Below are 229,395 nucleotides of genomic sequence, written 5' to 3' on the forward strand. Positions count from 1 at the left end.
GTCCCACATCAGCTGCTGCAGGGCCGCGCGGGAGAAGACGGGGACGCCCGCCGACGGACGCGTCGAAGGGGGTGCTCCGTCCGTCGGGGCGGGGCCCGGTGCCACGGCCGGAACGGACCCGGCCGGCCAGGGCGCGTCGAGCGCGGCCGCCGCTCGCGCTCCGAACACCACGCCCTCGAGCAGCGAGTTCGAGGCGAGTCGGTTCGCCCCGTGCACGCCGGTTCGAGCGACCTCGCCGACCGCGAGGAGCTGGGGGAGCGATGTGCGTCCGGCGAGGTCTGTGGCGACGCCTCCCATCAGGTAGTGCGCCGCCGGCGTCACCGGGATCGGCTCCGACGCCCAGTCGAATCCGCGCTCGCGGGTCACCCGGTCGATCGTCGGGAACCGGCGGGCCAGCGCCGGCGCTCCGAGCATCGTCGCATCCAGCCGCACGGGCGATCCCTGCGCGGCGGCCTGTCGTGCGATCGCCCGCGACACGACGTCACGGGGAGCGAGTTCGCCGTCGGGATGGCTGTCGAACACGAATCGTCGACCGTCGGCGTCGAGAAGCGTCGCCCCCTCGCCGCGCACGGCCTCCGAGACGAGGAACGGAGTGCCCGCATCGAGGAGGACCGTCGGATGGAACTGGACGAACTCCAGATCTCTCACGACCGCACCCGCGCGCAGTGCCGCAGCGATGCCGTCACCGGTCGTGCCGGCCGGATTCGTCGTGTGCGCATAGAGCTGACCGGCCCCTCCGGTGGCGAGGATGACGGCATCCGCGGTGAGATCCGTCGTGACGCCGCCGATCAGCACCCGGATGCCGTGGGCGACGCCGCCCTCGACGAGCAGATCGACGAGGAACGCGTACTCGATCACGGCCACCCGTGCCGCGCGGGTGGCGTGCACCAGCGCCCGGGTGATCGCCGCGCCGGTCGCGTCGCCGCCGGCGTGCACGATGCGCGCATGGCTGTGCGCGGCCTCGCGCCCGCGCAGGAGTGCGCCTGCGGCGGAGCGATCGAACGCGACACCGCGGGCGATCAGCTCGGTGATCCTGGCCGTCGCGTCGCGGACGAGCACGTCGACGGCCGCGGGGTCGGACAGCCCCGCTCCCGCCGTCATCGTGTCGGTCGCGTGCTCGGCGGCGGAGTCGCCGGCGCCGTAGCTCCCGGCGACGCCGCCCTGGGCGTATCCGGTGCAGCCGTCGCCCAGCGCGCCCTTCGTCACGACGGTGACCGTGTGGCCGGCCTCGTGCGCATGAAGGGCGGCGGTGAGCCCGGCGATGCCGGAGCCCGCGACGATCACCTCCATCAGGGGCCCGCGATCACGGGCGGCTTCGCCGCCAGCATCCGCTCGAGGGCGATCCGCGCGGGATCCGCCACATCCGCCGTCACCGTGATGCGGTTCGGGGTGCGTCCGGCGACGAGTTCCTCGAGCACCCACGCGAGATACCCCGGGTGGATGCGGTACATCGTCGAGCAGGGGCACACCACCGGATCGAGACAGAAGATCTCGTGCTGCGGGAACTGCGCGGCGAGGCGTCGGACCAGGTTGATCTCGGTGCCGATCGCGAAGGTCGTCGGCGTGGTCGCGGCGGCGATCGCGCGGCGGATGTAGTCGGTCGATCCCGCCTCGTCGGCGGCATCGACGACCTCCATCGGGCATTCGGGGTGCACGATCACCCGCACACCCGGGTGCTTCGCCCGCGCCTTCTCGATCTGCGCGACGGAGAAGCGACGGTGGACCGAGCAGAACCCGTGCCACAGGATGACGCGCGAGTCGAGCAGCTCCGTGGCGGAGGAGCCTCCGAGCGCCGCGCGCGGGTTCCACATCGGCATCCTGTCGAGAGGCACGCCCATCGCCTTCGCGGTGTTGCGGCCCAGATGCTGGTCGGGGAAGAACAGCACGCGCCGGCCCCGCTCGAAGGCCCATTCCAGCACGGTCTCGGCATTCGACGACGTGCACACGATGCCGCCGTGCCTGCCGACGAATCCCTTGATCGCGGCGGAGGAGTTCATGTAGGTCACGGGGATCACCGGGACCCGTCCGCTCTCGTCGACGGCGTCGAGATCGCCGAACACCTCGGACAGCTGCTCCCAGCAGTCCTCGACCTGGTCGATGTCGGCCATGTCGGCCATCGAGCAGCCGGCGGCGAGGTTGGGCAGGATCACGGCCTGGTCGGGGCCGGAGAGCAGATCGGCCGTCTCGGCCATGAAGTGCACTCCGCAGAAGACGATGGCCTCGGCATCCGTGCGCGCCTTCGCCGCGGTGGCGAGCTGGAAGGAGTCGCCCACGTAGTCGGCGTGACGCACCACCTCCTCCCGCTGGTAGAAGTGGCCGAGCACGACCACGCGGTCGCCCAGGGCCGCTTTGGCTGCGCGGATGCGGTGGTCGAGCTCGTCCTCGCCCGCCTCGCGGTACGAGGCGGGGAGCTCCCCCTGGCGTGGGGCGCCGGTGGGGATCACGTCGCCCATCGATGAGCCGGGACCGTACCCGGGCCGTGTGTCGAAGTCCCAGGGCCCGAGCGCGAGATCGGTCGCGCAGGTGGCATCCGTGGAGGCGCCGGACACGATCGACCGGATCGCGTGATCGACGGAGGCGTCGATCGCCGGCACGTCCGGCGTCGGAAGGAAGGTGATGCTCATCGGGTACTCGTCTCGTCGGGGCCGAGCGGGCCGTGGTCGGCCAGTTCGACGTCGGTGTTGTATCGGTACAGGCGGGCGGGGCGGTGGCTGCCGGTGCGGAACCGGTCGGTGGGCAGCAGGGTCCCCGAGCTCTCCACCTGGCGTCGGAAGTTCGCCGGGTCGAGCTGTCTGCCGAGGATCGCCTCGTAGGCCTCGCGGAGATCGGCCAGGGTGAACTCGGCGGGGAGGAAGCCGTGTGCGACGCGGCTGTAGCCGACCTTGTTGCGCAGGCGCCACAGGGCGTAGTCGATGATCGCGCGATGGTCGAACGCGAGCGGCGGGAGGTCGTCGAGATCGAACCAGCGCACGTTCTCGGGCGCGCGGCCGGATGCGCGGTGCGCGGCGCTCTGCGCATCGACGTCGTCCTGGCGCAGCAGCGCCCAGTAGACGATCGAGACGACGCGGGTGGGGGAGCGGTCGACGGCGCCGAACGCGTACAGCTGCTCGAGGTAGCTCGGCGTGAGGCCGGTGGTCTCGGCGAGGGTGCGGGCCGCGGCATCGACGGGGGATTCGACCGTGGTGAGCCAGCCGCCGGGCAATGCCCACTGTCCGGCGAACGGCTCGCGGGTGCGCAGCACCAGGGGGAGTGCGAGCCCGGCCGCCCCGTCGTCGGTGCGGCGCAGCGTGAGGATGACCGTCGACACGGCGACATCGATTCCCCTGGTTTGAGTCATAGTTACCTTAACCTCCGGATCGATCTTAGTGTCATCTGGACACTTAGTGCACCTGTGTGACGGACGCGGCGCCGAGGCCGAAACGTTATACGGCCGCCTCCCGAATGCTTGTCGCCCCGTGGGTAATTTGTTAGGTTACTGTCCTAACAAATCCCTTCCCGGGATCTGTCACGAGTCCCGGTTCCGGGGCGCGGCTCCATCCGGAGATCCCTCCTGCAGTGCAGCACCGAGAGGAAATACAGAATGATCCGTAACGGAAGGCGCAAGATCGCGCTCACCGCTGTGGCGGGGGCATCCGTCCTCGTCCTGGGTTTGACCGCCTGTGGCGCAGGCGGCAGCGAGGGGAGCGGAGGAGACGGAGACCGCGCCCTGCGTGTCTGGGCGGGAAGCCAGACGCCCATCACCGCGAACTACAACCCGTTCGCACCCACCGTGCTGCACGGCGCGCTCGGTCCGATCTACGAGCCGCTGTTCTTCTTCAACAAGACCGCGGACTCCGAGCCCGTCGGGCTGATCGGCGACGCCTACGAGTACAACGACGACGGCACGGCGATCACGATCACCATCAAGCCCGACCTGCTGTGGAGCGACGGCGAGCCTCTCACGGCGGCCGATGTCGCCTTCTCGTTCACCTACGAGGCGAACAACCCGGAGGGCAACGGCCTCGTCTCGGCGGAGGCCACCGACGACACCACCGTCGTGCTCACGTACACGAGCGCGCAGTACACGACCGAGTTCCAGCGCCTCGGGTCGACCTACATCCTCCCCGAGCACATCTGGGCCGACGTCACCGACTTCGCGAACTTCGCGAACGAAGAGCCGGTCGGCTCGGGGGCCTACGTCGTCGACAAGACCACGAGCGAGTCGTACACGCTCGTCGCCAACGAGAACTTCCGCGACGCCGACGAGCTCGGAGTGAAGAAGGTCCAGTACATCGCGGTCGACAACAACCAGACGGCGCAGGATCTCCTTGCCGCCGGCAAGCTCGACTGGACGGGCATGTTCATCCCGAACCCCGACGACGTGACCGCGAACGGGGCGATCGACTGGATCAACACCCCTCAGGACCCCACGGTCCTCTACACCTGCGCGAACGCCGAGCTCGGTTGCACCGGCCCGCAGACGGACGTCGCGGTGCGCCAGGCCCTCAACGTGGCGATCGACCGCGCCGCCATCAAGGACAAGGCCTTCGTCGGTCTGACCGGCGACATCTCGCCCACGTTCGCGCTGCTGCCGCGCGATGAGAAGTGGGTGGCCGATGCGGCCGACGAGGTCAGCCCCCAGGAGGCGGACGCCGCCGAGGCGGGCGACATCCTCGAGGCCGCGGGGTACACGAAGGACGGCGACTTCTACGCGAAGGACGGGAAGCCGCTCGAGCTGAGTCTCATCTCCGTCGACGGATGGACCGACTACAACGACGCGGCCAAGCTGATCGCCGAGCAGGCCGAGGCGGCCGGCATCAAGATCACCGCGTCGACCGTGCAGTGGCAGGAGTTCTCCGACGCCCGTCAGGGTGGGGACTTCCAGCTGATCGTCGGCGGTGTCATCGGCACCTCGGTGGCCGACCCGTTCCAGATCTACCGCGACTGGTTCGGTGGAACCGCGGTCGAGTCGACGGCTCCGGTCGGCAGCGAGGTCCCGGCAGGGCGCTGGAACTTCAGCCGGTACAGCAACCCGGTCGTCGACCAGGCGATCCAGTCCGCGATCAGCACCGACGACGAGGCCGAGAAGAAGGCGCTGTACGGCACGATCCAGACCGAGATCGTCCGTGACCTGCCCTACATCCCGCTCGTGATCAACGCCACGCAGACCTTCTACAACACGAAGGACTTCACGGGCTGGCCGACAGAAGACGACCTCTACGCCTTCCCGCCGTCCTGGGGCGCGATCGCGGCGGGATACGTCCTGACGCATCTCGAGCCGGTCGAGTAGGACGTGGTGTCGGGGAGCAGGAAGCGCGGTCTGTGACATGAAGTTCTATGCACGAAGGGTCGGGTTCTACGCATTCACGCTGTGGGCCGCGATCTCACTCAACTTCCTGCTTCCCCGGCTCATGCCGGGGAACCCGGCCGACATCATGATCGCCAAGATGCAGCGGGCGGGCGGAGAGGTCTCCGAGACCACCATCCGCAACATCAAGCTGCTGCTCGGCGGTGACGACTCCTCTCTCTGGGAGCAGTACCTGGCGTACTGGGGTCGCATGTTCCAGGGCGATCTGGGCGTCTCGGTCACCAAGTTCCCCACCCCGGTGAGCGAGCTGATCGGGCAGGCGCTGCCGTGGACCCTCGTGCTCGTGGGCACGGTGACGGTCATCTCCTTCATCCTCGGCGTCGTGCTCGGCGCCTGGGCGGGGTGGAAGCGCGGCACCTGGGTCGACCACCTCATTCCGGCGACCACGGTGCTGCAGTCCATCCCGTACTTCTGGATGGCGCTGCTGCTGGTCTCCGTCTTCGCCGTCGGACTCGGATGGTTCCCGATCTTCGGCGGCTACGACGTCTTCGACTTCCCCGACGGCCCGGAGCCGACGTGGGCGTTCTTCTCGAACGCCCTCTCGCATGCGGTGCTCCCGGCGCTCACCATCGTCATCTCGTCGGTCGGCGGCTGGATGTTCGGGATGCGCAACATGATGGTGCAGACCATGGCCGAGGACTACGTCCTCACCGCGGAGGCGAAGGGGCTGCGCCCGCGGCGCATCATGACGACGTATGCCGCGAGGAACGCCGCGATCCCCTCGATCGCCGGCTTCTCGATCACGCTCGGCTTCGTGGTCGCCGGCTCCATCGTGATGGAGCAGGTGTTCACCTATCCCGGCATCGGGAAGCTGATGTTCCAGGCCGTCACCAACAACGACTACGCGCTGATGCAGGGACTCTTCCTCGTCATCACCATCACGGTGCTCGCCGCCAACTTCATCATGGACCTGGTCTATGGCTTCATCGACCCGAGGGCTCGCCAGAATGTCTGACACCGACAACGCCGTGCTGATCACCAAGGATCAGCCGATGACCCAGCCGGCGAGCACGATCTCGCTGGCCACGCAGCGAGGACGTCGGCGTCGCCGCATCCTCCCCACCTCGTCGACGAAGTTCGTCGTCGGGGTGACCCTGGTGCTCGCGATCGTGCTGTTCGCGATCATCGCGCCGATCTTCTCGCAGAACCCGCGCAGCTCCGACAATCCGGCCCTGCTGCCGCCGTCCGGCGAGCACTGGCTGGGCACGACGAAGCTCGGCAACGACATGTTCGCCCAGCTCGCGATCGGTGCGCAGGGGTCTCTGCTCGTCGGCGTCGTCGCGGGCGGCATCGCGATCGTCCTGTCGCTGGTCTTCGGCGTGCTCGCCGGCTACCTCGGCGGATGGCGCGAAGACGCCCTGGCGCTGCTGACCAACGTGATGATCGTGATCCCCGGACTCCCGCTGGTCATGGTCATCGCCTCCTTCGTCCCGCAGCGCAGCTGGCAGCTCGTCGCCTTCGTGCTCGGGATCACCTCGTGGGCCGGCGCCGCCTACGTGCTGCGCCTGCAGACGCGCTCGCTGCGCACCCGCGATTACGTGTACGCGTCGAAGGTCGCGGGGGAGCGCTCGTTCCGCGTCATCCTCGTCGAGATCATGCCGAACCTGCTCCCGCTGCTCACCGCCCAGTTCCTGTTCGCGATCATCTTCGCGATCCTCGGCGAGGCGGGTCTGTCCTACCTCGGACTCGGACCCAACTCATCGATCACCTGGGGCACGATCCTCAACGACGCGCAGTCCGGCCAGGCGCTCGGTCGCGGAGCCTGGTGGTGGTTCGTTCCCCCGGGGGTCATGATCGCCGTGCTCGGTGCCGGTCTGGCGCTGATCAACTTCGCGATCGACGAGGTCATCAACCCCAAGCTCCGCAATGCCCCCGACGCCGCCCGCCGGGTGCGCAGGGCCGCCAAGACGAAGGGAATCGTCGCATGAGCGCTCCGCAGGCGGTGCTGACGGCACGCAACGTCTCCATCGAGTACGAGGTCGATCCGCCGGTGAAGGCCGTGCGCGACGTCTCCCTCACCCTCAACCGCGGCGAGATCCTCGGTCTCGCGGGAGAGTCGGGCTGCGGTAAGACGACGCTCGCCTACGGCATGAACCGTCTGCTCAAGGCGCCGGCGCTGATGACCGGCGGTGAGATCGTGTTCCACGACCGCGATGGCCACGACGTCGACATCGTCGCACTCGACGGAGAGGGCCTGCGGGCGTTCCGATGGGACAAGATCTCGATGGTCTTCCAGGGGGCGATGAACTCGCTGAACCCCGTGATCAGCGTGCGTGCGCAGATCTTCGACATCTTCGACACTCATCGCCCGGGGATGTCCCAGAAGGACAAGCAGGCGAGAGCCGAGGAGCTGCTCACGCTGGTCGGGGTCGATCCGTCACGGCTCACGAGCTTCCCGCACGAGCTGTCGGGCGGCATGCGCCAGCGCATGATGATCGCGATGGCGCTCGCGCTCGATCCGCAGGTGATGATCATGGACGAGCCCACCACGGCGCTGGACGTCGTGGTGCAGCGCGGGATCATCCGCGAGATCATGCGGCTGCGCGAGCGGCTCGGATTCGCGGTGATCTTCATCACCCACGATCTGCCGATGCTGATCGAGATCAGCGACCGCATCGCGGTCATGCTGCAGGGGCAGATCGTCGAGGAGGGGACGGCGGAGGAGATCTACCGCACCCCGCAGCACGAATACACGAAGCGTCTGCTGTCGAGCTTCCCGAGCCTGACCGGCGCGCGCGGCGACTTCGTCCGCACCGGCACCCGGCCGAGCCAGGAGGAGATCCGATGAGCGCACCCACTCTCGAAGCACGCAACCTCGTCAAGGACTTCACGCTGCGGTCGGGGCTTGCGACCTCGGTCCTCCACGCCGTGAAGGACGTCTCGTTCACGATCGAGGCCGGACGGACCGTCGCGCTGGTCGGCGAATCCGGCTCGGGCAAATCGACGATCGCCCGGATGCTGATGAAGCTCGAGACGCCCACGAGCGGCCGGATCTTGCTGGACGGAGAGCAGACCGCGTCGCGGGGTCGAGCCCTCGAGCACTATCGGTCGCAGGTGCAGATGGTCTTCCAGGACCCGTTCGCGTCACTCAACCCGTTCCACACGATCCTCCACCACCTGGAGCGCCCGATCCGCCTGCACCACCCGCAGCTGTCGGGCGACGAGGTGCGCTCGCGGGCGCTGGAGCTTCTGGAGCGGGTGCGACTCACCCCCGGCGAGAGCTTCGCCGAGCGCCGACCCCACGAGCTCTCCGGCGGTCAGCGTCAGCGGGTCGCCATCGCTCGCGCCCTCGCTCCCGGTGCCCGGTTCATCGTCGCCGACGAGCCGGTCTCGATGCTCGACGTCTCGATCCGCCTCGGCGTGCTGAATCTGCTCGCCGACCTGCAGCGCGAAGACCGGCTCGGCGTGCTGTACATCACGCACGACCTCGCGACGGCGCGGCACTTCAGCGACGAGATCATGGTGCTCTACAAGGGCGATGTGGTCGAGCGCGGCCCCGCGGACGCGGTGATCCTCGACCCGCAGCACGAGTACACGAAGACGCTGCTCGGCGCCGCACCCGAGCCCGAGAACCTGGGGCGTCTGCGCGACGAGGTCCGCGCAGAGATCGCCGGCCGCTGACGGCGGCCTCGCGGGTCGGCGCACCCTGGCGTCGATGCTCCGACCCGCTAGACTGGGCCCACAAGTGAAGACAGGCCGAATGACCCACGCGGGAGAGCCCCGGCGAACGCAGCCGGGCACCGAAGGAGCAAGCCTCCCCGCCAATCTCTCAGGTACGCGTACCGCGCGGTTCCGGCCACTCTGAAAAGCGATTCCACCCTGCGTCTCGGGCGCGCTCCGCGCGTCCTCGCCCAGGAACCACGGGATCCGCCGACGGTGAAAGCCCGATCCCGGGTGAAGCTCTCAGGCTCATGACAGAGGGGGAGTTCCGAGGAGCGGCAGCGCCGTTCCTCCCGACCCAGCCCGGGAGAACTCCATGTCCGACCCTCGCTACACCCCGCTCCGCGAACGCCACGAAGCGCTCGGCGCGTCATTCACCGACTTCGGCGGCTGGCAGATGCCGGTGCGCTACACCTCGGATCTCGCCGAACACCACGCCGTGCGCCGGTCCGCCGGGATCTTCGACATCTCGCACATGGCCGAGTTCCTGGTCACCGGCGACTTCGCCGCGCACTTCCTCGACTACGCGCTCGCCGGGCGGCTGTCCGCGATGGCCGTGGGCAAGGCGAAGTACTCGCTGATGCTCGCCGACGACGGCGGCATCGTCGACGACGTGATCGTCTACCGACTCGCCGAAGACCGGTTCCTGGTGATCGCCAACGCCGGCAACCGCGGTTTCGTCGACTCCGCCTTCGCGTCGCGCATCCGCTCGTTCCCCTCGATGGTCGAGCGCGAGCGCCCTGAACTCGTCGCAGGGGAGGAGCGCACCTTCGAGGGCTTCCTCGGGGACCGCGGCGTCGACGTCGAGGACGTCTCGGACGAGTACGCGCTGCTCGCCGTGCAGGGACCCGCCGCCGAGGCGATCGTCGCGGCGACCGAGGGCATCTCCGAGGTCTCGGTGCCCTGGGCTGAGCAGCGATACTACGCGTGGGCCGACGCGACCTTCCTCGGGTCGCCCCTGCTGATCGCCCGCACCGGCTACACCGGGGAGGACGGCTTCGAGCTGCTCGTCCGCGCGGCGGACGCGCCGGCGCTGTGGGATGCGGTCGCGGCGGCCGGGAACGCGCACGAGCTCGTGCCCGCGGGTCTCGCCGCCCGCGACACCCTTCGTCTCGAGGCGGGCATGCCGTTGTACGGCCACGAGCTGTCGCGCGAGATCACACCCGCGCAGGCCGGACTCGGTCGGGTCGTCGTCTCCGACAAGGAGAGCTTCATCGGCAAGGACGCCACGCCCGCCGCCGCCGACGCGCCCGTGCTGGTCGGTCTGGTCGCCGAGGGCAGGCGCGCGGGTCGCGCCGGGTACCCGGTCGTCGACCAGGACGGCGTCGTCCTGGGTGAGATCACGAGTGGCGCGCTCAGCCCGACACTCGGCCATCCGATCGCGATGGCCTACGTCGCACCGTCTTCTGCTGCGGAGGGAACCGCAGTATTCCTTGATGTGCGGGGGACCAGGATCCCCGCGACCGTGACCGCTCTGCCTTTCTATCGGAGGACCAAATGACCGACCTCAACGCACTCAGCTACACCGACGAGCACGAGTGGATCGCCTCAGACGGCGGCACCGCCACCGTCGGCATCACCGACTACGCGGCCGACAAGCTCGGCGACGTCGTCTTCGTCGAGCTCCCCGCGGTGGGAACCGAGATCACGGCGGGTTCCGTGGTCGGCGAGATCGAGTCGACCAAGTCCGTCGGGGAGCTGTACGCCCCCGTCAGCGGCACGGTCGTCGAGATCAACGACGCCGTGGTGGACGACCCCTCGCTCGTGAACGCCGAGCCGTTCGCCGGAGGGTGGCTGCTCAAGGTCTCGGTCGCCGCGGGAGCGCTCGACGGCCTGATGGACCGCGACGCGTACGTCGCTCTCACGGAGGGCTGATCGACCAGTGGTCTCCTTCGCCGATCGTCACATCGGAACCACCGCCTCCTCCCAGCGTCTGATGCTCGACGCGCTGGGTGTCGAGTCCTCCCTCGAGGACTGGAGCCCTGTCGAGGCGCTGATGCGCCAGGCCGTGCCCTCGTCGATCTTCACCGACGCCTCCGCGGACTCGGTCATCCCGCGCGCCGCGAGCGAGACCGAAGCGCTGGCGGAGCTGCGCGCGCTCGCCGCTCGCAACACGGTGAACCGGCCGATGATCGGCCTCGGCTACTACGGCACGATCACCCCTCAGGTGATCCAGCGCAACGTGCTCGAGAACCCGTCCTGGTACACCGCCTACACGCCCTATCAGCCGGAGATCTCCCAGGGCCGTCTCGAGGCCCTCATCAACTTCCAGACCATGGTCGCCGAACTCACCGGTCTGACCACCGCGAACGCGTCGATGCTGGACGAGTCCACCGCGGTCGTGGAGGGGATGCTGCTGGCACGCCGTGCGTCGAAGAAGGCGTCGAACGTGTTCGCCGTCGACGCCGATGCCTTCCCGCAGACGAAGGCGCTGCTCGAGACGAGGGCCGAGGCCGTGGGCATCGAACTCGTCGACGTGGACTTCGCCGCGGGCGAGGAGCTCCCCGCCGAGCTGTTCGGCGTGTTCGTGCAGTACCCGGGTGCGTCCGGACGCGTCTGGGATCCGAGCGCCGTGATCGACGCCGCGCACGTGGCGGGCGGACTCGCCGTGGTCGCGGCCGACCTGCTCGCGCTCACCCTGATCGCGTCGCCGGGCTCGCTCGGCGCAGACGTCGCGGTCGGCACGACGCAGCGCTTCGGCGTCCCCCTCGGCTTCGGCGGCCCTCATGCGGGCTACATGGCCGTGCGTGCGGGTCTCGAGCGCCAGCTGCCTGGGCGCCTCGTGGGCGTGTCGGTCGATGCCGACGGCAAGCCCGCGTACCGTCTGTCGCTGCAGACGCGGGAGCAGCACATCCGTCGTGAGAAGGCCACGAGCAACATCTGCACCGCGCAGGTCCTGCTCGCGGTGATGGCCTCGATGTACGCGGTCTACCACGGTCCCGACGGGCTGAAGGCGATCGCCGGCGAGGTCGCGGCGAAGACCGTCATGCTGCGGGACTGGCTCGCCGACGCGGGAGCCGACCTCGTGCACGACGCGTTCTTCGACACCCTGCGGGTGCGGGTCCCGGCCCGGGCGGCCGAGATCGTCGCACAGGCTCACGACTCCGGCATCCTGCTGCACGCGGTCGATGCCGACACGGTCGGGCTCTCGGTCGACGAGACGACGACCGTCAGCGAGCTTCACCGGGTCGCTCAGATGTTCGGCGGCCCGCGGGAGCGTGCCTTCGGTTTCTTCGGCTCCGGATCTCGCGGCGCTCTTCCCGAGGACCTGCTCCGACAGGACGAGTACCTCACCCACCCGGTCTTCCACGCCCACCGCAGCGAGACCGCGATGATGCGCTACCTGAAGAGCCTCGCGGATCGCGACTACGCGCTCGACCGCGGCATGATCCCGCTCGGTTCGTGCACCATGAAGCTCAACGCGGCCACCGAGATGGCGTCGATCACGTGGCCCGAGTTCGCGGGCATCCACCCGTTCGCTCCGGCATCCGACGTCGGGGGCTACCTCGACATGATCACCCAGCTCGAGGCGTGGCTCGCCGAGGTGACGGGATACGACGCCGTCTCGCTGCAGCCGAACGCCGGCTCGCAGGGCGAGCTCGCCGGGCTCCTCGCGATCCGCGGCTACCACCTCGCGAACGGCGACACGCAGCGCACGGTGTGCCTGATCCCGTCGTCCGCCCACGGCACCAACGCGGCCTCCGCCGTGCTCGCGGGGATGAAGGTCGTCGTGGTCGCCTGCGACGAGCTCGGCAACGTCGATCTCGACGACCTGCGGGCGAAGATCGCGACGAACGCCGATGAACTGTCGGCGCTGATGATCACCTACCCGTCGACGCACGGCGTCTACGAGCAGGATGTGGTGCAGATCACGGATGCCGTCCATGAGGCCGGCGGACAGGTCTACGTCGACGGCGCGAACCTGAACGCGCTGCTCGGCTACGCCCGATTCGGCGACCTCGGCGGAGACGTCTCGCACCTCAACCTGCACAAGACGTTCGCGATCCCGCACGGCGGCGGCGGTCCCGGTGTGGGCCCCGTGGCGGCCAAGGCGCACCTCGCCCCGCACCTGCCGTCGCATCCGCTCGCCCAGCGTGCGGAGCACGCCGGGGGCTTCGTGTTCGAGGGCGGCGCGGTCTCCGCAGCCCCCTACGGCTCGGCGGGCATCCTCCCGATCTCGTGGTCGTACGTGCGCATGATGGGGGCCGACGGCCTCCGTCACGCCACGGCCGCCGCCGTCCTCTCGGCGAACTACATCGCCGCCCGCCTCGCCGAGCACTACCCGGTGCTCTACGCCGGCGAGGGCGGACGGGTCGCGCACGAGTGCATCCTCGATCTCCGTCCGCTCAAGGAGGCGACCGGGATCACCGTCGACGATGTGGCCAAGCGTCTCATCGACTACGGCTTCCACGCTCCGACGATGTCGTTCCCCGTGGCGGGCACGCTCATGGTCGAGCCGACCGAGTCCGAGGACCTCGGCGAGATCGAGCGGTTCATCGAGGCGATGGTCATGATCAAGGCCGAGGCGGATGCCGTGGCCGCAGGACGCTGGCCCGCCGACGACAACCCTCTCGTGCACGCACCGCACACCGCGGTCTCGCTGATCGCGGGGGAGTGGGAGCACGCCTACACCCGCGAGGACGCCGCCTACCCGGTGCACGCGCTGGTCGCGGGCAAGTACTGGCCGCCGGTGCGCCGGATCGATCAGGCGTACGGCGACCGCAACCTGGTGTGCGCGTGCCCGCCGATCGAGGCCTTCGCCTGACCCGCGTACGGTCGAGAAGCGGCGCCGTGTCCTCCGGGATGCGGCGCCGCCTCTCATTTCCGCATGTTTCCGCGAGATTACGGTTGGTCACCACTCAGTAACGGTTCATTAGCCGAGACCGGAAGGCGCGGAACCGCGGGTTACAGTCAGATATCCCTACGCACTCGACGATGAGCGCGCAGATTTGTTTGACAGTCCAGGAGGACAAAAAAGTGAAGCGCAACAAGATCGCCCTTGCGGGCACCGCGCTGTTCGCGATCGGCGCCCTGGCGCTCGCGGGCTGCGCGAGCGGCGGCACCGACGACGGCAACACCGGTTCGGGAGCAGCCGACGCGGATGCCATCATCACCACGAACGGCTCCGAGCCCGAGAACCCGCTGATCCCCACCAACACCAACGAGGTGGGCGGCGGAAAGATCCTCGACGAGATCTTCGCCGGTCTGATCTACTACGACGCCGACGGCAAGCCGGTCAACGACGTGGCTGAGGAGATCACCACGGAGGACCCGCAGAACATCACCGTGAAGATCCGCGAGGGTCTGAAGTTCACCGATGGTGAAGAGGTCACCGCAGACAACTTCATCAAGGCGTGGAACTACGGCGCACAGGCCGAGAACGCACAGCTCTCCGGCTACTTCTTCGAGGACATCGAGGGATTCGTCAACGACGCCGGTGACCCGGCGAACCCCGACGACGACATCTTCGGCGCACAGGGTGACCTGAGCGGCCTCAAGCAGGTCGACGACTACACCTTCACGATCGCCCTGAACAAGCCGGCGTCCGACTTCGCACTGCGTCTCGGCTACTCGGCCTTCTACCCGCTGCCCGACGCCGCGTTCGACGACATGGACGCGTTCGGTCAGAACCCGATCGGCAACGGACCGTACATGATCGACGGCGACGACGCGTGGCAGCACGACGTGCAGATCGACCTCGTGCGCAACGACGACTACGACGGCGGCCGCAAGGCAGTCAACGGCGGTCTGACGATCAAGTTCTACGCCACGCAGGAAGCGGCCTACGCCGACCTGCAGGGTGGCGACGTCGACGTGATCGACGCGATCCCCACCGGCTCGCTCCCGGTCTTCCAGGACGAGTTCGGCGACCGTGCGGTGAACCAGCCGTCTGCGGTGTTCCAGTCGTTCACGATCGGCCAGTTCCTCCCGCACTTCAGCGGCGAAGAGGGCCAGCTGCGCCGCCAGGCGCTGTCCATGGCGATCAACCGCGAGGAGATCACCGAGACGATCTTCTCGGGCACCCGCACCCCGGCCGCCGACTTCACCTCGCCGGTCATCGACGGCTGGTCCGACTCGGTCCCCGGCAGCGAGGTCCTGGACTACAACCCCGACGAGGCGAAGAAGCTGTGGGCCGAGGCCGACGCCATCTCGCCGTGGGACGGCGAGTTCAAGATCGCGTACAACTCCGACGGCGGACACGACGCCTGGGTCGACGCGGTGAGCAACAGCATCAAGAACACGCTGGGCATCGAGGCATCGGGCGACCCGTACCCGACCTTCCAGGATCTTCGTTCGAAGATCAACGACCGCACGATCACGACCGCTGCGCGTTCGGGATGGCAGGCGGACTACCCGGGTCTGTACAACTTCCTCGGACCGCTCTACGCGACCGGCGCCGGCTCGAACGACGGTGACTACTCGAACCCCGAGTTCGATGAGCTCATCAAGGCCGGCATCAGCAACCCCGACGCCGACGCGCAGATCGAGGACTTCACCAAGGCGCAGGAGGTCCTGTTCCAGGATCTGCCGGCGATCCCGCTGTGGTACTCGAACGTGACCGGTGGTTTCGGTGAGAGCGTCGACAACGTGACGTTCGGCTGGAACTCGGTTCCGCTCTACTACGCGATCACGAAGGCCGGCGAGTAAGTCTGACGGCACTTCACCTGTGAGGCGGTGACGATTCTTCGTCACCGCCTCACAGGCTTGTGTTCGCCGCACTTTCTTTCCCCTCGAGAAGGGACAAGCGGATGCTCGGTTACATTCTGAGACGTCTTCTGCAGGTGATCCCGGTCTTCTTCGGAGCCACCCTGCTCATCTATTTCCTCGTGTTCGCCATGCCCGGCGACCCGATCCTCGCCCTGTTCGGCGACAAGACCCCGAGTCCGGCGGTCGTCGCCCAGCTGCGCGAGCAGTACCACCTGAACGACCCGTTCCTCGTGCAGTACTGGTACTACATCACCGGCGTGTTCCAGGGTGATCTCGGCACGACCTATTCCGGTCGTCCGGTCTCCTCGGTCCTCGCCGCGACGCTTCCCGTCACCGGGCGTCTCGCCGTCATGGCGATCGCGATCGAGTTCGTGCTGGCGATCATCATCGGCACCATCTCGGCGCTGCGCAAGGGCAAGCTGTTCGACAACGTCTCGCTCGTCGTGGCTCTCGTCGCGATCGCGATCCCGATCTTCGTCGTCGCCTTCCTCGCCCAGTACTTCCTGGCGATCCAGTGGGGCTGGTTCAAGCCCACCGTGGGCGCAGACAACGATTGGGGTGGTCTCTGGCTGCCGGCGATCGTGCTCGGCTTCAGCCTCTACGCCGTGAGCATGCGCCTGATGCGCAGCTCGGTGATCGAGACGTTGAACCAGGACTGGGTGCGCACCGCCTACAGCAAGGGGCTCTCGCGCAACCGGGTGCTGCCCGTGCACGTGCTGCGCAACTCGCTGATCCCGGTGATCACCAACTCCGCCACGAACTTCGGCGTGCTGCTGGTCGGCGCCACCGTCACCGAGGGCATCTTCAACGTGCCGGGCGTCGGCAACACGCTGTTCCAGGCGATCCAGCGCGGTGAGGGGCCGACGGTCGTCTCGTTCGTCACCGTCTTCGTCATCCTGTACGTGCTGGTCAACCTTGTCATCGACCTGCTCTACGGTCTGCTCGACCCGAGGATTCGCTATGCCTGATCCCATCTCTCAGAAGCACTACGTCGCTCCGATCGAGACGGAGTCGATCTCTGTCGACGCCGTCCGCATCTCGGACAAGGCCAGCAACCTCTGGCGGGATGCGTGGGCCGACCTTCGTCGCCGCCCGCTGTTCTGGTTCTCCGTCGTCCTCGCGCTCTTCTTCCTCGTGATGGCGCTCTGGCCGACGCTGTTCACCGCGACGCCGCCGAACGACGACTGCTATCTGTCGAACAGCAACGGAGGGCCGAGTGCGGGTCACCCGCTCGGGTTCACCTTCCAGGGCTGCGACATCTACGCCCGCATCGTCTGGGGGTCGCAGACGTCGCTTGCCGTCGGTCTGATCGCCACGGCAATTTCGTCGATTCTCGGTCTGATCATGGGAGCCCTCGCGGGCTTCTACGGCGGATGGCTCGACTCGGTCCTCTCGCGCGTCGGTGACATCTTCTTCGCGATCCCCTACATCCTCGCGGCGGTCGTCGTGATGACGGTGTTCCGGGACTCGCGTTCGGTGTGGACCCTCGCGTTCGCGATCGGCGGGTTCGCCTGGGCCTCCACGGCGCGCGTCGTGCGTGCCGAGGTGCTGAGGGTGAGACAGGCCGACTTCGTCATGGCGTCACAGGCGCTCGGACAGTCGAAGTTCAAGATCCTCCTGAACCACGTCATCCCGAACGCCATCGCACCGCTGCTCGTCGTGTCGACGCTCGGCCTCGCGGCGGCGATCGTCGCCGAGGCGACGTTGTCGTTCCTCGGGGTCGGTCTCGGCAGCGGCGTGATGTCGTGGGGGAATGACATCGGCGATGCCCAGGCCTCGCTGCGCGTCGCTCCGATGGCACTCATCTATCCGTCGATCGCCCTCACCCTCGCGGTGCTGGCGTTCGTGACCCTGGGCGAGCTCATCCGAGACGCCCTCGACCCGAAGGCGAGGGCCCGCCGATGAGCGAGCGAATCACCGAACAGGTCCCGCTGCTCAGCATCCGCGACCTCAGCGTCGCGTTCCGCACGCAGGAGGGCCTGCGCGAAGTACTCCACGGAGTCAGCTTCGACGTCATGCCGGGCGAGACGGTCGCGATCGTGGGCGAGTCGGGTTCCGGCAAGTCCACGACGGCCACGGCCATCGTGAACCTGCTGCCCGGTACCGGGCAGATCACGTCGGGATCGATCACCCTCGACGGTCGCGAGCTCACCACTCTCAACCGACGCGAGATCGAGGCGGTGCGCGGTCGGGACATCGGCTTCGTGCCGCAGGACCCGATGTCGAACCTCAACCCCGTGTGGAGCATCGGCTTCCAGGTCAAGGAGGCGATCCGTGCCAACGGCATCGCCCAGGGCCGAGACGCCGCCAAAGCTCGCACGATCGAGGTGCTGCAGCAGGCGGGTCTCGCCGACGCCGAGAAGCGTCTGCACCAGTTCCCGCATCAGTTCTCGGGCGGTATGCGTCAGCGCGCGCTGATCGGGATGGGCCTCGCGGCCGACCCGAAGCTGCTCATCGCCGACGAGCCGACCTCGGCTCTCGACGTCACCGTGCAGCGCGTGATCCTCGATCACATGGCGTCGCTGACCCGCGACAAGGGCACCTCGGTGCTCCTGATCACGCACGACCTCGGTCTCGCGGCCGAGCGGGCGAACAAGATCATCGTGATGAACGGCGGCAACATCGTCGAGGCAGGGCCGAGCCGGGAGATCCTCGAGAACCCGCAGCACCCGTACACGAAGCGTCTGGTCTCTGCAGCCCCGAGCGTGGCATCGCAGCGCATCCAGGCGGTGGTGGAGGACCGCGGCATCGAGACGCTCGACGACCTCGCGGACATCCCGCCGACGGTTCGTGTCGCAGGGCTGACGAAGGACTACCGGATCCGACAGGGCGGCTTCCGCAGCGAAGCCTTCCGTGCTGTCGACGACGTGTCCTTCGCGATCCCTCGCGGCAAGACGCTCGCTCTGGTCGGGGAGTCGGGCTCGGGCAAGTCCACGGTGGCGAAGATGGTGCTGAAGCTCGAGGAGCCCACCAGCGGAACCATCGAGATCGACGGCAAGGACGTCTCGAAGCTGTCGAACGCGCAGGCGTTCGGCCTGCGTCGTCGTATGCAGCCGGTCTTCCAGGACCCGTACGGCTCTCTCGATCCGCTGCGCAACATCGGCAACACCATCGCCGAACCGCTGCAGATCCACGGAGTCGGTGATCGCGTGTCGCAGCGCGCCAGGGTCGAGGAGCTGCTCGACCAGGTCTCGCTCCCGCGCGTGCTCGCGACCCGGTACCCGAACGAGCTCTCGGGCGGCCAGCGTCAGCGTGTCGCGATCGCCCGTGCGCTCGCGCTCAAGCCCGACATCATCGTGCTCGACGAGGCCGTGTCGGCGCTCGACGTGCTGGTGCAGGATCAGGTGCTGCAGCTGCTGGCCGAGCTGCAGTCGGAGCTCGGACTCACGTATCTGTTCATCACCCACGACCTCGCGGTCGTGCGGGTGTCGAGCGATCTGGTCTGCGTGATGGAGAAGGGCAAGATCGTCGAGCAGGGCACCGTCGACGAGATCTTCGCCAACCCGCAGCAGGAGTACACGGATCGTCTGCTCAAGGCGATCCCCGGGGCATCGATCACCCTCGGCGGTCACTGAGAGTGAGCACCGACCCTCACTCGGAGGCCGCACGGACGTTCCGTGCGGCCTCCGGGTCTGTCTCCCTCGTCATCTGCGCCCTGCTCGCCCTGTTCCTCCTCGGCGACGCCGTGGTGCGTGCCGGCTGGTGGTCGATGCTGCTGCTCGCCCCGTGGGTGCTGCTCGGCCTCTGGGTCGTCTATGAGATCGCCTTCGTCTCGATGGTGCGCGTCGACTCCGAGGGAGCGACCGTGCAGAACATGCTCCGCCGCACGTCCTTCGACTGGGCGGCCGTGCGCGACATCGACCTGCGCTGGCAGCTGGTGTTCACCCTCGCGGACGGCTCCGACGTCACGTGCTACGGCGGGCCCGCTCGTGCCCGCCCGGTGCGACGCCCCGGTGCCGAGGGGGAAGCCGCCAAGGCTCCCACCGGGCTCCGCGACCTCACCGACATCCGTGATCGGTGGGAGGCGGCACCCTTCACCGGTGAGGCTCCGATCCGGCGTACCTGGGATGTGCGGGCGCTCTCGGCACTCGCCGCGATCGTGCTCTGGGCTGCGGTGTCGATCGTGCTCGCGAACTCCGGAATGATGCGCTGACACCGCACCCCGACATCCGGCGGGCGCCGCGTCAGCCGGGCAGGCCGAAGAGCTCCGGCCACGTCGCCGCCGCCCACGGGTAGCCGACGAACACCGTGGCGTCGATCAGGAAATGCGCGACGAGGAACGGCATCAGACGCCCGCTGCGCTGGAACAGCCATCCGAACAGCAGGCCCATGGCGAGGTTGCCGATGAAGGCGCCAGGCCCCTGGTAGAGGTGGTAGCTCGCGCGCAGCACCGATGTCGCGATGATGATGCTCCACGGACCCCACCCGAGCTGCCGCAGACGCGCGAACAGGTAGCCGAGCACGACGAACTCCTCCTGCAGCGCGGCGCGCGCCGCGGCGAGCAGGAGCACCGGCACCGTCCACCAGTACGCGTCGAGCCCGGCGGGATTCACGGCGACGAAGAGGCCGGAGGCGCGACCGACGAGGTATAGGCCGAGGCCGGGGATGCCGATGGCCGCGACGAGCAGCACGCCGCGTCCGATGTCGGGGACGACCCGGGTGCCGTCGAGCCCCAGGCGACCGAGATGCGGCCGCGAGGACTGCCACAGCAGGAAGCAGACCAGCAGCACGGGGACGAGGGAGAACCCGATCGAGAGCACCTGGTAGATCAGATCGAAGATCTCGCGGTCGCTGCGCGACGGATTCAGCGTGGCCGTCTGATCGGCCAGCGGCGTGACGTCGGTGAGGCGGTAGGCGAGTTGGACGACGGCATAGACGGCCGACTGTCCGAGGCCCAGAGCCAGCACGATGGCGATCTCCCACCAGACGCGTGCTCGCGACGGCGCTGCGGGGGGAAGGAAGCTCATGGGACCACCGATCGTACTCGGGCAGGGGCGATCACTGCGGCATGGGCGCGTGCACCTCGGCGGCCCAGGTGCGCATGAGCTGACGCTCCTCGGGGGTGCAGATGTAGCCGTAGCCGTACTCGCGACCGTCGAAGGTCAGAGTCCACAGATCGAGATAGGTGAGCGCGTAGCAGTCGGCGAAGACCTCGCTGTTGCCCTGGAAGTGGCCCTGTTCGACGAGAACGGTGGATGCCGAGAGGGCTGCCCCCTTCGCATCGCTGTCGGCGCGCGTGTAGAGGTGGGAGAGCTCGTGCAGCGCGACCACGCGCCTGGCGGTGTCGCCACCGAGCTGGTCCTCCGGAGCCAGGTGCACCGCGAGCGGCTCCTCCGAGACGCATCCGATCGTGATGCGACCCTCATCCGCCCGCCGGGAGGTCCCGCACTCGGCGCTCGCGTCCCACGCGATGTCGATGAATCCCTGGCCGGACTCATCGACGATCGCCTCGGTGACGGAGCCCGACGCATTGGTGCGTCGGGTCGCGGCGTCGGCGATGCGCTGCTCCAGCTGCTCGCGGGCGCCCCTGGCGTCGGCGGCGTACTGCGCGACCGACGCGTCGGTGAGGCTGGGGTCGGCGATGCTCGATTCCCACCGCCGGAACGCCAACAGGTCCGCGACCAGCGGAGCGACGGGATTGCTCTCGATCTGCGCGTAGAGCTCGTAGTACCTGGTGCGTTCCGCATCGAACGCCGCCAGGGAGTCGTCGCGAGCCGTGGTCCCCTCACTCGTCGATCGGTCGCTCGTCGGCCGATCCTGTGTCGAGGGTCCGGTGAGCAGCCCCACGACGAACACGATCGCGACGATGATGACGCCCAGCAGCGCGAGACCACCGCATCCGAGGAGTGCGCATAGTCCGCCGCGTCCGCGCCGCGGACCCGGAGCCATAGCCGCACCCGGCGCCGCGGCAGGAGGCATCGCAGGACCAGGAGGCATCGCAGGACCAGCGCTCATCGCCGCCCGCACCGACGGGTTGACCTGGAAGATCCATTCGCGCAGCTGCGGATAGCACGCCGGATGGGCGAGGACGAGCGGATGCAGATCCCCTCGTCGTGCGGCGATCTCGGCCAGCTGAGCCGGCGCCGTCGAGGGGTTCTGCACACCCGCGAGATCGATGTCGTACCCTCGGTCCACCATGCTTTCACGGTATCGCACCGCTCTACGGCCTTGCGGGGAGATCGCGGCTGATCGGCGGGGGACAGAAGCCGTTCAGCCAGGATTCATGAGGGTGCGATAGGCTGTCCCGTCGGCTTCTCGGCAAAAACCCACACTCTTTAGGACTCCTGCATGGCGCACGCCCTCCGCTCTGACCTCCGCAACGTCGCAATCGTCGCGCACGTCGACCACGGCAAGACCACTCTCGTCGACGCCATGCTGCGTCAGACGGGCTCCTTCGGCGAACACGCCCACGTCGATGAGCGTGCCATGGACTCGAACGACCTCGAGCGTGAGAAGGGCATCACGATCCTCGCCAAGAACACGGCGATCACGTACAAGGGCAAGCACGCCGAGGGCAAGGAGATCACGATCAACGTGATCGACACCCCCGGTCACGCCGACTTCGGCGGCGAGGTCGAGCGCGGCCTCTCCATGGTCGACGGTGTCGTGCTGCTCGTCGACGCGAGCGAGGGCCCGCTTCCGCAGACCCGCTTCGTGCTCCGCAAGGCTCTCGAGTCGAAGCTGCCCGTCATCCTGCTGGTCAACAAGACCGACCGCCCCGACGCGCGTATCGCCGAGGTCGAAGAAGAGGCGCACGACCTGCTGCTCGGTCTCGCGTCCGACCTCGTCGACGACGTGCCCGACCTCGATGTCGATGCACTGCTCGACGTGCCCGTCGTCTACGCCTCCGGTCGCGCCGGCGCGGCATCGCAGAACCGTCCGGCCGACGGTTCGCTGCCCGACAACGACGACCTCGAGCCGCTCTTCGAGGCGATCCTCCAGCACGTCCCCGCCCCGTCGTACGACGACGAGGCCCCGCTGCAGGCCTGGGTCACCAACCTCGACTCCAGCCCCTTCCTCGGTCGTCTCGCGCTGCTGCGCGTCTTCAACGGCACGCTCAAGAAGGGTCAGACCGTCGCCTGGGTCCGTGCCGACGGCACGCACCAGAACGCGCGCATCACCGAGCTGCTGAAGACCCGTGCTCTCGAGCGCTACCCGGCCGAGGACGCCGGCCCCGGCGACATCGTCGCCATCGCCGGTTTCAGCGACATCACGATCGGCGAGACCATCGCCGACCCCGAGGACGTCCGTCCGCTGCCCGCGATCACGGTCGACGACCCCGCCATCTCGATGACGATCGGAACCAACACGTCGCCCCTCATGGGCAAGGTGAAGGGCCACAAGCTCACGGCGCGCATGGTCAAGGACCGTCTCGACAAGGAGCTCATCGGAAACGTCTCGCTCAAGGTCGTCGACATCGGACGCCCGGATGCGTGGGAGGTGCAGGGTCGTGGCGAGCTGGCTCTCGCCATCCTGGTCGAGAACATGCGTCGCGAGGGCTTCGAGCTCACTGTCGGCAAGCCGCAGGTGGTCACGAAGAAGATCGACGGCAAGACCTACGAGCCCTTCGAGCACCTCACGATCGACACGCCGGAGGAGCACCTCGGAGCGATCACGCAGCTGCTCGCGAACCGCAAGGGCCGCATGGAGAACATGACGAACCACGGCACCGGCTGGGTGCGCATGGAGTTCATCGTCCCGTCGCGTGGCCTCATCGGCTTCCGCAGCGAGTTCCTCACCACGACCCGCGGCACCGGAATCGCGAACGCGATCTCCCACGGCTACGAGCCGTGGGCCGGTTCCATCACGACCCGTCAGAACGGCTCGATCGTCGCCGACCGTCAGGGTGTCGTCACCCCGTTCGCGATGATCGCCCTGCAGGAGCGGATGTCGTTCTTCGTGCAGCCCACGCAGGAGGTCTACGAGGGCATGGTCATCGGCGAGAACTCCCGCGCCGACGACATGGACGTCAACATCACGAAGGAGAAGAAGCTCACCAACATGCGTGCGGCGAGCTCCGACACCTTCGAGTCGATGACGCCCCCGCGCCAGCTCACCCTCGAGGAGAGCCTCGAGTTCGCGCGTGACGACGAATGCGTCGAGGTCACGCCCGAGGTCGTGCGCATCCGCAAGGTCAACCTCGACGCGAACACCCGCGCGCGCGAGACCGCGAGGATGAAGCGTCAGGACGCCAGCGTCTGAGAATCGCCTGCGAAAAGGGCCCTGCACCGCCGAAATGGCTGGTGCAGGGCCCTTTTCTCATGAAGCGCACAGGTGGGCCGTTGCAGAATCGTTACCTTGCGCCTGGGGCGATCTCCCGATGAGTGTCCCGCGACGGGCGTACGACCACCCGAAAGTCACACCCCCATGCTTCACACCTCCCGTGCCCTTCGGCGCGCCAACGCCGCAGCCGACGCCAGGAACGCCATCACCGCCCGCCGTCCGAAACTGATCCTCGGCACCATCACCGGAGGCGTGCTCGGCCTCGCGCTGACCGTCGGCATGGTCTCGGCGCCGGCGGCAGGCGCCGAGATGCCGGATGCCGTCGCCAGCGTCGCGTCGTTCGTCACCGGTGCGGAGGAGGCGCCCGCGAAGAGCGTCGACGACTCCGCGCTCACGATGGTCGCGGCGAAGGATGCCGTCGCCGCAGCCGAGGCGGTGAACGCCGAGGTCGCAGCATCGGGCCTCGACCTCGGTGCCGCGCCCGCATCCGTCGACACCTCCGACGTGACCACCTGGGTCGGTCAGCTCGCGGACCGCGACGGACTCTCGCACCGCGAGCTCTCGAGCCTCACGGCCTACACGGTGACCGGTATCGAGGAGATCACCGCCGAGACGGCAGCGCTCCAGCAGTCGTACACGACGGCGCAGGAGGCCAAGGCGGCCGCAGACGCCGCTGCCGCCCAGGCCGCTCAGGAGGCTGCAGTGCTCGCGCAGACCAACACGGTCGACGGCGCCAAGGCCGCGGCCCGCGACATCGCCTCGAGCCAGTACGGGTGGGGAGAGGACCAGTTCTCCTGCCTGAACTCGCTGTGGACCAAGGAGTCGGGCTGGAACTACCAGGCCTACAACGCGTCCGGTGGTGCGACGGGCATCCCACAGGCTCTGCCCGGCAGCAAGATGGCGTCCGCCGGCTCCGACTGGCAGACGAACGCGGCCACGCAGATCCGCTGGGGCCTCGGGTACATCTCGTCGGTCTACGGCACGCCGTGCAGTGCCTGGTCGCACTCGCAGTCCGTCAACTGGTACTGAGCGGATCGGCGCGCCCTGCGCCGCGATCCCCTTCTCCGCGAGGCGCGGGACGGGCGGCGCAGGACGCGGGGTGCGGCGCCCGCTCCCGAGTCACCGCAACTCGGAGATGAGCACGGCCCTGGTGCCGGGAGCCGTCGCCTCGAACACGTGCGGAGCGTCTCCCGGGTAGGAGAGGTAGTCGCCCGGGTTCAGCAGCACCGGCTCGTCGGCGGGACCGATCTGCGCCTGCCCGGAGAGCAGGATCACATGCTCGGTGGTCCCGGCATGGTGCGGATCCGAACGGCGGGGGTCGCCCGGTTCGGCGGTGATGAGGTAGATGTCCCGCCGGGCGCCGGGCGGGCTCGCAGACAGGAGCGTGGCGCTGTAGTCCGCGGCCGACGAGGGCACCCCGGAGAGATCTGCGGCCCGGATGAGAGTCGGCGCGTTGGTCTGTTCGTCGACGAGCACGGCGAACGGGACGCCGAGAGCGACGCCCAGCGCCCACAGGGTCTCGACGCTGGGGTTGCCCGATCCGGACTCGAGCTGCGAGACCGTCGCCTTGGAGATGCCGGCGCGACGGCCGAGCTCCGAGACGGACAGGCCCGCACCCTCGCGCTCTCTGCGGAGCGTGCGCGCGATCCGCGTGCGGAGATCTTCCATGTGTTCATCATGTCAAACGATCGTTCGCTTGACTATCCCGCCCTTCGTGTTCATGATGATGATCATGTGTTCAGTGAATCGAACGTTACGCCGGTGAGCGCGGAGCGCGAGGTATGGCGCGAAGCGCTCGGAGTGGTGCTCGCGACGAGCGCGTACGGCGTCTCCTTCGGCGCGCTCGCCGTGGCCTCGGGACTCGACGTCTGGCAGGCGTGCGTCCTCAGCCTGCTGATGTTCACCGGTGGGTCCCAGTTCGCGTTCGTGGGCGTCTTCGCCGCCGGGGGAGTGTCGGCGCTCCCTTCGGCGATCGCATCGGCCGTGCTGCTCGGAGTGCGCAACGTCGCCTACGGGATGCGCATGGCCCCGATCGTGGGGACGACCCCCGCCCGGCGGGTCGCCGCCGCTCCCTTCACGATCGACGAGTCGACGGCTGTGGCGATCTCCCAGAGCGACCCGCGTCTTCGTCGAGTGGGATTCTGGGTCACCGGGATCGGCATCTTCCTCGGATGGAACCTCACCACCCTGATAGGCGCGCTGGTCGGAGATGTCCTCGGTGATCCTCGGACCTGGGGGCTGGATGCCGCGGCCGCCGCCGCCTTCCTCGCGCTGCTGTGGCCGCGGCTGAAGGAGCGCCAGGCGATCGCGGTGGGCATCGCGGCCGCCGTCGTCGCCGCGGCGCTCACCCCGGTGCTCATGCCCGGTCTGCCGGTCCTGGTCGCGGCCGTGGTCGCCGTCGTCGTCGGGTGGTTCGATTGGCTGGGGCGGAAGCCGTCGGTGCGCGCCATCGACGACGGGGGAGTGTCATGAGCGTCTGGAGCGCCATCCTGCTGGCGGCGCTGATCTGTCTGGGGCTGAAGGCTGCCGGATACCTGGTGCCGACCCGAGTGCTCGAGGCGCCGCGTCCCGCGCGCATCTCCGACCTGCTCACGGTCGCCCTGCTCGCCGCGCTCGTGGCGGTGCAGAGCCTCGGAGCGGGGCAGGCGGTGATCGTCGATGCGCGGGTCCCCGCGCTGCTCGTCGCCGCCGGACTGCTCTGGCTGCGACAGTCGTTTCTCGTGGTCGTCGTCGCGGCCGCCGCCGTGGCCGCCGTGCTGCGCCTGCTCGGTCTCGCAGGGTGAGCGGGGAGGGTGCGCACCGCGCGTAGGATCGTCTGGTGCGTAACGGTTGGATCTCCCGGGTGCTGTCCTGGATCGCCGCGGCCCTCGTCGGCGGCGTGTTCGGTGTCGCGGGCACCATCGGCCACAGCCTGATGTGGGGCCCCGTGCCGCTCGGCCTGATCGTCGGCGCCATCGCCTGCGGGGCGATCCTCGTGGCCATCCGCGCCCTCACCCACGACCGCGGGGCGACGCTGGCCGCAGGGCTCGGGATGCTGGGCATGCTCGTGCTCATCTCCGGGGTCGGTCCCGGTGGCTCGGTCGTGGTGGAGGACACACTGAGCGGCCGGATCTGGATCTACCTCGTCGCCGGTCTCGTGCTGCTCGCCGTGGCGTGGCCGCGTCTGTCTCGGATGCCGATGGGCGATCGGACCGGCAGCGAGTCGTAGACTGAGGGGGTGACGTATGTGATCGCCCTTCCGTGCGTCGATGTCAAGGACCGCGCCTGCATCGACGAGTGCCCCGTTGACTGTATCTACGAGGGTGAACGCTCGCTGTACATCCACCCCGACGAATGCGTCGACTGCGGTGCGTGCGAGCCGGTATGCCCCGTCGAGGCCATCTACTACGAAGACGATCTGCCCGACGAGTGGCAGGACTACTACAAGGCCAATGTCGAGTTCTTCGACGAGGTCGGCTCGCCCGGCGGTGCGGCGAAGGTCGGCGTCATCGCGCACGACCACCCCGTCATCGCCGCGCTCCCGCCTCAGGGCGAGTAGCCCGTGAGCGTCCGCGACCTCGCAGACTATCCCTGGGATGCCGTCGCCCCGTATCGCGAGCGTGCGGCGCTGCACCCGCGCGGGATCGTCGACCTCTCGGTCGGCTCGCCCGTCGACCCCACTCCGGAGCTGATCCGTCGGGCGCTCGCCGAAGCCACCGACGCGCACGCGTACCCGCAGACCGTCGGCACGCCCGCACTGCGCGAGGCGATCGTCGACTGGTACCGGCGACGCCGGGGTGTGCCCGACCTCACGGTCGACAACGTGCTCCCCACGATCGGCTCCAAAGAGCTCGTCGCGCTCCTCCCGACGCTGCTGGGCCTGGGTGCGGGCGACGTCGTGGTGCATCCGCGCATCGCCTATCCGACCTATGAGGTCGGTGCACGGGTGGTCGGTGCGACGCCCGTCGCCGCCGACGAACCCGCGGACTGGCCGGAGGGCACGAAGCTCATCTGGATCAACACTCCCGGCAATCCCGACGGACGCACGTGGACGGTCGACGAGCTGACGGCCGCTGTGGATCGCGCACGAGAGCTCGGTGCGGTGCTCGCCAGCGACGAATGCTACGCGGAGCTCGGCTGGGACGGCCGCTGGGCGAGCGAGAGCATCCCCTCGATCCTCGACCCCCGCGTGACCGGGGGTAGCAGGGCGAATCTGCTCAGCGTTTACTCTCTGAGCAAGCAGTCCAACCTCGCCGGCTATCGCGCGGCCTTCGTCGCCGGATGCGCGCGGATCGTGGGCGACCTGCTCACGGCCCGCAAGCACCTGGGGCTCATGCCGCCGGAGCCCGTGCAGCACGCGATGGCGGTGGCGCTGGGCGACGATGCGCACGTCGCCGCGCAGAAAGAGCTGTACCGGACGCGGCGAGACGCTCTGCGGCCGGCGCTGGAGGCTGCGGGCTTCCGGATCGACGGGTCCGAGGCGGGGCTCTACCTCTGGGCGACCGAGGGTCAGGACGCATGGGCGAGCATCGCGAGGCTCGCGGATCTCGGCATCCTCGCCGGACCGGGGCCGTTCTACGGACCGCATTCGACTCGGCACGTACGGCTCGCGCTCACCGCACCGACCGAGCGGATCATGGAGGGCGCGCGGCGCCTTCGCGAGCACTCCCTGTAGACATTCCCCCCAGACCCATCGTTCTTTTGTGCCTTGTCACAGTAGGCCGATGCGCCTACTAGGCTGTAAAGGCGATTTCGGTCGTGGATCGACGATCTCGATCCGGCCTGGCGCACAGCGCCGTGACATCGCCACATCCGGCTTTGAAGAAGAACCCACGAGGAGGCCCGCGTGAGCGCAGCGGCAGAGCAGCAGCCCATCGCGAAGCTGTCGATCGGTGAGACCACCGCAGAGTTCCCGATCGTGCGCGGCACGGCAGGGAACGACAGCATCGATCTGTCGACCCTGACGAAGCAGACGGGGTACACGGGACTCGACTACGGGTTCGTCAACACCGCGTCGACGAAGTCCGCGATCACCTTCATCGACGGTGACCAGGGCATCCTGCGCTACCGCGGATATCCGATCGAGCAGCTGGCCGGCAAGACGAGCTACCTCGAGGTCGCGTGGCTGCTGATCTACGGCGAGCTGCCCTCCGCCGGTGAGCTCGCGGAGTTCGACGAGAAGATCCGTCGTCACACGCTGCTGCACGAAGACCTCAAGCGCTTCTTCTCCGCGCTCCCGCACACCGCGCATCCGATGTCGGTGCTGTCGTCGGCCGTCGCCGCGCTCTCGACGTACTACGAGGGCGAGACCGACCCGCACAACCCCGAGCACGTGGAGCTCAACACGATCCGCATGCTCGCGAAGCTTCCGGTGATCGCGGCGTACGCCCACAAGAAGAGCGTCGGTCAGGCCTTCCTGTATCCCGACAACTCGCTCGGCTTCGTCGAGAACTTCCTCAAGCTGAACTTCGGCGTCCTGTCGGAGCCCTACGAGATGAACCCCGTGATGTCGAAGGCGCTCGAGCTGCTGCTGATCCTGCACGAGGACCACGAGCAGAACGCGTCGACCTCGACGGTCCGCCTGGTCGGGTCCACCGGTGCGAACCAGTTCGCCTCGGTCTCCGCCGGCATCCAGGCTCTCTCCGGACCGCTGCACGGCGGGGCGAATGAGGCGGTGCTCACCATGCTCGGCCAGATCCGCGACTCGGGGCAGAGCGTCTCCCGCTTCGTGGAGCGGGTGAAGAACAAGGAAGAGGGCGTGAAGCTGATGGGCTTCGGGCACCGCGTCTACAAGAACTACGACCCGCGCGCCAAGCTCGTCAAGGAAGCCGCGGGCGAGGTGCTCGCCGAGCTGGGCGTCACCGATCCGCTGCTCGACCTCGCGCAGGAGCTCGAAGAGATCGCGCTCGCCGACGACTACTTCAAGGAGCGTCGTCTGTACCCGAACGTCGACTTCTACACCGGCGTGATCTACAAGGCGATGGGCTTCCCGACGCGCATGTTCACGGTGCTGTTCGCGATCGGACGCCTGCCCGGCTGGCTCGCCCAGTGGCGGGAGCTGCAGCTCGACCCGCAGACCAAGATCGGTCGCCCGCAGCAGCTGTACACGGGCTCGCCCGAGCGCACCTTCCAGACCCTCTGACGCGGCGTCGATGCCCGTCGTCAGCGCCGAGGCCATCGTGCCGGTCGACCCGGCGACCGCCTTCGCGGTCTCCCAGCTGACCGGCGCGGTTCGGCGGCGCTGGGATCCCTTCATCAGCGAGCAGCACTTCCTCGATGAGGCGGATGTCGCGGCGAAGGGTGTGCGAACGTTCACGCGGCAGCGCTTCGGCCTCTCGATGGTGAGCCGGTACGTCTCCTACGCGCCCCCGACGAATGTGGGCATGGTGATGGAGCGCGGTCCCTGGTTCTTCGCGAAGCTCGGTGGAGGCTGGCGGTTCACGGCCGTTCCCGAGGGAACGCTGGCGGTGTGGAAGTACAACTTCTCGTGCCGCCCTGCGTGGCTCGCCCCCCTCGCGGAGTGGATCGGCGCGCGCGTGCTCGGTGCGGAGATCCGGCGGCGACTCGACGGTTTCGTCCGCGGATGCGCGGACCCCGAGGTCCTGGCGGCCGTGTCACGCTGACCGCTGCGTGGGGCGGGAAGGCGACGCCCCGGGCACACGAGAAGGCGGGTGCGCCGATGCCTGAGCATCCGCGCACCCGCCTCGGTGTCTGTGGGTCAGCGGCCCTGCGAGCCGCCCCGGCCGCGACCGCCCTGGCCGCCGGCGCGAGACTGGCCGCCCTGACGGGCTCCACCGCCCTGGCGTGCTCCGGCCGTCGCTCCGCCCTGGGCACCCTGACCACCCTGGCCGCCACGGGGGCGACGGCTGCGGCGGGACGGGGGAGTGGCGGCGGAGTTGCGCTCGCCGCCGGCGGGACGCTGCTTGGGCGTCTGGCGCTGCTGCGGGGCCTGCACCGGTGCCGGTCGCACGTGCGGGGCACGCTCGGGAACCAGCTCGGTGACGGCATCGGTGGTCACGGGCTCGAGAGCGGCCGTGATCGCAGCCTTGCGCAACAGGTCCTTCACATCGCGACGCTGCTCCGGGAGCACGACCGTGACGACCGTCCCGGCCGCGCCTGCGCGGGCGGTGCGGCCCGAGCGGTGCAGGTACGCCTTGTGCTCCATGGGCGGGTCGACGTGCACGACCAGGTCGACGTTGTCGACGTGCACGCCGCGCGCGGCGACGTCGGTGGCGACGAGCACGCGCACGCCTCCGTCGGCCGGGTCGGACGAGAACGCGCTGAGGTTGCGCTCACGGGCATTCTGCGACAGGTTGCCGTGCAGGTCGACCGAGGGGATGCCCGCGGCGGTGAGCTGCTTGGCGAGCTTCTTCGCCTGGTGCTTGGTGCGGGTGAACAGGATGCGGCGGCCGGTGCCGGAGGCGAGGTCGCGCACGAGGGTGGTCTTGTTGTCGGTCGAGTCGACGACGAGCACGCGGTGCGTCATCTCGCCCACGGGCACGCTCTCCTCGTCGACCTCGTGGCTCACCGCGTTCGAGAGGAAGCGGCGGGCGAGCGTGTCGATGCCGCGGTCGAGGGTCGCGCTGAACAGCAGACGCTGGCCGCCGGCCGGGGTGGCGGTCAGGATGCGGGTGACACCGGGCAGGAACCCGAGGTCGGCCATGTGGTCGGCCTCGTCGAGCACGGTGACCTCGACGGCGTCGAGCTGCACGATCCGCTGCTTCATGAGGTCTTCCAGGCGGCCGGGGCACGCGACGACGATGTCGACGCCGTTGCGCATCGCGGTCTCCTGCGGACGCTGGCTCACACCGCCGAAGACGGTGGTGACGCGCAGGCCCTTGGCCTCGGCGAGCGGCGCGATGGTCGCGGCGATCTGGGTGGCGAGCTCGCGGGTCGGGGCGAGCACGAGGCCGCGCGGGTGGCCGGGACGGCCCTTGCGCGACGACGAGGACAGGCGGGCGACGAGGGGGAGCGCGAACGCGATCGTCTTGCCGCTGCCGGTACGGCCGCGGCCGAGGAGGTCGCGACCGGCGAGGGAGTCGGGAAGCGTGTCGCGCTGGATGGCGAACGCCTCGGTCTTGCCGTCCTTCGAGAGGACGGCGGCGAGGTCGGCGGGCACGCCGAGATCGAGGAAGGAAGTCATGGGATATCTCCGAGAATGCACGCACGAACAGGAATGCCGGGTGCGGGAAGGTGGGCGACGGCGCGGGATCGCGCATCGTTTCGCCGTTCGAAATGGCCAGAACCAGGCAAGTGGTGCGGGAGCGTGTCGACGACGCAGACGCTTCGCATCGCGAGGAGCGTCGACCTCACCCTAGCACGCGAGGTGCAGAGGAGCCTGGGAGCCCGGCATCCGCGGGTCGCGCGGCGTGCGCCCGCCTTCCCGCCCGAGATCAGGACGTCAGGCGTGCAGCGCCTCGTTCAGCGTGACGCCGACTCCTGCGCGACGCACGGCCTCGACCGCGCCGCTGAGGGAGTTGCGACGGAAGAGCAGCCCGTCGTGGCCGGACAGGTCGGCGCCCTTCACGGTCTTCCGCCCGCCGTCCGGCAGCGCGGGGCCGTCGACGAGCACGATCTTGGTGCCGGCCGTGACGTAGAGTCCGGCTTCGACGACGCAGTCGTCTCCGAGCGAGATGCCGATTCCTGCGTTCGCGCCCAGAAGGGTGCGCGCGCCGATCGAGACGCGATGCGAGCCGCCACCCGACAGCGTGCCCATGATCGAGGATCCGCCTCCGATGTCGCTGCCGTCGCCGACGACGACGCCCTGCGAGATGCGGCCCTCCACCATCGAGGCGCCCAGCGTGCCGGCGTTGAAGTTCACGAAGCCCTCGTGCATCACCGTCGTGCCGGGGGAGAGATGTGCGCCGAGGCGGACGCGTGAGGCGTCGGCGATCCGTACGCCCGTCGGCTGCACGTAGTCGGTGAGGCGGGGGAACTTGTCGAGTCCCTGCACCTGGATGCCGGCGCGCTGCAGGAGCGGGCGAAGGCGTGCGGCGTCGTCGGGGTGCACGGGCCCGGCATTCGTCCACGCCACGTTCGGCAGATGGGCGAAGATGCCGTCGAGGTTGAGCTCGTTCGGGCGCACCACGAGGTGCGACAGCGCGTGCAGGCGCAGGTACGCGTCGACGGTCGAGGTCGGTGCGGCATCCAGGTCGATCTGCAGCTGCACGGACTCGACGACCACGTTGCGCCGCTCGTCCGGGCCCGCCAGGGCGTCGACGCTCAGCAGCGCCGCCGCGGCGTCTGCGGCGGTGGGCGCGACGGTCGACACCTCGGGGAACCAGGCATCCAGAACCGTGCCGTCGCCGGCGATCGTCGAAAGTCCGGTACCCCACACGGTGCGCGCCTCAGTCATGCCTCCACGCTATCGCGACCGGGTGCGCAGGCTCGCACAGATGTCGGGGTAACTAGGCTGGGGGCATGGTGCTCGATCTGACAGCGTCCTCCGCCGACCTGACCCGCGCGATCTGCGACATCCCGAGCGTCTCGGGTGACGAGACCGCCCTCGCCGACGCCATCGAGCAGTCGGTGTCGGGATACGCGCATCTCGAGGTGATCCGACACGGCAACACCATCGTCGCCCGCACGAATCTCGGTCGTGCCCAGAGGGTCGCGATCGCGGGCCACATCGACACGGTGCCGATCAATGACAACGTCCCCACCCGAGACGTCGAGATCGAGGGAGTCGCCTACCTGTGGGGCCGCGGGACGGTGGACATGAAGGGCGGCACCGCGGTGCAGCTCAAGCTCGCCGCCGAGCTCACCGAGCCTTCGCTCGACATCACGTGGATGTGGTACGACAACGAAGAGGTGGAGGCGTCGAAGAACGGCCTCGCGCTGCTCGCCGCCGTGCGCCCCGATCTGTTCCAGGCGGATTTCGCGATCCTCGGCGAGCCGTCGAACGGCGAGGTGGAGGGCGGATGCAACGGCACCATGCGTGCGATCGTGCGCACCTCCGGTGTCCGGGCGCACGCCGCGCGCGCGTGGATCGGCGAGAACGCGATCCACCGGGCCGCGCCCATCCTGGCTCGCCTCGCCGAGTACCGCGCCCGCGAGGTCGCGGTCGACGGTCTGCTCTATCGCGAGAGCATGAGCGCGGTGCGGATCAGCGGAGGGGTCGCCGGCAACGTCATCCCCGACGCCTGCGAGGTCGAGGTGAACTACCGGTTCGCGCCGAGCAAATCGGCCGCAGACGCCGAGTCCCACATCCGCAACCTGCTCGCGGGCTTCGACGTCGAGATCACCGACGTGGCAGAGGGTGCGAGGCCCGGCCTCGACGCCCCGATCGCGCAGGACTTCGTCGCCGCGGTCGGCGCGGAGCCCCGTCCGAAGTACGGATGGACCGACGTCGCCCGTTTCTCCGCTCTCGGCATCCCCGCCGTCAACTACGGCCCCGGCGACCCGCACCTGGCCCATCACGACGAGGAGAGGGTGCCGCTCGCGCAGATCGACGCCGTCGAGCGGGGCCTGCGCGCATGGCTCACCTCGCGCTGACCCTCCCCCGCCGGTGGGCGGCGGCCCCGCCGGCGCTCAGGATCGCACTGATCTATCTGGCGGCGCGCGCGGTCACCACCGCGATGATGATCGCGGCGGCCCTCCAGTCGACGCCGATGTCGCGGTTCGGCCCCGACCCTGGACTCGGGGACTTCATCGTCGCGTGGGACGCGCAGTGGTACTGGCTGGTCGCCGAGGAGGGGTATCCCTCCGACCTTCCGCTCACCCCGTCGGGTGACGTCGCCGAGAACGCCTGGGCGTTCATGCCGGTGTTCGCGTTCGCCGCGAAGGCCATCGGGTTCCTGTTCGGATCCTGGGGGATGGGCGCGTTCCTGCTCTCGTTCGTGGCGGGGTACTTCGCCTGCCTCGCTCTGCATCGCCTGCTGCGGGACCGGATCGGACGCAGGGCAGCGATGTGGGCTGTCGCGTTCTTCGCCTCGGGGCCGATCGCTGCCATGTTCCAGGTCGGCTACGCCGAGACCCTGTTCCTTCTCCTGCTCTTCCTGGCTCTGGATGCCACGGTGCGCCGCCACTACACGCTGCTGTACGTGCTGATCCCGGTCATGGCCTTCACGCGGCCGGGCATCCTCGCCCTCGCGCTCTATCTCGGACTCCACGGGATCCTGCGCTGGTGGCATCGTCGTGACGATCCTCTGCCCGCGCGCGAGGTCGTGCACATCGTGGCCCTGGGCGCCCTCGCCACGGTCTGCGGCTTCGCCTGGCAGGTCATCGCATCGGTCGTCACGGGGGACCCCGGCGCATATCTGTCGACGGAGCTGGCGTGGCGGCGCAACTGGATCGCGGGTGGGGCGGAGGGATTCATGCCGTTCGACGGATGGATCCAGGCGTCGCAGTTCTGGTTCGCGCAATGGGGGCTGCCGACCGCCTGGGGACCCATCGCTCTGGTACTCCTGGTCGTGGCGACCGGGGCGGCGCTGCTCTATCTTCCCCAGTTGCGAGCGCTCGGACCCGACCTCCGCCTCTGGAGCGCGAGCTATCTGCTGTACCTGCTCGCGGTGTTCTTCCCGCAGTCGAGCACTTTCCGCCTGCTGCTGCCGTTGAGCCCGGCATGGGGGGCGCTCGCCGTGCCGCGTTCGCGCATCTGGCGCGGGGGGATCCTCGTCGCCTGTCTGGCGGGCCAGTGGCTGTGGATCTACCACGTCTACGCCCTCGGCAACACGTTCTGGCAGGTGCCCTGAATGTTAAGGCTTGGTGCATTTCTTCATAGGCGACATCCAGGTTCGGGTAACACCCGATAAACTGGTCATATACCACCGGAGGAAAAGGAGCCCACGATGGCAGCGATGAAGCCGAGGACCGGAGACGGACCCATGGAGGCCGTGAAAGAAGGGCGACTCATCATCGTGCGCGTCCCGCTCGAAGGAGGCGGCCGACTGGTCGTGTCCGTGAACGACGCCGAGGCGAAGGAACTCCACGACGTGCTGGCAGCCGTCGTGAACCCCGCCTGATCTACCCGGATCCCTTGATGCGGATCCACGAGAAGGGCGACGGATCCTCGATCCGTCGCCCTTCTTCGTACCCGGAATCGCTGCCGCGACGGCCTCGGCTCAGGACGCGCCCACGCTGATCAGCTGCAGCAGCCCCTCACCCGAGGCGGAGACGGTGGCGAGCACGACCGGGGACTCCTGCGTCTCCTGCACGAGCGAGCGGTACGCGGAGGTGACCTCGTCGCGCTGCACGGGGTCGGCGACGCGGCCGCCGCCCAGGATGCGGGGCACCAGGACCATGCCGCCGGTGCGAACGAGTCGCAGGCCGTGCGCGACGTAGTCGATGACGTTCTCGGGGTCGGCGTCGACGAGGACGATGTCGTACGAGGCCTCGTTCATCCGGGGCAGCACGTCGGCGGCGCGGCCGGTGATGAATCGCGCCCGCGTCGCGGGGACCCGCGCGTCGGCGAATGCCTGACGGGCGGCGGCCAGGTGCTCGGGCTCGTTGTCGATCGAGGTCAGCACCGCCTGCGGCGCGCCGCGCAGCAGCCAGAGACCCGAGACCCCTGCGCCGGTGCCGATCTCGACGATGGAACGTGCGCCCGTGGCCGCGGCGAGCACCGCGATCTGGGAGCCGACGGCGGGGCTGACGGGTGCGGCGCCGAGCTCGAGGGCATGGGCGCGGGCACGGGCGATCGGCGCGGGCTCGACGATGGACTCGCGGATGAAACGTGCGTTCGCATCGTTCTCGCTCATTGCCTGGTTCTCCCGACTCGGATGTGTGTTCTCCCAGGGTATGCGCTCGGTGCGCGGCGTCTGGGCAGGCGCGGCGGTAGCCTGGACAGATGCAGTTCGGGATCACCTTCGAGAAGCTGCTGCTGATCGGTCTGATCGCCGTGCTGTTGGTCGGACCGGAGCGGTTGCCGCGCTACGCCGAGAGCGTCGCGAAACTCGCGCGCCGTGCGGGCGAGTTCCTGCGCGACACCAAGTCGCGGGTCCGTGACGAGATGGGCCCCGAGATCGACGACGTCGACTGGCGCAAACTCGACCCGCGCCAGTACGACCCGCGGCGGATCATCCGCGATGCCCTCTTCGAGGACGATGCGTCACCGGGGCCGGCGCGAGCCGACGCCGTGGTCGCCGAACCCGCGGTGAAGCCCGTGAGCACGCCGAGGGTGCGCCCGGAGTTCTCGATGTCGAGCCCTCCGCCGTACGATCCCGAAGCCACGTGACGCGGACGCTCGATCCCGACCGGCTTCGCAGCCGGGACAGGATGGCGTTCTTCGCGGCCGTCGTCTGCGCCGTTGCCGGCGCCCTCATCTGGATCCTCTGGGTGCTGCCGATCGTGCGGTCGATCGAGGCCGCAGAGGACGTGCCCCTCGGGACGACGACGGTCGTCGACCTCGAGGAGGGCGAGCGGGTCGGCATCTGGGCCAGTGGCATCTCCGCGTCGCTGGGCACTATGGAGTGTCGAGCCGTCGGTCCCGATCACGACGTACGCCCGCAGCGCGGTCCCTCCGCACTGAGCTGGGACGACGTGCTGTGGTGGATGACGCCTCGGCCCGGGTTCGTGCAGGCGTCGCAGTTCACCGCGGCAGAATCCGGTGCGCACCGTGTGACGTGCCGGGATTCCCTCGACACGTACGACGGACGATTCCTCGTGGCGGGGGACTCGATCGGGCAGGGCAGCATCGGACTCGGCCGCACCGGCGGCGCGGACTTCGCCCAGGGGACCCTGTTGACCGCCGGCGCGGTGATGTGCCCACCTCTGGCCGTGTCCCTTCCGCTGGTGATCCTTGTTCGGAGACTGATCACCGGGGCGCGCGGACGCCGCTCTTAGCCCAGCGTCATCGGCAGCGAGCGGCCGACGAGACCGCGGCCCTGCGTCGCCAGCGTGCGGGCGAGCTCGCGGATCGCGACGGCTGCGGGATCGTCGGAGTCGTCGAGCACGAGGGGGAGACCGGCGTCGCCGCCGGCACGGAGCGCGGGGCTCAGCGGTATCGACGCGAGCAGGGGCGTGGGGGCCGTCTCCGACAGCGCCGCCGCGACGGCCGCGCCGCCGCCCGAGCCGAACAGATCGACGACGGTGCCGTCCGGAAGCGTGAAGGCGCCCATGTTCTCGACCACGCCGATCACCCGCTGACCCGTCTGGCGGGCGACGAGACCGCTGCGGATCGCCACGTCCGATGCGGCGGCCTGAGGGGTCGTCACCACGAGCACCTCGGCGTGCGGCAGCAGCTGGCCGATGGAGATGGCGATATCGCCGGTTCCCGGAGGCATGTCGATCAGCAGGATGTCGAGGTCGCCGAAGAAGACGTCGGTCAGGAACTGCTGCACGGTGCGGTGCAGCATCGGTCCTCGCCACGCCACGACCGCCTCGCCGTCACGGAGGAACATGCCGATCGAGATCGTCTTCACGCCGTACGCCACCGGGGGCAGCATCAGGTCATCGATCCTGGTCGGCTGTGTGCCGGCGGGGATGCCCAGCAGACCGGGGATCGAGAAGCCGTGCACGTCGGCGTCCACGAGACCGACGGCGAGTCCCTGATCGGCCAGCGCCACGGCGAGGTTGGCCGTCATCGTCGACTTGCCGACGCCGCCCTTGCCGCTCGAGACCAGGATGACGCGGGTGAGAGAGTCGGGACCGAAGGGCATCTGCCGCGGTGCCCGACCGGCGCGGAGCTTCTCGGTGAGGGCTTTGCGCTCGGTCGGCGTCATCACGCCGACCTCGACGTCCACGGCACGGATGCCGGGCACCGATGCGGCCGCAGCCCGCACGTCCGACTCGATGCGCGCTGCGGCGGGGCACCCGACGATCGTGAGCACGATCCCGACGTGAGCGCGGCCGTCGTCGACCGTGATGCCCCGCACCATGTCGAGGTCGCCGATCGGGCGTCTCAGCTCGGGGTCGGTCACCGCCGCGACGGCCGCGGTGACGGCATCCGCGGTGCTCATGAGGAGGATCGACCGCCGGTGCGCGTGTCACCGGGGGCGTCGTCGGCATCGCCCAGCTCGGCGAGCATCGCCTTCAGCTCCTGACGCAGCACATCACGCGTGACCACCTGATTGTTCTTCTCCTCGAGCGCCATCCGCAGGGCGACGATCTCCCTGGCGAGGTACTCGGTGTCGGCGAGGTTGCGCTCGGCGCGCTGGCGATCCTGCTCGATCTGCACTCGGTCGCGATCGTCCTGACGGTTCTGCGCGAGAAGGATCAGGGGCGCCGCGTACGACGCCTGCAGCGACAGCATCAGGGTGAGGGCCGTGAATCCGAGTGCGGCGTCGTCGAAGCGCAGGCTGTCGGGCAGCAGGGTGTTCCAGCAGATCCAGGCGACGCAGAACAGCGTCAGCATGAGCAGGAACGCCGGCGTCCCCATGGCGCGTGCGACCCATTCGGTGAACCGTCCGAAGCGGTCGCGTGACGTGGGGCGCGATCGCACCGTGCCCCGGCCGAGGGGTGCGTCGAGGCGCGGCGAGCGCGACCGGGCCATCAGCGCACCTCCTTCGGCACGCTGGGCTCGTCGCTGTCATGCGTGCGCCAGTCGTCGGGCAGGAGGTAGTCGAGCACGTCGTCGATGCTGATGGCTCCGACGAGGCGGTGCGCGGCGTCGACGACCGGAAGCGACACGAGGTCGTAGCTGGCCAGCATCCTCGCGACTTCGGCGGCGGATGCCGTCACCCTGACGGGGTCGAGGCTGTCGTCCATGATCGCGCCGAGGCGCTCGTGCGGCGGATACCGCAGCATCCGCTGGAAGTGCACCATGCCGAGCAGGCGGCCGGTGGGAGTCTCGAAGGGCGGGAGCGTCACGAACACGGCCGCGGCGAGGGCGGGGTGGAGCTCGTGCCGACGGATCAGCGCCAGCGCCTCGGCGACCGTGGCGTCGGCGGAGAGGATGATCGGCTCGGGCGTCATCAGTCCACCCGCGGTGTCGGGGCCGTAGCGCAGCAGCATCCTGACGTCTTCGGCCTCCTCGGGCTCCATGAGTTCGAGGAGCTGCTCCAGACGGTTCGGCGGAAGCTGGGCGAGGAGGTCGGCCGCGTCGTCAGGCTCCATCTGGTCGAGGATGTCGGCGGCGCGCTCGTCGCCGAGGCGGTCGAGGATGTGCACCTGCTCGTCTTCGGGCATCTCCTCGAGGGCGTCGGCGAGGCGGTCGTCGGACAGCTCTTCGGCGACCTCGATCATGCGCTGCTGGGGCAGGTCGAGGAGGGTGTTCGCGAGGTCGGCGGCGTGCAGTTCGGAGTAGGACGCGACGAGCTGCTCGGCGGACTGCGACTCGCCGGGGGAGCGCTGCTCGGCGACCTCGCTCCACGCCGCGAAGGTCGTCGGTCCCTTGGCGAACGGCGATGCGCTGGTCTTCGGCCGTCGCAGGAAGAGCTGGCTGATCGCCCACTCCCCGAGACGGTTCGGCTCGATCGCCACGTCTTCGATCACGGCGGATCCGCCGCCCTCGACGAGGCTGACCCGGCGGCCGAGCAGCTCCGCCAGGACGCGCACCTCACCGGCGCGCGGGGAGAATCGCCGCACGTTGATGAGACCGGTCGTGATGACCTGTCCTGCGCGGATCGAGGTGACGCGCCCGATCGAGAGGAACACATGCCGTCGACCGGGGATCTCGACCACGAGCCCGATGACCCGGGGCGCCGCGGTACTTCGGTACACGATGACGACATCACGGACTTTGCCGAGCCGGTCGCCCACGGGGTCGAAGACGGCGCAGCCTGCAAGGCGCGCGGCGAATACCCGTTGTGTGCTCACCCGTCCAGCGTAGTGCGCGGGCCTGGACGGATGGCGCTGTCGTCGTGTCGGGGTCGTCGCCCACCGACGCGTCCCGCTCCGCCCCGTGGCGGGCATGGGAGAATGGCGGCATGAGCATGCTGAACCGTCCAGCTGACAGCCGCGATGAGGGCGAGATCGTCGCGTCCACCCGCGATTACGAGAACGCCCAGAAGACGGTGTCGAAACTGATCGCCCAAGAGGTGCCCGCGCGCGACATCGCGATCATCGGGCAGAGCGTGCGCACCGTCGAGCGGATCACCGGACGGCTCGGATACGCCGCCGCGGCGCGGTCCGGCGCCGTCAACGGCATCCTCATCGGCCTGTTCCTCTCCGCGATCCTCGTGATCGGGAACCCCGAGGTGCCGATGCAGCTCTTCGTCGGCTTCGTGTTCATCGGTGTCGCACTCGGCATGCTGCTGAGCCTCGTCACCTATGCGATCGTCCGTCGCCGCCGGGACTTCGCCAGCGTCACGCAGTTCGCCGCCGATCACTACGAGGTGCGCGTGCAGGCGACGTCGCTCGCCAAGGCGCGCCTGGCGCTGGGGGCACCGACGCCGACCGCCGTGCGTGCTCCGGTGGATCTGAGCGAGCCGCCCCGGTACGGAGAGCGGATCACCCCCGGCGGCGCCGCCGCGCCCACCCCTCCCGCCGCGCCCGAGCAGCCGGCGCCCGGCAGCGAGGCGACTCCGCCGCTGGGCGGGCCGCAGGGAACGCCTGAGGAGCCGAGCATCCCGCCCCGGCCCGCCGATCCCACCGATCCCGCACCTCCCGCCGACGGCACCGGCGCGTCGGACCCGTCGGCACCCGGCGTGCCGCCGCGCTCGCCGGAGACCGCCTGATGGCCGAAGGCCAGGGCTACGAGCCGCCGCAGGCACCGGACAGTGCGTCGCCGCCGCCCCCTCCGGGATATGCACCGCCGCAGGCACCGGACAGTGCGTCGCCGCCGCCCCTTCCGGGATATGCACCGCCGCAGGCGCCGGGCTATGCGCCACCGTCCGTTCAGGGCTACGCGCCACCGTCCGCTCCGGGCTATGCGCCGCCGGCCGTTCAGGGCTACGCGCCACCGGCCGCACAAGGCTACCCGGTGGGCGGATACCCGGCGGGTGCGTACCCCGCCGCTGTCCCGCCCCGTGGTCTCTTGCCGTGGGCGCTCGGTCTGCTGATCCTGATCCCGTTCCCCTTCGTGGGTGGGATCGCCTCGGGCATCGCGATGGCGGTGAGCGGGGGAGCCTCACGCCGATTCGGCGGTGCGGCACGGGAGAACGCGCGCGCCGCGCTGAACTGGGGCCTCACGTATCTCCTCGTCTCGACGGTGCTGCTGGTGTCGCATTTCGTCATCCTGTCCACCCTCACCGCGGATTCCCCCGCCTCGGGCTTCTACCCGATCGGGATCCCGATCACGCTGTACTTCGCCGTGTCGGTCTTCCACCTGGCGCTCGTCATCATGGGCATGGTGCGGGCTTCGGGAGGCAAGATCATGCACGTGCCGTTCGCGATTCCCTACCTGCGCGCCTGATGCCCTCCGTATCGGTCGATCTGCCCGCCGGGGAGACGACGGTCTCGGCCGACTGGGTCGCCGGGACGAACGGCTCGACCGTCGTCGTCGCGCACGGCGCGGGCACGGGCAAGGACCATCCGTTCCTCCAGGGGTACGCGGACGCGCTCGGAGCACTCGGGTTCTCGACGCTGCGGTTCAACTTCCCGTACGTCGAGCAGGGGCGACGGATGCCGGGACCGGCCACGCACGCGATCGCGACGTGGAAGGCCGTCGTGGCGTTCGCACGCGCGCAGGATCCGCAGGCGGCGGTGTGGGCCACGGGCAAGTCGTACGGCGGGCGCATGGCGTCGATGGCGGTCGCCGAGGGCCTCGTCGTCGACGGACTCGCGTACCTCGGGTATCCGCTGCATGCGCCCGGGAAGCCGGAGAAGCCGCGTGCGGAGCACCTGGCGGACATCGCTGTTCCGCAGTTGTTCGTCGAAGGGACGAACGATCCCTTCATCCAGCCCCTCGCGCAGTTCGACGACGTCGTCGCCACCTGCCGGAACGCCAGGGTGGTCTGGATCGACGGCGGCGGCCACACCTTCGAGGTGAAGGGGCGAAAGCTTCCGGCATCCGAGATCGGCGCGTCTCTCGCGCCGATCGTCGCGGAGTTCGCGCGGCCCTGAGAGCATGGTGGGGTGAGTCTCGAACGAATCGCCCTGATCGCGGATGTGCATGGCAACCTGACCGCACTCGACGCGGTGCTCGCCGACATCCGGCAGCGGGGGATCACCCGCATCGTCAACCTCGGCGACACGGCCGGCAAGGGGCCGCGCGGGGAGGCTGCGGTGCAGCGCTGCCGTGCGGTGTGCGAGGTGAGCGTCCGCGGCAACTGGGACGACTTCCTCCCCTCGATCCCCGACGACGGGCCGCCCGAGATGCTCTGGTGGCGTGACGAGCTGTCGCCCTCCAGCAGGGCATGGCTCGGTGCGCTTCCGCTGAGCGTCGACATCGCGCTCAGCGGCCGGCGGATCCGCCTGTTCCACGCATCGGCGCAGAGTCCGCACGTCAGGGTGCACCACCACCACACGCCCGAGCAGTTCTCGGCGATGTTCGAGGCGACGGAGATGACCGGCGACGGACCGCTGCCGGAGGTGGTCGGCTATGCGGACATCCACGACGCCTACATCGAGACGAACGACGGACGCACGCTGTTCAACGTCGGCAGCGTCGGAAACCCGCTCGACACGCCCGTGTCGTCGTACGTGGTCCTCGAAGGAGGGTCGTCGTCCGACGACCCCTTCGCCGTGCAGTTCGTGCGGGTGCCGTACGACATCGAGGCGGAGATCGCCGTCGCCCAGTCGCTCGACATGCCGACGACCGACGTGTGGTCGATCGAGCTCCGCACCGCCGTGTTCCGCGGCCGCCAGTCGTGAGAGGCCTGCATCACGTCGAGATCTGGGTGCCGCGCCTCGACGAGGTCGTCGAGAGCTGGAGCTGGATGCTCGCGCGACTCGGGTTCGAGCTCACCGGGGAGTGGGCGGACGGACGTACCTGGACCGCAGGGGGCGCCTACGTGACGGTCACGGCCTCCCCGAACCTCACGTCCTCCGCACACGATCGGCGTCGTGCGGGCGTGAACCACCTGGCGTTCTGGGGCGGCACGCGCGCCGAGGTCGACGCCGTGCTGGCGGATGCGGACGCCCACGGGTGGCGTCCGCTGTATCAGGAGAGGTACCCGCATGCCGGGGGACCGGACCACTACGCCGGGTGGGCGGAGAACGCCCAGGGCTTCAAAGTCGAGATCGTCGCCGACCCGACGTCAGAGTAGCGACGCGAGGTCGGCGTCGGCGAGCAGCCGATGCATCGTGGAGAGTCCGAGAGCGCTCATGTCCGGGTTCGAGTCCTCGTAGTACCAGACCAGTCCCATCGCCTGCTGCAGCGCCCAGGCCGCGCCGCGCAGCCATTCAGCCTCGCCTGAATCGAGGCGGTCGCGGAGGATCTGACTACGCGGGCCGTCGAACAGATGCCAGGCGCCGACGAGGTCGAGCGCAGCGTCAGCCGGTCCGAAGCCGCCGCCGTCCAGGACGCCGACCAGGTGATCGCCCGACACCAGGAGGTTGAACGGCGTCAGGTCCCGGTGACTCATGACATCGGGGCCGGACGGGGGAACGACACGCAGTGCGCGCCACAGTCGCTGCACGCGAGCGGTGTCGAGCAGATGGCTGCTCCGGGCGATGCACAGCGCGATCCACTCGTCATGGTCGGTGAGGGCACCGCCGCGGCCCTGCCCGTCGAAGACACGTCCGCGCACGTCGGCCGTCCGCAGCGACGCGATCAGCTCGGCGAGGTCCATCGCCAGCGAATCGGATGCCTCCTGGTGATCGTGACTCGCGGTCTCTCCGGGCACCCAGGTCTGCACGGCCCAGGCGGACGGATACTCGGGGGTCGGCTCGCCCATGCCGACGGGCCGCGGTGCCGCGACGGTGCAGGTCTGCGCGAACTCGGACATCGCCTCGGCCTCCGCGGCCAGCGCCGTCTCGGTCGCGGGCAGCAGCGGGAACCGTGCCGCCAGATCATCGCCGATGCGGATGATCCGGTTCACGGTCCCCGAGGCGTGCACGGGTCGGAGCGGAAGGAGGGCGAACTCGGGGAATCTTCCGATGATCAGCCGCGCGGCGGCGTCATCGGCGAGCTCGAGCTCGCCCTCATGCATCCTCGAGGTCAGCCCTGGACCCGAGCGATCCAGGCCTCGACCTCGTCGGCGGTGCGGGGGATGTCCGCCGAGAGGTTGACCGGTCCGTCCTCCGTCATCAGGATGTCGTCCTCGATCCGCACGCCGATGCCGCGGTACTCGACCGGAACGGTGAGGTCGTCGATCTGGAAGTACAGGCCGGGCTCGATCGTGAACACCATCCCCGGTGCCAGGATCCCGTCGTAGTACATCTCGCGTCGGGCCTGCGCGCAGTCGTGCACGTCGATGCCGAGGTGGTGCGACGTGCCGTGGACCATGTACCGACGGTGGTGTCCGCCGGCGTCGCCGTCGAGCGCCTCCTGGGCGGTGACGGGGAGCAGACCCCACTCGGCCACGCGCTCGGCGATCACGCGCATCGCGGCTTCGTGCACCTCGCGGAAGCGCACGCCGATGCGTGCGGCGGCGAAGGCGGCGTCCGCCGCCTCGCGCACGGTCTCGTACACGCGGCGCTGGACGTCGGTGAACGTGCCCGAGACCGGAAGGGTGCGGGTGATGTCGGCGGTGTAGAGGCTGTCGGCCTCGACGCCGGCATCCACGAGGATCAGGTCGCCGGGAACCACGGTGCCGTCGTTGCGCGTCCAGTGCAGGTAGCAGGCGTGCGGGCCCGATGCGGCGATGGTGTCGTAGCCCTCGCCGTTCCCGTCCTCGCGGGCGCGGCGATGGAAGACGCCCTCGACGACGCGCTCGCCGCGGGCGTGCGCGATCGCGTCGGGAAGAGAGCGGATGACGTCGTCGAACCCCTGGGCGGTGATGTCGACGGCGCGGCGCATCTCGGCGATCTCGAACTCGTCCTTGATCAGCCGCAGCTCGGAGACGAAACGAGTGAGGTCGTCGTCCTCCTCCAGCACCAGCTCGCCGTCGACGCCGGCGTAGCGGTCGAGGTGCTCGGTGGCGATGTCGAGGTCGGCGGCGACGCCCGCGAGCGAGGGGCGGGGGCCGATCCAGAACTCGCCGACGGTCGCGTCGGCATAGAACTCGGTCGTCGTGCGGTCGGCGCGCTCGCGGAAGTACAGAGTGACGTCGTGTCCGCCGTCGGTCGGCTCGAACACGAGCACCGAGTCGGGCTCGGCGTCTGCCGCCCAGCCGGTGAGGTGTGCGAACGCGGAGTGCGCGCGGTAGGGGTAGTCGGTGTCGTTGCTGCGCTGCTTGAGCGAGCCCGCGGGGATGACCAGACGCCGGCCGGGGAAGGCTGCGGAGACGGCGGCGCGACGCGTCGCGGCGAACGACGCCTGCGGTCGGGGAGCCGGAACCGACTCCGGGCGCTCGGCCCATCCCGTCGAGATCGTGTCGAGGAAGCCGCGGGGGAACGGCTGCTTGCGGTTCGTGGTCGTCGCTTCGACGGGGGTCTCTGTCGTGGGCTCGGCGATCGTGTCGCGTTCTGCGGTGCTCATCGCTCCAGTCTGTCACCTGCGCGGAGCGCGCGGGATCTCAGCCCGCGGGCTCGAGCTGCACCACGAGTCCTCGGTGGTCGCTGCCGGTGGCGTCGTCGATCACCACGGACCCGGTGGGCACCCAGTTCGGTGATGCCATCACGTGGTCGATGGGGGTGCTCAGCAGTGCCGGGAGCGAGCTCGGCCAGGTTCCGCTGTAGCCGTTCCCGGTGCGCGAGGCGGCATCCCTGCAGTACCCCATGTCGCCGCCGTCGACGCCGAGACCCGCCATGTGGTCGATCGTGGCGTTGAAATCGCCGGCGAGGATGAAGTCGCCCGTCGGGCACTGATCGGCGATCCAACGCAGATCGCTCTGCCACTGCGCCATGTCCTCCATGCGCGGTGCCACGGCATGCACGGCGACGATCGCCGGTCCTCCGGCGTTCGCGTCGACCGGCATCAGCACCACGCTGGGGACGGAGCCGGTGTTGTTCGAGCCGTCCTCCGACGACGGGATCACCGAGTACTCGCCGAGGTCGGGGGAGACGAGGACCGTGGTGTGCCACGACTTCGGACCGTCGACGACATCCGGCTGGAACTGCACGTGGTGCACCCACATCGGATGCCCCTGATCCCGCAGCGACACGGCGATCTGCTCGCCGACCTCCTCCGTGGTCTCGGGCAGGGCGACGATGTCGGCGCCGCGCTCGAGGATCTGCCCCGCCACCTCGTCGGCCGAGACCTCGTCGCCCGCGGTGTTCCAGGTGAGCACGCGGACGCTCGTGTCGGTCGCCGCCGGGAGCGTGTCGCCGCCGAATCCGCGCTGGAGCCCGATGAGTCCCGTCGCACCGGCGCCGATCAGTGCGATGATCAGCACGGACGCCGCGAAGCCGCGCAGCGGCCTGGCGAGCAGGAGCAGCAGAGCGACCACCGCGGCCACGAGGAAGGCCGCGAGCACGACGCCCCTGGCCGCGACGATCTGCGCGAACGGGTAGGTCTGCTCGAGGTGGAAGAACTGCGGCCACACCGCGATCGCCGTCGCGATCGCGAGCAGCACCGTGACGAGAATCCCCAGTAGTCGAAGCATCCGCTCCAGCCTAGAAGGCGTCGCTGTGAAGACCCTGCCGCGGTGAGCACGGAGCCCCGGGCCGCGCTGTCGTCGGTACGCTCGGAGGATGGCTCTCGCTCGTTCCGCCCGCTTCGCCGGTCCCGCCGACCTGCACATGCATTCCAACCACTCCGACGGCACGGAACCGCCGGCGGAGGTGGTGCGCCAGGCGCAGCGATTCGGCGTGCGGACGATGGCGCTGACCGACCACGACCGCACCACCGGGTGGGACGAGGCCGCCGCGGCGACGGCCGAGCTGGGCATGACGTTCATCCCCGGCATGGAACTCTCCGCGAAGCACGAATGGCGCAGCGTGCATGTGCTCGGCTACCTGTTCGATCCGCTCGATCCGGCTCTGCGGGCCGAGACCGATCGGATCCGCGACGACCGCATCGGGCGCGCGGAGCGCATCGTCCGCAGCATCGGGCGCGACTACGACCTCGACTGGGACGATGTCCTCGCCCAGACGACGCGGGATGCCACCGTCGGCCGGCCGCACATCGCCGATGCGCTCGTCGCCCGCGGGATCGTCAAGGACCGCACAGAGGCGTTCGACGGCATCCTGCATCCGCGTGAGGGATACTACGAGCCGCACTACGCCCCCGATCCGCTGACCGCGGTGCGGCTGATCACGGATGCCGGGGGAGTCGCGATCATCGCGCACCCCGTCACCGTCGGACGCGACCGCATGATGCCGGTGTCGTTCCTCGAGACGCTGATCGCCGCGGGCCTCGGCGGATTCGAGATCGACCACCGCGAGAACACCGAAGCCGGCAAGAGGACGCTGCGCGCGGTCGTCGCCGCGCACGACCTGATCGTCACCGGCTCCAGCGACTACCACGGCACCGGCAAGCCGAACCTCCCGGGCGAGAACACGACAGCGGATGCCATGGTGGAGCGGTTGATCGAGCGGGCCTCCGGGTCGTCGCCGCGGTATCCCTGAGGGGACGACGAAGGGGCGGATGCCGCGTCTGCGACATCCGCCCCTCTCATCGATCCGTCGGAGTGGCGCTCAGGCGCCGACGACCGGAGCTGCTCCCGCGCCGCCCGAGCCGCCGCGGCGGCGGCGACGGCGACGAGCCGGAGCAGGCTTTCCGTCGTGGTGCTCCTTGCCGGCGCCGTCGTGCGTTCCGGCGCCCTCGGCGCTGCGGTCGGCCGACGAGTCGGACGGCGAATCCGCCGAGGTCGACGTCTCCGCGCCCTCCGCGAACGTGGAGCCCACCGGGTTCGCGCCGCCGCGGCGACGCCGACGACGGCGGGTTCCGCCCTCGTCCGTGCCCTCTGCGGCTACGACGGCGGCGCGCTCGGGGCGCGGCGACCGCTCGGTCTTCACCGACGGCGTCTTGGGCGCGGACACGAGGCGGCCCTTGGTGCCCGCCGGGATGTTCAGCTCCTCGAACAGGTGCGGGCTCGACGAGTACGTCTCGACCGGCTCAGGCTGACCGAACTCGAGGGCGCGGTTGATCAGCGCCCACTTGTGCAGGTCCTCCCAGTCGACGAAGGTCACCGCGATGCCGGTCTTGCCGGCGCGGCCGGTCCGGCCGGCGCGGTGCAGGTACGTCTTGTCCTCGTCGGGGATCGTGTGATTGATGACGTGGGTCACGTCGTCGACGTCGATACCGCGGGCCGCGACATCGGTCGCGACGAGCACGTCGCGCTTGCCGGCCTTGAACGCGGCCATCGAGCGCTCGCGCTGATCCTGACCCATGTCCCCGTGCACGCCGCCGACGTTGAAGCCGCGGTCGCCGAGCTCGTCGACGAGGCGCTGCGCCGCACGCTTCGTGCGGGTGAAGATCACGGTCTTGCCGCGACCTTCCGCCTGCAGGATGCGGGCGATGATCTCATCCTTGTCGAGCGAGTGCGCGCGGTAGACGAGGTGCTTGATGTTGGCCTGCGTGAGCCCCTCGTCGGGGTCGTTCGCGCGGATGTGGATCGGGTTCGTCATGAACCGGCGCGCGAGCGCCACGATCGGTCCGGGCATGGTCGCCGAGAACAGCTGGGTGTGACGCACCGCGGGGACCTTCTGGAAGATCTTCTCGATGTCGGCGAGGAAGCCGAGGTCGAGCATCTTGTCGGCCTCGTCGAGAACGACCTCGGTCGCGTTCGAGAGGTCGAGCAGTCGCTGACCCGCGAGGTCGATGAGTCGACCGGGGGTGCCGACGACGATCTGCGCTCCGGCCTTGAGCTGGTCGACCTGGCCCTCGTAGGCCTTGCCGCCGTAGATGGCGACGACGCTGGTCGAGCGGTTGCTGGTCAGCAGGTCGATGTCCTCGTACACCTGCACCGCGAGTTCACGGGTCGGCACCACGATGAGGGCCTTGACGCCGTGCTCGGGGTTCAGCCCCAGTCGCTGGACGACGGGGATGCCGAAACCGAAGGTCTTGCCGGTTCCGGTCTTTGCCTGGCCGATGATGTCCTGGCCGGGAAGGCCGAGGGGGATGGTCTGCTCCTGGATCGGGAAGGCGTCGACGATGCCCTTGGCGGCGAGTGCGTCGACGATGTCCGGATCGATTCCGAGATCAGCGAAGGTAGTCAATGTTCAGATGCCTGTCCGGCGACCTGCGAAGATCGCCATGTTCACGGATCCACGCCGTCTCTTGTGCCACAGGCGCGGGCCCCGCTCCGACGGCGGGGACAACGACAGCCTACCCGAGGGGGTCGCCCGGACAGGAAGTGCGCGTCGTCCGAGTAATGTGAAGCCCGTGGTGAACTGGTTCTGGAGGCGTAGGGCGCCCCGACGCACGATGACGTTGCGCAGTCGCGGTGATCAGGGCGCGGCGACCCGCGTCGACTTCGCCGAGCTCGCCCCCGAGCTGCCGCGATTCCTCGGGCAGGCCGCCTATCTGCAGCTCGGCTACTTCGAGACGCTCACCCGGTTGATCAGAGCGACCCCCGAGCTGAGCGAGAAGGAGTCCCTCTCCCGAGCGGCGGGCGCCGCCCTGACCAAGCACCGGGCCATCGTCGACCTCATCGCCGCGCGCGGCGACGACCCGACGCAGCTCATGCTGCCGTTCCGCGAGAACCTCGACGCGTTCCGACGCAAGACGATCGGCGCACGGCCGCGCGAGACGCTCCTGGCCGTCTACATCACGGCGGGGATGCTCGACGACTTCTACTTCGCACTCGCCTCGAGCTACGGCGAGACGGGAGAGCGGGTCGCCGCGATCCTCGGCGAGGACGACGCCAGGCACGAGATCGTCGCGATCATCCAGGAGACGATCGACGGAGACGGGGAATGGCGCTCGCTGCTGTCGATGTGGGCGCGCCGCCTGGTCGGCGACACGATCCTCGTGTGCCGGTCGGCTCTGCGTCAGCCCGAGCTCGCGGCGATGAGCGAGGACAGGGTCGAACTGGTCTACACCGAGCTCATGGGTGCTCACGCCCGGCGGATGGACGCGATGGGACTCGCGTCCTGATCGACTCCCGGGCTGGGCGGTCGCGCCGGGATCAGATGCCGAGGGCGGCCTTGTTCTCGGCATCCGCTCGGGTGCGCGCCGCGACGATGGCGATCGTCAGCGCCGCGGCGACCACGACGGAGCCGAGCACGCTCGCGACCCACAGCCAGAGGTTGTCCTCGCCGACGCCGAGCCACTGCAGCCCGGTGTAGACGACAGCGGACAGAGCCGTGGCGATCGCCGGGGTCAGGGCGACTCCTCGGAGCTCCCGCCCGCCGATCAGGAAATGGGCGGCGACGCCGAGGACGCACGCCCCGATGAGCGCGAGCAGGATGTACATCGCGGTGTCAGGCGAAGAAGCCGACGCGACGGGACTCCTCGGTGCCGAGCTCGATGTAGGCGAGGTTCGCGGTCGGGACCAGGTACGAGTTGCCCTTGACGTCGGAGAAGCTCAGGTGGGCCGTGTTCTGCTCGAGAGCGGAGGAGACCTGGCTGCGGACCTCGTCCGCGCTCGAGGCGGTCTCGAAGCTGAGCTCGCGGCCGGTGTTGGTGATGCCGATGCGGATTTCCACGCGTACTCCTGTTTTCCAGTCGACGATGCTGCGGTCGAGTCGACCACGGAGGTCGACGACTGCGCCCAACTCTACCGGGCGCTGACCGGCGGGGATCCTCCGCACGCCCGGTTTCGCCCTGAGCGCACAGGGGTGCCGGATCGCCGGAGCCGACGATGTCGCCGGGCCCCAGTAGCGTGGAGGACATGACAGAGGATGCCGCGCAGAACGCCGTGATCGGCGCCGATGCGACGGCATCCGCAGTCGTCATCGGTGCGCCGGGCACGGGCAAGACCCGCGCGCTCACCGAGCGCGTGGTGCGGCTCCTCGACACGGTCGGGATGCGTCCCGAGCAGGTTCTTGTGCTCACGCCCAGCAGACAGGCCGCCACCGCGCTGCGCGACCGGATCGGTGTGCGCATCGCCCAGGCCACCCCCGGACCGCTGGCCCGGTCGCTCGGCTCCTTCGCCTTCCAGATCGTGCGCGGAGCGATGGTCCGCGCCGGAGCGGAGCCGCCGGCGCTGCTGACCGGTGCCGATCAGGACCGGCTGATCTCCGAGCTGCTCGCGGGCGACACCGAAGACGCGCACATCGACTGGCCCGAGGCCCTGAGTCCCTCCGTCCGGGCATCGAAGGGATTCCGTTCGGAGCTGCGGGCGTTCATCGACGCCTGCGTCGAGCTCGGCGCCCGGCCCGCCGAACTGCGGGCGACGGGCGATCCGGTCTGGACGGCGGCCGCCGACTTCCTCGTCGAGTACCGGGCGGTGCTCGACATGGCGCGCGCCTCCCATCGCGACGCGGCCGATCTTCTCGCCGAGGCCAGCACGATCCTGCAGACCGCCGACGCGGCGGCTCTCGGACCGCTCTCCGACCTGGCCGTGGTGCTGATCGACGACGCTCAGGAGCTCACGCGCGGGGGCGTGGCCGTCGTGCAGGCCCTGCGGCGACGCGGGATCGCGGTGTTCGCCTTCGGCGACCCCGACATCTCCTCGGGTGCGTTCCGCGGCGCGAGTCCCGAGCTCTTCGCCGACCTCGCCGCGGAACTCGGCGCGGTGCACGTGCTCGACGACCCCCACCGTCAGGAGCCCGCACTCACCGCGCTCACGCGCACGGTCACCCAGGCGATCGGCGTCTCGGGGCGCGTCGAGCACCGCCGAGCGCCGCTGCCGCCGGATGCGACGGAGACGCCCGCCACGGTCGCGACATTCGTGGCTCCCTCTCCCTACGAGGAGCTCGACCGCATCGCGGGGGTCATGCGCGGATGGCATCTGAGCGACGACGTGCCCTGGGACCGGATGGCGGTGATCGCCCACGACACCCGCCAGGTGAGCGAGCTCGAGGCCGAGCTCGCCGCACGGGAGATCCCGACCAGGGCGGCGGGGGTGCAGCGACCGCTCGGCAGCGAGTCGGTCGTGCGCGACATCGTGGGGGTCGTCCGCCTGGCGCTCATTCCTCCCGACGAGCGCACCGCGCAGGACTGGGAGGAGGCACTGCGCACGCCGTTCGGCGGGATGGACGCGATCGGGCTCCGGCGGCTGCGCGCGCGGCTGCGGCATCTCGAGCTCGGGCACGGCGGGTCCACTCCGGCGCGCGAACTGCTGGTGCAGGCGCTGACGGCACCGGCGCACCTCGAGCTGATCGACGCCCAGGAGTCCCGCACGGCGGCGCGCTTCGCGCAGACCGTCGCCGAGGTGTCGGCGGGGGCCGCGGCGGGCGAGACGATCCACGACCTGCTCTGGCGGGTCTGGGACGCCGCACGCGCGGTCGACGGGCGGAAGCTGCAGATCGCCTGGCGCGAGATGTCGCTGCAGGCGAGCGGTGCCGAGACCGCACGCGCCCTCGACGCGCTCGTCGCCCTGTTCGGCGCCGCCAAGCGCTTCGTCGAGCGCACCCCGAACGAGAGGGCGGAGGTGTTCGTGCGCGACGTGCTCGACAGCGAGGTCCCCGAGGACTCCCTCTCGAGCCCCGACCGGCCGGGCAGGGTGACCCTGCTCACGCCCGCCACGGCGCTCGGCACCGAATACGACGCCGTCGTGGTCGCCGGGGTGCAGGACGGCATCTGGCCGAACGTGCGTCTGCGGGGCGGACTGCTGCAGACCTGGCGTCTGGCGGATGCGCTCATCGCGGCGAGGACCGGGACGGCGGAGCACGCGCCGGGTGCCCTCGACCGCCGCCGCACCGCACTCCACGACGAGCTGCGACTCTTCGTGCGCGCCATCTCGCGGGCGCAGCGGCGGCTCCTCATCACCGCGGTCGACGACGACGATCTGACGCCCAGCCCGTTCTTCGCCTTCCTCCCGCCACCCGAGCCCCCGGGCCTGCACGCCTCCGCCGAGCATCCGCTTACCCTGCGCGGACTCGTCGCCCGTCACCGACGAGTGCTGACCTCCTCCGCGTCGGCGGCGGATCGACGCGAGGCCGCAGGTCAGCTCGCCGTGCTGGCGAGGGAGGGCGTCCCCGGAGCGGACCCGGCCGACTGGTACGGCATCGCGGCGCCGTCGACGGTCAGCGCGCTGCGAGACCTCGCGACGGAGGGCGCCCGCGTGTCGCCGTCGAGGATGGAGTCGTACGAGGAGTGCGGTCTGAACTGGGCGGTCTCCGCGCTGGGCGGCGACACGGTGATGCCTCCGACCGCGGGCATCGGCACGATCATCCACGAGGCGATGGAGAAGGTGCCCGACGGTGACCTCGAGCGGATGCGGGAGGTCGTGGCCGAGCACTGGCCGGAGCTCGACTTCGAGACCGCGTGGATCGGACGCAAGGAGCGCCGACGTGCCGACATCCTCGTCGATCGCCTACACACCTATCTCGGTGATGTGCGCCGCGACGGCGGCCGGGAGCTCGCCAGCGAGGTGGAGTTCCGGTTCGCGGTCGACGTCGCCGGCGACACCGACGCCCCGCCGGGCGTGCACCCCGTCGACGAAGACGCCGCGAACCGGGCCGTCATCCACGGCTACATCGACCGTGTCGAGCTGTACCCGCCGGGGGCGGGTGATCATCCTCATGCGCGAGGTCAGAAGTGGCAGCCCATCGAGGGCGACGCGGGTCGCGAGCGGGTGGTCGTCGTCGATCTCAAGACCGGGCGAAGCGATCCCGAGTCAGACCCTGCCGTGACCGAGCACGCGCAGCTCGCGGCGTATCAGGTCGCCGTGCAGCAGGGACTCATCGAGGGCGCGCCCGCAGATGCGCTCGCGGGGGCCCGCCTCGTGATCGTCTCGAAGACGCTGGCGAAGAGCGACTACCGGGTGGCTCACCAGCACACCCTGGGCGATGAGGCCAGAGAAGCGTTCCTCCGGCGCGTCGGCGAGGCGGCGAGGGGGATGTCGGCGTCGAGCTTCACCGCGCAGGTCGAGTCGCACTGCGCCGACACGCAGCGTCGGGTGAATCCGTGCCGCATCCATACGGTGCCGGCGGTGAGCTCGTGAGCCTCGACGCGGTGCCGGTGGCCGCCGCCGCGGAGATCGGACACTGGCCAGGCACACGAGGGATCTCCGCGACGGACGTCGCGGCCGCGCTCGGGCAGCCGCCCCCCACTCCCGCGCAGCAGCGTGTGATCGAAGCGCCGCCGACGCCCGCGCTCGTCGTCGCGGGCGCGGGCAGCGGGAAGACCGAGACGATGTCGGGTCGTGTCGTGTGGCTCGTCGCGAACGGTCACGTGCGTCGAGACGAGGTCCTCGGACTCACCTTCACACGCAAGGCCGCCGGCGAGCTGGGCGAGCGCATCGGCGCACGGCTGGCCGTCATCGATGAGTACGGACGGCGCGGACTGCTGCCGTTCCTGCCCGAGATCGTGTCGTCCGGCGCACTCCGACGCGTCGACGACGCGGCACCGGGACGGCAGCGTGAGCTGGTGCGTCTGCACGTGCTCGACGAGCTCGCGGCGCAGCACGGCACGGGCTGGGATCCGGCCACGCCGCGCGCCGCCGAGGAGCTGATGATCCGGCCCACGGTGTCGACCTACAACGCCTTCGCCGACGGCATCGTGCGGGAGCATGCCGCCCGCATCGGTCGTGACACGGACGTCGCGATGCTCAGCCAGGCGGCGTCCTGGATGCTCGCGCGCGAGGTCGTGCTCCGCTCCGACCTGCCCGAGCTGGAGGACATCGACTTCGCGCTCGGCACGGTGATCGACGCCGTGCAGCGCCTGGCCGGCGACGTGCTCGACCACAGGGTCGACCTCGATCGCGCCGTCGCCCTCGCCCGAGAGCAGGCCGGGCAGTTCGAGCCCTACCGCGGCAATGCCGACGTCGAGAAGGCGGCGAGCAACCTCCGGAGCCTGGAAGCCCTCGCCGAACTCGTGCGGGAGTACATCGCCGAGAAGGAGCGCCGGGGGGTGCTGGACTTCGCCGACCAGGTCGGCGGCGCCTACGACATCGTCGAGTCGGCACCGGATGTGCGTGCCGCCCTGCGCGAGCAGCATCGCGTGGTGCTGCTCGACGAATACCAGGACACCTCCGTCATCCAGACGCGGTTCCTCGCCGAGCTGTTCCGCGACTCCGCGGTCATGGCTGTGGGCGACCCGCACCAGTCGATCTACGGCTGGCGAGGTGCGAGCGCCGACAACCTCTACGCGTTCTCCCGCACCTTCTCGAGTGCCTCGCAGGACGCGCAGACCTACAGTCTGATGACGAGCTGGCGCAACGACACCCGCATCCTCGACGTCGCGAACCGCGTTCTCGAGCCGCTGCGGCGTCCCGCGCTCGACGTGCCACCGCTCGAGCCTCGCCCCGGCGCGGGAGCGGGGGCGGTGGACGTGCGGTTCCCCTTCACCGTCGATGACGAGGCGGAGCAGGTCGCGGACTGGTTCGCCGATCGCCGTGTCGCGCACGCCGCGGTATCGGGCTCACCGCACACCGGTGCCATCCTGTTCCGGTCGAAGCGCCACATGCAGACGTTCGCGGCCGCCCTCGCGGCGCGGGGGATACCGCACCGCATCCTCGGCCTCGGCGGGCTGCTGACAACGCCCGAGGTGGTCGACGTGGTCTCGACGTTGCGGGTCGTGCACGACCCGACCGCGGGGTCGGCGCTGATACGGCTGCTCACCGGACCGCGCTTCGCGGTGGGGGTGGCCGACATGGCGGCGCTCTACGATCTCGGGCGCACGCTCGCCGAACGCGACACCGCGATGATGCCCCTGCCCGAAGAGGTGCGCGTGCGATTGCGCTCGTCCCGCGGGGCGGATGAAGCCGTGTCGATCATCGATGCGGTCGACATCGTCCGCGCCGTGCGCGACGACTACCGACTGCTCGAGGGCATCAGCGCGACGGGGCGCTCACGCATCCGCGCCGCCGGAGAGATGCTCGAGCGATTGCGTCGAGCCACCTCCCAGCCGATCCCCGAGCTGATCCGTCTGATCGAGCTCGAGCTGCGACTCGACATCGAACTCGCGGCGAACGAGACCCGCGGCCCCGCACGGGTCGCGGCCACGCAGCTGCGCGCGTTCTCCGACGAGGTGCGCGCATTCCTGTCGGCCGACGAGCGAGGCACGATCGGCAGCCTGCTCGCCTGGCTCGACAAGGCCGAGAGCACCGACGAGCTGATGCCGCGCCCCGAACCCCCGGAGCCGGGAGTGGTGCAGCTGCTGACCATCCACGGCTCGAAGGGGCTGGAATGGGATTCGGTCGCGGTCGTGAGGCTGGTGGCCGACGAGCTCCCCGGCCGCGTCTCGGACACGTCGGGATGGTTCGGATTCGGTGTCGTGCCGTTCGCGTTGCGCGGCGACCGCGATGCGCTGCCGCGTTTCGACTGGGACCCGGAGTCCGCCGTCGGCGACGAGACCGATCCGAAGAGGCGCCAGGCGCTCGCCCAGTCGTCGCTGTCGGGCGGGATATCCAAGGCGCAGCCTCAGGGTGGGGCGCTTCGCCGCTTCAAGAACGCGTACCGCGACTATCAGCAGCAGGAGGAGCGACGGCTCGCGTACGTCGCCGTGACACGCGCCCGTACGGATCTGCTCCTGAGCGGCTCGCACTGGGCCGGGCAGAAGTCGCCGCGGGTGCCGAGCGCCTATCTCGTCGAGGCGATGGAGATCCTCGGCCTCGAACCGGTGGAGCCGGTCGACCCCGACGAGAACCCCTACGAGGGGCCGGGGGCGACGCTGACCTGGCCGCTCGATCCCCTCGGCGCGCGTCGACGGGTCGTGGAGGCCGCGGCATCGGCGGTTCGGGCGGCCGCAGAGAGCGAGCCGGCCGCCTCTCCCGAGCTGTCGAGGCTCCTGGCCGAACGAGCCGCGCGCATGCGAGGGACCGACGCACCGCCGCCCACCCGCGTCCCTGCCTCTCGCTTCAAGGACTACGTCACGGACTTCGGGGGCACGCTGTCATCGATCGTCCGCCCCATGCCGGAGCGGCCGTACCGGCAGACCCGTCTGGGCACGCTCTTCCATGCCTGGGTGGAGCGTCGGAGCGAACTCGTCGGAGTGGGGCGGCGCGTCGACGAGGCCCTCTGGGAGATCGACGACGAAGACGACGCCCCCTTCGGGCAGGACATCGGAGGCGCGGTGGTCTCGCCGGCGGATGCGGCCGATCTCGAGACGCTCCAGGAGATCTTCGAGCGCAGCGAATGGGCGGGACGGCAGCCCCTCGCCGTCGAGATCGAGATCGACTTCGCACTCGGGGGAGGCGCGGCCTCGGGCGACGACGGCCACATCGTGATCTGCAAGCTCGACGCCGTGTACCGCAGGGAGGACCGCGGTGGTCGTATCGAGATCGTCGACTGGAAGACGGGAAAGGCGCCGCGCACGGCGCAGGAGAGAGAAGAGCGGATGCTGCAGCTCGCGCTCTACCGGCTCGCCTACCATCGCCGTTTCGGGGTGCCGCTCGAGGAGATCGACGTGGCGCTCTACTACGTCGCCGACGACCTGATCATCCGCGGTGATCGGATCTACTCCGAGTCCGAGCTCTTCCAGCGCTGGAGCGCAGCACGCGCCGCGCGCTGAGCCTCGTCCTCGGGGTGAGCCTCGTCCTCGGGGGACGACTCGTCCGATCCGTCGGCGGCGTCGACCGACGGGTGCGCTTCAACGGCGTCGTCGCGGCGCTGCGCGTCACCCGGGCGTCCCGGTGCCTGATCCCGGTGCTCGTCCGCGCGCACGGACGAGAGGTCCTCGGTCGCGAGGCTGCCCACCTGCATACGGCGCGCGGCCTCTGCAGCGGCATCGGACATGTCTCCGGTGGCGTCTTCGTCGTGCCACAGCTCGTTCGGGTTGTACGCATCGGTCTGCATCGACGTGTCCACGTCCGCGACGGCGGCAGCAGGCACCCGGTCCAATGCGTCGAGTGCCGAGTCGACACCGTCACGTCGCGAGGCGATCACGCCGAGGTCGTCGTCGTGCAGGCCGTCGGCGAGCGACTCGAGCAGCGCGGCGGCGTCATCGACGATGTCCTGCCGACGCAGCGAGTTGCCGTGCACGAGCCAGCGGGCGAACTCCAGCTCGGCGTGCAACCGCGCACGGACCTCGAGTGCGGCGTCGGTGCCGCGGTCGGCGGCCCTGGCGTACGCCGCATGCACGTCATCCGCCGCGTCGGGGGCCGCCGAGAGCCACGAGAGGTCGATGGCGGGGTCGCCGACGGACAGCGAGTGCCAGCCGAGGAGACCGGTGACCTCGGGGCCGAGATCCGGGTCGTCGCGGAAGAGGAAGGAGGTGGATTGGACGCCTCCGAGCACCACGGTCGACTCGTAACGCCACAGGTCGTCGTCCGCGACGGCGTCGCGCCAGCGGATCGTCAGGCGGGCCGGGACGCGACCGGTGGATGCCGCGGCATCGACGAGGCGGATGAGCTCGTCGCGGCTCTCCTGCGCCGAGCGGGTGGTGAGGCCGGCTCCGCGCACGACGGACGTCGGCAGGGTGTGCACGGCGGCGATCGCGGTGCCCATCGATTCGGCCGCGCCGCGTCCCGCCGGGACCATGGCCGCCTCGATCTGGAATCCGGGCAGCAGCTCGGTCACGAGCGCACGGGAGTCGCCCAGACGGGTCTCGCCGATGTACTCGGGCGCGCGGAAGGGCAGCATCGCGCGCGCACCGGCCGTGAGCGCGCGAAGCGCGAGCGCCTCTGCGGCGAGTTCACGGGCGGTCTCGTCGTCGTCCGCGACGCGGATCGCGAGTTCGCGTCCGTCGGCGAGCGTGGCGACGGCGGAATCGAAGCGCCCGTCGCCGTCGGCGCTCAGCGCGCGGGCTCCGGTCACCTCCGCGCCCGGCAGTGCGGCAGTCACCGCCGCGGCTAGAGTGAAAGGAGAGCGTCGCATACCCCCAGGGTAGGTGGACGCAGGGGCGGTCCCGCTTCCGCCACGCCCGTGAGAGAGGGAGCCGATGACCATGAAGACCACGTCTCTCGACCGCGCCGCGGACCTGAGGGGCGAGCCAGGACTCATCGACCGGCTCCGCGCCGACCGCACGACCCGGGTGATCGCCACGCGTGGCGGTCGGGTGCGCATCGCGGACGGCGACGTCGATCATGCCGCGCTCCTGCGGGTTCCCGCGGAGGAGATCGTCGACGCCACCTGGGCTCTGCTGGGTCGTGACCCCGACGGCCACGCCATCCTGTTGGCCGTCCTGCCGCCTGAGCCCGAGACCGAGAGCGTCGATACGGCCCCGGATGAGATGTGGCTGGGTCTGCGCGATCTGGGTGCCCGCCTCGCCGCCGACGAGACCGAGCTGCTCATCGAGGCTCTCGCCCTGGGCGGCTGGCTGCGGGATGCGCCGTTCTGCCCGTCGTGCGGCGGAGGCACCGAGCTCCGACAGGCGGGGTGGTCGAGGCACTGCCTCGTCTGCGGGCGCGAGCACTTCCCGCGCACGGACCCCGCGGTCATCGTTGCCGTGGAGAGCGCCGACGGCGAGCGTCTGCTGCTCGGCGCCAACGCGAACTGGGGAGGCCGCATGTACTCCTGCTTCGCGGGATTCACGGAGGCGGGGGAGTCGCTCGAGGCCACCGTGCACCGCGAGCTCGAAGAGGAGTCCGGAGTCCGGCTGGCCTCTCTGCGCTACGTCTCCTCGCAGCCGTGGCCGTTCCCGCGCTCGCTGATGCTGGGCTTCCGTGCGGTCGTCCTCGACGAGGGCGATGTGCGCCCGGACGGCGAGGAGATCATCGACGCGCGGTGGTTCACCCGGGCGGAGATCGGTTCCGCTCTCGCCGGTGACGGACCCGTCGGCCTCCCTGGCCCGTCGTCCATCGCCCGTGCCCTGATCGTGTCGTGGTTCGAGGAGCGCGCGTGAGCGCGCTCGACGCACTCGACGAACGGCAGCGGGAGGCGGCATCCGTGCTGCGCGGACCTGTCGCGGTGCTCGCGGGTGCCGGCACGGGGAAGACCCGCGTGATCACCCACCGGATCGCCCACGGTGTGGACACCGGAGCGTACTCGCCTTCGCGCGTGATGGCGGTGACGTTCACCGCCAAGGCGGCGGGAGAGCTGCGGGGGCGCCTGCGGGCGCTGGGCGTCGAGGGCGTCGCCGCGCGGACCTTCCATGCGGCCGCTCTGGCGCAGCTGAACTTCTTCTGGCCGACCCTTGCGGGCGCTCCCGCTCCGTCGATCATCGACAACAAGGTGCGGATGCTGGGGCAGGCCGCCGACGCCATGCGCCTGCGCCCGAGCACCGCCACGCTGCGCGACATCGCCTCCGAGATCGAGTGGCGCAAGGTGTCGATGCTCTCGGTCGACGCGCACGCGGCCCTCGGGCGGTCGGTGAGCGGTGTCGACACGCAGCAGCTGGTGGAGCTGCAGCAGCGCTACGAGGCCCTGAAGGACGAACGGCATCAGCTGGACTTCGAAGATGTCCTGCTGGCGTGCGCGGGGATGCTGGAGGCGGAGTCCCGTGTGGCGGCGTCGGTGCACGAGCAGTATCGGCACTTCACGGTCGACGAGTATCAGGACGTGTCGCCGTTGCAGAACCGTCTGCTCGAGCTCTGGCTGGGCGACCGGCGCGACATCTGTGTCGTGGGCGACGCCAGCCAGACCATCTACTCGTTCGCGGGCGCCGAGCAGCGCTTCCTCTTGGAGTTCGAACGACGGCATCCCGATGCGACGGTCGTCCGCCTCGAGACCAACTACCGGTCGCAGGCCCCGATCCTCGAAGCGGCGAACGCGCTCATGAAGGGCAGGCCGGGTGCGCTCGAGCTCGTCCCGGCGCGCGAGACCTTCCACGCGGATGCCCCCACCGTCACCGCGTACGACTCCGAGCGCGAGGAGGCCGAAGGCATCGCCGCGGCCGTCTCGGCCCGCATCGCCGCGGGTACGTCTCCCGCCGACATCGCCGTGCTCTACCGCGCGCACGCGCAGTCCGCCGCGCTGCAGCAGGCGCTCGCCGCCGAGGGCGTCGCGACCTCGGTGCTGGGCGGCACGCGGTTCTTCGCGATGCCCGAGGTGCGGCAGGCGATCCTCGCGTTGCGAGCAGCGGCGGTCGCTCCCACCGAACAGGGATTCCTCCCGGGTGTCCAGCGCGTCCTGCGCGAGCTCGGTCTGAGCGACGAGCCCCCGGCCGCGGGTGGCGCGCAGCGCGACGGCTGGGAGGCGCGGCGCGCGATCCTCAGGCTCGCGGAGGACGCCGGACCCGACGAGAACCTCCGCACGTTCAGCGACTCGCTGATGGCTCGCGCCAAGGACCAGCATGAGCCGACGCTGCGCACCGTCACGCTGTCGACCCTGCACGCCGCGAAGGGTCTCGAATGGCCGCACGTGCACCTCGCAGGGTGGGCCGAGGGGGCGCTGCCCATCTCGTATGCCACCGGATTCGAGGCCATCGACGAAGAGCGACGTCTCGCGTATGTCGGTGTCACGCGAGCCGCGCGTACGCTGGCGCTCTCCTGGTCTCGATCCGCGGGGCGAGGGGAACGAGCGCCGTCGCGGTTCCTGGCAGAGATGGGGACGACGGCACGCGGCACCGGCATTCTTCGTGAAATGTCACCGAACGCCACTCGCGCCGACCGTCGTCGCTGATCACCGCATACTCGCCCGGTGACGCGGATGCCGCCAGCAGTCGTGCGACGAGGGTGGCCGCGTCGGCGACGCGTGCCGCGCTGAGAGGACCGGCGGGGCGAGCGACGAGCTGCGCGTGCAGCCGCGGCCATGCCGGATCCTTCGCGCGCTCGTGCCCGTCGCGGCAGCTCAGACACGGTGAGATGCCGGGGACGATCACGGGGCCGACGGTCGTCCGCCCGCGCTCCCACGACACCGGCAGGTGTGCGAGGTCGTCGCGCAGGTAGCGTGCGAACTGCAGCGCGGCCGCCGCGCCCTCCACGAGAACGACACCGACGTGTCGAGGATCCCCGCGCACACCGTCAGCCACGCCCTCGTCGACCAGGGCCTCCCGCATCCGGTACTCGCACCGGCCGTCGAGGACGTCGATGCTCTCGACCCACGCGGCCGGGGGAGAGGCGACATCGTCGACCAGCAACGGCTCGAGCCGCGCGAGCAGCCGGCGTGCGTCGGCACGCGGTGCGCCCGCGGCGTGGGCGAGGACGTCGAACGTCGAGCGGCGGAAACCCGCCGCCATGCGGGCGACGAGGCGTTCCACCCACGGTTCGGAGGCGGGGATCCGCAGAGTTCCCTCGATGCCGATCTGCAGGGTGTCGCCATCGCGCCACAGCAACGGGACGGCGGGGTCGAGGCGGGTCGTGATCTGCGGACTCAGCGGAGGCATCCCTCGATTCTGGGGATGATCACGTGGCGCGGGGTGCCGGGAGGACGATCGGTGGAGAAGATCGGGCGCCCCCGCGGTCTGTGCAGGAGAGGTGTCGGCCCTGGTCCGGGCACCTGACCCGGCCCCGGTTCGAGACCGGACCGACGGCCGGGTCAGACCGGTCGCTCGCCCCCGGTCCCGTCGCCCGGCTCCTCGCCGTCGCTCTCCTCGCGGTCGGTTCCGGAAGAGGCGTCATCCGTCTCTCCGTTCCTCTCGGCGGAGAAATCGTCGCCGTCGAGCAGGCGCGCGAGGGCCTCGTCGAACTCGTCGGCGGCCGGCTGCTCGCCACGGGCCGTCGCCTGCAGTCGCGCCACCAGCGCGGAGGGGTCGTCGATGTCCTCCGAGGTGGGCATCAGGTCGGGGTAGTCCCACAGGGCGTCGCGCCCCGCGGCGCCGACCGCGTCGGTGACCGCCTGCCACATGGCCGACGCCTCGCGCAGGCGGCGCGGGCGGAGCTTGAGTCCGACGAGAGCGCCGAGGGCGTCCTCCGCCGGGCCGCCGACCGCGCGGCGACGGCGTGCGGCCTCGGCGATGCGCGCGCCGTCGGGAAGCCGGGAGGTGGCCTGAGCGGTGACGACGTCGACCCATCCGTCGATCGTCGCGACCAGGTTCTCGAGCCGCGCCAGAGCCTCGCTCTGCGCCTCCGTCTGCGAGGGCAGCAGCGCGCCGCCCTCGATCGCCGACCGCAGCTCCTCGGGATTCGAGGGGTCGAGGCGGCTCGCTACGTCCTCCAGCGCGTCGACGTCGACCGTGACGCCGCGTGCGAAGTCGGTGATCTGCGCCATCACGTGCAGGTGCAGCCACTTCGCGTGGCGGTACAGCCGGGCGTAGGCCAGCTCGCGCGTGGCGAGGTAGAGGATGATCTGGTCTTCGGGGATCTCGAGTCCGTCGCCGAAGTCGCTGAGGTTCTGCGGGATCACCGCCGCGGTCCCTGCCGGGAGCACGGGGATGCCGACATCGCCGCCGGACACCACCTCGAGGGCGAGCTTGCCGAGCACCTGTCCGAACTGGGCCGCGAACACCGACCCTCCGAGGCCCCGCATGAGCTTGCCGGCCCCCTGCACGACCTCGCGCATCTCTTCGGGCACCTGGGTGTCGAGGGCGCTGGTGAGCGCATCCGCGATGCTCGTGGACACCGGCTCGGCGATCTCCTTCCACACCGGGAGGGTCGCCTCGACCCACTCGCCGCGGGTCATCGCCCTGGGCCGCTCGGCGAGCTCGGAGATGGTGGTCGCCTCGCTCAGCCACAGATCGGCGAGTGCGAACGAGTCGACGAGCGAGGTGCGCGATCCCTCGGTGATGCCGAGCCCGTCGCGGTTCGCGATGTGCAGCGCCTGACGCAGCGCGTTCTCCCATGCGTCGCCGCCGAAGGCGCCCTGCAGCTGCGACATGATGGTCTGCATCATGGCGGGATCGAGCTGGATGCCGTCCATGCCGGAGAAGGCGTTCCGCAGCGCTTCGGGGTCGATGTCACCGCCGCCCTGGCCGGCCATCATTCGTCGGAGGAACTCTTCGAAATCCTCGGGGGTGGGGTCGTTGTCTGGCATGTCGCTCGCCTCTCAGCACGTCTGAAGCCGTGGCATCTACGCTAGTCACAGGAGTGGCCGCCAGACCCCGACGCGGGCAGATCGCTGTACGCCGCCCGCGAACGACGGAGGAAAACTGTGGATCGAACCCGGTCTGTGAAACTCGGGCTGGGCGTCTGGGCGCTGATCGTCGCTCTGATCGCGCTCGTCGTGCTCACCTTCCTCCCGACGCCCTACGTGATCCAGCGCCCGGGGCCGGTGTACGACACCCTCGGCACCGCCGCCGGCGCCGACGGCGAGCAGGTCCCGCTGATCCAGATCGACGGCGCGGAGACGTACGAGACGGCGGGAACGCTCGACCTCACGACCGTGCAGGTCGTCGGGAACCGCGAGCGCACGCCGAGCTGGTTCGAACTCGCTCTCGCGTGGATGGACTCCTCGCGCGCCGTCGTCCCGATCGACTCGGTGTTCCCCGAGGGCGTGACCACCGAGCAGCGCGACGAGCAGAACGCGACGCTGATGGTCGACTCGCAGCACGAGGCCACGGCCGCCGCGCTCGATGAGCTCGGATACGACACCGGCGCCGAGGTCGTGGTGCAGGAGGTCATCGACGACGCGCCCGCCGAGGGGAGCCTCGAGGCGGAGGACGTCATCACCGCGGTGGACGGCACCGCAGTGAGCTCCGCGAAGCAGCTGAAGCAGGCGATCCAGGACGCCGGCGGAGCCCCCGTCGCGCTCACCGTGCAGCGTGCGGGTGACGAGCACGTCGTCGAGGTCACGCCCGAGGCGCAGACCCAGGGGGATGTCACCACCTGGCTCATCGGCGTCTCGCTGCGCACCGACTACGACTTCGCGGTCGACGTCACGCTGCAGCTCGACAACGTCGGCGGTCCGAGCGCGGGCATGATGTTCGCGCTCGGGATCATCGACACGCTCACCGAGGGCGAGCTCAACGGCGGGGAGAACGTCGCCGGCACCGGCACCATCGAGGCCGACGGGACGGTGGGGCCGATCGGCGGCATCCGTCAGAAGCTCTACGGCGCGAGAGACGCGGGCGCCGAGTACTTCCTCGCCCCGTCGTCTAATTGCGACGAGGTGACCGGGCATGTGCCCGACGGGCTCACGGTGATCAGCACCTCCACCCTCGAGGAATCTCTCGCTGCGCTCGACGTGATCGCCGACGGCGGGGACGTCGATGCGCTCCCGACCTGCGATGTCGTGACCTCCCCGTGACAGGGTGGACAGCCGCCGTACAGTGAGGCGAGCCTAGGATGGGAGGGTGACCTCGACTTCCGCACCGAACCCGGCCACTCCTCGAACTTCGCGAAGAATCTTCGGGATCTCGCTGGCGATCATCGCCGCGCTGATCGCCGCCTTCTTCCTCTTCGCGTCGTTCTACACCGAATACCTCTGGTTCGACCAGGTGGGCTTCACCGGAGTGCTCACCACTCAATGGTTCGCCACGGCGGTGATGTTCGTCATCGGTTTCCTCGGCATGGCGGTGCCGCTGTTCGTCGCCATCCAGCTGGCCTACCGTCTGCGGCCCGTCTACGTGCGCCTCAGCTCGCAGCTGGACAGGTACCAGGAGGTCATCGAGCCGCTCCGTCGCCTCGCGATGTGGGGCATGCCCATCTTCTTCGGCCTGTTCGCCGGCTTCTCGGCCGCCAGCCAGTGGAAGACCGTGTGGCTGTGGGCCAACGGCGTCACCACCGACACCACCGACCCGCAGTTCGGCGTCGACACCGGCTTCTACATGTTCGCGATGCCGTTCTATTCGATCCTGCTCGCGTTCGTGTCGGCCGTGCTGCTGCTGACGCTCGTCGTCACCGCACTCGTGTCGTACCTCTACGGGTCGGTGCGCATCGGCCAGGGTGAGCTGCGCATCTCCAAGCCCGCGCGCATCCAGCTCGCGATCCTCGCAGGTCTCTACCTGCTCGTGCAGGCGGCGAGCCTGTGGCTCGACCGGTTCAAGACCCTGGTCGCCCAGGACGATCGCATCGTCGGCCCCGCCTACACCGGCGTGAACGCGACGATCCCCGGTCTCGCGATCCTCACCATCATCGCGGCGATCGTCGCGATCCTCTTCTTCGTCACGGCCGTCATCGGTCGCTGGCGCTTCCCGCTGGCCGCGACCGCGCTGCTGATCGTCGCCTCGCTCGTCGTCGGCGTCGGCTTCCCGTGGGCGGTCACGACCTTCCAGGTGCGCCCGAACCAGAACGCCTACCAGGCGGAGTTCTACCAGCGGAACATCGACGGCACGAAGGAGGCGTACGGGGTCGCCGATCTCGAGACGACTCCGTTCGAGGCCGAGACCGATGCCGAGGCGGGTCAGCTGCGCGCGGACGCCGAGACGACGGCATCCATCCGCATCGTCGATCCGGCGGTCATCAGCCCGGCGGTGCGTCAGCTCGAGCAGTACCGCGGGTACTACCAGTTCCAGCAGAACCTCGACGTCGATCGGTATGAGATCGACGGGGAGATGCAGGACACCGTGGTGTCGGTGCGAGACCTCGACATGGAGGGCGTCGACGTCAGCAACTGGAACAACCGCGCCGCGGTCTACACGCACGGCTACGGTCTCGTGGTCGCGGCAGGCAACCAGCGCACGAGCGACGGGGAGCCCGTCTTCCTCGAGCGCGGCATCCCCTCCGCGGGATTCCTCACCGACCAGGAGAACTTCGAGCCCCGCGTGTACTTCGGTGAGAACTCGCCCGAGTACTCGATCGTCGGGTCGCCCGACGGATCGGACCCGGTCGAGATCGACTACCCGCGCGGCAAGGACGGCTCGAACGAGACCAAGACCACGTTCGAGGGCGACGGTGGGCCGAAGATCGGCAACACCTTCACGAAGCTCCTCTACGCGCTGAAGTTCCAGTCCGAGCAGATCCTGTTCTCCAATCTGGTGAACGACGAATCGCAGATCCTGTACGACCGCGATCCGAAGACCCGAGTGCAGAAGGTCGCGCCGTACCTGGAGCTCGACAGCGATCCGTACCCGAGCGTGGTCGACGGCAAGATCGTCTGGATCGTCGACGGCTACACGACCAGCGCCACGTACCCCTACTCCACGAACGTGAGCCTCTCGGAGGCGATCGCCGACTCGAACCTCCCGTCGCCGACCCTCGCGATCGACGACATCAACTACATCCGCAACTCGGTCAAGGCCACGGTCGACGCGTACGACGGATCGGTGACCCTGTATGCCTGGGACGACAAGGACCCGGTGCTGCAGACGTGGCAGAACATCTACCCGTCGACGCTCAAGCCGGTGAGCGAGATGTCGTCCGACCTGATGAGCCACGTGCGGTACCCGACCGACCTGTTCAAGGTGCAGCGCGACGTGCTCGGGATCTACCACATCGACACCGCCGGCTCGTTCGCGCAGCAGGACAACCGCTGGCAGACGCCGAACGACCCGCGCAGCGACGCGGTGCTGCAGCCGCCGTACTACCTGACGATGCAGATGCCCGGACAGGACTCCCCGCGGTTCTCGATGTTCTCGACGTTCATCCCGTCGGCGACCGGGAGCGGCGGCAACCGCGACGTCCTGATGGGCTACCTGGCGGTCGATTCGGACGCCGGCTCCGAGGCCGGCGTCAAGGGCGAGGGCTACGGACAGCTCAGGATGCTCGAGATCGACACCGATACGACGGTGCCGGGCCCCGGCCAGGTGCAGAACACCTACAACTCCGACACCGCCGTGGTGCCGCAGCTGAACCTGCTGCAGCAGGGTGAGTCGGAAGTCCTCTACGGCAACCTGTTGACGCTGCCCGTCGGAGGCGGTCTGCTCTACGTGCAGCCGGTCTACGTGCAGTCGTCGGAGGGCACCAAGCTGCCGCGTCTGCAGAAGGTCCTCGTGGCCTTCGGCGACAAGGTGGCGTTCGAGGACACCCTGACCGCAGCCCTCGACACGCTCTTCGGGGGAGACTCGGGCGCGACCGGCGGTGACGACCAGGTCGAGCCGACGCAGCCCGATCCCGATACCGGCGAGGTTCCGACCGAACCGACGACGCCCACCGATGCACAGGCCGAGGCGCTCGACGCTGCGCGTCAGGCGCTCACTGACCGTGACGCCGCGCTCAAGTCCGGCGACCTGACGAAGTTCGCCGAGGCGGACAAGCGTCTCACGGACGCGGTCAACACGCTGCTCGGACTGGAGTCGACGTCGGGGGAGTGATCCCGCAGTGAGAGATACAGAATGGGCGCCCCTCCGGGGGCGCCCATTCTGGTTTCGTGCTTCGATCCACCTCATCCCGGTATCGTCCGGCGGGTACCGACTTTCCGGGTCTGTCTCGAGCTCTTCGACCAGGGGAACGATCAGGTTCCACATGGGGCCAATGCTCCGGTGTCCTGGGAACGACCTCGAGGGACTCTCTGCGTCCCTCGAACGCTGGCGGAAGTGGTGGGCGGTAGCCGTATCGGTGACCGGCGTGTCCAGTGACGACCACTTCGATGCGTCCCATGACGCTCGGTGACTGTCAGCAGCGGTGTGCAGGAGCCTCGCCACCATGACCGCGTTCCGATTCGTGTGTCGTGGACAGCACGTCATGAGGCAGGAAAGCAAAAGGCCCCTGATCAGGATTTCTCCTGATCAGGGGCCTTTCTTGTGTCGCATTCTCGTTGCGGGGACAGGATTTGAACCTGCGACCTCCGGGTTATGAGCCCGGCGAGCTACCGAACTGCTCCACCCCGCGGCACGAGTTACAGCCTAACACGGATTCTGAGGGCTCGCGAATCGAGGTCGGCCCCGGCGCGATGGGGGAGGATGTGAGCATGCCCGCATCCGCCGCCGTGCCCGTCGCCGTCTGCCAGTTCGCTCCGACGGGCTCCCGCGAAAGCAACCGTGAGCGCCTCGCCGAGCTCGTCGTCGCTGCCGCTGCCCGAGGCGCGCGACTGATCGTCTTCCCCGAGTACTCGAGCTACTTCGTCGATCCCATGGACGACACGCTCGCCGCGAATGCGGAGACGCTGGAGGGCGACTTCGTCACGACACTGCGGGCCCTGGCGGCAGACCACGGCGTCGTGATCGTCGCGGGCCTGGTCGAGCGCGCCTCCGACGCCGCGCACGTGCACAACACCGTCGTCGCCGTCCGCGGCGACGGCATCCTCGGCGTGTACCGCAAGCAGCACCTGTACGACGCCTTCGGACAGAAGGAGTCCGACTGGATCGAGGCGGGCGAGCTCACGGCGCCGACCTTCGAGGTCGCCGGCATGCGCTTCGGGCTCATGACCTGCTACGACCTGCGCTTCCCCGAGGTCGCACGCACGCTCGTCGATGCCGGCGCCGACGCGCTCGTCGTCCCCGCCGAATGGGTGCGCGGCCCCCTCAAAGAGCATCACTGGACCACATTGCTCGCGGCGCGCGCGATCGAGAACACCGTCTACGTGGTCGCGGCCGATCACCCGACCCCGGTCGGGGTGGGACACTCGCAGATCATCGACCCGCAGGGCGTCGTCCTGGCCGGAGTCGGAGTGAGCGAGGGCATCGCCGTCGCAACCGTGGAGCGCACCGTGATCGAGCGGGTTCGCGAGAGCAACCCCGCCTTGCAGCTCAGACGGTACCGGGTCAGCCCGCGCTGACCGCGGGAGCCGCTCCGTCGATCAGAAGTCGGCGGCGCTGAGCCGCGCGGCGGCCTCCTGCAGCACGTCGATGCGCTTGCACGCGGCGAACCGCACGAGCCCGGCGTACTCGTCTCGCCGCTCCGCCGACACGAAGGCGCTGAGCGGGATCGCCACGACACCCGCCCGCTCCGGCAGCTCGCGGCAGAACTGCGCCGCATCCGCACCGCCGAGCCCCGACGCATCGGCGACGGTGAAATAGCCCCCCTGTGGCGCATGGACGACGAACCCGGCGGCCCTCAGCCCGGCGCCGAGGATCTCGTGCTTGCGCGCCAGTGCCGCCGCCGCCCCCGTGAAGTAGTCGTCGCCGAGGCGCAGACCGACGGCCACAGCGGGCTGGAAGGGCGAGCCGTTCACGTAGGTCATGTACTGCTTCAAGGTCAGGACGGCGGTGATCAGCGCGGCGGGGCCGTGCACCCAGCCGATCTTCCAGCCCGTGGCCGAGAACGTCTTGCCCGCCGAAGATATCGTCAGCGTGCGCGCCGCACCACCGGGCAGCGCGGCGATCGGAGTGTGCGGGGAGTGGAACGACAGGTGCTCGTAGACCTCGTCGGTGACGATGGTCGCGTCGTGCCGCTCGGCGAGTCGGATGACCTCGTCGAGCACCTCCCGGTCGAACACCGCACCGGTCGGATTGTGCGGGACGTTGACGAGGATGATCCGGGTGCGGTCGGTGACGGTCGCCGCGAGCAGATCCAGATCCGGTCGGAAGTCCGGAGCGCGCAGGGGGACCGTCCGCAACCGTGCGCCCGCCAGCGCGACCGCCGCCGCGTACGAGTCGTAGTACGGCTCGAAGACGACCACCTCGTCGTCCGGTCCGTCGATCAGCGCGAGCAGAGCGGCGGTCAGCGCCTCCGTCGCACCGGCGGTCACGATCACCTCGTTCGAGGGGTCGACCTCCAGTCCGTAGAAGCGCTGCTGGTGCTCGCTGATGGCGGCGAGCAGATCGGGCGCGCCCCGACCGGGCGGGTACTGGTTGACGCCCCGGGAGATCGCCTCGCGGGCGGCCTCGAGCACCTGCCTGGGACCGTCCTCGTCGGGGAAGCCCTGCCCGAGGTTGATCGCCCCGGTTCTGGCCGCAGCGGCGGACATCTCTGCGAAGATGGTGGGTGCGACGGTTCCGTCGGCTGCGAGCAGGCCGGCTCCCGCTGCCGTACGCCGCCAGGCGCCGGGGATCTCATTCATGGAGAACAGGCTAAGGCCATAGCGGAAACTCATCTGCACCATACGAAACGCACAGACAGAGTCGTCATTCTGAAGGGGCGTTGTTGAAGGAGCACACACCATGAACGAAGACAACACCCACGACCACACGTCACCCGCGTCGAACGACGCCGTGCCGTCCACCGAGGTGCCAGGGGCCGTCGACCATTCGACGACGAACGGCGCCGCTGAGACCCGCACCGACCTCCCCGCCCCCGCGCCCGTCGGCCAGGGACACGAGATGCCGCAGACGTTCACCTCGGCGCCTGCCGCGGTCACTCCGCCGCAGACGCCTGCGGCGTCGCAGAATCCCGCACCGGGTGGCGCTCCCGCGTTCGCCGCGCCCCACGCTGCACCCGTGCCGCAGCAGCCCGCGGCGTTCGCTGCTCCGAGCGGTGTCGGTGCCCCGGACGCATCGGCATACGGATCGGCCCCGGCGCACCCCGGCGCCCCCACCTCGACCGCGCCCGGCGCGGCGTTCGGCATCCACTCCGCGGCCCAGCCAGGGCAGGGCGAGCCGTTCGCGGCTCCGGTGAAGGCCAAGGAGAAGCCCCGTGCCGGTGTGAAGTTCGCCGCCATCGTGGTCGCCGCCGCGCTCGTCGGCGGTGTCGCCGGATTCGGCGGGGGAGCCATCCTCAACGGGATCTCCAACCAGACCTCGACCGGGGTCGCGCAGGGACCCGACACCGTGACGGTGAACAATCCGGGTTCCGTCAACGAGACCACCGCCGTCGCCACGGAGGCGCTGCCGTCCGTCGTCACGATCGAGGTCGCGGGCTCGGACCAGGGCGGCAGCGGTTCGGGCGTCATCATCAGCGACGACGGCTATGTGCTCACGAACACCCACGTCGTGACCCTCGGCGGTGCGGTCGCCGATCCGACCATCCGGGTCACGACGTCGGATGGCCGCATCTACGCGGCGACCGTGGTCGGCACCGACCCGATCTACGATCTCGCCGTCATCAAGCTGACCGACGCGAAGGACCTCACCCCGATCGAGTTCGCCGACTCCTCATCGCTCAACGTGGGAGACACGGCGGTGGCGCTCGGTGCGCCGCTCGGTCTGTCGAACTCGGTCACCACCGGAATCGTCAGCGCCCTGAACCGCAGCATCCAGATCGCCTCGTCCGCGCTGCCCGACTCGTCGTCGGAAGACGCTCCCCAGCAGGAGGAGACGCCGCCGGAGGGTCAGGGTCAGGGGCCGTTCCAGTTCGATCTGCCGGGGAACACCTCCCAGCAGAGCTCCGACTCGATCTCGATCGCCGTCATCCAGACGGACGCCGCGATCAATCACGGCAACTCGGGCGGCGCGCTCGTCAACAGCAAGGGCGAGCTGATCGGCATCAACGTGGCCATCGCGAGCTCGGGCAACTCCGAGGAAGGCGGATCCATCGGCATCGGCTTCGCGATCCCCTCGAACATCGCCGAGCGCGTCTCGAAGGAGATCATCGCCGACGGTGCGGCGACGCACGGTCTGCTCGGCGCCTCGGTGCAGGATGCCGCCAGCGCGGAGAACGCCGCGGTCGCCGGTGCGCTGATCGCCGATGTGTCCGGTGGAGGCGCCGCCGCCACCGGTGGACTCAAGAAGGGCGACGTGGTCACCGCCTTCAACGGCGTCCCGATCACGAGCGCGACGGATCTGACCGCTCAGGTCCGCGCGGCCGCAGGCGGCAGCGATGCCAAGGTCACCTACATCCGCGGAGGCAAGCAGTTCGAGAGCGACGTCACACTGGGAGCTCTCGCCGGCTGATCACCCGGACCACCCGGTCACCGAGAAGGACGCCACCCCGCGATAGGCTCGCGGAGTGGCGTCCTTCTCTTTCGGCTCCGGCAATGCGGCCAAGCTGCTGCGGATCCCGGTCTACCTCGCCGGTCGCGTCGGCACATCTCTCGTACCGCGCGGCTCACGCTGGGTGTTCGGGTGCGGAGCCGGCATCGGAGACGGCGCGCTCGCGCTGCAGCGGCACGCTGCGTCCCAGGGCCACGAGACGCTCTGGCTCACGTCCTCGGATCGTGAGGATGCCGACGCCGCCGCATTGGGCCTGCGTACCGTGCGCAAGCACGGGCTGCGCGGGTGGTGGGCGACCGCGCGGGCCGGCGTCGTCGTGGTGACCCACGGCTTGGGCGATGCGAACCGCTACGCGATCGCCGGCGCCTTCGTCGTGCAGCTCTGGCACGGCATCCCCCTCAAGCGCATCGGCCTGGACTCGCCCGCCACGACGCAGGTCCCCGACGTTCCGGGTGCGCCTGTGCTCCGACGCCTCGTCGAGTTCCTCTACCGTCGGGCCGCACAGCGCATCCGCGTGCTCCCGGCCGCGTCGCATCGATCCCGCGGACGCCTCGAGTCGGCATTCGGCCTCGGCGACGATCGGGTGGTCGTGACCGGCGAGCCCCGCGTCGACGTGCTCTCCGCGGGGGAGCCCGAGGCGCGGCGGGCGACGGCATCCATCGCCCTCGACCGTGCACTCGGGGAACCGCGGAGGTCCTCCCGCACGATCCTCTACGCGCCGACCTGGCGCGACGGCGCACCCGACCCCGCGATACCGGATGCGGCGCAGTGGGTGCGGATCATCCGCATGCTGGAGGAGCACGATGCCGTGCTCCTCGTCCGTTCGCACCCGCTCGGTGAGGGCGGGTACGCCCCTCCGCTGCCGACCGCGCGGGTGAAGATGCTCGGATCGGGCGTGCTCGCCGACGTGACTCCGGTGCTGCCGGCGGTGGACCTGCTGATCACCGACTACTCCTCGCTCGCCTACGATGTCGGGCTCCTGGCGATGCCGGTGCTCTATCTCGCACCCGACGTCGTCGAGTACGGCCGCGCCCGCGGGTTCTACGGGCGGTTCCAGGACGTGGCGGGCGACGAGTACGCGGCGGACTGGGATGCCGTGGTGCCGCAGCTGTCGGCCCTGCTGGAGGACGACGACGTGTTCGCCGCCGCCGCCGAGCGTTCCGCTACGCTCAGCGCGGAGATGCATGCGTTCCGCGACGGGTGCAACACCCAGCGGGTGTACGAGAAGATTCGCGCGCGCGGTGTCGCCGCGCCGAAGGGAGCAGTATGACCACGGCCCGGATCGATGATGCGGCGGAGACGCTCGTCATCGCAGGGACCGGTCCGCGTCCCTCCACCGCCGAGCTGATCGGGCCGCGCGCCAGGGTCACCGCTCGGATCACCGGCGGAGGCAAGACGTGGAAGGCGACCGTCCCCCTTCGTGCGTCGCGATGGGGTGGGGCCGAGCTGCCGCTCCCGGCCGGAGACTACGAGATCCGCATCCCCGGCGTCGACCTCGCGGGTCTCGCCGTCGCCCCGGAGGTGCTGTCCGGAGTGCGCATCGCGGTCCGCGGCGCCACGGCCGCCATCGCGGCGCCCATCGATCCCGCCTACGAGACGCCCGAGGGGCAGGCGACCCTCGAGGGACGCTACCTGGCGCACACCGGCGGAACGGAGAACGCGGTGTTCTTCGAGAGCTTCTACGGGCGCACCGTCGGGTGCAACCCGCAGGCCATCGATCGAGCACTCGCCGTGGCGGCGCCGGCGGTCGTGCGCTACTGGAGCGTCGCCGATCTCTCGGTGGCGGTTCCCGACGGCGCCATCGCGGTCGTCGAGGGCAGCCCGGAATGGTGGCGCGCTCGTGCGGACGTCCGGCTCCTCGTCGTCAACGACTGGCTGCGCCGGCGCTTCGTCCGCAAACCGGGCCAGAAGGTTCTGCAGACCTGGCACGGCACTCCGTTGAAGAGACTCGCCCTGCACAGGCCGGGGTTCGACCTGCGCCGTATGGCCGCCGTCGTGAAGGAGTCCCGCCGGTGGGACGTCCTGCTCGCGCAGAACGCGTATTCGGAGCGCATTCTCCGCAAGGCATATGCCTTCTTCGGACGCCCCATCTGGGTCGAGGGGTACCCGCGCGACGATGTGCTGGTGACGGGTGACCCCGCGGCGATCCGCGCCGACCTCGGGATCGGCCCCGACGAACGCGTGCTGCTCTACGCACCCACGTGGCGCGATGACCGCGCCGGGATGGTCGACTTCGTCGACGCGGAGGCGCTCGCTCGGCAGACGGACTCCGTCGTGCTCGTCCGTGGTCACTCCCGCACGATCGACACCGATCGCGACCGTGCCGGTGCTCGTGTGATCGACGTCACCGGATATCCGGAGACCTCGCAGCTGCTGCTCGCCGCCGACGCGCTGATCACGGACTACTCCTCGGTGATGTTCGACTTCAGCGTCACGGGCAAGCCGATGTTCTTCCTCGTACCCGACCTCGACCACTACCGCGGTCAGCTGCGCGGTTTCTACTTCGACCTCGAGAGCAGGGCACCCGGCCCGCTGGTCCGTTCGCAGGAGGAGCTCGTCGCCGCGCTCGCCGATTCCACGCTCGCGGAGGCGTTCGCACCGCGGTACGCGGCGTGGCGGGCGCAGTTCAACGCCCGTGACGACGGCCACGCGGCGGAGCGGGTGGTCGCACGCATCCTCGACCAGGGGTACGTCACCCGCTGACCCGCGGGCGGCGGCAGGCGCGGAGGGACCGTCGAGGTCGCCGAAGCGGTCGTGGAGGTCGCCGGAGCGGTCGTCGCCCCGCCACCGCTCGCGTCCGGCTCAGGGGAGCGGGGTGTTGCGGGTGCCGAGCCTCGACGCGTCGACGGTGTCACGGGCTCCGCGGAGCACGCCGCCCAGGAACCCGAAGCCCCACGAGAGGTGCATCGTCGGCAGCACGGCGGCCGTCCACAGCCGTTGGCGCGGGCCGCCACCGCCGGGCAGAGCGGCCACGACGATCACGAGGAGCACATAGGCGAGCAACGGCAGGTAGATCACCGCGGAGAGGATCGTGGAGAGGACCCCGGTCACGGCGCCGACGAGCTGCGTGACGCCGAGCAGCACGGCGGTGGCGAGCAGTGCGACGAGCGCGGGCGGTGCGAAGAAGCGGACGCCGTTGCGGCGCCCGTACCGGCGCACGAGCTCGCCTCTCCACGCTCCGGTGGCCCGGAACTGCCGGGCCAGACGCAGCCAGCTCTCCCGCGGCCAGTACGTGACCGAGAGGCTCGGATCGAACCACACCCGATGTCCGGCCTGACGGATGCGGAGGTTGAGCTCCCAGTCCTCGCCGCGGCGGATCGACTCGTCGAAGAGCCCGACCTCCTCGAGCACCTCGCGGCGCATGACGCCCAGGTAGGCGGATTCGGCCTCGCCCTCGTGCGTCCCTCCGTGATAGGCGCCTCCGCCGAGTCCGACAGGTGAGTTGTACAACCGTGCGACGGCTCGCTGGAACGGCGTCCTGCCGTCCGCATGCATCACGCCGCCGACGTTCGCGGCGCCGGTGCGCCGGAGTGTCTCAAGGGCGCGCGCGGCGTAGCCGGGGGAGAGCTCGGAGTGGGCGTCGACCCGCACGATCGTGGCGTATCGGCTCGCTCGGATCGCCGCGTTCAGTCCGACGGGGATGTGCGCGGCCGGGTTCTCGACGAGCCGGATCCTCTCGTCGTCGGCGGCGAGGCGCTGCGCGAGGGCGGTGGTGCCGTCGGTCGACGGTCCGAGGGCCAGCACGAGTTCGGCGGGCACCGTCAGCTCCTGCGCGAGCACGGAACGGACGGCGTGCTCGAGGTAGGCGCGCTCGTTCAGGACGGGCATGACGAAGGACACCCCGTGGTCGGAGGCGTCGATCTCGTTGTCAGGCACATGACGATCATGGCATGTGCTCTCGGACGTTCGCTGATGCGGGCACCGGCCGCCCGGGATCGGCTGAGAACCGCGGGTCCCACTCGGTATCCTGGAGGGATGGGTGCTGTGTCCGATGCGAAGAAGGCCTACCGTCTGCTGAAGAGGGCTCTCGCCTCGCGTACCGCGGTGCAACGGGTCCGCCGCAGGCTGGCCGATCGGGAACCGCATCCGTCAGGGCGTTACCAGATCGCGGTCTACTTCGCCGACGGTGCGGTGAACATGTACCAGATGCGGCAGTGGTACCGTCCGCTGGCGGAGCTCGCGAAGCGCTGGCCGGTCGTCGTGCTGGCGCGCTCGGCCACGGGCGCGGACAGGCTCCTCGACGAAGACGGCCCTCCGGTCGCCTTCGTCCCGACCGTGCGCGACCTGGAGCAGTTCGTCGCCTCGCAGGACATCCGCATCGTCCTGTACGTGAATCAGAACACGCGCAACTTCCAGATGTTCCGCTACGGTCGCCGCTGGCATGTGTTCATCAACCACGGCGAGTCCGACAAGATGTACATGACGACGAATCAGTACAAGGCCTACGACTACGCGCTGGTCGCGGGGCAGGCGGCGCGGGACCGCCTCTCACGCACGCTCTGGGACTGGGACATCGAGCGCCGCACCCTCGAGATCGGCCGCCCGCAGGCCGACCACTATTCGGGCACGCTCCCGTACACCCCCGATGACCGCACCGTCGTGCTGTACGCGCCGACGTGGGAGGGCGACCGGCCGAGCGCCCACTACGGTTCGATCGCCTCGCACGGCGAGGCACTGGTGGGTGCGCTCCTCGCGTCGTCCGCGCATCGCGTCGTCTACCGGCCGCATCCTCGCAGCGGCGTGGTCGACGACGCCTATGGCGCCGCGCACCGGCGGATCGTCGCGGCGATCTCCGCGGCGAACGCCGCCGATCCCGCAGCGCAGCACGTGTACGACAACGGTCCGGACCTGGGCTGGCAGCTGGCCGCCGCCGATGTCGCGATCGTCGACATCTCGGCCATGGTCTACGACCGCCTCGCCGTCGGCAAGCCTCTGATGATCACCCGCCCGGTCGACGACCGCGCGTCGATCGACACGAACGGCTACCTCTCGGACTGCGAATGGCTCGAGGCGGATGCCGCCTCCGGCATCATCGCGGAGGTCGAGCGCGTGCGCGCGGACGAGGGGGCCATCGCCCGGTTGCGGATGTGGGTGCAGCACTACTTCGGCGACACGACACCCGGAGTCGCCACCGCGAAGTTCCACGGTGCGATCGAGGAGCTCATGCGCCGGTGGGACCGCTGGCAGGCCCACGAGATCGGTGCCGTGCGTCCCGACGAGGATGACGACGACGAAGAGGCCGACGAGGAGGAGGTCTGATGGACCTCACCGCGACCAGGGGAGTGGCCTCCCGGCTCGAAGTCCTGCCCGCCATCGGCTCCACGAACGCGGAGCTCTCCGAGCGCGCGGCCGATGCCCGGGAGTGGCCGCATCTCTCGGTGCTCCTCACCGACACCCAGACGGCGGGGCGTGGACGGCTCGACCGCTCGTGGACGGCCCCTCCCGGATCCTCCCTCGCGGTGTCGGTGCTGCTTCGCCGGCTTCCGGCCGACCCCGATGTGCGCGCCTGGATCCCCCTCGCAGCGGGTCTCGCGATGTCGGAGGCGATCGCGGAGCAGCTGCCCGAGCACCGGGTGGCGGTCAAGTGGCCGAACGACGTCCTCGTGGAGGGGCGCAAGATCTGCGGCATCCTGGCGCAGGCGACATCCGATGCCGTGATCGTCGGCACCGGCGTCAACACCGCGATGACCGCCGCGGAGCTTCCGGTGCCGACGGCGACGTCGTTCGCCGCACTCGGTGTCCGCGCCGATGCGGACCGGCTGCTCTCGGTCTACCTGCGGCAGCTCGACTCGCGGATCTCCGACCTCGCGGAGGCCGGTGATGCCGTGGCCGGCGGGCTGCATGCCGCCGTCTCGGCGCGGTGCGCGACGATCGGGCTCGACGTGCGGGTGACTCTCCCCGGGGAGCGCGTGCTCGTGGGCACCGCCGTCGCCGTGGATCAGGCCGGTCGGCTCGTCGTGCTCTCCGCGGGCGAGCACGTCGCCGTCTCGGCCGGCGACGTGGTGCATGTCCGACCGGCCCGAGTCTGACACGCCCGAGTCTGACACGCCCGGGGCGCGCAGGCCGATGTCGGTCGTTCCAGGCACAATGGAGAAGTGACGCAGCCAGTGACCCTCGGCGGACGGCCGACGATGCCACCTCCCGGTGTGCCCTCTGAAGAGCTGCTGATCGCGCGGTTCCGTGGTCACGCCCGACGGCTGTTCTGGTCGGCCCTCGTGCTCATCGCGGTGTTCGGCGCCACCGCGTACTTCTACGACAATCTCCCTGCCCCGTTCGAGGACTGGATGCTCCTCAGCGCTGCCGGAGGCCTCGTGCTGCTTCTCGTGGTCGTGCCCTACATCGTCTGGTACTCGCGCTCGGTGACCGTCACGACGCGACGGGTCATCGTGCGCCACGGCGTCGGCGCGCAGAGCCGTCGAGAGATGTCCCACGCACGGGGCTACACGATCGGCGTGCGTCGAGGCGTCCTGCAGCGGATGTGGGGGACGGGGACGATCTCGCTCTCCAATGGCGTCGATGCGCCGCTGCGACTGGCCAACGTACCCAACGTCACCCTGGTTCACGAGACCCTCGCCGACCAGATCGAGGTCAGTCAGATCCTCGCGCACCGCGACGCGCAGTCCGGGTCCGACACCGCCTCGTTCTGAGGTCGCCGCGTGGCCGGGCCGCGCGAGGAGTGTGTGTTCGATCGCTGCGGTGATGCGCGAGAATGGTCAGGACGATGGGAGACGGCACATGGCGTTGCGTGTGGGTGTGATCGGTGGAGGCCAGCTGGCCAGGATGATGATCGCTCCGGCGGTGGAGCTCGGACTCGACCTGCGGGTGCTGGCCGAAGACGAGGGGATGTCGGCCGGCCTCGCCGCGACCGCCGTCGGCGACTATCACGACCTCGATGTCGTCCGCGCGTTCGTGCAGGACGTCGACGTCGTCACCTTCGACCACGAGCACGTCCCGCAGGACATCCTCCGAGCGCTGGTCGCGGACGGTGTGGCCGTGCACCCCGGACCGGATGCCCTGCAGTTCGCCCAGGACAAGCTGCTCATGCGTGCGCGCCTCGCCGAGCTCGGTGTGCCGCAGCCCGAGTGGGCGCCGGTGCGAGACGCCGTGGAGCTGCAGGCGTTCCTCGACGACCACGGCGGCAGAGCGGTGGTGAAGACGCCACGCGGCGGGTACGACGGCAAGGGCGTGCGCGTGGTCCGCTCCGGCAGCGATGCCGTCGACTGGTTCGACGCGCTCGCCGACGGTGATGCGCTCCTCGTCGAAGAGCTCGTCGGCTTCGTGCGCGAGCTCGCCCAGCAGGTGGCGCGTCGTCCCGGCGGGCAGATCGTGGCCTACCCCGTCGTCGAGACCGTGCAGCGCGACGGGGTGTGCGCCGAGGTGCTCGCTCCCGCACCGCAGGCGTCGGAGCGGCTCGTCCAGCTGGCTGAGGAGATCGGGCGTTCGATCGCCGAGGGGCTCGGCGTCACCGGCATGCTGGCGGTCGAGCTCTTCGAGACGGACGACGAGCGCATCCTCGTCAACGAACTGGCGATGCGCCCGCACAACAGCGGGCACTGGAGCCAGGACGGCGCGGTGACCGGGCAGTTCGAACAGCATCTCCGGGCGGTGGCCGATCTCCCACTCGGCGACGCGACGCCGCGCGCCCCCTGGTCGGTGATGATCAACATCCTCGGCGGGCCGAAGGACGGCACGCTCGGCGACCGTTTCGCCGCGGCGATGGCCGGGTATCCGACAGCGAAGATCCACACGTACGGCAAGGCGCCCCGTCCCGGGCGCAAGGTCGGTCACGTGAATGTGTCGGGTGCGGATCTCGACGATGCGGTGTACGTCGCGAGGGCGGCTGCCGCGCATTTCGACTGAGGGGCACAAGGGGCGTGCCGTTCGGGGATTCTCCCAGTAGCAGACCGTAGCCTGGGGGAGTGACCGAGCCTCTGCATTCCTCCACCGCGCCCCTGGTCGGCGTCGTCATGGGATCCGACTCCGACTGGCGAGTGATGAGCGACGCCTCACAGTCGCTGACGGACTTCGGGATCCCGCACGAGGTGGAGGTCGTCTCGGCGCACCGAACCCCCGACAAGCTGATGAAGTACGCGCGCGAGGCGCGCTCTCGCGGCATCCGCGTGATCATCGCCGGCGCCGGGGGCGCCGCGCACCTGCCGGGCATGCTCGCCTCGATGACGGCGCTGCCGGTCATCGGCGTGCCGGTCCCGCTCGCCTTCCTCGACGGCATGGACTCGCTCCTCTCCATCGTGCAGATGCCGGCAGGCATCCCGGTCGCCACGGTCTCGATCGGGGGAGCGCGCAACGCCGGCATCCTCGCCGCCCGCATCCTCGGCACGTCCGACGACGACCTCGCCGATCGCGTCGAGGCCTACGCCCTCGATCTCGAGGCTCAGGTCGAGGAGAAGAACGAGCGGCTGAAGGGCTCGCTGTGACCCTTGCGCCACCGCGAGGCTCGGCGCGCCCTCTGATCGAGACCCGTCCGCTACGGCACCCGAACACCGCCGACGCCGGGTCGATGACCAAGCGCGCCTGGTGGCTGGTGGTGCTCAACCTCTTCGTGCCGGGTTCGGCGCAGGTGCTCGCCGGTGACCGACGACTCGGTCGCTTCGGGCTCGGAGCCACACTGCTCGCCTGGTTCCTCGTGATCGTCGGCGCCGGTCTCGCACTCTTCGCCCGCCCGGTGCTGCTGTGGCTGACCGTGGGCGGAGGGTGGTTCTCCGCCGTCGTCCTGACCCTCGTCCAGGTCCTGCTCATCGGCTACCTCGTGCTGTGGATCGTCCTCACCTTCGACGCGCTGCGCCTCGTGCGCCTCGTGAAAGTGCCGGGTCCCTCGAAGTTCGCGATCCCGCTCGTCGCCCTGCTGCTGCTCGGATTGGTGGGAACGGGAACCGGGTACGCGGCGTCGTACGTCGGAACCGCCCGCGGAACGATCAACACGATCTTCGGCGAGAGTGGTCCGAGCCTGCCGCCGAGCGAGGGCTACTACAACATCCTCCTGCTCGGAGCCGACAGTGGCGACGGTCGGGACTCGATGCGGTACGACAGCATCTCTGTGGTCTCCGTGAACGCGACCAGCGGCGCCGTGACCATCACGGGCATTCCGCGAGAGCTCCCGCACGCGCCGTTCAGCGAGGGCAGCCCGATGCAGGCGCTGTACCCGAACGGGTTCGAAGGGCATAATTCGAGCTCCTGCGGCTGGAACGGCTGGATGAACCACGTTCGCAACGCCGCCGAGGTCTGCCGCGACGACGACGGCGCAGGGCTCTATCCCGACGCCGCCTCGCACGGCTCCGACCCCGGGATCGAGGCGACGAAGGATGCCGCCGAAGGCGTCCTCGGCATCGAGATCCCCTACTACGTGTTCGTCGACATGCACGGCTTCGCGGCCCTCGTCGATGCGCTCGGCGGCGTGGACATCAACGTCACGGAACGGCTCCCGAAGGGTGGTCCGCCCGAGGGCGTCGACCCCCACGACGTCGACGCCTGGGCGTCGGGATGGATCGAGGTCGGTCAGCAGCACATGGACGGCGACACCGCCCAGTGGTACGCGCGCTCGCGGTACACCACGAGCGATTGGGACCGGATGAAGCGCCAGCGTGAGCTGCAGGAGGCGATCCTCGCGCAGTTCACTCCGCAGACCGTGCTGACGCGATTCAACGAGGTCGCTGCGGCGGGTACCGCGCTCATCAGCACGGATCTCCCTCAGGACAAGCTCCCCGAGTTCTTCGATCTCATGACGAAGGCCCGAGAGCAGCCGGTCACGACGGTCGAGCTCACCCCCGACAACGGGGTCGACGAGCACTCGCCGAACTACGACTACATCCACCAGCTGATGCAGCAGACCCTGCACCCGCCGACGGAGACCCCGACACCCACGCCCTGAGCGGTGCCGGGTGGGGCCGGACCGGAAGGGCCGGGCCGGGTCGCCGGTGAGCATCGGACGGAACCGGCAGGTCGATGAACCGGCCCGTTAACGAACCCACGGCCGCCACCTGAGAGTTAAGGTAGCGGCCGTGGGCCTCCGGTTCGGGCCGGATTCACTGAACGACGGTGATCGGAGGGGGAGGGACCACCGCCGTCCAGCCGACACCCGCCGAAGCGGGGTCCGATCTAGGCGCGCTTGCGGCGCACGACACCGGTGGCGACGAGCGCTCCACCGGCCAGAAGAGCCGCAGCGCCACCGCCGACGACCCAGGGCGACACGCTGCCACCGGTGAGGGCGAGCTCGAGCCCGCCTCCGGTCAGGGGCATCTCCGTGCCGGACGCCGCGACGCCCGGGTCGTGGTCGCAGCGCACGGCTTCATCGTGCCCGTGCGAGACCGTGATGGTCGCCGTGTAGGAACGAGATCCCGAGAACGTGAGCGCGTAGGATCCCTCACCGTCGGCAGGCGGACGGAAGGTCACGACCAGGCTGCCGTCGGCAGCCGCCGTGTTCCCCGAGACCGCCGATTCTCCGGCGTTGTGACCCGACACGGAGACACCGACCGTCTCGGACGGCAGGAAGTACCCCGCGCCGAAGGTGACGGTGGACACATCGCAGATGCCGATGATCGGATCGTCGACCCCCACGCCAGGCGTGCCGGAGTACGTGTCGGACTCGGACGGAACGGTCAACGGCGCAGCAGTGGCGACGGCAGGAGCCATCAACACGATCGCGCCAGCGGCAAGGCTGATGGCAGCCAGTTTCTTCAGCATGATTCTCCCCAGAAATTCACGCGGAATCGCATCCGGACACACCCCTGCGTCCGATTGCGTGGATGACCCTGTCCCCACGACAGAATTGCACCCAGATATTCCCCAGTGAGACCGACACTACATCATCGGATCGGGAAAGTCACGAGGCGCACTGCAGTTCTTCTCGGGAGATCTCGGGGTCGCTGATCATCGGCGTGTGATCGACCACGGTGAGTCGCTCGCCGGCGCCGGTGCCCTGGTACTCGAGGGTGATCGTGGACGACTCGCCGGGGGCGAGCAGTACCTCGTGCTGCACGGCGGTGCGTGTGCCGAGGAGGGCCGTCTGGACGCTCTCCTGCTCACCGTCGCGGTCGATGTGCGACGCGGTGGCGCCTTCGGGCCCGTACACCGTGATCAGAGTCCGGACGGATCCGGGCGGGACTCCGTAGAACCCGTTCGCCGTGACGTACGGCGGCAGGGTGGTGCCCGCATCCGCCGGCGCGTCGTTCGTCCAGGTGACCCGCACCTGGGTGGTCGGTTCGCCGTCGCAGACCCCCACCGAGGTGGTGATGGAGGCATCCGTGTAGTAGTCCATCTTGCCGCCGGTGGTGTCGTTCACCAGCACGCCCACATGCGTCTCCGTGTCGTCGACGGGGAGAGCGCCGCCGAGCGACGACGCGGCAAGCATCTTCTGCTCGCCTTCGTGCGCGCTCCAGATGCGGATCCGGTGCTGCTCGGCCGAATCGGCCAGCGCGGCCACGAGGTCCTTCGGATCGGCGGTCGACAGCGCCGCCGACAGCAGTGCTCCCGCCGCCTGCGAGAAGACCTCGTCCTGGGCCGCAGGATCGGGGACCGCGGCGTAGATCTCGGAGAGCAGGAAGTTCACCACCGTCTCGTGCGTGACGCTGAACGGTCCGAACGTGAGCGGGCCCGTCGCCTTCAGGAGGCTCTCGGTCATGACCGCGTCCACGGCGACGACGCCGTCGATCGGCTGGCCGAACCGGTTCTGCCAGCGGGCCGCTATCGCGGGGCCCGCCTCGGTGAAGTCGGGAATGCTCGTCAGGTTCTGCATGTACCGGCCGGGGCGGTCTTCGAACAGCGCGACGGTCGACTCGCTGAGCGGGAGGGGGTCGTCGAGCTTCGGGAAGTCGGGTACCGATGCCTGCTGCACGAGGGTGACCCGTCCGTTCTCCGCGTGCAGCAGCGCGATGGCTCCGATGATGCCTCCGGAAGAGCGCAGCTCCGCGTTGTTCTGCATCGCCAGGACGTAGTTGCGGGGGCCGTCCGCACCCAGCATGCTCGGCAGCAGCGCGGCCGCACCGTGCAGCGATCCGACCACGGTCGCTGCCTGGGTGACGGTCGAGCGCATCCCGCGCACCGCATCGGCGAGCGGGGGGAGTGTCGCATCCGCATCGATCCGCAGAGCGCGGTCCTGCGCCGCGCTCAGCGTCGTGCTCGCGTCCGCGAGCGACGGCTCGATGGCGGCGAAAGGGGCGAGGTCGACGGCGCCGTTCGACAGGCCGAGGCTGGCGAGGTTCAGAGCGCCGGCGGCGTCGAGCACCGGCACGAGCGCATCGGAGGCGACGTCGTCGGCGATCTCGGCGACGTCGCTCACGGCCGCGAAGTTCGGCCCGAGCCAGGGGAGGATGCCGAAGGCGTGCCAGACGGGATCGGAGGTGAGGTCGTGCGCGGACCCGGCATGATGCGCGATGCGGGACGAGAGAGAGGCGGCCTTCTCGAGATCACCCTGGCCGACCGCCTGCTTGAGCGTCGACGACGACGTCGCCACCTGCTGCAGGTCGTTCACGGCACCGATGCCGCGCACCGTCACCCACCCGATCGCGAGCACGAGAATCGTCAGGATCACGCCGAGGGTCCACCGCAACCACCGACGACGTACAGGAAGGCGTCCGTCACTCACTCCTGCATTCAAGCACGAAGCGGGATATCGCCGGTACGGCGGAGCGCGTGCGCCCCACGCGGCCGTGCTCCGGGGTTCTCCAGCTGCGGACGGCTACTGTTGTCGCATGGGTGCTCGGCTGCGTGTTGTTCTGGATCAGCTGACGCATGTCGTCGACGGGAATCACGCGTTCGCGTCATCGGATCTCGCCGCAGCACTGGTCGCGACCGCACCGTCCGGATGCGAGGTCGAGGCGATCGTGCCCGCCGGGGCCGAGGTGTCGATCCGCGGTATCGCGGATGTCCGCAGGCTCTCGCTCGCGCGCCGCGAGCTCGCCGGATCGTGGCAGCTGGGGATCCCGGCCGGCGCGGGTGACGGCCTCATCCACTCGGCGACTCTGATGGCGCCGCTCGTGCGGCACGACCGGGTGCACGATCATGACCAGACGACGGTCACTCTGTGGGATCTGCGCGCGTGGGACGCCCCGCAGCTGCTGCCCAAGTCGACGGTGTCCTGGCAGCGCGCGATGCTCAAGAGAGCCGTCAAGCACGCGGACGCCGTCGTGGTTCCCTCGCACGCGATCGCGGCCCGACTCGGGGAGATCACGAAGCTGGGTGACCGGATCCGCGTGATCTCCGGTGCGGTCCCGTCGTCGTTCGTCGTGCCGTTCGACGCCGCCGCGCGACGCACCGCTCTGTCGCTTCCCGCGTCCTACGTCGTCGTCACCGGCGCCGCCGACTCCCTCGAGACCGGATTCCGCGCGGCTCTCGTGACGGGCCGAGACGCCGTCGTCCTCGACGCCCCGGAGGGTGCAGAGCCGGCCCTCGCCGAGATCGCCGCGGCGGTCGGTCTGCCCGAGGCCCGCGCACACATCCGCGGAGTGCTGTCGACGGAGGACCGCGCCGCCGTCTTCGCCGCCGCCGCCGCGATGGTCGCCACGGATGCCGGAGCCGGGTGGCCCTGGCGTGCGGTCGAGGCGATGACCCTCGGCGTCCCCGTGGTCGCCGTCGAGAGCGGTGTGCACCACGACGTGATCGCGGACGGCGGCATGATCGTCGACGCCGCGGATGCTCCGGACGCCGCCGTCGACGCCGTCGGCGACGGCGCGAGAAGGCTCAGCGTCCTCGGTGCGGACCGCTCGAGGTCGTTCTCCTGGCTCGGTGCCGCCGAACGGGTGTGGGGCCTGCACGCCGATCTCTGAGTGGGTGCCTGGCCCGTCAGAGCGGGTGCCGGGCCCGTCAGGAGCGCATGAGCTCGACGGCATCCGCACTGGGGCCGTCGAAGCGCACCTTGCCGTCCTGCAGCAGGATGCCGCGCTCGCACAGGTGCGAGACCATGTTCAGATCGTGGCTCACCACCACCAGGGTCTTGCCCTGGGCGTGGAGCTCGCGCACGCGAGCCAGGCACTTCTTCTGGAAGGGCTCGTCGCCGACAGAGAGGATCTCGTCGATCAGGAGCACGTCCAGATGCGTGTGGATCGCGACCGAGAACGCCAGGCGCAGGAACATCCCGGAGGAGTAGTGCTTGACCTCGGTGTCGATGAACTTCTCGATCTCGCTGAACTCGACGATGGAGTCGAACTGCTCCTTCGTCTCCTTCTTCGACATGCCGAGGATGGCCGCGTTCAGGTAGACGTTCTCGCGACCCGACAGGTCCGGGTGGAATCCGGCGCCGACCTCGATCAGTCCCGCGACCCGACCCCGGGTGCGCACCTGTCCCTCGTCGGGGCGCAGCACGCCGGAGATGAGCTTGAGCATCGTCGACTTGCCCGAGCCGTTGAAGCCGAGCAGCGCGACGGCCTCGCCCTCGCCGATCTCGAAGGAGATGCCGTCGAGCGCCTGGAACTCCGAGGTGAGGGGCTTGCGGCGCATCGCGGCGACGAAGGTCTCCTTCATGGAGTGCGTGTGGCGCAGCTTGAAGTGCTTGTGCACATCCTCGACGAGGATGCGGGGAGCATCAGAGATCCTGGGCAAAGCGACCCTCCAGACGGCGGAAGACGATCTCGCCGATGATCAGGATGACGATGGAGACGGCGAGAGCGATCACCGCGTGGAACCACATCGACGGCAGCGGCTCGGCGTTCGCGGGATTCAGCGCGTGCCAGATGCCGTAGTGGAAGAGCTCGACGGCACCGGTGATCGGGTTCAGCGCGTACAGCTGGAACAGCCACTCGGGGACCTTCGTCGCCACCATCTGCCACTGGTACATCACCGGCGATGCCCAGACCGAGATCATGACGATGATCTCCACGAAGCTCTGTGCGTCGCGGAAGGTGACGTTGATCGCGCCGAAGAGCAGTCCGAGGCCCGTCGCGAGCAGCGAGATGATGACGAGACCGAGCAGGAGTGCGGCGACGCCGACGAGGCTCGGAGACCATCCGAAGAAGAGGGCGATCACCAGCACCACGATGATCTGCGGGACCGTGTTGATGGCCGCGACCATCGTGCTCGCGACCGGGAACATCTGCCGCGGGAAATAGATCTTCTTGATCAGCGCGGCGTTCTCGACGAGGGACTTCGTGGCGTTCGCGAAAGACTCGTTGAAGAACGTCACCGCGGTGATGCCCGACAGGAGGTAGATCGGGTAGTACTCGATGCTGTCGTTCAGTCGCAGGAAGACACCCAGTGCGAAGTAGAAGACGAGGAACTGGATCAGCGGCTTGACGTACGACCACAGCCACCCGAGCACGGAGCCGCGGTAGCGGATGCCGACCTCTTTGCGGACGATCAGGCTGAGCAGGTAACGACGACGGAACACGTCGAGCAGTCCAGTGCTCGATCCGGGTTGCGTCAGTCGCAGCTCGGCGGGCACAGATGTTTGCGACATGGCGTCCTCGTCACCTCCGTCAGACGTCCGGTTCGGGGGGAACGCCTCGTCAATCATAGGTTCTCCGAATCGTGCGCTCCGTCAGGGGGCGCTCGAGCGGTGTGTCGGTGGTCCCCCAGACGAACCTCGATAGGATCGACGCCGGTGGCCGACGTCCGGTCAGGTACGAGAAAGGCGCTGCGCACATGGGATGGTTCGACCTGGGTCTGGCCGTGCTGGTCACCGCCGGCCTCGTCCTCGTCCCGGGGTTCGCCGTCGCATGGCTGCTCGGCGCTCGCGGTCATGTCGCGTGGGCGCTGGCCGTCCCCGCCGGTGTCACGGTCATCGTCCTCGCCGCGCTCGGCGCGCCCCTCGTCGGCTGGGAATGGGGGATCCTTCCGGTTCTCGCCGTGACCGCGGTGATCGCGGCCATCGCGGCCGTCCTCCGGTTGGCGCCCTGGTTCTCCGTCTCCGCCCTGCGACTCGACGTCCGCCTCGGACGCGCGGCGCTGCTGTCCGTCGTCGGTGCGATCCTCGTCGTGGTCGCACAGCTGATCCTCGTCATCGGCACCCCCGAGAACATCTCGCAGACGTTCGACAACATCTTCCATCTCAATGCCATCCGCTACGCCCTCGACACCGGCTCCGTCTCGCCTCTGACGATCGGCTCGATGACGAGCGCCGCGACCGGCGGGCTGCCGTTCTATCCGTCCGGCTGGCACGCGGTCGCCTCGCTGGTCGTGCAGCTGGCGGGGGTGAGCATCCCGGTCGCGTCGAACGCCGTGATGATCTTCTTCGCCGCCTTCGCGTGGCCGGTGACGATCCTGCTGCTGACCCGGGTGCTCGCCGGCTCGTCGACCCCCGTCATGGTGGTGGCCGCCGCGATCAGCGTGGCGATCCCGGCGTTCCCGCTGCTGCTCGTCGACTACGGCGTCCTCTTCCCGTACATGATGTCCTTGAGCATGATCGGCGTGCCGTTGGCGCTCATCGTCGCCGCGAGCGCGCGTCGGTCCTGGAGCGAACGATGGCCCTTCGCGGTGGGTGCGCTCGGCTCGGTCCCCGCCGTCGCGATCGCACACCCCGGCGGCCTCGTCGCCCTTCTCGTCTTCACGACGGTCGTGCTGCTGGTGCTCTGGGTGCGGCTGCTGCTCTCGCGCCCGACCGCGCGAGCCAAGGTCGTCTCGACGGCGTGCGCCGCGGCCTATGCGGTCGTGGTGCTGGCGGCGTGGTACGTGCTGCGTCCGCCGATCGACGCACGCTCGTGGTTGCCGACCGAGACCGTCGGGCAGGCCGTCGGCGAAGTCCTGACGGCATCGGTCTGGTCCGCTCCCGTCAACGTGGTGGTGGCCGCCCTCGTGATCGCCGGACTCGTCGTCTGCCTTCGCCGCCGCTCCGTGACGGACTGGATCGCGGTCGGCTTCTTCGCTGCGGCGGCAGGGCTCTACATCGTGGTCTCGGGTCTGCCGTATCTCGTGCAGCGCGACCTGCTGACGGGAGCCTGGTACAACAACGCCCCTCGCCTCGCCGCCCTGCTCGCGATCGCCTGGGTTCCTGTCGCAGCGATCGGTGGACACGCCCTCTGGGGCGTTCTGAGGCGCTGGAGCGCGAAGGTGCGTTCCGCGCGAGTTCGGCGCCTGGCCCTCGCCGCGGTCGCCGTCGTCGTGCTCGTGCTCCTGCCGCAGGCGGGGAGCATGCGCCAGGCGGTCGCTTCCGCCCACGGCGCCTTCGCGACGACGGACGAGTCGCCGCTCCTGACGTCCGATGAGCTCGCGCTGATCGAGAGGCTCGACGACGAGGTCCCCGAAGACGCCGTCATCCTCGGCAGCCCGTGGACGGGTACGGCACTGGCCTACGCGATCGCTGATCGCGAGGTCGTGATGCCGCACACCCTGATGGACATCACCGAGGAGATGTCCGTGCTGCTCGATCGGCTCGACAGCGCGCGCCCGGGATCGGAGGAGGTGTGCTCGGCGATCGACGCCCTCGACGTGGAGTACGTGCTCGACTTCGGAACCCAGGAGATCAACGACGGCGAGCACCCCTACAAGGGACTCGATCGACTGCGCACGTCGAAGTCCGTCGAGAAGGTCGACCAGGTCGGCGACGCCGTGCTGTACAAGGTCGTGCTCTGCGGATGAGCGCGACCGACGATCGCGGATGCCGCGGTCATCGTACGAGGGAAGGAATCAGATGACTCTGGAGATCTTCGTGCCCTTCTGGGGCGATCCCGGACTGCTGCGTGAGACGGTCGACTCCGTTCGCGCCCAACGCGACGAGGACTGGCACCTGATCGTCATCGACGACTGCTATCCCGATGACTCCGTGCCCGCGTACTTCGCGGAGATCGACGACGAGCGCATCACGTACGTGCGCAACGAGACGAACCTGGGCATCACCGAGAACTATCGCGAGGCGATCCGCCGCGCGACGACGTCGCACATCACGATCCTCGGCTGCGACGACCTGCTGCATCCGAACTACGTGCAGGTCGTCAAACGGGTGATCCGTCAGCGTCCCGAGGTCGACGTCATCCAGCCGGGAGTCGAGGTGATCGACGAGACGGGGCGGGTGATCCGACCGCTCGTCGACCGCGTCAAGCAGGGGATGCTGGCCCCTCGGGGTGGCGAGGGCATCGCTCTGCTCTCGGGCGAGCGCATGGCCACCAGCCTCATCCGGGGCGATTGGCTGTACTGGCCCTCGCTCACCTTCCGCACCGAGACCCTGCAGCGCATAGACTTCCGCGACGGCCTGCCCATCATCCAGGACCTCGCTCTGCTCATGGACGTCGCCTTCGACGGGGGGACGCTCGCGTACGTTCCCGAGCTCGCCTTCTCGTATCGCCGACACGGCTCGAGCGCATCCCAGAAGACGCTGCTCGACGGCCGACGCTTCCGCGACGAGCGCGCCTACTTCGCGATCGCCCGTGATCTGGCGCGGGAGAAGGGGTGGCGTCGCACGAGTGCCGTCGCCCGTGCCCGGATCATGTCGCGGCTGCACGCCGTGAGCGAGCTCCCCGGTGTCATCCGGCACGGAGATCGCGCTGGGATACAATCGACGCTGGCGCACATCTTCGCCGTCTGAGTGGCGAGCAGGCGCGCCGGATCGCCTGGTCGACACACCCTGCAGGAGGCTTCGTATGTCCGAACACGTGCTCATCACCGGCGGGGCCGGTTTCATCGGCACCCGGCTCGCGGCCCGGTTCGCTCGCGACGGACACCGGGTGACGGTGCTGGACTCGTTGAGCCCGCAGGTGCATGGGAATGATCCCGAGACCACGTCGCCGCTGCTGCGGTCGCTGGACGGCATCGCCGACGTCGTCGTCGGCACGGTCACCTCGACGGACGACCTGCGCACCGCCCTCGAGGGGGCGACCATCGTCATCCACCTCGCGGCCGAGACCGGCACGGGTCAGTCGATGTACGAGATCGACCGCTACGTCGACGCGAACGTCGGGGGCACGGCCAAGCTGCTCGACCTGCTCGCCAACGAGGACCACGGAGTGCGCCGCATCGTGATCGCCTCCTCCCGGTCGATCTACGGCGAAGGCACCTACGTCACCGAAGACGGTCGTCGCGTCCACCCTCCGCATCGTGCGGACGCCGACATGTCGGCGGGCGACTTCGACGTGCATGCGGCGGGGGAGGGGCCGATCAGCCTCGTCCCGACGGACGAGAGCGCGCTGCTGCATCCGTCCTCCGTGTACGGCATCACCAAGCAGATGCAGGAGTCGCTGGTGATGACGGTCGCGCCGACGATCGGGATCGAGGGTACGTCGGTCCGGTATCAGAACGTGTACGGCCCCGGCCAGTCGCTCAAGAACCCGTACACCGGGATCCTCTCGATCTTCTCGACGCTCATCCGTCAGGGCAAGGAGATCAACATCTTCGAGGACGGCGAGGAGAGCCGAGACTTCGTCTACATCGACGACGTGGTCGAGGCGACCTTCCTCGCCGCCACCGACCCGCGCGCGGCGGGGGAGACCTTCAACGTCGGCTCCGGTGTGGCGACCACGGTGAACGAGGTCGTCGCCGCGCTGTTCGACGCGTTCGGACGCGAGGTTCCCACACGGATCTCGGGCAACTACCGGCTGGGCGACATCCGGCACAACGTCGCAGACACCACTCGGCTGAGGGAGACCCTCGGGTTCACGCCGCAGGTGCCCTTCCGCGAGGGCGTCAGGACCTTCGTCGAATGGGTGCTCACCGAGCCGATCGAGGCAGACGGATATCAGCGATCGCTCGACGAGATGAGCAAGCGGAACCTCCTGAAGTGACGCACTCGCTGCTGCGGGCCCGGGAGTTCCCCTATCGGAAGAACAGTCTCAACCTGTTCCGTCTCGTGCTCGCGTTCCTGGTGCTGCTGGCACACGGGTACTACGTCGTCGGCCGCACGGACAGCCCGGGCTTCAACGGAGAGAACCTCGGCGGATGGGCGGTCATCGGGTTCTTCGTGCTCAGCGGGTTCCTGATCACGCGTTCGAGGATGCGCACCGATCCGGGCACTTTCCTGCTGCACCGGATCGCGCGCATCATGCCGGCGTTCGTGGTGTGCCTGCTGGTCACGGCGCTCGTGTTCGGCCCGATCGCACAGCTCCTCACACACGGGAGCCTCGCCGGCTACTTCACGACGGACCCGACTCCGCTCGAGTATGTCTGGGGCAACCTCTTCCTCCGCATCGAGCACTATCAGATCGGCACGTCGCTCTCCGATGTGCCGTATCCGAACGCCTGGAACGGCTCGCTGTGGACCCTCTACTTCGAGTTCCTCTGCTACCTGAGCGTCTGGGTGCTGGGCGGTCTCGCCGTGTTCCGGCGGTCCATCTCCGTCGTGGCGGGTCTCTGGGCGGCGTCCGTGATCGTGCGTGTCTGCTACGCCATGGGCGTGACCGGGGGCCTCGACGGCAACTTCGGTCTCTTCAGCCGCCTGCTGCCCTATTTCCTGGGCGGGTCGCTGATCTACCTGGTCGTGCAGCGATGGGGTCTGGTGCCGTTGGTGGGGATGATCAGCATCCCGCTCGCGGCCGTGCTGATGGTGTTCGTCCCCGTCGCAGGCGGACCTATCGCCGCGCCCCTCATCGGCTACGCGCTGCTCTACCTGTCGACGGTGATCCCGCAGCCGGCATGGATCGCGCGCAACGACGTCTCGTACGGCTTCTACATCTACGCCTGGCCGGTGCAGCAGCTCGTGGTGATCCTCGGCGGAGCGGGTCTGGGGATCGCGGTCTACACGGGCATCACGACCGTGGTGACGTTCGCCCTGGGCTGGCTGAGCTGGATGCTCGTCGAGCGCCACTTCATCCGCTTCGCGCGTGGCTCTCAGAAGTCCGAGAAGGCGGTGCTCACGCCCGCCGGCGCCGCTGCGCCGTCCGCCGACGCGCCTCCCGCCACAGCCGGATGAGCAGAAGGCGCGAGCGCAGCGCCGCACCGACACCTCGAGGCCGTGACGACGACGCGTTGGCATCGTGAACCCGCCGCAGCACGCTCACCTTCTCGACATGCCCGAGAAGACCGGCCGTGTTCGCCGCCGTCGCGATCCACAGGTCGTGTGATTCGCGGAGGTACGGGGGGAAGGGCAGCACGAGGGCGAGCGCATCGCGCCGCAGAGCCATCGCGCACCCGAAGTACGGGGCGTCTCCGGCGAGGATCCGCAGCTCGTTGCGCACGCGCCTGCCGTCGTCGGAGCGGGAGAGCAGCCAGGGGCGTCCGGTGAGCGGCGAACGCAGGGGTTGCCCCGAGTCGAGCAGCAGGAGGTTGGAGGCCACGACCGCGTGAGCATCCGTCGCCGCGACGAGGGACTCGAGGCGCCCGTCCGTCCAGAGGTCGTCCTGGTCCGAGAGCAGGACGACGTCGCCGGTCGCGAGTCCGATCGCTCGCTCGAACGATCTCACGTACCCGCGATTGGCCTGGGTGCGGTGCACCACGATCCGCGGATCCCCGATGGCTTCGATCTCGTCGACGGTCGCGTCCGCGCTCGCGTCGTCGACGACGACGATCTCATCGTCGGGACCCAGCTGAGCGAGGATCGATGAGAGCTGTGCGACGACGTATCGCGATCCGTTGTACGTCGCCATGCAGACGCTGACGCGGGACGCGCTCATGATCGGATGTCTCCTTCGGGGTCGGAGGGGGTGCCGGTCGTCGCAGTCGAGGCCCGCGGAGGAGAGAGGCCGACCCTGCTCGCGAGAGCGATGCATCCGAGGAGCGTCGCCGTCTCGCTCACGGCGAATCCGATGGCGACGCCGGTGGTCCCCAGGGTCGAGCCGAGAACGACCATCATGGCGACCCCGACGACGGCGGCGACCATGCTGACCGCGAGCACGAAACCGTCACGCCGTGCCGGGATGAGGATGTTGCGGATCAGCGGCGTCGACATCGTCACGGAGATGAAGGCGATGCCGAGGAACTGGAAGGCAGTGGGATCGCCCTGCTTGTCGGCACCGAAGAGCACGCCGCTGAGCAGAGGCCCGAAGACGGCGAGGACCACCCACCCGATGGCGGCGATGACACCCATCACCGCGAAGGAGGCGAGGTTTCGGGCCCTTCGGCTGCCGGCGTCCGTCGTCTCGAGCACCCACCCCTGCAGGGCGTTGCCCGCCGCGGAGACGCCGAGGGTGCCGTAGCGGTAGATGCGATCGCTCGACGCGTAGGCGGCGACGTCGACGGGAGAGGCGATGAGACCCGCGACCGGCACGGGGGCGTTCTGGTACAGGCTCCCGATCGACTCGACGCCCCATGCCGCTTTCATGTCGCCGACGTCGGAGCCGAGCCGTGCGAGGCCGGGCCACGGAGGCCAGAGGCGCCTCAGCACGCGGCGGTGGAACGCGAGTGTCCCGAGCACGATCGACAGGCTGAGCAGGATGCCGTACCAGAGGACGTCCTGAGTGATCAGCACGACGGCGATCGCCACAGCGGTCGCGATGCCTCGGGGAACCACTTCGTACCAGAGCGCGATGCTCGGTGACGAGACCCCGACCGCGTACCAGCTGAGTCCGATGCCGTTGAGGGCACCGGCGACGGCGAAGGCGGCCGCCACCGACCACGACGACGAGGGCGAGATGAGCGATGCGATCACGGCGCTGAGCAGCGAAGCGACCACCACCACCGCAGCGCGGATGTAGAACGACCGTCCGTACAGCTCTCTGCGTTCGTCGTCCGACTCCGCCATCGCGACGAGAGGCGTTCCGAGGATGTTCCATCCGACCAGGCCGATGGCGCCGGCGAACGTCCCGACGCCGAGGCCGATGTTGAGAGCGGTCCAGTCGTCGGTGGTGGATGCGCGGGACATGAAGGGCAGCGCGATGAGCGGCAGCACCGATGCGAGGAACGGCAGGGTCGAGAAGCCGAGCAGTCGACGCGCGAGGGTGCCCGCGGGCGACGGGCGTGCGGTGCGTTCGCGCGTCATCGCAGAGAGCCGATTGGCGGGAGCGCTGACTGGGCGGTCGCCTCGATCGAGCACGGCTGAGGGAGGGCCCGGGGCATGCAATCATCCTATGGCCTCGCGTGGACCGCACGCTGAGAGCCGGTCCTCGGGGGAGCCGTGCACGCACGGCCCACCGGCACGGGTCGCCTAGACTTGAAGCGATCCGACGAGCTCCTGTGAGGAACGATGGTGTACACGCCCGGTCGTGGAGCGATTGTGCTCGCGGCATACGATCCCGACCCTGAGCTCTTCGCTCGGCAGATCGGGTCGCTCAGATCCCAGACCGTCACGGACTGGGAGTGCGTCATCACGGTCGACGGAGACGATGCGACCGTGCGGCGGGTGCTCGCGGAGACCGCAGGCGGCGACGATCGATTCCGCGTCCTCGCGGACGGCGAGCGGCTCGGCTTCTACCTCAACTTCGAGCGCGGACTGCGCGCGGTCGACCCGGGCGTCTCGTGGGTGGCCCTGTGCGATCAGGACGACTTCTGGTACCCCGAGAAGCTCGAGCTCCTGCTTCCTCATCTCGCGGGAGCGGCTCTGGTCTCGGGGCAGGCGCGATTGGTGACCTATCCCGGAGAGGTCGTCACAGGTCGGACCGATCGACGGGATCTGGGGCCCGCCATGACTCTGCTCAACAACCAGTTCACCGGGTCGCTCTGCATCCTTCGCGGCGACCTGGTCGCACCGTCGCTTCCTTTCCCGCGCATGTCGACCAGGGCTGCAGCGCACGACCATTGGATCGCAGCTCTCGCCGGCGTCACAGGGGGTACGCGGATCGTCGATGCGGTGGTCCAGGACTATGTCCAGCACGACAACAACGTCTTCGGGGATCCGAGCCGGCTGGGATCGGGCTCTCCTCTCGCGGCGATCGCCACCGCGTGGCGCAGTGCGCGTGCCTTCACCGAACGTTACGAGGGGTCATCCGACCCCGTGGCGATGCTCAGGATGCTCTTCCGGGTGTATGTCGGATGGCGACAGCTGGTCGCAGAGACGGTCGCGGCGCGCACGGGCGATCCGTCCACGCAGATCAGAGGCTTCGGCAGCGAGCGTCGATTCTGGCCGACGGTGCGACTGCTGCGGCGAGCACGGAGGAACGGACACGTGGCCCCTCGATTCGTCGCGGAGTATCTCGCGAGCTGGGTCGCGGGGGCCCTGATCGGCGGGCGCTCGCGCACGAGGGCCTGAGGGGCAGGCCTGCAGGTCTAGCGGCGGCGCGTCGTCCGCGTGGACCAGCTGATCTGCTGCGCGGCGGCCTGGACCGTCGCCGGAGCCCGACCTCCACGGCCGCGGAAACCGTCTGCGACCCCACGCCAGAGCACCGCCAGCATCCGCCGACGAGGCCGAGCGGAAGCGGTGACCACCGCGAAATACGCGAGATCGACGGCCAGGTCCGCGAGCATCCGACCCGGTGCCGACCGGAGATACCGGCGCGTGAGGATCAGTCGGTTGCGCATCCGGTAGTAATAACGGAACGGCGTGCTGACCATCGTCGTGACGGTCAGCGGGAGAAGCGGGAACGGTGCGAGAGCCACCGGGCTTCCCAACTCGTGGTCGATGCGCGTGGGCGCGGCGATGATCCGGAGTCCGCGAGAGAGTGAACGCAGTTCGAAATCCGTGTCGACGAGATCGATGAACAGGGATTCGTCGAAGGGACCCAGTGACTCGAATGCTGCGCGCGGGATGAGCATCCCCGACTGGATGACCCGACGAGCAGGCGCGAGCGCCTCGTCCGAGCGTGCTTGCCTGACCTGGGCGAACTCCGCGGGAACGACCGCCGAGACCCGAGGCTGAGCGGTCGAGACCCGCTCCCACGTGTCGCGAAGGATGTCGATGGTGTCGGACGTCGGCGTGGAATCCTGATCGAATGTCACGACGGTCTCCGCGCCGGCGTCGTAGGCGACGGTCATCGCCGCATTGAGAGCGGCAGCGATCCCGTCGTTCGTCGGACGGCGGATCACCGTCGCTCCGAGGTCGAGCAGCGCGGGGAACACCTCATGAGGATCCGAGCCGCCGTCGTCGACGACGACCACGGGGTGCCGGGAGATGAATCGGCGCACCGTCTCGATCAGGGCGACCGGGGGAGTGAACGTGCTGAATACGAGAGTCGGCTCACTCATCGTCGCGGCTCTGAGGGCGGTCGACGACCAGCGCGCGAAGCTCGGCGACATCGGCCTCCAGCCGGTCCTGCGCGAGACGGGCGATCGCCGCCTCCTCTGCCAACCGGCGCAGGCGTTCCTCGCTTCGCGTCAGCTCCCACGAGAGGTGGAGCGAGACGGCGAGGAGAAGGGCGATCGCGAGGGTGAAGATGAGGTTCGCGGGAAGCTGGAAGCCGAGAACGATCGTGAGCCATTGCAGGGCTGCGGGGAAGATCCCCAGCAGCAGCGCCGCGAGGCCGATCGCCAGCCAGAGGACGGCGTACTTCTCGCGCAACTGGCGTCGCAGAAGCATGGCCGTGACGCTGACGACGATGATGAGGCCGAGCGCGAGCGCTCCGAAAGAGATCATGCGCGACCCCGCATCGGACGGCGGACGACCGCGAGGGTCATCGCGAAGATGGAACGTGCGAGGTAGATCGCCGACCCCACGAACCCTTGGCTGGGGTTTCCCGACATCCGCGGACGCATGGCCACGGGGACCTGGGTGACGGTGAGGTCCGCATGGAGCGCAGCGACGAGGCTGTCGATCGTGTCGCCCAGATACTCCGCGGGGAAATAGGAGACGTACTGATCGATGGCGCGCCTGTTCGCCGCTCGGAATCCACTGGTGACGTCGGTGAGCTTCGTGCCGGCGATCCGCGAGATCGCTCCGGCGAGGAACACCATGGCCCATCGCCGGGGACCCCTCGCCTGATATGACCCGACGTCGGCGAAGCGCGCGCCGATGGAGATGTCCGCAGAGGACAACCCCTCCAGGATTCTGGTGATGTCCTCGGGATTGTGCTGACCGTCAGCGTCGACCTGGATCGCCCTGTCGTACCCGTGACGCTGCGCGTACGCGTAGCCCGTGCGCATCGCGCCGCCGACCCCCATGTTGTAGGGGAGCGTCAGCACGTCTGCTCCGGCGGCCCGTGCGACCATACCGGTGGCATCGGTCGATCCGTCGTCGACCACGACGATATCGGCGCCGGGAAGGGTGGACCTGATCTCCGTCACCGTGGTGCCGACGTTGTTCTCCTCGTTCCAGGCGGGCACGATGATGATCAGTCGTTCACTAGCCGAGCCCATGGCGTCCATTCTAAGGGCATCGGCGCTCCCGCCCCCGGTCGCTCGGCTCAAGGGATCGGCGTGCCGAACTGGTAGCTGCTCCGGTAGGCAGCGGGCAGATCCACGACTGTCGGCCACTGGGGAGCGGCGAGCCTGAGGAGACTGGCGGAGGACTGCACATGCCGCAGCACGCCCTTGTCGACGAAATACGTCTCGGGAGAGCCCAGCGTCACGAAGGTGCGGTCCGCGAGCAGCGGTGCTCCGACTGCGAAACCGCTCCTCGTGTCCGTGCTCCAGGAGAAGAAGTAGAGGGGGCGGTTGCCGTTGGCCTCCTGCAGCCGCTGCTGGCTGCGGAGGTGCCGCAGCTGGTTCCCCTGGAGGAGGTAGACGGCGTCCGCGCCGGGAGTCTTCACCAGCACGGCCTCGCCGACCGCGCGCCCCGTCTTCGGGATCGAGGAGCACAGGGAGGCGGGCAGCGGGGTGATCGTCGTTCCGGCCGGCGCGGTCTGCACGCGTGTCAGACCTCCGCCGTCCACGACATACTTCACGTCGCCGCACGCGACCACTGCGGAGAACTTCGCACCGACGGGGGCGTTCTTCGCGAGGGTCCCGCTGGGCACGACACCCGCATCCCGGATACCGGCATCGCGAGCGAGTCCCCAGGTGGGGAGGTGGATGATCTCGGCACCGGTGCCGGCGATGTAGACGTCGGGGGAGCCGTATTCGCGCACGGTCATGCCGGCGGGGAGGATGGCGACTCCCGTCGGGATCGCGGCGGCGTTCGCCGCCGGGATGGTGGCGACGTACGCGCGATCCGCGGCGCTCTGCTGCGCCCATGCGTACGGGTTGACCACGTGGCGCTTGGTGCCGTTCTCCCAGCGGAAGAATCTGTCGTCTCCCTCGGCCTTGAAGTAGGCGCCGACGGCGGTTCCGGTGCGGAAGGAGTCGATGAGCGACGCCCCGAGCGATGTGTACACGGCCATGTTGAAGCCGAGCCTGGTCACCTGATCCGCGGCGGTGAAGTGGTGCTTCGACCCGTCGGGTTCGAGCAGGTACATCCCGCCGTCCCTGGCATCGCGGACGAAGCGGGTCGCCGTCCCCGCGTTGGTGAGGGCCGCGACCGTGCCCGGATCGCTGGTGTGGTACCAGCCGAGAACGGCCATGTACGCCTGCAGATCCGTGCTGGTGGTGATGTGGTACTTGCGCTTGCCCGTCACGAGGTAGATCTCGTTGGCGTTGCTCGCCTTCACGAGTCGGATCGTGGGCACCTGCGTCGACCCGAACCAGTCGGTGAAGTACTGGTAGAAGTTGCGGTTCCCGTGCGCGGAGCACGCGTCGCCCTCGCCGTAGCCTGCGGCCAGCGCGGCGCGGTTCGGCTGGTACGGCGTGTAGTAGTAGAGCGCCGAGGTCGCGACGTTCTCGATGTAGACGGGGCCTCGGCCGCAGCTCGCCTGAGGGTTGTAGAGGATGTTCCAGGTCTTGCCGGGGGCGTAGTAGGTGAAGTACCGACCCTCGGCGTAGATCTTCATCTGACGTGCGGCGCCGTACACCTGGTAGAAGAATCCGGCGTAGGCGGGATCGCACCCGGCCGTGTCGGGGCATCCCTGTCCCATCGCTGCCCGGAACCTGCCCGCGTCAGGGTAGGAGTGGGTCACCAGGCTCTGCTCCTTCTCGAGCATCGTGAGAAGGACCTGCGGATTGATGCCGCAGGACTGCGCGACCTTGTAGATGATCGTCGACGCGTATTCGCTGTACCCGGCGGTGTAGCCGTTGCAGTACGCATCCGCGTTCTTGTTCGGCGTGTGCTGCGAGTAGCTCTTCAAACAGGCGTAGCTCGACCTGCACACCTTCACCTTCGAGTCGAGGAAGGTGTTGATGTCCGAGACCGTCATCGTCGAGCTGTCGAAGAAGACCTCGTCGGCGATGATGTTCCCCGGGCGGAACTTCGAGAGGTCCGCGGTCTTGCGGATGGACGAGTCGACCACCCCGGCGGTGCTCGACGCCGGTGCCTGCGACGCTGCCACTGCCGCCACTCCGCCGGAGAGCGGTGCCGTGGCGGCGCCGGCGGGTGCAGCCACGAGAAGGGAAGCGGCGACGACGACAGCCGCCGCGCTCGCGATGAGGGCGCGCAGGTGGGGGAAGATTGAGCCGGTCACTTGCCCATTGTGGCGGAAATGTACAGATGTTGCCACTGTGATTCGTGTGACGCAAGTCAACATGCCGTGGATCCCAACCTCTCGGGCAGGATGTGGCACGATATGGGGGTGAAAGGCATAATTCTCGCTGGCGGTTCCGGTACCAGGCTGCACCCGATCACGATCGGCATCTCCAAGCAGCTCATCCCCGTGTACGACAAGCCCATGGTCTACTACCCGCTGTCGACGCTGATGCTGGCAGGGATCCGGGACATCCTGATCATCACCACGCCGCACGACGCGGAGCAGTTCGAGCGTCTGCTCGGCGACGGCTCGCAGTTCGGGGTGAACCTCACGTTCGCGCAGCAGCCCTCCCCGGACGGACTCGCGCAGGCCTTCGTGATCGGCGCCGACTTCATCGGCGACGACAAGGTAGCCCTCGTCCTCGGCGACAACCTCCTCTACGGCCCGGGACTCGGAACGCAGCTCAAGCGCTACACCGACGTCGAGGGCGGTGCCGTGTTCGCCTACTGGGTGGCCGAGCCCAGCGCATACGGCGTCGTCGAGTTCGACGCGGACGGACGCGCGGTCTCGCTCGAGGAGAAGCCCGAGCAGCCGAAGAGCAACTACGCCGTGCCCGGTCTCTACTTCTACGACAACGACGTGGTCGAGATCGCCCGCAACCTCGAGCCGAGCGCGCGCGGCGAGTACGAGATCACCGACGTCAACCGCGCCTACCTCGAGCGCGGGACGCTCCAGGTCGAGGTGCTGCCCCGTGGCACGGCCTGGCTCGACACCGGGACCTTCGACCAGATGTCCGACGCCGGAGACTACGTGCGCACGATGGAGCGCCGCACGGGTCTGCGCATCGGCGTGCCGGAGGAGGTCGCCTGGCGACAGGGCTTCCTCAACGACGACGAACTGCGTGAACGCGCGCAGAAGCTCGTGAAGTCCGGCTACGGCACCTACCTGCTCGACACCCTGGAAAGAGGTCGCTGATGTCGAACATCCTCGTCACCGGAGGGGCCGGCTTCATCGGCTCCAACTTCGTCCACTACGCCGTGGAGAACACCGAGCACACCGTCACGGTGCTCGACGCGCTCACCTACGCCGGCAACCGCGCATCGCTCGCGGGACTGCCCGAGGACAGAGTGCGCTTCGTGCAGGGCGACATCACGGACGCCGAGCTCGTCGACCGCCTGACCGGCGAGGCGGACGCGGTGGTGCACTACGCCGCGGAGTCGCACAATGACAACTCGCTGCACAGCCCCCGGCCGTTCCTCGACACGAACATCGTTGGCACGTACACGCTGCTCGAGGCCGCACGCAAGCACGAGACCCGCTTCCACCACATCTCGACCGACGAGGTGTACGGCGATCTCGAGCTCGACGACCCCGAGCGTTTCACCGAGCAGACTCCGTACAACCCCTCGTCTCCGTACTCGTCGACCAAGGCCGGCAGTGATCTGCTCGTGCGCGCCTGGGTGCGCTCGTTCGGGGTGCAGGCGACGATCTCGAACTGCTCGAACAACTACGGCCCCTACCAGCACGTGGAGAAGTTCATCCCGCGTCAGATCACCAATGTGATCCGTGGCATCCGCCCCAAGCTCTACGGCGCGGGCGAGAACGTCCGTGACTGGATCCACGCGAACGACCACTCGTCCGCGGTGCTCACGATCCTCGAGAAGGGCCGGATCGGCGACACGTACCTCATCGGTGCGGACGGCGAGCGCAACAACAAGGATGTCGTCGAGCTGATCCTCGAGGAGATGGGTCAGCCGCGCGACGCGTACGACCACGTCACCGATCGCGCAGGGCACGACCTCCGCTACGCGATCGACTCGAGCAAGCTGCGCACGGAGCTCGGCTGGGCGCCGGAGTTCGCCGACTTCGAGTCGGGACTCGCCGCGACCATCGAGTGGTATCGCGACAACGAGGCATGGTGGGCTCCTGCGAAGGACGCGACCGAGGCCTTCTACGCGTCGAAGGGACAGTGACCGACCGTGGGTGAGATCGCGTTCGGCAAGAAGCTGGGCATCGTGGAGACCGGGATCCCCGGGCTCGTCGTCTTCGACCTCCCGGTGCACGGCGACTCGCGCGGCTGGTTCAAGGAGAACTGGCAGCGCGAGAAGATGACCGCACTCGGCCTCGACGACTTCGGCCCCGTGCAGAACAACATCTCGTTCAACGACGCTGTCGGCACCACCCGCGGCATCCACGCGGAGCCCTGGGACAAGTGGGTCTCGGTCGCGACCGGGCGGATCTTCGGGGCCTGGGTGGATCTCCGCGAGGGCCCGACGTTCGGCGCGGTCTTCACCGCCGAGATCGACCCCTCGAAGGCGATCTTCGTGCCGCGCGGAGTGGGCAACTCCTACCAGACGCTCGAGCCCGACACCGCCTACGCGTATCTCGTGAACGACCACTGGTCGCCGGAGGCGTCGTACTCCTTCCTCAATCTCGCCGACGAGACCGCCGCGATCGCCTGGCCGATCGATCTCGCAGACGTCGAGATCTCGGAGAAGGACCTCGCGCATCCGCGTCTGGCGGATGTCACCCCGATCAGCGCGAAGAAGATCCTCGTGGTGGGCTCCGGCGGGCAGCTCGGGCGCGCGCTGCGCGACGAGTTCGGCGCCGCCGACCACATCGAATGGACCACCCGTGCGGAGTTCGACCTCGGCGATTCCGAGCTCCGCACCGCGCGGCGGTGGCGGGACTACGACGCGATCGTGAACGCGGGCGCGTACACGGCCGTCGATCTCGCCGAGACCGCGGAGGGGCGCCGTGACGCATGGGCGGCCAACGCCTCGGGACCGGCGCGTCTGGCCGCGATCGCCGCCGAGTACGGCGTCACGCTGGTGCATGTCTCGAGCGACTACGTGTTCGACGGCACCTCGACCCGCCCCTATCTCGAGGACGACGTGCTCTGCCCGCTCGGCGTGTACGGGCAGTCGAAGGCGGCGGGGGATCTCGCCGTGGCCACGGCGCCGCGCCACTACATCCTGCGCACCTCGTGGGTCATCGGCGACGGCAAGAACTTCGTCAGGACGATGGCATCGCTCGCCGAGCGGGGGATCGACCCGAACGTCGTGGACGACCAGCGCGGGCGCCTCACATTCGCCTCGGAGATCGCCCGCGCGATCGCGCATCTCCTCCGCACGCGCGCGCCGTACGGCACGTACAACGTCACCGGGTCGGGGGAGCCCCGCACGTGGGCCGAGCTCGCGGGAGACATCTTCGCGCTCACCGGAGCGGATCGTGCGCGGGTCTCCGGGGTCAGCACCGAGACGTACTTCGCCGGTGCGACCGGGCCCGTGGCGCCGAGGCCGCTCAACAGCGTCCTGGATCTCTCGAAGCTCGAGGCCACAGGCTTCGTCCCGCGTGACGCGGGCGAGCAGCTGAAGGAGTACCTGGCGTCGTGAGCGCGTCCGCCACGGCGGTCGCGACCTCCCGAGCGTCTGCGCGCACGCGCAGATTCCGCACCGACATCCAGGCTCTGCGGGCTGTCGCGATCGGTCTGGTGGTGCTCAACCACCTCTGGCCCGATCGCGTGCCCGGCGGATACGTGGGCGTCGACGCCTTCTTCGTCATATCCGGATTCCTCATCACCGGCCATCTGCTCTCCGAGACCGAGAGCACGGGTCGGGTGCGTCTCGCGGCGTTCTACGCACGCCGCATCAGGCGTCTGCTGCCCGCCGCGCTCACCGTCGTGTTCGTGACTCTTCTCGGCGTCTGGCTGCTGCTGCCCTTCACCCGGTGGACCGACAACGCGGTGCAGGCGCTGGCCAGCGTCTTCTATGTGGAGAACTGGACCCTCGCCGCGCTCTCGGTCGACTACTCGGCCCACAATGCCGCCTCCAGCGCGGTGCAGCACTACTGGTCGCTGTCGGTCGAGGAGCAGTTCTATCTCGTCTGGCCTCTGCTCGTGCTCGCGGCCTCCGCGGCCGCCGTGCGCGCGGGCAGAGAGAGCGGTCGCCGACGTCTGCTGTTGATCGTCGTGGCGACGGTCGCCGCCCTCTCCTTCGCCGCGGCGGTCGCCTACACCGCGGGATCGCCGGCGCAGGCGTACTTCGTGACGTTCACGCGCGCATGGCAGTTCGCTGCCGGAGCGGCGATCGCCCTCCTGCCGTGGGGTGTCCTCGGCCGGCTCAATGCCGTCGCCGCAGCGATGCTCGCCGTCGCCGGTTTCGCCGGCATCGCGGTCGCCGCGTTCGTCTTCGGGCCGGAGACCCCGTACCCGGGCGTCGCCGCTCTGCTCCCCGTGCTCGCGACCGTCGCCGTGATCGTCGCGGGTACCGGTCGTCGAGCCCCGCTCTGGGGAATCGCGCGGCTGACCGACGCCAGGCCGGTGCAGTGGGTGGGAGAGGTCTCGTACTCGCTGTACCTGTGGCACTGGCCCTTGATCGTCCTGACGCCCTTCGTGATCGGCGCGCCCCTGTCGCTGTGGTCGAGGATCGGCATCCTCGCCGTCGCGCTCGTCCTGGCCTGGGGGAGCCGGCGCTGGATCGAGGTCCCCGCGCAGCGCGCGAGGTGGTGGCGTGGCACCGGACGCGCCTTCGCGGGCGCGGGGGCGATGATGGCGGTGGTGTCGCTCGTCGCGCTCCTGCTCCTGGGCGGGGCGGCGTCCCGCACGGCGACGGCCGAGGCCGCGCAGGACCCCGGAGGTGCCTGCGTCGGAGCGGCGGCACTCGCCGATCAGGCGCGGTGCGATCCTTCTGCGCCCGTCCTCGACCCGGTCGTGACCCAGGCGGATGCCTATTTCGCCCTCGCGCCGGAGTGCGGAGACCTCGGCGACGATCTCGTGTTCGACGGACGGCAGACGACGCGCGAGTGCGATTTCTCGGACGGCGGAGCGGGTCCCCGGGTATGGCTGGTCGGGGATTCGCACGCGGAGCAGTGGCAGGCGGCCGTCTTCCCCATCGCCCGCGAAGAAGGATGGCAGCTGACCATCAGCTCCTTCCCCGGCTGTCCGCCGGCGGATGTGGCGTTCGTCGGTTTCGACTCCGCCTGGGGCCCGGCCGACTACCTGAGGTGCCGCGACTGGTCGGCGGCCCTGTCCGACGAGGTGGCCGCCGAGAGACCGGACCTCGTCATCACCTCGATGGCCGCACGCCAGCAGCTGATCGATGACGGGAGCGGACGCCCGATGCAGGAGCAGTTCGCGGAGGGGCTCCGGCGCACGTGGAGTCGCTGGACCGAGTCGGGCAGCGCCGTCGTAGCCATCGCGGACACCCCGCTCAACGGGGATGTCCGCGATCTCGACTGCCTCCTGCTGAATCCGCAGTCGCCGGACGCGTGCGCCGTTCCGCGCGCAGCGGCGATGCCCCCCGATCCCGTCTCCCTCGCGGCGAAGGATCCGCTGGCAGGTCTCTGGTCGGCCGATCTCACCTCCCTGCTCTGCGACGAGACCGACTGCTTCGCGGCGGTCGGCGGCGAACCGGTCTTCTATGATGCCGACCACCTGAGCAGCGTGTACGCATCCACGCTCAGCGACGCTCTGCGCGACGTCGTCGACGACGCCCTCGAGGCGTCGTCCGGCGCGCAGCCCTGACCGATCGGGTGGCCGCCCCTCTGCGATAGTCTCGAGGGAACCCGTCTCCGTCACCCGAAGCGGCGGAGAATCCACGCAGCGGCCGAGCGAGCCGGCAGGAGTGCCTCCATGCGACCCGAGACGACGTCGGCGGTGCCTTCGCACCGTGCGGACATCGACGGGCTGCGGACGCTGGCCATCGTCCTCGTCGTCGTCTATCACGTGTGGCTCGGGCGGGTGTCCGGGGGAGTCGACGTCTTCCTCATGGTGTCGGCGTTCCTGCTCACCGGATCGCTGGCCCGTCGTGCCATCACCGGTGCGCCCCTGGCTCTCGGCGCCTTCTGGACCCGCCGCTTCCGGCGCCTCGTGCCCGCTGCGGCGGTGACGCTGCTGGCGGTTCTCGGAGCCGCGTACGCGTTCATGCCTCCCTCGCAGTGGTCGCGGATCTGGAACGAGAGCCTCGCGAGCCTGTTCTACGTGCAGAACTGGCAGCTGGCGTTCTCCGAGGTCGACTACTACGCCCGTGACAGCGCCGAGACCAGCCCGCTGCAGCATTTCTGGTCGCTGTCGGTGCAGGGGCAGGTGTTCCTGCTCTGGCCGGTGCTGATAGGTGTGGTGGCGCTGCTGCTGCGCCGGCGTCGCGATCTCATCCGGGCGGTGCTCGTCGCGGTGTTCCTGGTGATCTTCGTCTGGTCGCTGTGGTTCTCCGTCATCGAGACGCGCGACGCGCAGGCGTTCGCCTATTTCGACACGCGGACACGGCTCTGGGAGTTCGCGGCCGGTTCGCTCCTCGCTCTGCTGCTGCCGCTGATCCGCATGCCGGCGGCAGCGCGGGCGGTGCTGGGCTGGGCCGGGCTCGCGGGCATCGTGCTCTGCGGCATCGTCCTGGACGTGCGCGGGGGATTCCCCGGATACCTCGCGCTCTGGCCCGTCCTGTGCACCGCCGCCGTCATCGTCGCGGGCGCGGGGGAGCAGCGCGGCGGACCCGCGGCACTGCTCGGGTCGCGACCGCTGTCATCGCTCTCATCGGACGCCTACGCGCTCTACCTCGTGCACTGGCCGATCCTCGTGATGTGGATGGTCGTCGCGGAGACCGACCGTGTCGGCCTCGTCGAGGGGGCGATCATCATCGGGATGTCGCTCATCGCCGCGCGGCTGCTGTCCCGGGGGGTCGAGAGGCCCCTTCGCGGGCCCTCCCGCACCGATCGCCCGACGGTCATCCGCGGTGTCGCCGTGATCGCGGCATCGGTCGTGGTCGTCACGGGGGCGACCGCGGGGTGGCGGTGGATGGAGCAGACGCGCACCGCCGAGTTCGCGGCCGCGGCCGCCGATTCCGACTACCCCGGGGCGTCGCAGGTCGAGGTGGCGTTCGAGATCGCCGACCTCGATGCGCCGATGATCCCGACCCCGACGGAGCTGAACGCCGAGTGGGCGGCGGTGGGACCCGCGTGCACCGGCAGATTCGCACCGAGAGACGCCGTGCTCGAGGGAACGTGCAACCAGAGCGAGGACGCCGCGGACGCGGCGATGCGGATCCTGGTGATAGGCGACTCGCACGCACAGCAGCTCTCCGCCCCGCTGATCGCCCTCTCCGAGGACCGGGATCTGGCGATCATCACGATGCTGCGCGGTGGCTGCACGGCGGGCCTCGCGGAGGAATCCCGCAGCCCCACCGAGGCGTCGTGCGAGCCGTGGGCCCGTGCCGCTCTCGACTATGCGAAGGTCATCTCGCCTGACGCGGTGTACCTCGTGGTGACGAGAGCGGACGCCCAGGAGCCCGAGCGCCTTCTGCACGGCATCGAGGAGGCGGTCGACGAACTGCGCGCGGCGGACATCCCGGTGATCGGCGTCCGCGACAACCCACGGTTCGACTTCGACATGTACGAGTGCGCGATCGACGAGTCGCGCGGCTGCGAGGTGCCGAGGGAGTTCGTGCTCGCCGAGGAGAATCCCTCGTCCGTGTTCGCGGACGCCGTCACGACGGTGGATTTCACGCCGTGGCTGTGCCCCTGGGACGTCTGCCAGGCGGCGATCGGCAACATCGCGGTGTACATCGACGACAACCACCTGTCCCGCAGCTACGCGCGAACCCTCTCGCCGTTCCTCGAACGAATTCTCGCGGATTCGGGCCACCTGCCGCCGCCCTCAGCTTGATCGCACCGAGCGCCAGCTAAAATGTGTGAACGCGTGCCCGTCACGGCCCGCGAACCTCGTCACGTCGGTCAGCATCAGGAAAGTTGCATCAATGGATCTCCTCGTCGTCGGGTCTGGCTTCTTCGGACTCACCATCGCTGAACGCGCAGCCGCCGCCGGCCGGAAGGTCACGGTCATCGACCGCCGTCACCACATCGGCGGCAACGCCTACAGCGAGAACGAGCCGGAGACCGGGATCGAGGTGCACCGTTACGGCGCACACCTCTTCCACACCTCCAACCCGACCGTCTGGGAGTACGTCAACCGCTTCACGACGTTCACGAACTACGTGCATCGCGTCTACACGAACCACAACGGCATCGTGTTCCCGCTGCCCATCAACCTCGGCACGATCAACCAGTTCTTCAACGCCGCGCACACGCCGGACGAGGCGCGCGCGCTGATCACCGAGCTGGCGGGGGAGTTCGACCCGAAGTCCGCGCAGAACCTCGAGGAGCGCGGGATCGGGCTCATCGGACGCCCGCTCTACGAGGCGTTCATCCGGGACTACACGGCCAAGCAGTGGCAGACCGACCCGCGCGACCTCCCGGCCGAGATCATCAGCCGACTCCCCGTGCGCTACACCTACGACAACCGCTACTTCAACGACACGTGGGAGGGACTGCCGACCGACGGCTACACCGCGTGGATCGAGCGCATGGCCGACCACGAGAACATCGAGGTCAAGCTCGAGGTCGACTTCTTCGACGAGTCGCAGCCGCTCAACAAGAAGGCCACCGTCGGGCAGGTGCCGATCGTCTACACGGGTCCGGTCGACCGCTACTTCGACTACGCGGAGGGGGAGCTGTCCTGGCGCACCCTCGACTTCGAGGAGGAAGTGCTCCAGACCGGCGACTTCCAGGGAACGCCGGTGATGAACTACGCCGATGCGGGCGTCCCCTACACCCGCATCCACGAGTTCCGCCACTTCCACCCGGAGCGGGAGGACCGCTACCCCAAGGACAAGACGGTGATCATGCGGGAGTTCTCCCGCTTCGCGACGCGCGAGGACGAGCCGTACTACCCCGTCAACACCCCGACGGACCGCTCGGGCCTCCTGGCATACCGTGAACTGACCAAGGGTGAGAACGACGTCCACTTCGGCGGACGTCTCGGCACCTACCAGTACCTCGACATGCACATGGCCATCGGGTCTGCGCTGTCGATGTGGAACAACGAGCTGGCCTGACAGGACTCCCCATGACTGAGAACACGAGAACGAACACCGACTTCGTCGCCGTCAATCACACGGTCTTCCCCACCGAGGGCGTGGCCGAGGTCTCGGCCCTCTACGTCGACACCGGCTCCGGAGACGGCTCCCAGCCCGGAGAGGCGTACGAGATCGTCGGGCGTCGCAGCATCCGTGTGTACGCGCACCGCCGCGTCTCGCTGAGCACCTACTTCAACGCGTTCCCGGCCAGCTACTGGCAGCACTCGACGAACGTCCGTTCGGTCCGTCTCGTCGCATCGGTCGAGGGCAAGGGACTGATCTCGGTGTACAAGTCGAGCGCCCGTGGACGCGCATCGGCGCTCGCCTCGAAGTCGTTCTCCGACGAGACGGTCACCTTCGACCTCCCGATCACCTCGTTCATCGACGGCGGCTCCTACTGGTTCGACATCGCGGCAGGGAACTCCGATGCGACGCTCGTGTCCGCCGAGTGGCAGGTCGCGGCTCCCGAGGACTGGACGCCCGGCAAGACGACGGTGGGCATCACCACCTTCAACCGCCCGTCGTACTGCCTGAACCAGATCATCGCGGTGGGGCAGAACGAGCACGTGCACGATGTGGTCGATCGCGTGATCGTGGTGGACCAGGGCACCGATCTCGTCTCGGATCAGCCGGGTTTCGACGACGCCGCCGCGGCGCTCGGCGACAAGCTGGAGGTCCTGCGTCAGCCGAACCTCGGTGGCTCCGGCGGGTTCTCGCGGGCCATGCTCGAGTCGCTGGGCTCCGAGGAGAGCCGGTACGTGCTGCTGCTCGACGACGACGCGATCTCCGAGCCTGAGGCCATCGTGCGGGCCGTGCGCTTCGCGGACTTCGCGATCACCCCGACCATCGTCGGCGGCGGCATGCTGCACCTCGACGACCGCTCCGTCCTGTACACGCAGGGCGAGGTGTGGGATCAGCGCAAGTCCTGGATGCGCCCCTCCGGCGCCAGCGAGTACGACCACGACTTCGCGGAGGAGACCCTGCGCGAGACCCCGGGGCTGCACCGCCACCTCGGCGCGGACTTCAACGGGTGGTGGATGTGTCTCATCCCGACCGCGATCCTCCGCGAGATCGGTCTGTCGCTGCCGGTGTTCCTCAAGTTCGACGACATCGAGTACTCGCTGCGTGCGCGCGATCACGGGTACCCGACCGTCTGCCTGCCCGGAGTCGCCGTGTGGCACATGGCCTGGCACGACAAGGACCCCACTCGCACGTGGGAGGAGTACTTCATCCACCGCAACCGGGTGATCACCGGTCTCCTCCACTCGCATGTCCGCAACGGCGGGTTCCTTCCGCTGCACTCCTTCCTCGGTGACATCAAGCTCCTGTTCATGCTGCAGTATTCGGCGGTGCGCCTGCGGCACGAGGCCCTGCGCGACGTCATGCGCGGCCCCGCCGTGCTGCCCGATCTGCTCCCGGGCAAGCAGGCGGAGATCCGCGAGATGCGCACGGCGTACATCGACTCGAAGGTCGTCGAAGACCTCTCCGCGCTCCCGCCCGTCCGTCGCTCCTCGTTCGCGATCCTCGGCGGCGTGCGCAAGCCGACGAACCCGATCGCGGCGCTCGTGCTCGCCGCCAGGGTCGGAGCGCGTCAGCTCCTGATCAAGCAGTCGCCAGGCAGCCGCCTCAACCCCGAGCGGATCATCTCGGCGCAGGACATCAACTGGTGGCGGTTCGCCGACATCGATTCCGCGCTCGTGACCTCGCCCGACGGGCTCGGCGTCGCCTGGTACCAGCGTGATCGCTCGACGATGCACCGCTTCCTCCTCCGCAGCATCCGGCTCAACCTCGCTCTGGCGCGGCGCTGGAAGGTGCTGTCCGAGGAGTTCGCGAAGGGCACCCCGAAGGTCACCTCGCCCGATCAGTGGCGGGCGACGTTCGATAAGGTGCAGAAGGACTGAACGCACCTCGCGCCCTCTCGGGCGGCCTGAGCACAGGAGTCACATGAGCAAGTCGACCGTCGGGGCGCCCGGCACGCCTCGACGGTACCTGCATTCGCTGTGGCTGCTGTCGGCGCGCGATCTCAAGGTGCGCTACGCGACGAGTTCGCTCGGCTACCTGTGGTCGGTGCTCGATCCGCTCGTGATGAGCGCGATCTACTGGTTCGTCTTCACCCAGATCTTCCACCGCAGCGTCGGTGAGGACCCGTACATCGTGTTCCTCATCGTGGCGCTGCTGCCGTGGGTCTGGTTCAACTCGTCGGTCTCGGACTTCACACGTGCCTTCCGCAAGGATTCGAGGCTCGTCAGATCCACCGCGATCCCGCGGTCGATCTGGGTGAACCGGATCGTGCTCAGCAAGGGCATCGAGTTCCTCCTGTCTCTTCCGGTCCTCGTGCTGTTCGCGGTGTTCAGCGGGGCGACCGTCAGCTGGTCGCTGCTCTGGTTCCCCGTGGCCATGATCATGCAGGTCGTCCTGCTCGTCGGTCTGGGGCTGCTCGTGGCGCCGCTGTGCGTGCTCTACGTCGACCTCGAGCGCACGACGGCGCTGATCCTGCGGGCGCTCTTCTACGCCTCTCCGGTGATCTACAGCTTCCGCGACCTTCCGGCTCCCTTCCACACGATCGGAGCCTTCAACCCGCTCGCCGGCATCTTCACCCTGTATCGGGTCGGGTTCTTCCCCGAGCTGTGGGAGCCGATGCCCGTGATCGTCAGCGCGGTGATGTGCGTGGCGATCCTCGCACTGGGCATCTGGACCTTCCGCGCCCTCGAGCGCCCCGTGCTGAAGGAGCTGTGATGCCGGTCGCCATCGAAGTGTCAGGACTCGGGGTGCGCTTCCGGCGCAACCGTCGAGGCGGCCGCACGTTCAAGGATCTCTTCGCCGGTGCAGCCCGACGTTCGCGCCCCGGAGAGTTCTGGGCACTGCGGGACGTCAGCTTCTCGGTGCAGCAGGGGGAGTCGATCGGTGTCGTCGGTCGCAACGGGCAGGGCAAGTCGACCCTGCTGCGCCTCGTCGCCAAGGTTCTGCTCGCAGACGAGGGGACGGTGGCCGTCAACGGAGGTGTCGCACCGCTGATCGAGATCACCGGAGGCTTCGTGGGCGATCTGACGGTGCGAGAGAACGTCCGGCTCACCTCCGGCCTGCACGGGATGTCGAAAGACGAGGTGTCGCGTCGCTACGACGGGATCATCGCCTTCGCCGAGCTCGACGGTTTCGAGGACACCCCCTACAAGCACCTGTCGAACGGCATGAAGGTGCGTCTCGCGTTCTCGGTGGTGTCTCAGCTCGACGAGCCCATCCTGCTCGTCGACGAAGTGCTCGCCGTCGGCGACAAGGCGTTCCGAGACAAGTGCTATCGGCGGATCGACGAACTCCTCGCCGACGGTCGCACCCTGTTCTTCGTCAGCCACAACGAGCGCGACCTCCGCCGTTTCTGCACGCGAGGTCTGTACCTCGACGGGGGCGCACTGGTGATGGATGCCTCCATCGCCGAGGTGCTCGACCGGTACAACGCGGACATCGCGACCTGAGAGCGTCCGGAGCCTCGTGCGGTGATCGTCGGTAGGCTCGGGGGAACGGCGCGAGTACCCCCGCTCTCGCCGACACGGCCTACCCGAGGCGGTCCCACCCATGGCTCTCTCTGCTGCGCGCGCGGCGACGAATCTGCGTCGCGCCGCCTCCCGACTCTTCGCCGCGCCGCAGGGCCCGGTCTATCTGGTCTCGGCGGGGGGACAGCCGAACTTCGGCGACGAGTTCATCACTCGCTCCTGGCTCGACTGGCTCSCCGAGCATCAGCCCGACCGCGAGGTGTGGCTCGACACCATCGAGCCGGGGCGCGCCGCTCACCTGTTCCACGACACCCACCCGCGCCTGCGGACGACGAACACTCTGTGGCACATGGCGCACACGGGCCCGGCGGACCCGGAACCCGCCGGCGAGCGGGCCGGCACGTTGCTGCGCGACCTCGGATCCCCACGGTACGACCTCGGGCTCAGGGAGCTGCGCCGGATGGAGTCGGTGCATCTGCTCGGTGGGGGATACATGAACGAGATCTGGCCCGAGAACTTCGGCGTGATCGCGGCGATGACCACGCTGAAGGCGGACTTCGGCATCAGGATCTACGCCACCGGTCAGGGATTCATGCCGGTCAGCGGCGACCTGCGCGAGCGCCTCGCGGAGCAGTTCGCGCAGTTCGACTACGCGGAGGCGCGTGACGCCGACAGTGCGGACGCCGTCGGAGTGCGTGCCGGGGTCGACGATGCCTTCCTCGCGTTCGCGAACAGCCGCGAACTCTACGCGGCCGAGGAGGACGTCCCCGACGCGATGGTCCTGGTCCAGGGCGACATGTTCGACGATGAGGACGACTCCGACCTGCGCGATCTGGTGGAGGCGTTCAGGGCGCAGCACGGCGGCTCGGGAGTCGGCTTCGCCGAGGCGATCCCGCCGGACGACTCGAAGTACGCCGCGGAGCACGTCGACGAGGGGGCGCCGTTCTTCCCCTTCGTCCGCATGTGGGACCACGGCTTTCCGGCCAAGGCGGGGCAGGACTGGCTGACCTCCCGCTTCCACTTCCACCTCCTCGCGGCGGCGGCCGGTGCGAGGGGCACCGTCGTGAACGCGCGTTCGGGGTACTACGACGTCAAGCACGGTTCGCTGATCACGCTCGGCACCGGATGGACCCTGCGCGACGACGTCGATGCCGGAGAGCTGCGCGCCACGGCGGCGGCCGACTTCCCGGCTCGTGCGCGCCTGCTGGGCGAGGAGAAGGCACAGCTCGCCGCACGGCTGTACGCGTCTCCCGAGCGGGACTAGACGCCCGAGCGGGCGGGCGCGTCGCGCGTCAGAGCTCGACGAGCGTCCGCAGGTCCTCCGCGGCCTGGCGGGCCCGCGTGAGCACGTCGGACGACGGGGTTCCTTCTGATGCGCTCGAGCGCAGGTCGGTGAGGGCCTGCTGATAGGCGGCGACGCCGTCGCTCCACTCCGTCGCGATCGACCCGGGAGCGGCGGACTCCGCGAGGCGCTGCGCGTCGGCCTGCAGGGTGTTGAGCACCGAGAGGGACTCCTGGCCGCTGGTCTCGCCGACGATGTCGAGCCCGGTCAGCGAGTCGTCGAGCCAGGTCCGGACGCTGTCGCGGAAGGATCCGAGCGACGGGTCGGGAGCGGTCGGAGGTTCCGTGACGGGGACCGTCGGGTCCGGATCGGGCGTCGTGGTGGGCTCGGGCTCGGTGGTCGGCACGGGGGTCGCGGTCGCGGACGCGGATGCCGTGGGGGACGCGGACGCGGAGGGCGACGGCGATCCGCTCGCGCCCGGGGCCGGTGCCTCGCCCCGGGGGAGGAGGAAGAACAGCAGGACCCCCACGACGACGAGGACCGCGACGACGAGCCCCACGATGAGCGCGATGCTTCCGCGGTTGCTCGGGGCGGGCTCCATGGGCGCCCAACGGACGTCCGGCTGCTGTTCGTCGGTCATGTCGGTCAGCCCTCCAGGGGTGGCATCGGCGTCCAGGAGCGGTCGCGTCCGAGCACGCCGCCCTCTTTGAGTCCGCGGAACAGATTGCTGGTGCCGCGCACGGTGCGCTCCACGAACAGCAGCCGGATGAGCTCCTTGGCGAAGGTCATCGACGTGCCGAGCCCGAACAGGACCGGGTTGTAGGTGCCGTGCACGCGGTAGTACTGCTTGATGTACGCGCGATTGCGCATGATGTAGAAGCGGTAGGCGTTGCTCGACGCGTTCATGTGGCGGATGCCCATGTCCCACTGCTTGATCTCACGGGTGCGCCGCAGCACGAACTCGTCGACGATGACGGCGGTGGTCCTGCGCGAGGCGAGCCAGCCGTACATCTGGTCGTCCCAGTAGATGAAGAACCTCGGGTCGGGCAGGCCGATCTGCGTCACGATCGAGCGGTGGATGAACATGCCCTCGAAGCATCCGCTGTTCATCTCCTTGTAGCCGGAGGAGTCGAAGCCGGACGGGGCGAACGGGATCGGGATGCCCATGCGCTCGGCGATGCGGTACTGCCAGTAGAACTCGCTGCCGTCGTAGTCGTAGCGTCGGCCCTGGATGCTCTTGAAGCGGGGCGTCCACTTTCCCATCTTGGCGAGACCGTCGGGGACGACCTCGACGTCGTCGTCCATCATCCAGATCCACTCGGAGCCCAGTTCGTACGCGGTGCGCATGCCCTCGCTGAAGCCGCCGGAGCCGCCCGTGTTCGTCTCCAGGCGCCGGTACACGAGTTCGGTGCCGAGGCGCTCGCGGAACGAGTCGACGACCTCGGTGGTGTCGTCGGACGACGCGTTGTCGATGATCACGACGTGGCCCGGCTTCGGTTCCATCGAGGCGATGCTCTCGAGAAGGCCCGTCAGCAGGTGGGAGCGGTTGAACGTGACGATGACGATCGTCGCGGACGCCGGGTCGAAGGGGACATGTGTCACGAGGTGAGATCTCCGGAAGCTCGAGTCCGCGGGACGCCGCGGGCACACAACAGCCTACCCGGACGACCTCGGAAACCCCGGCGCGGACTCGAGCGCGTCAGCGCTCCGAGCGCAGGGTCGGGATCGCACCCGTGTGCGCGGCGTCGATGTTCTCGCGCCAGGAGCGGGATTGCCCCGCACGCAGCGCGCACAGGACGAGCATGAACCACCCGGCGCCGACCAGGGTGAAGCTCTCGAACATCGACTCCACCGCGAGGGTGACGAGCATGAGCGGGGTCCAGGCGTACACGACGGATCGGCGGATGCTCGCCACGAGCCAGGAGCGCACGGTCGCGATCCCGCCGAACAGGAGGAAGAGCAGGAGCCCGGCCGTTCCCAGCTGCAGCAGGACGTCGAAGTACGCGTTCAGTGCGCTCTGATGACGATCGTCGAGCAGGAAGTTGATGTAGGTGAAGGGGAACTCGCCGCGCGCCCACGACCCGAACCACCCCCAGCCCTCGAGGGGTTTGAGCGCTGAGAAGTCGAGGATGGTGTTCCACAGCGTCGCTCTGATGGAGAAGTCCGAACCGGCATCCAGCACCGCGATGATCACGTGCCGCAGGGCGAACGCCGCGGCGAGGGCCAGGGCGACCAGGACCCCGAGCACCCACTGGACGAAGGTCCGCCGCTCGCTCGGCGCGTGTCGGACGATCGTGAGAGCGAAGGCCACGACCCCCACCGCCGCCGCCAGCACCAGCACGGTGGGAGAGGAGGAGAAGAACGCCAGCATGGCGGCCAGCCCGATCGACGGGACGGCGATGCGTGGCGTGAGGGACTGCGAGCGCCACTCGATCACGAACGTGATGAGCGCGATCACCGTGACGAAGCCGAGCATGTTGCGGCTGCCGAAGATGCCCTGCACGGGCCCCCCGTCGGCGAGCAGACCCTGGATCCCCAGGAAGGTGAAGGGAGTGTCGAGCAGGACGCCGGAGAGGATCTCCAGCCCGAGCGAGACGACCAGGAGGAGGCGGAGCGTGTCGCCGAGCGCGCGCACGGTCTGCAGGGTGTCGCGGATGTGGCCGACCGTGATGGCGAGGAAGGCGAAGCCGACCAGCTCCAGCCACCCGAGGATCGTGTCGGACTTGTCCGTGCTCCACGCGAGGCTGATCGCCGCCCAGGCCAGGAAGGCGAGAAGTGATGACGGTGCGATGCGCAGGAGCGAGAGCTCCTCCCGCCGCACCCAGAGGATCGCGGCCCCCAGGCCGCACAGAGCGGCGATCACCGTCCCCAGGGTCACCGCAGAAGACGCCCGCTCGATCGTGAAGGAGGCGAAGACCGCGGTCAGGACCGCGATCGTGTAGGCGCGGGCGAATTCTGCGGAGCTGAGCAGGTCCGGCAGTCGGCGCGTCGAGGTCACGGCACCCGCCGGGTTCTCTCGCCGCGTTCGATCACACGCTCGCGTTCGCCGATGCCGACCAGGGGGACTACCTTGATCTTGAACGAGAACATGACCAGGAGCATCCAGCCCCACAGCATGATCGGGGTCGATTCGGTCAGCCCCTGCACGAGCAGCACGGCGGTGAAGAGGCTCGGCAGCAGCGTGAGGGCCGAGTACGGGCGATCGGCGCCCAGGTCCCACCGTGGCCGGTCGATCGCGAAGAACCACGACCTCCACAGCAGGCTGAGGTAGGCGAACGCCATCAGGATGACGCCGAGCACTCCGAGCTGCATGAGCACGTCGAGCCACATGTTGTGCGCGTGGAAGACCGTGATGCCGTGATCCTTGATCCAGCCCTGGAATGCCGGGTCGAAGGGGACCCAGGGGCTGGAGAATCCGTTGCCGAAGAGCGGATGCTGCGCGACCCGCTCCAGGACCGCGCTCCAGATCCGGTCGGATCGACCCGTGAGGTCGGCGCTCCGACCGAGCAGCGCGAAGAGGGGCTCGCGCAGCAGCCACAGCGCTGCGCTCACGACGGCCGTGCCGCCGATGAAGATCACGTACAGCCGCGTGCGTGCGCCCGGAGTGCGGGCGCGGCGCATCAGCAGGGCGACCACCAGCACGAGTGCGGCGGCCGCGGCGCACGCGTACGCGGTGGCAGACCCCGCGCGGAGCAGGAAGTAGGCCGCGAGCAGAGACCACAGCGCGAGAGTCGTGCGCCACCGCGTGCGCGCCGCGAACAGCACCCCGAACGTGAGCAGCGCGAACAGGCAGATGATCGCCAGGATGTTCGAGTTGCCGACGATGCCCTGGATACGGCCTCCGTCCAGGAGGTTCCCGCGCACCCAGTACCAGTGCGGGTCGAGGTCGCCCTCGGGGCGTACGAAGAAGTTCGGCAGGATCGGCTCGTGCACGACGAGAGCGACCCAGAGCTCGATCGCGAGCGAGAGGCCGAGGATCCACTTGAACGTCGAGGCGAGCGCGCGCACGATCTCGTGCCAGGTCAGCACCTGCACGATGAACAGTGCGCCGACGGTCACCGTCGCGAGCAGCACCCAGGTGATGACGGTGGCGCCACGCCACTGCGACCAGGCGACCGAGAGCAGTGCGAGCGCCGTGTAGCCCACCGCCGCCCAGGGGAGGCGGCGCCAGGGGAAGGCGCTCGGTCGGCGGCGGGCGATCATCGGGATGCCGATGGCGAGGGTGGCGATGAGGAAGGCGATCAGGGTGATGAACGCGCCGATCTCGCCGACGACGTTGTAGATCGCCGAGTGCGCGAAGGCGGCGAGCATCATCATGATCACGAATCCGCGCAGCACCAGATGCCCCGTCGATTCGCGCTCGGGCGCGCGGGGCGGGGCCGCGACCGGATGCTTCGTGTAATGCGCCATCGCGTTCAGGCTACCGCGCGCGACTGGCGCCGCACCTGTGGGTGGCGCTGGCGGCCCGTCGGCATCCGTGGCAATACTCTGGTGACATGCTGCTGAGTCTCTCGAACGTGCCCCGCGACTACGCCTGGGGGTCGCAGACGCTCCTCGCCGAACTCGAGGGCCGCGCCGCCTCGGACGCTCCGGAGGCGGAGGTGTGGTTCGGCGACCATCCTGGGGATCCGGCCGATGTGGAGGGCGGATCCACGCTCGATGCCGTCACCGGCGGCTCGCTTCCCTACCTGCTGAAGCTCCTCGCGGCAGCCTCGCCGCTGTCGATCCAGGTGCACCCGACGATCGAGCAGGCCAGGGCGGGATGGGAGCGGGAGGCCGCTCTCGCCTCCGACGACCCGACGCGCAACTACCGCGACGACAACCACAAGCCCGAGCTGATCGTGGCGCTCAGCGAGCGCTTCGAGTCGCTCAGCGGTCTTCGTCCGGTCGACGACACACTGCGCCTGCTGGATGTGCTCGGCACGGGTGCCGGTGTCGGCGCTCTCGCCGCGCGTCTTCGCGGAGAGGGGGACGTCCTGCGTGACACGATCGGCTGGCTCCTCTCCGGGCAGGCGCAGGCCGCCGTCGACGACGTGATCGACGCGGTGCGGTCCGTGACCGCGTCCGATGCGGGGGAGTGGAGCGTCGCGCTGCGTGCGGTGGCGGACGTCTCGCGCACCTACCCCGGTGACCCGGGCGTCGTGGTCGCACTGCTGATGAATCATGTGGTGCTCCAGCGGGGTGAGGCCGTGTTCCTCCGGGCAGGACTGCTGCACGCGTACATCGCAGGTCTCGGCGTCGAGATCATGGCCGCGAGCGACAACGTGCTCCGGGGCGGTCTCACGCCCAAGCGCATCGACGTGCCCGAGCTCCTCGGGATCCTGGACACCACCACCGGGGAGGTCCCGGTGCTCCGCCCCGACGCGGTCGGCGCGGTCACCGAATATCCGGTCCCGGTCGCCGACTTCGCGCTGCGACGGATCGCGCTCGACGGCGCCGACGTGGACGTCGAGGTGGACGGACCGACCATGGTGCTCGCGACCGCCGGACGGGTGCAGGTGCGCGGCGCGGACGGCGAGACGCGGGACGTCCCGATCGGCACCGCGGCCTTCGCGACCGCCGACGAGGGACGCCTCACCGTCGTCGGCGCGGGGGAGGCCTTCGTGGCGTCTCCCGGATCACGCACGGACTGACCTCGACCCGCCGCGCGACACGCCGTGCGAGGCTCAAGAACCTTCAAGATCGGATTGAGGGTTTACGATCCACGACTTGACCGATGGGAATGACACGGGTGTAATTAGTTCTGCGCGGCCCGCCGAGGGGGCGGATATTCAGGGGTTGGAGAGCGAGATGACGGGTTACCGTTCAGACGTACCGGAGAACTGGTTCGTCGATCCGATCAACCTCGGTGTCCCCGGGGTCCGGAAGCCAGATGCCGAAGATGACAGCGCCCTGGCCTGGCAGGCAGACGCGCTGTGCTCGCAGACCGATCCCGAGGCGTTCTTCCCCGAGAAGGGCGGCTCGACCCGCGATGCCAAGCGCATCTGCACCTCCTGCGACGTGCGCGGCGAATGCCTCGAGTACGCGCTCAACAACGATGAGCGCTTCGGTATCTGGGGCGGACTCTCCGAGCGCGAGCGCCGCAAGCTGAAGCGCCGCGCCAGCTGACATCACGTCCGGTCGCCGTCGGCGCCCGCCGTGATCCACGCGGACCGCTTCGCGGCCACGCCGGGTGCCCTGTGCAGCGCAGGCCCGGGGCACGCCTAGGCTGACGACGTCATGCCAGCCCGAGTTCACGCCATCATCGTCGCGCGCCCAGGATCTTCCGCCCGTGCGCAGCTGCTCCGCACGCTCGACGCGCTGCGTGCGCAGACCACACCGCCTGCGGCCGTCACTCTGGTGATGTGCGGTGATGCCGCATCCGCCCGGGAGAGCGCAGCCGTCGCGGCGGCGGTCGAGGGCATCATCGAGGCGCGCGGCACCACCTCCTTCGCGGATGCCGTCGAGCTGGCCCGCCCGCGGATCGCCGAGGGGAGCGCCGTCTGGCTGCTCGCGCACGACACCGCGCCTCACCGTCGCGCCCTGGAGCGACTCGTCGGTATGCTCGAGCGCTCGCCGTCTGCGGCGATCGTCGCCCCGAAGCTCGTGCACACCGACAACGATCGTGAGATCGTCTCGCTCGGCGTCAGCATGACGACGCTCGGACGCTCGGTCGAGCTGGCCGCGGGAGAGCTCGATCAGGGTCAGCACGACGGAAGCGACGACGCCCTCGGAGCCGACATCCGCGGAATGCTGATCCGCGGCGAGGTGCGCGACGCGCTGCGCCCCGATGCCGCACTCGCCGGGGCCGACCAGGGGCTCGACCTCGGCGTTCGCGCACGCCTCGGCGGCGGTCGTGTCGTGCTCGCACCGGCCGCGCGCGTGTCCGTCTCGCCGGATGGTCCCGCCGCGTTGCCGACAGGGCGGAGCAGGCGCGCGTTCGTCACGCGGCTCGCTCAGCTGCACCGCAGACTCGCCTACGCGCCCGCTTTCGTGGTGCCTCTGCACTGGCTCGCGCTGCTGCCGCTCGCTCTCTGGCGATCGATCACCCATCTCGTCGGCAAGCGCCCCGAGGCCGTCGCTCCCGAGTGGGGTGCCGCCGCGACCGCGATGGTCCGGTTCGGTGCGATCGCACGATCGCGCCGGCGGATCCGCTCGTTCCGCACCTCGAGCTGGGCGAGCATCGCCCCCCTGCGGGTCAGTGGAGGCGACCTGCGGCGTCGCCTCGACGACGGGCACGGGAGCGAAGGCGGAGCCGTGAGCGAGCTGCGGTTCTTCTCGGGCGGCGGCGCCTGGGCCGTGCTCGCGGCTCTCGTCGTGAGTCTGGCGACGTTCACCACCGTTCTCGCCTGGCCTGTGCTCGGCGGCGGCGGCCTGCTTCCCCTGCGCGCGACCGTCGGGGCGCTCTGGGACGACGCGGCTTGGGGGCTGCGCGGTCTCGGTGCCGATGTCGTCGGCCCGGCCGATCCGTTCGCCGCGGTCGTCGCCGTCCTGGGGTCGCTGTGGCCGGGAGCGCCGTCGTTCTCGCTCGTGCTGCTGTGGATCCTGGCTCTGCCGCTCGCCGTCCTCGGCGGATGGTTCGCCGCCACCCGCGTCACCGACCGCTCGGGCCTCCGCATCTTCACGGGTGTCGTCTGGGCGCTCGCGCCGACCTTCCTCACGGCCCTGGTCGACGGCCGCCCGACCGGGGTGCTCGTGCATCTGCTTCTGCCCTGGCTCTTCCACGCCGCCGTCGTGACGCATCGCTCCTGGGGGGCGTCGGGCGCGGCATCCCTCCTGTTCGCCGCGGTCCTCGCGTGTGCACCCTCGCTGGCGCCCGCGCTTCTGTTCCTGTGGGTCGTCGCTCTGGGGATCACCCTCGCCTCCGCCCGCTTCCGTGGGGCTGTCCGGCTGCTGTGGCTGCCGGTTCCCGCGATCGCGCTGTTCGCGCCGCTCGTGATCTGGCAGGTGCGGCACGGAACTCTGCTCGCCGTGCTCGCGGACCCCGGATCGATCTGGGCGGGGCCTCAGGTCGCGGCGGACGCCGCCGGTCGCCTCGCACTCGCCTCGGGCTTCCCCACGGGCGGAATCGCCGGATGGACTGGCTGGCTCGGTACGGACCTGGCGCCATGGGCGGGGCTTCTGCTCGCCCCCCTCGCCGTGCTCGCGCTGGTGTCCGCGGTCGCGCCACGGTGGCGCGCGGGCATCACACTGCTCGTCGTCGCCCTGTCGGGTCTCGCCACGGCCTTCCTGGCCGTCGGCATCTCGGTATCGTTCGCGCAGGGTACGCCGGTGGCCATCTGGCCCGGCGCCGGATTGAGCGTCGCCTGGATCGGTCTCACCGGAGCCGCGGTGGTCACCCTCGACACCGCGTTGACCGCGCCACGAGTGCGCCTCGTGAGCGCTGCCGTGGCCGGTCTCGCGATCGCCGTGTGCGCTGCTCCCGCGCTCGCCGCCACCCACTCCGACGAATCCGCACTCCGTGACGGTCCCGTCTCGACGCTCCCCGCCTATGTGGCTGCGCAGGCGGGGGCCGACCGTCCCGTCGGCACCCTCGTCCTCACCCCGCAGAACGACGGCGGGCTCGCGACCGAGGTCGTCTGGGGTGGGAGCGAGACGCTGGGGGCCCAGGCGACGATCCTGTCGACGGCCACGGAGCTGCGCGGCACCGATCTGACCACACTCTCCGTCGATCTCCTCTCGGCCCGGGACTTCGACGCGGCAGGGGAGCTGGGGGATGCCGGCATCTCCTACGTCCTGCTGTCCAGCGCGTCGGACGAGCAGTCCGATCAAGCCCGTGCACTGGGCACATCGGCGGAGAGCTCCCTCGACCAGCGGGCCGGATTCGTGCCGGCCGGGTCCACGGATCGCGGAGTCCTCTACCGTCTCGAGTCCGAGGCATCCCCGCGAGCGTCGCTCTCCGGCGGCGAGCAGGCGACGTCGCGCCTCGTGGTCACGCTGCAGTTCGTGATGCTCTTCGCCGCCCTGCTGCTCTCGGTGCCGACGCGTTCGTCGCGTCGCGCGGCCCGTGCCACCTCGCGCATCGTGGGTCGCGCGCCCGAGGAGCCTCTGGTCCTTCCCCGGCACCCGGAGGATCGGGACGACGACATCCCCGTCGTGCCCGCCGCGGTCGCGGAGTCGGTCGAAGGACGAGGGATGCCGCAGGGCGCCGTCGAGGCAGACGGGACCGCGGTGGCCGATCGGACCGCGGTGGCCGATGGGACCGTGGTGGCCGATGCCGGCCCGGCTGATGCCGCCGAGGCAGAGGGCACGGGCGGTGCCCCGGCACCCGAGGCGGTCTCCGCCGACGGGGAGTCCGGTTCCGATACCGATGAACCCGGTTCGACGACGCATGAGGGAGAGCGGTCATGAGCGGTACGCGCGCATTCCGAGCGGCTGCGACCGGTGCCCGCCTGCTGACCGGCGCGGTCGTCGCAGGCGCATGCGTGGTCGCGGTGGTGCTCGGGGTCACCGCGCCCTGGCCGTCGGTTCAGCACGAGCCCGCGAGCGCGGAGGTGACGCCGCTGCCCGGCGACACGGTGCTCGTGTGCAACGGCGATTTCCGGGCCATCGGCCGTGACCCCGCGAACCCCTTCCAGATGGCGACGGCCGGGTCGCCGGCCCTCTCTGCCGCCGGATCCTCGGGGTCGGCCGAGACCACCCCGCTCGTCGCAGACGACCTCGCCGAGGGGGGCTCCGCGCAGCGTCTGGTCGGAGCGGTGGAGGGACGTGTGGCACCGCTGCTGGCCGCCACCGAGTCGATCTCGCTCGCCGCCGAAGATCTCTCGGGCCTGGCCGCCGCGCCCTGCCGTCCCGCGAGCCAGGACTCCTGGATCGTCGGCGGCTCGGTGCAGACGGGCACGGAGGACCTCATCGTGCTCACGAACCCCGGAGTCGTGCCCTCGACCGTCACCCTTGTCGCCCACGGTTCCGTCCGGGCGTCGCGCACCGTGATCGTGCCCGCCGAGTCGCAGTCGGCCGTGCCGCTGACCTCGCTCGCCGCGGGATCCGATCTGCCGATGGTGCATGTCACCGCCACCGGCTCGCCGGTGCGCGCCGTTCTCCAGTCCTCGCTCACCCGCACGCTCGATCCCGCGGGTGTCGACCTGCAGGATGCCGTGGCCGCCCCGCAGCAGCACGCGGTGCTCCCGGGGGTCCGGCTCTTCGAGACCCAGGGCGACAACGGGGACTCGACGGTCGTGCGCCTGATGTCTCCCGACGCCGATGCGCAGGCGGTCGTGACCGTGAATGCTCTCGGGTCCGCGGCGACGGCCGGGACGTTCGACGTACCCCTGACGGCGGGCGCGCCGACCGAACTGTCCCTGTCCGCGTTGGCGCCGGGGGAGTACACGGTGCGGGTCGACTCCGACACCCCGGTGCTCTCCGGGGTCCGCCAGCAGGAGGGCGGTGGCCCGCAGGACGACTTCGCCTGGGTGCTGCCCGCACCGGAGATCGATGACGAGGTGCTCGCGGCCATCCCGCTCGGGCCCGCTCCCCGGCTGGTGCTCGTGAACACCGAGGACGTCGACGCGACGGTGCAGGTCGAACCCGTCGCCGGCGGCGAGCCCGTCGAGGTCGAGGTCCCGGCCGGTTCGTCGTCGTCGATCGAGGTGCGTCCGCGCACGGTGTACTCGCTGACCGGGTCCGGCCCGATCCATGCCTCCGTGACGATGACCGACACCGGTGCGCTCGCGGTCTGGCCGCTGTGGCCGGCGGCCGGCACGCAGCAGAGCATCACCGTCTATCCCTGACGCCGGGCGGCGCCTCGGCGGCGCATCAGTGGTCGTGGCCGCCGAAGTCCCAGGGTTCGCGGCCCACGTACTCCGCCGCGGCGCGGAAGACTGCGCTCTCGATCGCCATCTTGCGGTGCGCGACGTCGTCGTGTCCGGGAGGCAGCAGGCGTTCGATCGGAAGTCGGAACAGCACGATCCGCTGCTGCTGATGATCCAGGTGCCAGCGGGGCACCTCGTCGGTCGCGTCGAAGTCCGGCATCCCGCCGATCTCGAATCTCACTTCCTGAAGCTCGGGCCAGGTTCCGCGCAGGAACTCCACCGCGGTGCCGACCGTGAGGTCGAAGCGATCGATGCGGCCGTCGAGCGGGGCGAGGGGAGGGCGCACGGCCTCGCTGCGGCCCACGCGGCCGTGCCGTCCGTGCCGAGCCCCACGGCGCGGCGAGTCGGAGGTGCGGGGGCGACGGGGCATAGCGAAAGTCTAAGCCGAGTCTGCGAGCGGCGGCGGCGCGGCATCCGGACGAGCTCCGTTCGGCGACGTAGCCTGGCGGAGATGAACGGACGACTCTGCTCGAAGGTCGGCTGCGCGCGAGAAGCCGTGGCGACGATCACCTACGACTACGGCGACCAGATGGCCGCGCTCGGCCCTCTGGGGCTCGCGGGGCATCCGCACTCGCACGATCTCTGCGCTCCCCATGCCGATCGCCTCTCGGTGCCCTCCGGCTGGATCGTCGTGCGGCACGAGGCTCTGCGGGCCTGATCCTCCTGGACGCGTCCGGGGCCGATCCGGGCGCGCCGGACACGACTCCGCGCTGCGGTCGGGAGAGGCCTCCTCAGACGCCCACGCGCCGTCCTGTGAGCTTCTCTGCTCGACGGTCGGCGTTCTGCAGGGCGCGGCCCTCGCGCTCCCTGCGGAGGACCGTGATCCCGACCAGCACGATCTCCGGCGCCTCCGGGGGCAGGGGGGAGACGAACGGTGCGGCCTCGGTGAGCAGGTCCTGCGCGACGCGTGCGCGGGCCGCGGGGACCATGCGGGGTGCGCTCTGCAGGAACTGCGAGATGCGCCGGGCGAGCCGGTCGGGGAGCCTCGCCACGTCGGCGATCTGCGCCCACCCTGCCAGCATCGGCGGCAGTACGGGAACGCTCGCGACGAGTGTGGGCGTGCGCACCCGCTGGCTGTACGTGCCCGCGACCATGTCGCCCAGCCGCTGCGATCGAGCGCTGAACGCCCCCGCCAGGACGGCGACGCTTCCCAGGGTCAGATAGATCTCCAGCACGCCGAGGAGCGCACGGATGAACGCGTGGCGGAACCCGGTCGCCCCGCCGTCGATGCGCACGATCCGCCCGCCCACGGCGAGCTTGCCGAGGCTGCGGCCCTTGAGGGCGACCTCCATGGCGATCGGCAGGACGACGAAGCTGATCACGATCGACACGACCGTCGCGATGCGATCCGTCGCCTCGTCCAGCAGCCCCAGATTGAGCAGCCAGATCCGCAGGAACACGGTCAGGAGAAAGACTCCGAGTCCGAGGAGCAGGTCGATGATCGCTCCGGCCGCCCTCAGGACGAAGCCCACCGGCTGCACGTCGATCGCGACGGCTTCGCCGGAGAGCACCTCGTCGGAGGCATCGAGCGGGGCAGACATGAGTACAGTAAATCAGGTGGATGCCGATGCGCTGACAGATGCACGCCGCGCCGAGTGGGAGCGGCTGGAGCAACTGAGCCGCGCGCGCCTCGACGGAGCCGGCGTCGATGAGCTGATCGTGCGCTACCGCGCGGCATCCGCTGATCTCGCCGAGCTCAAGACCTCGGTGGGAGAGTCGCCGCAGGGCGCGTACCTGTCGACGATCCTGGTGCGGGCGCGTCTGCGCCTCACCGGCGCCTCCGACAGCATCCTCACCCAGACCGCCCGCTTCTTCTCGTCGCAGCTGCCGGCGGCGCTGTACCGGCTGCGCTGGACCACTCTGATCATCGCGGTGTCCTTCATCGCCGTCGTCGTCGGCACGGCCGCCTGGATATCCTCCGACCCCGCCCTCATCGCGACCCTCGGGCCGCCCGACATGCTCCAGCAGTACGCCGACGAGAGCTTCACCGGCTACTACACCGATAACCCGGCCGCCGTGTTCATGGGGATGGTCTGGACGAACAACGCCTGGATCGCCCTGCAGTGCGTGCTGTTCGGGATCACCGGGCTGTGGCCGATCCAGGTGCTCGTGCAGAACGCGATGGGCCTCGGGGTCTCGGGAGCCGTCATGGTCGCCCACGACAAGGTCGACGTGATGATCCTCTACATCCTCCCGCACGGGCTCCTCGAGATGACGTCGATCTTCGTCGCAGCGGCTGCAGGACTGCATCTGTTCTGGTCCTGGGTCGCGCCGGGGCACCGTTCCCGGGGCGAGTCGCTGGCTGCAGAAGGACGCGCACTGGCGACGGTCGCGATCGGGTTGGTGTTCTCGTTGTTCGCATCCGGACTGATCGAGGGTTTCATCACAGGGTGGGCCCTGCCCTGGCCGCTCAAGATCGGCATCGGGGCCGCGGCGCTCGGTGCCTTCCTGATCTACATGGTCGTCATCGGAGGTCGTGCGCACCGCCGCGGCGAGACGGGCGACCTCATCGAGTACGAGGCGGGGACGCCCCGACTGCTCGCGGGCTGAGCGCGCGGACCCCGCGTCAGTCCGTGCTCACAGAAGACACCGTGATCACAGACGAAACCGTGCTCACAGACGGGACCGTGATCACAGAAGACACCGTGATCACAGACGGGACCGTGCTCACAGACGCCCGGCGGCCTTGAGCTCCAGGTAGCGGTCGGCGATCCTCGGAGGCAGGGTCTCGGGGTCGGCGGCGATCGCCTCGCCACCGGCGCGACGCACGGCATCCGCCACGTTCTCGGCATCGCGCATCGTGCGCTCGGCCGCGGCCGCGAGGTAGATCTCCTCACGGGAGCCGCGTCTCTGCGCGAGGTCGGCGATGCCGTCGTCCGTCACGGATCCGACGAGGATGGAGGTGGCCCTCGTGGCATCGGGGAAGGCCCCGAGGAACCCGCGTGCCGACTCCGCGGCGTCCTGTGCGGTGAGTACGACGATCAGCGCGGGGCGGGTGGTGAGAGTGCGCACGGCCGCGAACGCGCCGGGCCAGTCGGTGTCGACCAGACGCGCGTGCACGGGCGCCATGGCGTCGGTGAGTGCGGGAAGCAGCGCCGAGCCGTCGACGCCGGTGACGCGCGCGCGGACCACACGGTCGTACATCAGCAGGTGCACGTGGTCACCGGCACGTGCCGCGAGGGCCGCGAGCAGCAACGACGCCTCCAGTGCCGCGTCCACCCTCGTCCCGTCGCCCACGCGGGCCGCGGCCGTGCGCCCGGTGTCGATGATGATCACCACGTGTCGGTCGCGCTCAGGACGCCAGGTGCGCAGCATCGTGGTCCCGGCCCGTGCGGTCGCTCGCCAGTCGATCGAGCGCACGTCGTCGCCGCGCACGTACTCGCGCAGCGAATCGAACTCCGTGCCCTGGCCGCGCACCTGGATGCTCGTGTTGCCGTCGAGCTCGCGCAGACGGGCCAGACGCGACGGCAGGTGCTTGCGCGAGGTGAAGGCCGGCAGCACCCGGATCGTGCCGCGCACTCGGTGGCGGGCCTGTCGGCCGGCGAGCCCGAGCGGTCCCTGCGAGCGGATCATCACGAACTCGCTGGACAGCTCGCCACGACGGCGGGGGAGGAGCGGGATCGCGACGCGACGTCGTTCCCCCGGCGGCACGATGAGCCGCTGTCGGCCCTCGTCTGCGCCGGCCGTGGGCTGCCACGCGTCGCGGATCAGTGCATGCAGGGTGCGAGAGCCGAGGTTCTGCAGCGCGACGCTCACCGGCACCGGCTCGCCGAGTCGCGTACGCGTCGGTACGCGTCTGGTCACGACGACCGTGCGCGGGCTGGGCGCTGTGAGCACGTCCACGACCAGCAGCAGGATGCACAGCCCCACCCAGATGCCGAGAGCGGCGTATGCGGGATAGCCCGCGAGCCCGGCGAGCACGACGGGAACGATGCCGACGGCGACGGCGAGCGCGAGACGACCGGTGACGAACACCTAGATCGGCACCCTCGTCTGCTGCACGACCGAGGTCAGCACGGCATCCGCCGACACGCCCTCCATCTGCGCATCCGGCCGCAGCTGCAGTCGATGACGCCAGACCGGCACCAGCATCGTCTGCACGTGGTCGGGGGTGACCGCCGACGAGGCGTTGAGCCAGGCCCAGGCCTTCGCGGCTGCGAGCAGGCCGGTCGACGCGCGCGGGCTCGCGCCCAGCTCGACCGACGGCGACTGCCGCGTGGCTCTGGCGAGGTCGACGACGTATCCGAGCACATCGTCGGTCACCTCGACCCTGCCCGCGGCGGCCTGGGCGGCACGGATCTCGTCCGCCGACACCGTGGCCTCGACACCCGTCAGCTCGCGGGGCGAGAACCCGGAGGCGTGCTTGCGCAGCACGGAGACCTCGGCGTCGCGCTCCGGCATCCCGACGACGAGCTTCATCAGGAAGCGGTCCAGCTGCGCCTCGGGCAGGGAGTAGGTGCCCTCGTGCTCGATCGGGTTCTGGGTCGCGGCGACGAGGAAGGGATCGGGCAGCGGGCGGCTCATGCCGTCAGCCGAGACCTGCCGCTCCTCCATCGCCTCCAGCAGTGCCGCCTGCGTCTTCGGGGGTGTGCGGTTGATCTCGTCGGCGAGCAGGATGTTGGTGAACACCGGCCCCGCGCGGAAGTCGAACTCGCCGGTGCGGGCGTCGTACACGAGCGAGCCGGTGACGTCGCCCGGCATGAGGTCGGGGGTGAACTGCACGCGCTTGGTGTCGAGGCCGAGGGCCCGGGCGAACGAGCGGACCACGAGGGTCTTGGCGACACCGGGCACGCCCTCGAGCAGGACGTGACCGCGAGCGAGCAGCGAGACCAGCAGTCCGGTGACGGTGCCCGCCTGGCCGACCACGGCCTTGTCGACCTCGATGCGCACGCGGTGCATGGCCTGACGCAGTTCGGCGTCGGTGGAGTTCTCAGCGGTCACGTGGTGTCCTCGGCTTCCGTAGCGGTGAAGGGATGGCGGTCACGGGGGTTCGAGCGCTCACTCGTCCCTCCGCTCGATGAGGGTGGAGGCGTCGACGGCCTGCTCCAGCTCGCCCAGGCGCCGAGCCAGGTCGATCAGGGTGGGATCGTCGGCGGGCAGCGGACCCGCGAGCAGCTCGTGCAGCGAGCCGCGCGGGATGCGGAGTCGGTCGGATGCCGCGTCGGCGATCTCCTCGGGCGTCGCGGTCACGGCCAGCCCGAGTCGTCGTGCGAGCCGGCGCCTGCTGCCGTCGCGGATCGCCTCGGAGGCGTGCACGGCGTCGCCCGCCTTCGCGGTCAGCCGCGCGCGCCCGTGCATCGTCTCGGAGGCGCGCACCGTGACCGGCAGCGTCTCCGACACGAGCGGACCGAAGCGCTGGCCGCGCCACAGTGCGGCGGCGAGGCCGGCGATCATCAGCAGGAGGATGGCGGGCGTCACCCATCCCGGCGTGAGCGAGCCGAGCGTGTCGGGCGTCTCGCCCTCGATGTCCGTGTCGCCGAAGCTCGGCACGTACCAGACGACACGATCGGTCTGTCCCAGAAGAGCGACGCCGAGGGCGGCGTTGCCGTCGTCGGCGAGATAGGCGTTGCTGAACAGTCGGGCGCCCTCGACGAGGATCCGCGTCGCGTCGGCATCGTCGTCGATGAGCACAGCGGACGCGTCGGTTCCGAAGCACCCTTCGACACCGTCGGCGGGGGTGAACAGCCGATCGGGGCGGATCGTGCCGACATCCGCGAACTCGGCGGCATCGCACCCCGCCGCCACGGGCGCGGAGTCGGGAGTGGCGTTCGCTCCGAGTTCGAACAGGTTCAGCAGGTGCGTGCTGCTGGAGAGGAAGACCACGCGGCCTGCGGGCTCGACGAGGTCGGCGATCCCCTCGTCGCTCAGCGTGTACGGATTGGCCATCACCAGAGTGGTGTCGGCGTCGAGCGCGGCACGTGCCTCGGTCCTCGAGCGGAAGACCGACACCTCCACACCCTGCTGCTCGAGGATCTGCGCGAGGGCCATGGCGCCCGAGTCTCCCACGCTCTCGGGGTCGAGGGCGCCGCGCTGGTCCGGCATCCGGACGCCCACCTGGATCGCGACGAAGACGCCGCCGAGGACGAGGGCGGCGACGATCAGCCATCCGATCAGCGATTTCAGGCGTCGGCGGCGGTGCGGCTGCTCGGCCGTCGACGAATCGGCGACCTCCGGGCCGCTCGCATCCCGCTCGGTGACCACGCTGTGGTCGATCACGCTCATGCGGGCACCAGGTCGGGGCGCAGGGAGCTGAGCCGCTCATCGGTCGCGGCGAGCTCGGCGTAGCGCTCGGCGGTCGCCGGATGCCGCAGATACCGCACATCGTCGAACGAGACCGCGGCGCGACGCACCGGGTCGATCTCGAGCGGGAAGACGGAGGCGACCTCCCGGGCGATGGCCTGGGCCGTGGCACCGGGAGACGGGTCGATGAGGTCGCGCTCCAGCAGACCTCTCGCCAGCGCGCGGAATCGGAGGATGGTCGCCTCGTCCCAGTCCTGGGCGCGGGCGGCGCGGTCGGCGTCGGTGCGGAGTTGGGTCGCCGACCGATCGTCCCCGGCGCCGAGCAGACCGCCCCGGAGCGCGCGGACCGATTGCGAGCGCCGCGGGCGGCCCCAGATGATCAGAGCGGCGACGAGCGCGCCGAAGACGATGATGCTGACGATGATCAGAGCCGAGGGTCCGACGCTCGCGCCGTTGTCAGCGCTGAAGAGATCGGCCAGGAACCGGCCGATGTCCCGGGCGATGAGATCGAACCAGGTCGGCTTCGCGTCCGCGTAGCGGGGATCCGCGAGCTCCTGCTCGGCCCACCGCCGCGCCTCGTCGCCGTCCGGCACGCGCACATCGTCGAGGAGGCGGATCATGCCGGCCCCTCACCTCCGGTGCCGGGGGCCGCCCAGGTCGACTCCGCGCTCGCCGCGTGTGGGGCAGGCGGCGCGGCGGGAGCGGGAGGGGGAGTGGACGGCGTGGAGTACGGCGGCTGTGCCGGGTACTGCTGCGGCTGCTGTGCGGGGTACTGCTGCTGTGCCGGGTATTGCTGCGGCTGCTGCGCGGGGTACGGCTGCGCGGGGTACTGCTGCTGTGCCGGATAGGGCTGCGCCGGGTACTGCTGCTGCGCCGGGTACTGCTGCTGCGCAGGGTAGGGCTGACCCGGGTACCCCTGCGTCCCGTAGCCGGCGCTCATCATCGCCCACTCCGGCACCTGCTTCGGCGGGGGCGCGCTCGTCACGGCCTTCGACGGGTCGATCACGAACGGATCGCCCAGCTGCTCCTCGGTCCACCCGAGATCGCGGCGCTCGACGTGGCCGATCAGGGCCTGGTCGAGGCCCTCGTATCGCATCCGGCTGTCGAGGTAGACGAGCGTGCCTGCGGTGCTCTGCACGACGAGCGTGATCGCCTGCAGGACCAGCAGAAGGATCTGCGGGGCGAGCAGGGCGAAGACGAACCCCATGATCGCGCCGGTGTCGGCGGATCCGGTCGGAGCGATCACGGTGCTGAACATCGAGCCCAGCAGCGTCGCCGGCAGGTTCACCAGCTGCATCGCGACGCCCATGATCGCGCCGATCAGGAAGGTGACGCCCCAGGCGGTCCAGAACCGGCCGCGGGTGAGGCGCCAGGATCGCACGAACGCCTCGCGGAACGTCGCCCGCTCGAGCACCAGGACCGAGGGCACGAGCAGCAGCTTGGTCGTGAGCCACACCACCAGCGGGATGGTCGCGAGGATCAGCACGACCACGAGGATGACGATGCCACCGATCGCCTCGACCGAGTTCCCCAGACCCCCGGCGACGAATCCGGCGATGATGAGGAACAGGATCACGATCACGCCGAAGACGAAGACGACCGAGAGGGACGCGAAGCCGGCCAGCCGCCAGAACGACGGGATCATCCGTCGCCAGAGCGTGCCGAGCCCGGCCTTCACCCCGATCGCGGCGAAGCCGATCTCGGCGGCCACCACTCCCTGCATGAGAGCGGTGAAGGCGATGGAGGCGATGCCCACGGCGAGCCCGGCCACGAGATTCATGGCGATGGTCCCCGCGAACACTGCCTCGAAATCCGCGGAGGAGGGGGAGAGAGACTCCAGGCGCGTGAAGGTCGTGACGAACACGAACCCCATCACGGTGGCGCTGAGCGCCACGACCGCGAGCTGGATCACGACCCCGAAGCCGAAGAGCACCTTCGGGTTGTGGCGCAGCGCCGCGAACGACCTGCTCAGCAGCATCCCGAAGGTCAGCGGATGCAGGGGGATGATGCCCCTCTTCGGGGCAGGGGTCCACGTCTGGCCGCTCACCGGCACTCCCTCCGTCGTGCGCTCCCATCGTGTCACACCCGCCGTCGGACGCGCAGACGGAGGTCGGTGGGACTGAGTGCCATAAGGTAACAGTTATGACCTCACGCATTCTTGTGGTCGACGATGACACCGCGCTCGCCGAGATGATCGGCATCGTGCTGCGCACGGAGGGCTTCGAGCCGGTGTTCTGCGCCGACGGAGCGCGGGCCGTCGAGGAGTGGCGCACGCAGCGTCCCGACCTCGTGCTGCTCGACCTGATGCTCCCCGGCATGGACGGCATCGAGATCTGCACGCGGATCCGGGCCGAATCCGGAGTCCCCGTCATCATGCTCACCGCCCGCAGCGACACCGCCGACGTGGTGCGCGGCCTGGAGGTCGGGGCCGACGATTACATCGTGAAGCCCTTCAATCCGAAGGAGCTCGTCGCCCGCATCCGCACCAGGCTCCGCCCCACTCCGCAGACGGTCGGCGAACAGCTGCGCGTGGGCGATCTCACCGTCGACGTCGATGCGCACGAGGTGCGGCGCGGCACGGCGCCGATCGCTCTGACCCCGCTGGAGTTCCAGCTGCTCGTCGCCCTCGCGTCCAAGCCGCAGCAGGTCTTCTCCCGCGAGATGCTCCTCGAGCAGGTGTGGGGCTACCACTACAAGGCGGACACCCGCCTGGTCAACGTGCACGTCCAGCGTCTGAGGGCCAAGGTCGAGCTCGATCCCGACAATCCCAAGATCGTCATGACGGTGCGCGGCGTGGGTTACCGCGCCGGGAGCGCGGGATAGGACGACGATGGCCGCGCCCACAGCGACCACCACGGCGGTCGCTGTCATCCGCGACTGGCGAGGCTGGCCGTCGGTCGTCAGCGCGCTGTGGCGGAGTTCGCTGCGATTCCGCACGCTGACGGTCACTCTGCTCCTCACGTCCACGGCGATCCTGATCACCTGCGTCACCATGGCCCTGGTCATCCAGAACGATCTCTTCGAGTCCCGCAAGACGGAGGCGCTCGAAGACGCGGCCCGCGCCGTGAACCTGGCGCAGGTGACCCTGGACTCCGCAGCCCTCGGCGATGAGCCCGCCGCACTGCAGGAACTCTGGGACAGCGTGCAGGCAGATCTCCGGCGCTACTCGACGGCAGAGGGCTTCGCCGGCATCCGGATGAACGACGACCCCGATGCCGTCGCACTGAACGGGTTCTCGGCGGGGTTGAGCGCCAACATCATCAGCACAGGTCTGAGCAACAGGGTCGTGCAGTTCGACGACCGCCAATCCTGGCAGTCGGTGGGGCTCGATGTCGCCGGCCGGGTCGTCCCGGGAATCATCGTCGGCCAGCAGCTGCAGGTGCCTGAGGCGGGATCCTTCCAGCTCTACTTCGCGTACGACCTCGCCGATGCCGACAACACCCTCACCTTCGTGCAGCGGACGCTGTGGATCGCCGGGATCGGACTCGTCGCCATCGTCGCAGCGATCTCGTTCATCGTGCTGCGCACCGTGTCGACCCCGATCGTCGAGGCCGCCGAGACCAGCGCCCGACTCGCGTCGGGCGACCTTGCGGTGCGCATCGACGTGCACGGAGAAGACGAGATCGCGACCCTCGGTCGGTCGTTCAACGCGATGGCCGACAGCATCGAGTCCCAGATCAAGGAGCTAGGCGAGCTCTCGCTCGTGCAGCAGCGATTCGTGTCCGACGTCTCGCACGAGCTGCGGACGCCGCTCACGACGATCCGGCTCGCGGCCGACATGCTCAACGACCAGCGCGGGGAGTTCGATCCGACCACCGCCCGGACGACCGAGCTGCTGCACACCCAGGTGCAGCGTTTCGAGACGCTGCTGTCCGACCTGCTGGAGATCAGCCGCTACGACGCGGGGTCCGTGCAGTTGGAGCTCGAGGCCACGAGCCTCGCGCATCTCGCGGAGGACATCATCGAGCAGATGCAGCCGCTCGCGGACGGACGAGGCACCGAGCTGCGTCTGGTCGCGCCTGGCGGCTACTCTCCGGTGGACATGGATCCGCGTCGCGTGCGCCGGGTGCTGCGCAACCTGATCGGCAACGCGATCGAGCACGGCGAGGGGCGCCCGGTCGTGGTGACCGTCGACAGCAATCAGCATGCCGTCGCCGCAGGGGTGCGCGACTTCGGGCTCGGCATGGAACCGGCGGATGCCGAGCGGGTGTTCGACCGCTTCTGGCGGGCGGATCCCTCGCGTCAGCGCACGATCGGCGGCACGGGTCTCGGGCTCTCCATCGCGCTCGGCGACGCGACCCTGCACGGCGGCAGTCTCGCGGTGTGGTCCGAGCTCGGGGTCGGCACGAACTTCGTGCTCACGCTGCCGCGCCGCGGCGACGCGTCAGAGGGGCCGTCGCCGATCTCGACGGAGCCGCAGGATTCGCTGTCCGAGATCGGCGACGCGACCCAGCCGATCCATCTCGCCGACATCCCGGCCGAGCTCTTCGACCGAGGGAGCATCGAATGATGCGTCGGACCCGCCGTATCCTGCGCGGCCTCGCCATCGCGACGACCGTGCTGATGCTGACCGCGTGCACGGGGCTGCCCACGTCCGGCGACGCCCAGCCCGGGCTCGCCCTCGGGGCATCCCCGGAGGACCCCGACTTCCTCCCTCTCGCCTCGGGCCCTGCGGACGGCGCCGCTCCGGCCGCGATCGTCGAGGGTTTCATGGAGGCGGCGATCACGCCGGCGGACAACTGGGACACCGCGCGCAAGTTCCTCACCCCCGACCTCGCGTCGACCTGGCGCCCGAACACCGGCGTCTCGATCGACGTGAGCGCGTCGACGCGCCTGTTCACCTCGAGTATCGAGGAGGACGACGAGCCTGCCGCCGGTGACACCGCCGACGTGCGCGTCACCTTCGATCAGCTGGCCAGCGTCGATGCGACCGGCGCATACTCGGAGTCGTTCGGAGCGTCGAACTCCGCCTTCGTGGTGGTGTTCGACGACGGGCAGTGGCGGATCTCCGAGGCGCCCGACGGCGTCGTGATCGACGAGTCCCGGTTCTCGCGCGTCTACGACGACTTCGCTCTGCAGTACTACGACCAGACCTGGGAGCGCCTGGTGCCCGACGTGCGCTGGTTCCCCCGTCGTGCCACGGTCGCCACGACGATCGCGCAGTCTCTGATCGGCGGCGCCCCCAGCCCCTGGCTCGACCCGGCGGTGCAGAGCGCGTTCCCGCAGGGCGTGCAGCTCGCGCGGGACGCCGTGCCGATCGATTCGGACCAGGTCGCGGACGTGGCACTGAATCGCGAAGCGCTGAGTCTGGATCCGAAGACCCTCGCCCGGATGCGCACGCAGCTGCAGAGCACGTTCGCCGCGGCCGGCGTGCAGATCAGCCAGGTGCGCTTCACCGTCGACGGGCGCACCCTCGAAGCCGGGGTCGTCAAGCTCGTGGAGGACCCCGCCGACACCGGGAGCATCGTGCTGCGGGACGGCGAGTTCGGAACCCTCGTGGGCAGCGAGATCACTCCCATCGCCGGCGTCACGGAGGAGATCCTCGCCGTGACGCAGCCGATCTCGGCGATCGACGTGGCGCTCGACGGCACGCGTGCGGCGGTGAAACTCGCGGACGGCCACGTGTATCTCGCGGGCGAGGGACAGTTCGACGAACTGGATGAGCGCGCGAACCTCGTGCGTCCGTCGATGGACCCGTACGGCTACACCTGGTCGGTGCCCTCGAACGCCCCGGCCGCGCTGCAGGCGATCGGCAGCGAGGTGGCCCCGAACGCGATCTCCGGCGCGTGGCCCGACGCCTCCTCCGTCTCCGCCATCCGTGTCTCCGTCGACGGCGCGCGGATCGCCGCCGTCGTCGTGGTCGGCGGTGAACGGTGGATCGTCGTGTCGTCGGTGATCCGCGACGAGACGGGTATGCCCACCGAGCTGGGACCGATCGAACCTCTCGCGCAGCTGGGAGGTTCGGCGACCGCTCTCGTGTGGCTCGGTCCCGATCGCCTGGGGGTGCTCGCCGACCTCGAGGACCGCACGGTGATCACGCAGATCGTCGGTGGTACCGGCACGTCGGAGGTCGCGCCCACGGATGCCGTGTCGCTCGCGGGCGCTCGCAGCGCCTCGGGGCTGCGGGTTCTCGGTGCCGGCGGGGCCGTCTTCGCCCGCACCGGCTCGGCGTGGAGCGAGTCGATCAGCGGCGTCGCGCTCCTCGCCACGCGGGCCGGGCACTGACCGCGAGCGCACCGCTCCTGCACCGGCAGTGATCCGCGCGGACTTCTGACAGCACCCGTGCGCGAAGTCGACCGCGAGCGCAGCACCCGCGGATCCACGGCAGGATCGGCGGATGCCGTCATCCGCCGCCGCCCCCGCCGTCCGTGCCATCGACGCCGTCCGTGCCATCGGTGCCGACGTCCTCGCGCTGCTGCTCGCGGCCACGTGCGCCGGGTGCGATGCGCCGGAGACGCTGCTCTGCGCGTCCTGCCGGCAGCGCATCCGGGCGCGGCCGGTCGTCACCGGCACGACAGCCGGACTCCTCGTCCGTGCCGCGATGCCGTTCGAGTCGGTGCCCGCGCGCTGCGTGCGGCGGCTCAAGGACGAGGGCGAGACCCGGCTCGCGCACCCGTTGGGGGCTGCGCTGGGCGAGGTGCTGCGGGGCGTGCTCGAGGCCCGACCCGCAGGTGAGGTCGCGGTGGTGCCGGTTCCGAGCTCACGAGCGGCCTTCCGTCGCCGAGGCTACCGGGTCCCGGACCTCCTGATCCGTCGCGCGGGGTACACACCCCGTCGCCTTCTCTCCACCCGCCGTCCGACGGCGGATCAACGAGGGCTCGACGTCGAGAGTCGCTCGCGCAACGTGCACGGGAGCATGTGCGCGAAGGGCAGTGGCGGGCTCGCCGTGGTGCTCGTCGACGACGTCATGACCACGGGCGCCACCCTCGATGAGGCGGCGCGGGCGCTGCGGGTCGCCGGGGCGGACGTCCTGTCCGCGGTCGTACTGGCCGCCACACCACGTCACAGTGAACGGAATGCGTACGCATCGGAGACACGCAGGAAATGACCCGTGACATCCGTCGTCGTGCCGACTAGCGTGGGGGGACACAAGGCGACCACGGTCCGCCCTTGGCCGGGAGGACCGGGACAAGGAGGCAGCAATGGAAACGAGCATCGTTGGCGTCGGGGTGGGAATCACCGACCGCTTCAGAACCGTTGTCGAAGAGAAGATCGCCAAGATCCAGACGTTCGCGTCACGTGCGCAGCGATTGGACGTGAAGGTCACCCACCGGGTGTATCGCAACGGCCGTGTACCCGATGAGACCGTCGAACTCACGCTCGTGAGCAAGGGACCGGTCGTGCGGGCCGAGGCCACCGACGGCGACAAATTCGTCGCCCTCGACCTGGCGGTGGACAAGATGGCGGAGCAGCTCCGTCGAGCCAAGGAGAAGCGGGTCGACGGACGTCAGCACCCGCGCGGCGCGCATTTCGAGAAGGAGAGCGGTGCCCTGGAGGGCATCGACGTCCAGCCCGCATCCGTCGAGGTCCTTCGCGCCGTCGCGACGGGCACCGTGCCGATCCAGAACGAGGAGGACGAGGTCTACTCGCCCGTCGTCATCCGCACCAAGAGCTTCGATGCGGAGTGGATGACCGTCGAGGAGGCGGTCGATCGCATGGAGCTGGTCGGCCACGACTTCTTCCTGTTCGTCGACGTGCGCACCGACCACCCGAGCGTGGTCTACCGCCGCAAGGGCTGGGACTACGGTGTCATCGCACTCGAGACGCAGGCTCCGCCCGCCGAGGCGCTCGCCTCCTGAGAAGGACATGAGAACGGCCCGGCCCCTTCGAGGGGCCGGGCCGTTCGTTCGTCCGTTCGCGGGATGCTCAGTCGAAGATGCCGTCGAGGATGCTGCCGATCACGAGGCCGCCGAGGATTCCGGACGCGATGTCTCCGCCGCCACCGCGGCGACCGCCGCCGCTCCAGCCGCCACCGCCCCAGCCGTCGCCTCCGCCGCCCCAGCCCTGGTCCTGGGGGCGGGACGAGTCGATGTCGCGCTGGGCGAGCTGCAGAGCCTCGGAGGCGAGGTGAGCCACCCGGCGGGCGCCGGCGAGCGCCTGATCGCGCGTCTCCTCGGCCGGGAGGAGGTCGGAGAGGTCGACGCGCAGGCGCTCGGCCTCCGCGAGCCGGGTGCGGGCGTCCGCCCCGATCCAGCCGCGGTGCCCGGCGATGAGTCCGCGGGCGACGCCCAGCTGCCTGTCCGCGTCGTCGATGGCGTGCTGCACCTGCTGCAGGCTGGGCAGCGGATGCGCCTCGCGGTGCCGCGCCGTGGCGATCGCGTCGTCGAGGGCGGTGTTCGCGGCGCGGAGCTGGGAGAGCTCGGCGAAGGGGTCGCCGGGGGTGCCTGCGGGGGAGAGGGCGCTCAGGGCGTTCTGCAGCGCGGTCACCGCGGCGGCGACAGCCGGCACCTGCGGAGCGGTCCGCGCCGCGATGAGGTCGCTCCGTGAATCGGCCACGACCTCGGCGAGCGTCGACTCGGCGCGCAGTGCCTCGATCTCGAAGTCCTCCACGGCGTCGAGCAGTGCCGAAGCACGGCGCGTGGCTTCGGTCGCCGTCTCGAGAGCGAGGTTGGCCTCTTCGTTCTGCTTCGCGGCCCGGCGACGTTCCGAGACCGAGGCCCCGTGGGTCGCGAACGCGATGAGCTGCTCGGCCTCCGCCGCGCTGGCGGTGATCTGGTGCATGGCCGACTCGGCGTATCGCGACGACAGGCGTGCGACGGTCTCGTTCGTCTGCGGGATCCGGGTGCTCAGCTCGGCGGCATCCGCGCGCACCTTCGCGATGACCTCGGGAGCGCGACGGACCTTCGCGATCGATTCGGCGAGGGCGGACGTCTTCTCGTCGAGGAGGTCCTGCGCCCAGTCGCACAGCTGCACGATCCTCGCGTTGCGGGTGCGGAGCTCCTCCGGGGTGTCCGGGATCTCATCGTGATTCAGCTGGTGCAGTTGGAACGCCTCGCGCAGGTGCGTCCGCACGGCGCTCAGCGCCTTCTTCAGGTCTCCGGTGAGCTGGCCGCCGAGCTCGGCCTCGGCGAAGGAGAGCTCGTCCGAGGTGCTGCGGATCCGCTCGTCGGCCGCGACCAGCGACTGCTCGGCACGGCGTGCCAGATCGGCATCCTGTGCGGCCAGCTCTTCCTGTTCGCGCTTGCGCCTGCCCCATATTCCAGCCATAGGACCGATCCTAGTTTCCCGAGCGCCGACCCTGGCTGTGCATCCGCTTGAGGCGAACGCGGTTCAGACGAGCGCGACCGCCTCGACCCTGGCCGGCCGGCCGCGTCGAGGGCGGTCGGCCGTCAGCTCGATCGTGAGCGCGTGACGCGGATGCCGGGCGAGGCGCGCCTCGACATGATCGAGCCAGCGCAGCTCGGCGTCGGCGGTGAAGATCATCGAGTCGACCACGAGCGACCACGCCAGTCCTTCGGGGGTGTGGTCCTCGCGGGAGTCGCGCACGTTCACGAGCGTCGCGTGGTGCTGCTCGGCCGCGGCCCGTTGGATCGCGATGACCTCGGCGGCGTCGGCGCCGGGAAGCGTCGCCGCCACGGCCAGCTTGATCGCGAGTTCGTCGCGCGTGGTCCGCCCGCGCTCGATCGGCGAGGCCAGCCAGCGGTCGACGTCATCCGCCCCGGCATCGGTGATCTCCCAGTAGACGTGGCCCTGGGCATCAGCGGCGCCTCTGGCGACGAGGCCGTCGCGCTCCAGGCGCTCGAGCGTGTTGTAGATCTGTCCCACGTTGAGCGGCCAGACGGAGCCGGTGCGGCGATCGAACTCGTGGCGCAGCTGGTAGCCGTAGCAGGGGCCCTGCGCGAGGATCGCGAGCAGACTCTGTCTCACCGACATGTGGACCTCCCGGGTGTCGTGCACAAATATACATACCGGGAAATCCGACGACCCCGCGCCATGCAGACGACGCGCAGGTCACGGACCGGTAACATGGCAAGGTATGTCCGGTCGGCGCTCGACACGCGGCGCCGCCGGAACCATCCGACAGGGAGATGACATCTGTGGCCAATCCTCTTGAGAAGCTGCTGCGCGCGGGCGAAGGGCGGGTCATCCGCCGCCTGAACCAGGTGGTCAAGGCCGTGAACGCGCTGGAAGAGGACATCTCCAAGCTCACGGATGACGAACTGCGCAACGAGACCGTCGAGCTGCGGGAGCGGTTCGCCAAGGGCGAGACGCTCGATCAGCTGATGCCGGAGGCCTTCGCCGCCGTGCGTGAGGCGGCGAAGCGCACCCTGGGCATGCGCGCCTACGACGTGCAGATCATGGGCGGCGCGGCTCTCCACCTCGGCAACATCGCCGAGATGAAGACCGGTGAGGGCAAGACGCTCGTCGCCACGTTCCCCGCCTACCTCAACGCGATCGCGGGTGAGGGCGTCCACGTGATCACGGTCAATGACTTCCTCGCGAGCTACCAGGCCGAGCTCATGGGTCGCGTGTACCGCGCGCTGGGCATGACGACCGGCATCATCGTCTCGGGTCAGACCCCGGCGGTCCGCCGTGAGCAGTACGCGTGCGACATCACCTACGGCACGAACAACGAGTTCGGATTCGACTACCTGCGCGACAACATGGCGTGGCGCAAGGAAGACCTCGTGCAGCGCGAGCACTATTTCGCCATCGTCGACGAGGTCGACTCGATCCTCATCGACGAGGCGCGCACCCCGCTGATCATCTCGGGTCCCTCGTCGGGTGAGGCCAACCGCTGGTTCGCCGAGTTCGCCAAGATCGCGCGCACCCTCGAGGCGGGCGTGGACTACGAGGTCGACGAGAAGAAGCGCACCGTCGGCGTGCTCGAGCCCGGTATCGAGAAGGTCGAGGACTACCTCGGCATCGACAACCTGTACGAGTCCGCGAACACCCCGCTGATCTCGTTCCTGAACAACTCGATCAAGGCGCTCGCGCTGTTCAAGAAGGACACCGACTACGTCGTCATGAACGACGAGGTCATGATCGTCGATGAGCACACCGGCCGCATCCTGGTCGGTCGTCGCTACAACGAGGGCATCCACCAGGCGATCGAGGCGAAGGAGGCGGTTCCGGTCAAGGCCGAGAACCAGACCCTCGCGACGGTCACCCTGCAGAACTACTTCCGTCTCTACGACAAGCTCGCCGGTATGACCGGTACCGCCGAGACCGAGGCGGCCGAGTTCATGTCCACCTACAAGCTCGGCGTCATCCCGATCCCGACCAACCGGCCGATGGTGCGCAAGGACCAGTCCGACCTCGTCTACAAGAACGAGGCGGCGAAGTTCGCCCAGGTCGTGGAGGACATCGCCGAGCGTCACGCCAACGGCCAGCCGGTGCTGGTGGGAACGGTGAGCGTCGAGAAGAGCGAGTACCTCTCCCGGCTCCTCGCGAAGAAGGGCGTCAAGCACGAGGTCCTGAACGCCAAGAACCACGCGCGGGAGGCGGAGATCGTCGCCCGCGCCGGTCGGCTCGGTGCCGTGACGGTCGCGACCAACATGGCCGGTCGTGGAACCGACATCATGCTCGGTGGAAACGCCGAGTTCCTCGCCGTGCAGGATCTGAAGGGCCGCGGTCTCGACCCGGTCGAGACGCCGGAGGAGTACGAGGTCGCCTGGGACGAGGCCTACGAGGAGAAGAAGGCCGTCGTCGCCGAGGAGGCCGAGAAGGTCATCGAGGCCGGGGGACTGTACGTGCTCGGTACCGAGCGCCACGAGTCCCGACGGATCGACAACCAGCTCCGTGGTCGTTCCGGCCGTCAGGGCGATCCCGGCGAGAGCCGTTTCTACCTCAGCCTCACCGACGATCTGATGCGCCTGTTCCAGTCGGGCGCCGCCGAGGCGATCCTGGCTCGCACGAACTTCCCCGACGACGTGCCGATCGAGTCGGGTCTCGTCTCCCGCGCGATCCGCAGCGCGCAGTCGCAGGTCGAGTCCCGCAACGCCGAGATGCGCAAGAACGTCCTCAAGTACGACGACGTCCTCAACCGCCAGCGCGAGGCCATCTACGCCGATCGCCGCCACATCCTGCAGGGCGACGACATCGCCGACCGGGTGCAGCACTTCATCGAGGACGCGATCAGCGGTGTCGTTCGCGACCACACGGGCGAGGGTCACAACGAGAGCTGGGACTTCGACGCGCTCTGGACCGAGCTCAAGACCCTCTACCCGGTCAGCGTCACGATCGACGAGGTCGTCTCCGAGGCCGCGGACCGCAAGGGCGGCATCACGGCGGACGGCCTCACCCGCGAGCTGCTCTCGGATGCGAAGATCGCGTACGAGACGCGTGAGGAGTCGCTCGGCGAGGCGGCGACCCGTGAGCTCGAGCGTCGCGTGGTGCTGCAGGTGCTCGACCGCCGCTGGCGCGATCACCTGTACGAGATGGACTACCTCAAGGACGGCATCGGCCTGCGGGCGATGGCGCAGCGCGACCCGCTGATCGAGTATCAGCGCGAGGGCTACGCGATGTTCCAGTCGATGATGGGCCAGATCAAGGAGGAGTCCGTCGGCTACCTCTACAACCTCGAGGTCGAGGTGCGGCGTGCCGCAGACTCGCAGACCGCTGAGGTCGAGGCCAAGGGACTGTCCGAGGGCGGCGGCGAGCAGCGCCTCGAGTACTCCGCGGCGAACGATGCGGGCGAGGTCGAGGTGCGCGACGACCGGGGGCGGGTGCAGCAGGCCGCCACCGACAAGATGCGCCAGGCGGCCGCGGCTCGTCAGGCACCTGCGGATCAGCCCGACGCGGCACCGGCCGAACGCGGGGCGTTCGGACAGCGCACCGATGCGGCAGCACCCGCCGCGGGCAACCGCGAGCAGCGCCGCGCCCAGGGCAAGAAGAAGAAGTAGCAGCGCGAGCACGCGACTGCGCGAGCACGAATGAGGGGCCGATCCGGGTGGATCGGCCCCTCTGCGCGTCATTGTAGGCTTGCGCAATGACACCAACGCGCCACTTCGACCAGTCGTCGAAGCTCAAGAACGTCCTGTACGAGATCCGTGGGAACACGCTCGTCGAGGCGGCGCGTCTCGAGGCCGAAGGACATCGGATCCTCAAGCTCAACACCGGCAATCCTGCGATCTTCGGCTTCGAAGCCCCTCACCAGATCGTGCACGACATGCTCGCCGCGCTTCCGACCGCGCACGGCTACAGCGACAGCAAGGGCATCGTCTCGGCGCGGCGCGCCGTCGTGAGCCGGTACGAGGAGATCGAGGGCTTCCCGCGTTTCGGTCCGGAGGACGTCTTCCTCGGCAACGGCGTCTCGGAACTCATCACCATGACGATGCAGGCGCTGCTCGACGAGGGCGACGAGGTGCTGATCCCCGCGCCGGACTACCCGTTGTGGACGGCCATGACGAGCCTGGCGGACGGCACGCCGGTGCACTACCTCTGCGACGAGGACTCCGGGTGGCAGCCCGATCTCGAAGACATCCGGTCGAAGATCACGCCGCGCACCAAGGCCCTCGTGATCATCAATCCGAACAACCCCACCGGAGTCGTCTACTCGCGCGAGATCCTCGAGGGGATGGTGCAGATCGCCCGCGAGAACCAGCTGCTGCTGCTCTCGGACGAGATCTACGACCGCATCCTCTTCGACGACGCCGTGCACATCCCGACGGCCACCCTGGCGCCCGATCTGCTCTGCCTCACCTTCAACGGCTTGTCCAAGACCTACCGCGTCGCCGGATTCCGCTCGGGATGGCTCGTCATCACGGGGCCGCAGTCGCATGCGAAGGGCTTCCTCGAGGGGATCAACCTGCTCGCCTCCACTCGTCTGTGCCCGAACGTCCCCGCGCAGTACGCGGTGCAGGCGGCACTCGGCGGTGTCCAGTCGATCGACGCGCTGATCGCGCCGACCGGGCGGCTGCACGAGCAGCGCGACATCGCCTGGGAAGGACTCGAATCGATCCCCGGAGTCTCGTGCGTGAAGCCGGCCGGCGCCCTCTATGCGTTCCCGCGCCTGGATCCGAACGTGCACGAGATCAGGGACGACGCGAAGCTCGTCTACGACCTGCTCGTCTCGGAGCACATTCTGCTGGTGCAGGGAACCGGCTTCAACTGGCCGACACCGGACCACCTTCGTCTGGTCACCCTTCCCGAGCCTCGCGTGCTGGCCGAGGCCGTCGAGCGCCTCGGGAACTTCCTCTCGAGCTACCGCCAGTAGGCGTCGCCGGTGCGGCCGGCGGGGACGTCGTCACCGGCAGAGGCAGACGTGATGCGACCAGTCGACGGATGCCGGAGACCAGGGCGGACCGTGGCGTGAGGTCGGCCATCGGGCGGGCATGGAGCAGGGCTGCGTCTGCGGCGCGCTGATCGAACGGCAGGAACTCGACCGCGGTGATGCCCGCCAACCTCTCGAGGGTCCGGCGCACCTGACCGCGGGCGTCGATGCCCAAGGGGCCGGGGCGCACACGGTTCACCACGACGCTGACCGGGACAGGATCGGTGAGACGGCGCAGCTCCGCATGCTCGCGGATGAAGCGGCTGATGCCGAGGGGGTCGGCGGAGGCGACGGCGACGATCGTGTCCGCCTCCTGCAGCGCGGCCACTGTGGCGGCGTGCCGCCGTGGGCCGGCGAGGTCGAAGGTCGCCTCGTCATCGGCGTCGAAGGCGCTCGCGACATCGACCACGGTCTCCTCGCTCCATGTGCGGCATACCCGGAGTGTCGCGCGCAGACGGTCGGCGCCGAGTTCCGGCCAACGGCTCGGACGATTGATGCCGCCGAGCACCTCCACCTCGCCGGCACTCGTCTCCAGGACCGCGGAGAGCCGGGTGAGCTCGTCGGCGTCGAGCGACCCCAGGTCGGCGCGACGGCAGGCGGCGGCGATTCCCGGAGCGTCGTCGCCGAGTCCGAGCAGCAGAGCCAAGGAAGGGGCGACCGTGTCCGCGTCGATGAGTGCCGTGCGACGGCCCACCCGCGTCAGCTCGACAGCGAGCTGGATCGCCACGGTGGATCGCCCGGGAGCGCCGGCGGGACCCCAGACGACGGTGACACGGTGCGGCGGCGAGGACTCCGGCTCGGTGGTCTCCGGATGATCCGCGGCCAGTGCGGTCGCCACCTCCCACCCGGTGGCGTCGGCCGGCAGCGGGGCCGCGAGACCGTAGCGAGCGAGCACCCTCGCCTCACCGTCGCCGAGGGGCACCAGCCGCACACCCGCCCGATCGCAGGCCGTGACGACTTCGGGGGTCAGCGCGCCGCGCGTCGCGGCGACGACGACGGCGTCGATGCCGGGAGGGAGGGGAAGCAGTCTTCCCGGAGCCACCACGGCGACGACGCGGATGCCCTCGACCTCGAGCTCATCCGCGAGGCCGGCCGCACGGGACTCCGGCACGGCCAACACGACGGACGTCACGGGGTCGCGCCGATCGGGACGACGGCGAGGACCGATCCTCCGGTGATCGCCCCCAGCACCTCCGCGACGTCGGCCCTCTCGATCACGACTTCGACCGTGCTTCCCCCCGAAGCCAGGACGGACGCGCTCTTCGTCACCGAGGTGACGGTCGCGTCGGCCACGAGGATCCGCGGCGGCTCCTGCACCGATCCGTCGTCGCTCGGGGGTGCGGCCCAGAGCTCCACGTCGCTGCCGGCCCCGACATCCGCGGGAATCCCCGTGCCGCTCTCGACGACCACGGTCGTGGTCCGTCCGGCATCGACGTCTTCGACGGCCGCATGGGCCAGGAGTTCGCCCGCGCTCACGGTCTTCGACGCGATCCGGCCCGGCTGCAGATCCTGAGGCGCCACGTAGCGGGACGTGACGCCGCCGAGCCCCACCTCCACGACCTGGAAGTCGTCGGAGGTGAGCGCCTCGCCTCTGACGATCGTGCGGTTCGCCTGGAGGATCGGCGTCGTCGCACCGGCCGACGAGACGACCGCCCAGACGCCGCCGATCGACAGGAGGACGAGGGCGATGCCGATCAGGAAGCGCGCGTCGCCCCAGACGGCGCGGCGTGGACGAACGAATCTGTGCATCGCCACATGCTCACAGAAATCGTCGCGGAGGCTCGGGACTTATCCACAGCGGCACGGGGGTGCAGGTGAAACCCGCCGGTGGGGGCAGAATGGGGACATGCCCGACTCGACCCCGTCCGTGAGGCGCTTCCTCGCGCCCGCGCAGGTGGCCGAACTCCTGAGCATCGAGGTGGACGAGGTCATCGAGCTCGTCTATCAAGGACGGCTCAGCGGATCCAAGCTCGGGTCGCCCGCTCGATGGCGCATCGAGGAGACGAGCCTCGCCGACTACCTCGCGGAGCAGTCGGAAGAGGCGCGTCGCATGGCGCTGTGGCGTCAGGCGAACGAGGCCAGCTTCCCCGAGGTGTGGGGCGCGCCGTTCGGTCACGGAAGCTGATCCCCGAAGGTCTGCACTGACGCCACCGCGTGGAACGGGATCATCTGGAATCCCCGCACGGCTGCCGCGGTCCTGGCCGCGCCGGCGTCGTGCAGCGCGAGATCCAGGTGATCCGCACCGGCCCTGTCTATCGTCCCGTGGAGGTCTCTTCCGTCGATGCCCAGGATGTTCACGGGCACACGGCGGCGCGCGAGGTCCCGCAGGATGAACCCCAGGGACATCCGCTCGCGGAGGATCGGTGCGGCCGCCTCGTCGCCGTCCAGGCTCGTGAGCAGCAGCCCGTGATCCACGCTGAGCCCGTGCACCGCGTGGAACGGGAGTATGCAGGTGGACCGACGCGGTGGTGACTCCGCGGCATCCAGGATCGCCGCCGCGACCCAATCCGCGCCGAGGGCCTGAAGTCGCACGCGCATGCGCGCTCCGCCGGGGAGATCGACGGTCGCGAGGGCCGATGCCGCGCACAGCACCCGGAGTCGGCTGCGCATGTCCAGACGGGAGATGCGCAGCCGCTCCGACTCGGCGTCGAGCACGGCTCGCTCGCTCTCCCACTCCGCGGCGAGCTGGCCCTCGAGGTCCTCGAACAGTCGATCCCAGTGCACGCGGACCACCGTAGGCGATCGCATCGGGGCCATGTACGAGTTATCCACATAGATCTCGGATTCGGCCGGAACGGCTCCTCCACGCATGCTCTACTTGGCGCAGTCTTCCCCGATGGAGAGTGCCGCAGATGACGATGAACGAGTATTTCGCCCCGCAGCCGACGCCGCGCGCCGAGCTTCCGGATCCGCAGCCGCTGCTGCGCAGTCTCACACAGGGCGTGCTCGAGGTCCTCGCCGGGGTCAGAGAAGTCGATCAGTTGGCCCGCTGGTTCAGCGAAGATGCGTACCGGAGTCTGGTGACGCGGGCGAATCTGTCGGCGAGGGCGCGCAGCGCGAGGGGGGTCTCGCCTGCGCGCCCGACTTTCGAGATCCTGTCCATCCGGGTCACCGAGCCGGTCGACGGCAAAGTCGAGGCCGTGGTCGTCGTGGCGGGCCCAGGTCGGACCCGAGCGGTGGCGATCCGTCTCGAAGGCCTCGACCGGCGCTGGCGGGCCTCGTCGCTGGCCGTCCTCTGATCTCCCGCACCGTAGGCTTGAGGGGTGTCAACCCTCAGTGATCTCGCCAATGCCCAGGGCCGCCTGACCGACGTCGACGTCGAATGGCTGCACCGCCTCGCCGGCGACGGGCAGCTTCTCGCGGACCTCTCGTCCGCCGACATCGTGGTCTGGGTCCAGACCGAGGACGGCTCGTTCATCGCCGTCGCGCACGCGCGGCCCAGCGGTGCGGCGACGCTGTTCTACCGCGACATCGTGGGGGAGCGGGTGCGTCCGCAGTGGCGGACCCAGGTGCAGGGGGCGTTCGACTCCGCGGCGATCGTCGATTCCTCGTCGCCGGACTGGTTCGAGGAGACGCCGACGCGGGTCCGGGCTGTTCCGATCGTCAACGATCGACGCAGCGGACACGGGGAGGCCGGTGTCATCGGCGTCGTCACCCGGCACACGAACCTGGGTGAGGCGCGCACTCCGTCCCGACAGCAGATCACGTTCGACGAGTGTGCGAACGACATCTTCCGGATGATCGCGGACGGCAGCTTCCCGGATCCGGCCGCGCCGACCTCACCGCGGCGCGGAGCGCCTCGTGCGTCTGACGGGCTGATCCGCATCGACGTCGACGGCATCACCACGTTCGCCAGTCCGAACGCGCTCTCCGCCTTCAATCGCATGGGCTTCGACGACGAGCTCGAGGGGGAGTCGCTGGCCGAGGTCACCACGCGGCTCGTCCCGCCGTCCCGCCAGGTCGACGAGTCGCTGCCGGTGGTGGTCACCGGCCGTGCGCCGTGGCGCACCGACATCGAGGCGCGCGGGGTCACCGTGTCGCTTCGGGCGATACCGCTCAAGGACCACGGCACGCGCATCGGCGCGATCCTGCTCTGCCGCGACGTGTCCGAGCTGCGTCACCAGGAGCAGGAGCTCATCACCAAGGACGCCACGATCCGCGAGATCCACCACCGGGTCAAGAACAACCTGCAGACGGTGGCGTCGCTGCTGCGGATCCAGGCGCGTCGTACGCACTCCGACGAGGCGAGGGACGCTCTGACCCAGGCGATGCGGCGCGTCGACTCGATCGCCGTCGTGCACGACACCCTCGCACAGGGGCTCACGCAGAAGGTCGATTTCGACGAGGTCTTCCATCGCGTGCTCAAGCTCGTGGCCGAGGTCGCGTCGGCCCCCAACACCCGGGCGCGCACGCACTCGACCGGTCGCTTCGGGGTACTGCCGAGCGAGTACGCGACGCCGCTGGCGCTCGCGCTGACCGAGGTCGTCACCAACGCCGTCGAGCACGGCCTCGCCGGGCAGGAGGGCATGGTCACGATCGACGCCGCGCGCACGGAGGAGAACCTGCGCGTGCTGGTGCGCGACACCGGGAGCGGTCTTCCCGAGGGCCGCATCGGTCAGGGACTCGGCACGCAGATCATCCGGACCCTCATCCAGGGCGAGCTCGGCGGATCCATCGAATGGCGGGGGAGTGAGGGCGGCGGGACCGAGGTCGTCATCGACATCCCGCTGCGCTGGCTGACGAAGTAGCCGCCAGAGTACGCGGTACGGGAGAACGCCGCCCGAGTACGCGAAAGCGGCCCGAGACCTCGTCTCGGGCCGCTTTCGCGGATGTTCAGGAGGCGCGTCGTGCGCGCGCGGCGCGGCGCTTGAGCGCGCGACGCTCGTCTTCGGAGAGACCGCCCCACACGCCCGAGTCCTGGCTGGACTCGAGGGCGTACTGCAAGCAGATCTCGGTCACCGTGCAGGTGGCGCAGACCGTCTTGGCCTTCTCGATCTGATCGACAGCCGGGCCGGTGTTCCCTACGGGGAAGAACAGCTCGGGATCGACGGTCAAGCAGGCGGCCTTGTCGCGCCAGTCCATGGGGGCTCCTCGGTGTGGATTTTCATGAATCGGCGCAACGCGACGACTCTGATTTCGGGTGCAGTTCGGGTTCAGCTACCCTGTTGAGATACGGACGGATGCCCGCGAATTGTGATGCGGGCTCGGAGCCCGCCCCACGCCGCTGTGGGAGCACATGACGCTGTCTATTCTGTTACATGAAACCGGCGAAATCAAGGGTTTCGCCTGTTCTCATTCGATTCTCAGGAGACACATCGTGCGCGCACCCGGCCTCGCTCTCGCCGCAGCGGCAGTCCTCGCGGCGGAAGGCGCAGCCCTCCTCGTCTTCGCGCTGATCGAGCTCGTCGGCCTCGGCGCGGGAGATGCGTCCTCGCTGCCGACCGCCCTCGCTCTCATCGTGCTGACGCTCATCGGGGCGGGCGCGCTGATCGCCTTCGCGATCGGGACCCGCTCCGGGCACTCCTGGGCGCGTTCCGGAGGCATCGTGTTCCAGGTGCTCGGCGTGGCCCTGGCGCTGGCGTCCCTGACGATCCAGCCGGTCGTGTGGGGATTCACCGTCGGCGTGGGCATCCCCGCCGTGCTGGGTTTCGCCCTGTTGATCGCGACCACGCGCGCCGAGAACGAGCGCCCGGCCGAGTGACGCTCAGGCGTCGATGCCGAGCAGCTTGCGCAGCCGGGCGACGTGCCCGGTGGCCTTGACGTTGTACTGGGCGAGCGTGATCGTGCCCTCGTCATCGAGCACGAAGGTGGACCTGATCACACCCTCGACGACCTTGCCGTAGTTCATCTTCTCGCCCCAGACGCCGTAGGCCGTGTGCACGGCATGGTCGGGGTCGCTGAGCAACGTGAAGGTGAGTCCGTCGCGTTCCCGGAACGTGGCGAGCGTGGCCGGCTCGTCACGGGAGATGCCGATGACGCGATACCCGGCGCCCTGGAGCGAGGAGATGCTGTCGCGGAAGTCGCACGCCTGGGTCGTGCATCCCGGAGTCATCGCCGCGGGGTAGAAGTACAGCACGGTCTTCTCGCCTCGCAGGTCTGCGAGCCGGACGGTCTTGCCGTCCTGGTCGAGCAGAGCGAAGTCGGGAGCAGCGGTTCCGGGTTCGAGGCGCACAGTCACGCACTCAGCCTACCGGCCGGGAGTCTGCTCCGCCTTGTCGGCGAAGGTCTGCAGCAGTCGCTGCAGGGAGTCCAGACGCGCGCGTCCCGTGTCGCTGAGCTCGCCTCGTTCGGCGGCCTCGATGAGTGCGCAGTCCGGCGCGTCCGCGAGATGGGTGCATCCGCGTGGGCAGTTCTCGGCGATCTCCGCCAACTCGGTGAACGCCGCGAGGATGTTCGAGGGTTCCACGTGGCCGAGCCCGAACGAGCGGACTCCGGGGGTGTCGATGACCCAGCCCGAGCCGGCCGGGCCGGAGTAGCGCAGCGAGACCGTGGACGACGAGGTGTGGCGCCCTCGTCCCGTCACCTGGTTCACGTGGCCCGTCGCACGCAGCGCACTCGGCACGAGCGCGTTGACGAGCGTCGACTTCCCCACACCGGAATGTCCGACGAAGACCGTCGAATGACCGACGAGCGCGGCGCCGATCTCGTCGACGGGCATCTCCTCCTGCGCGCTGGTGAAGACGCGGAGGTCGAGGCCGTCGAAGTGCGCGAGGAAGGCGGAGGGGTCGGCGAGGTCGGTCTTGGTCACGACGAGGAGCGGGCGGATGCCGGCATCCAGCGCCGCGACGAGGTAGCGATCCACCAGTCGCGCCCGGGGCTCGGGGTCGGCCGCGGCGACCACGATGAGCATCTGGTCGGCGTTCGCCACGATGACGCGCTCGACCTGATCGGTGTCGTCGGCGCTGCGCCGGAGAAGAGAGGTCCGATCGACGATGCCGATGATGCGCGCGAGCGTACCGTCTTCGCCGGTGGTGTCGCCCACGACCTTCGCCTGATCTCCGGTGACGATCGGGTTGCGTCGCAGCTCGCGGGCACGAGCCGCCGTCAGCAGACGCTCGTCGGGTCCGCCCTCATCGAGCAGGACCGTATAGCGTCCGCGGTCCACCCCGAGCACGCGGCCGACCTTCGCGTCGTCGTGGGCGGGACGTCGCTTGGTGCGGGGGCGGTTGGCCTTGGGGTTGGGACGAGTGCGGATGCTGCTCTCGTCGTAGTCCTCGAAGCCGTCCTCGAGGTCGTTCGTGTCGTCGAGCCAGCTCACGCGGACGCGCCCCGCAGCATCCGCTCCCAGAGCAGCGTGAACTCGGGAAGCGTCTTCGCCGTCGTGCCGATGTCGTCGACCTGCACTCCGGGGACGCGCAGCCCGATGAGGGCGCCGGTCGTCGCCATCCGATGGTCGTGATGGGCCGCCCATGCGCCGCCGCGCAGCGTCCGGGGAATGATGCGCAGCCCGTCGGGCAGCTCCTCCGCCTCGCCACCCAGGGCGCGGATGTTGCCGATCAGCGCCGCGATGCGGTCCGTCTCGTGCAGTCTGATGTGACCGATCCCGCGGAACGTCGTCGGACCGGTCGCGAAGGCGGCGAGTCCGACCAGCGTCGGCGTCAGCTCGCTCGCCGCGGACAGGTCGAGGTCGAGTCCCCGGATCTCGGTTCCGGCCTTCACCGTCAGAGTGCCGCTGTGTCGGTGGACGTGAGCGCCCAGAGCCTGCAGGATCTCGGGCAGCAGGGCGCCGGGCTGCGTGGAGTGCACGGGCCAGCCGGTCACGGACACGGAGCCCCCCGTCACGAGGGCGGCGGCCAGGAACGGCGCGGCGTTGGAGAGATCCGGCTCGATCGCGATCTCCTTGGCGCGCGGCACGCCGGCCTCGACGAGCCACTCGCCGGTGGCCGGTCGCTCGATGCGGACACCGCGTCGGCTCAGCGCCTCGATCGTCATGTCGATGTGGGGAAGGCTCGGCAGATGTTCGCCGGTGTGCACGAGGTGGAGTCCGACGTCGAACCGCGGCGCGGCGAGCAGCAGGCCGGACACGAACTGGCTCGACGCGGAGGCGTCGATCTCGACCCGTCCGCCGCGGATGTGGCCGTGGCCGCGGATCGTGAACGGCAGCGCCCAGGTGCCCTCGTCGTCGATGTCGACGCCGAGGTCGCGCAGGGCGCTGATGAGCCCGCCCATGGGCCTGTGCAGTGCGGTCTCGTGCGCGGTGAGATGCACGTCTTCACGGGCGAGTCCGGCGAGCGGGGCGATGAACCTCATGACGGTCCCCGCCTGGCCGCAGTCGACGGTGGCGCCGCCGACGAGCTTGCCGGGGGTGACCACGAGGTCGGGGCCGAACTCTCCGGCTCCCTCGACCTCTTCGATGCCGACGCCGAGCGCACGCAGAGCCTCGATCATCCGTCTCGAGTCGTCCGAGTGCAGCGGGCCTGTGAGTCGGCCGGGTCCGTCGGCGATCGCGGCGATGATGAGCTCGCGATTCGTCAGCGATTTCGACCCGGGGATCGTCACCGTCGCGTGGACGGGATCCGGGGCCGTGGGCGCTGCATAGACGCCCTGGACAGGGGAGGGGGAATACCCGTTGGCGCTCATCGGTTTCAACCTTAGTGAATACGGGAGTCCGCCCGATCGGATCACGGAAGCCCGGCGACAAGGAGACAGCATGCTCGCAACGTTGGAACGCGAGTTCGTGGACCTCAGCGGCCTAGACTGGCCGGTGATGGATGACACGGAGACGGCAGAAAAGGTCAGCGACCCTCGGCGTGAATTCGAGGATCAGGCGATCCCCTTCATGGATCAGCTCTACGCTGCCGCGATGCGGATGACGCGCAATCCGGCGGACGCCGCCGACCTGGTCCAGGAGACGTTCGTGAAGGCGTACGGCTCGTGGGCGACTTTTTCGCAGGGCACGAATCTGAAGGCGTGGCTCTACCGCATCCTGACGAACACGTACATCAACATCTACCGCAAGAAGCAGCGCGAGCCCTACCAGGGCACGATCGACGAACTCGAGGACTGGCAGCTCGGCGGTGCCGAGTCGACGACCGCCTCGCACGGACGATCGGCGGAGGCCGAGGCCATCGACCACATGCCCGCATCCGTCGTCAAGGACGCGCTGCAGGCGGTCCCCGAGGACTTCCGGCTGGCGGTGTACCTCGCCGACGTCGAGGGCTTCGCCTATCAGGAGATCGCGGACATCATGAAGACACCCATCGGCACCGTGATGAGCCGTCTGCACAGGGGCAGGCGGATGCTGCGCGAGCTGCTGGCCGACTACGCCGCGGAGCGGGGAATCTCCGCGGCAGAACCGAGGAGCACGAAATGACCGACTGCGGCTGCGACAAGGCGCGCAAGGATCTGGAGGAGTACCTCCGCAACGAGGTGTGCAACACCGAGCACACCGAGATCCGCGAGCATCTCGAGAACTGCCCGTCGTGTCGGGACGAAGCGCTCGTGGCGACCACCCTCACCGAGGTCGTGGCCCGCGCGTGCAAGGAGACGGCTCCCGAGGAACTGCGCGACCAGGTGTTCGCGCGCCTGCGCGAGGTGCAGGCCGCGCAGCACTGACGTCCCGACAGGGGCGGCTCCGGCAGCGGAGGTCGACGTAGGCGTTCGCCCGTAGGGTGGAAGGCATGACCGACATCGACTCGAGATCCGTCCCCGCCGACCCCATGTCCACGGAGCGTCTCGCCGCCGAGTCACTGAGCTATCGCGTCGTCGACGCCGCCGATGAGGCGGCCTCGGAGAGATTCCAGCGTGCGACGTCGCGGGGCTTCCTCGGCGCGGAGCCCTCGACCGAGGCGCTGGCCTTCGGGCGCACGACGTTCGAATCGCGACGCAACATCGGCGTCTATGACGAGCGCGTGCCCGATGGTCAGCCGGTGGCCACCATCGACTCGTGGACGACCCCTGTCACCGTTCCCGGCGGCTCCGCACTGCCGATGTGGGCGATCAGCGGGGTGACCGTCTCGGCGACGCACCGGCGCCGAGGCATCGCCAGGGCGCTGCTGGAGGGCGAGCTCAGGGCGGCTGTCTCGGCGGGCGTGCCGATCGCCGGGCTCACCGTGTCGGAGGCCACGATCTACGGCCGCTACGGCTTCGGCTCGGCGCTGCCCATGTCGTGCATCACGGTCGACACCCGGCGCGCCGGGTGGGGAGGCGGCGACATCGCCGGGCGCATCGAGTACGTCGACAGGGAGACACTGGCCGCCGATCTCGGCCGCGTCCACGACCGTGCACGTTCGTCGCGTCCTGGCCAGATCCCCGGGTGGGACACCCGCTGGGCGGGCATGGCGGGGCTGTCGCCGAGCGACACCGATCGGGACAAGGTGCGCGGCGTCCGCTACCTCGACGGTGCCGGCGACCTGCGTGGCGCGATGGCCTTCACACTCGGCGAGAGGAGCGGATCGTTCCGCTTCACGCTCGGCATCCGTCTGCTCGTGGCCGAGACGCCCGAAGCCACGGCCGCACTCTGGCGGTTCGCCCTGCAGCACGACCTCGTCGACGAGGTCACGGCCGACCTGCGTCCGCTCGACGACGCGCTGCCCTGGCTCGTGCGCGACCCGCGCGGCGTCGTGCAGACGGTTCACGATCACGGCTGGCTGCGCATCCTCGATCTCCCGACGACGCTCGCCGCGCGCACCTACTCCGCCCCCGTCGATCTCGTGCTCCGCGTCACCGATCCGCTCGGCTTCGCCGAGGGCGACTGGCGACTGCGGGTGGACGGCTCCGGCGCGGCCGTGGTCGAGGCGGCGGGCGACGGGACGAGGGCGGTGGATGCGACGCTCGACGTCGCCACGCTGTCGATCCTCTTCGCCGGGGGAGTGAGAGCCACCTCGCTGCACGGCGGAGGTCGGATCGATGCGGATGCCGACACCGTCGAGGCGCTGGACCGTGCCTTCGTCGCGTTCCCGGCTCCCGCTCTCGACATCTGGTACTGATCCACGCCGCCGGGTGCGGATGCGAAAAGGGAGCCCCGACAGTTCGTCGGGGCTCCCTTTTCCGTAGGCGGCTCGGGTCAGCTCCCGGTCAGCGCCTCGCGCAGGAGTGTGGCCTGCTCGGCGGCGTGCACCTTCGACGAGCCCGTCGCGGGAGACGCGGATGCCGGTCGGCACACCGGGCGGAACCGACGGTCGCCGGGCACATCCGCGAACGCCAGGGCGAGGAACGGCCAGGCGCCCTGGTTCTCCGGCTCCTCCTGCACCCAGACGAGCTCGGCGTTGGGGTAGGAGTCGGTGATCGCCTTGAGGCCCTCGATGGGCGTCGGGTACAGCTGCTCGAGCCGGACCAGGGCGACCTGGGGGTTCGGGTTCTTCTCGAGCTCGGACTTCAGATCCCAGTGGACCTTGCCCGAGTGCACGAGCACGCGGGTGACCGCAGTGCGGTCGAGCTCGCGGGCGTCGTCGATCACGGGCTCGAAGCGCCCCTGCGTGAACGCCTCGACCGGGCTGGTCGCGCCGCGCAGACGGAGCATCGCCTTGGGCGTGAACACGATCAGCGGCTTGCGCGGACGTGCGTAGGCCTGACGGCGCAGCAGGTGGAAGTACGACGCGGGCGTCGACGGGCGGGCGACGATCATGTTGTCCTGCGCGCACATCTGCAGGAAACGCTCGATGCGAGCCGAGGAGTGGTCGGGCCCCTGGCCCTCGTAGCCGTGCGGGAGCAGCAGGGTGACGCTCGACTGCTGTCCCCACTTCTGCTCGGCAGACGAGATGTACTCGTCGATGACGGACTGGGCGCCGTTGACGAAGTCGCCGAACTGCGCCTCCCACAGCACCAGGGATTCGCGGGCCTCGACGGAGTAGCCGTACTCGAAGCCGAGGGCGGCGTACTCGCTCAGCAGGGAGTCGTAGACGAAGAATCGGCCCTGCGAGTCGGACAGGTTCGACAGCGGGAGCCATTCCTGTCCGTTCGCGCGGTCGTGCAGGGTCGCATGACGCTGCACGAACGTTCCGCGTCGCGAGTCCTGACCGGCGAGCCGGACCGGGGTGCCCTCGACCAGCAGCGACCCGAAGGCGAGCAGCTCGCCGAAGCCCCAGTCGATGTTGCCGTTGCGGCTCATGTCCAGACGCTTCTCGAGCTGCTGCTGCAGCTTGGGGTGCACCGTGAAGCCCTCGGGCTTGTTCACGAACGCGTCTCCGATGAGCTGGATGACTTCGCTCGAGACACCGGTGATCTCGGGGGCGCCGACCTGCTCCTCGGCGGGAGGGAGGTCCTGGACGACCGGGTTGGTTCCGGTCTCCGCGGCGTGCGTCTCGGCGAACGCGATCTCCAGACGGTTCTGGAAGTCGGCCTTGGCCTCGTCGTACTCCTCTTCGGTGATGTCGCCTCGTCCGACGAGCGACTCCGTGTAGAGCTTGCGCACGGAGCGCTTCGCCTGGATCAGATCGGTCATCAGGGGCTGCGTCATCGACGGGTCGTCACCCTCGTTGTGACCGCGGCGGCGGTAGCAGACGAGGTCGATCACCACGTCGCGGTGGAACCGCTCGCGGTACTCGAACGCGAGCTGCGCGACGTGGATGACGGCCTCGGGGTCGTCGCCGTTCACGTGGAGCACTGGCGCCTGGATCGTCTTGGCGACATCGGTCGCGTACACCGAGGTGCGCGAGTCGTCCGGCAGGGTGGTGAAGCCGACCTGGTTGTTGACGACGACGTGGATGGTGCCACCGGTCCGGTAGCCGCGCAGCTGCGACATCTGCAGGGTCTCGACGACCACGCCCTGTCCCGCGAACGCGGCGTCGCCGTGCACGAGGATGGGCAGCCAGGCGAACGTGCCGATCGGCTTGCGGTCCTGCTTGGCGCGGACGATGCCCTCGAGCACGCCGTCGACGGTCTCGAGGTGCGAGGGGTTCGCCGCGAGGTAGACCGGCAGCTCGGACCCGTCGTCGGCGACGAAGGTGCCCTCGGTGCCGAGGTGGTACTTCACGTCGCCGGAGCCGCGTCGGTTCCCGGTGGTCTGGGTGCCCTCGAACTCCTGGAACACATGACCGTAGGTCTTGCCCGCGATGTTGGTGAGCACGTTCAGACGGCCGCGGTGGGCCATGCCGATCGCCGCACCCTCGAGTCCTGCGGTGGCAGCGCCCTGCAGGATCTCGTCGAGCAGGGGGACGAGCGACTCGCCGCCCTCGAGCGAGAAACGCTTCTGGCCGACGAACTTCGTCTGCAGGAACGTCTCGAACGCCTCTGCCTCATTGAGCTTGCGCAGCACGCGCAGCTGCTCGTCGTGGCCGGGCTTCTGGTACTTGACCTCGACCTTCTCCTGGAACCAGCGGCGCTGCTCCGGGTCCTGGATGTGCATGTACTCGATGCCGAGCGTGCGGCAGTACGAGTCGCGGAGCACACCGAGGATGTCGCGGAGCTTCGCGACGCGGCGTCCGCCGAATCCGCCGGTGACGAATTCGCGGTCGAGATCCCAGAAGGTGAGCCCGTGGCTCTCGATCTCGAGGTCGGGGTGCGACCGCTGAACGTATTCCAGCGGATCGATGTCGGCCATCAGGTGACCGCGGACGCGGAAGGAGTTGATCAGCTCCTGCACGCGGGACTGCTTGTCGACGCGCTCGGCGAGGTCGACCGCGATGTCGGGATTCCAGCGGATCGGAGCGTAGGGGATGCGCAGCGCCGCGAAGATGTCGTCGTAGAAGCCGCGCTGACCGATCAGCAGCTCGTGCACCTTCTTGAGGAACTCGCCGGAGCCCGCGCCCTGGATGACGCGGTGGTCGTAGGTGCTGGTGAGCGTGATCGTCTTGCCGATCGCGAGCTCGTTGAGCGTCCGTCCGCTGGCTCCCTGGAACTCGGCGGGGTACTCGAGCGCGCCCGCGCCGATGATGCAGCCCTGACCCTTCATGAGTCGCGGGACGGAGTGCACCGTGCCGATGCCGCCGGGGTTCGTCAGCGACACGGTGGTGCCCTGGAAGTCGGCGGCGGTGAGCTTGTTGTTGCGGGCCCGCGAGACGAGGTCCTCGTAGGCCACGAGGTACTCGCTGAACGAGAGCGTGTCGGCCCGCTTGATGCTCGGAACCATGAGGGCACGCGTGCCGTCGGGCTTGGGGAGGTCGATCGCGATGCCGAGGTTGACGTGCGCCGGGGCGACGACGGAGGGCTTGCCGTCGATCTCGGCGTAGAACACGTTCTGGCTGCGGAACTCGTCGAGGGTGCGGATGAGCGCCCAGCCGATGAGGTGGGTGAAGCTGATCTTGCCGCCGCGCGTGCGGGCCATGTGGTTGTTGATGACGATGCGGTTGTCGATCATCAGCTTCGCCGGGATCGTGCGCACACTCGTCGCGGTGGGGACGGTCAGCGACTCGTCCATGTTCGCCGCGAGGGTCTTGGGCAGACCGCGGAGCGGCGTGACCTTGTCCTCTTCAGCGGCGGCAGCCGACTCGGCGGTCTCGGCCTTGGGGGCTGGCTTCGGAGCCTGTGCGGGAATGGGGGCTGCGGCCGCGGGCTTCGTCGTCGTCCGTGCGACGGGCTGGGCGCCGATGACGGGGATGGGTGCGGTCACGGGGTGCGCGGTCTGCTCTGCCGACGCGGCGGGCGCCGACGTTCCGGAGGCAGCCTCCGACTGGTACTTCTCCAGGATCGGCCACCACTCCTTGTCGACGGAGTCACGGTTCACCTTGAACTGTTCGTAGAGCTCTTCGACGAGCCACGAATTGGCTCCGAACCCCCCGTCGCCCCCGACGCCGGTCACCTGGTTCGACACGCTCGATCGCCCTCTTTCATCACTGAAGTCCATATGTGCACACCAGGACGCAGGATGCGTCGGGGCCCGCACTCTCTCGAACACCAAGCCTAACGTGTTTCGCGCGACGATCGTCGAAGGCGAGCGCCCCTGTCGCCCCGATCTGAGTAGCGTGGGGGTATGGAGTTCTCCGGCGAGTCGCCCGCAGTCGATCTGACCTATTCCGATGTCTTCCTCGTGCCGCGCCGCTCCGCGGTCACCAGCCGTCTGCAGGTCGATCTCGCCCCGCAGGACGGCACGCCCGCGACGCTGCCGCTCGTCGCCTCGAACATGAACTCGGTGACGGGTCCGCGACTCGCCGCGGTGCTCGCCAGGCGCGGGGGTCTGGGAGTGCTGCCGCAGGACATGCCGCTGCAGGATCTCGATGCCGCGATCCGCGACGTCAAGGCGCAGCCCGTGCTGTGGGACACCCCGGTCGTCCTCCCTCCCGAGGCCTCCGTGACCGACGCCCTGCGTCTGATGCCCGCCACCGCCGGCCACGGCATCGTCGTGGCCTCGGGAGGGGCACCGCACCACGTCGAGCGGATCCTCGGCGTCCTTCCCGCCTCGCGCCTCGCGACCGCTCTCCCCGACGCGCAGCTGGGCGACCTCGTTCACGGCGGCACCCCCTCGCTCGATGCCGAGGACATCGGGTCGGAGCGCCACGCGTTCGACGTGATCACCGAGGCGGGGGCGGAGATCGTCACGATCGTCCGTCACGGGCACCTGGTCGGCACGCTCAGCGCACGCAGCGCCCTGCGCTCGACCCTGTATCGGCCCGCCCTCGATGCGGACGGACGACTGGCGGTCGCGGCGGCCGTCGGGATCAACGGCGATGTCGCATCGAAGGCGAGAGCGCTCGCCGCGGCCGGTGTCGACGTGCTCGTCGTCGACACCGCCCACGGACACCAGGAGGGGATGCTCCGCGCGCTGCGCGCCGTCGCGGATCTCGGTCTCGGCATCCCGCTCGTCGCCGGCAACATCGTCACCGCGGACGGGGTGCACGACCTGGTCGCGGCCGGCGCGTCGATCCTCAAGGTCGGCGTCGGACCCGGAGCGATGTGCACCACGAGGATGATGACCGCGGTCGGGCGTCCGCAGTTCTCCGCCGTGCTCGAGACGGCCGAGGCGGCGCGCGAGCTCGGCGCGCACGTGTGGGCGGACGGGGGAGTGCGCTACCCCCGGGACGTCGCGCTCGCGCTCGCCGCCGGAGCGGCATCCGTCATGGTCGGATCCTGGTTCGCGGGCACGATCGAGGCGCCGGGTGAGCTGCAGACCGACGCCGACGGGCGCATCTACAAGGAATCCTGGGGCATGGCGTCGACCAAGGCCGTGCAGGCGCGATTCGGACGCCTCGACGCGTACGAGCGCGCGCGCAAGGAGCTCTTCGCGGAGGGGATCTCCTCGTCGAAGATCTATCTCGACCCGCTCCGCCCCGGTCTCGAGGACCTGCTCGACATGATCACGTCGGGCGTGCGGTCGTCGTTCACCTACGCCGGTGCGTCATCCGTGCCGGAATTCCACGACCGCGCTCTCGTCGGGCTGCAATCCGCAGCGGGGTACGAAGAGGGCAAGGCGCTGCCGGTCAGCTGGTGACGACGAGGGTGGTGCCGGACATCCCCGCCACCACGGCGATCCCGTAGAATCATGGTCACCATGGACGACCCTCCCAGTTGCAGTACATCGCCCCATTGCCCGCCCCTCGGTGACGAGGGGAACCTCTGATGGACTACATCCTGCTGGGCGTGGGGCTCCTGCTCACCGTCGGCACCGGACTCTTCGTCGCGAGCGAGTTCGCTCTGGTCAATCTCGACCGTGCCGATCTCGAGGCGCGTCAGGCACGCGGCGAATCGCGGGTCTCGCTCACGATCAGCGCGCTGAAGCACACATCGACCCATCTGTCGTCGGCCCAGCTCGGCATCACCCTGACGACGCTGCTCACCGGGTACACGATGGAGCCGGCGCTCTCCAATCTGCTGCGACCGACCCTCGTGGCCTGGAACATCCCCGAGGGGGCCGTCGCCCCCATCGCGACCGTCGTCGCGATGCTCGTCGCGACCGTGCTCTCGATGATCCTCGGCGAGCTGGTGCCCAAGAACTTCGCCCTCGCGCTGCCGCTGGCGACCGCGAAGCTGGTCATGCCGTTCCAGGTCGCGTTCACGACCGTGTTCAAGCCCGCCGTCGTCGTGCTCAACGGCAGCGCCAACGGCGTGCTGCGCGGCATCGGCATCGAGCCCAAGGAGGAGCTCTCTGGTGCCCGCAGCGCCGAGGAGCTGTCGTCCCTCGTGCGGCGCTCGGCCAGTGCGGGTCTTCTGGAGGCCGATACGGCGAGTCTGCTGGACCGGACGCTGACGTTCTCCCGGCTGACTGCCGCCGACGTGATGACGGCGCGACCGAGCATGCACGCGCTCGCCGCCGGCGACTCCGCCGACGAGGTCATCCAGCTCGCGCGACGCACCGGGCACAGTCGCTTCCCGGTCTACGACGACGACCTCGACGACATCACCGGTGTCGTGCATCTGAAGGCGGCGATCTCCGTTCCGCGTGATCGCCGCGCCGAGGTGCCGGTGGGGGCGATCTCCACCGACCCGCTGCGCGTGCCGGAGACCGTGCACGTCGATGCTCTGATCTCGGAGCTCCGTGCCCGCGGCTACCAGCTGGCCGTCGTCGTCGACGAGTACGGCGGCACTGCCGGGCTCGTCACCCTGGAGGATCTGGTCGAGGAGCTGGTGGGCGAGGTGTCGGACGAGCACGATCGCACGAGGGCCGGTGTCGTGCGCGGACGGGACGGGATCACGTTCCCGGGTGAGCTGCGGCCCGACGAGCTGCGGCGCAGAGCCGGTGTGGAGGTTCCCGAGGGGGACGTCTACGACACGGTCGCCGGATACGTCATGAGCGTTCTGGAGCGCGTCCCGGCCGTGGGTGACGAGGTCGATCTCGAGAGCGGGACGCTGAGAGTGGTCCGCATGGACGGACGCCGCGTTGATCGCATCCGCTATGCGCCGCATCCCGATCTGACGGCGGAGGTGGTGGCCCGATGAGCGACTGGGGAGGACTGGCCTGGCTGGTCGTGCTGCTCGTGGCCAACGCGTTCTTCGTCGGCGCCGAGTTCGCGGTGATCTCCGCGCGCCGCTCGCAGATCGAGCCGAAGGCCGATCGCGGATCGCGCGCCGCCAAGACCGCGCTCTACGCGATGGAGCACGCGACCCTGATGCTCGCGACCTCGCAGCTCGGCATCACCATCTGCTCGCTTCTGATCCTGAACGTCTCCGAGCCCGCCATCCACCATCTGCTCGCCGTGCCGCTGCACGAGCTCGGCTGGTCGGATGCGGTCGTCGACGCCGTGTCGTTCACGATCGCTCTGCTGATCGTGTCGTTCCTGCATGTCGTGTTCGGCGAGATGGTCCCGAAGAACCTGGCGTTCTCGGTCCCTGAGCGTGCCGTGCTGATCCTCGCGCCGCCCCTCGTGCTGGTGTCGAAGATCTTCATGCCCGTGATCTGGGTGCTCAACGCCGCGGCGAACGGCGTGCTCCGACTCTTCCGGGTCGAGCCGAAGAACGAGGCCGCGTCGACGTTCACCCTCGACGAGGTCGCGACGATCGTCGATCAGTCGCGGCGCGAGGGCGTGCTCACCGACACCGCAGGAACCGTCGCCGCCGCCGTCGAGTTCACCGACAAGAAGGCTCGCGACGTGGCCGTGCCGCTGAGCGATCTGGTCACGCTGCCGCTGACGACCACGCCGGACGACATCGAGAAGGCGGTGGCCCGATACGGGTTCTCGCGTTACGTGATCGTCGATGACGAGGGGGTGCCCGTCGGCTACGTCCACCTCAAGGACATCCTCCGTGCGGCGGACGGCCCCGATGCCGACGCCAAGCTCGTCGAGCCGCTGCCGTCGAAGCGGATCAACCACATGGTGCCGGTGCAGGAGGACACGGACCTCGAGGATGCGCTCGCCGTCATGCGGCGCGCCGGTCGACACCTCGCGAAGGTGCGCGACGCGCAGGGCCGTACGACGGCCGTCCTGTTCCTCGAGGACATCCTCGAGGAACTCGTCGGAGAGGTGCAGGACGCGACGCGTCGCATCCGCGGGCACTGACCGTCGCCGAGCGAGAAGCCCCTCCGATCCACAGGGATCGGAGGGGCTTCTCGCTGTCGGCGGTGAATGCGGGTGCTCAGCGCCAGTGCGCGCGCTCGTACTGCGGCGGCCAGGCGATGTCGGCACCGAGCTCGTGGGCGGCGCGGAGCGCGAAGTGCGGGTCGCGCAACCACTCGCGGCCGGCGAAGATCGCGTCCGCCGCGCCCTCGGCGAGCACCTGCTCGGCCTGTTCGGCGGCGGTGATCAGTCCGACTGCGGAGACCGGGATGCGCCCGCCCTGACGGACGGTCTCGGCGAGCGGCACCTGGTATCCGGGGAAGACGCTGATCTGCTGGTGCGCGACCAGACCACCGCTCGAGACGTCGATCAGGTCGGCGCCGCGGTCGGTGGCCCACGCACCGACGGTCGCGGCCTCATCGGGGGTGAAGCCGCCGTCGGCATGGTCGGTCGCGGAGATGCGCACGAACAGCGGCACGCCGTCGCCCGCGGCCTCGCGCACGGCCTCGACCACGCGGAGGAGGAGTCGCGCCCGGTTCTCGAGCGAGCCGCCGTAGTCGTCGTCGCGCAGGTTGGACAGCGGCGACAGGAACTGGTGCAGCAGGTAGCCGTGCGCGCCGTGGATCTCGAGCACGTCGAAGCCGGCCTCGATCGCCCGGCGCGCGGCGGAGGCGAACCCGGTCACGATCGCCTCGATCCCGTCGGCGTCGAGCGCGACGGGCTCTGCGAAGCCCTCGTAGGCGATCGCGGAGGGGGCGGTCGTGGTCCAGCCGCCCTCTGACTGCGGCACCGAGCCCTGGTGCTCGGCCCACGGCCACCAGGTCGAGGCCTTGCGACCTGCGTGGGCGAGCTGGATGCCGGCCTTCGCGCCGCGCGCATGGATCGCGGCGACGATCGGCGTCCAGGCGTCGCGCTGCTCGTCGTTCCAGAGCCCGACGTCCTGCGGCGAGATGCGTCCCTCCGGCACGACACCGGCCGCCTCGGCCACGATGAGCCCGGCGCCGCCCGAGGCGAACTGGGCGAGGTGCGTGTGGTGCCATTCCTGCGCGACGCCGTCGATCGCGCTGTACATGCACATGGGGGACACCCAGAGCCGGTTGCGGAAGGTGACGGATCGGATGCTGAGAGGGGAGAAGAGGATGCTCACCCCTCGACGCTAGCGCCGTCTCGAGGGGGAGGGGTCGTCGGACTAACGTGGACTCATGTCCGATGCGCGCGAGTGGTCCCGAGAAGACACGGCACGTCTGGTGCGGGTGCCGGGGCCGGAGGACGACAAGTACTCCCGCGGTGTCGTCGGTCTCCGCACGGGGTCGCCGGCCTATCCCGGCGCGGCCGTGCTCGGGGTCGAGGCCGCCTGGCGCTCCGGTGCCGGCTTCGTGCGCTACATCGGCGAGGGACGCGCGGCGGATACCGTGATCGCCCGCCGCCCCGAGACGGTGGTGAGCGCGCACGCGGCCGGAGCGCGGGTGGGCGCCTGGGTGATCGGATCGGGGACGGATGCCGCGAGTCGCAGCCCCGAGGCGGAGCAGGAGCTGCGTGCGCTGCTCGACGGATCGGCGCCCGTGGTCGTCGACGCCGGCGCTCTGGACCTCGCGCCCGGACGGCGCGCACCGCTGCTCCTGACCCCCCACGGCGGGGAATTCGCCCGTCTCGCGCGCCAGCTCGGCGCGGAACCGGGCGACGACCGTGCCGTCGGCGCCCGCCGGGTCGCGAAGGAACTCGGCGCGACCGTTCTGCTCAAGGGGGCGCGTACGATCATCGCCGACCCCGACGGAACGTTGATCACCGTCGAGGCCGGCACGGGGTGGTTGGCGACGGCCGGTACCGGTGACGTGCTCGGTGGGGTGCTCGGCACGCTCCTCGCCGCGAACTCGGGCACGGATGCGTCCATCGCCGAGATCGCGGCGGCGGGCGCGTGGCTGCACGGTCACGCCGGCCGGCTCGCAGCCGGGGTCGGGGCGGACGGCGGGGCGCACGGGCATCCGATCGTCGCGCTGGATGTGGCAGAGGCGCTGCCGCGCGCGATCGTGGACGTCCTCGCGTGAGTCGTCGCTCGGCCATGGGCATCGTCGCGTCCTGGTGCGCGTTCCTGCTCGTGCATGTGATCGTCGCGGTGTCGGGCTGGGTGCTCCCGAGCCAGCCGATGGGAGATGTGGTGCTCGTCTACGAGCCGTGGTCGACAGCCGCGCTCTCCGGCGGACCGATCGTCGGCGTCACCGAGACCTGGGTGTACCCGCAGCTCGCTCTGGTGCCGATGCTCGTCGCCAAGATCCTCTCCGTCCCCCTGATCGCCGCGATGGGGGTCTCCGGCGCCTATCTGATCGCCTGGGCCGTGATGGTCACGGTGCTCGACGCGATCGCGTTCGCCGTGCTGCTCGGTCGTTCGCCCTCGCGTCCGCGCCGCATCGCCGCCTGGTTCTGGGTGGCCGCGGTGCTGTTGCTCGGCCCCATAGCGATGTATCGGATCGACGCCGTCACGGTGCCGCTCGCCGTGATCGCCGGACTCTGGCTCACGGGTCGCCCCGCCCTCGCGGCCGCGCTGCTGACGATCGGGGCCTGGATCAAGATCTGGCCGGGCGCGCTGCTGCTCGCCGCCCTCGTCGCGGCGCGTAGCAGGATGCGGATGCTGCTCACCGCGGCCGCGGTGACCGCCGGCGTGATCGTGCTCCTGCTCGCACTCGGCGCTGATTCCGAGATCCTCGGCTTCCTCACCGAGCAGACCGGCCGCGGCCTGCAGATCGAGGCGGTCGCCGCGACGCCGTTCCTCTGGCTCGCGGTCGCCGGCTCGGCGCGCATCGAGTACAGCTACGACATCCTCACCTTCCAGATCGCGGCGCCGGGAGCAGATGCCGTCAGCGCGGCTCTCACCCCTGTGATGGCGGTGCTGGTCGTCGTCATCACGATCCTCGGCGCGGTCAAGGCGACGCGGGGAGCGTCCTTCGCCCGTCTCTTCCCTCCGCTCGCGCTGTCGCTCGGCGCCGCCCTGATCGTGCTGAACAAGGTCGGCTCGCCGCAGTTCCAGACGTGGCTGATCGCACCCGTCGTGCTCTGGCTGGTGCTCGACCGCACGCGCGCCGCCGTGCCTGCGGCGCTGGTGCTCGTGCTGTGCGCTCTCACCTGCCTCATCTACCCGCTGACCTACGACGCACTGCTGCGCGCCGAGCTGCTTCCCGTGCTGACGCTGACGCTGCGCAACGCGCTGCTCGTCGTGATCCTGATCGTCGGCATCCGCGCCCTCGTACGGGTCCCCGCCCACCTCCACACCACGAACCGGGAGTGAAGAACCATGCTGATCGCCTTCTCCGTCGCCCCGAGCGGCACACCCTCCGATGGATCGGAGCGCTCCGACGCCTCCGTGCACGACGCGGTGGCCGCTGCGGTCCGCGTCGTGCGCGAGTCCGGTCTGCCGCATCGCACGACGAGCATGTTCACCGAGATCGAAGGCCCGGACTGGGACACGGTGATGGACGTCGTCAAGCGCGCCACCGAGGCCGTGATGCCGTTCGGCTCGCGGGTGTCGCTCGTGCTCAAGGCCGACATCAGGCCCGGATACTCGGGAGAGCTCGACGCGAAGATCGAGCGGCTCGAGGCGGCCATCGACGAGTCCGACAGCCGGTAGCATTGACGGGTGAATCCCTCGACTGAATCGAGGGGTGCGGCGAAGTGGGCGCTCCTCTCCCTCGCCATCGGCAGCTTCGGCATCGGCATGACCGAGTTCGTCGTCATGGGCCTGCTGCCCAACATCGCCGACGAGCTGCTGCCCACGCTGTGGGCGCGCAGCCCTGAGGACGCGCTGAGCCAGGCCGGCTGGCTGATCTCGCTGTACGCGCTGGGCGTCGTCGTCGGAGCGCCGACGATCGCGGGTTTCGTCGCGCGCTTCCCGCGGCATCGCGTCATGATCGGCCTCGCGCTCGCCCTGACCGTGTTCAACGCCCTGACGGTGTTCCTGCCCACGTTCGAGCTCGTCGGCGCCTCCCGCTTCCTCGCAGGGCTCCCGCACGGGGCGTACTTCGGCATCGGCGCGCTCGTGGCCGCCGACGTGATGGGGCCGGGCAATCGCGCGAAGGGCGTCGCTTTCATCCTCACCGGACTCACGGTCGCGAACGTGGTCGGCGTGCCGCTGGGCACGTTCCTCGGTCAGCTGTGGGGGTGGCGTGTCGCGTTCGCGGTGGTCGCGCTGGTCTTCGCGCTCGCGACGGTCTGCATCATCCTCTTCGTACCGAAGCACCCCGGATCTCCCGGACGCACCATGCGCGAGGAGCTCGGCGTCTTCCGCATCCCGCAGGTCTGGTTCACGCTCGGGGTCGGAGCCATCGGCTTCGGCGGGTTCTTCGCCGTCTACAGCTACATCGCCCCGCTGGTGACGGAGGTCGCCGGTTCCCCCGAGTGGGTCGTGCCGATCGTGCTCGTGCTGATGGGCCTCGGGATGACCGCGGGGAACCTCGTCGGCGGTCATCTCGCCGACATCGACCTGCGGCGCACGCTGCTTTTCGGGCTCGTGGCGATGGCGGTGGTGTTCGCGCTGCTGGCGGTGCTCGCATTCTGGATCGTCACACTCGCGCTGCTCGTGCTCGTCGTGGGCTTCGTGTCGTCGGTGCTCAGCCCGACGATCCAGACGCGGCTGATGGATGTCGCGGGGGACAACCAGTCGATCGCCGCCGCCATGAACCACTCCGCGCTCAACATCGGCAACAGTCTCGGTGCGTTCCTCGGCGGTGCGGTGATCGCTGCGGGGTGGGGCTTCACCGCCCCGTCCTGGACCGGGGCGGCGCTCGCCATCGCCGGTCTGGTGATCGCGCTCCTGTCGTATCGCGTCGAAGCCAGGAAGCCGGTGCCCGCCGCCGCGTGAGCCCGCCGTCCGGTTCATGGCCGCGGGTAGAGTGAGCGCGTGAGCGAGCCCGACGATCTCCCCGTCGCCGGCACGGCCGTGCTGCTGCGTCCCGCGACCGGCGGCATCGAGGTGCTGCTGATGCGGCGACCTGATCGCGGATCGTTCGCCGGCGCGTGGGTCTTCCCCGGAGGCAAGGTGGAGACAGGCGATCGCCTGGACGGGGACGGCGAACAGGACGATGCGCGACACGCGGCGGTGCGCGAGACGCGGGAGGAGGTCGGCCTGGTCATCGCCGATCCGGTCGCCCTGTCGCTGTGGCAGCCGCCGGCGCAGGCTCCCGTGCGCATCCGCACCTGGTTCTTCCTGGCCAGGGCGCCCGAGGCTGCGCTCGACCTCTCGGCCGACGAGGTCGTGGACGCGGTGTGGACCAGCCCGGAAGAGGCGCTGTCACGGCACGCGGCGGGGGAGTGGACGCTCTTCCCGCCCACCTGGATGACGCTGCACGGTCTGTGCGGCATGCAGACCGTCGACGAGGCGCTCGCGGCTGCCGGCACCGCGCGGAACTTCACGACGCGGGTGATCGAGACGCCGGCGGGCACGGTGTTCGAGTGGGACGGGATGCGGCTGGAGACCGGATCGCTGCCCTGGAACCTCGTGGCCGGCTAGGTCGCGAGCAGTCGGCGCAGGTGGGCGCCGACGGCCTCCGTCTCGATGAGGAAGCCGTCGTGCCCGAAGTCGCTGGTCAGCACCACCGCCTCATCTCCGTCGAGGGTGCGGGGGATGCTGCGTGCGATGCGATGCTGTCCGTCGACCGGGAAGAGCCGGTCGCTGTCGATCCCGAGCACGAGCGTGGTGGCGGTGATGCCTCGCAGCGCCTCCTCGACGCCCCCGCGGTCGCGTCCGACGTCATGGGAGTTCATCGCCTCGACGAGCGTGATGTAGCTGTTCGCGTCGAAGCGGCGCGTGAACTTGTTGCCGTGGAAGTCGAGGTACGACTCCACGGCGAAGCGCCCGCCGTGGCCGAGCGGCGACACTCCCGACTGCCAGGAGCGCTGGAATCGCTGGTTGAGCTCGATCGGGCTGCGGTAGTTCAGCAGCGCCATGCGACGCGCCAGAGCGAGGCCGCGATGCGGGCCGTCGCCGTCGGCCAGGTCGTAGTACTCGCCTCCCTGGAACCGCGGATCCATCCGGATCGTCTCGAGCTGCACGGTGTTCAGCGCGATCTGGTCGGCGGTGGTCGCCGGCGGTGACGAGAGCACTCCGAGCCGCTCGACCCGCTCGGGGTGCGTGACCGCCCATTCCAGAGCGTGCATTCCGCCCATCGATCCGCCGATCACCGCCGCCCACGAGTCGATCCCCAGGGCGTCGGCGAGTCGCACCTGGGCGGCGACCTGATCGCGGATGGTCAGATACGGGAAGCGGGACGCCCACTCGTACCCCGACGGCGCGATGCTCGCGGGACCTGTCGACCCCTGGCATCCGCCGAGCATGTTCGGGGCGATCACGAACCAGCGATCCGTGTCGAGAGCGGCACCGGGTCCGGTGATGCTCTCCCACCAGCCGGCGGTCGGATGCCCCGCGCCCGCGTCGCCGCGGATGTGGCTGTCGCCGGTGAGGGCGTGCAGCACGAGGATCGCATTGTCGCGGGCCGCGTTCAGCTCCCCCCAGCTCTCGTAGGCGAGTCGGATGGCAGGGAGCTCTGCTCCGCTCTCGGTCGGGAAGGAGCCGAACGAAGCGAAGCGACGACCGCCGACGGGATCGCCGTCGCGCCAGGCGCCGGTCGCCGGGGGGCGCGCGCGCAGCAGGCGCACGTCGGCCTCGCTCACGGGCGCCGAGGGCACCGTGTCTTCAGAGGTCGTCTGCCAGTCCATTCCTCCATTCTCGCCTGGCGGGCCGACGAAGGAACGAACGTTACGGTGCCGGGTGGGTCGCAGTGCTCATGAGGGTCGCGGTGCTCATGAGGGTCGTGGGGTGGTGGGGGTGGTGCGCGCTCAGCGGGTCGTCGTCGCCAGCGTGGTCACGGTCGCGAGGTGGTCGCTGGTCCCTGCCCGCATCGTGGTGGACGCGAGCACGTCCAGTCCCCGCACGAACACGTGGTCGATCCGGGTCAACGGCACAGTCGAGGGCCAGGTGAATCCGAGCGAGCCGTCGGTCGGTCTGACCCAGTCGAGCTGCGACCGGATGGCGCCGAGCGCCGGATCCGCGGATGCGGCGTTGAAGTCGCCCACCACGACGATCGCGTCACCCTGGTCGGCGGCCACGGCATCCGCGATGCCGGTGAGCATGGTGTCGCGCTCCTCCTGCACACCGGGACGCACGGAGGCGGCATGCATCACGTAGACCGCGACGTCGGCGTGGGGGGCGGCCACGACCACCCGCAGCGCGCGTTTCCAGTCGAGCCCGAGTGAGAGGGCCTCCGCCTCGAGGATGGGGAAGCGACTCCACACGGCGACGGTCCCGATCGCGTAGGTGTGCGGGTAGTCGGCGGCCAGCGTGTCGCGTGCGGCCGCCAGGCTGCCTTCGTCCAGTTCGGTCAGGGCGATGACGTCGGCGCCGGATGCGGCGATCTCCGCAGCGGAGGCCGCAGCTCCTCCGGAGTGCGCGCGCACGTTCTGGCTGACGATCTCGAAGGATGCGGTCGGGTCGGCGCCGACCGCGGCGAGACCGGGCGCGGCGAGACCGGGCGCGGAGGGGGCGATGGCGAGCATCCAGACGAGAGCGGGTGCGATCAGCACGAGGAGTACCCGCCGGGCCCGGACGAGGGCGCACACCGCGAGGGCGAGCAGGGCGAGGCCGCACCACGGCAGCAGAGCCGCGGCCACGGTGCCGATGACGCCGGGTATCCAGATGCCCACGGCGAGTGCCAGCATCACGAGTCCGGCGACGGCGATGACCCGTCCGGCGCGGACGGTCGAGCGACGGCCAGGCGGCGGGGGTGTGGTGACGGCGATGGGATGCTCCTCGGTGCGGGCTTCCCATTCTCGACGCCGCCGACTGTGCAGCCGCCGCACACGGGAGACGACGGATGCCCCGGACCGAGGCCCGGGGCATCCGTCGTGCGATCGTCGGATCAGGCGCGTGCGGCCTCCGACACGCGGCGCGCCGCGGCGAGGGCCTCGTCGAGGTCCGCCTTGAGGTCGTCGATGTTCTCGATGCCGACAGACAGACGCACGAGTCCGGGCGTGACGCCGGCCGTGAGCTGCTGCTCGGGGGTGAGCTGCGCGTGCGTGGTCGACGCCGGGTGGATCACCAGCGAGCGCACGTCGCCGATGTTGGCGAGGTGGCTGAAGAGCGACAGGCTGTTCACGAACTCGCGGCCGGCCTCGACGCCGCCCTTGAGCTCGAACGACAGGACCGCTCCGACACCCTTGGGGGCGTACTCGTTGGCCTTGGCGTACCAGGGCGAGGAGGGCAGGCCCGAGTAGTTCACTGAGGCGACGTCGTCGCGGCCGTCGAGCCACTCGGCGATCTCCTGGGCGTTCTGCACGTGACGCTCGATGCGCAGCGAGAGCGTCTCGATGCCCTGGATGAGGTTCCAGGCGCTCTGCGGGGCGATGGCCGAGCCCAGGTCGCGGAGAAGCTGCACGCGGGCCTTGATGATGTACGCGAGCGGGTCGCCGACCGCAGCGGTGTAGCTGGCGCCGTGGTACGAGGGGTCGGGCTCGGTGAGACCGGGGAATCGTTCGACGTTCTTGGACCACTCGAACGTGCCGCCGTCGATGATGGCGCCGCCGATGGTCGTCCCGTGGCCGCCGAGGAACTTGGTCACGGAGTGCACCACGATGTCGGCGCCGTGCTCGAACGGGCGGATGAGGTACGGGGTGGCGATCGTGTTGTCGACGATCAGCGGCACGCCGCCCTCGTGCGCGACGTCGGCGACGGTGCGGATGTCGAGGATGTTGATCTGCGGGTTGCCGATGGTCTCCGCGAAGAACAGCTTGGTGTTCGGGCGGACGGCGCGGCGCCATTCCTCGGGGTCGTCCTGGTTCTCGACGAACGTGACCTCGATGCCGAGCTTCGCGAGCGTGTACTTGAAGAGGTTGTACGTGCCGCCGTAGATCGAGCTGGACGACACGATGTGGTCGCCCGCCTGCGCGATGTTGAGCACAGCGAACGTCGACGCCGCCTGCCCGCTGGCGAGGACGAGGGCGCCGGTGCCCCCCTCCAGCGCGGCGAGGCGCTGTTCGAGCACGTCCTGCGTGGGGTTCTGGATGCGGGTGTAGATGTTCCCGAACTCCGCCAGGGCGAACAGGTTCGCCGCGTGGTCCGCGCTGTCGAACACGTACGACGTGGTCTGGTAGATCGGCGTGGCCCTGGCCTTGGTCACGGGGTCGGGAGCAGCGCCGGAGTGGATCTGCTTGGTCTCGAAACGCCAGGTCTCGGGTGCGGACATGTGTTCCCCCTGGAACTGTTGGAAATCGGTTCGGCTGATGCCGTTGCTGCGAGCGTACGGAAAATCGTCAGTCGCCGACAGCCGTCGGGACATGCGACGTAATCAACCCGATAGATCCTGCGTGAGCAGCGCATCCGCCCAGGTCCGGGCGATCCGGAACGGCTCGGCGAAGGTCGCCATCCCCACCGTGACGATCGCCCCCTCGTAGAGCAGCATCATCGCCTGCGCCATCGCCCGGGGGTCGCGGACCCCGCCCGACGTGCACAGCTCCTCGAACAGATCGAGCAGCCATACCTTCTGGCGCGACACCTCGGGGAACACGGGATGGCCGTCGGCGCCGTCGCCGAGCTCGGCGCGGGCGTTGATCGCACTGCATCCCTTCGGGCTGTTCTCATCGGACCACGAGATCGCGGCGTCGAAGATCGAGAGGATCCGCGCGGGTCCGGGCTCGGGAACTCGCTCGAGCTGCGCGGCGACATGCGCGCGCCATCGGGCATCGCGGTGCTGCAGGTACGAGACCACGAGGGCCTCCTTCGACCCGAACCGGTCGTAGAGGGTCTTCTTGGTGACGCCGGCCGCCTCCGCGATCGTGTCGACGCCGACGGCGTGGATGCCGCGCTCGTAGAAGAGCCGCGATGCCGCGTCGAGCACCCGGCGTCCGCCGGGGGTCAGGGGGGCGAGGTCCGGGACCGGCTGTGTCATGGCTCGAATATACCAGTCTGTATAGTCGATGTCATGAGTACACAGATCGGTATACTTGGCCCGGTGGTCACCGTCACGGCGTCCGCGGTCTTCGTGGTCACCTGGAGTTCGGGGTTCATCATCCCGGCGTTCGCCACCGTCGACGTCTCGCCGTTGACGCTCCTCGTCTGGCGTTTCGTCCCGCTGGCGGCCATGCTCCTCGTGCTCGTACATCTGACGGGGGCGGCGAGGGGCATTCCCGCCCGTGATCTGCGCATGCAGTCCGCGATCGGCGTGTTCGCGCAGTTCGGGTACTGTCTCGCCGTCTACGCGGCGGTCGCCGCCGGGGTCGCCACCGGAACGGTCGCGTTGATCGACGCGATCCAGCCGCTCGTCGTGGCGGTGCTCGTGGGGCCGGTGCTGGGCCTGCGGGTCCGGGGAGCGCAGTGGGTCGGTCTGGGGATCGGCGCGGTCGGGGTCCTCTTGGTGGTGCGCTCGCAGCTCGGCGACACGGGAGCGCCGCCCGGGGCCTACGCGTTTCCGGCACTGGCGATGGTCGCCCTCATCGTCGGCACCCTGTTGCAGCGCAGAACACCCGTACGCACGGGAGTGCTCGTCACCCTCACTGTGCACGTGTCGGTGACCGCGGTGCTGATGCTCGTCCTCGCGACGATGATGGGATCGCTCGTCCCCCCGGCATCCTGGCACTTCTGGATCGCCGTCGCCCTGACCGCCGTGTTCCCGACGCTCGCCGCCTACGGCCTCTACTGGTGGCTGCTGCGACGAATCGGGATCACCGCGCTGCAGGCCCTGCTCTTCCTGATCGCCCCGACGACCTCGCTCGCGGGGAGCGTGCTGCTGGGTGAGCCGATGACCCCGGTCACCGTCAGCGGTTTCGCGCTGTGCGCCGCCGGGGTCGCGCTCGTCCTGGTCGGGGATGCCCGCTCGAGAAGAGAGGATGCGCACGCGGAGTGACACGGCGTGCTGGTGCCCGGTACGACCATCTTCCGCGGCACGTGCCCCTCATCGTGGTCTCCTGGGAACACCTCAGGACGACCCGTACCCCGCGACGGAATGCCGCGGAGTGGGCGGTCATTGCTGCACGAACGGCTGTGTCAGCTCGTCCTCGAGCCAGCCCTCGCCGAACGAACGCGTGAGCGCTTCGGTGAGGTGGTGGCTGTCGAAGTACGCGGGAATTCCGCCGACGACCGGGTAGCAGACGTCGTCGCAGAACACGTCGGAGAAGTCGACGACACTGAAATTCACATTGTCGATCATCGCCGCGGCGCGCGTCAGCGCCGACTCGGCGTCGACGCTCTCGACGGGTACGGTGCACGAGTCGAGGATGCAGTCCACGATGTCGACGGGCAGCACCGGGGGCTCGGCCATCAGGATGACGCGCTTGCCAGAGTCGAGCCACTGGTTCCACGCGTCGGCGTAGCCGGTGCCGGGGTCGGGCTGGCCGTTGACGGTGTACTTGCCCGACCAGGCCGTCGTGATGATGACGTCGATGTCGGGGTCCTCGACCAGCATGCCGATCGTGCCCGTGCGCCAGGCCTGGCAGTCTGCGACGTAGGCGGGGTCCGTGATGATCGTTCCCACCGCGGGGTCGGCGGTCGCCGCGCAGCCTCCCTTGAGGAAGGTGTGGATGCGCGCGTTGTGCACGGGCGCCACGGTGTCGAGCGAGCCGGACCACATCTCGGCGTGTGAGTCTCCGACGATCGCGATGTCGAGGTCCTGCGTCCCCTCCGGCACTCCGAACGAGCAGGTCTTGACGACCCCGTCGGCGGTGGTCACCTCTTCGCAGACGGTGCCTCCGGTCGTGCTGGTGATGAGGTTGAAGTGGCTCTCGGAGAGCAGGTACCCCTGGTCGCCGAGCTCGCGAGAGTCGGAGCATTCAGCAGTGCCGAGTTCTGCCTGGGCGCCGAAGCACTCCCCGGGGTCCTTCGACGCGGCGACGAGTGCGGCGGTCGCCGCGACACCGCGGTCCCGAAGGGCGATCACACCGACGGCGGACGGGATGACGACCACGGCCATTGCGACCAGGGTCATGACGAGGATCCAGCGTGGGCGGGTGCGGGCGAGCGGGCCGAGGCGCACCGGGTCTTCGACGAAACGCTTGGTGAGCAGTGCGAGAACCAGGGTGATGGCGAGGAGGACGAACTTGTCCGGTGTGCCGATCGGCTGCGACAGGATGACGGGGGCGGCGACGATGAGCGGCCAGTGCCAGAGGTACGCCGAGTAGCTCACGTCGCCGATGATCTGCACGGGGCGGAACGAGGTGATCGCCCGCGTCGACCAGGTGTGCTCGGCCTCGCCGATCGCGATGACGAGAACGACACCGAGGACGGGGATGAGGGCGGCGGGTCCGGGAACGCCGGACTGCGAGTCGAGGAGCACGGCACTGCCGAGGATGAGCGCCCAGCCGAGCCAGACGAACGCGCTGAGGCGGCGGCGGATCGTCTCACTGAAGACGGGGAGCAGGGCGACGAGGCCACCCGCGGCGAACTCCCACGCACGGCCCGTGGTCTGGAAGTACGCGGCCGACGGGGTCTGGGCATTGGAGTACACGGCCCAGGCGAGCGAGACGATCGCGATGCTCGCGAAGACGACAGCGGTGACGACGACCTGCGTGCGCTTGGCGCGACGGAAGGTGAGCCAGGCGACGACCAAGAGGATGATCGGCCAGACGATGTAGAACTGCTCCTCGACCGAGAGCGACCAGTAGTGGGTGACCAGGGTCTGGGCCTCGCCCTGGGCGAAGTAGTCGAGCGAGTTCGAGGAGAGCAGCCAGTTGAGCACGTAGACCGCGGCGGCGCCGATCTGATAGAGCTCGTCTTGCCACTGGGGAAGGGGCATCTTCACGACGGTGAAGATGGCGCACACCGCGAGCACGACCAGTGCGGCGGGCAGCAGACGGCGGGCACGTCGGGCCCAGAACGCGCCCAGTCGGATCTTGCCGGTGCTCCGCGACTCGCGGAGCAGGTGGGACGTGATGAGGAATCCGCTGATCGCGAAGAAGACGTCGACGCCGATGTAGCCGCCGGGAAGGACCTCGGGCCACATGTGGTTGACGATCACGGCGAGCACGGCCACCGCGCGGAGCGCCTGCAGATCAGTGCGGAAGTCCCGCTGTGGTCCAGTCATCGTTCCCTTATCTCGGCCATGACTTGGTCAAACAAGTAGGACGCACGCGTTCTGACATTCGTTCCGCTGACACGAGTCGAGCCGACACAGGTTCCCGCGAAGACGCCTGTGGCACGACGATCCTCTTCGGGTACGTGCACATCCTATTTGCTCGGAGTGACACGGCGTGCTGGTGCGCACCCGGGAAACCGGTCGGAACATCGTACGGTGGAGAGCATGGTGAACAGGCGTGCAGTGGTGACCGGTGCGAGCTCGGGTATCGGACAGGCGACGGTGCGCGCACTGCGCGCCCGCGGGTGGGGAGTGGTCGGCGTCGCGCGCCGTGAGGACCGGCTGGCGGCGCTCGCCGCCGAGACCGGGGCATCGGCGATCGCGTGCGATCTGACGAACCCCGACGCCGTCGCGGCTCTGGTCGAAGAGCTCGAGGCCTCGGGGCCGGTGCACGCCCTCGTGCAGGTGGCCGGAGGGGCCAGAGGCACCGATCGCGTCGAGAACGCGTCGACAGACGACTGGCAGTGGATGTACGACGCGAACGTGCTCTCGAGTCAGCGTCTGGTGGCCGGGCTGCTGCCGCTGCTGCGTCGGGCCGCCGCGGCGGACGGTCACGCCGACACGCTGTTCGTCACCTCCACCGCGGCGCAGGTGGCGTACGCCGGAGGCGGCGGATACAACGCGGCGAAGGCCGCGCAGTCCATGCTCGTGCATGCCCTGCGACTCGAGCTCAACGGCGAACCGATCCGGGTCGCCGAGGTCGCGCCCGGCATGGTGCACACCGAGGAGTTCACGCTCAATCGTCTCGGCGGGGATGCGGTCGCCGCCGAGTCCGTGTACGCGGATGTCGAGGCGCCGCTGCGCGCCGAGGACGTCGCGGACGTCATAGCCTACGCGCTCGACGCACCGGGGCACGTGAACCTCGATCTCATCACCATGCGCCCCGTGGCCCAGTCCGCGAACCATCTGCTCGCGCGCGGACCGCTGCGTGTGCGTCCCGTCGGCTGAGCGATGTCGAGCCGCACTCTCGCCGAACTGGCCGCCGACGGTCTGATCGATAAGGGGTGGGCCGACGCGCTCGCGCCCGCCCAGGAGACCATCACGGCCATCGGGCACCGGCTGCGCGAGGAGCAGGCCGCGGGTCGCGGCTATCTCCCGGCAGGCGACCACGTGCTGCAGGCGTTCCGACGACCCCTGGCAGACGTGCGGGTCCTCATCACCGGACAGGACCCCTATCCGACCCCCGGGCATCCGATCGGCCTGTCGTTCGCCGTCGATCGCGACGTGCGTCCGCTGCCGCGCAGCCTCGGCAACATCTATCGCGAACTCGAGAGCGATCTGGGCATCCCGCCCGCGCCGCACGGCGACCTCACGGCGTGGAGCGACCAGGGCGTGCTGCTGCTGAACAGAGTGCTCACCGTGAGACCGGGTGAGGCCGGATCCCATCGTCGGTGGGGATGGGAGCAGGTGACCGAGCTCGCGATCCGCGCTCTCGTCGCTCGAGACCGCCCTCTCGTCGCGATCCTCTGGGGAAAGGACGCCGCTCAGCTGCAGCCGGTCCTGGGCGACACGCCGGTCATCGCATCCGCCCACCCGTCGCCGCTCTCCGCCCGCCGAGGGTTCTTCGGCTCACGTCCGTTCTCGCGGGCCAACGGCCTGCTCGAGTCCCTCGGAGCGGCACCCGTGGACTGGCGCATCGACGGGGCGCCGCGCCTAAGCTGAACCCATGCAGTTCGAGCCCGGTGACCGTCGTCGCGTGCTGCCGCGCCATCTGCGTCCCCAGCCCGTTCCCGACGTCTTCTCGTTCTCGATCCGTCCCGCCAGGGCCGGCGATCTCCCGTATGTGCGCGAGATATACAACCACTTCGTGAGCAACTCGGTGGTCACCCTCGACGAGCGGCGCAGCAGCATCCCGTACTGGCGCGAGAAGTTCGCCCTGCTGAGCAAGCTCGGACTGCCCTTCCTCGTGGCGGTGTCGCCGGCGGGCGTCGTGATCGGCTACGCGCTCGCCCAGCCGTGGGCGGGCAAGAACGCCTACCGCTACACCGTCGAGGACTCGATCTACCTGGGGCCGGGTGCCGGAGGCAAGGGTCTCGGTGTCGCCCTGCTGCAGGCCCTCATCGACGCCTGCGAGCATCTCGGCATCCGCGAGATGGTCGCCGTGATCAGTGACACGAAGGCCGAGGCGTCGATCAGACTCCATGCGAAGCTCGGCTTCGTCGAGGCGGGCCGGATGGGCCGCGTCGGTCACAAGTTCGGCCGCGACCTCGGCACGGTCTACATGCGTCGTGCGCTGCGGCCGAGCCGGCGTCGTCGCCTCTTCGGAGCGATCTCGGCGCGGTGACCCCTCGATCATTCCCCGGGGGCGGGGATGACCGGGATCGCTGCGAGCAGAGTCCTCGTGTAGTCGTGTCGCGGGTGCAGCAGGACGTCGGTCGTGGCACCGCGCTCGACGATGCTCCCGTCCTTCATCACCACGACGGTGTCGCAGAGGTTCTGCACCACGCCGATGTCGTGTGAGACGAGGACGAGGGTCAGATCGGTGGTGCGTCGCAGCTCGATCAGGAGCTCGAGGATCTGCGCCCGCACGGTGACGTCGAGAGCCGAGAGCGGCTCGTCTCCGACGAGGATGCGGGGTCGGTGGACGATCGCCCTGGCCAGGGCGATGCGTTGCCGCTGTCCGCCGGAGAACTCGTGCGGGTAGCGGTCGGCCATCTCGGGCTCGAGACCGACCTGCTCCAGCACCTCGCGCACACGGGCGCGGTGGTCGCCGTCGATCGCGAGAGCCCAGAGAGGTTCGCGGATGATCTGCGCGGCCGTCATCCGCGGGTCCAGGGAGGCGTAGGGATCCTGGAACACGAGCCCCGTCTGTCGGCGCAGCCAGTGCAGCGATCGGGCGGATGCCGCGGCATCCACCGTCCTGCCGTCGACCCGCACCATGCCCGCCGTCGGGCGGTCGAGCCCGAGGAGCAGACGCACCAGGGTGGACTTGCCCGATCCGGATTCTCCGATGATGCCGAGGGAGGACCCCTCGACGATGTCGAGATCCGTGGCGGCCAGAGCAGTCTGCGTGCGAGGTCGTGCGAGCGTCGAACGCCGTGGGACCGCATAGTCGCGCTGCAGTCCTCGCGCCTCGATCAGGCTCATCGGGTGCCTCCGTCCGGCCGCCACAGCGTCGCGGTGGCATCGCGCAGCAGCCCCTTCGTCACGCTCGACGCGGGCGCGCTCAGCAGGGTGCTGACCGGTGCGGTCTCGACGACGCGGCCGTCTTCGAGCACGACTCCGTGCGTGGCGACCTGTGCGAGCACCGCGAGGTCGTGGGTGATGAAAACCAGGGACATGCCCTGCTCCTCGGCGAGACCCAGCAGCAGGGCGAGGATCTCCGCCTGGATGGTGACGTCGAGAGCCGTGGTCGGTTCGTCGGCGATGAGGAGGCGCGGGCGGCAGGCGAGCGCCATCGCGATCGCCACACGCTGTCGCTGACCGCCCGAGAGTTGATGCGGGTAGCGGTCGACGATCGCCTCGGGATCGGGAAGGCGCACCCGCGCCGCCTCCTGGATCGCGCGATCACGTGCATCGCGGCGGCCGATGCCCTCGTGGATGCGTATCGACTCGGCGATCTGCCTGCCCACGGTGCGGATCGGGTTCAGCGCCGTGCGGGGCTCCTGGAACACGATGCCGATCTCGTCGCCGCGCAGCCGCGCCAGCTCCCTGTCGGGCATGCCGATCAGCTCGGTGCCGTTCCAGCGGATGCTGCCGCTCGCCGACGCGCCGTCGGGGAGCAGGCCGAGCACGGCGAGCGCGGTGAGCGACTTGCCCGACCCGGACTCTCCGATGAGACCGAGGCGGGTGCCGTCCGGCACCTCGAACGAGACGCCGTCGACGACGGGGCGACCGTCGATGCGGACGACCAGGTCCTCCACGATGAGACTCATGCGACCACCGCCGGGGTGTGGATCTCCGCCGCGCGGTGACGCAGCGTCGGGTCGGTGGCCTCGCGCAGGGCGTCTCCGAGCAGGTTGAGAGCGAGCACGGTGATCGTGATCGCGAGGCCCGGCCAGATGACCGAGAGCGGGTGCACGCCGATGTAGCGCTGCAGATCGGACAGGAGCAGACCCCAGCTCGGGTCGGTGACCGCGGCGCCGAACCCCAGGTACGACAACCCGGCCTCGGCGAGCACCGCGACCGCCATCGACCACGAGAGCTGCACGATGAACACCGGCGCGACGTTCGGCAGCAGATGGCGGAGCAGGCTCTGGGCGGCGGTGAGGCCGGAGGCCCGGGCGGCGAGCACGAAGTCGCTCTGCTGCACACGGCGGAGCTCGGGTCGGGTGACGCGGGCGATGTTCACGCCGAAGCCGATGCCGACCGCCCAGATCACGACCCACAGCGACCCGCCCCACACCGACGAGATCATCATCGCGATCAGCAGGACGGGGAACGCGATGAGGATGTCGACGAGCACCGCGACCGTCTCGCGGAGCCACCGGGCGGTCAGTGCGCCGAGAGCGGCGAGCGCGATGCCGACGAGGGTCGCGACGATCCCGGCCCCGACGCTCACGAAGACCGTCGTACGGGCTCCCGCCATGAGCAGGCTCAGGATGTCACGGCCGGTGTCGTCGGTGCCGAGCAGATGCGGCCAGCTCGGCACCGCCCAGCGCGCGCCGATGTCGGACGTCTGCGGGTCGAACGGCGTCCACAGCAGTGAGACCAGCGCCGTGAGGGCGACGAGCGCGATGACGATCAGACCGAACCGCCCTGTGGCGGTGCGCAGCAGTCGTGGGAGCCAGCCGGGCATCAGGCCTCCCTCTGTCGCGGGTCGATCGCCCGGTGGACCAGATCGACGACGAATCCGACGACCAGCACGAAGCCGGTGAGGACGAGAAGCTCGCTCTGGACCTTGACGAGGTCGCGGGTGCCGACGTCGGCCACGAGCATCCGTCCGATCCCCGGCAGCGTGAACAGCTGCTCGATCACCACCGAGCCGACGATGATCCCGGCGATCTGCAGGCCGAGGACGGTGATGATCGACAGGCCGACCGCGGGAATGCCGTGCGAGATCAGGGCGCGGGTGCGCGTGAGGCCCTTGGCGGCGGCGGTGCGGACGAAGTCCTGCCCGGCGGCCTGCAGGGTGGCGCTGCGGACGAAGCGCATCAGCATGGCCCCTTCGACGATGCCGATGGTGAGGGCCGGGAGCAGCAGTGACTCGATCGCCTTCCCCGGTGTGCTCCATCCGGTGCGCGGGAACCCCTGCGGGGGGAGCCAGCCCAGCCACACCGAGAAGACCACGATCAGCATCATCCCGGCCCACACGACCGGCACGGCGGCGAGGGCCTGAGCACCGACGCTGAGCGCGGTGCCACCCCGCGCGTTCCGACGCAGCGCTGCGAGGATGCCGAACGGCACGGCGATGAGCACGGCGATGAGGAGGGCCATGATGCCGAGCGGCACCGTGACCTGCGATTTCAGCAGCAGCTCCTCGCCGACCGATGCGCCGGAGAGCAGAGAGGTGCCCAGATCTCCGCGGAACAGTCCGCCGATCCACTCGGCGTACTGCACGGGGAGCGGACGGTCGAGGCCGAGCGATTCGCGCAGGGCCTGGACCTCCGCGGGCGATGCCTGGGTCCCGGCGATGAGCTGTGCGACGTCTCCGGGCAGCACGCGCAGCGTCAGGAAGATCACGGCGCTCGACACGAGGAGCCCTGCGACGAGCAGGGCTCCTCGGACGAGCGCGTAGCGGATCACGGGGTGCGCGTCATCACTGGGGGGCGGCCACGGTCACGCCGGACAGGTTGATGCGGGAGTTGATCGAGTCCTCCGGGAAGCCGGTGACGAGCGGGCTCACCGCCGTGATGGTCGCGCCGTTGTAGAGCCAGTCCGCCGCGTGGTCCTCGGAGACGATGCGGGCCGCCTTCGCGAGCAGCTCTGCGGACGCGTCGGGATCGACCTCGGCGAGCGCCTGGGCGTACAGGCTCTGCACCTCGGCGTTGTCGTAGCCGAAGTAGTAGTCGGGGTTCGCGAAGTTGCCGAAGTCGCGCGGCTCGACGTGCAGCACGAAGCTGAGGTCGAAGTCGCGGTTGGTGTACACGTCCTCGAGCCACGTCGGGAACTCCACGGAGTCGACGTCGAGGGTCACACCGACCTTCTGGAAGTCGGAGATCAGCACCTTCGGCACGGTGGTGCCGTAGAAGCTCGGGATCGTGAGGGTGAGCTCCAGATCCTCCTGGCCGGCCTCTGCCAGCAGTTCCTTGGCCTTCTCCGGGTCGTAGGACACGACGTCGGAGAGGTCTTCGTAGCCGGGGTCGAGCTCGGGGATCGGACCGTAGAGCGTGGATCCCGCGCCGACGGCCGCGACGAGGGCGTCGTGGTCGATCGCGAGGCGGAGCGCCTCGCGAACCCTGACGTCGTCGAGCGGCGCCTTCGCATTGTTGAACGCCAGCGTCGCCTTGTCGGTGGTGCGGCCGGTGGTCAGCGTGAAGTCGCCGGAGTCCTCCAGCTGCGGGGCCAGGTTCGGGTCCACGGCGGTGAGCACCTGCACGCCGCCGTCGAGAGCGGTGTTCACTCCGGCCGTGAAGTCGGGGATGTACTGGAACTCGACCTCGGCGACACCGGCCGGCTCACCCCAGTAGGCCTCGTTGCGGGCGAAGGTGATCGCGCTGCCCTTGTTCCAGCGCGTCAGCGTGAAGGGTCCGGTGCCGTTCTCTGCGGTCTTGAGGTCGGTGGTGTCACCGGTCTGGAAGACGAGCCCGGCGGGCCCGGTGAGCGAGAAGAGGAAGTTCTGGTTCGGCGCGCTGAGCACGATCTGCACCGTGGTCGGGTCGGGCGCGGTGATCGAGGCGATCGACGCGAACTCGGCGTTGCCCTGCAGCGTGGCGTCGGTGCGGACCGCTTCGTACGAGGCCACCACGTCGGCCGAGGTCAGTGCGGCGCCGCTGTGGAAGGCGATGCCGTCGTTGAGCGTGAACGTGTAGGTGAGGCCGTCGGTCGAGACCTCGTAGTCCGACGCGAGGCGCGGTTCGATCTCGTTGTCCTGCGACCGGGTGACGAGGCCCTCGTAGATGTTGTCGATCAGGATCTGCTCGAGTGCCGCACCGCTGGTGTGACGGATGTCGAGGTTCGTCGGCTCGAGCACGAGACCCACCTGCAGGGTCGCGTCAGGATCGGGTTCGCCGACCGGAGCGGAGGGCTCGGGGTCGGCTGCGCCTGCGCAGGCGGTGAGGACGATGGCGCTCGCCGCGATCGCGGAGATCAGCGCGAGTCGTCGCGTACGTCGGAACATGGGGTGTTTCCTCTCGGTGCGGCATGTGCTGTGTGCCGGTGGGTCGAGCCTAGGGATGTGTCGGGTGGGTGCGGGCCGGATGTGGAACGGGAGGTCACAAATCGGCGGAGAGAAGGGTCGAGGTGACCAGCGCCGCGAGCTCCGACGGTGCGGTCTCCTGCGCGTTGTGGGTCGCCGTCACGGTGACGACGCGCGCGTGCGGGAGCCGGCGCGCGAAGTCGTCCGCATCGGAGGCGCTCACGAACCCGTCGGTGGCCCTGACGAGCGTGATCGGGGCGGTGGTCCGTGCGAGGTCCTCCCAACCCGCATCGCTGAGCAGGGAGGGAGCGGACTCGTCTCCCGGGGCGTGGGCTTCGAGCGCCTGCGCGGCCAGATGGGCGAAGTGATGCTTCCATTCGACCCTGCCGTCATCCCGCACGCGGGTGTTGAGCAGGACGCCGCGTTCCGTGTCGGGGCGGGAGCCGCCGAATCCGAACGCGATGGCCCGGTCGACGAGTTCGTCCCGGCTGGCGAAGTCGGTGGGGCCGGCGTAGAACTCGCGCAGGGCGGCAGGGCCCGCCGAGGTGTCGATGCCGGGTGTGATGTCGACGACGATCAGCGCGGAGACGAGGTCGGGGCGTGCGGACGCGAGGGCGGCACCGGTGAGTCCGCCGAGCGACTGCCCGACGACCAGCTGCGGGCGGTCGGTCCACGCATCGAGCGCTGCGGCGACGTCGACGGCGAGGGTGCGCGGCGTGTAGTCGAGGTCATCCCGCCACGAGGAGTCGCCGTGACCTGCGAGGTCGAGCACCAGCACCGGTCGCTGCAGCGAGAGCACCGTCGTGTCCCAGGTGTGCGCGTTGAGGCCGGCCCCGTGCAGCAGTGTGATCTCGGGAGCGCCCGCTCCGTATCGCAGAGCGCTGACCTGTCGACCGCCGGCGAGCGGCAGGGTCAGTCGCTCGACCGGGGGAGCGGCGACGCCGAGAGCCTGGGCCTGTGCGGGAAGATAGCTGAACTCGCTGATGTCGATCGCCACCTGCATATTCTGCTCCGTCCTGCAGGGTCGCGAGAAATGCGGGAGCAATATGTCCGGGCGTAACCGGTTATTACTTCTCATTACATGCGCGATCAACTCCTCATGCTTGGCGATATGCCCGGGTGGGCGAAACACGCGCCGCGGTGTGACGTCGCGCCGCGGGAATATCATGGACTCATGAGCGAGAAGCGAGTGCACCTCTCCAAGACCGAGCCCGCCGCCTACCAGGCGCTCGATGCGTTCGCCCGCACCGTCGGTGAGATCTGCGCGGCGAACGGCATCGACGATCGTCTCAAAGAGATCGTGATGATCCACAGCTCGCAGCTGAACGGGTGCAGCTTCTGCACACGTCTGCATGTCGACAGGGCGCTCAAGGCCGGCCTCGACACCGACACCCTCATGCAGATAGCCACCTGGCGCGAGAGCGATGTCTTCAGCGACCGCGAGGAGGCCGCGCTCGAACTCGCCGAGGCGTTCACCTTCATCGCGGAGGACGGCATCTCCGACGAGGTCTACGACCGGGTGGGCGGCGTCTTCACCGAGAAGGAGTACGCCGCGCTCAGCTGGGCGTGCGTCTCGATCAACGCCTTCAACCGCGTCGTGATCGCCGGGCGGTACCCGGTGCCGCCCCGACAGGCACAGGAGCAGGCCCAGCCGCAGCCGCCGACCGAGGCGCACACCCAGCCGCAGGCACAGGCATGACGGTCCTCGACGTCGACGGCGTCACCAACGTCCGGGACGTCGGGGGGATGCCCGCTGCCGGTGGCCGGATCCGCGCGGGCGTCCTGCTGCGCTCGGGACAGCTCTCGGGCGCGACCACGGCCGGAGCGAACGAGGTGCGACGCCGCGTCGCGCACATCGTCGACCTGCGCGACGGCGAGGAGGTCGCGGCCGAGCCGACCGAGATCGACGGACCCGACACCACGCACCTGCCGCTGTTCCTCGGCTCCGTGCGTTCGTTCTTCGAGACCGACACGAGCCTGGACGACCTCTATCTGCATCTCCTCGAGGAGAGCGGCTCGAGACTGGTGGACGCGATCCGCATCATCGCGGCGGGCGAGCCCACGCTGGTGCACTGCACGGTGGGCAAGGATCGCACGGGCGTGACGGTGGCTCTCGCTCTGGCCGCAGTGGGTGCCGACCGCGACGCGATCATCGCGGACTACGCGCTCACGGAGTCGCAGCTCCCCGCGGAGCGGTCGCTGCGCATCGTGGCCTATCTGCGGTCGCAGCACCCCGAGGCGGTGCACGCCGCGGCTCTGGCCACGCAGTCGCCCGCGCCGGTCATGCGCGCACTGCTGCAGAAGGTCGACGAGCGGTGGGGCTCCGCGGCCGAGTACCTGCGCGCCAACGGCATGACGGAGGCCGAACTCGAGCGCCTCCGCGCGGCCCTCGTGGAATCGGATGCCGAGCAAGGTTAGGCAACCCTTCACCTGGTGTACGATTGATGCATCATGGAGACCTTCCTCGAGACCCGCAGCACGCGCGCCGCACGCCGTGAAGCGCGGCGCCGTGCGCATCACCTCGTGACGGCCGACGAGCATTCGCTCGGCGAGCTCGAGGTGTTCCTGGCGACGCTGCCGCTGTGCGCGTCCGGACGGATCTTCATCGAGGTGGCCGACGCCTCCGACATCGGAGTGATCGATGCACCGGGACGCATGACGGTCACGTGGCTCGCTCGGGCTCAGCGCTCCGGCACCCCCGGCACAGGTCGGGCCTGCGCGCCCGGGCAGGCGCTCGCGCGCGCGACCTGCGCGTGGGCCGACGAGATGCTCTGCGACGACGAGTTCGAGACGCGCGTCACGCTGCTGGGCGGCTACCTGGGCTCAGCGGACATCGTCGAGCACCTGACCGGAGCGCTCGAGATCCAGCCCGGTCAGATCTACGCGCCGGAGCGGTTCGGGCTTCTTCCCGTCGACCGCTGAGCAGCGCTGCGACGCACGTAGTTGCCGTCTTCGAGCCCCGCCTCGATCTCGAACCGATTGCGCAGCGGATCCCGCCCCGCGAACAGGTAGAGCACCGGCAGCAGCATGCCGTAGCGCAGCCACTGCGCCTTGTGCACGGCCTCGTGGCGCAGTACCGCGTCGCTCGGACGCGTGTCTCCGGTGAGGAAGCAACCGCCGACGCAGACGCCTCCGCGGTTGAAGGTCCATTGCGGCATGCCTCGGAACACCCAGAGTCCTGCACGGCGCTCCACGGGGCCGGTGCTCCAGAGTGATCCCCAGACCCAGCCGACGGCGGTGCCCCACCAGTAGCCGATCCGGCTGAGGGGGGAGCGCAGGAGGAACGAGGGGATCCGTCGATCGAGGCGTCGTCCTCGAGCGAGAGCGTGCTCTGCGGCGGGGCGCCAGTCCTCGGTCATGCGACAGCACCCACCAGGCGCAACAGCGCACCGAGATCCTCCACGGCGTCGGCGGGAGAGCGTGGAGCGAATCCCGCGATCGTCGCGCCGGCGAGCGGCACGCGGGTCCTCAGCGCGCGGATGGCCGCGCTCAGCGCGGCCGGTGCGAGACCGAACGGCGCGGGGGAGGACACTCCGGCGATCTCGGCCGGGTCGAGCACGTCGACGTCGATGTGCACCCACACCCGCTGCGCACCGGTGGCGGCGACGGCATCCGCGAGGGCGTCGACGTCGTCGAGGTCCGAGACGGAGAGCTGACGCAGGCCGTCGAGGGGCGCGATCTCCGCGTCGTCGAGGTTGCGCATACCCACCGTGACGACGCGGTCGCGCCGGACCGCGGGGTCGAGGACGAGCTGGGCCTCGCCCTCGCCGAGCACGGCCCGCAGCGCCATGCCGGAGAAGGCCCCCGAGGGCGAGGACTCCGGGGTGTGCAGGTCGGCGTGCGCGTCGCACCAGACGACGGCGAGGTCGTCGGTGCCGCCGGGGAGGGCGGCGAGAGCGGCGACGGTCACGCTGCAATCGCCGCCGATCACCACCGTCTCTGCGGTCATCGCGTCGCTGACCAGCTCGCGCGTCCGCAACAGAGCGCTGAGTCGGCGCACGCCGGTGCCGAGTGACTCGCCGGCCTCGACGGGGACATCGAGCACTGTGGTCTTCGCGCGGGGAAGATCGCCTGCTATCGCCGACGCTCCGTCGACGAGCAGCATCGCGCGCGGGGCAGGGGAACCCTGCCACTGCGGGACGACGAGGAATCGCACCATGAATGCCTCCGTGGAAAGAGCGGATGCCCCGGACACGGTGGTCCAGGGCATCCGAGGGGTGTCAGGAGCCTTCGATCGCCTGACGAGGTGCGCTTCCGCCGGCCTTCAGCTCGGCGAGACGGGCTTCGACCTCGGTGAGCTCGCCGATGTCGTCGAGGCTCTCGAACTGGGCGTCGAGGCTCGACGCGGCGAGCTCGATCTTGCCCTGCGCGAGCGCCTCCTGGCGGCGGACCTTGTCTTCGAAGCGGCCGAGCTCGCTGGTCGGGTCGAGCACGCTGATCGAGCCGACCGCATCCTGCACCTTGGTCTGCGCCTCGGCGACCTTGGCGCGGGCGAGCAGCTCGCTGCGCTTGTTCTTCAGCTCGCCGAGCTTGTCCTTCATGCCGTTGAGGCCGGACTTGAGCTTGTCGACGATCTCGGTCTGCGTGGCGATGGTCGGCTCGGCGCTGGTGGCCTCGCGCTCGGCGCTGATCTGACGCTGGAGCGCGATCTTGGCGAGGTTGTCGAACTTGTCGGCATCCGCCGCGTCGCCCTTGGTGCGCATCTCGTCGGCCTTGCGGCTCGCGGCCAGAGCCTTGTTGCCCCACTCGGTCGCTGCCTGCACGTCTTCCTCGTGGTCGCGCTCGAGGAGGCGCAGGTTGCCGATGGTCTCGGCGATCGCCGACTCGGCGTCAGCGATGCTGTTGGTGTAGTCGCGGACGAGCTGGTCGATCATCTTCTGCGGGTCTTCCGCAGAGTCCAGGAGCGAGTTGATGTTCGCGCGGACGAGGGTGGAGATACGTCCGAAGATGGACTGCTTGGTCATGCGTGTTTCCTTTCAGAGGGTCGTGCTCGATGTCCGAAGTGGTTGTGGGGATGATCAGAAGCGTCGTCCTCCCGAGCGGCCGCTGCGGCCGGAGGATCGGCCTCCGCCGCCTCCGAATCCGGAGCTGCGGAAGCCGCCGCCTCCGCCGCCGGAGCGCCAGCTGCTGCGGCGCGAGGAACCGCCGCTGCTCCCGCCGCCTGAGATCAGGCCGCCGATGATGCCGCCGAGGATGTCGCCGCCGAGTCCGCTGCCGCCCGAGTTGCCGCCGCCGCCGAAGAGGCCGCCCCCGCCCCACCCGCTGTCGTAGCGATCGGAGGAGTAGGCCTGCAGATCGGACTGCGCAGAGGCCGCAGCCTGACGAGCGAGATCGAGAGCGTGTGTCGCCTCGGTGAGGGCGGCCTCAGCGTTCGTGGCGCGCAGATCGAGGGCTCGCGTCAGCCCGACCTCGGCCTGCGACAGTCGCGTGCGCGCGGTCGATCCGACGGTGCCACGGCGGGTCTCGATGAACTCGCGCGTCGAGCGGATCTCGGAGCCGGCCTGCGCGAGCGTCTGCTCGAGCATCTGCACCGCCCGCTGTGCGCGGGCGACGCTCTCGCGCCCCTGGGCGATCGCGGCATCGATCTGCGTGTTCGCGGCCGTCAACGCGGCGAGCGCCGCCTGGGGGCTCCGCGCCGAGCCGGTGAGGTGGTTCTGCGCACGCTGCAGCTCGGCCTGCGTCGCGGACGCCGCAGCGGCGATCGCGCCGGACGGGTCGGGAAGCTGCTGCGCGGTGGCGATGTCGCCCTGCAGCTCGGTGACCAGAGCCTGCGCCGTCGCCTCGATCTCGCCCAGCTCGGTGCCGAGCGTGGTGACCGCCTGTGCCAGCTGCCCGGCCTGCGCCGTCGACTGCTCGGCGGTGCGGATCGCGAACGCCGCGGTACCCGTCTGGCCCGCGGAGATGGCTTCGGCGGCGGCGGCGATCGAACGATCTGCGAGCTCGATGCGCTCCTGCGCCTGCGCGGGGTTGTCGGCGACGGTCGCGATCGAGGCCGCGTCGTAGGTCGCCGTCAGCGTCGCGAGCGCGGGTGCGGCGCTCGCGAGGAGCGACTGCACGGACGCTCTCTGGGCACGGACGCGTTCGAGTTCCTGCGGCGCGTTCTGCTCGAGCTTGCGCAGCGCATCGAAGGCCTCGGTGTTCGCATCGAGCATGTCGTCGATCTCGTCGCAGATCCCGATGATGCGGATGTGCCACGCGCGTCGGTCCTGGACGGTGTCCTCGATCTCGTCGTCGAGCTTCTGCTTCAGGTCGAACGCCTCGGACATCTTGGCTTTGGCGGTCTCGATCGCTCCGCTGAACGTCGCGGTCGCGGCCTCGCCGAACTGCGCCACCGCGAAGCCGAGCTCCTCACGGCTCGAGGTGATCGCGTCGTCGGCCTGCACCAGCGCCGCTCCGGCCTGGGTCTGCACCTGCTCGTCGGTGAGGGTGGAGAACGGATCGCTCGGGTCGGGCCGCTCGGGCATGGCGCCCCGCCTGCGCACGGCGGCCGCGCGACGTGAGCGCCGCACGAGCGCGACGACCAGCCAGATGACCAGGGCCAGTGCGATGACGCCGACCACGATCAGCGTCGTGCGCAGCGCGCCGGCGCCCCCGTCGCCCTGGATCTCGTCGGCGGCCAGGGTGATCGCTCCCTCCCAGTCGTTCTGGGAGGCGAGCGGGAGGATCTTGTCCTCCACGCCGTCGAGCGTGCTGTCGCTGAGCGGGCCGTCCGGCGCGGCTGAGATGTAGTAGCTCCGGCCCTCGACGGCGATCGCGAGCAGATACTGCTCCGAGCCGAGGTTGTTGCTCTGGGCCACCGCATCCGCCCACTGGGCGTCGTCCGAGGGGGAGGTGAAGTCGTCGACGAGGACGACGAAGAGATCTGCCGAGGAGTTCTCGCTGAGAGTCTGCAGCCGGGCCTCGACCGACGCCTCCTCGCTCGGGGTGAGCACCCCCGCCTCGTCCGTGACGTAGCCGGAGTCCAAGGTGAGCGGATCGGTCGCCGATGCGGCGGATGCGGAGAACACCCCGGCCGCCGCCGCCACGGTCAGTGCGGCCAGCGTCAGCCACCGTGTCTTCATCGTGTTCCCTCCGACCGGCAGCCGAGCCCCATGCGAAAGAGTCTATGCACAGAGGTCGACACGCGACACCTTCCGACGGGGGATGACCGTTCGCCCTCAGCGGAGACACATACGCTGGAGGGCATGGACGACAGGTACGGATCGGATGTGCTCGCGTCGGGATGGCGGGAGCGCGCGGCGAAGCCGGTGCCGCAGGTGCCCGCCGAGCTCGATCTCGTCGTGGAGGTGGCCGACGACGGCTACTGCGGCGCGGTCACGCGGGTGCAGGGCGGCAACGTCGAGCTCGAGGACCGACTCGGGCGCAGACGGCTGTTCCCTCTCGGCGGCGGATTCCTGATCGACGGCTCGCCGGTGCGTCTGGGTCCGCCCGCGCCGAAGGAGCAGGGCGCGCGACGAACGGCATCCGGCTCGTTCGTGGTCTCCGACCAGCGCGCCAGGATCGCGCTCCCCAGCCGGATCCTCGTCGAGGGCAAGCACGATGCCGAGCTCGTGGAGAAGGTGTGGGGCGCGGATCTGCGGGTCGAGGGCGTCGTCGTGGAGTTCCTGCAGGGTGTCGACCTGCTCGACGAGCTGCTCGCCGCCGAACCGCCCAGTGCGTCCCGTCGGTACGGCGTGCTCGTCGATCACCTCGTCCCCGGATCCAAGGAGTCGCGCATCGCGGATGCCGTCGCCCGAGGCCCGCACGGCAGGCACGTCCGCATCGTCGGCCACCCCTTCGTCGACGTGTGGCAGTGCGTGACCCCGCGGGCGCTGGGGATCGCCAAGTGGCCGGAGATCCCGCGCGGCACCGATTGGAAGACCGGGATCTGCCGGGCGTTCGGCTGGCCGCACGAGACGCAGGGCGACACCGGGCGGGCCTGGCAGCACATCCTGTCGAAAGTGCACACCTACCGCGACCTCGAGCCCGCGCTGCTCGGCCGGGTCGAGGAGCTCATCGACTTCGTGACCGCTCCCGCGCACTGAGCGCCGGTCGGCGGGGTCGGATGCCGCCGACTACCCTGGGAACATGGTCGAACCCCGCACGTTCCGTGACGAACCGGTGTCCTTCGTACGCCGCAGCGGCCGGATGTCCGACGCCCAGGAACGCGCATTCGAGGAGCTCGGGCCGCACTACCTCCTCGACGTACCGCGCGACGTCGCGTGGACATCGGTGCACCCCGAGGCTCGGCTGGACCTCGCAGACGAATACGGGCGTGACGCCGACCTGTACGTGGAGATCGGTTCGGGTCAGGGACACGCGATCGTCGCGGCCGCGTCGTCGCGGCCCGACGACGACTTCCTCGCGGTCGAGGTCTTCCGTGCCGGCCTCGCCCGCACGATGCTCGACGCGGACCGGGAGGGCGCCCGCAACATCCGGGTCGTCGAGGCCAACGCGCCGGAGGTGCTCTCGTCGTACCTGCCCGAGTCCGCGGCGGCCGAGGTGTGGATCTTCTTCCCCGATCCGTGGCACAAGAAGAAGCACACCAAGCGCCGCCTCGTGCGTCAGGGATTCGGCGACACCGCCGCACGCGCGCTCCGGGACGGCGGCCTGTTGCGCCTCGCCACGGACTGGGAGGACTACGCGCTGCAGATGCGCGAGGTGCTCGACGCGGACCCGCTGTTCGAGCGGGCGTTCGACGGCGAGTGGGCCGACCGCTTCGACGGTCGGGTGATGACCGCGTTCGAGCGCAAGGGCATCGCCAAGGGACGGGACATCCGCGACCTCGTGTACCGCCGCCGGTCTCGCACGTGACCTCCGAGCAGCGCACGCAGACGGACTGGATCGGCGCGGTCCCCGCGCTGGTCGTCTGCGCGGCGGCTCCCGCCTTCTTCGTCGCACAGATCGTCTGGCTCGGCTGGTCGCTGCTCGCGCTCGGCGTCTTCGGCGCCTGGCTCGTCGAGCGCCGCAGGCCCGGGACCCCGGACCGGACCGTGAGCGTCGGCGCGCGGCGGGAGACCGCCCGCGCGATCGGCGTCGCCCGCACTCCCTCCCTCACCCGGGACCTCTCGCTGATCGCGCTGGGCATGCTGATCGTGAGCGTGATCCCGCTCGCCGCCGAGCTCGACAACCTCGCCATGCTGCGCTTCACGCTCGCACTCGGCGGTGCGGTGGCGGTTCCCTACGCGGTGTCGCGCTTCGTCTACCGCGACAGGGCGATCAGCTTCCCCTGGCGCGCGCGTCGCCGGTGGGGTCGGCTGCAGTGGGGGTGGCTGGTCGCCGTGCTGGTGCTGGGGTGGCTGATCCTGCCGTTCTACTTCATCAGCAGCGGCGTGTACCAGAACTGGCCGGTCGTCGACACGCCCGACCTCATCGCGCGCCTGTTCGTCGGTGTCGGTGCCGTGGGGATCTGGGATGAGCTCTTCTTCATCTGCACGGTGTTCGCACTGCTGCGGCGGCATTTCCCCGATGCTCTCGCGAACGTGCTGCAGATGATCGTCTTCGTGTCGTTCCTGTGGGAGCTCGGGTACCGCGAGTGGGGGCCGCTGCTGACGATCCCGTTCGCCCTGCTGCAGGGCTTCATCTTCGTGCGCACGCACTCGCTCGCCTACGTGGTGACGGTGCATCTGCTCTTCGACGCGGTCGTCTTCGCCGTGCTGGTGCACGCCCACAACCCCGGGCTGCTGCCGATCTTCCTGCTCTAGGAGCTCGCGGGCGGATACGATCTAGTCATGCTCATCGTCGGACTCGTCTTCGCTGCGGCCGCTGCCGCGTTCCACGTCTTCATCTTCGCGCTCGAGTCGCTGCGGTGGACGGAGCCCGAGACGAGGAAGATCTTCGGCGTCGCCAGCGAGGCGGACGCGCAGACGACGAAGTCGCTGGCCTTCAACCAGGGCTTCTACAACCTGTTCCTGGCACTCGCCGCGCTGCTCGGTGTGGGCTTCGTGATCCTCGGCCTCACCACGGTCGGTCTCACGCTCGTGTTCGCCGGCACCGGGATGATGCTGGCCGCGGCTCTCGTGCTCATCCTCTCTGACCGCACGAAGGCGCGCGCGGCGATCATGCAGGGAACCCTCCCGCTGCTCGCCGTGATCATCACCGCGATCGCCGTGTCGATCGGCTGATCCGCTGCTCACCGCTCGCGGAGGAGCTCGAGGCGCGTCGTGCGCCGCTTCGCTGCAGGACCTGAGGGGTGTGGCCGCGTTCGTCACTCACGCTGCGTCCGTCACTCACGGTGCGTCCGTCACTCACGGTGCGTTCGTCACTCGCGGATGACGGCGGCGACGGCGCTCACCTCGATCAGCGCCCCCGGCACGCCGAGTCCCGCGACGAGCGCGGCGGAGACCAGGGGAGGGGCGCCGTCGCGTGCGAGCATCGAGGCGACGGCGCCGTAGGCGGCACGGAGGTCGGCATCCTGATGGATGTAGATCGTCCAGCTGACGACATCGTCGAGTCCGGCGCCCGCGGACTCCAGAGCGGTGCGAGCGTTCTGGACGGCGCGGAGTGACTGCTCGGCGGCATCCGTCGAGACGAGCGTTCCCGTTTCGTCGACGCCGTTCTGGCCGCCGATGAGGATCGTCGTGGCTTGGGGAGGAATGACGGCGACATGACTGAAGGCAGGACTCACGACGAGTCCTGCCGGCTGTGCGAGTGTGATCTCCATCTGCCGATTCTGCACCGGGGTGCGGACATCCGCACGGTGTCGTTCGGTCCCTGGAGGGCTGACAGGCTGACGGGGCGGGCGGGAGATCCGCCCGCCCCGTCGGCGAGATCAGCCGACCTGCGGAGCGGTCGATGAGCACATCGACCGCTCCGTGGTCCGCAGTGCGCCCACGCAGTTCAGAACTTGAAGAGCACCTTGCCGACGCGTCCGGCCGTGTTGCTCGCGCGCACGGCGTCTGCGGCATCCGCAGCGTCGAAGACGCCGGCCACAGGGAGCGTGAGCGTGCCTTCGGTGACGCGCTGGATCAGCTCGCCGAAGAGGGCGCCGCGGGTGGCGGCGTCCATGGTCTGGATGACCTTGCTGCCCCAGAAGCCCTTGACCGTGGCCTGCTTGAAGATCACATCGCCGGAGCGGATCTCCATGACGGGCGAGTTCATCGCACCGAACGCCACCAGGGTGCCGCCCTCTCCGAGCAGGGAGAGCACATCGCCTGCGGAGGATCCGCCGACGGAGTCGACGCCGAACGCGACGTGCGCGCCGTCGGTGAGGCGCGTGACCTGCTCGCGCCAGTCGTCCTGATCGGTGGCGACGACGTTCTCGATGCCCTGCTCGCGAAGCTCGTCGACGCCGGCGGTGCGTCGCACCAGGCCGATGACGTTGATGCCGCGTGCGGCCCCGAGCTGGGCGAGCATGCGTCCGACGGCGCCGTTCGCCGCGTTCTGAACGATCCAGTCGCCCTTCTCGGCGCCGAGGAACTGCAGCAGGCTGATCGTGCTGAACGGCATCGAGACCAGCTGTGCGGCGCTCTCGTCCTCGAGGGACTCGGGAACCGGAATGAGGCCCGCCGCGTCGGCGACGATGAACTCCGACCAGGCGCCGAACGTGCCGCCGGTGGCGACGCGCTGTCCGACGGTCAGGTTCTCCACTCCCTCACCGAGTGCATCGACGACGCCGAGCGCCTCGGTGCCGGATGCGGCGGGGAGCTCGGGCTTGAATCCGTAGGTGCCGCGGATCGTCCACAGGTCGTGGTTGTGGATCGGTGAGAGGACGACGCGAAGGCGGACCTGGCCGGGGCCGGGCTCCGGCGTCGGGCGCTCGGTGACCTCGAGGACGTCTTCGGGCTCGCCGAATGTGCGGTGCGTGAGTGTGCGCATGATGTTCTCCTTGTGGGATCTGTCGTGGGGGTGGCCGGCGGGTGATCAGTCGTCGGCCACGGTGATCGCCACGTCGATGTTGCCGCGGGTCGCGTTGGAGTACGGGCACACCTGGTGCGCGGCGTCGGCGAGGGCCTGAGCCTGGTCGTGGGGGAGGTCGGGGATGACGACCTCGAGCTGCACGGCGAGGCCGAATCCGCCCTCGCCGTTCGAGCCGATCTGCACGCGCGCTCCGACGGACGAGTCGGTGATCTTGATCTTCTGCGCGCGGGCGACGCTCTGCAGCGCGGAGTGGAAGCATGCCGCGTAGCCGGCGGCGAAGAGCTGCTCGGGGTTCGCGCCGTCGCCGCTGCCGCCCATCTCCTTGGGGATGGCGAGGTTCAGCTCGAGGCGTCCGTCGCCCGTGGCGACACGTCCGTCGCGTCCTGCTCCGGTGGCGAGTGCTTCGGCGGTGTAGAGAGCGTCCATCGTGTGGATTTCCTTCCGGTTGGGGTCTGTCGGCGCGTGATGCGCGGGGAGTGAGGGTCTACGGGGTCTTCTGCAGTCGGGCCGTGAGCTCCTGGAGCTCGGCGATGAGGCGGTGGCGCTGATCGTCGTCCTGCATGCCGGCGAGTGCGGCGACGGCGGAGTGCACGGGCGCGACCTCGGATCGCAGAGCGGTGCCCGCCTCGGTGAGGCCGACGGTGACGACGCGCTCGTCGGTGGCGCTGCGCGACTTGGAGACGTAGCCTGCCTGCTCCAGGCGGCGCACGAGGGGGGAGAGCGTGCCGGAGTCGAGCTGCATGGCGTCGCCGAGCGACCCGATCGTCTGCTCGCCCTCCATCCAGAGGATTGCGAGCACGAGGTACTGCGGGTACGTCAGGCCCCAGGGAGCGAGCAGGGTGCGGTACGCCTGCGTCGTCGCACGGGCGGCGGAGTAGAGCGAGAAGCACACCATCTCATCGGTCACGGCCATTCGACGAGTATTGCACACGATTAAGTTGTGCACAACCAAATGATCGCGATTTAGTTCCCATGTGTGACTTCCACCCTGTATGACTACTAGCTAAACTAGCGATCATGGAACGATACTCACGGCTGCGCTGGGCGGGCCTGGTCTTCATCAGCATCGCGGTCTCGCTGATCATCGTCGACTCGACGATCGTCAACGTCGCGATCCCTGCGATCGTCGACGATCTCGGCATCACGTCCACCGAGGTGCAGTGGGTGCAGGAGGCCTACACGCTGGTGTTCGCCGCGCTGCTGCTCGTGTTCGGGAGTCTCGCCGATCGGTTCGGCCGGCGACGCATGATGCTCATCGGAGTCGTCGTCTTCGCCGCGTCGTCGGTGCTGGCGGCCCTCGCGCCGGATGGGGGAATGCTGATCCTCGCTCGCCTGGCGCAGGGAGTGGGAGGCTCGATGATCCTGCCGACGACGCTGTCGATCATCAACGCCACCTTCCGCGGCCGTGAGCGCGGCATCGCCTTCGCCGTCTGGGGATCGACGATCGGCGGAATGGCCGCCGTCGGGCCGCTCCTCGGCGGATGGCTCACGACCGCGTTCTCGTGGCGCTGGGCCTTCGGCATCAACATCCCGCTCGGCATCATCATCGTGATCGGTGTGCTGGCGACCGTCGCCGAATCCCGCAGTGATCGGACGTCGCGGATCGACATCGTCGGAGCGATCCTGTCGGTGCTCACGATGGGGAGCCTCGTGTTCGGGCTCATCGAGGGACGTACCTACGGCTGGTGGCTCGTCGACCAGCGTCCGCAGATCGGTGACTGGACCTGGCCGCTCGATCTGTCGCCGATCCCGTTCGCGTTCGCGCTCGCTCTGGTCTCTCTCGTCGCGTTCATTCTTTGGGGCGTGCACCGCGAGCGTCGCGGCAGGCCGACCCTCCTGGCCCTGCGTCTGTTCGCGATCCCGTCGTTCCGCAACGGCAACATCGCGGCCACGGTGGTCTCGCTGGGGGAGTTCGGGATCATCCTCGCGCTGCCGCTGTGGCTGCAGTTCGTGCTGGGCTTCGATGCCCTGCAGACGGGGCTGCTGCTGCTGGCGCTCGCCGGCGGATCTTTCGTCGCCAGCGGTGCGGCCGGTGCCGCGAGCGGCAAGATCGCGCCCGTGTGGGTCGTCCGCGTGGGGCTGCTCGCCGAGATCGTCGGAGTGGCGGGCGTCGGCTTCGTGATCGCACCGGATGCGTCGTGGGTGCCGCTCATCCCGTTCCTCTTCGTCTACGGACTCGGCGTGGGGCTCGCGACGGCCCAGTTGACCGGTGTCGTCCTCGCCGATGTCCCGGTGGCGGACAGCGGTGCCGCATCGGGCACGCAGTCGACGTCTCGGCAGCTCGGTGCCGCTCTCGGCGTCGCGGTTCTGGGCACCGTGCTCTTCACCAGCACGGCCGGGATCCTCGATTCCTCGCTCGAGGCCAGGGGAGTGCCCGCCGATCAGCGCGATCAGCTCGTGTCGTCGGTCGTCGACAGCGCCGGTGCCGCGATCAGCGGACTCGAGGCGCAGCCCGACACCGCGGCCATCGCGGACGACGCCAAGGCCGCTTTCTCGGACGGAACGCGTTTCGCGGCGTGGACGGCAGCAGGCTTCCTCGCGCTCGGACTGCTCTCGACGATCTCCCTCGGGTCTGGGGTGCGGAGTAAGGGCGACGACGAGGCCGACGCGGAAGCTCGGCCGACGGATGCGGACGCGGAGACCGACCCCTCGCGGTGAACGATCCCTCGCGGTGACCGACCCCACGGCGACTCCGCAGGAAGTCGGAGCTCTCCGACCTGGGCGGACCGTCGTGCATCCGATCGTCGCGCACGTACCAGCACTGCGGGCTCATCGCCACCCCCTGAATACCCCCAGGGGGTATGCTTGGGACACTGGAGACACGAGACGATCGCCCGTCTCATCCGTGCACACAGCCACCGACCTGGGAGGATCATCATGATCGAACGCATCGAACTCGGCCTGAAGGACGCCCACGCCGGATGCTCGTGCGGCGCCGCACACGGAGGTGGAGCCGTCGACACGGGCGCGGCATCCGCGGTCACCCAGGAAGTCTTGGTCGAGGGAATGACCTGCTCGCACTGCATCTCCAGCGTGACCGAGGAGCTCAGCTCTCTCGACGGCGTGGACAGTGTGGCGGTCGACCTGAACGCGGGCGGCACGTCGCGCGTGATCATCGACAGCCGCATCCCCATCGATGCAGACGTCATCAAGGCCGCGGTCGAAGAAGCGGGCTACGCCCTGTCCGTCCAGAGCTGACCGCACACTCCCGCACACTCCCGCACGCTCGCCACACGTCAGAGGTGAAGGAGGCTCGCCATGAGCCCGCACGACCACACAGCGGAGCCGCACCACGCGTCGCGCACCGCCGAGACGCCCGAGCACGACCACCACGCTCATGACGGCCACCACGATCACTCCCCGAGCGGCTCGGCTGGCGGGCACAGCGGGCATGAGCACAACGGGCACGGGCACGGCGGCCACGTCGCGCAGTTCCGGCGTCTGTTCTGGATCATGCTCGTGCTCGCCGTTCCGGTGGTCGGCTTCTCCGCGATGTTCTCGATGCTGCTCGGATACGCGCTGCCGGACGGGGCATGGGTGGGGTGGGTGTCACCGGTCCTCGGGACCGTCATGTACGTCTGGGGCGGGACACCGTTCCTCACCGGTGCCGTGGGCGAGCTGCGGGCACGCAAGCCCGGGATGATGCTGCTGATCGCGCTGGCCATCACCGTGGCGTTCCTCGCATCCTGGGGAGCGGCCGTCGGATTGCTGCATCATGAGCTGGACTTCTGGTGGGAGCTGGCGCTCCTCGTCGTCATCATGCTGCTCGGCCACTGGATCGAGATGCGATCCCTCGCGCAGACGACGTCTGCGTTGGACTCGCTCGCGGCTCTGCTGCCGGACGCGGCGGAGAAGGTCGACGGCGAGGGGACGATCACGATCGCTCCGGCCGATCTGCAGGTCGGCGACGTGGTCGTGGTCCGTCCGGGCGGTCGGGTTGCCGCTGACGGCCGCATCGTGCAGGGGTCGGCGAGCATGGACGAGTCGATGATCACCGGGGAGTCGCGTCCGGTGCGTCGTTCCGGCGGCGACCGGGTCGTCGCCGGAACCGTCGCCACCGATTCCGGGCTTCGGGTGGAGGTCACTGCCGTGGGGCAGGACACCGTTCTGGCGGGTATCCAGAAGCTCGTCGCGGAGGCGCAGAGCTCGTCGTCGCGCGCGCAGCGTCTCGCTGACCGGGCCGCCGGCTGGCTGTTCTGGTTCGCGCTCGGCGCCGGAGCGATCACCGCCGTCGTGTGGACCCTGCTCGGACAGCCGGATCAGGCGGTGATCCGCACCATCACGGTGCTCGTCATCGCCTGCCCGCACGCGTTGGGCCTCGCCATTCCTCTGGTCGTGTCTATCGCGACGGAGCGCGCCGCCCGCGGCGGTGTCCTGGTGAAGGATCGCCTCGCGCTGGAGAGCATGCGCACCGTCGACACCGTGCTGTTCGACAAGACCGGGACGCTCACCATGGGCACCCCCGCGGTCACCGCCATCGAGCCCAGCGGCGACCTGTCTCCGGACGATCTCCTGGCTCTCGCGGCCGCGGCGGAGGTGGATTCCGAACACCCTCTGGCGCGCGCGATCGTTGCCGCCGCGAAGGAGAAGAACCTCACCATCCCGGGTTCGCGGGATTTCGAGTCCACGCCGGCCGTCGGCGTGCGCGCACAGGTGGACGGACGCACGGTGCAGGTGGGTGGCCCGCACCTGCTCGAGCAGGAGCGCGTCTCCGAGTTGAGGGTGTCTGAACAGTGGCGGCGGGAGGGGGCGATCATCCTGCATGTCCTCGTCGACGGCGCGGTCGCGGGTGCTCTCTCGCTGGCGGATGAGATCCGTCCGGAGTCTCGAGACGCCATCCGCGCGTTGCACGAGCGGGATGTGCAGGTGGTCATGATCACGGGCGACGCCGAGGCTGTCGCCGCGTCCGTCGCCGCGGAGCTCGGAATCGACCGGTTCTTCGCCGGAGTCCGGCCGGAGGACAAGGCGTCGACGGTGAAGGAGCTGCAATCCGAGGGGCGCAAGGTCGCCATGGTCGGGGACGGCGTCAACGACGCTCCCGCGCTGGCCCAAGCGGATGTCGGACTCGCCATCGGCGCAGGAACCGATGTCGCCATCGCGTCGGCCGGAGTCATCCTCGCCAGCGACGACCCGCGGTCGGTGCTGTCGGTCATCGAGCTGTCCCGGTCCAGCTACCGGAAGATGACGCAGAACCTCTGGTGGGCGGCCGGCTACAACCTCCTCTCCGTCCCGCTCGCCGCCGGAATCCTCGCGCCCATCGGATTCGTGCTGCCGATGTCGGTCGGAGCGGTGCTGATGTCGCTGTCGACCATCGTCGTGGCCCTGAACGCCCAACTGCTGCGCCGAGTGGACCTCGCCCCGAACGCTGTCGTCGCCGACTAGTCGCACTGTTCGTGCGCGCCGGGGGCTGTCGTCGATCGGGCCCCGTACCTGGCACCTGGCGACCGTTCCGATCCGGTGAACACAGATTCCTGGCTGCCTCAACGAGAAGAGCCGCCTGAAAACCAGGCGGCTCTGCTCGTACTGAGGGAGTGACACTCCCGGTGATTCTGGTGCCCCCGACAGGAGTCGAACCTGCGACCTACGGTACCGGAAACCGGCGCTCTATCCACTGAGCTACGGAGGCGTACCGAACGACGATATCACTGCTCGGGAGTGGTCTCCGACCCACCGGCCTCCGTCACCGGCGCGTCGCCCAGTTCGGCGAGAGCCGCGGCGAGCTTCTCGGCCAGGTAGTGGTGGCCGTCGGTGGAGGGATGCTTGCGCCCGACCTCCACGTCGATGACCGACAGGTAGTTCTGCGCGGTGATCCAGTTCTGCGCGATGGGGGAGATGTACCACCAGCCGCGGGCCGCGGCGAGATCGCCGAGGTCGGTGTCGATCCGCGCCGTCTCGGTGCCGACGGGCAGTTCGTGCGGCGCGGGGCCGAGGACGACGATCGTCGCTTCCGGGTACTTCGCCGCCATCGCGTCCCACGCGGCGGTCACGGCCTCGCGATACCCCGCCGCGCCCTGAGCGCGGTCGTTGATGGATCCCTGCAGGATGACGAGGTCGGGAGTGAGGGTCGGATCGAGCGCGGCGATCCGCTCGCCGAAGGCGGGGCCGTCGATCCCCGGCTTGAGGTACCCGCTGCCGCGGACGCCGTCGACGATCGTCTCGCCGTCGAGCAGTCCGGCGAGCACGTAGGCGTAGCCGAGGGTGGGCTCGGTCGCGGCGGACCCGTAGGTCCACGAGTCGCCGAAGACGAGCACGGTCGGGTGCTCGGGCAGCAGCAGCGGGACGGGTGCGACGGTCACCGACTCACCGCCGGCGGCAGCTCCCGCGGGAGGTGTCGAGGGCACCGAGACCCAGGGGCGCCAGACCCCGAGCGCCACGGCGGCCACCGCCAGGATCACCGCGATGACGAGGCCCGCGAGGGGCAGACGGTGACGGGTGGAGGCGGCCTTCATGGCATGACTGTAGATCACGTTCCCGCTCCCGCAAATTCGGGGGCTCACCGCGCCGTAAACTGGGACGGCTATGAACCCTGACACCCTCGCCGCAGCCCTCCTCGCCGTCCTCGCACCGATCGCCGAGGAACGACGTCCCGGCGAGCCGTTCGAGCTCGCCGCATCCGACATCGTGCTCGACCGTCCGCGCAACCGCGAGCACGGCGACTGGGCCTCGAACATCGCGATGCGTCTGGCGAAGCCGTTCGGCACCAACCCGCGGGAACTCGCTCAGCAGATCGCCGACGGTCTGGCGCAGGTCGACGGTATCGAGAGCGCCGAGGTCGCGGGTCCTGGTTTCATCAACATCCGCCTGGATGCCGCCGCCGCCGGCGCGCTGGCGAAGGTCATCGTCGACGCCGGCGTCGCCTACGGACGCAACGACACCCAGGCAGGCAAGTCGATCAACATCGAGTTCGTGAGCGCGAACCCGACCGGCCCGCTGCACATCGGCCACACGCGCTGGGCCGCTCTCGGCGACGCGATCGCCCGGGTGCTCGCGGCATCCGGTGCCACCGTCGCGCGGGAGTACTACATCAACGACGCCGGCGTGCAGATGGAGCGGTTCGCGAAGTCCGTGCTCGCCGCCGTGAAGGGCGAGCCGACGCCGGAGGGCGGATACGCCGGAAGCTACATCGCCGACCTCGCTGCCCGAGTGATCGAGGCCCGCCCCGATCTGCTCGATCTCGAGGCGGAGGAGCAGGTCGCCGTCGCGCGCGAACTCGCCTACGGGTTCCAGCTCGACGAGCAGAAGCAGTCGCTGTCGAAGTTCAACGTCGACTTCGACGTATGGTTCTCCGAGCGCACGCTGCACGCCAAGGGCGCCGACGGCACGAGCTTCGTCGACCAGGCCGTCGACCGCCTGCGCGAGCAGGGGCACGTCTTCGACGACGAGGGTGCGGTCTGGGTGCGCACGACCGACTTCGGCGACGACAAGGATCGTGTGATCCGCCGCTCGAACGGCGAGTACACCTACTTCGCCGCCGACGCCGCGTACTACCTGAACAAGGGCGATCGCGGGTTCGAATACAAGCTGTACCTGCTGGGAGCCGACCACCACGGCTACGTGCATCGTCTCAAGGCCATCGCGGGAGCGGCGGGGGAGGACCCTGAGAAGAACGTCGAGGTGCTGATCGGCCAGCTCGTCTCGGTCGGTGGAGCGCGCCTCAGCAAGCGCGCCGGCAACATCATCGAGATGGATGACCTGCGCGAATGGCTCGGCACCGATGCGCTGCGGTACTCGCTGGAGCGCTCCCCTGCCGACTCTCCGCTCGCGCTCGACCCCGAGCTGCTGCAGAAGCGGACGAACGACAATCCCGTCTTCTACGTGCAGTACGCCCACGCCCGCACGCACAACGTCGCACGCAACGCCGCGGAATCCGGGGTGGATCGCTCCGAGTTCGCCCCCGAGACGCTCACGCACGAGACCGAGAGCGCGCTGCTCGGAGCGCTGCAGGAGTTCCCGCGCATGGTGGCCTTCGCCGCCGAGGTGCGCGAGCCGCACCGGGTCGCCCGCTACCTCGAGGAGCTCGCCGGCCTGTACCACCGTTGGTACGACAACTGCCGCGTGATCCCGCAGGGCGACGATCCCATCGAGACCGTGCACCGCACGCGTCTGTGGCTCAACGACGCCGCGGGTCAGGTCTTCCGCAACGGGCTCGACCTGCTCGGCGTCTCCGCGCCCGAGCGCATGTGACCGGCGTCCGCGACGCCGACAGGGGGATGACAGCATGAGCGACGACAACCACACGCGTCCCTACCCGGCGCGAGACCCCGAGCATCCGACACTCGTGATCCCCGGCGGTGCAGACGAGGCGGATGCCGCCGAGGCCGCACCGAAGCCCCGCCGTCGCAAGCGCTGGCCGTGGGTGCTGGCCATCGTCCTCGTCGTGCTGGCCCTGCTCGTCGTGGCGGCGGAGCTCATCGTGCGGGCCGTTCTGCCCGGCATCGTGCGCGGGATGGTGGTCGAGCAGCTCGACCTGCCCGCCGACCAGCAGCTCGAGGTGGAGGCCGACGGCATCCTGCTGCCGCAGCTGATCGGCGGCTCGCTCGACACGCTGCACCTGTCGACGGATTCCGTCACGCTGCAGGGCATCACCGGAGCCGTCGACGCGACCGTCACCGGAGTGCCGCTGCGCGGGGGCGATCTCCGCGGCGCGTCCGGCACGATCCGCATCGACGAGTCGCAGTTCGGCAGCCTCCTCGCCGACACCGATCTTCCCGTGCAGTCCGTGACGCTCGAGGAGCCCAACGCGACGGTCTCCGGATCCGTGACGGTTCTCGGACTGTCGATCCCGCTGTCGCTCACCGTGCTGCCGGGCGTCGCCGACGGCGACCTCGAACTCACTCCGGTGGGGGCCGCCATCGGCGGACTCGAGGTCGACGCCGATCAGGTCGGCTCGTCGCTGGGGGCGCTGGGAACCCGGCTGACCGAGACGCAGCGCGTGTGCATCGCCGACCAGCTCCCCGCGGGCATCACCCTCGTCGGGCTGAAGGTCGTGGGCAGCGAGGCCGTGATCGACGTGGACGTCGACGGGGCCATCGCGACCGATGCGAGCCTGCTCGAGAAGGGCATCTGCCCGCGGGGCTGAGGTCTCAGCCTGCCGGCGTCTCGGTCGCCGAGCCTTCACGCATCTCACGCTCGGCCTTCTGCGCGGCGCGCAGCTCGGCGGTCGCGAGCGTGACCTCGGCTTCGGCGCGCTGCACCCGTCGCTGCGGGAACGTCGACGCGCCGAAGCGGGCGTGCACGCGGTCGTGGCGCTCCTCCTCGGAGGTGACGATGAAGGCGGAGGAGATCAGGATCACCTGGGTCGACAGGTTGAGCCAGATCAGCAGCGCGAGCAGCGAGGCGAACGAGGCGAGCAGCGGGTTGCTCGTCGCCCCGCCGATGAACAGCCCTGACAGCTCCTGCAGCACCAGGAGCCCGACGCCGCCGAGCAGCGCACCGCTCCACAGGGAGCGCGCCGAGGGAGTGGTGCCCGAGAGCACGCGGAACACGCCCGCGATCAGTGCGGTGTCCAGGGCGAGAACGACGAGCAGCGATGCGATCCGGATGCTCCAGATCGCGACCGCAGAGTCGTCGGCGAGGCCCAGCAGCCCCGTGATCCAGGTGATGCCGATCCGGCCGATGAAGGTGATCGCCGCGGCTGCGACGAACGAGAGTCCGATGCCGATGGCCAGGAGCAGGTTGCGCAGCATCACCCAGATGAAGAGGACGTCGCCCTGCGCGGTGCCCGCGAGGATCCGCACGGCCGAGCGCAACGATCCGACGGCGGCGAGCGCGGAACCGGTGAGAGTGATCACCGAGACGGCGCCGGCGACGGACAGGGAGATCGGCGCCTGCAGGTCGGACGGGTCGATGATCGCGCCCTCGCCGATGAGCCCTGGCACCACGGACTGCACCGCGTCGATGATCGCGTCCCACGCAGCCGGGTTGCCGGCCAGCCAGAGCGCCGCGACCGAGAAGCCGAGGAGCACGGCGGAGAACACGCTGAAGAGAGCGCGATAGGTCACGCTGTCGGCCAGCATCGGTCCGCGTCGCTCCGAGTAGAGCAGGAACGCCCTGACCACGCGCTGTCGGAGTGCCCATCGGATCGCCGCGGCGCTGACACGCGGGATCAGGCCGGGACGATCGGCTTCTGGGGCTGCGGATTCGGTGCTCATCGCGAACAGTCTAGAAGCCGCTGCGGACCGCGCTCAGGGGGTTGACGCGGAGGGTCACCATGGCGGATGCGGCATGACGGGTGCCCTAGAATCGGGGGCGACCTCGCAGTGCGCGTGTTCGCCCGAGACCCGTCCCACGATTGGTGTTCCTTGCTTTCCCCTGCCGACTCGCTCGCCCCGGAATGGCTCGTCGTCCCCGACGACGTGAACGATCTCGCCGCCGCCGTCTGGCCCGCATCTGCGCATCGCGACGCTGACGGGGTCGTGCAGCTGGCCGGTGTCTCCGCCACCGTGCTCGCCCAGACCCATGGGACGCCGCTGCTGGTGATCGACGAGGACGAAGTGCGTGCCCGTGCCCGCAGCTTCCGCGTCGCGTTCGACCGCGCGGCCGCCGACCACGGCACCACCGCGCAGGTGTACTACGCGGGCAAGGCGCTGCTGACCACCGTGATCGCCCGCTGGGTGGTCGACGAGGGGCTCAGGGTCGATGTCTGCACCGGGGGAGAGCTCGCGGTCGCGCTCGCGGCGGGGGTCGCCCCGGCATCCCTCGGCTTCCACGGCAACAACAAGTCCGTCGCCGAGCTCGAGCGCGCCGTCGAGGTGGGCGTCGGCACGATCATCGTCGACAGCGCGATCGAGGTGGAGCGGCTCGCGGCCATCACCGCGCGGACCGGCGCCACGCAGCGGGTGCTGGTGCGGGTCATCAGCGGTGTGCACGCCGAGACCCACGACTTCCTCGCCACGGCGCATGAGGACCAGAAGTTCGGATTCCCGCTGCCCGAGGCTGAGCACGCGGTGGCCCGCATCCGCGAGATCCCCGGTCTCGAGTTCGCCGGGCTGCACTGCCACATCGGATCGCAGATCTTCGGGGTCGCCGGCTTCCGCGAGTCGGCGTCGCGGGTGCTCGAGCTGCATGCCGCGCTGCTCGAGGGGGGCCCGGTGCCGCAGCTCAACCTCGGCGGCGGCTTCGGCATCGCGTACACACGCCTCGACGACCCCACTCCGATCGAGACGCTTGCGGGCGAGATCGTCGCCGCCGTGGCCGAGGGCTGCGCAGCGCGCGGGATCGCGGTTCCTGCCCTGTCGTTCGAACCGGGACGCGCGATCGTCGGCACCGCGGGGGTGACCCTGTACGAGGTGGGCACGACGAAGGATGTCGCCCTCGACTCCGGTGCGACCCGTCGCTACGTCAGTGTCGACGGGGGCATGAGCGACAACGCCCGCCCCGCCCTCTACGGCGCGCAGTTCTCGGCTCGCCTGGCGTCGCGCGCGGGCACCGGCGAAGCGCAGCTCAGCCGCGTGGTCGGCAAGCACTGCGAATCCGGCGACATCGTCGTCGACCACGAGTTCCTGCCGGCCGATGTCGCGCCGGGCGACCTGCTCGCGGTGCCGGCGACCGGCGCGTACTGCGCCCCGCTCGCGAGCAACTACAACCACGTGCCCCGTCCGCCGATCGTCGCGGTGCGCGACGGGCGGTCGACCGTCATCGTCCGCGGCGAGACCATCGACGACGTCCTGTCACGGGACGCCGGTATCGAGGCATCCGAGAATCCTCGGTGACCCGCGCTCCCCGTGACGCGGCATCCGACGACGTACGACAGATCCACCCTCCGAAGGAGAAGCAATGACGACTGAGTACCGACGACTTCGGGTGGCGCTGCTGGGCGCCGGCGCGGTCGGCTCCCAGGTGGCCGACCTGCTGCTGCGCCACGGTGACGAGCTCGCCGATCGTGCGGGCGCCGCTCTCGAGCTGTCCGGCATCGCCGTGCGCAACCTCGACGCCCCGCGCGACGCCGACCTGCCTGCGGAGCTGTTCACGACCGACGCGGAGTCCCTGATCCTCGGGGCCGACATCGTCATCGAGCTGATCGGCGGGATCGAGCCGGCTCGCACGAACATCCTCCAGGCCATCGGCTCCGGAGCCGATGTCGTGACCGCGAACAAGGCGCTGCTCGCCACCCACGGTCCCGAGCTCTTCGAAGCCGCCGATCGCGTGGGCGCCTCGGTGTACTACGAGGCCGCCGCGGCAGGGGCTATCCCCATCATCCGCCCGCTGCGCGACTCGCTCGCGGGCGACCGGGTCGTGCGCATCATGGGCATCGTGAACGGCACGACCAACTACATCCTCGACCGGATGGAGACGGAGGGCGCCGACTTCGCCGATGTGCTCGCCGACGCCCAGCGCCTCGGATACGCCGAGGCCGATCCGACGGCCGACGTCGAGGGCTACGACGCCGCGCAGAAGGCCGCGATCCTCGCGAGCCTCGCCTTCCACACCGCGGTCCCGCTGGATGCGGTGCATCGCGAGGGGATCTCCTCGATCACCGCCTCGATGATCGACGAGGCCCGCGCCGCCGGATTCGTCATCAAGCTGCTCGCGGTCTGCGAGCGCCTCGAGGCGAACGGCGCCGAGTCGATCTCGGTCCGCGTGTACCCCGCACTGGTGCCCCAGTCGCACCCGCTCGCCTCGGTGCACGGCGCGAACAACGCCGTCTTCGTCGAGGCCGAGGCCGCCGGCTCGCTGATGTTCTACGGGGCGGGAGCGGGCGGTGTGCAGACAGCATCCGCCGTTCTCGGCGACGTCGTCTCGGCGGCACGGCGGCACATCGCGGGCGGAGTCGGTGTCGGCGAATCGACCAGGGCGAACCTGCCCGTCGTCGCGATCGGCCACGTCACCACGCGATACCAGATCACGCTCGAGGTCTCGGATGCTCCGGGCGTGCTCGCCACGGTCGCCGGGATCCTCAGCGACGGCGACGTCTCGGTCGCCACCGTGGTCCAGACCGTCGAGGGGGAGGCGGAACCCACCGCTCGCCTCGTGATCGGCACCCATCGTGCGACGGACTCGGCGCTCAGCGCCACCGTGACCGCGCTGTCGGAGAGCTCCGTCGTCGAGCGCGTGGTCTCGGTGCTGCGCGTGGAAGGCGAGTGACCGTGGCGGCAGGACGCACGGTCGAGGTCACGGTTCCGGCGACCAGCGCCAACCTCGGCCCCGGCTTCGACACGCTCGGGCTCGCGCTCAGCGTCTACGACACGCTCCTCGTCACCGAGCTCGCGGCCGGGGAGCTGGAGATCGAGGTCACAGGATCCGGCGCCCAGGAGATCCCGCGCGACGCGTCGAACCTGATCGTCCGCACCGTCGCGCACGTGTACGCCGATGTGGATCGTCCCTTTCCGGGTCTGCGCATCCAGGCCGAGAACGGCGTGCCGCACGGACGCGGCCTCGGCTCGTCGGGAGCCGCGGTCGCCGCGGGCATCCTCGCGGCCAAGGGGCTGCTCGAGGGCGACGTCGACATCGACGACGCCGACATGCTCCGCCTCGCCACGGAGATCGAGGGGCATCCCGACAACGTCGCTCCGGCGCTCTTCGGCGGACTCACGATCGCCTGGATGGGGGAGCACGGCGCCCGGCACAAGAAGCTGCTCGTGCATCGCGGAGTCTCTCCTCTCGTGCTGGTGCCCTCGTACACGATGTCCACGTCGGCCGCGCGCTCGCTGCAGCCGCCCCACGTCTCGACCGCGGATGCGGTGTTCAACCTGTCGCGCTCGGCCCTGCTGATCGCGGCACTCACCCAGAGCCCCGAACTGCTGCTCGATGCCACGGCCGACCGTCTGCACCAGGACTACCGTGCCGAGGCGATGCCCGAGACGCAGCGACTCGTGCAGGCGCTGCGCAGTGCCGGCTTCGCGGCCGTCGTCTCGGGCGCCGGACCCAGCGTGCTGGTGCTCGCCGACGGCCCCGGGCGCCGCCAGGATGCCGTGGAACTCGCCGAATCCACCACCGACACCCCGTGGGATGCGCTGCTGCTCGCCGTCGACGTGCGTGGTGGTACAGTGGGGGAATCGAGCGGAGGGCTCCACGCAACTGCGTGAATCTGGCCCCATTGCAACTCTGCAAGTCCCGCACGCAAATCCCTGTATCACTGCTCTCAGCGAGAACCCGGTTCTCTTCGAGAACCAAGTGACGAGGCGGCTGACGCCGAGCGTCAGCCCGTGCGACCGCGCTCAGCACCCGTTGTGCGCGTACCGCTCGTGTTCCCCAGACTGAAGAGGGAGTACTCGTGGAGAATTTCTCCGAGACCCAGAACGACAAGGCGGCACCTGCCGCCGAGGCTCCGGCGAGGGCGTCCGACGCCGCGACCGCATCCGCGACCGAAGTGGCCCCTGCACGCAAGCGCGCACCGCGACGTGCGAGCACCGCGACCGCTGCAGCGAAGGCCGAGAAGGCCGCGGCGGCCGCCGCTGAGGCGCCCGCCGCCGATGCCGCACCCGCCGCTGCATCCGCTGCCGCACCCGCCGCCGAGGCTCCGGCCGAGGCTGCACCGAAGGCGAAGGCCCCGCGCCGCAGCCGGGCGAAGAAGGCCGATGCCGAGACCGAGGCGTCCGCGGCGTCCGCGCAGGCTCCCGCCGCCGAGGCCCCCACCGCGGACGCGGCACCGGCCGAGTCCGCACCGTCCGCCGACGCCGGATCCTCCGACGCGACCGACGAGCCGAAGAAGACCACCGGTCGCGGTCGCCGCACCACCAAGAAGCCGGCGGCCGATGCCGAGGCTCCCGCCGCCGAGAAGCCCGCCGAGGCTCCTGCGACGGAGACCCCCTCCTCGAACGATTCCGGCTCCGACTCCGCCGACGGCGGCGACGAGCAGGGCGGTCGTGGACGCAACCGCAACCGCAGCCGCAACCGCGGTCGCGGCCAGAACGGCAACGGCCAGGGCGACTCGCAGCAGTCGCAGCAGACGCAGCAGCAGAGCGCGCCGACCGATGACGACGGCGGAAACGCCCGCAACCGTCAGCGCAACAAGCGTCGTGGCGGCGCCCCGACCGACGAGTTCGACACGGAGATCGGCGAGGACGACGTCCTGATCCCGATCGCCGGCATCCTCGACGTGCTCGACAACTACGCGTTCGTCCGCACCACCGGCTACCTCGCCGGCCCCAGCGACGTCTACGTCTCGCTTGGCCAGGTCAAGAAGTACAACCTGCGCAAGGGCGACGCGATCGTCGGATCGATCAAGCAGCCCCGTGAGGGCGAGCAGCAGGGACGTCAGAAGTACAACGCCCTGGTCAAGGTCGACTCGATCAACGGCCTGTCCGTCGATGACGCGGCGACGCGCGTCGAGTTCGGCAAGCTCACCCCGCTGTACCCGCAGGAGCGTCTCCGTCTCGAGACCGCTCCCGAGAAGCTGACCCAGCGGATCATCGACCTCGTCGCCCCGATCGGAAAGGGACAGCGCGGGCTCATCGTCGCGCCGCCCAAGGCGGGCAAGACGATCGTGCTGCAGCAGATCGCCAACGCGATCGCGCAGAACAACCCCGAGGTCCACCTCATGGTCGTGCTCGTCGACGAGCGCCCCGAAGAGGTCACCGACATGCAGCGCACGGTGAAGGGCGAGGTCATCGCCTCCACCTTCGACCGCCCCGCCGAGGATCACACCACGGTCGCCGAGCTCGCCATCGAGCGCGCCAAGCGCCTCGTCGAGCTGGGCCGCGACGTCGTCGTGCTGCTCGACTCGATCACGCGTCTCGGTCGTGCTTACAACCTCGCGGCCCCGGCCTCGGGACGCGTGCTCTCGGGTGGTGTCGACGCCTCGGCGCTGTACCCGCCCAAGCGCTTCTTCGGCGCCGCGCGCAACATCGAGAACGGCGGATCCCTGACGATCCTCGCCACGGCTCTCGTCGAGACCGGCTCCAAGATGGACGAGGTCATCTTCGAGGAGTTCAAGGGCACCGGCAACAGTGAGCTGCGCCTCTCGCGTCAGCTCGCCGACAAGCGGATCTTCCCCGCCGTCGACGTCAACGCGTCGAGCACCCGTCGCGAGGAGATGCTGCTCTCGGCAGACGAGGTCAAGATCACCTGGAAGCTGCGCCGTGCCCTCGCGGGCCTCGACCAGCAGCAGGCGCTCGAGGTCGTCCTCGGCAAGCTCAAGGAGACCCACTCGAACGTCGAGTTCCTCGTGCAGATGCAGAAGTCGATCCCGACGCTGCCTTCGGGCGCACACGGGCACGACAACAACATCCGCTGAGCGGAGCCGGAGTGTTCGAGTCCGTCCAGACTCTGATCGACGAGCATCGCCGGGTGCAGGAGGAGCTCTCCGACCCGGCGGTGCACGCCGACGCCGCGCGGGCGAAGCGGGTCAATCGCCGCTACGCCGAGCTGTCGCGGATCGTCACCGCCCATGAGGCATGGGTGGCGGCATCCGACGATCTCGACGCCGCCCGCGAGCTGGCACGCGAAGACGACGCGTTCGCCGCCGAGATCCCGGCTCTCGAAGAGGGACTGCAGGCGGCGCAGGAGAGGCTCCGCCGGCTGCTGATCCCTCGCGATCCCGACGATGCGCGTGACGTGATCATGGAGATCAAGGCGGGGGAGGGCGGCGCCGAGTCGGCGCTGTTCGCCGCGGACCTGCTGCGGATGTACATCCAGTACGCGGCCTCCAAGGGCTGGAAGACCGAGCTTCTGGAGCGCAACGAGTCCGATCTCGGGGGCTACAAGGACGTCCAGGTCGCCATCAAGGGATCCTCCACCGACCCCGCGCAGGGCGTCTGGGCGCACCTCAAATACGAGGGCGGGGTGCACCGGGTGCAGCGCGTGCCCGCGACCGAGTCGCAGGGTCGTATCCACACCTCGACCACCGGTGTGCTGGTGTTCCCCGAGGTCGACGAACCCGACGAGATCGCGATCAACCAGAACGACCTCAAGATCGATGTCTTCCGCTCGTCCGGGCCCGGCGGTCAGTCCGTCAACACGACCGACTCCGCGGTGCGCATCACGCACCTGCCCAGCGGGATCGTCGTCTCGATGCAGAACGAGAAGTCCCAGCTGCAGAACCGCGAGGCCGCCATGCGCGTGCTCCGTGCCCGACTGCTCGCGAAGCAGCAGGAGGAGCTGGACGCCGCGGCCTCCGATGCACGCAAGTCGCAGATCCGCGGCATGGACCGCTCGGAGCGCATCAGGACGTACAACTTCCCGGAGAACCGCATCGCGGACCATCGCACGGGCTTCAAGGCGTACAACCTGGACCAGGTGATGGACGGGGCTCTCGAGCCCATCATCGAGAGTGCGATCCAGGCCGACGAAGAGGCGCGGCTCGCGGCTGTCGGCTCCGACTCCTGAGCCGCGCCTCTCGCTGAGTCGCACCTCTCGCTGATCCCGCGCTTCTCACTGATCCCGGGCCTCTCACGCGTGCCCGAGGCGCGCGACCGCGCGGACCCGGGTCTCAGGTGCGCGACTGCGCCGACTCGGGTCTCAGGTACGCGCCGCGTAGCGGTGCTCCGGTCGCCCCGTTGCTCCGTAGCGCAGGCGCACCTCCACGACGGTGCGTGCCGCGAGCGCCGCCAGATGGCGTTGTGCGGTGGCGCGCGAGATGCCGACCCGCTCGCCCACCTCGGCGGCCGATGCCTCGCCGTCGCCGAGCGCCGCGAGCACCAGCTGTTCGGTCGCGGAGCGCGAGACGGTCACGGGTTCGCCGGAGCCGTGCAGGATCGCCAGCGCCCGGTCCACGTCCTCCTGCGGCAGGGGACGGTCGCCGGCGAGGAGGTTCCGATAGCGTGCGTACCGGTCGAGCAGTCCCGTGAGGGCTCGTCGCTCGAAGGGCTTGCGCAGGTAGCCGACGGCGCCCGAGCGCAGCGCCCTGCGCACCGTGGGGCCATCGTCTGCGGCAGAGATCAGGATGGCGTCGACCCCCGTCTCCCGCACCAGGGCGATGCCGTCGCCGTCGGGAAGATAGACGTCGGCGAGGAGCAGATCGGGACGTGACGCGCGGAGGCCGTCCTGTGCTTCGGCGATCGAGCGCACCGGATCGAGGGCCGTGTAGCCGGGCTGCTCGTCGACGATGCCCCGATGCAGCTCGCCGACGCGGAAGTCGTCGTCGAGGATCAGGACGCGGAGGGGATCGGTCATGGGGTCTCCCTGTGAACTGTCGGAGCGGCGGACACGGCACCGCCGAGGCGTGCGGCGAACACGGCGCCGTGCGCAGGGCCGCCCGGATCGATGATCCAGAGGTCCCCACCGCTGCGGCGGGCGATCTCCCGGGCGAGCGGGAGGCCGAGTCCGTGACCGTGCACGCGGTCGGCGCCGTCGTCGCCGGGGGAGCGGGGTGACATCGGTTCGGTGCTGCCCAGCCCCGGTCCGGAGTCGGCGACCGTGAGCACGAGTGCGTCGCCGTCACCGAGCACCGCGACCTCGACCCACCGGGGTTCGCGGTCGCCGGCCACCGCCGCTGTCACGGCGTTGTCGACCAGGTTGCCCAGGACGGCGGCGACGTCTTCGGGCTCGACGATGTCGCCGATCAGCTGCGTGTCGTCCGCGATGCGCAGCGCCACACCGCGTTCACCCGCCTCGAGGCCCTTGGCGCCGAGGAAGGAGTGCAGGAAGGCGTCGCCGAGCAGATCGAGTCCGACGACGGGGAACGCCACGGAGCCGCGCTCCACGAGCTCGCCGAGGAAGGCCCGCGCGTCGGGGATGCGGTCGGCGTCGAGGAGGCCGGCCGCCACGTGCATGCGATTGGCGAACTCGTGTCGCTGCACTCGCAGGGCCGCGGTCACCGCGCGCACGCTCTCCAGCCGCTCCGTCAGCGCGATCAGGTCGGTGCGATCACGGATGATCAGCACGTCGCCGAGTAGGCGGCCGGCGCGCTCGACAGGCCGTGAATCCAGATAGAGCACGCGCTCGTCGATCACGGCGCTGGAGCGCGCCACGGTTCCCGACGCCGTCTCGAGGAGAACGGGCGGCAGCCCCAGCTCGACGAGCGGGCGACCCACCGGGGCGTGGATGCCCAGCATCCGGTCGGCGGCGGCGTTGCTCACTCGCACGATGCCCTCGGTGTCGACCGCGAGCACGCCGTCGTCCACGCCGTCCAGCACCGCGGTCTGGTTCTGCACGAGCGCGACGAGCTCTTCCGGCTGCACGCCGAACGTCAACCGCTCCCAACGTCGGCGCAGGAGCAGGAACGCGAGCACGGACAGGGTCAGGGCGCCCACCGCGGTGAGTCCGATGACGCCGAGCAGCGGGGGCAGGTCGTCGAACACGCCGGTGCGCTCGAAGCCGACGCTGATCTCTCCGACGGGGGTGCCGTGGGCATCCCGCACGGGCACCTTGGCGCGCGCCGATTCGCCGAGCGTGCCGGTCTGCCATTCGACGACCTCGTTGCCGGCGAGCACATCGGCGAACGGTGTGCTCACCACCTCGCCGATGCGCGCGCTGGTGGGATGCGCGAGACGGATGCCGTCTTCGTCCGTGATCACGACGAAGAGCGCTCCGGTGCGGGCCGCGACATCGAGAGCAGTGCGCTGCAGGTCGCCGTTCCTCAGGCTCTCGGCATCCGGTGGCTCGCTCGACGCGGAGACGCGAGCGACTTCGGTGCGCACCTGCGGGTCCTCGGCGAGGGTCCTGGCGATGCCGAGGGCGGTGGACTGCGCCTCGGCACGCAGCTGCTGCACGGCGAGGGCGAGGTACACACCCGTGCACAGGGCGACGACGAGCGCGACGGCCGCGAGTTGCAGCAGCAGCGCGCGGGTCGCGAACCGCCATCTGGTCGGCGTCTTCGACACGGGGGCTCCCTTCGCGCAATATGCGCAGAAGTCACGCTACGCGCATAACGCCCGGGAATGCGGGATACCGCACTCGGACGCGCCGGATTGCCTACTCTCGTCAGGATCCGTCGAAGTGGACGGACCCGACGAAGGAGTCACCGTATGCCCGATGCACTCACCGGCCTGTTCGCGGCCGCCGACGAGGCACCCACGTATGACGTGGCGTTCGTGCCGCCGGAGTGGGTCCTGGTCCTGCTCGGATTCACCATGGTGCTGGCGTTCATGACGCTCATCATGACCAAGAGGCTGACCCCGATGGTCGCCCTGATCCTCGTGCCCACCGTGTTCGGTCTGTTCGCGGGCGCCGGGCTCGGGCTCGGCGACATGATCCTCGACTCGATCTCCACGATGGCGCCGACCGCGGCGCTGCTCATGTTCGCCATCATGTTCTTCGGGATCATGATCGACGTCGGACTGTTCGACCCGCTGATCCGCCTGATCACGCGGCTGCTCGGCGACGATCCGGCGAAGGTCGTGCTGGGCACGGCGATCCTGGCGGGTGCGGTGTCGCTGGACGGCGACGGGTCGACGACCTTCATCATCACCACCTCGGCCATGCTGCCCATCTACCTGCGACTCGGCATGAGCCCCGTGGTCCTCACCTGCGTCGCGGGCCTGATGAACGGCACGCTGAACATCGTGCCCTGGGGCGGCCCCACCGTGCGGGCGGCGACAGCGCTCGGTCTGCAGCCGACCGACATCTTCGTCCCGATGCTTCCGGCCCTGGGCGTCGGCATCCTGGTGACGTTGAGTTTCGCCTGGCTGCTCGGGCTGGGGGAGCGCCGCCGCCTCGGCCGTCTCGACTCCGCCGGGCTGCTCACGGGAGGCGAGGGCGGTGCGCTGTCGACCGTCCCGAAGATCTTCCGCGGATCCGACGCGAAGCCCGGCGCCCGTGCGGCGCTGCGCACCGGCAACATCGTCGTGGTCGCCGGCGGTCGTGCCCCCGTGCCCGCCGCGAGCGTCGACCCTGCGGACACCGCGATGGCGGACACCATGCTCGACCCCGCGCGGCCGACCCTGCGTCCGAAGCTGATCTGGTTCAACCTGGTGCTGACGCTCGCGGTGATGGTGCTGCTGATCCTCGACATCATGCCCCTTCCGTACGTGTTCATGGTCGGTGCGGGAATCGCTCTGCTGGTGAACTTCCGCGGCATCAAGGACCAGGCGTCCGAGATCGTCGCCCATGCTCCGAGCATCGTCGGCGTCGTGTCGATGGTCATCGCGGCCGGCGTGCTGGTCGGAGTGCTGTCGGGCACGGGCATGGTCGATGCGATGGCGACGTGGATCACCGACGTCCTGCCTCCCTCGCTCGGACCGTTCCTCGCGCCGATCACAGGGGTGCTGTCGATCCCGTTCACGTTCTTCATGTCGAACGACGCGTTCTACTACGGCATCCTGCCCGTGCTCTCGCAGAGTGCGGCCGCATACGGGATCGACCCGGTGGAGATGGCCCGCGCATCGATCATCGGGCAGCCGGTGCACCTGCAGAGCCCGCTCGTCCCGGCCATCCTGCTGCTCGTCTCGCTGGCCGGGGTGAACCTCGGCGACCACCACCGCAAGGTGCTCTGGCGCGCGACGATCGTGTCTCTGGTGATGCTGGCGATCGGCATCGTCTCGGGAGCGATCCCGTTCTTCGTGGCTCAGTGACGCCGGGCCTGCGGAAGCACTGACCGGCGCACCCGAGGAGTCTGCGACGCCGCGCGGCGACCGTGATCCACGGTCGCCGCGTGGCGTCGATCGGCGCTGCCGGGATGCGATCCCGGGCGCCGACTCAGATCGAGTACTCCGGAGCGGTGAGCATGGCGCGGGTGTCTTCGCCGCGCAGTCGAGCGCGCGGTTTGGCCGGCACTCCGACCAGGATGCTGTCGGCCGGTGCATCGCGGGTGACGACGGCGTTGGCCCCCACCACCGATCCCTCGCCGATCGTGACGGGTCCGAGGATCTTCGCGCCGGCGCCGACCGCGACCCCGTCGCCGAGAGTGGGATGCCGTTTGCCCGCGTCGCGGGTGCGACCGCCCAGCGTCACCCCGTGATAGAGCATGACGTCGTCACCCACCTCGGCGGTCTCGCCGATGACGACGCCCATGCCGTGGTCGATGAAGAACCGTCGGCCGATGCGCGCGCCCGGGTGGATCTCGATGCCGGTGAGCCACCGCGAGACCTGCGAGATCGCCCGGGCGGGCAGACGCAGGCCGCGTCGCCACAGGCGGTGCGAGACCCGGTGCGCCCAGATCGCGTGCAGACCCGGATACAGCAGCGCCACCTCGGCGGCGCTGCGTGCCGCGGGGTCGCGGAGACGTGCCGCCGCGACGTCCTCGCGCATTCGACCGATCATGCTCATCGAGCGGGTCAGGACTCGAGAAGGTTCTCGTACAGGGCGGTCGAGAGGTACCGCTCGCCGAACGAGGGGATGATGACGACGATCGTCTTGCCCGCGGCCTCGGGGCGCTGCGCGACCTGCAGAGCGGCCCAGATCGCGGCACCGCTCGACATGCCGACCAGGATGCCCTCTCTGCTCGCGGTCTCGCGTGCGACGCGGATGGCGTCGTCGAAGGTGACGTCGATGACCTCGTCGAGGATGTCGCGGTCGAGGATGGGCGGCACGAAGTTCGGTCCGATCCCCTGAATCTTGTGCGGTCCGGGGTGTCCCTCGGTGAGGATGGGGGAGTCCTTGGGCTCGACGGCGACGATCTGCACGCCCGGGACGCGCTCCTTGAGCACCTGGCCGACGCCGGTGATCGTTCCGCCGGTGCCGATGCCGGCGACGAGGTAGTCGACGGAGCCGTCCGTGTCGCGCAGGATCTCCTCGGCCGTGGTGCGACGGTGGATCGCCGGGTTCGCCTCGTTGGCGAACTGCTTCGCCAGCACGGCACCCGGTGTGCGGGCGGCGATGGCCTCCGCCTCGGCGATCGCATGCGTCATCCCCTTGGTGGGGTCGGTGAGGACGAGCTCGGCGCCGAAGGCCTTCAGCAGCATGCGCCGCTCCTTCGACATCGACGCGGGCATCGTGAGGATCACCGAGTAGCCGCGGGCGGCGCCGACCATCGCGAGCGCGATGCCGGTGTTGCCGCTGGTCGCCTCCACGATCGTGCCCCCGGGCTTCAGCTCGCCCGAGGCCTCCGCGGCATCGACGATCGCGATGCCGAGGCGGTCCTTGACGCTGGAGGCCGGGTTGTAGAACTCGAGCTTCGCGAGCACGGTCGCACCGAGGCCCTCGGTGACGCGGTTCAGGCGTACCAGGGGGGTGTTGCCGAACGCGGACGTGATGTCGGAGTGGATACCGGGCATGGAGGAGCCTTCCTGTGCGGGGTGACTGCGCCTCCAGCCTAGGCGAGCGGCCCCGGGGGTCGGGCAGTATGACGCCTTTCCGCGCTCTACGCTTGATCCATGCCTGACATCTCCCTCGCCTCGGCGGTGCGCACGGCCACTGCCCGCCTCGCGGAGGCCGGCGTGCCCGATCCCCTCGTCGACGCCGAGCTCCTGGCCGGACATCTCCTGGGGCTGCGGCGCGGAGAGGTGCAGGCCGCCCTCATCCGCGGCGACGCCCTGAGCGCTGAGATCGAGGGTGCGCTGGATGCCCTGGTCGCCCGGAGGGCGGCACGGGAACCGCTGCAGCACATCACCGGGGTCGCTCCGTTCCGACACCTCGAACTCGCCGTCGGCCCCGGGGTCTTCGTGCCTCGCCCCGAGACCGAGACGGTCGTGCAGTACGCGATCGACGCGCTGCTCGGCTCCGCGCTCCCCGCCCCCATCGCCGTCGATCTCGGCACCGGCAGCGGTGCGATCGCGCTCGCGATGGCCACCGAGGTCCCGCATGCGCGTGTGTTCGCCGCGGAGCTCTCTCCGGACGCGTACCCGTGGGCCGTGCGCAACACGGCAGGCGTCGAGAACCTCACGCTCGTCAACGATGATCTCGCTCATGCGTTCCGCGAGCTCGACGGCACCGCATCCGTGGTCATCTCCAACCCGCCGTACGTGCCGGATGCGGCGATCCCGCGTGATCCCGAGGTGCGCCTGTTCGACCCGTCGATGGCACTGTACGGGGGCGCGGACGGCCTCGACCTGGTGCGGGTACTGAGCGTTCGGGCGGCCGAGCTGCTGCACCCCGGCGGGCTCCTCGTGATCGAGCACGGCGAGCTGCAGGGCGAGGAGATCCGCGGCATCCTGACCCGAGACGGATGGCGCGCTGCCGCGACGCATCGCGACCTCACCCTCCGCGACAGGGCGACGACCGCTCTGCGCCCCTGATCGCGGACACGAATCCCCCAGGCACCCCGGCTAGAATCGGAACGTCATGTCCTCCATCTTCGATTGCGGCGACGAGGCCCAGCTTCTCGCCGGGATGCGCCACGCCCGTCAGGCGATCAGCCGCGGCGAGCTCATCGTGATGCCCACCGACACCGTCTACGGGGTCGCGGCCGACGCCTTCTCGCCGGCGGCGGTGCAGCGGCTGCTCGATGCCAAGGGCCGCGGCCGCAACCAGCCCCCGCCCGTGCTCGTCGGCTCGAAGGAGGTCGTGCACGCGCTCGCGGAGTCCGTGCCCGAGCCCGTGCAGCGCCTCATCGACGCCTTCTGGCCCGGTGGGCTGACCATCGTCCTGCCCGCCCAGCCCTCCCTCGTGTGGGATCTCGGCGACACCGAGGGGACGGTCGCGATCCGGATGCCGGAGGGTCGGGTCGCCCTCGAACTGCTCGCCGAGACCGGGCCGCTCGCGGTCTCCAGCGCCAACCTCACCGGCCGCGACGCGGCGATCTCGGCGCTCGACGCCGAGCGGATGCTGGGCGACAGCGTGTCGGTCTACCTCGCCGACGGACTCAGCCGTGACGGGATCGCGTCGACGATCGTCGATGCCACCTCGCTCGTGCCGCGCGGGGCCGAGCCGACGACGGGCGGAGTGCGCATCCTCCGCGACGGCGCGGTCAGCCGCGAACGGCTCGAAGAGGTCCTCGGAGACCTGCTCGAACCCGCGGAATCGGCAGCGGACGCGGAGTCGGCAGCGGACGCGGAGTCGTGAGCCAGTACCTCCTCACGATCCTCGTGACCGCCGCGATCACCTTCGGGCTCACCTGGGCGGTCTGGAAGCTGAGTCTGCGCTACAAGCTGTACCCCGGCATCCGTGAGCGCGACGTGCACACCACGCCCACACCGCGCCTCGGTGGGGTGGCGATCTTCCTCGGCATCGCCGCGGCGATCGGCTTCTCGGCGCTGAACCCGTTCTTCGCGAACATGTGGATGCCGCCGCAGACGATGTGGTCGATCCTCGCCGCCGCGTTGCTCATCGCCATCATCGGCGTCGTCGACGACCTCTGGGACCTCGACTGGATGATCAAGCTCGGCGCGCAGTTCCTCGCCGCAGGGATCATCACGGTCGGCGGGGGACTGCAGATCCTGTCGCTGCCTTTCGGCGACCTGATCGTGTTCTCCAGCTGGCTGAGCATCACGATCACGATGTTCGCGATCGTGATCGTGATGAACGCGGTCAACTTCATCGACGGGCTCGACGGTCTCGTCGCCGGGGTCTGCCTGATCGCGAACGGCGTCTTCTTCGCGTACTCCTACATCCTCACCCGCGACACCGGCGCCTCCAGCTACTTCAACCTCGCCTCCTTCCTCGCCGCCGTCCTCATCGGCGCCTGCATCGGCTTCCTGCCGTTCAACTGGAGTCCGGCGAAGCTCTTCATGGGCGACTCCGGTGCTCTCGTGCTCGGGCTGCTGATGGCGACGTCCGCCATCGCCGTGACCGGCCAGCTCGAGCCCTCCGCTCTCGATCCCGAGCGGCTCGGGCGCTCCCAGCTGCTGGGTGCGTTCATCCCGATCCTGCTGCCCCTGCTGGTCGTGCTGCTCCCGCTCCTCGACTTCGGCCTCGCGGTGCTTCGCCGCGTGCACGCCGGCAAGTCGCCGTTCTCGCCTGACCGCAAGCATCTGCACCACCGCATGCTCGACCTCGGGCACCGTGATCGCGATGCCGTGCTGATCTTCTACGCCTGGACGGCCGTGATCTCGCTCGCGGTGCTGCTGATGTACGTCGGCGCGCGCGAGGACTGGCCCGGCCAGTATCTCCCCGGTGTGCTGTTCGGCGTGGTCGGCATCGCCGCCTGCCTCGTCATCACCCTTCTTCCCACTCGCCGGCGCACGACCGCGGCGACCGCCGACACCGACCCGACACCCGTGGAGTCCCCGTGAGCCCGAACCCCGTATCCAGCAACCCGATCCTGCGCAGGACCCTGCTGTGGTCCGCCGTGTCGATGATCGTCCTCGCGATCGTCGCCGGCGGCATCGGCCTGCTCGTCGACGGGGGAGAGGGGCTGGTCAGCGGTCTCCTCGGTGTCGTCCTGGCGATGCTGTTCCTCGGCATCACCGCCCTGAGCATCCTGATCGCCAACCGCTGGTTCGGGGATCCGCTCTACGTCCAGCTCTTCTTCGCGATCGTGCTGGGCGGCTGGCTGCTCAAGCTCGGCCTGTTCGTCGTCATCATGATCGTGCTGAGCGGGCAGCCGTGGGTGAGCCCCATGGTGTTCTTCCTGTCGATCGTCACCGGCGTCGTCGCGACGCTCGTGATCGACGTGATCGTGATCACGCGCATGCGCCTTCCGCACGTGTCCGACGCGTCGCTGCCCTCGGAGGCCCCGACCGACCAGGCCCCGGGCGTGCAGCTGCCGACCGTCGCACCGGAGGATCGCGCTCCCGGGCGGCACAATCTCATCCAGGACTCCCCGGTCACGGATGCCCCGGCCGAGGACGGCCCGCGGTCTTAGGGAACCCTCATACTCTGATAGAGTTGACGAGTGCCCGCCGCTCGCCCGCGAGCGCTTGCGCTTGAAGCACACCGACCATCGTCGCCCCGGTTTTTTCCGGTGCCCCGAAGCTGGAGCACGCGCTGTTCAATCTTGCTGCGAACCTGACGCCCCGACTCGCCACTGACGGCGAGTTCCACGGACCTTCGATCGACGAGTTCTTCCCGGAGATCCTCTTCAACGTGGCGGGCATCCCCGTCCACCGGATCCACCTGGTCCAGTTCATCGCCGTCGTGGCGGTGGTCCTCATCCTGGTGCTCGGCACCCGTCGGATGAAGGTCGTCCCCGGACGCTTCCAGAGCGTCGTCGAGATGGGGCTGGACTTCGTCCGCGGCAACATCGCGCACGACCTGCTCGGTCGCAAGGACGGCAACCGATTCCTGCCGATCCTCACCACGATCTTCTTCATGGTGCTGTTCATGAACATCACGGGAATCATCCCGTTCCTGAACATCGCGGGAACGAGCATCGCGGCCGTGCCGCTGACGCTCGCCCTCGTGAGCTACATCACCTTCATCTACGCCGGCATCAAGAAGAGCCCGCTCGGCTTCTTCAAGAACGCGCTGTTCCCGTCGGGAGTGCCGTGGCCGGTCTACATCATCGTGACGCCGATCGAGTTCCTCTCGACCTTCATCATCCGGCCCGTCACCCTGATGCTCCGACTGCTGATGAACATGGTCGTCGGTCACATGCTCCTGGTGCTGTGCTTCGCAGCCACCCAGTTCTTCTTCTTCACCGCAGGTGGCGGCTGGGCCGCTCTCGGTGTCGGAACCCTCGCCTTCGGCGGCGCCTTCACTCTCTTCGAGATCCTGGTCGCCGTCCTCCAGGCATACGTCTTCACCGTCCTCACCGCGGTCTACATCCAGCTCGCGGTCGCAGAAGAGCACTAAGCCCACTAGGCACTGAGCGGGTCGGCACCTGCCGGCCCACCCAACGAAAGGAAAAACCCGTGGACGCTACTACGGTTCTCGCAGACATCAACGGTCACCTCGCTTCGGTCGGCTACGGCCTCGCCGCTATCGGCCCGGCCATCGGTGTGGGCATCGTCGTCGGCAAGACCATCGAGGGTGTCGCTCGTCAGCCCGAGCTGGCCGGCCGCCTCCAGGTCCTCATGTGGATCGGTATCGCCTTCACCGAGGCGCTTGCATTCGTCGGCATCGCCGTCGGATTCATCCCCTTCCCGTAATCTCTACCGACTTCTGAAGGAGACAGGATGCTGAACGCTCTTGTCACGAACCTCGCAGCAGAGGGTGAAGCGCACAACCCGCTTATCCCTGCGTGGTACGACATCATCTGGTCGGGTCTGTGGTTCCTCGTCATCCTCATCGTCGTGTGGAAGGTCGCCCTTCCGAAGTTCACGGCGATGCTCGACAAGCGGTCCGCCGCCATCGAGGGCAACATCGCCAAGGCCGACGAGGCCCAGAAGCAGGCTGAGGCCGCGCTCGAGGAGTACACCCGGCAGCTCGCCGAGGCGCGCACCGAGGCCGGTGAGATCCGTGAGGCCGCCCGTGAGGACGGCAAGAAGATCGTCGCCGAAGCCAAGGACACCGCGTCGAGCGAGGCCGCTCGCATCACGGCGACCGCGCACACGCAGATCGAGGCGGAGCGTCAGACCGCTCTCGTGTCGCTGCGCAGCGAGGTGGGCTCGCTCGCCATCGACCTCGCCGGTGGCGTGGTCGGCGAGACGCTCTCGGACGATGCTCGCGCGACGGCGGTCGTCGACCGCTTCCTCGCCGACCTCGAAGCATCCGAGAAGGCGGCTCAGTAATGGGCAGCGCGACCACTCAGGCACTCGCGGCATCCACTCAGGCGCTTGCCGCAGCGAAGGACGTCACTCTCGACTCGGCCAGGGAGCTGTTCGCAGCTGCCAGGACCGTGGCGGAGTCGTCTCAGCTGAGCGGCGCGCTCACCGATCCCTCGGCTCCGGCCGAGGCGCGACAGAACGTCGTGTCGGCGGTCTTCGGCGGATTCTCTTCGGACGTGCAGAACGTCCTGAGGACCGTCGTGGCCCAGCGCTGGTCCTCGTCGTCGCAGCTCGTCGACGGCGTCGAGGAGCTGGCCATCCGTGCCGCCGCGATCTCCACTCCCCAGGCCGACATCGGAGGAGAGCTGTTCGGCTTCTCCCGCGTCATCGCCGCGAACGCGGATCTCGAGCTCGCGCTCGGAACCCGCCTCGGGGGAGAGAACGCCAAGGGCGCTCTCGTCGACAGGCTTCTGGCCGGGGGCGTCAGCGACGCCGCCGCGCTGATCGTGTCGTCGCTGGTCCGCCAGCCGAGGGAGCGTCGCATCCGGCAGATGCTGGCGCGGGCGACGCGCATCGTCGCGGACCAGGGCGATCGGGTGGTGGCGACGGTGCACACCGCGAAGCCGCTGACCGACGCGCAACGCACCCGCCTGAGCGCGGCGCTCTCGCGCCGCTACGACGGCAACGTATCCCTCAACGAGGTCTTCGACCCCGCCGTCGTCGGAGGTCTGCGCGTGCAGATCGCCGATGACGTCATCGACGGCAGCATCTCCGCTCGACTCGCCGACCTTCGCCAGAAGCTCGTCAGCTAATACCAACGTCGGCTAACACGACTTCGCGCGGGGAACCGCGCACCCAGATACAAAGGGAAGACAATGGCAGAACTATCGATCAGCCCCGACGTCATCCGTGACGCGCTGAAGGACTTCGCCGCCGCCTACGAGCCCACCGGGGCAGCGGCGACCGAGGTCGGCACCGTCATCGACGCAGCGGATGGAATCGCGCACGTCGAGGGCCTGCCCGGCGTCATGGCCAATGAGCTCGTGGCCTTCGCGAACGGCACCAAGGGCCTCGCGCTGAGCCTCGACCAGGACCAGATCGGTGTGGTCGTCCTCGGCGACTTCACCGGTGTCGAAGCAGGACAGGAGGTCACCCGCACGGGTGAGGTCCTCTCCGTGCCCGTCGGCGACGGCTACCTGGGTCGCGTCGTCGACCCGCTCGGAAACCCGATCGACGGCCTCGGCTCGATCGCCACCGAGGGCTCACGTGAGCTCGAGCTGCAGGCGCCCGGCGTCATGCAGCGCAAGTCGGTGCACGAGCCGATGCAGACCGGCATCAAGGCGATCGACGCCATGATCCCCGTCGGCCGCGGCCAGCGTCAGCTGATCATCGGCGACCGCCAGACCGGCAAGACCGCGATCGCGATCGACACGATCATCAACCAGAAGGCCAACTGGGAGTCGGGCGACGTCAACAAGCAGGTGCGCTGCATCTACGTCGCGATCGGCCAGAAGGGCTCGACCATCGCCTCGGTGAAGGGCGCGCTCGAAGAGGCCGGCGCCCTGGAGTACACCACGATCGTGGCAGCTCCGGCCTCCGACCCCGCCGGCTTCAAGTACCTCGCTCCCTACACCGGTTCGGCCATCGGTCAGCACTGGATGTACGGCGGCAAGCACGTCCTGATCATCTTCGACGACCTGTCGAAGCAGGCCGAGGCGTACCGCGCCGTGTCGCTGCTGCTGCGTCGTCCGCCGGGCCGCGAGGCCTACCCGGGTGACGTCTTCTACCTGCACTCCCGTCTGCTGGAGCGTTGCGCGAAGCTGTCCGACGAGCTCGGTGCGGGTTCGATGACGGGTCTCCCGATCATCGAGACCAAGGCCAATGACGTCTCGGCGTACATCCCGACCAACGTGATCTCGATCACGGACGGCCAGATCTTCCTGCAGTCCGACCTCTTCAACGCCAACCAGCGTCCTGCGGTCGACGTGGGTATCTCGGTGTCGCGAGTCGGTGGTGACGCTCAGGTCAAGTCGATCAAGAAGGTCTCGGGAACGCTCAAGCTCGAGCTCGCTCAGTACCGCTCGCTCGAGGCCTTCGCGATGTTCGCATCCGACCTCGACCAGGCGTCGCGTCGTCAGCTCTCCCGTGGTGCGCGTCTGACCGAGCTGCTCAAGCAGCCGCAGTACTCGCCGTACCCCGTCGAGGAGCAGGTCGTCTCGATCTGGGCCGGAACCAAGGGCAAGCTCGACACGATCGAGGTCGCGGATGTCCTCCGCTTCGAGCGCGAGCTCCTCGACTACCTTCGTCGCAACACCAAGGTGCTCGACACCCTGCGCGAGACCAACGTCCTCGATGACGACACGGTCGCCGAGCTCGAGAAGCACACGGATGCTTTCCTCCTGGAGTTCCAGGGCGGCAAGGGCCAGGCGATCGGAGCTCCCGGCCACGAGGAGCACGGTGCGGCCGAGGCCGACGACGTCAACCAGGAGAAGATCGTCAAGGGTCGTCGCGCGTAACCGCGTGAGGAACTGATTTCATGGGCGCTCAACTCAGGGTCTACAAGCAGAAGATCTCTTCTGCTCAGACGACCAAGAAGATCACGAAGGCGATGGAACTCATCGCGGCTTCGCGCATCCAGAAGGCGATGGGACGTGTCAAAGCGTCCAGCCCCTTCGCGCGTGCCGTGACGAGGGCCGTGTCCGCCGTCGCGACGCACTCGAACGTCGACCACCCGCTCACCCGCGAGCCCGAGACGATCCGCCGCTCCGCGGTCGTGATCTTCTCGTCGGACCGGGGCCTTGCCGGAGCCTTCAACTCGCAGATCCTCCGAGAGGGTCTCGAGGTGGCGGAGCTCCTGCGCAGTCAGGGCAAGGAGCCGGTGTTCTACCTCGTCGGTCGCAAGGCCGTCGGCTACTTCCAGTTCCGTCGCATCGCGGCGGCCGCGGAGTGGACCGGCGACACCGACACCCCGTCGTTCCACACGGCGGAGGAGATCTCGGCCACGCTGCTCGAGGACTTCTCCCGCGGTGCGGACGAGGGCGGCGTCGACGAGATCCACCTCGTGTACAACCGCTTCGTCAGCATGATGACGCAGTCGCCGGAATCCGTGCGTCTGCTTCCGCTGGAGATCGCGGAAGCCGATGACTCCGAAGCGGGAAGCGCCGTCTACCCGCTGTACGAGTTCGAGCCGGATGCCGAGACAGTCCTCGACGCGATCCTGCCGGTGTACATCCAGAGCCGTGTCTTCAACGCTCTCCTGCAGTCGTCTGCTGCCAAGCAGGCTGCGACGCAGAAGGCGATGAAGTCGGCCAGCGACAACGCCGACAAGCTCATCACCGACTACACCCGTCTGCGCAACAACGCGCGTCAGGCGGAGATCACGCAGCAGATCGCGGAGATCGTCGGCGGCGCCGACGCACTCTCGTCGAGCAAATAGACCATCAGGAAAGAGACGAAAATGACCACCACCGCCACGGCTGACCAGCCGGCGACCGCGGTCGTCGGGCGCGTCGCACGCGTCAACGGTCCGGTTGTCGACATCGAGTTCCCGCACGACTCGATCCCCGACATCTACAACGCGCTGAAGACCACGATCACGATCGGCGACTCGTCGGTCGAGATCACCCTCGAGGTCGCTCAGCACCTCGGCGACGACCTCGTTCGCGCCATCGCTCTGAAGCCGACCGACGGCATCGTCCGCGGCCAGGAGGTGCGCGACTCCGGTGAGGCCATCTCGGTCCCCGTCGGCGACGTCACCAAGGGCAAGGTCTTCAACGTGATCGGCGAGGTCCTGAACCTCGAGCCCGGCGAGACCATCGAGGTCACCGAGCGCTGGCCGATCCACCGCAAGGCTCCGAACTTCGACCAGCTCGAGTCGAAGACGACCATGTTCGAGACCGGCATCAAGTCGATCGACCTCCTCACCCCGTACGTTCTGGGTGGAAAGATCGGTC

206 protein-coding genes, 2 tRNA genes and 2 riboswitches (2 of these 210 running past the window's edge) are annotated in these 229,395 nt (G+C 69.5%); of the genes, 127 read left to right on the forward strand and 81 right to left on the reverse strand.

Features of this window, described 5'->3' with window-relative positions:
- The 3 genes in view from nadB to ASD43_RS08670 are tightly spaced (each overlapping or abutting the next) and all read right to left on the reverse strand, a layout consistent with a single transcriptional unit that may run on beyond the window.
- On the reverse strand, positions 1-1,290 hold the 5' portion of the coding sequence (nadB, locus tag ASD43_RS08660; protein ID WP_056416138.1) for an L-aspartate oxidase. Its footprint begins 222 nt before the window's first position; the window shows 1,290 of its 1,512 coding nt (coding positions 1-1,290); its start codon is at positions 1,288-1,290; the stop codon falls past the left edge of the window.
- On the reverse strand, positions 1,290-2,624 hold the full coding sequence (gene nadA / locus ASD43_RS08665) for a quinolinate synthase NadA (RefSeq protein ID WP_056416141.1): 1,335 nt from the start codon (positions 2,622-2,624) through the stop codon (positions 1,290-1,292). Before nadA ends, nadB begins: the two co-directional genes overlap by 1 nt.
- Entirely contained in the window at positions 2,621-3,337 is a 717-nt protein-coding gene (locus tag ASD43_RS08670) for an NUDIX hydrolase (protein ID WP_056416144.1), read from the reverse strand. Before ASD43_RS08670 ends, nadA begins: the two co-directional genes overlap by 4 nt.
- A 243-nt stretch (positions 3,338-3,580) precedes the next feature.
- Here ASD43_RS08670 and ASD43_RS08675 point away from each other — a divergent pair, with 243 nt between their 5' ends.
- The 13 genes from ASD43_RS08675 to ASD43_RS08735 all read left to right on the forward strand — a co-directional run bounded on the left by ASD43_RS08675 (position 3,581) and on the right by ASD43_RS08735 (position 19,868).
- Positions 3,581-5,269: an ABC transporter substrate-binding protein gene (locus tag ASD43_RS08675; RefSeq protein ID WP_056416146.1), complete on the forward strand. Its 1,689-nt coding sequence runs from the start codon at positions 3,581-3,583 to the stop codon at positions 5,267-5,269.
- Between the two features lie 37 nt (positions 5,270-5,306).
- Positions 5,307-6,302, forward strand: coding sequence for an ABC transporter permease (locus tag ASD43_RS08680; RefSeq protein WP_056416150.1), 996 nt, complete (start codon positions 5,307-5,309; stop codon positions 6,300-6,302).
- On the forward strand, positions 6,295-7,275 hold the full coding sequence (locus ASD43_RS08685; protein ID WP_056416153.1) for an ABC transporter permease: 981 nt from the start codon (positions 6,295-6,297) through the stop codon (positions 7,273-7,275). The genes ASD43_RS08680 and ASD43_RS08685 overlap by 8 nt, the downstream gene beginning before the upstream one ends.
- The gene (locus ASD43_RS08690; RefSeq protein WP_056416157.1) at positions 7,272-8,135 is read left to right on the forward strand and encodes an ABC transporter ATP-binding protein; all 864 of its coding nucleotides are present in this window, start codon (positions 7,272-7,274) and stop codon (positions 8,133-8,135) included. The genes ASD43_RS08685 and ASD43_RS08690 overlap by 4 nt, the downstream gene beginning before the upstream one ends.
- Positions 8,132-8,968 (forward strand): ATP-binding cassette domain-containing protein, encoded by an 837-nt coding sequence (locus ASD43_RS08695; RefSeq protein WP_056416160.1) that lies wholly within the window; start codon positions 8,132-8,134, stop codon positions 8,966-8,968. Before ASD43_RS08690 ends, ASD43_RS08695 begins: the two co-directional genes overlap by 4 nt.
- Before the next feature lie 79 nt (positions 8,969-9,047).
- Positions 9,048-9,142, forward strand: a riboswitch (glycine riboswitch).
- A gap of 1 nt (position 9,143) precedes the next feature.
- A riboswitch (glycine riboswitch) is annotated at positions 9,144-9,272 on the forward strand.
- 51 nt (positions 9,273-9,323) lie between these two features.
- Positions 9,324-10,508 carry a glycine cleavage system aminomethyltransferase GcvT gene (locus ASD43_RS08700; RefSeq protein ID WP_056416163.1) on the forward strand — a complete coding sequence of 395 codons (1,185 nt, stop codon included), beginning with the start codon at positions 9,324-9,326 and terminating at the stop codon, positions 10,506-10,508.
- The gene (gcvH, locus tag ASD43_RS08705; RefSeq protein WP_056416166.1) at positions 10,505-10,882 is read left to right on the forward strand and encodes a glycine cleavage system protein GcvH; all 378 of its coding nucleotides are present in this window, start codon (positions 10,505-10,507) and stop codon (positions 10,880-10,882) included. The genes ASD43_RS08700 and gcvH overlap by 4 nt, the downstream gene beginning before the upstream one ends.
- Positions 10,883-10,943: 61 nt before the next feature.
- On the forward strand, positions 10,944-13,772 hold the full coding sequence (gene gcvP / locus ASD43_RS08710; RefSeq protein WP_056419383.1) for an aminomethyl-transferring glycine dehydrogenase: 2,829 nt from the start codon (positions 10,944-10,946) through the stop codon (positions 13,770-13,772).
- 212 nt (positions 13,773-13,984) lie between these two features.
- Positions 13,985-15,655, forward strand: coding sequence for a peptide ABC transporter substrate-binding protein (locus ASD43_RS08715; protein WP_200946581.1), 1,671 nt, complete (start codon positions 13,985-13,987; stop codon positions 15,653-15,655).
- A 101-nt stretch (positions 15,656-15,756) separates the two neighbouring features.
- Positions 15,757-16,683: an ABC transporter permease gene (locus tag ASD43_RS08720; RefSeq protein WP_056416172.1), complete on the forward strand. Its 927-nt coding sequence runs from the start codon at positions 15,757-15,759 to the stop codon at positions 16,681-16,683.
- Entirely contained in the window at positions 16,676-17,620 is a 945-nt protein-coding gene (locus ASD43_RS08725; RefSeq protein ID WP_056416176.1) for an ABC transporter permease, read from the forward strand. The genes ASD43_RS08720 and ASD43_RS08725 overlap by 8 nt, the downstream gene beginning before the upstream one ends.
- Positions 17,617-19,290: a dipeptide ABC transporter ATP-binding protein gene (locus ASD43_RS08730; RefSeq protein WP_056416180.1), complete on the forward strand. Its 1,674-nt coding sequence runs from the start codon at positions 17,617-17,619 to the stop codon at positions 19,288-19,290. The genes ASD43_RS08725 and ASD43_RS08730 overlap by 4 nt, the downstream gene beginning before the upstream one ends.
- Positions 19,291-19,292: 2 nt before the next feature.
- Positions 19,293-19,868 (forward strand): PH domain-containing protein, encoded by a 576-nt coding sequence (locus tag ASD43_RS08735; RefSeq protein ID WP_056416183.1) that lies wholly within the window; start codon positions 19,293-19,295, stop codon positions 19,866-19,868.
- A 31-nt stretch (positions 19,869-19,899) separates the two neighbouring features.
- Here ASD43_RS08735 and ASD43_RS08740 read toward each other — a convergent pair whose 3' ends face one another.
- The gene (locus ASD43_RS08740) at positions 19,900-20,682 is read right to left on the reverse strand and encodes a CPBP family intramembrane glutamic endopeptidase (RefSeq protein WP_056416186.1); all 783 of its coding nucleotides are present in this window, start codon (positions 20,680-20,682) and stop codon (positions 19,900-19,902) included.
- A gap of 31 nt (positions 20,683-20,713) precedes the next feature.
- Positions 20,714-21,853, reverse strand: coding sequence for a variant leucine-rich repeat-containing protein (locus tag ASD43_RS08745; RefSeq protein ID WP_056416189.1), 1,140 nt, complete (start codon positions 21,851-21,853; stop codon positions 20,714-20,716).
- A 150-nt stretch (positions 21,854-22,003) separates the two neighbouring features.
- Here ASD43_RS08745 and typA point away from each other — a divergent pair, with 150 nt between their 5' ends.
- On the forward strand, positions 22,004-23,917 hold the full coding sequence (gene typA, locus ASD43_RS08750) for a translational GTPase TypA (protein WP_056416192.1): 1,914 nt from the start codon (positions 22,004-22,006) through the stop codon (positions 23,915-23,917).
- A gap of 165 nt (positions 23,918-24,082) precedes the next feature.
- Positions 24,083-24,967 (forward strand): hypothetical protein, encoded by an 885-nt coding sequence (locus tag ASD43_RS08755; protein WP_056416195.1) that lies wholly within the window; start codon positions 24,083-24,085, stop codon positions 24,965-24,967.
- A 90-nt stretch (positions 24,968-25,057) separates the two neighbouring features.
- On the opposite strand, the gene ASD43_RS08760 is transcribed toward ASD43_RS08755, so the two are convergent.
- A complete protein-coding gene (locus ASD43_RS08760; RefSeq protein ID WP_056416198.1) occupies positions 25,058-25,606 on the reverse strand; it encodes a helix-turn-helix domain-containing protein in 549 nt (182 codons plus the stop codon).
- 93 nt (positions 25,607-25,699) lie between these two features.
- Between ASD43_RS08760 and ASD43_RS08765 the strand changes: the two genes are divergently transcribed.
- From ASD43_RS08765 to ASD43_RS08795, 7 genes are all read left to right on the forward strand, one after another.
- Positions 25,700-26,410, forward strand: coding sequence for an AzlC family ABC transporter permease (locus ASD43_RS08765; RefSeq protein WP_056416202.1), 711 nt, complete (start codon positions 25,700-25,702; stop codon positions 26,408-26,410).
- Positions 26,407-26,721, forward strand: a complete 315-nt coding sequence (locus ASD43_RS08770; protein ID WP_056416205.1) for an AzlD domain-containing protein — start codon at positions 26,407-26,409, stop codon at positions 26,719-26,721. Before ASD43_RS08765 ends, ASD43_RS08770 begins: the two co-directional genes overlap by 4 nt.
- 35 nt (positions 26,722-26,756) lie before the next feature.
- Positions 26,757-27,146 (forward strand): hypothetical protein, encoded by a 390-nt coding sequence (locus tag ASD43_RS08775; protein ID WP_056416207.1) that lies wholly within the window; start codon positions 26,757-26,759, stop codon positions 27,144-27,146.
- A 9-nt stretch (positions 27,147-27,155) separates the two neighbouring features.
- Positions 27,156-27,476: a ferredoxin gene (gene fdxA, locus ASD43_RS08780; protein WP_056416209.1), complete on the forward strand. Its 321-nt coding sequence runs from the start codon at positions 27,156-27,158 to the stop codon at positions 27,474-27,476.
- 3 nt (positions 27,477-27,479) lie between these two features.
- Positions 27,480-28,592 (forward strand): succinyldiaminopimelate transaminase, encoded by a 1,113-nt coding sequence (gene dapC / locus ASD43_RS08785; protein WP_056416212.1) that lies wholly within the window; start codon positions 27,480-27,482, stop codon positions 28,590-28,592.
- Positions 28,593-28,763: 171 nt separating this feature from the next.
- Entirely contained in the window at positions 28,764-30,059 is a 1,296-nt protein-coding gene (locus ASD43_RS08790; protein WP_082539335.1) for a citrate synthase, read from the forward strand.
- Positions 30,060-30,069: 10 nt separating this feature from the next.
- Positions 30,070-30,540, forward strand: a complete 471-nt coding sequence (locus tag ASD43_RS08795; RefSeq protein WP_056416215.1) for an SRPBCC family protein — start codon at positions 30,070-30,072, stop codon at positions 30,538-30,540.
- A gap of 95 nt (positions 30,541-30,635) precedes the next feature.
- Here the strand turns inward: ASD43_RS08795 and ASD43_RS08800 are convergent, their stop codons facing one another.
- Positions 30,636-32,060 carry a DEAD/DEAH box helicase gene (locus tag ASD43_RS08800; protein WP_056416219.1) on the reverse strand — a complete coding sequence of 475 codons (1,425 nt, stop codon included), beginning with the start codon at positions 32,058-32,060 and terminating at the stop codon, positions 30,636-30,638.
- 258 nt (positions 32,061-32,318) lie between these two features.
- Positions 32,319-33,272, reverse strand: coding sequence for a 2,3,4,5-tetrahydropyridine-2,6-dicarboxylate N-succinyltransferase (gene dapD / locus ASD43_RS08805; RefSeq protein WP_056416222.1), 954 nt, complete (start codon positions 33,270-33,272; stop codon positions 32,319-32,321).
- 65 nt (positions 33,273-33,337) lie between these two features.
- Here dapD and dapE point away from each other — a divergent pair, with 65 nt between their 5' ends.
- From dapE to ASD43_RS17000, 3 genes are all read left to right on the forward strand, one after another.
- Positions 33,338-34,411, forward strand: a complete 1,074-nt coding sequence (gene dapE, locus ASD43_RS08810) for a succinyl-diaminopimelate desuccinylase (RefSeq protein ID WP_056416227.1) — start codon at positions 33,338-33,340, stop codon at positions 34,409-34,411.
- Positions 34,393-35,610, forward strand: coding sequence for a hypothetical protein (locus ASD43_RS08815; RefSeq protein ID WP_056416230.1), 1,218 nt, complete (start codon positions 34,393-34,395; stop codon positions 35,608-35,610). Before dapE ends, ASD43_RS08815 begins: the two co-directional genes overlap by 19 nt.
- A gap of 96 nt (positions 35,611-35,706) precedes the next feature.
- On the forward strand, positions 35,707-35,880 hold the full coding sequence (locus ASD43_RS17000) for a DUF3117 domain-containing protein (protein WP_082069058.1): 174 nt from the start codon (positions 35,707-35,709) through the stop codon (positions 35,878-35,880).
- 99 nt (positions 35,881-35,979) lie between these two features.
- On the opposite strand, the gene ASD43_RS08820 is transcribed toward ASD43_RS17000, so the two are convergent.
- Entirely contained in the window at positions 35,980-36,615 is a 636-nt protein-coding gene (locus ASD43_RS08820; RefSeq protein ID WP_056416232.1) for an O-methyltransferase, read from the reverse strand.
- A gap of 89 nt (positions 36,616-36,704) precedes the next feature.
- On the opposite strand from ASD43_RS08820, the gene ASD43_RS08825 reads away from it, so the two are divergent.
- Together ASD43_RS08825 and ASD43_RS08830 are read left to right on the forward strand one after the other, a co-directional pair.
- Complete coding sequence (locus ASD43_RS08825) at positions 36,705-37,091, forward strand: twin-arginine translocase TatA/TatE family subunit (protein WP_045255518.1); 387 nt, start codon at positions 36,705-36,707, stop codon at positions 37,089-37,091.
- Positions 37,088-37,699, forward strand: coding sequence for a hypothetical protein (locus ASD43_RS08830; protein WP_056416235.1), 612 nt, complete (start codon positions 37,088-37,090; stop codon positions 37,697-37,699). The genes ASD43_RS08825 and ASD43_RS08830 overlap by 4 nt, the downstream gene beginning before the upstream one ends.
- Here ASD43_RS08830 and ASD43_RS08835 read toward each other — a convergent pair.
- The 3 genes from ASD43_RS08835 to ASD43_RS08845 are packed head-to-tail and all read right to left on the reverse strand — an operon-like array spanning position 37,696 to position 40,612.
- The gene (locus tag ASD43_RS08835; RefSeq protein WP_056416238.1) at positions 37,696-38,814 is read right to left on the reverse strand and encodes an Mrp/NBP35 family ATP-binding protein; all 1,119 of its coding nucleotides are present in this window, start codon (positions 38,812-38,814) and stop codon (positions 37,696-37,698) included. The two genes, ASD43_RS08830 and ASD43_RS08835, sit on opposite strands and share 4 nt — an antisense overlap.
- Entirely contained in the window at positions 38,811-39,347 is a 537-nt protein-coding gene (locus ASD43_RS08840; protein WP_056416240.1) for a DUF1003 domain-containing protein, read from the reverse strand. The genes ASD43_RS08835 and ASD43_RS08840 overlap by 4 nt, the downstream gene beginning before the upstream one ends.
- Positions 39,347-40,612, reverse strand: a complete 1,266-nt coding sequence (locus ASD43_RS08845; RefSeq protein ID WP_056416243.1) for a magnesium transporter — start codon at positions 40,610-40,612, stop codon at positions 39,347-39,349. Before ASD43_RS08845 ends, ASD43_RS08840 begins: the two co-directional genes overlap by 1 nt.
- 110 nt (positions 40,613-40,722) lie before the next feature.
- Between ASD43_RS08845 and ASD43_RS08850 the strand changes: the two genes are divergently transcribed.
- The 5 genes from ASD43_RS08850 (at position 40,723) to ASD43_RS08870 (ending at position 43,944) form a co-directional block, all read left to right on the forward strand.
- Positions 40,723-41,472: a general stress protein gene (locus ASD43_RS08850; RefSeq protein WP_082539336.1), complete on the forward strand. Its 750-nt coding sequence runs from the start codon at positions 40,723-40,725 to the stop codon at positions 41,470-41,472.
- Between the two features lie 245 nt (positions 41,473-41,717).
- Positions 41,718-42,149 carry a DUF4870 domain-containing protein gene (locus ASD43_RS08855; protein ID WP_056416245.1) on the forward strand — a complete coding sequence of 144 codons (432 nt, stop codon included), beginning with the start codon at positions 41,718-41,720 and terminating at the stop codon, positions 42,147-42,149.
- Positions 42,149-42,799: an alpha/beta hydrolase family protein gene (locus tag ASD43_RS08860; protein ID WP_056416248.1), complete on the forward strand. Its 651-nt coding sequence runs from the start codon at positions 42,149-42,151 to the stop codon at positions 42,797-42,799. The genes ASD43_RS08855 and ASD43_RS08860 overlap by 1 nt, the downstream gene beginning before the upstream one ends.
- Positions 42,800-42,811: 12 nt before the next feature.
- Positions 42,812-43,549 (forward strand): metallophosphoesterase family protein, encoded by a 738-nt coding sequence (locus ASD43_RS08865; RefSeq protein ID WP_056416256.1) that lies wholly within the window; start codon positions 42,812-42,814, stop codon positions 43,547-43,549.
- Entirely contained in the window at positions 43,546-43,944 is a 399-nt protein-coding gene (locus tag ASD43_RS08870; RefSeq protein ID WP_056416259.1) for a VOC family protein, read from the forward strand. Before ASD43_RS08865 ends, ASD43_RS08870 begins: the two co-directional genes overlap by 4 nt.
- Here ASD43_RS08870 and ASD43_RS08875 read toward each other — a convergent pair.
- The 3 genes from ASD43_RS08875 to ASD43_RS08885 are packed head-to-tail and all read right to left on the reverse strand — an operon-like array spanning position 43,936 to position 47,325.
- Positions 43,936-44,829: a phosphotransferase gene (locus ASD43_RS08875; RefSeq protein ID WP_056416262.1), complete on the reverse strand. Its 894-nt coding sequence runs from the start codon at positions 44,827-44,829 to the stop codon at positions 43,936-43,938. The genes ASD43_RS08870 and ASD43_RS08875 overlap by 9 nt on opposite strands.
- 8 nt (positions 44,830-44,837) lie before the next feature.
- Positions 44,838-46,259, reverse strand: a complete 1,422-nt coding sequence (locus ASD43_RS08880; RefSeq protein ID WP_056416264.1) for an aminopeptidase P family protein — start codon at positions 46,257-46,259, stop codon at positions 44,838-44,840.
- Between the two features lie 37 nt (positions 46,260-46,296).
- A complete protein-coding gene (locus ASD43_RS08885; RefSeq protein ID WP_056416267.1) occupies positions 46,297-47,325 on the reverse strand; it encodes an endonuclease/exonuclease/phosphatase family protein in 1,029 nt (342 codons plus the stop codon).
- An 88-nt stretch (positions 47,326-47,413) separates the two neighbouring features.
- Between ASD43_RS08885 and ASD43_RS08890 the strand changes: the two genes are divergently transcribed.
- Positions 47,414-48,289 carry a PHP domain-containing protein gene (locus ASD43_RS08890; protein ID WP_056416271.1) on the forward strand — a complete coding sequence of 292 codons (876 nt, stop codon included), beginning with the start codon at positions 47,414-47,416 and terminating at the stop codon, positions 48,287-48,289.
- A 69-nt stretch (positions 48,290-48,358) separates the two neighbouring features.
- Here the strand turns inward: ASD43_RS08890 and ASD43_RS08895 are convergent, their stop codons facing one another.
- Complete coding sequence (locus tag ASD43_RS08895; RefSeq protein ID WP_056416274.1) at positions 48,359-49,882, reverse strand: DEAD/DEAH box helicase; 1,524 nt, start codon at positions 49,880-49,882, stop codon at positions 48,359-48,361.
- A gap of 166 nt (positions 49,883-50,048) precedes the next feature.
- On the opposite strand from ASD43_RS08895, the gene ASD43_RS08900 reads away from it, so the two are divergent.
- Positions 50,049-50,762 carry a ferritin-like fold-containing protein gene (locus tag ASD43_RS08900; RefSeq protein WP_056416276.1) on the forward strand — a complete coding sequence of 238 codons (714 nt, stop codon included), beginning with the start codon at positions 50,049-50,051 and terminating at the stop codon, positions 50,760-50,762.
- Positions 50,763-50,793: 31 nt separating this feature from the next.
- Here ASD43_RS08900 and ASD43_RS08905 read toward each other — a convergent pair whose 3' ends face one another.
- Both ASD43_RS08905 and ASD43_RS08910 read right to left on the reverse strand, forming a co-directional pair.
- Positions 50,794-51,081, reverse strand: coding sequence for a hypothetical protein (locus ASD43_RS08905; protein WP_056416279.1), 288 nt, complete (start codon positions 51,079-51,081; stop codon positions 50,794-50,796).
- Positions 51,082-51,088: 7 nt separating this feature from the next.
- Positions 51,089-51,313 (reverse strand): DUF3107 domain-containing protein, encoded by a 225-nt coding sequence (locus ASD43_RS08910; RefSeq protein WP_045255502.1) that lies wholly within the window; start codon positions 51,311-51,313, stop codon positions 51,089-51,091.
- A 185-nt stretch (positions 51,314-51,498) separates the two neighbouring features.
- Here ASD43_RS08910 and ASD43_RS08915 point away from each other — a divergent pair, with 185 nt between their 5' ends.
- Positions 51,499-54,717 (forward strand): ATP-dependent helicase, encoded by a 3,219-nt coding sequence (locus tag ASD43_RS08915; RefSeq protein WP_056416282.1) that lies wholly within the window; start codon positions 51,499-51,501, stop codon positions 54,715-54,717.
- A 35-nt stretch (positions 54,718-54,752) separates the two neighbouring features.
- Positions 54,753-58,226: an ATP-dependent DNA helicase gene (locus ASD43_RS08920; protein WP_200946614.1), complete on the forward strand. Its 3,474-nt coding sequence runs from the start codon at positions 54,753-54,755 to the stop codon at positions 58,224-58,226.
- On the opposite strand, the gene ASD43_RS08925 is transcribed toward ASD43_RS08920, so the two are convergent.
- The gene (locus tag ASD43_RS08925; protein ID WP_235564087.1) at positions 58,172-59,530 is read right to left on the reverse strand and encodes a hypothetical protein; all 1,359 of its coding nucleotides are present in this window, start codon (positions 59,528-59,530) and stop codon (positions 58,172-58,174) included. The genes ASD43_RS08920 and ASD43_RS08925 overlap by 55 nt on opposite strands.
- A 64-nt stretch (positions 59,531-59,594) precedes the next feature.
- Here ASD43_RS08925 and nudC point away from each other — a divergent pair, with 64 nt between their 5' ends.
- Both nudC and ASD43_RS08935 read left to right on the forward strand, forming a co-directional pair.
- On the forward strand, positions 59,595-60,497 hold the full coding sequence (nudC, locus tag ASD43_RS08930) for an NAD(+) diphosphatase (RefSeq protein WP_056416288.1): 903 nt from the start codon (positions 59,595-59,597) through the stop codon (positions 60,495-60,497).
- Positions 60,494-62,215: an ATP-dependent helicase gene (locus ASD43_RS08935; protein ID WP_056416291.1), complete on the forward strand. Its 1,722-nt coding sequence runs from the start codon at positions 60,494-60,496 to the stop codon at positions 62,213-62,215. The genes nudC and ASD43_RS08935 overlap by 4 nt, the downstream gene beginning before the upstream one ends.
- Positions 62,216-63,070: 855 nt before the next feature.
- On the opposite strand, the gene ASD43_RS08945 is transcribed toward ASD43_RS08935, so the two are convergent.
- Positions 63,071-64,504: a zinc-dependent metalloprotease gene (locus tag ASD43_RS08945; protein ID WP_056416295.1), complete on the reverse strand. Its 1,434-nt coding sequence runs from the start codon at positions 64,502-64,504 to the stop codon at positions 63,071-63,073.
- Positions 64,505-64,621: 117 nt separating this feature from the next.
- On the opposite strand from ASD43_RS08945, the gene ASD43_RS08950 reads away from it, so the two are divergent.
- Together ASD43_RS08950 and ASD43_RS08955 are read left to right on the forward strand one after the other, a co-directional pair.
- Complete coding sequence (locus tag ASD43_RS08950) at positions 64,622-65,716, forward strand: YlbL family protein (protein WP_082539337.1); 1,095 nt, start codon at positions 64,622-64,624, stop codon at positions 65,714-65,716.
- 46 nt (positions 65,717-65,762) lie between these two features.
- Positions 65,763-68,660, forward strand: coding sequence for a UPF0182 family membrane protein (locus ASD43_RS08955; protein WP_056416300.1), 2,898 nt, complete (start codon positions 65,763-65,765; stop codon positions 68,658-68,660).
- A gap of 443 nt (positions 68,661-69,103) precedes the next feature.
- Here ASD43_RS08955 and ASD43_RS08960 read toward each other — a convergent pair.
- Positions 69,104-69,177, reverse strand: a tRNA-Met gene (locus ASD43_RS08960).
- Positions 69,178-69,256: 79 nt separating this feature from the next.
- Between ASD43_RS08960 and ASD43_RS08965 the strand changes: the two genes are divergently transcribed.
- Entirely contained in the window at positions 69,257-70,063 is an 807-nt protein-coding gene (locus ASD43_RS08965; protein ID WP_056416304.1) for a carbon-nitrogen hydrolase family protein, read from the forward strand.
- 21 nt (positions 70,064-70,084) lie between these two features.
- On the opposite strand, the gene ASD43_RS08970 is transcribed toward ASD43_RS08965, so the two are convergent.
- Positions 70,085-71,287 carry an aminotransferase class I/II-fold pyridoxal phosphate-dependent enzyme gene (locus ASD43_RS08970; protein ID WP_056416308.1) on the reverse strand — a complete coding sequence of 401 codons (1,203 nt, stop codon included), beginning with the start codon at positions 71,285-71,287 and terminating at the stop codon, positions 70,085-70,087.
- 100 nt (positions 71,288-71,387) lie between these two features.
- Here ASD43_RS08970 and ASD43_RS08975 point away from each other — a divergent pair, with 100 nt between their 5' ends.
- The 3 genes from ASD43_RS08975 to ASD43_RS08985 are packed head-to-tail and all read left to right on the forward strand — an operon-like array spanning position 71,388 to position 75,797.
- On the forward strand, positions 71,388-73,055 hold the full coding sequence (locus tag ASD43_RS08975; protein ID WP_082539338.1) for a S1C family serine protease: 1,668 nt from the start codon (positions 71,388-71,390) through the stop codon (positions 73,053-73,055).
- A gap of 55 nt (positions 73,056-73,110) precedes the next feature.
- Complete coding sequence (locus ASD43_RS08980) at positions 73,111-74,364, forward strand: CDP-glycerol glycerophosphotransferase family protein (RefSeq protein WP_056416311.1); 1,254 nt, start codon at positions 73,111-73,113, stop codon at positions 74,362-74,364.
- Positions 74,361-75,797: a CDP-glycerol glycerophosphotransferase family protein gene (locus tag ASD43_RS08985; protein ID WP_056416313.1), complete on the forward strand. Its 1,437-nt coding sequence runs from the start codon at positions 74,361-74,363 to the stop codon at positions 75,795-75,797. Before ASD43_RS08980 ends, ASD43_RS08985 begins: the two co-directional genes overlap by 4 nt.
- Before the next feature lie 99 nt (positions 75,798-75,896).
- On the opposite strand, the gene ASD43_RS08990 is transcribed toward ASD43_RS08985, so the two are convergent.
- Positions 75,897-76,922 (reverse strand): glycosyltransferase family 2 protein, encoded by a 1,026-nt coding sequence (locus tag ASD43_RS08990; RefSeq protein WP_056419395.1) that lies wholly within the window; start codon positions 76,920-76,922, stop codon positions 75,897-75,899.
- 147 nt (positions 76,923-77,069) lie between these two features.
- On the opposite strand from ASD43_RS08990, the gene ASD43_RS08995 reads away from it, so the two are divergent.
- The 6 genes from ASD43_RS08995 (at position 77,070) to ASD43_RS09020 (ending at position 82,980) form a co-directional block, all read left to right on the forward strand.
- A complete protein-coding gene (locus ASD43_RS08995; protein ID WP_056416317.1) occupies positions 77,070-78,353 on the forward strand; it encodes a CDP-glycerol glycerophosphotransferase family protein in 1,284 nt (427 codons plus the stop codon).
- On the forward strand, positions 78,353-79,123 hold the full coding sequence (locus tag ASD43_RS09000; protein WP_056416320.1) for a biotin--[acetyl-CoA-carboxylase] ligase: 771 nt from the start codon (positions 78,353-78,355) through the stop codon (positions 79,121-79,123). The genes ASD43_RS08995 and ASD43_RS09000 overlap by 1 nt, the downstream gene beginning before the upstream one ends.
- 66 nt (positions 79,124-79,189) lie before the next feature.
- Positions 79,190-79,741: a PH domain-containing protein gene (locus tag ASD43_RS09005; RefSeq protein ID WP_056416324.1), complete on the forward strand. Its 552-nt coding sequence runs from the start codon at positions 79,190-79,192 to the stop codon at positions 79,739-79,741.
- A gap of 88 nt (positions 79,742-79,829) precedes the next feature.
- A complete protein-coding gene (locus tag ASD43_RS09010; protein ID WP_056416326.1) occupies positions 79,830-80,954 on the forward strand; it encodes a 5-(carboxyamino)imidazole ribonucleotide synthase in 1,125 nt (374 codons plus the stop codon).
- Between the two features lie 107 nt (positions 80,955-81,061).
- Complete coding sequence (gene purE / locus ASD43_RS09015; protein WP_056419398.1) at positions 81,062-81,529, forward strand: 5-(carboxyamino)imidazole ribonucleotide mutase; 468 nt, start codon at positions 81,062-81,064, stop codon at positions 81,527-81,529.
- 83 nt (positions 81,530-81,612) lie between these two features.
- Entirely contained in the window at positions 81,613-82,980 is a 1,368-nt protein-coding gene (locus ASD43_RS09020) for an LCP family protein (protein ID WP_301285172.1), read from the forward strand.
- A 227-nt stretch (positions 82,981-83,207) separates the two neighbouring features.
- Here ASD43_RS09020 and ASD43_RS09025 read toward each other — a convergent pair whose 3' ends face one another.
- Both ASD43_RS09025 and ASD43_RS09030 read right to left on the reverse strand, forming a co-directional pair.
- Positions 83,208-83,792: a hypothetical protein gene (locus tag ASD43_RS09025; protein ID WP_056416332.1), complete on the reverse strand. Its 585-nt coding sequence runs from the start codon at positions 83,790-83,792 to the stop codon at positions 83,208-83,210.
- A gap of 139 nt (positions 83,793-83,931) precedes the next feature.
- On the reverse strand, positions 83,932-85,692 hold the full coding sequence (locus ASD43_RS09030; RefSeq protein WP_056416335.1) for a DUF4012 domain-containing protein: 1,761 nt from the start codon (positions 85,690-85,692) through the stop codon (positions 83,932-83,934).
- Positions 85,693-85,798: 106 nt separating this feature from the next.
- Between ASD43_RS09030 and ASD43_RS09035 the strand changes: the two genes are divergently transcribed.
- Positions 85,799-86,872 carry a glycosyltransferase gene (locus ASD43_RS09035; RefSeq protein WP_056416337.1) on the forward strand — a complete coding sequence of 358 codons (1,074 nt, stop codon included), beginning with the start codon at positions 85,799-85,801 and terminating at the stop codon, positions 86,870-86,872.
- 37 nt (positions 86,873-86,909) lie between these two features.
- Here ASD43_RS09035 and ASD43_RS09040 read toward each other — a convergent pair whose 3' ends face one another.
- Together ASD43_RS09040 and ASD43_RS09045 are read right to left on the reverse strand one after the other, a co-directional pair.
- Positions 86,910-87,644: an ABC transporter ATP-binding protein gene (locus tag ASD43_RS09040; RefSeq protein ID WP_056416340.1), complete on the reverse strand. Its 735-nt coding sequence runs from the start codon at positions 87,642-87,644 to the stop codon at positions 86,910-86,912.
- On the reverse strand, positions 87,628-88,497 hold the full coding sequence (locus ASD43_RS09045) for an ABC transporter permease (RefSeq protein ID WP_056416342.1): 870 nt from the start codon (positions 88,495-88,497) through the stop codon (positions 87,628-87,630). The genes ASD43_RS09040 and ASD43_RS09045 overlap by 17 nt, the downstream gene beginning before the upstream one ends.
- A gap of 185 nt (positions 88,498-88,682) precedes the next feature.
- Here ASD43_RS09045 and ASD43_RS09050 point away from each other — a divergent pair, with 185 nt between their 5' ends.
- The 4 genes from ASD43_RS09050 to ASD43_RS09065 are packed head-to-tail and all read left to right on the forward strand — an operon-like array spanning position 88,683 to position 93,873.
- Complete coding sequence (locus tag ASD43_RS09050; RefSeq protein ID WP_056416345.1) at positions 88,683-90,614, forward strand: DUF6541 family protein; 1,932 nt, start codon at positions 88,683-88,685, stop codon at positions 90,612-90,614.
- A 52-nt stretch (positions 90,615-90,666) separates the two neighbouring features.
- On the forward strand, positions 90,667-91,557 hold the full coding sequence (locus ASD43_RS09055) for a glycosyltransferase family 2 protein (protein WP_056416348.1): 891 nt from the start codon (positions 90,667-90,669) through the stop codon (positions 91,555-91,557).
- 55 nt (positions 91,558-91,612) lie between these two features.
- A complete protein-coding gene (locus ASD43_RS09060; RefSeq protein ID WP_056416351.1) occupies positions 91,613-92,749 on the forward strand; it encodes an NAD-dependent epimerase/dehydratase family protein in 1,137 nt (378 codons plus the stop codon).
- Positions 92,746-93,873, forward strand: a complete 1,128-nt coding sequence (locus ASD43_RS09065; protein WP_056416354.1) for an acyltransferase family protein — start codon at positions 92,746-92,748, stop codon at positions 93,871-93,873. The genes ASD43_RS09060 and ASD43_RS09065 overlap by 4 nt, the downstream gene beginning before the upstream one ends.
- On the opposite strand, the gene ASD43_RS09070 is transcribed toward ASD43_RS09065, so the two are convergent.
- The gene (locus tag ASD43_RS09070) at positions 93,815-94,573 is read right to left on the reverse strand and encodes a glycosyltransferase (protein WP_056416357.1); all 759 of its coding nucleotides are present in this window, start codon (positions 94,571-94,573) and stop codon (positions 93,815-93,817) included. The genes ASD43_RS09065 and ASD43_RS09070 overlap by 59 nt on opposite strands.
- Positions 94,570-95,877 carry a lipopolysaccharide biosynthesis protein gene (locus ASD43_RS09075; protein WP_157550932.1) on the reverse strand — a complete coding sequence of 436 codons (1,308 nt, stop codon included), beginning with the start codon at positions 95,875-95,877 and terminating at the stop codon, positions 94,570-94,572. Before ASD43_RS09075 ends, ASD43_RS09070 begins: the two co-directional genes overlap by 4 nt.
- A gap of 204 nt (positions 95,878-96,081) precedes the next feature.
- Between ASD43_RS09075 and ASD43_RS09080 the strand changes: the two genes are divergently transcribed.
- Positions 96,082-97,083, forward strand: a complete 1,002-nt coding sequence (locus tag ASD43_RS09080; RefSeq protein ID WP_056416365.1) for a glycosyltransferase — start codon at positions 96,082-96,084, stop codon at positions 97,081-97,083.
- A 17-nt stretch (positions 97,084-97,100) separates the two neighbouring features.
- On the opposite strand, the gene ASD43_RS09085 is transcribed toward ASD43_RS09080, so the two are convergent.
- The 4 genes from ASD43_RS09085 to ASD43_RS09100 are packed head-to-tail and all read right to left on the reverse strand — an operon-like array spanning position 97,101 to position 101,257.
- The gene (locus tag ASD43_RS09085; RefSeq protein ID WP_162247494.1) at positions 97,101-98,015 is read right to left on the reverse strand and encodes a glycosyltransferase; all 915 of its coding nucleotides are present in this window, start codon (positions 98,013-98,015) and stop codon (positions 97,101-97,103) included.
- Positions 98,008-98,403: a DUF2304 domain-containing protein gene (locus ASD43_RS09090; protein ID WP_056416371.1), complete on the reverse strand. Its 396-nt coding sequence runs from the start codon at positions 98,401-98,403 to the stop codon at positions 98,008-98,010. The genes ASD43_RS09085 and ASD43_RS09090 overlap by 8 nt, the downstream gene beginning before the upstream one ends.
- Complete coding sequence (locus ASD43_RS09095) at positions 98,400-99,122, reverse strand: glycosyltransferase family 2 protein (protein WP_056419401.1); 723 nt, start codon at positions 99,120-99,122, stop codon at positions 98,400-98,402. Before ASD43_RS09095 ends, ASD43_RS09090 begins: the two co-directional genes overlap by 4 nt.
- A gap of 47 nt (positions 99,123-99,169) precedes the next feature.
- On the reverse strand, positions 99,170-101,257 hold the full coding sequence (locus ASD43_RS09100; RefSeq protein ID WP_056416373.1) for a hypothetical protein: 2,088 nt from the start codon (positions 101,255-101,257) through the stop codon (positions 99,170-99,172).
- Between the two features lie 108 nt (positions 101,258-101,365).
- On the opposite strand from ASD43_RS09100, the gene rfbA reads away from it, so the two are divergent.
- From rfbA to ASD43_RS09150, 10 genes are all read left to right on the forward strand, one after another.
- Positions 101,366-102,235 carry a glucose-1-phosphate thymidylyltransferase RfbA gene (gene rfbA, locus ASD43_RS09105; RefSeq protein WP_056419405.1) on the forward strand — a complete coding sequence of 290 codons (870 nt, stop codon included), beginning with the start codon at positions 101,366-101,368 and terminating at the stop codon, positions 102,233-102,235.
- Complete coding sequence (gene rfbB, locus ASD43_RS09110; protein ID WP_056416376.1) at positions 102,235-103,233, forward strand: dTDP-glucose 4,6-dehydratase; 999 nt, start codon at positions 102,235-102,237, stop codon at positions 103,231-103,233. The genes rfbA and rfbB overlap by 1 nt, the downstream gene beginning before the upstream one ends.
- 6 nt (positions 103,234-103,239) lie before the next feature.
- Entirely contained in the window at positions 103,240-104,655 is a 1,416-nt protein-coding gene (locus ASD43_RS09115; RefSeq protein ID WP_056416379.1) for a sugar nucleotide-binding protein, read from the forward strand.
- Positions 104,652-106,784 carry an acyltransferase family protein gene (locus ASD43_RS09120; protein ID WP_056416384.1) on the forward strand — a complete coding sequence of 711 codons (2,133 nt, stop codon included), beginning with the start codon at positions 104,652-104,654 and terminating at the stop codon, positions 106,782-106,784. Before ASD43_RS09115 ends, ASD43_RS09120 begins: the two co-directional genes overlap by 4 nt.
- A gap of 108 nt (positions 106,785-106,892) precedes the next feature.
- A complete protein-coding gene (locus ASD43_RS09125) occupies positions 106,893-108,917 on the forward strand; it encodes an acyltransferase family protein (protein ID WP_056416387.1) in 2,025 nt (674 codons plus the stop codon).
- 91 nt (positions 108,918-109,008) lie between these two features.
- Complete coding sequence (glf, locus tag ASD43_RS09130) at positions 109,009-110,145, forward strand: UDP-galactopyranose mutase (RefSeq protein WP_056416390.1); 1,137 nt, start codon at positions 109,009-109,011, stop codon at positions 110,143-110,145.
- 11 nt (positions 110,146-110,156) lie between these two features.
- Positions 110,157-112,067 carry a glycosyltransferase gene (locus ASD43_RS09135; protein ID WP_056416395.1) on the forward strand — a complete coding sequence of 637 codons (1,911 nt, stop codon included), beginning with the start codon at positions 110,157-110,159 and terminating at the stop codon, positions 112,065-112,067.
- 43 nt (positions 112,068-112,110) lie between these two features.
- Entirely contained in the window at positions 112,111-112,902 is a 792-nt protein-coding gene (locus ASD43_RS09140; protein ID WP_045255464.1) for an ABC transporter permease, read from the forward strand.
- On the forward strand, positions 112,902-113,636 hold the full coding sequence (locus ASD43_RS09145) for an ABC transporter ATP-binding protein (RefSeq protein ID WP_056416399.1): 735 nt from the start codon (positions 112,902-112,904) through the stop codon (positions 113,634-113,636). Before ASD43_RS09140 ends, ASD43_RS09145 begins: the two co-directional genes overlap by 1 nt.
- A 100-nt stretch (positions 113,637-113,736) precedes the next feature.
- Entirely contained in the window at positions 113,737-114,918 is a 1,182-nt protein-coding gene (locus tag ASD43_RS09150; protein ID WP_056416402.1) for a polysaccharide pyruvyl transferase family protein, read from the forward strand.
- A 28-nt stretch (positions 114,919-114,946) separates the two neighbouring features.
- On the opposite strand, the gene ASD43_RS09155 is transcribed toward ASD43_RS09150, so the two are convergent.
- From ASD43_RS09155 to ASD43_RS09170, 4 genes are all read right to left on the reverse strand, one after another.
- Positions 114,947-115,576 carry a hypothetical protein gene (locus ASD43_RS09155; RefSeq protein ID WP_056416405.1) on the reverse strand — a complete coding sequence of 210 codons (630 nt, stop codon included), beginning with the start codon at positions 115,574-115,576 and terminating at the stop codon, positions 114,947-114,949.
- 5 nt (positions 115,577-115,581) lie between these two features.
- Positions 115,582-116,538 carry a glycosyltransferase family 2 protein gene (locus ASD43_RS09160; protein WP_056416409.1) on the reverse strand — a complete coding sequence of 319 codons (957 nt, stop codon included), beginning with the start codon at positions 116,536-116,538 and terminating at the stop codon, positions 115,582-115,584.
- A gap of 97 nt (positions 116,539-116,635) precedes the next feature.
- Positions 116,636-117,934 carry a lipid A core--O-antigen ligase gene (locus ASD43_RS09165; RefSeq protein ID WP_056416412.1) on the reverse strand — a complete coding sequence of 433 codons (1,299 nt, stop codon included), beginning with the start codon at positions 117,932-117,934 and terminating at the stop codon, positions 116,636-116,638.
- Positions 117,931-119,346, reverse strand: coding sequence for an O-antigen ligase family protein (locus tag ASD43_RS09170; RefSeq protein ID WP_056416415.1), 1,416 nt, complete (start codon positions 119,344-119,346; stop codon positions 117,931-117,933). Before ASD43_RS09170 ends, ASD43_RS09165 begins: the two co-directional genes overlap by 4 nt.
- An 86-nt stretch (positions 119,347-119,432) precedes the next feature.
- On the opposite strand from ASD43_RS09170, the gene manA reads away from it, so the two are divergent.
- From manA to ASD43_RS09190, 4 genes are all read left to right on the forward strand, one after another.
- Positions 119,433-120,569, forward strand: a complete 1,137-nt coding sequence (gene manA, locus ASD43_RS09175) for a mannose-6-phosphate isomerase, class I (protein ID WP_056416418.1) — start codon at positions 119,433-119,435, stop codon at positions 120,567-120,569.
- 157 nt (positions 120,570-120,726) lie between these two features.
- On the forward strand, positions 120,727-121,044 hold the full coding sequence (locus tag ASD43_RS09180; protein WP_082539340.1) for a WhiB family transcriptional regulator: 318 nt from the start codon (positions 120,727-120,729) through the stop codon (positions 121,042-121,044).
- 111 nt (positions 121,045-121,155) lie between these two features.
- The gene (locus ASD43_RS09185; RefSeq protein WP_157550935.1) at positions 121,156-124,266 is read left to right on the forward strand and encodes a glycosyltransferase; all 3,111 of its coding nucleotides are present in this window, start codon (positions 121,156-121,158) and stop codon (positions 124,264-124,266) included.
- Complete coding sequence (locus ASD43_RS09190; protein WP_056416421.1) at positions 124,263-125,645, forward strand: DUF5719 family protein; 1,383 nt, start codon at positions 124,263-124,265, stop codon at positions 125,643-125,645. Before ASD43_RS09185 ends, ASD43_RS09190 begins: the two co-directional genes overlap by 4 nt.
- A gap of 25 nt (positions 125,646-125,670) precedes the next feature.
- On the opposite strand, the gene ASD43_RS09195 is transcribed toward ASD43_RS09190, so the two are convergent.
- Entirely contained in the window at positions 125,671-126,012 is a 342-nt protein-coding gene (locus ASD43_RS09195; protein ID WP_056419409.1) for a metallopeptidase family protein, read from the reverse strand.
- 165 nt (positions 126,013-126,177) lie between these two features.
- Here ASD43_RS09195 and ASD43_RS09200 point away from each other — a divergent pair, with 165 nt between their 5' ends.
- Positions 126,178-126,384, forward strand: a complete 207-nt coding sequence (locus tag ASD43_RS09200) for a DUF3499 family protein (protein ID WP_045255456.1) — start codon at positions 126,178-126,180, stop codon at positions 126,382-126,384.
- 73 nt (positions 126,385-126,457) lie between these two features.
- On the opposite strand, the gene ASD43_RS09205 is transcribed toward ASD43_RS09200, so the two are convergent.
- Positions 126,458-127,267, reverse strand: coding sequence for an RDD family protein (locus ASD43_RS09205; RefSeq protein WP_056416424.1), 810 nt, complete (start codon positions 127,265-127,267; stop codon positions 126,458-126,460).
- 16 nt (positions 127,268-127,283) lie between these two features.
- Here ASD43_RS09205 and ASD43_RS09210 point away from each other — a divergent pair, with 16 nt between their 5' ends.
- The gene (locus tag ASD43_RS09210; protein ID WP_056416427.1) at positions 127,284-128,276 is read left to right on the forward strand and encodes a stage II sporulation protein M; all 993 of its coding nucleotides are present in this window, start codon (positions 127,284-127,286) and stop codon (positions 128,274-128,276) included.
- A 117-nt stretch (positions 128,277-128,393) separates the two neighbouring features.
- On the opposite strand, the gene ASD43_RS09215 is transcribed toward ASD43_RS09210, so the two are convergent.
- From ASD43_RS09215 to ASD43_RS09235, 5 genes are all read right to left on the reverse strand, one after another.
- Positions 128,394-129,701, reverse strand: coding sequence for a DUF58 domain-containing protein (locus tag ASD43_RS09215; RefSeq protein ID WP_056416429.1), 1,308 nt, complete (start codon positions 129,699-129,701; stop codon positions 128,394-128,396).
- Positions 129,702-130,625: an AAA family ATPase gene (locus ASD43_RS09220; protein WP_149423526.1), complete on the reverse strand. Its 924-nt coding sequence runs from the start codon at positions 130,623-130,625 to the stop codon at positions 129,702-129,704.
- 99 nt (positions 130,626-130,724) lie between these two features.
- On the reverse strand, positions 130,725-131,948 hold the full coding sequence (locus ASD43_RS09225) for a DUF4350 domain-containing protein (RefSeq protein WP_082539341.1): 1,224 nt from the start codon (positions 131,946-131,948) through the stop codon (positions 130,725-130,727).
- On the reverse strand, positions 131,945-132,586 hold the full coding sequence (locus ASD43_RS09230; RefSeq protein ID WP_056416440.1) for a DUF4129 domain-containing protein: 642 nt from the start codon (positions 132,584-132,586) through the stop codon (positions 131,945-131,947). The genes ASD43_RS09225 and ASD43_RS09230 overlap by 4 nt, the downstream gene beginning before the upstream one ends.
- On the reverse strand, positions 132,583-134,013 hold the full coding sequence (locus ASD43_RS09235; RefSeq protein ID WP_082539455.1) for a hypothetical protein: 1,431 nt from the start codon (positions 134,011-134,013) through the stop codon (positions 132,583-132,585). Before ASD43_RS09235 ends, ASD43_RS09230 begins: the two co-directional genes overlap by 4 nt.
- A 95-nt stretch (positions 134,014-134,108) precedes the next feature.
- On the opposite strand from ASD43_RS09235, the gene mtrA reads away from it, so the two are divergent.
- The 5 genes from mtrA (at position 134,109) to hpf (ending at position 139,765) form a co-directional block, all read left to right on the forward strand.
- Entirely contained in the window at positions 134,109-134,789 is a 681-nt protein-coding gene (mtrA, locus tag ASD43_RS09240) for an MtrAB system response regulator MtrA (RefSeq protein WP_056416443.1), read from the forward strand.
- Between the two features lie 7 nt (positions 134,790-134,796).
- The gene (gene mtrB, locus ASD43_RS09245) at positions 134,797-136,476 is read left to right on the forward strand and encodes an MtrAB system histidine kinase MtrB (protein ID WP_056416446.1); all 1,680 of its coding nucleotides are present in this window, start codon (positions 134,797-134,799) and stop codon (positions 136,474-136,476) included.
- A complete protein-coding gene (locus ASD43_RS09250; RefSeq protein ID WP_056416449.1) occupies positions 136,473-138,191 on the forward strand; it encodes an LpqB family beta-propeller domain-containing protein in 1,719 nt (572 codons plus the stop codon). The genes mtrB and ASD43_RS09250 overlap by 4 nt, the downstream gene beginning before the upstream one ends.
- 112 nt (positions 138,192-138,303) lie before the next feature.
- Positions 138,304-139,014 (forward strand): ComF family protein, encoded by a 711-nt coding sequence (locus tag ASD43_RS09255; protein WP_056416452.1) that lies wholly within the window; start codon positions 138,304-138,306, stop codon positions 139,012-139,014.
- Between the two features lie 94 nt (positions 139,015-139,108).
- Positions 139,109-139,765, forward strand: a complete 657-nt coding sequence (gene hpf, locus ASD43_RS09260; RefSeq protein WP_056416455.1) for a ribosome hibernation-promoting factor, HPF/YfiA family — start codon at positions 139,109-139,111, stop codon at positions 139,763-139,765.
- 67 nt (positions 139,766-139,832) lie between these two features.
- Here hpf and ASD43_RS09265 read toward each other — a convergent pair whose 3' ends face one another.
- Positions 139,833-141,173: a hypothetical protein gene (locus ASD43_RS09265; RefSeq protein WP_056416458.1), complete on the reverse strand. Its 1,341-nt coding sequence runs from the start codon at positions 141,171-141,173 to the stop codon at positions 139,833-139,835.
- A gap of 63 nt (positions 141,174-141,236) precedes the next feature.
- Complete coding sequence (locus ASD43_RS09270; protein WP_056416461.1) at positions 141,237-141,839, reverse strand: PadR family transcriptional regulator; 603 nt, start codon at positions 141,837-141,839, stop codon at positions 141,237-141,239.
- 164 nt (positions 141,840-142,003) lie between these two features.
- Between ASD43_RS09270 and secA the strand changes: the two genes are divergently transcribed.
- Both secA and ASD43_RS09280 read left to right on the forward strand, forming a co-directional pair.
- The gene (gene secA, locus ASD43_RS09275; RefSeq protein ID WP_056416465.1) at positions 142,004-144,811 is read left to right on the forward strand and encodes a preprotein translocase subunit SecA; all 2,808 of its coding nucleotides are present in this window, start codon (positions 142,004-142,006) and stop codon (positions 144,809-144,811) included.
- Between the two features lie 86 nt (positions 144,812-144,897).
- A complete protein-coding gene (locus ASD43_RS09280) occupies positions 144,898-146,124 on the forward strand; it encodes a pyridoxal phosphate-dependent aminotransferase (RefSeq protein ID WP_056416469.1) in 1,227 nt (408 codons plus the stop codon).
- Here the strand turns inward: ASD43_RS09280 and ASD43_RS09285 are convergent.
- Positions 146,048-147,313: an AAA family ATPase gene (locus ASD43_RS09285; protein ID WP_056416471.1), complete on the reverse strand. Its 1,266-nt coding sequence runs from the start codon at positions 147,311-147,313 to the stop codon at positions 146,048-146,050. The two genes, ASD43_RS09280 and ASD43_RS09285, sit on opposite strands and share 77 nt — an antisense overlap.
- The gene (locus tag ASD43_RS09290) at positions 147,310-147,930 is read right to left on the reverse strand and encodes an SAF domain-containing protein (RefSeq protein ID WP_056419411.1); all 621 of its coding nucleotides are present in this window, start codon (positions 147,928-147,930) and stop codon (positions 147,310-147,312) included. The genes ASD43_RS09285 and ASD43_RS09290 overlap by 4 nt, the downstream gene beginning before the upstream one ends.
- Positions 147,931-148,027: 97 nt before the next feature.
- Between ASD43_RS09290 and ASD43_RS09295 the strand changes: the two genes are divergently transcribed.
- Positions 148,028-148,306, forward strand: coding sequence for a helix-turn-helix domain-containing protein (locus ASD43_RS09295; protein ID WP_056416475.1), 279 nt, complete (start codon positions 148,028-148,030; stop codon positions 148,304-148,306).
- Here ASD43_RS09295 and ASD43_RS09300 read toward each other — a convergent pair.
- The gene (locus ASD43_RS09300; RefSeq protein WP_056419413.1) at positions 148,294-148,905 is read right to left on the reverse strand and encodes a hypothetical protein; all 612 of its coding nucleotides are present in this window, start codon (positions 148,903-148,905) and stop codon (positions 148,294-148,296) included. The genes ASD43_RS09295 and ASD43_RS09300 overlap by 13 nt on opposite strands.
- Before the next feature lie 128 nt (positions 148,906-149,033).
- Here ASD43_RS09300 and ASD43_RS09305 point away from each other — a divergent pair, with 128 nt between their 5' ends.
- Together ASD43_RS09305 and ASD43_RS09310 are read left to right on the forward strand one after the other, a co-directional pair.
- Positions 149,034-149,420 carry an Rv3235 family protein gene (locus ASD43_RS09305; RefSeq protein WP_056416478.1) on the forward strand — a complete coding sequence of 129 codons (387 nt, stop codon included), beginning with the start codon at positions 149,034-149,036 and terminating at the stop codon, positions 149,418-149,420.
- Positions 149,421-149,444: 24 nt separating this feature from the next.
- Positions 149,445-150,929: a sensor histidine kinase gene (locus ASD43_RS09310; protein ID WP_056416481.1), complete on the forward strand. Its 1,485-nt coding sequence runs from the start codon at positions 149,445-149,447 to the stop codon at positions 150,927-150,929.
- A gap of 85 nt (positions 150,930-151,014) precedes the next feature.
- Here ASD43_RS09310 and ASD43_RS09315 read toward each other — a convergent pair whose 3' ends face one another.
- On the reverse strand, positions 151,015-151,263 hold the full coding sequence (locus ASD43_RS09315; protein WP_028503730.1) for a WhiB family transcriptional regulator: 249 nt from the start codon (positions 151,261-151,263) through the stop codon (positions 151,015-151,017).
- A gap of 235 nt (positions 151,264-151,498) precedes the next feature.
- On the opposite strand from ASD43_RS09315, the gene ASD43_RS09320 reads away from it, so the two are divergent.
- Entirely contained in the window at positions 151,499-151,882 is a 384-nt protein-coding gene (locus ASD43_RS09320) for a hypothetical protein (RefSeq protein ID WP_056416483.1), read from the forward strand.
- A gap of 3 nt (positions 151,883-151,885) precedes the next feature.
- Here the strand turns inward: ASD43_RS09320 and bcp are convergent, their stop codons facing one another.
- The 3 genes from bcp to aroA are packed head-to-tail and all read right to left on the reverse strand — an operon-like array spanning position 151,886 to position 154,761.
- Positions 151,886-152,359 carry a thioredoxin-dependent thiol peroxidase gene (gene bcp, locus ASD43_RS09325; RefSeq protein ID WP_056416485.1) on the reverse strand — a complete coding sequence of 158 codons (474 nt, stop codon included), beginning with the start codon at positions 152,357-152,359 and terminating at the stop codon, positions 151,886-151,888.
- A gap of 9 nt (positions 152,360-152,368) precedes the next feature.
- Positions 152,369-153,439: a ribosome small subunit-dependent GTPase A gene (gene rsgA / locus ASD43_RS09330; protein ID WP_056416488.1), complete on the reverse strand. Its 1,071-nt coding sequence runs from the start codon at positions 153,437-153,439 to the stop codon at positions 152,369-152,371.
- Entirely contained in the window at positions 153,436-154,761 is a 1,326-nt protein-coding gene (gene aroA / locus ASD43_RS09335) for a 3-phosphoshikimate 1-carboxyvinyltransferase (protein WP_056416490.1), read from the reverse strand. Before aroA ends, rsgA begins: the two co-directional genes overlap by 4 nt.
- 70 nt (positions 154,762-154,831) lie before the next feature.
- Here aroA and ASD43_RS09340 point away from each other — a divergent pair, with 70 nt between their 5' ends.
- The 3 genes from ASD43_RS09340 (at position 154,832) to ASD43_RS09350 (ending at position 157,109) form a co-directional block, all read left to right on the forward strand.
- Positions 154,832-155,494 (forward strand): sigma-70 family RNA polymerase sigma factor, encoded by a 663-nt coding sequence (locus tag ASD43_RS09340; RefSeq protein WP_056416493.1) that lies wholly within the window; start codon positions 154,832-154,834, stop codon positions 155,492-155,494.
- Positions 155,491-155,736: a zf-HC2 domain-containing protein gene (locus tag ASD43_RS09345; protein WP_042541911.1), complete on the forward strand. Its 246-nt coding sequence runs from the start codon at positions 155,491-155,493 to the stop codon at positions 155,734-155,736. The genes ASD43_RS09340 and ASD43_RS09345 overlap by 4 nt, the downstream gene beginning before the upstream one ends.
- Positions 155,737-155,801: 65 nt before the next feature.
- On the forward strand, positions 155,802-157,109 hold the full coding sequence (locus ASD43_RS09350; protein ID WP_056416495.1) for a GNAT family N-acetyltransferase: 1,308 nt from the start codon (positions 155,802-155,804) through the stop codon (positions 157,107-157,109).
- A 77-nt stretch (positions 157,110-157,186) separates the two neighbouring features.
- Here ASD43_RS09350 and ASD43_RS09355 read toward each other — a convergent pair whose 3' ends face one another.
- A complete protein-coding gene (locus tag ASD43_RS09355; protein ID WP_056416499.1) occupies positions 157,187-160,870 on the reverse strand; it encodes a multifunctional oxoglutarate decarboxylase/oxoglutarate dehydrogenase thiamine pyrophosphate-binding subunit/dihydrolipoyllysine-residue succinyltransferase subunit in 3,684 nt (1,227 codons plus the stop codon).
- A gap of 159 nt (positions 160,871-161,029) precedes the next feature.
- Between ASD43_RS09355 and ASD43_RS09360 the strand changes: the two genes are divergently transcribed.
- The 3 genes from ASD43_RS09360 to ASD43_RS09370 all read left to right on the forward strand — a co-directional run bounded on the left by ASD43_RS09360 (position 161,030) and on the right by ASD43_RS09370 (position 164,987).
- Positions 161,030-162,484 carry a GuaB1 family IMP dehydrogenase-related protein gene (locus ASD43_RS09360; protein WP_056416502.1) on the forward strand — a complete coding sequence of 485 codons (1,455 nt, stop codon included), beginning with the start codon at positions 161,030-161,032 and terminating at the stop codon, positions 162,482-162,484.
- A gap of 128 nt (positions 162,485-162,612) precedes the next feature.
- On the forward strand, positions 162,613-163,929 hold the full coding sequence (locus ASD43_RS09365) for a hemolysin family protein (RefSeq protein ID WP_056416505.1): 1,317 nt from the start codon (positions 162,613-162,615) through the stop codon (positions 163,927-163,929).
- Positions 163,926-164,987 carry a hemolysin family protein gene (locus ASD43_RS09370; RefSeq protein ID WP_056416508.1) on the forward strand — a complete coding sequence of 354 codons (1,062 nt, stop codon included), beginning with the start codon at positions 163,926-163,928 and terminating at the stop codon, positions 164,985-164,987. The genes ASD43_RS09365 and ASD43_RS09370 overlap by 4 nt, the downstream gene beginning before the upstream one ends.
- 76 nt (positions 164,988-165,063) lie before the next feature.
- Here ASD43_RS09370 and ASD43_RS09375 read toward each other — a convergent pair whose 3' ends face one another.
- Complete coding sequence (locus ASD43_RS09375) at positions 165,064-166,131, reverse strand: NADH:flavin oxidoreductase/NADH oxidase (protein WP_056416511.1); 1,068 nt, start codon at positions 166,129-166,131, stop codon at positions 165,064-165,066.
- A gap of 55 nt (positions 166,132-166,186) precedes the next feature.
- Between ASD43_RS09375 and ASD43_RS09380 the strand changes: the two genes are divergently transcribed.
- Genes ASD43_RS09380 through ASD43_RS09400 form a run of 5 tightly spaced genes read left to right on the forward strand, consistent with a single transcriptional unit; the run spans position 166,187 to position 170,481 of the window.
- Positions 166,187-167,029 carry an NAD(P)H-hydrate dehydratase gene (locus tag ASD43_RS09380; RefSeq protein WP_056416514.1) on the forward strand — a complete coding sequence of 281 codons (843 nt, stop codon included), beginning with the start codon at positions 166,187-166,189 and terminating at the stop codon, positions 167,027-167,029.
- Complete coding sequence (locus tag ASD43_RS09385) at positions 167,026-168,264, forward strand: glycosyltransferase 87 family protein (protein WP_235564089.1); 1,239 nt, start codon at positions 167,026-167,028, stop codon at positions 168,262-168,264. The genes ASD43_RS09380 and ASD43_RS09385 overlap by 4 nt, the downstream gene beginning before the upstream one ends.
- A 6-nt stretch (positions 168,265-168,270) precedes the next feature.
- Entirely contained in the window at positions 168,271-168,603 is a 333-nt protein-coding gene (locus tag ASD43_RS09390) for a thiamine-binding protein (RefSeq protein ID WP_056416517.1), read from the forward strand.
- Positions 168,604-168,612: 9 nt separating this feature from the next.
- Positions 168,613-169,833 (forward strand): MFS transporter, encoded by a 1,221-nt coding sequence (locus tag ASD43_RS09395; RefSeq protein WP_056416519.1) that lies wholly within the window; start codon positions 168,613-168,615, stop codon positions 169,831-169,833.
- A gap of 39 nt (positions 169,834-169,872) precedes the next feature.
- On the forward strand, positions 169,873-170,481 hold the full coding sequence (locus tag ASD43_RS09400) for an NUDIX hydrolase (RefSeq protein ID WP_056416522.1): 609 nt from the start codon (positions 169,873-169,875) through the stop codon (positions 170,479-170,481).
- Here ASD43_RS09400 and metX read toward each other — a convergent pair.
- From metX to ASD43_RS09420, 4 genes are all read right to left on the reverse strand, one after another.
- Positions 170,478-171,686: a homoserine O-acetyltransferase MetX gene (metX, locus tag ASD43_RS09405; RefSeq protein WP_056416525.1), complete on the reverse strand. Its 1,209-nt coding sequence runs from the start codon at positions 171,684-171,686 to the stop codon at positions 170,478-170,480. The genes ASD43_RS09400 and metX overlap by 4 nt on opposite strands.
- Before the next feature lie 120 nt (positions 171,687-171,806).
- Positions 171,807-172,826: an endonuclease/exonuclease/phosphatase family protein gene (locus tag ASD43_RS09410; protein ID WP_056416528.1), complete on the reverse strand. Its 1,020-nt coding sequence runs from the start codon at positions 172,824-172,826 to the stop codon at positions 171,807-171,809.
- Positions 172,827-172,885: 59 nt separating this feature from the next.
- Positions 172,886-174,208 carry a bifunctional o-acetylhomoserine/o-acetylserine sulfhydrylase gene (locus tag ASD43_RS09415; RefSeq protein ID WP_056416531.1) on the reverse strand — a complete coding sequence of 441 codons (1,323 nt, stop codon included), beginning with the start codon at positions 174,206-174,208 and terminating at the stop codon, positions 172,886-172,888.
- A gap of 102 nt (positions 174,209-174,310) precedes the next feature.
- Complete coding sequence (locus ASD43_RS09420) at positions 174,311-174,910, reverse strand: TetR/AcrR family transcriptional regulator (protein WP_056416534.1); 600 nt, start codon at positions 174,908-174,910, stop codon at positions 174,311-174,313.
- A 33-nt stretch (positions 174,911-174,943) separates the two neighbouring features.
- Between ASD43_RS09420 and ASD43_RS09425 the strand changes: the two genes are divergently transcribed.
- Positions 174,944-175,864, forward strand: a complete 921-nt coding sequence (locus tag ASD43_RS09425) for a DMT family transporter (protein ID WP_056416537.1) — start codon at positions 174,944-174,946, stop codon at positions 175,862-175,864.
- Positions 175,865-175,981: 117 nt separating this feature from the next.
- On the opposite strand, the gene ASD43_RS09430 is transcribed toward ASD43_RS09425, so the two are convergent.
- Positions 175,982-178,036, reverse strand: coding sequence for an acyltransferase family protein (locus tag ASD43_RS09430; protein ID WP_056416540.1), 2,055 nt, complete (start codon positions 178,034-178,036; stop codon positions 175,982-175,984).
- 216 nt (positions 178,037-178,252) lie between these two features.
- Here ASD43_RS09430 and ASD43_RS09435 point away from each other — a divergent pair, with 216 nt between their 5' ends.
- Genes ASD43_RS09435 through ASD43_RS09445 form a run of 3 tightly spaced genes read left to right on the forward strand, consistent with a single transcriptional unit; the run spans position 178,253 to position 180,371 of the window.
- The gene (locus tag ASD43_RS09435; protein ID WP_056416544.1) at positions 178,253-179,035 is read left to right on the forward strand and encodes an SDR family oxidoreductase; all 783 of its coding nucleotides are present in this window, start codon (positions 178,253-178,255) and stop codon (positions 179,033-179,035) included.
- Positions 179,036-179,038: 3 nt separating this feature from the next.
- Entirely contained in the window at positions 179,039-179,749 is a 711-nt protein-coding gene (locus tag ASD43_RS09440; protein WP_056416548.1) for a uracil-DNA glycosylase, read from the forward strand.
- A 4-nt stretch (positions 179,750-179,753) separates the two neighbouring features.
- On the forward strand, positions 179,754-180,371 hold the full coding sequence (locus tag ASD43_RS09445; RefSeq protein WP_056416553.1) for a GNAT family N-acetyltransferase: 618 nt from the start codon (positions 179,754-179,756) through the stop codon (positions 180,369-180,371).
- An 8-nt stretch (positions 180,372-180,379) separates the two neighbouring features.
- Here the strand turns inward: ASD43_RS09445 and ASD43_RS09450 are convergent, their stop codons facing one another.
- The 6 genes from ASD43_RS09450 to ASD43_RS09475 form a co-directional block, all read right to left on the reverse strand.
- Complete coding sequence (locus ASD43_RS09450) at positions 180,380-181,174, reverse strand: ABC transporter ATP-binding protein (protein ID WP_082539342.1); 795 nt, start codon at positions 181,172-181,174, stop codon at positions 180,380-180,382.
- Positions 181,171-181,962 carry an ATP-binding cassette domain-containing protein gene (locus ASD43_RS09455; RefSeq protein ID WP_056416555.1) on the reverse strand — a complete coding sequence of 264 codons (792 nt, stop codon included), beginning with the start codon at positions 181,960-181,962 and terminating at the stop codon, positions 181,171-181,173. The genes ASD43_RS09450 and ASD43_RS09455 overlap by 4 nt, the downstream gene beginning before the upstream one ends.
- Entirely contained in the window at positions 181,959-182,825 is an 867-nt protein-coding gene (locus ASD43_RS09460) for an ABC transporter permease (RefSeq protein WP_056416559.1), read from the reverse strand. The genes ASD43_RS09455 and ASD43_RS09460 overlap by 4 nt, the downstream gene beginning before the upstream one ends.
- On the reverse strand, positions 182,825-183,772 hold the full coding sequence (locus ASD43_RS09465; RefSeq protein WP_056416562.1) for an ABC transporter permease: 948 nt from the start codon (positions 183,770-183,772) through the stop codon (positions 182,825-182,827). The genes ASD43_RS09460 and ASD43_RS09465 overlap by 1 nt, the downstream gene beginning before the upstream one ends.
- A 13-nt stretch (positions 183,773-183,785) precedes the next feature.
- A complete protein-coding gene (locus ASD43_RS09470; protein WP_056416564.1) occupies positions 183,786-185,306 on the reverse strand; it encodes an ABC transporter substrate-binding protein in 1,521 nt (506 codons plus the stop codon).
- A gap of 94 nt (positions 185,307-185,400) precedes the next feature.
- Complete coding sequence (locus ASD43_RS09475; RefSeq protein WP_056416567.1) at positions 185,401-186,327, reverse strand: alpha/beta fold hydrolase; 927 nt, start codon at positions 186,325-186,327, stop codon at positions 185,401-185,403.
- A 171-nt stretch (positions 186,328-186,498) separates the two neighbouring features.
- Here ASD43_RS09475 and ASD43_RS09480 point away from each other — a divergent pair, with 171 nt between their 5' ends.
- From ASD43_RS09480 to ASD43_RS09490, 3 genes are read left to right on the forward strand one after another with little or no spacing between them, the layout of a single operon-like run.
- On the forward strand, positions 186,499-187,023 hold the full coding sequence (locus tag ASD43_RS09480) for a carboxymuconolactone decarboxylase family protein (RefSeq protein WP_056416570.1): 525 nt from the start codon (positions 186,499-186,501) through the stop codon (positions 187,021-187,023).
- Complete coding sequence (locus tag ASD43_RS09485; protein ID WP_056416574.1) at positions 187,020-187,742, forward strand: tyrosine-protein phosphatase; 723 nt, start codon at positions 187,020-187,022, stop codon at positions 187,740-187,742. The genes ASD43_RS09480 and ASD43_RS09485 overlap by 4 nt, the downstream gene beginning before the upstream one ends.
- Before the next feature lie 33 nt (positions 187,743-187,775).
- On the forward strand, positions 187,776-188,246 hold the full coding sequence (locus tag ASD43_RS09490; protein WP_056416579.1) for an SIP domain-containing protein: 471 nt from the start codon (positions 187,776-187,778) through the stop codon (positions 188,244-188,246).
- On the opposite strand, the gene ASD43_RS09495 is transcribed toward ASD43_RS09490, so the two are convergent.
- From ASD43_RS09495 to ASD43_RS09510, 4 genes are all read right to left on the reverse strand, one after another.
- Positions 188,204-188,683 (reverse strand): hypothetical protein, encoded by a 480-nt coding sequence (locus tag ASD43_RS09495; RefSeq protein WP_056416583.1) that lies wholly within the window; start codon positions 188,681-188,683, stop codon positions 188,204-188,206. The genes ASD43_RS09490 and ASD43_RS09495 overlap by 43 nt on opposite strands.
- Positions 188,680-189,483, reverse strand: a complete 804-nt coding sequence (locus tag ASD43_RS09500; RefSeq protein ID WP_056416585.1) for an arginase family protein — start codon at positions 189,481-189,483, stop codon at positions 188,680-188,682. The genes ASD43_RS09495 and ASD43_RS09500 overlap by 4 nt, the downstream gene beginning before the upstream one ends.
- A gap of 61 nt (positions 189,484-189,544) precedes the next feature.
- On the reverse strand, positions 189,545-190,288 hold the full coding sequence (locus tag ASD43_RS09505) for a PspA/IM30 family protein (protein ID WP_045255408.1): 744 nt from the start codon (positions 190,286-190,288) through the stop codon (positions 189,545-189,547).
- 54 nt (positions 190,289-190,342) lie between these two features.
- Positions 190,343-192,385 carry a TPM domain-containing protein gene (locus ASD43_RS09510; RefSeq protein WP_056416588.1) on the reverse strand — a complete coding sequence of 681 codons (2,043 nt, stop codon included), beginning with the start codon at positions 192,383-192,385 and terminating at the stop codon, positions 190,343-190,345.
- 123 nt (positions 192,386-192,508) lie between these two features.
- On the opposite strand from ASD43_RS09510, the gene ASD43_RS09515 reads away from it, so the two are divergent.
- From ASD43_RS09515 to ASD43_RS09530, 4 genes are read left to right on the forward strand one after another with little or no spacing between them, the layout of a single operon-like run.
- Positions 192,509-193,348 (forward strand): DUF3097 domain-containing protein, encoded by an 840-nt coding sequence (locus ASD43_RS09515; RefSeq protein ID WP_056416591.1) that lies wholly within the window; start codon positions 192,509-192,511, stop codon positions 193,346-193,348.
- Positions 193,349-193,391: 43 nt separating this feature from the next.
- Positions 193,392-194,117, forward strand: coding sequence for a tRNA (guanosine(46)-N7)-methyltransferase TrmB (trmB, locus tag ASD43_RS09520; RefSeq protein WP_056416594.1), 726 nt, complete (start codon positions 193,392-193,394; stop codon positions 194,115-194,117).
- The gene (locus tag ASD43_RS09525; RefSeq protein WP_056416597.1) at positions 194,114-195,007 is read left to right on the forward strand and encodes a CPBP family intramembrane glutamic endopeptidase; all 894 of its coding nucleotides are present in this window, start codon (positions 194,114-194,116) and stop codon (positions 195,005-195,007) included. Before trmB ends, ASD43_RS09525 begins: the two co-directional genes overlap by 4 nt.
- A gap of 27 nt (positions 195,008-195,034) precedes the next feature.
- Entirely contained in the window at positions 195,035-195,427 is a 393-nt protein-coding gene (locus ASD43_RS09530; protein ID WP_056416600.1) for a DUF1304 domain-containing protein, read from the forward strand.
- A gap of 137 nt (positions 195,428-195,564) precedes the next feature.
- Here the strand turns inward: ASD43_RS09530 and ASD43_RS09535 are convergent, their stop codons facing one another.
- The 4 genes from ASD43_RS09535 to ASD43_RS09550 form a co-directional block, all read right to left on the reverse strand.
- On the reverse strand, positions 195,565-195,966 hold the full coding sequence (locus ASD43_RS09535; RefSeq protein ID WP_056416604.1) for a RidA family protein: 402 nt from the start codon (positions 195,964-195,966) through the stop codon (positions 195,565-195,567).
- Between the two features lie 176 nt (positions 195,967-196,142).
- Positions 196,143-197,120, reverse strand: a complete 978-nt coding sequence (locus tag ASD43_RS09540) for a zinc-binding dehydrogenase (protein WP_056416608.1) — start codon at positions 197,118-197,120, stop codon at positions 196,143-196,145.
- Between the two features lie 45 nt (positions 197,121-197,165).
- Positions 197,166-197,588, reverse strand: coding sequence for an organic hydroperoxide resistance protein (locus ASD43_RS09545; protein WP_056416609.1), 423 nt, complete (start codon positions 197,586-197,588; stop codon positions 197,166-197,168).
- A 58-nt stretch (positions 197,589-197,646) separates the two neighbouring features.
- Positions 197,647-198,075, reverse strand: coding sequence for a MarR family winged helix-turn-helix transcriptional regulator (locus tag ASD43_RS09550; protein ID WP_056416612.1), 429 nt, complete (start codon positions 198,073-198,075; stop codon positions 197,647-197,649).
- A 104-nt stretch (positions 198,076-198,179) separates the two neighbouring features.
- On the opposite strand from ASD43_RS09550, the gene ASD43_RS09555 reads away from it, so the two are divergent.
- The 3 genes from ASD43_RS09555 (at position 198,180) to ASD43_RS09565 (ending at position 202,544) form a co-directional block, all read left to right on the forward strand.
- Complete coding sequence (locus tag ASD43_RS09555) at positions 198,180-199,820, forward strand: DHA2 family efflux MFS transporter permease subunit (RefSeq protein WP_056416615.1); 1,641 nt, start codon at positions 198,180-198,182, stop codon at positions 199,818-199,820.
- A 219-nt stretch (positions 199,821-200,039) separates the two neighbouring features.
- Complete coding sequence (locus tag ASD43_RS09560; RefSeq protein WP_056416618.1) at positions 200,040-200,360, forward strand: heavy-metal-associated domain-containing protein; 321 nt, start codon at positions 200,040-200,042, stop codon at positions 200,358-200,360.
- A 60-nt stretch (positions 200,361-200,420) separates the two neighbouring features.
- Positions 200,421-202,544: a heavy metal translocating P-type ATPase gene (locus ASD43_RS09565; RefSeq protein WP_056416623.1), complete on the forward strand. Its 2,124-nt coding sequence runs from the start codon at positions 200,421-200,423 to the stop codon at positions 202,542-202,544.
- Positions 202,545-202,712: 168 nt separating this feature from the next.
- On the opposite strand, the gene ASD43_RS09570 is transcribed toward ASD43_RS09565, so the two are convergent.
- Positions 202,713-202,788: transfer RNA gene (locus ASD43_RS09570), tRNA-Arg, on the reverse strand.
- Positions 202,789-202,804: 16 nt separating this feature from the next.
- Entirely contained in the window at positions 202,805-203,611 is an 807-nt protein-coding gene (locus tag ASD43_RS09575; protein ID WP_235564090.1) for an SGNH/GDSL hydrolase family protein, read from the reverse strand.
- A gap of 70 nt (positions 203,612-203,681) precedes the next feature.
- On the opposite strand from ASD43_RS09575, the gene argS reads away from it, so the two are divergent.
- Positions 203,682-205,346 carry an arginine--tRNA ligase gene (gene argS / locus ASD43_RS09580; RefSeq protein WP_056416624.1) on the forward strand — a complete coding sequence of 555 codons (1,665 nt, stop codon included), beginning with the start codon at positions 203,682-203,684 and terminating at the stop codon, positions 205,344-205,346.
- A 34-nt stretch (positions 205,347-205,380) separates the two neighbouring features.
- Positions 205,381-206,241 carry a DUF2993 domain-containing protein gene (locus ASD43_RS09585; protein ID WP_056416627.1) on the forward strand — a complete coding sequence of 287 codons (861 nt, stop codon included), beginning with the start codon at positions 205,381-205,383 and terminating at the stop codon, positions 206,239-206,241.
- A gap of 4 nt (positions 206,242-206,245) precedes the next feature.
- Here ASD43_RS09585 and ASD43_RS09590 read toward each other — a convergent pair whose 3' ends face one another.
- Entirely contained in the window at positions 206,246-207,313 is a 1,068-nt protein-coding gene (locus ASD43_RS09590) for a YihY/virulence factor BrkB family protein (RefSeq protein ID WP_056416630.1), read from the reverse strand.
- A gap of 150 nt (positions 207,314-207,463) precedes the next feature.
- On the opposite strand from ASD43_RS09590, the gene lysA reads away from it, so the two are divergent.
- From lysA to prfA, 5 genes are all read left to right on the forward strand, one after another.
- The gene (gene lysA, locus ASD43_RS09595) at positions 207,464-208,873 is read left to right on the forward strand and encodes a diaminopimelate decarboxylase (RefSeq protein WP_056416633.1); all 1,410 of its coding nucleotides are present in this window, start codon (positions 207,464-207,466) and stop codon (positions 208,871-208,873) included.
- Positions 208,874-208,937: 64 nt separating this feature from the next.
- A complete protein-coding gene (locus tag ASD43_RS09600; RefSeq protein ID WP_056416636.1) occupies positions 208,938-210,245 on the forward strand; it encodes a homoserine dehydrogenase in 1,308 nt (435 codons plus the stop codon).
- Complete coding sequence (thrB, locus tag ASD43_RS09605; protein ID WP_056416638.1) at positions 210,242-211,186, forward strand: homoserine kinase; 945 nt, start codon at positions 210,242-210,244, stop codon at positions 211,184-211,186. Before ASD43_RS09600 ends, thrB begins: the two co-directional genes overlap by 4 nt.
- 188 nt (positions 211,187-211,374) lie before the next feature.
- Positions 211,375-213,336, forward strand: coding sequence for a transcription termination factor Rho (rho, locus tag ASD43_RS09610; protein ID WP_056416642.1), 1,962 nt, complete (start codon positions 211,375-211,377; stop codon positions 213,334-213,336).
- Positions 213,337-213,347: 11 nt separating this feature from the next.
- Positions 213,348-214,427, forward strand: a complete 1,080-nt coding sequence (gene prfA, locus ASD43_RS09615; protein WP_056416644.1) for a peptide chain release factor 1 — start codon at positions 213,348-213,350, stop codon at positions 214,425-214,427.
- 132 nt (positions 214,428-214,559) lie between these two features.
- On the opposite strand, the gene ASD43_RS09620 is transcribed toward prfA, so the two are convergent.
- Together ASD43_RS09620 and ASD43_RS09625 are read right to left on the reverse strand one after the other, a co-directional pair.
- Positions 214,560-215,213: a response regulator gene (locus tag ASD43_RS09620; RefSeq protein ID WP_056416647.1), complete on the reverse strand. Its 654-nt coding sequence runs from the start codon at positions 215,211-215,213 to the stop codon at positions 214,560-214,562.
- Positions 215,210-216,862 carry a sensor histidine kinase gene (locus ASD43_RS09625; protein ID WP_056416648.1) on the reverse strand — a complete coding sequence of 551 codons (1,653 nt, stop codon included), beginning with the start codon at positions 216,860-216,862 and terminating at the stop codon, positions 215,210-215,212. The genes ASD43_RS09620 and ASD43_RS09625 overlap by 4 nt, the downstream gene beginning before the upstream one ends.
- 144 nt (positions 216,863-217,006) lie before the next feature.
- Here ASD43_RS09625 and ASD43_RS09630 point away from each other — a divergent pair, with 144 nt between their 5' ends.
- Positions 217,007-218,551, forward strand: coding sequence for a CitMHS family transporter (locus tag ASD43_RS09630; protein ID WP_056416651.1), 1,545 nt, complete (start codon positions 217,007-217,009; stop codon positions 218,549-218,551).
- A 124-nt stretch (positions 218,552-218,675) separates the two neighbouring features.
- Here the strand turns inward: ASD43_RS09630 and epsC are convergent, their stop codons facing one another.
- Positions 218,676-219,245 (reverse strand): serine O-acetyltransferase EpsC, encoded by a 570-nt coding sequence (gene epsC, locus ASD43_RS09635; RefSeq protein WP_056416655.1) that lies wholly within the window; start codon positions 219,243-219,245, stop codon positions 218,676-218,678.
- Positions 219,246-219,253: 8 nt separating this feature from the next.
- Positions 219,254-220,192, reverse strand: a complete 939-nt coding sequence (cysK, locus tag ASD43_RS09640; RefSeq protein WP_056416659.1) for a cysteine synthase A — start codon at positions 220,190-220,192, stop codon at positions 219,254-219,256.
- Between the two features lie 99 nt (positions 220,193-220,291).
- Here cysK and prmC point away from each other — a divergent pair, with 99 nt between their 5' ends.
- From prmC to atpD, 11 genes are all read left to right on the forward strand, one after another.
- A complete protein-coding gene (gene prmC / locus ASD43_RS09645) occupies positions 220,292-221,152 on the forward strand; it encodes a peptide chain release factor N(5)-glutamine methyltransferase (RefSeq protein ID WP_056416661.1) in 861 nt (286 codons plus the stop codon).
- Between the two features lie 46 nt (positions 221,153-221,198).
- Positions 221,199-221,918 (forward strand): L-threonylcarbamoyladenylate synthase, encoded by a 720-nt coding sequence (locus tag ASD43_RS09650; protein WP_056416665.1) that lies wholly within the window; start codon positions 221,199-221,201, stop codon positions 221,916-221,918.
- Positions 221,915-223,087: an MraY family glycosyltransferase gene (locus ASD43_RS09655; protein WP_056416668.1), complete on the forward strand. Its 1,173-nt coding sequence runs from the start codon at positions 221,915-221,917 to the stop codon at positions 223,085-223,087. Before ASD43_RS09650 ends, ASD43_RS09655 begins: the two co-directional genes overlap by 4 nt.
- Positions 223,084-223,659 carry a hypothetical protein gene (locus tag ASD43_RS09660; RefSeq protein ID WP_056416671.1) on the forward strand — a complete coding sequence of 192 codons (576 nt, stop codon included), beginning with the start codon at positions 223,084-223,086 and terminating at the stop codon, positions 223,657-223,659. Before ASD43_RS09655 ends, ASD43_RS09660 begins: the two co-directional genes overlap by 4 nt.
- Before the next feature lie 221 nt (positions 223,660-223,880).
- Positions 223,881-224,588, forward strand: coding sequence for a F0F1 ATP synthase subunit A (atpB, locus tag ASD43_RS09665; RefSeq protein WP_410477435.1), 708 nt, complete (start codon positions 223,881-223,883; stop codon positions 224,586-224,588).
- A gap of 59 nt (positions 224,589-224,647) precedes the next feature.
- Positions 224,648-224,884 (forward strand): ATP synthase F0 subunit C, encoded by a 237-nt coding sequence (atpE, locus tag ASD43_RS09670; RefSeq protein ID WP_042541851.1) that lies wholly within the window; start codon positions 224,648-224,650, stop codon positions 224,882-224,884.
- A gap of 27 nt (positions 224,885-224,911) precedes the next feature.
- Entirely contained in the window at positions 224,912-225,466 is a 555-nt protein-coding gene (locus ASD43_RS09675; protein ID WP_056416674.1) for a F0F1 ATP synthase subunit B, read from the forward strand.
- The gene (locus ASD43_RS09680; RefSeq protein ID WP_056416677.1) at positions 225,466-226,254 is read left to right on the forward strand and encodes a F0F1 ATP synthase subunit delta; all 789 of its coding nucleotides are present in this window, start codon (positions 225,466-225,468) and stop codon (positions 226,252-226,254) included. Before ASD43_RS09675 ends, ASD43_RS09680 begins: the two co-directional genes overlap by 1 nt.
- A 63-nt stretch (positions 226,255-226,317) precedes the next feature.
- Complete coding sequence (gene atpA, locus ASD43_RS09685; RefSeq protein WP_056416680.1) at positions 226,318-227,958, forward strand: F0F1 ATP synthase subunit alpha; 1,641 nt, start codon at positions 226,318-226,320, stop codon at positions 227,956-227,958.
- A 20-nt stretch (positions 227,959-227,978) separates the two neighbouring features.
- Complete coding sequence (locus ASD43_RS09690; RefSeq protein WP_045255376.1) at positions 227,979-228,878, forward strand: F0F1 ATP synthase subunit gamma; 900 nt, start codon at positions 227,979-227,981, stop codon at positions 228,876-228,878.
- A 21-nt stretch (positions 228,879-228,899) separates the two neighbouring features.
- A protein-coding gene (gene atpD, locus ASD43_RS09695) for a F0F1 ATP synthase subunit beta (protein WP_056416683.1) crosses the window boundary here: on the forward strand, positions 228,900-229,395 show its 5' portion. It continues 959 nt past the right edge of the window; the window shows 496 of its 1,455 coding nt (coding positions 1-496); it begins with the start codon at positions 228,900-228,902; its stop codon lies beyond the right edge, outside the window.

This window comes from Microbacterium sp. Root553, assembly GCF_001426995.1.
GTDB lineage: Bacteria > Actinomycetota > Actinomycetes > Actinomycetales > Microbacteriaceae > Microbacterium.

Excerpts from the sequence above, each read along its gene's own strand:
- dapD (WP_056416222.1), bottom strand. The coding sequence starts at position 33,272 with ATGACTGAGGCGCGCACCGTGTGGGGTACCGGACTTTCGACGATCGCC.
- ASD43_RS08925 (WP_235564087.1), bottom strand. The coding sequence starts at position 59,530 with ATGCGACGCTCTCCTTTCACTCTAGCCGCGGCGGTGACTGCCGCACTG.
- ASD43_RS08945 (WP_056416295.1), bottom strand. The coding sequence starts at position 64,504 with ATGCCAGACAACGACCCCACCCCCGAGGATTTCGAAGAGTTCCTCCGA.
- ASD43_RS09455 (WP_056416555.1), bottom strand. The coding sequence starts at position 181,962 with ATGAGTCTCATCGTGGAGGACCTGGTCGTCCGCATCGACGGTCGCCCC.
- ASD43_RS09350 (WP_056416495.1), top strand. The coding sequence starts at position 155,802 with ATGACCGACATCGACTCGAGATCCGTCCCCGCCGACCCCATGTCCACG.
- ASD43_RS08725 (WP_056416176.1), top strand. The coding sequence starts at position 16,676 with ATGCCTGATCCCATCTCTCAGAAGCACTACGTCGCTCCGATCGAGACG.
- ASD43_RS09080 (WP_056416365.1), top strand. The coding sequence starts at position 96,082 with ATGGTGTACACGCCCGGTCGTGGAGCGATTGTGCTCGCGGCATACGAT.
- ASD43_RS08825 (WP_045255518.1), top strand. The coding sequence starts at position 36,705 with ATGCAGTTCGGGATCACCTTCGAGAAGCTGCTGCTGATCGGTCTGATC.
- hpf (WP_056416455.1), top strand. The coding sequence starts at position 139,109 with ATGGAAACGAGCATCGTTGGCGTCGGGGTGGGAATCACCGACCGCTTC.
- ASD43_RS09135 (WP_056416395.1), top strand. The coding sequence starts at position 110,157 with ATGACTGAGAACACGAGAACGAACACCGACTTCGTCGCCGTCAATCAC.
- ASD43_RS09270 (WP_056416461.1), bottom strand. The coding sequence starts at position 141,839 with ATGTCGGTGAGACAGAGTCTGCTCGCGATCCTCGCGCAGGGCCCCTGC.
- argS (WP_056416624.1), top strand. The coding sequence starts at position 203,682 with ATGAACCCTGACACCCTCGCCGCAGCCCTCCTCGCCGTCCTCGCACCG.
- ASD43_RS08680 (WP_056416150.1), top strand. The coding sequence starts at position 5,307 with ATGAAGTTCTATGCACGAAGGGTCGGGTTCTACGCATTCACGCTGTGG.
- ASD43_RS09480 (WP_056416570.1), top strand. The coding sequence starts at position 186,499 with ATGAGCGAGAAGCGAGTGCACCTCTCCAAGACCGAGCCCGCCGCCTAC.
- ASD43_RS09435 (WP_056416544.1), top strand. The coding sequence starts at position 178,253 with ATGGTGAACAGGCGTGCAGTGGTGACCGGTGCGAGCTCGGGTATCGGA.
- ASD43_RS09550 (WP_056416612.1), bottom strand. The coding sequence starts at position 198,075 with ATGGCCGTGACCGATGAGATGGTGTGCTTCTCGCTCTACTCCGCCGCC.
- ASD43_RS09230 (WP_056416440.1), bottom strand. The coding sequence starts at position 132,586 with ATGATCCGCCTCCTCGACGATGTGCGCGTGCCGGACGGCGACGAGGCG.
- ASD43_RS09500 (WP_056416585.1), bottom strand. The coding sequence starts at position 189,483 with ATGGTGCGATTCCTCGTCGTCCCGCAGTGGCAGGGTTCCCCTGCCCCG.
- rfbB (WP_056416376.1), top strand. The coding sequence starts at position 102,235 with ATGTCGAACATCCTCGTCACCGGAGGGGCCGGCTTCATCGGCTCCAAC.
- ASD43_RS08695 (WP_056416160.1), top strand. The coding sequence starts at position 8,132 with ATGAGCGCACCCACTCTCGAAGCACGCAACCTCGTCAAGGACTTCACG.
- ASD43_RS09470 (WP_056416564.1), bottom strand. The coding sequence starts at position 185,306 with ATGTTCCGACGTACGCGACGACTCGCGCTGATCTCCGCGATCGCGGCG.
- ASD43_RS09340 (WP_056416493.1), top strand. The coding sequence starts at position 154,832 with ATGCTCGCAACGTTGGAACGCGAGTTCGTGGACCTCAGCGGCCTAGAC.
- ASD43_RS09010 (WP_056416326.1), top strand. The coding sequence starts at position 79,830 with ATGGCGTTGCGTGTGGGTGTGATCGGTGGAGGCCAGCTGGCCAGGATG.
- ASD43_RS08970 (WP_056416308.1), bottom strand. The coding sequence starts at position 71,287 with ATGAATGAGATCCCCGGCGCCTGGCGGCGTACGGCAGCGGGAGCCGGC.
- ASD43_RS09415 (WP_056416531.1), bottom strand. The coding sequence starts at position 174,208 with ATGTCCGCACCCGAGACCTGGCGTTTCGAGACCAAGCAGATCCACTCC.
- ASD43_RS09220 (WP_149423526.1), bottom strand. The coding sequence starts at position 130,625 with ATGCACCGCGTGCGCATCGAGGTCGACAAGGCCGTGGTCGGCCAGGCG.
- ASD43_RS09190 (WP_056416421.1), top strand. The coding sequence starts at position 124,263 with ATGAGCGGTACGCGCGCATTCCGAGCGGCTGCGACCGGTGCCCGCCTG.
- ASD43_RS09510 (WP_056416588.1), bottom strand. The coding sequence starts at position 192,385 with ATGAAGACACGGTGGCTGACGCTGGCCGCACTGACCGTGGCGGCGGCG.
- nudC (WP_056416288.1), top strand. The coding sequence starts at position 59,595 with ATGACCATGAAGACCACGTCTCTCGACCGCGCCGCGGACCTGAGGGGC.
- atpA (WP_056416680.1), top strand. The coding sequence starts at position 226,318 with ATGGCAGAACTATCGATCAGCCCCGACGTCATCCGTGACGCGCTGAAG.
- ASD43_RS09170 (WP_056416415.1), bottom strand. The coding sequence starts at position 119,346 with ATGGCGCATTACACGAAGCATCCGGTCGCGGCCCCGCCCCGCGCGCCC.
- dapE (WP_056416227.1), top strand. The coding sequence starts at position 33,338 with ATGGTGCTCGATCTGACAGCGTCCTCCGCCGACCTGACCCGCGCGATC.
- ASD43_RS08975 (WP_082539338.1), top strand. The coding sequence starts at position 71,388 with ATGAACGAAGACAACACCCACGACCACACGTCACCCGCGTCGAACGAC.
- ASD43_RS09205 (WP_056416424.1), bottom strand. The coding sequence starts at position 127,267 with ATGTCTGCCCCGCTCGATGCCTCCGACGAGGTGCTCTCCGGCGAAGCC.
- ASD43_RS09315 (WP_028503730.1), bottom strand. The coding sequence starts at position 151,263 with ATGGACTGGCGCGACAAGGCCGCCTGCTTGACCGTCGATCCCGAGCTG.
- ASD43_RS09070 (WP_056416357.1), bottom strand. The coding sequence starts at position 94,573 with ATGAGCGCGTCCCGCGTCAGCGTCTGCATGGCGACGTACAACGGATCG.
- ASD43_RS09555 (WP_056416615.1), top strand. The coding sequence starts at position 198,180 with ATGGAACGATACTCACGGCTGCGCTGGGCGGGCCTGGTCTTCATCAGC.
- ASD43_RS08880 (WP_056416264.1), bottom strand. The coding sequence starts at position 46,259 with ATGAGCACCGCAGAACGCGACACGATCGCCGAGCCCACGACAGAGACC.
- ASD43_RS09560 (WP_056416618.1), top strand. The coding sequence starts at position 200,040 with ATGATCGAACGCATCGAACTCGGCCTGAAGGACGCCCACGCCGGATGC.
- ASD43_RS08890 (WP_056416271.1), top strand. The coding sequence starts at position 47,414 with ATGGCTCTCGCTCGTTCCGCCCGCTTCGCCGGTCCCGCCGACCTGCAC.
- ASD43_RS09440 (WP_056416548.1), top strand. The coding sequence starts at position 179,039 with ATGTCGAGCCGCACTCTCGCCGAACTGGCCGCCGACGGTCTGATCGAT.
- glf (WP_056416390.1), top strand. The coding sequence starts at position 109,009 with ATGGATCTCCTCGTCGTCGGGTCTGGCTTCTTCGGACTCACCATCGCT.
- mtrB (WP_056416446.1), top strand. The coding sequence starts at position 134,797 with ATGGCCGCGCCCACAGCGACCACCACGGCGGTCGCTGTCATCCGCGAC.
- ASD43_RS08985 (WP_056416313.1), top strand. The coding sequence starts at position 74,361 with ATGACCACGGCCCGGATCGATGATGCGGCGGAGACGCTCGTCATCGCA.
- typA (WP_056416192.1), top strand. The coding sequence starts at position 22,004 with ATGGCGCACGCCCTCCGCTCTGACCTCCGCAACGTCGCAATCGTCGCG.
- ASD43_RS08795 (WP_056416215.1), top strand. The coding sequence starts at position 30,070 with ATGCCCGTCGTCAGCGCCGAGGCCATCGTGCCGGTCGACCCGGCGACC.
- ASD43_RS09060 (WP_056416351.1), top strand. The coding sequence starts at position 91,613 with ATGTCCGAACACGTGCTCATCACCGGCGGGGCCGGTTTCATCGGCACC.
- ASD43_RS09255 (WP_056416452.1), top strand. The coding sequence starts at position 138,304 with ATGCCGTCATCCGCCGCCGCCCCCGCCGTCCGTGCCATCGACGCCGTC.
- ASD43_RS09390 (WP_056416517.1), top strand. The coding sequence starts at position 168,271 with ATGCTGATCGCCTTCTCCGTCGCCCCGAGCGGCACACCCTCCGATGGA.
- ASD43_RS09425 (WP_056416537.1), top strand. The coding sequence starts at position 174,944 with ATGAGTACACAGATCGGTATACTTGGCCCGGTGGTCACCGTCACGGCG.
- nadA (WP_056416141.1), bottom strand. The coding sequence starts at position 2,624 with ATGAGCATCACCTTCCTTCCGACGCCGGACGTGCCGGCGATCGACGCC.
- mtrA (WP_056416443.1), top strand. The coding sequence starts at position 134,109 with ATGACCTCACGCATTCTTGTGGTCGACGATGACACCGCGCTCGCCGAG.
- ASD43_RS09565 (WP_056416623.1), top strand. The coding sequence starts at position 200,421 with ATGAGCCCGCACGACCACACAGCGGAGCCGCACCACGCGTCGCGCACC.
- ASD43_RS08740 (WP_056416186.1), bottom strand. The coding sequence starts at position 20,682 with ATGAGCTTCCTTCCCCCCGCAGCGCCGTCGCGAGCACGCGTCTGGTGG.
- ASD43_RS09180 (WP_082539340.1), top strand. The coding sequence starts at position 120,727 with ATGACGGGTTACCGTTCAGACGTACCGGAGAACTGGTTCGTCGATCCG.
- ASD43_RS09600 (WP_056416636.1), top strand. The coding sequence starts at position 208,938 with ATGACGACTGAGTACCGACGACTTCGGGTGGCGCTGCTGGGCGCCGGC.
- trmB (WP_056416594.1), top strand. The coding sequence starts at position 193,392 with ATGGTCGAACCCCGCACGTTCCGTGACGAACCGGTGTCCTTCGTACGC.
- ASD43_RS09380 (WP_056416514.1), top strand. The coding sequence starts at position 166,187 with ATGTCCGATGCGCGCGAGTGGTCCCGAGAAGACACGGCACGTCTGGTG.
- ASD43_RS09290 (WP_056419411.1), bottom strand. The coding sequence starts at position 147,930 with ATGCACAGATTCGTTCGTCCACGCCGCGCCGTCTGGGGCGACGCGCGC.
- epsC (WP_056416655.1), bottom strand. The coding sequence starts at position 219,245 with ATGAGCATGATCGGTCGAATGCGCGAGGACGTCGCGGCGGCACGTCTC.
- ASD43_RS08915 (WP_056416282.1), top strand. The coding sequence starts at position 51,499 with ATGACAGAGGATGCCGCGCAGAACGCCGTGATCGGCGCCGATGCGACG.
- ASD43_RS09295 (WP_056416475.1), top strand. The coding sequence starts at position 148,028 with ATGCCCGACTCGACCCCGTCCGTGAGGCGCTTCCTCGCGCCCGCGCAG.
- ASD43_RS09095 (WP_056419401.1), bottom strand. The coding sequence starts at position 99,122 with ATGGGCTCGGCTAGTGAACGACTGATCATCATCGTGCCCGCCTGGAAC.
- ASD43_RS09225 (WP_082539341.1), bottom strand. The coding sequence starts at position 131,948 with ATGAGCGTGATCGACCACAGCGTGGTCACCGAGCGGGATGCGAGCGGC.
- ASD43_RS09585 (WP_056416627.1), top strand. The coding sequence starts at position 205,381 with ATGAGCGACGACAACCACACGCGTCCCTACCCGGCGCGAGACCCCGAG.
- ASD43_RS08675 (WP_056416146.1), top strand. The coding sequence starts at position 3,581 with ATGATCCGTAACGGAAGGCGCAAGATCGCGCTCACCGCTGTGGCGGGG.
- ASD43_RS08905 (WP_056416279.1), bottom strand. The coding sequence starts at position 51,081 with ATGTACATCCTGCTCGCGCTCATCGGGGCGTGCGTCCTCGGCGTCGCC.
- ASD43_RS09045 (WP_056416342.1), bottom strand. The coding sequence starts at position 88,497 with ATGTCGCAAACATCTGTGCCCGCCGAGCTGCGACTGACGCAACCCGGA.
- ASD43_RS09460 (WP_056416559.1), bottom strand. The coding sequence starts at position 182,825 with ATGCCCGGCTGGCTCCCACGACTGCTGCGCACCGCCACAGGGCGGTTC.
- ASD43_RS08730 (WP_056416180.1), top strand. The coding sequence starts at position 17,617 with ATGAGCGAGCGAATCACCGAACAGGTCCCGCTGCTCAGCATCCGCGAC.
- ASD43_RS08670 (WP_056416144.1), bottom strand. The coding sequence starts at position 3,337 with ATGACTCAAACCAGGGGAATCGATGTCGCCGTGTCGACGGTCATCCTC.
- ASD43_RS09445 (WP_056416553.1), top strand. The coding sequence starts at position 179,754 with ATGCAGTTCGAGCCCGGTGACCGTCGTCGCGTGCTGCCGCGCCATCTG.
- ASD43_RS08965 (WP_056416304.1), top strand. The coding sequence starts at position 69,257 with ATGCCCGCATCCGCCGCCGTGCCCGTCGCCGTCTGCCAGTTCGCTCCG.
- ASD43_RS08875 (WP_056416262.1), bottom strand. The coding sequence starts at position 44,829 with ATGCATGAGGGCGAGCTCGAGCTCGCCGATGACGCCGCCGCGCGGCTG.
- ASD43_RS17000 (WP_082069058.1), top strand. The coding sequence starts at position 35,707 with ATGGCAGCGATGAAGCCGAGGACCGGAGACGGACCCATGGAGGCCGTG.
- ASD43_RS09420 (WP_056416534.1), bottom strand. The coding sequence starts at position 174,910 with ATGACACAGCCGGTCCCGGACCTCGCCCCCCTGACCCCCGGCGGACGC.
- ASD43_RS09050 (WP_056416345.1), top strand. The coding sequence starts at position 88,683 with ATGGGATGGTTCGACCTGGGTCTGGCCGTGCTGGTCACCGCCGGCCTC.
- ASD43_RS09020 (WP_301285172.1), top strand. The coding sequence starts at position 81,613 with ATGACCAAGCGCGCCTGGTGGCTGGTGGTGCTCAACCTCTTCGTGCCG.
- ASD43_RS09690 (WP_045255376.1), top strand. The coding sequence starts at position 227,979 with ATGGGCGCTCAACTCAGGGTCTACAAGCAGAAGATCTCTTCTGCTCAG.
- ASD43_RS09025 (WP_056416332.1), bottom strand. The coding sequence starts at position 83,792 with ATGCTGAAGAAACTGGCTGCCATCAGCCTTGCCGCTGGCGCGATCGTG.
- ASD43_RS09075 (WP_157550932.1), bottom strand. The coding sequence starts at position 95,877 with ATGACGCGCGAACGCACCGCACGCCCGTCGCCCGCGGGCACCCTCGCG.
- ASD43_RS09680 (WP_056416677.1), top strand. The coding sequence starts at position 225,466 with ATGGGCAGCGCGACCACTCAGGCACTCGCGGCATCCACTCAGGCGCTT.
- ASD43_RS09515 (WP_056416591.1), top strand. The coding sequence starts at position 192,509 with ATGGACGACAGGTACGGATCGGATGTGCTCGCGTCGGGATGGCGGGAG.
- ASD43_RS08990 (WP_056419395.1), bottom strand. The coding sequence starts at position 76,922 with ATGCCCGTCCTGAACGAGCGCGCCTACCTCGAGCACGCCGTCCGTTCC.
- ASD43_RS09675 (WP_056416674.1), top strand. The coding sequence starts at position 224,912 with ATGCTGAACGCTCTTGTCACGAACCTCGCAGCAGAGGGTGAAGCGCAC.
- ASD43_RS08815 (WP_056416230.1), top strand. The coding sequence starts at position 34,393 with ATGGCTCACCTCGCGCTGACCCTCCCCCGCCGGTGGGCGGCGGCCCCG.
- ASD43_RS09475 (WP_056416567.1), bottom strand. The coding sequence starts at position 186,327 with ATGCAGGTGGCGATCGACATCAGCGAGTTCAGCTATCTTCCCGCACAG.
- ASD43_RS08700 (WP_056416163.1), top strand. The coding sequence starts at position 9,324 with ATGTCCGACCCTCGCTACACCCCGCTCCGCGAACGCCACGAAGCGCTC.
- metX (WP_056416525.1), bottom strand. The coding sequence starts at position 171,686 with ATGGACTGGCAGACGACCTCTGAAGACACGGTGCCCTCGGCGCCCGTG.
- ASD43_RS09540 (WP_056416608.1), bottom strand. The coding sequence starts at position 197,120 with ATGCGCACACTCACGCACCGCACATTCGGCGAGCCCGAAGACGTCCTC.
- ASD43_RS09055 (WP_056416348.1), top strand. The coding sequence starts at position 90,667 with ATGACTCTGGAGATCTTCGTGCCCTTCTGGGGCGATCCCGGACTGCTG.
- ASD43_RS09450 (WP_082539342.1), bottom strand. The coding sequence starts at position 181,174 with ATGAGCCTGATCGAGGCGCGAGGACTGCAGCGCGACTATGCGGTCCCA.
- gcvH (WP_056416166.1), top strand. The coding sequence starts at position 10,505 with ATGACCGACCTCAACGCACTCAGCTACACCGACGAGCACGAGTGGATC.
- ASD43_RS09650 (WP_056416665.1), top strand. The coding sequence starts at position 221,199 with ATGTCCTCCATCTTCGATTGCGGCGACGAGGCCCAGCTTCTCGCCGGG.
- ASD43_RS08770 (WP_056416205.1), top strand. The coding sequence starts at position 26,407 with ATGAGCGTCTGGAGCGCCATCCTGCTGGCGGCGCTGATCTGTCTGGGG.
- ASD43_RS09545 (WP_056416609.1), bottom strand. The coding sequence starts at position 197,588 with ATGGACGCTCTCTACACCGCCGAAGCACTCGCCACCGGAGCAGGACGC.
- ASD43_RS08850 (WP_082539336.1), top strand. The coding sequence starts at position 40,723 with ATGAGCATGCTGAACCGTCCAGCTGACAGCCGCGATGAGGGCGAGATC.
- ASD43_RS09085 (WP_162247494.1), bottom strand. The coding sequence starts at position 98,015 with ATGAGTGAGCCGACTCTCGTATTCAGCACGTTCACTCCCCCGGTCGCC.
- ASD43_RS09140 (WP_045255464.1), top strand. The coding sequence starts at position 112,111 with ATGAGCAAGTCGACCGTCGGGGCGCCCGGCACGCCTCGACGGTACCTG.
- ASD43_RS09265 (WP_056416458.1), bottom strand. The coding sequence starts at position 141,173 with ATGGCTGGAATATGGGGCAGGCGCAAGCGCGAACAGGAAGAGCTGGCC.
- ASD43_RS08840 (WP_056416240.1), bottom strand. The coding sequence starts at position 39,347 with ATGGCCCGGTCGCGCTCGCCGCGCCTCGACGCACCCCTCGGCCGGGGC.
- ASD43_RS09200 (WP_045255456.1), top strand. The coding sequence starts at position 126,178 with ATGAACGGACGACTCTGCTCGAAGGTCGGCTGCGCGCGAGAAGCCGTG.
- ASD43_RS08760 (WP_056416198.1), bottom strand. The coding sequence starts at position 25,606 with ATGGAAGATCTCCGCACGCGGATCGCGCGCACGCTCCGCAGAGAGCGC.
- ASD43_RS08690 (WP_056416157.1), top strand. The coding sequence starts at position 7,272 with ATGAGCGCTCCGCAGGCGGTGCTGACGGCACGCAACGTCTCCATCGAG.
- ASD43_RS09035 (WP_056416337.1), top strand. The coding sequence starts at position 85,799 with ATGGGTGCTCGGCTGCGTGTTGTTCTGGATCAGCTGACGCATGTCGTC.
- ASD43_RS09185 (WP_157550935.1), top strand. The coding sequence starts at position 121,156 with ATGCCAGCCCGAGTTCACGCCATCATCGTCGCGCGCCCAGGATCTTCC.
- ASD43_RS08820 (WP_056416232.1), bottom strand. The coding sequence starts at position 36,615 with ATGAGCGAGAACGATGCGAACGCACGTTTCATCCGCGAGTCCATCGTC.
- ASD43_RS09360 (WP_056416502.1), top strand. The coding sequence starts at position 161,030 with ATGGAGTTCTCCGGCGAGTCGCCCGCAGTCGATCTGACCTATTCCGAT.
- ASD43_RS09495 (WP_056416583.1), bottom strand. The coding sequence starts at position 188,683 with ATGACCGAGGACTGGCGCCCCGCCGCAGAGCACGCTCTCGCTCGAGGA.
- ASD43_RS09505 (WP_045255408.1), bottom strand. The coding sequence starts at position 190,288 with ATGACCAAGCAGTCCATCTTCGGACGTATCTCCACCCTCGTCCGCGCG.
- ASD43_RS08835 (WP_056416238.1), bottom strand. The coding sequence starts at position 38,814 with ATGAGCACCGCGGATGCCGTCACCGCGGCCGTCGCGGCGGTGACCGAC.
- ASD43_RS09345 (WP_042541911.1), top strand. The coding sequence starts at position 155,491 with ATGACCGACTGCGGCTGCGACAAGGCGCGCAAGGATCTGGAGGAGTAC.
- ASD43_RS08745 (WP_056416189.1), bottom strand. The coding sequence starts at position 21,853 with ATGGTGGACCGAGGGTACGACATCGATCTCGCGGGTGTGCAGAACCCC.
- ASD43_RS09280 (WP_056416469.1), top strand. The coding sequence starts at position 144,898 with ATGACACCAACGCGCCACTTCGACCAGTCGTCGAAGCTCAAGAACGTC.
- prmC (WP_056416661.1), top strand. The coding sequence starts at position 220,292 with ATGCCTGACATCTCCCTCGCCTCGGCGGTGCGCACGGCCACTGCCCGC.
- ASD43_RS08885 (WP_056416267.1), bottom strand. The coding sequence starts at position 47,325 with ATGCTTCGACTACTGGGGATTCTCGTCACGGTGCTGCTCGCGATCGCG.
- ASD43_RS09575 (WP_235564090.1), bottom strand. The coding sequence starts at position 203,611 with ATGAAGGCCGCCTCCACCCGTCACCGTCTGCCCCTCGCGGGCCTCGTC.
- ASD43_RS09000 (WP_056416320.1), top strand. The coding sequence starts at position 78,353 with ATGGACCTCACCGCGACCAGGGGAGTGGCCTCCCGGCTCGAAGTCCTG.
- ASD43_RS08800 (WP_056416219.1), bottom strand. The coding sequence starts at position 32,060 with ATGACTTCCTTCCTCGATCTCGGCGTGCCCGCCGACCTCGCCGCCGTC.
- ASD43_RS09365 (WP_056416505.1), top strand. The coding sequence starts at position 162,613 with ATGGACTACATCCTGCTGGGCGTGGGGCTCCTGCTCACCGTCGGCACC.
- ASD43_RS09090 (WP_056416371.1), bottom strand. The coding sequence starts at position 98,403 with ATGATCTCTTTCGGAGCGCTCGCGCTCGGCCTCATCATCGTCGTCAGC.
- ASD43_RS09145 (WP_056416399.1), top strand. The coding sequence starts at position 112,902 with ATGCCGGTCGCCATCGAAGTGTCAGGACTCGGGGTGCGCTTCCGGCGC.
- ASD43_RS09125 (WP_056416387.1), top strand. The coding sequence starts at position 106,893 with ATGCGACCCGAGACGACGTCGGCGGTGCCTTCGCACCGTGCGGACATC.
- ASD43_RS09630 (WP_056416651.1), top strand. The coding sequence starts at position 217,007 with ATGCCCGATGCACTCACCGGCCTGTTCGCGGCCGCCGACGAGGCACCC.
- gcvP (WP_056419383.1), top strand. The coding sequence starts at position 10,944 with ATGCTCGACGCGCTGGGTGTCGAGTCCTCCCTCGAGGACTGGAGCCCT.
- ASD43_RS09485 (WP_056416574.1), top strand. The coding sequence starts at position 187,020 with ATGACGGTCCTCGACGTCGACGGCGTCACCAACGTCCGGGACGTCGGG.
- ASD43_RS09490 (WP_056416579.1), top strand. The coding sequence starts at position 187,776 with ATGGAGACCTTCCTCGAGACCCGCAGCACGCGCGCCGCACGCCGTGAA.
- ASD43_RS09535 (WP_056416604.1), bottom strand. The coding sequence starts at position 195,966 with ATGGAGATCACACTCGCACAGCCGGCAGGACTCGTCGTGAGTCCTGCC.
- ASD43_RS08685 (WP_056416153.1), top strand. The coding sequence starts at position 6,295 with ATGTCTGACACCGACAACGCCGTGCTGATCACCAAGGATCAGCCGATG.
- ASD43_RS09590 (WP_056416630.1), bottom strand. The coding sequence starts at position 207,313 with ATGAGCACCGAATCCGCAGCCCCAGAAGCCGATCGTCCCGGCCTGATC.
- ASD43_RS09430 (WP_056416540.1), bottom strand. The coding sequence starts at position 178,036 with ATGACTGGACCACAGCGGGACTTCCGCACTGATCTGCAGGCGCTCCGC.
- ASD43_RS09305 (WP_056416478.1), top strand. The coding sequence starts at position 149,034 with ATGACGATGAACGAGTATTTCGCCCCGCAGCCGACGCCGCGCGCCGAG.
- ASD43_RS08860 (WP_056416248.1), top strand. The coding sequence starts at position 42,149 with ATGCCCTCCGTATCGGTCGATCTGCCCGCCGGGGAGACGACGGTCTCG.
- purE (WP_056419398.1), top strand. The coding sequence starts at position 81,062 with ATGGGATCCGACTCCGACTGGCGAGTGATGAGCGACGCCTCACAGTCG.
- ASD43_RS09620 (WP_056416647.1), bottom strand. The coding sequence starts at position 215,213 with ATGACCGATCCCCTCCGCGTCCTGATCCTCGACGACGACTTCCGCGTC.
- aroA (WP_056416490.1), bottom strand. The coding sequence starts at position 154,761 with ATGAGCGCCAACGGGTATTCCCCCTCCCCTGTCCAGGGCGTCTATGCA.
- ASD43_RS08755 (WP_056416195.1), top strand. The coding sequence starts at position 24,083 with ATGCTTCACACCTCCCGTGCCCTTCGGCGCGCCAACGCCGCAGCCGAC.
- ASD43_RS09155 (WP_056416405.1), bottom strand. The coding sequence starts at position 115,576 with ATGACCGACGAACAGCAGCCGGACGTCCGTTGGGCGCCCATGGAGCCC.
- cysK (WP_056416659.1), bottom strand. The coding sequence starts at position 220,192 with ATGCCCGGTATCCACTCCGACATCACGTCCGCGTTCGGCAACACCCCC.
- ASD43_RS09370 (WP_056416508.1), top strand. The coding sequence starts at position 163,926 with ATGAGCGACTGGGGAGGACTGGCCTGGCTGGTCGTGCTGCTCGTGGCC.
- ASD43_RS09530 (WP_056416600.1), top strand. The coding sequence starts at position 195,035 with ATGCTCATCGTCGGACTCGTCTTCGCTGCGGCCGCTGCCGCGTTCCAC.
- manA (WP_056416418.1), top strand. The coding sequence starts at position 119,433 with ATGCTGCTGAGTCTCTCGAACGTGCCCCGCGACTACGCCTGGGGGTCG.
- ASD43_RS09250 (WP_056416449.1), top strand. The coding sequence starts at position 136,473 with ATGATGCGTCGGACCCGCCGTATCCTGCGCGGCCTCGCCATCGCGACG.
- ASD43_RS08995 (WP_056416317.1), top strand. The coding sequence starts at position 77,070 with ATGGGTGCTGTGTCCGATGCGAAGAAGGCCTACCGTCTGCTGAAGAGG.
- ASD43_RS08720 (WP_056416172.1), top strand. The coding sequence starts at position 15,757 with ATGCTCGGTTACATTCTGAGACGTCTTCTGCAGGTGATCCCGGTCTTC.